Origin of the sequence: Catenovulum sediminis (assembly GCF_007289895.1) — a bacterium.
Taxonomy (GTDB): domain Bacteria; phylum Pseudomonadota; class Gammaproteobacteria; order Enterobacterales; family Alteromonadaceae; genus Catenovulum; species Catenovulum sediminis.
In genome coordinates this window covers 3,806,320-4,037,005 of the sequence record NZ_CP041660.1, presented here as the reverse complement: position 1 = coordinate 4,037,005, position 230,686 = coordinate 3,806,320, and the positions used below count along the sequence as shown (strand labels likewise).

At 39.9% G+C, this 230,686-nt stretch carries 203 protein-coding genes, 1 tRNA gene and 1 pseudogene (2 of these 205 running past the window's edge); 141 read left to right on the top strand and 64 right to left on the bottom strand.

Annotated features, from left to right (window positions below; all coding sequences use genetic code 11):
• On the bottom strand, positions 1-677 hold the 5' portion of the coding sequence (locus tag FNT16_RS17250; protein WP_185976632.1) for a methyltransferase. It extends 448 nt beyond the left edge of the window; only the first 677 of its 1,125 coding nucleotides appear in the window; the start codon lies at positions 675-677; the stop codon falls past the left edge of the window.
• A gap of 273 nt (positions 678-950) precedes the next feature.
• On the opposite strand from FNT16_RS17250, the gene FNT16_RS17245 reads away from it, so the two are divergent.
• The 15 genes from FNT16_RS17245 to dinB all read left to right on the top strand — a co-directional run bounded on the left by FNT16_RS17245 (position 951) and on the right by dinB (position 14,699).
• The gene (locus FNT16_RS17245) at positions 951-1,406 is read left to right on the top strand and encodes an alpha-ketoglutarate-dependent dioxygenase AlkB family protein (protein WP_246072271.1); all 456 of its coding nucleotides are present in this window, start codon (positions 951-953) and stop codon (positions 1,404-1,406) included.
• A gap of 61 nt (positions 1,407-1,467) precedes the next feature.
• Positions 1,468-1,791: a BolA family protein gene (locus tag FNT16_RS17240; protein ID WP_143872752.1), complete on the top strand. Its 324-nt coding sequence runs from the start codon at positions 1,468-1,470 to the stop codon at positions 1,789-1,791.
• Positions 1,792-1,877: 86 nt separating this feature from the next.
• On the top strand, positions 1,878-2,387 hold the full coding sequence (locus FNT16_RS17235; protein WP_143872751.1) for a TRAP transporter small permease subunit: 510 nt from the start codon (positions 1,878-1,880) through the stop codon (positions 2,385-2,387).
• Positions 2,387-3,766, top strand: coding sequence for a TRAP transporter large permease (locus FNT16_RS17230; RefSeq protein ID WP_143872750.1), 1,380 nt, complete (start codon positions 2,387-2,389; stop codon positions 3,764-3,766). Before FNT16_RS17235 ends, FNT16_RS17230 begins: the two co-directional genes overlap by 1 nt.
• Positions 3,767-3,786: 20 nt before the next feature.
• Complete coding sequence (locus FNT16_RS17225; protein ID WP_143872749.1) at positions 3,787-4,899, top strand: TRAP transporter substrate-binding protein; 1,113 nt, start codon at positions 3,787-3,789, stop codon at positions 4,897-4,899.
• Positions 4,900-4,928: 29 nt separating this feature from the next.
• Positions 4,929-6,116 (top strand): enoyl-ACP reductase FabV, encoded by a 1,188-nt coding sequence (gene fabV / locus FNT16_RS17220; protein ID WP_143872748.1) that lies wholly within the window; start codon positions 4,929-4,931, stop codon positions 6,114-6,116.
• Between the two features lie 309 nt (positions 6,117-6,425).
• On the top strand, positions 6,426-7,760 hold the full coding sequence (locus FNT16_RS17215; RefSeq protein ID WP_143872747.1) for a Na(+)-translocating NADH-quinone reductase subunit A: 1,335 nt from the start codon (positions 6,426-6,428) through the stop codon (positions 7,758-7,760).
• A gap of 1 nt (position 7,761) precedes the next feature.
• The gene (locus tag FNT16_RS17210; RefSeq protein WP_143872746.1) at positions 7,762-8,967 is read left to right on the top strand and encodes an NADH:ubiquinone reductase (Na(+)-transporting) subunit B; all 1,206 of its coding nucleotides are present in this window, start codon (positions 7,762-7,764) and stop codon (positions 8,965-8,967) included.
• A complete protein-coding gene (locus tag FNT16_RS17205) occupies positions 8,960-9,739 on the top strand; it encodes a Na(+)-translocating NADH-quinone reductase subunit C (protein ID WP_143872745.1) in 780 nt (259 codons plus the stop codon). The genes FNT16_RS17210 and FNT16_RS17205 overlap by 8 nt, the downstream gene beginning before the upstream one ends.
• A 3-nt stretch (positions 9,740-9,742) precedes the next feature.
• Complete coding sequence (locus tag FNT16_RS17200) at positions 9,743-10,369, top strand: NADH:ubiquinone reductase (Na(+)-transporting) subunit D (protein WP_143872744.1); 627 nt, start codon at positions 9,743-9,745, stop codon at positions 10,367-10,369.
• Between the two features lie 9 nt (positions 10,370-10,378).
• The gene (nqrE, locus tag FNT16_RS17195) at positions 10,379-10,987 is read left to right on the top strand and encodes an NADH:ubiquinone reductase (Na(+)-transporting) subunit E (protein WP_143872743.1); all 609 of its coding nucleotides are present in this window, start codon (positions 10,379-10,381) and stop codon (positions 10,985-10,987) included.
• Positions 10,988-11,013: 26 nt separating this feature from the next.
• Positions 11,014-12,240, top strand: a complete 1,227-nt coding sequence (gene nqrF, locus FNT16_RS17190) for an NADH:ubiquinone reductase (Na(+)-transporting) subunit F (RefSeq protein ID WP_143872742.1) — start codon at positions 11,014-11,016, stop codon at positions 12,238-12,240.
• Between the two features lie 15 nt (positions 12,241-12,255).
• The gene (locus tag FNT16_RS17185; protein ID WP_143872741.1) at positions 12,256-13,278 is read left to right on the top strand and encodes an FAD:protein FMN transferase; all 1,023 of its coding nucleotides are present in this window, start codon (positions 12,256-12,258) and stop codon (positions 13,276-13,278) included.
• Positions 13,279-13,289: 11 nt separating this feature from the next.
• Positions 13,290-13,502: a (Na+)-NQR maturation NqrM gene (gene nqrM / locus FNT16_RS17180; protein ID WP_143872740.1), complete on the top strand. Its 213-nt coding sequence runs from the start codon at positions 13,290-13,292 to the stop codon at positions 13,500-13,502.
• 129 nt (positions 13,503-13,631) lie between these two features.
• The gene (gene dinB / locus FNT16_RS17175) at positions 13,632-14,699 is read left to right on the top strand and encodes a DNA polymerase IV (protein ID WP_143872739.1); all 1,068 of its coding nucleotides are present in this window, start codon (positions 13,632-13,634) and stop codon (positions 14,697-14,699) included.
• A gap of 8 nt (positions 14,700-14,707) precedes the next feature.
• Here the strand turns inward: dinB and FNT16_RS17170 are convergent, their stop codons facing one another.
• The 4 genes and pseudogenes from FNT16_RS17170 to FNT16_RS17155 form a co-directional block, all read right to left on the bottom strand.
• Positions 14,708-15,184: a DUF4426 domain-containing protein gene (locus FNT16_RS17170; RefSeq protein WP_185976631.1), complete on the bottom strand. Its 477-nt coding sequence runs from the start codon at positions 15,182-15,184 to the stop codon at positions 14,708-14,710.
• 149 nt (positions 15,185-15,333) lie between these two features.
• A pseudogene (locus FNT16_RS17165) lies at positions 15,334-15,872 on the bottom strand (YggT family protein).
• 16 nt (positions 15,873-15,888) lie between these two features.
• On the bottom strand, positions 15,889-16,713 hold the full coding sequence (gene proC, locus FNT16_RS17160) for a pyrroline-5-carboxylate reductase (RefSeq protein WP_143872737.1): 825 nt from the start codon (positions 16,711-16,713) through the stop codon (positions 15,889-15,891).
• Positions 16,713-17,420, bottom strand: coding sequence for a YggS family pyridoxal phosphate-dependent enzyme (locus tag FNT16_RS17155; protein WP_143872736.1), 708 nt, complete (start codon positions 17,418-17,420; stop codon positions 16,713-16,715). Before FNT16_RS17155 ends, proC begins: the two co-directional genes overlap by 1 nt.
• 115 nt (positions 17,421-17,535) lie before the next feature.
• Between FNT16_RS17155 and FNT16_RS17150 the strand changes: the two genes are divergently transcribed.
• The 5 genes from FNT16_RS17150 to yfbV all read left to right on the top strand — a co-directional run bounded on the left by FNT16_RS17150 (position 17,536) and on the right by yfbV (position 22,995).
• Entirely contained in the window at positions 17,536-18,570 is a 1,035-nt protein-coding gene (locus tag FNT16_RS17150) for a type IV pilus twitching motility protein PilT (protein ID WP_143872735.1), read from the top strand.
• A 12-nt stretch (positions 18,571-18,582) separates the two neighbouring features.
• Entirely contained in the window at positions 18,583-19,695 is a 1,113-nt protein-coding gene (locus FNT16_RS17145; protein ID WP_143872734.1) for a PilT/PilU family type 4a pilus ATPase, read from the top strand.
• Between the two features lie 119 nt (positions 19,696-19,814).
• Positions 19,815-21,065: a diaminobutyrate--2-oxoglutarate transaminase gene (gene ectB / locus FNT16_RS17140; protein WP_143872733.1), complete on the top strand. Its 1,251-nt coding sequence runs from the start codon at positions 19,815-19,817 to the stop codon at positions 21,063-21,065.
• Positions 21,066-21,214: 149 nt separating this feature from the next.
• Positions 21,215-22,495: a DNA recombination protein RmuC gene (locus FNT16_RS17135; protein WP_246072269.1), complete on the top strand. Its 1,281-nt coding sequence runs from the start codon at positions 21,215-21,217 to the stop codon at positions 22,493-22,495.
• A 53-nt stretch (positions 22,496-22,548) separates the two neighbouring features.
• Positions 22,549-22,995 carry a terminus macrodomain insulation protein YfbV gene (gene yfbV / locus FNT16_RS17130; RefSeq protein ID WP_143872732.1) on the top strand — a complete coding sequence of 149 codons (447 nt, stop codon included), beginning with the start codon at positions 22,549-22,551 and terminating at the stop codon, positions 22,993-22,995.
• Between the two features lie 10 nt (positions 22,996-23,005).
• On the opposite strand, the gene FNT16_RS17125 is transcribed toward yfbV, so the two are convergent.
• The 7 genes from FNT16_RS17125 to FNT16_RS17095 form a co-directional block, all read right to left on the bottom strand.
• Entirely contained in the window at positions 23,006-23,422 is a 417-nt protein-coding gene (locus FNT16_RS17125; RefSeq protein WP_246072267.1) for a response regulator, read from the bottom strand.
• Positions 23,422-26,067: a hybrid sensor histidine kinase/response regulator gene (locus FNT16_RS17120; protein ID WP_143872731.1), complete on the bottom strand. Its 2,646-nt coding sequence runs from the start codon at positions 26,065-26,067 to the stop codon at positions 23,422-23,424. The genes FNT16_RS17125 and FNT16_RS17120 overlap by 1 nt, the downstream gene beginning before the upstream one ends.
• Positions 26,064-27,137, bottom strand: a complete 1,074-nt coding sequence (locus FNT16_RS17115) for a polyamine ABC transporter substrate-binding protein (protein WP_143872730.1) — start codon at positions 27,135-27,137, stop codon at positions 26,064-26,066. Before FNT16_RS17115 ends, FNT16_RS17120 begins: the two co-directional genes overlap by 4 nt.
• Positions 27,138-27,213: 76 nt before the next feature.
• Positions 27,214-28,077, bottom strand: a complete 864-nt coding sequence (locus FNT16_RS17110; protein WP_143872729.1) for a hypothetical protein — start codon at positions 28,075-28,077, stop codon at positions 27,214-27,216.
• Positions 28,078-28,819: 742 nt separating this feature from the next.
• Positions 28,820-28,896, bottom strand: a tRNA-Pro gene (locus FNT16_RS17105).
• An 80-nt stretch (positions 28,897-28,976) separates the two neighbouring features.
• Complete coding sequence (locus tag FNT16_RS17100) at positions 28,977-30,506, bottom strand: DUF3413 domain-containing protein (RefSeq protein ID WP_143872728.1); 1,530 nt, start codon at positions 30,504-30,506, stop codon at positions 28,977-28,979.
• An 8-nt stretch (positions 30,507-30,514) separates the two neighbouring features.
• Complete coding sequence (locus FNT16_RS17095; protein WP_143872727.1) at positions 30,515-30,730, bottom strand: DUF1414 domain-containing protein; 216 nt, start codon at positions 30,728-30,730, stop codon at positions 30,515-30,517.
• Between the two features lie 222 nt (positions 30,731-30,952).
• On the opposite strand from FNT16_RS17095, the gene FNT16_RS17090 reads away from it, so the two are divergent.
• On the top strand, positions 30,953-31,948 hold the full coding sequence (locus FNT16_RS17090; RefSeq protein ID WP_143872726.1) for a nucleoid-associated protein: 996 nt from the start codon (positions 30,953-30,955) through the stop codon (positions 31,946-31,948).
• Between the two features lie 67 nt (positions 31,949-32,015).
• On the top strand, positions 32,016-33,152 hold the full coding sequence (gene rnd, locus FNT16_RS17085; protein ID WP_143872725.1) for a ribonuclease D: 1,137 nt from the start codon (positions 32,016-32,018) through the stop codon (positions 33,150-33,152).
• A 105-nt stretch (positions 33,153-33,257) separates the two neighbouring features.
• Here the strand turns inward: rnd and rimO are convergent, their stop codons facing one another.
• The 4 genes from rimO to xthA form a co-directional block, all read right to left on the bottom strand.
• Positions 33,258-34,676, bottom strand: a complete 1,419-nt coding sequence (gene rimO, locus FNT16_RS17080) for a 30S ribosomal protein S12 methylthiotransferase RimO (RefSeq protein WP_143872724.1) — start codon at positions 34,674-34,676, stop codon at positions 33,258-33,260.
• A 165-nt stretch (positions 34,677-34,841) separates the two neighbouring features.
• Positions 34,842-36,563, bottom strand: coding sequence for a proline--tRNA ligase (locus tag FNT16_RS17075; RefSeq protein ID WP_143872723.1), 1,722 nt, complete (start codon positions 36,561-36,563; stop codon positions 34,842-34,844).
• Positions 36,564-36,600: 37 nt separating this feature from the next.
• Positions 36,601-37,236: an energy-coupling factor ABC transporter permease gene (locus FNT16_RS17070; protein ID WP_143872722.1), complete on the bottom strand. Its 636-nt coding sequence runs from the start codon at positions 37,234-37,236 to the stop codon at positions 36,601-36,603.
• A 14-nt stretch (positions 37,237-37,250) separates the two neighbouring features.
• Positions 37,251-38,057, bottom strand: a complete 807-nt coding sequence (gene xthA / locus FNT16_RS17065) for an exodeoxyribonuclease III (protein ID WP_143872721.1) — start codon at positions 38,055-38,057, stop codon at positions 37,251-37,253.
• A 281-nt stretch (positions 38,058-38,338) separates the two neighbouring features.
• Between xthA and dnaK the strand changes: the two genes are divergently transcribed.
• The 4 genes from dnaK (at position 38,339) to FNT16_RS17045 (ending at position 42,809) form a co-directional block, all read left to right on the top strand.
• Complete coding sequence (gene dnaK, locus FNT16_RS17060; protein WP_143872720.1) at positions 38,339-40,267, top strand: molecular chaperone DnaK; 1,929 nt, start codon at positions 38,339-38,341, stop codon at positions 40,265-40,267.
• A 128-nt stretch (positions 40,268-40,395) separates the two neighbouring features.
• Positions 40,396-41,523, top strand: a complete 1,128-nt coding sequence (gene dnaJ, locus FNT16_RS17055) for a molecular chaperone DnaJ (protein WP_143872719.1) — start codon at positions 40,396-40,398, stop codon at positions 41,521-41,523.
• Between the two features lie 59 nt (positions 41,524-41,582).
• Positions 41,583-42,371: a M48 family metallopeptidase gene (locus FNT16_RS17050; protein WP_143872718.1), complete on the top strand. Its 789-nt coding sequence runs from the start codon at positions 41,583-41,585 to the stop codon at positions 42,369-42,371.
• Between the two features lie 15 nt (positions 42,372-42,386).
• The gene (locus tag FNT16_RS17045; protein WP_143872717.1) at positions 42,387-42,809 is read left to right on the top strand and encodes an outer membrane protein assembly factor BamE; all 423 of its coding nucleotides are present in this window, start codon (positions 42,387-42,389) and stop codon (positions 42,807-42,809) included.
• Here FNT16_RS17045 and FNT16_RS17040 read toward each other — a convergent pair.
• Entirely contained in the window at positions 42,799-45,579 is a 2,781-nt protein-coding gene (locus FNT16_RS17040; protein WP_143872716.1) for an insulinase family protein, read from the bottom strand. The genes FNT16_RS17045 and FNT16_RS17040 overlap by 11 nt on opposite strands.
• Positions 45,580-45,740: 161 nt before the next feature.
• Here FNT16_RS17040 and sixA point away from each other — a divergent pair, with 161 nt between their 5' ends.
• Positions 45,741-46,286: a phosphohistidine phosphatase SixA gene (gene sixA, locus FNT16_RS17035; RefSeq protein ID WP_246072265.1), complete on the top strand. Its 546-nt coding sequence runs from the start codon at positions 45,741-45,743 to the stop codon at positions 46,284-46,286.
• A 296-nt stretch (positions 46,287-46,582) separates the two neighbouring features.
• Here sixA and smrB read toward each other — a convergent pair whose 3' ends face one another.
• On the bottom strand, positions 46,583-47,119 hold the full coding sequence (gene smrB, locus FNT16_RS17030; RefSeq protein ID WP_143872715.1) for an endonuclease SmrB: 537 nt from the start codon (positions 47,117-47,119) through the stop codon (positions 46,583-46,585).
• A gap of 60 nt (positions 47,120-47,179) precedes the next feature.
• Here smrB and prmB point away from each other — a divergent pair, with 60 nt between their 5' ends.
• From prmB to FNT16_RS17015, 3 genes are read left to right on the top strand one after another with little or no spacing between them, the layout of a single operon-like run.
• On the top strand, positions 47,180-48,109 hold the full coding sequence (prmB, locus tag FNT16_RS17025) for a 50S ribosomal protein L3 N(5)-glutamine methyltransferase (protein WP_143872714.1): 930 nt from the start codon (positions 47,180-47,182) through the stop codon (positions 48,107-48,109).
• A 25-nt stretch (positions 48,110-48,134) separates the two neighbouring features.
• A complete protein-coding gene (gene aroC, locus FNT16_RS17020) occupies positions 48,135-49,238 on the top strand; it encodes a chorismate synthase (protein WP_143872713.1) in 1,104 nt (367 codons plus the stop codon).
• Positions 49,239-49,252: 14 nt separating this feature from the next.
• A complete protein-coding gene (locus tag FNT16_RS17015) occupies positions 49,253-50,398 on the top strand; it encodes an MFS transporter (protein WP_143872712.1) in 1,146 nt (381 codons plus the stop codon).
• A 45-nt stretch (positions 50,399-50,443) separates the two neighbouring features.
• Here FNT16_RS17015 and FNT16_RS17010 read toward each other — a convergent pair whose 3' ends face one another.
• The 3 genes from FNT16_RS17010 to FNT16_RS17000 form a co-directional block, all read right to left on the bottom strand.
• A complete protein-coding gene (locus FNT16_RS17010) occupies positions 50,444-50,881 on the bottom strand; it encodes a BLUF domain-containing protein (RefSeq protein ID WP_143872711.1) in 438 nt (145 codons plus the stop codon).
• Between the two features lie 80 nt (positions 50,882-50,961).
• The gene (gene yfbR / locus FNT16_RS17005; RefSeq protein ID WP_143872710.1) at positions 50,962-51,561 is read right to left on the bottom strand and encodes a 5'-deoxynucleotidase; all 600 of its coding nucleotides are present in this window, start codon (positions 51,559-51,561) and stop codon (positions 50,962-50,964) included.
• A 1-nt stretch (position 51,562) separates the two neighbouring features.
• On the bottom strand, positions 51,563-52,777 hold the full coding sequence (locus tag FNT16_RS17000; protein ID WP_143872709.1) for a pyridoxal phosphate-dependent aminotransferase: 1,215 nt from the start codon (positions 52,775-52,777) through the stop codon (positions 51,563-51,565).
• 202 nt (positions 52,778-52,979) lie between these two features.
• Here FNT16_RS17000 and FNT16_RS16995 point away from each other — a divergent pair, with 202 nt between their 5' ends.
• Together FNT16_RS16995 and FNT16_RS16990 are read left to right on the top strand one after the other, a co-directional pair.
• Positions 52,980-53,504: a hypothetical protein gene (locus FNT16_RS16995; RefSeq protein ID WP_143872708.1), complete on the top strand. Its 525-nt coding sequence runs from the start codon at positions 52,980-52,982 to the stop codon at positions 53,502-53,504.
• 40 nt (positions 53,505-53,544) lie between these two features.
• The gene (locus tag FNT16_RS16990) at positions 53,545-54,336 is read left to right on the top strand and encodes a DUF2189 domain-containing protein (RefSeq protein ID WP_143872707.1); all 792 of its coding nucleotides are present in this window, start codon (positions 53,545-53,547) and stop codon (positions 54,334-54,336) included.
• A gap of 118 nt (positions 54,337-54,454) precedes the next feature.
• Here FNT16_RS16990 and FNT16_RS16985 read toward each other — a convergent pair whose 3' ends face one another.
• Genes FNT16_RS16985 through FNT16_RS16950 form a run of 8 tightly spaced genes read right to left on the bottom strand, consistent with a single transcriptional unit; the run spans position 54,455 to position 61,834 of the window.
• Positions 54,455-54,754, bottom strand: a complete 300-nt coding sequence (locus FNT16_RS16985) for a YciI family protein (protein WP_143872706.1) — start codon at positions 54,752-54,754, stop codon at positions 54,455-54,457.
• Positions 54,754-55,302: a septation protein A gene (locus tag FNT16_RS16980; protein WP_143872705.1), complete on the bottom strand. Its 549-nt coding sequence runs from the start codon at positions 55,300-55,302 to the stop codon at positions 54,754-54,756. Before FNT16_RS16980 ends, FNT16_RS16985 begins: the two co-directional genes overlap by 1 nt.
• Before the next feature lie 15 nt (positions 55,303-55,317).
• Positions 55,318-56,133, bottom strand: a complete 816-nt coding sequence (gene trpA, locus FNT16_RS16975; RefSeq protein WP_143872704.1) for a tryptophan synthase subunit alpha — start codon at positions 56,131-56,133, stop codon at positions 55,318-55,320.
• A complete protein-coding gene (gene trpB, locus FNT16_RS16970) occupies positions 56,126-57,319 on the bottom strand; it encodes a tryptophan synthase subunit beta (RefSeq protein ID WP_143872703.1) in 1,194 nt (397 codons plus the stop codon). The genes trpA and trpB overlap by 8 nt, the downstream gene beginning before the upstream one ends.
• A gap of 7 nt (positions 57,320-57,326) precedes the next feature.
• Positions 57,327-58,697: a bifunctional indole-3-glycerol-phosphate synthase TrpC/phosphoribosylanthranilate isomerase TrpF gene (gene trpCF / locus FNT16_RS16965; RefSeq protein ID WP_143872702.1), complete on the bottom strand. Its 1,371-nt coding sequence runs from the start codon at positions 58,695-58,697 to the stop codon at positions 57,327-57,329.
• Positions 58,690-59,697, bottom strand: coding sequence for an anthranilate phosphoribosyltransferase (trpD, locus tag FNT16_RS16960; protein ID WP_143872701.1), 1,008 nt, complete (start codon positions 59,695-59,697; stop codon positions 58,690-58,692). Before trpD ends, trpCF begins: the two co-directional genes overlap by 8 nt.
• Before the next feature lie 2 nt (positions 59,698-59,699).
• On the bottom strand, positions 59,700-60,302 hold the full coding sequence (locus tag FNT16_RS16955; protein WP_143872700.1) for an aminodeoxychorismate/anthranilate synthase component II: 603 nt from the start codon (positions 60,300-60,302) through the stop codon (positions 59,700-59,702).
• Positions 60,303-60,304: 2 nt separating this feature from the next.
• A complete protein-coding gene (locus FNT16_RS16950; RefSeq protein ID WP_143872699.1) occupies positions 60,305-61,834 on the bottom strand; it encodes an anthranilate synthase component 1 in 1,530 nt (509 codons plus the stop codon).
• Between the two features lie 389 nt (positions 61,835-62,223).
• Between FNT16_RS16950 and FNT16_RS16945 the strand changes: the two genes are divergently transcribed.
• From FNT16_RS16945 to FNT16_RS16910, 8 genes are all read left to right on the top strand, one after another.
• The gene (locus tag FNT16_RS16945) at positions 62,224-63,078 is read left to right on the top strand and encodes a PHP domain-containing protein (protein WP_143872698.1); all 855 of its coding nucleotides are present in this window, start codon (positions 62,224-62,226) and stop codon (positions 63,076-63,078) included.
• A gap of 13 nt (positions 63,079-63,091) precedes the next feature.
• Positions 63,092-63,712, top strand: coding sequence for an L-threonylcarbamoyladenylate synthase (locus FNT16_RS16940; protein ID WP_143872697.1), 621 nt, complete (start codon positions 63,092-63,094; stop codon positions 63,710-63,712).
• Complete coding sequence (locus tag FNT16_RS16935) at positions 63,712-64,566, top strand: segregation and condensation protein A (RefSeq protein ID WP_143872696.1); 855 nt, start codon at positions 63,712-63,714, stop codon at positions 64,564-64,566. The genes FNT16_RS16940 and FNT16_RS16935 overlap by 1 nt, the downstream gene beginning before the upstream one ends.
• A 74-nt stretch (positions 64,567-64,640) precedes the next feature.
• The gene (locus tag FNT16_RS16930) at positions 64,641-64,988 is read left to right on the top strand and encodes a hypothetical protein (protein WP_143872695.1); all 348 of its coding nucleotides are present in this window, start codon (positions 64,641-64,643) and stop codon (positions 64,986-64,988) included.
• On the top strand, positions 64,985-65,446 hold the full coding sequence (locus FNT16_RS16925) for a methyltransferase family protein (RefSeq protein WP_143872694.1): 462 nt from the start codon (positions 64,985-64,987) through the stop codon (positions 65,444-65,446). The genes FNT16_RS16930 and FNT16_RS16925 overlap by 4 nt, the downstream gene beginning before the upstream one ends.
• 68 nt (positions 65,447-65,514) lie before the next feature.
• Positions 65,515-65,685, top strand: coding sequence for a PhzF family phenazine biosynthesis protein (locus FNT16_RS21035; RefSeq protein WP_143873012.1), 171 nt, complete (start codon positions 65,515-65,517; stop codon positions 65,683-65,685).
• A 112-nt stretch (positions 65,686-65,797) separates the two neighbouring features.
• On the top strand, positions 65,798-66,151 hold the full coding sequence (locus tag FNT16_RS16915; RefSeq protein WP_143872693.1) for a VOC family protein: 354 nt from the start codon (positions 65,798-65,800) through the stop codon (positions 66,149-66,151).
• Positions 66,152-66,265: 114 nt separating this feature from the next.
• Positions 66,266-66,922 carry a class I SAM-dependent methyltransferase gene (locus tag FNT16_RS16910; protein WP_143872692.1) on the top strand — a complete coding sequence of 219 codons (657 nt, stop codon included), beginning with the start codon at positions 66,266-66,268 and terminating at the stop codon, positions 66,920-66,922.
• Positions 66,923-66,934: 12 nt separating this feature from the next.
• Here FNT16_RS16910 and FNT16_RS16905 read toward each other — a convergent pair whose 3' ends face one another.
• Positions 66,935-67,693 (bottom strand): substrate-binding periplasmic protein, encoded by a 759-nt coding sequence (locus tag FNT16_RS16905; RefSeq protein WP_143872691.1) that lies wholly within the window; start codon positions 67,691-67,693, stop codon positions 66,935-66,937.
• Positions 67,694-67,805: 112 nt separating this feature from the next.
• Here FNT16_RS16905 and ydiJ point away from each other — a divergent pair, with 112 nt between their 5' ends.
• Together ydiJ and FNT16_RS16895 are read left to right on the top strand one after the other, a co-directional pair.
• Positions 67,806-70,856 (top strand): D-2-hydroxyglutarate dehydrogenase YdiJ, encoded by a 3,051-nt coding sequence (gene ydiJ / locus FNT16_RS16900; RefSeq protein WP_143872690.1) that lies wholly within the window; start codon positions 67,806-67,808, stop codon positions 70,854-70,856.
• A 74-nt stretch (positions 70,857-70,930) separates the two neighbouring features.
• Positions 70,931-71,668, top strand: a complete 738-nt coding sequence (locus FNT16_RS16895) for a TerC family protein (protein WP_143872689.1) — start codon at positions 70,931-70,933, stop codon at positions 71,666-71,668.
• A gap of 132 nt (positions 71,669-71,800) precedes the next feature.
• On the opposite strand, the gene recN is transcribed toward FNT16_RS16895, so the two are convergent.
• Both recN and FNT16_RS16885 read right to left on the bottom strand, forming a co-directional pair.
• Positions 71,801-73,465, bottom strand: coding sequence for a DNA repair protein RecN (gene recN, locus FNT16_RS16890; protein WP_143872688.1), 1,665 nt, complete (start codon positions 73,463-73,465; stop codon positions 71,801-71,803).
• 72 nt (positions 73,466-73,537) lie between these two features.
• The gene (locus FNT16_RS16885) at positions 73,538-73,978 is read right to left on the bottom strand and encodes a GNAT family N-acetyltransferase (RefSeq protein ID WP_143872687.1); all 441 of its coding nucleotides are present in this window, start codon (positions 73,976-73,978) and stop codon (positions 73,538-73,540) included.
• 198 nt (positions 73,979-74,176) lie between these two features.
• Between FNT16_RS16885 and FNT16_RS16880 the strand changes: the two genes are divergently transcribed.
• Both FNT16_RS16880 and fusA read left to right on the top strand, forming a co-directional pair.
• Positions 74,177-75,643 (top strand): RimK family protein, encoded by a 1,467-nt coding sequence (locus tag FNT16_RS16880; protein ID WP_143872686.1) that lies wholly within the window; start codon positions 74,177-74,179, stop codon positions 75,641-75,643.
• Between the two features lie 171 nt (positions 75,644-75,814).
• Complete coding sequence (fusA, locus tag FNT16_RS16875; protein ID WP_143872685.1) at positions 75,815-77,902, top strand: elongation factor G; 2,088 nt, start codon at positions 75,815-75,817, stop codon at positions 77,900-77,902.
• 54 nt (positions 77,903-77,956) lie between these two features.
• On the opposite strand, the gene FNT16_RS16870 is transcribed toward fusA, so the two are convergent.
• Positions 77,957-79,054 (bottom strand): GNAT family N-acetyltransferase/peptidase C39 family protein, encoded by a 1,098-nt coding sequence (locus tag FNT16_RS16870; RefSeq protein ID WP_143872684.1) that lies wholly within the window; start codon positions 79,052-79,054, stop codon positions 77,957-77,959.
• A gap of 34 nt (positions 79,055-79,088) precedes the next feature.
• Positions 79,089-80,477, bottom strand: coding sequence for a membrane-bound lytic murein transglycosylase MltF (mltF, locus tag FNT16_RS16865; protein WP_143872683.1), 1,389 nt, complete (start codon positions 80,475-80,477; stop codon positions 79,089-79,091).
• 197 nt (positions 80,478-80,674) lie between these two features.
• Here mltF and purL point away from each other — a divergent pair, with 197 nt between their 5' ends.
• From purL to FNT16_RS16835, 6 genes are all read left to right on the top strand, one after another.
• The gene (gene purL, locus FNT16_RS16860) at positions 80,675-84,565 is read left to right on the top strand and encodes a phosphoribosylformylglycinamidine synthase (protein ID WP_143872682.1); all 3,891 of its coding nucleotides are present in this window, start codon (positions 80,675-80,677) and stop codon (positions 84,563-84,565) included.
• A gap of 97 nt (positions 84,566-84,662) precedes the next feature.
• A complete protein-coding gene (gene gpt, locus FNT16_RS16855) occupies positions 84,663-85,112 on the top strand; it encodes a xanthine phosphoribosyltransferase (RefSeq protein ID WP_143872681.1) in 450 nt (149 codons plus the stop codon).
• 409 nt (positions 85,113-85,521) lie between these two features.
• Positions 85,522-87,519, top strand: coding sequence for a carbohydrate-binding module family 20 domain-containing protein (locus tag FNT16_RS16850; protein ID WP_143872680.1), 1,998 nt, complete (start codon positions 85,522-85,524; stop codon positions 87,517-87,519).
• Between the two features lie 114 nt (positions 87,520-87,633).
• Complete coding sequence (locus FNT16_RS16845; RefSeq protein WP_143872679.1) at positions 87,634-88,866, top strand: hypothetical protein; 1,233 nt, start codon at positions 87,634-87,636, stop codon at positions 88,864-88,866.
• Between the two features lie 144 nt (positions 88,867-89,010).
• Entirely contained in the window at positions 89,011-89,196 is a 186-nt protein-coding gene (locus FNT16_RS21165; protein ID WP_425456683.1) for a YbaK/EbsC family protein, read from the top strand.
• A 131-nt stretch (positions 89,197-89,327) separates the two neighbouring features.
• Positions 89,328-90,560: a glycoside hydrolase family 117 protein gene (locus tag FNT16_RS16835; protein WP_143872678.1), complete on the top strand. Its 1,233-nt coding sequence runs from the start codon at positions 89,328-89,330 to the stop codon at positions 90,558-90,560.
• A 108-nt stretch (positions 90,561-90,668) separates the two neighbouring features.
• Here FNT16_RS16835 and FNT16_RS16830 read toward each other — a convergent pair whose 3' ends face one another.
• The 3 genes from FNT16_RS16830 to FNT16_RS16820 form a co-directional block, all read right to left on the bottom strand.
• Entirely contained in the window at positions 90,669-91,337 is a 669-nt protein-coding gene (locus FNT16_RS16830) for a helix-turn-helix domain-containing protein (RefSeq protein WP_143872677.1), read from the bottom strand.
• A gap of 133 nt (positions 91,338-91,470) precedes the next feature.
• A complete protein-coding gene (locus tag FNT16_RS16825; RefSeq protein ID WP_143872676.1) occupies positions 91,471-91,980 on the bottom strand; it encodes a DUF2058 domain-containing protein in 510 nt (169 codons plus the stop codon).
• A gap of 57 nt (positions 91,981-92,037) precedes the next feature.
• Positions 92,038-92,676, bottom strand: coding sequence for an arylesterase (locus tag FNT16_RS16820; RefSeq protein WP_185976630.1), 639 nt, complete (start codon positions 92,674-92,676; stop codon positions 92,038-92,040).
• Between the two features lies 1 nt (position 92,677).
• Between FNT16_RS16820 and FNT16_RS16815 the strand changes: the two genes are divergently transcribed.
• The 3 genes from FNT16_RS16815 to FNT16_RS16805 are packed head-to-tail and all read left to right on the top strand — an operon-like array spanning position 92,678 to position 96,422.
• Positions 92,678-93,400: an ABC transporter ATP-binding protein gene (locus FNT16_RS16815; protein WP_143873008.1), complete on the top strand. Its 723-nt coding sequence runs from the start codon at positions 92,678-92,680 to the stop codon at positions 93,398-93,400.
• Positions 93,330-95,927 (top strand): ABC transporter permease, encoded by a 2,598-nt coding sequence (locus FNT16_RS16810; RefSeq protein ID WP_185976629.1) that lies wholly within the window; start codon positions 93,330-93,332, stop codon positions 95,925-95,927. The genes FNT16_RS16815 and FNT16_RS16810 overlap by 71 nt, the downstream gene beginning before the upstream one ends.
• Positions 95,928-95,942: 15 nt before the next feature.
• Positions 95,943-96,422 (top strand): DUF2726 domain-containing protein, encoded by a 480-nt coding sequence (locus FNT16_RS16805; RefSeq protein ID WP_143872674.1) that lies wholly within the window; start codon positions 95,943-95,945, stop codon positions 96,420-96,422.
• Here the strand turns inward: FNT16_RS16805 and ppnP are convergent, their stop codons facing one another.
• Entirely contained in the window at positions 96,423-96,704 is a 282-nt protein-coding gene (gene ppnP, locus FNT16_RS16800) for a pyrimidine/purine nucleoside phosphorylase (RefSeq protein WP_143872673.1), read from the bottom strand.
• Between the two features lie 204 nt (positions 96,705-96,908).
• Here ppnP and fadI point away from each other — a divergent pair, with 204 nt between their 5' ends.
• The 3 genes from fadI to FNT16_RS16785 all read left to right on the top strand — a co-directional run bounded on the left by fadI (position 96,909) and on the right by FNT16_RS16785 (position 100,753).
• Entirely contained in the window at positions 96,909-98,222 is a 1,314-nt protein-coding gene (fadI, locus tag FNT16_RS16795; RefSeq protein ID WP_143872672.1) for an acetyl-CoA C-acyltransferase FadI, read from the top strand.
• Positions 98,222-100,366 (top strand): fatty acid oxidation complex subunit alpha FadJ, encoded by a 2,145-nt coding sequence (gene fadJ / locus FNT16_RS16790; RefSeq protein ID WP_143872671.1) that lies wholly within the window; start codon positions 98,222-98,224, stop codon positions 100,364-100,366. Before fadI ends, fadJ begins: the two co-directional genes overlap by 1 nt.
• A 72-nt stretch (positions 100,367-100,438) precedes the next feature.
• Entirely contained in the window at positions 100,439-100,753 is a 315-nt protein-coding gene (locus FNT16_RS16785; RefSeq protein WP_143872670.1) for a hypothetical protein, read from the top strand.
• Positions 100,754-100,873: 120 nt separating this feature from the next.
• Here FNT16_RS16785 and dsbB read toward each other — a convergent pair whose 3' ends face one another.
• The gene (gene dsbB, locus FNT16_RS16780; protein WP_143872669.1) at positions 100,874-101,380 is read right to left on the bottom strand and encodes a disulfide bond formation protein DsbB; all 507 of its coding nucleotides are present in this window, start codon (positions 101,378-101,380) and stop codon (positions 100,874-100,876) included.
• 94 nt (positions 101,381-101,474) lie between these two features.
• On the bottom strand, positions 101,475-103,067 hold the full coding sequence (gene nhaB / locus FNT16_RS16775) for a sodium/proton antiporter NhaB (RefSeq protein WP_143872668.1): 1,593 nt from the start codon (positions 103,065-103,067) through the stop codon (positions 101,475-101,477).
• 237 nt (positions 103,068-103,304) lie between these two features.
• Between nhaB and FNT16_RS16770 the strand changes: the two genes are divergently transcribed.
• Genes FNT16_RS16770 through lolE form a run of 3 tightly spaced genes read left to right on the top strand, consistent with a single transcriptional unit; the run spans position 103,305 to position 106,477 of the window.
• Positions 103,305-104,540 (top strand): lipoprotein-releasing ABC transporter permease subunit, encoded by a 1,236-nt coding sequence (locus tag FNT16_RS16770; RefSeq protein ID WP_143872667.1) that lies wholly within the window; start codon positions 103,305-103,307, stop codon positions 104,538-104,540.
• Complete coding sequence (gene lolD, locus FNT16_RS16765; protein WP_143872666.1) at positions 104,533-105,240, top strand: lipoprotein-releasing ABC transporter ATP-binding protein LolD; 708 nt, start codon at positions 104,533-104,535, stop codon at positions 105,238-105,240. Before FNT16_RS16770 ends, lolD begins: the two co-directional genes overlap by 8 nt.
• The gene (gene lolE, locus FNT16_RS16760) at positions 105,233-106,477 is read left to right on the top strand and encodes a lipoprotein-releasing ABC transporter permease subunit LolE (protein ID WP_143872665.1); all 1,245 of its coding nucleotides are present in this window, start codon (positions 105,233-105,235) and stop codon (positions 106,475-106,477) included. Before lolD ends, lolE begins: the two co-directional genes overlap by 8 nt.
• A gap of 8 nt (positions 106,478-106,485) precedes the next feature.
• Here lolE and FNT16_RS16755 read toward each other — a convergent pair whose 3' ends face one another.
• From FNT16_RS16755 to lolB, 5 genes are all read right to left on the bottom strand, one after another.
• Complete coding sequence (locus FNT16_RS16755) at positions 106,486-108,099, bottom strand: GGDEF domain-containing protein (protein ID WP_143872664.1); 1,614 nt, start codon at positions 108,097-108,099, stop codon at positions 106,486-106,488.
• Positions 108,100-108,226: 127 nt separating this feature from the next.
• Complete coding sequence (locus FNT16_RS16750; RefSeq protein ID WP_143872663.1) at positions 108,227-108,496, bottom strand: DUF3081 family protein; 270 nt, start codon at positions 108,494-108,496, stop codon at positions 108,227-108,229.
• A 141-nt stretch (positions 108,497-108,637) separates the two neighbouring features.
• The gene (locus FNT16_RS16745; RefSeq protein ID WP_143872662.1) at positions 108,638-109,585 is read right to left on the bottom strand and encodes a ribose-phosphate pyrophosphokinase; all 948 of its coding nucleotides are present in this window, start codon (positions 109,583-109,585) and stop codon (positions 108,638-108,640) included.
• Positions 109,586-109,656: 71 nt separating this feature from the next.
• A complete protein-coding gene (ispE, locus tag FNT16_RS16740; protein WP_143872661.1) occupies positions 109,657-110,517 on the bottom strand; it encodes a 4-(cytidine 5'-diphospho)-2-C-methyl-D-erythritol kinase in 861 nt (286 codons plus the stop codon).
• The gene (gene lolB / locus FNT16_RS16735; RefSeq protein ID WP_185976628.1) at positions 110,514-111,110 is read right to left on the bottom strand and encodes a lipoprotein insertase outer membrane protein LolB; all 597 of its coding nucleotides are present in this window, start codon (positions 111,108-111,110) and stop codon (positions 110,514-110,516) included. Before lolB ends, ispE begins: the two co-directional genes overlap by 4 nt.
• A 76-nt stretch (positions 111,111-111,186) precedes the next feature.
• Here lolB and hemA point away from each other — a divergent pair, with 76 nt between their 5' ends.
• The 23 genes from hemA to FNT16_RS16615 all read left to right on the top strand — a co-directional run bounded on the left by hemA (position 111,187) and on the right by FNT16_RS16615 (position 140,083).
• Positions 111,187-112,443, top strand: a complete 1,257-nt coding sequence (gene hemA / locus FNT16_RS16730) for a glutamyl-tRNA reductase (RefSeq protein ID WP_143872659.1) — start codon at positions 111,187-111,189, stop codon at positions 112,441-112,443.
• Between the two features lie 10 nt (positions 112,444-112,453).
• Entirely contained in the window at positions 112,454-113,539 is a 1,086-nt protein-coding gene (gene prfA, locus FNT16_RS16725) for a peptide chain release factor 1 (protein ID WP_143872658.1), read from the top strand.
• Positions 113,539-114,378 (top strand): peptide chain release factor N(5)-glutamine methyltransferase, encoded by an 840-nt coding sequence (gene prmC / locus FNT16_RS16720; RefSeq protein ID WP_143872657.1) that lies wholly within the window; start codon positions 113,539-113,541, stop codon positions 114,376-114,378. The genes prfA and prmC overlap by 1 nt, the downstream gene beginning before the upstream one ends.
• A 175-nt stretch (positions 114,379-114,553) precedes the next feature.
• Entirely contained in the window at positions 114,554-116,095 is a 1,542-nt protein-coding gene (locus FNT16_RS16710) for a DUF3369 domain-containing protein (protein ID WP_143872655.1), read from the top strand.
• A gap of 71 nt (positions 116,096-116,166) precedes the next feature.
• On the top strand, positions 116,167-116,964 hold the full coding sequence (locus FNT16_RS16705) for a tetratricopeptide repeat protein (protein ID WP_143872654.1): 798 nt from the start codon (positions 116,167-116,169) through the stop codon (positions 116,962-116,964).
• 12 nt (positions 116,965-116,976) lie between these two features.
• Positions 116,977-117,738: a BPSS1780 family membrane protein gene (locus tag FNT16_RS16700; protein ID WP_143872653.1), complete on the top strand. Its 762-nt coding sequence runs from the start codon at positions 116,977-116,979 to the stop codon at positions 117,736-117,738.
• A 42-nt stretch (positions 117,739-117,780) separates the two neighbouring features.
• A complete protein-coding gene (locus FNT16_RS16695) occupies positions 117,781-118,329 on the top strand; it encodes an NAD(P)H nitroreductase (protein ID WP_143872652.1) in 549 nt (182 codons plus the stop codon).
• A 79-nt stretch (positions 118,330-118,408) separates the two neighbouring features.
• Entirely contained in the window at positions 118,409-119,362 is a 954-nt protein-coding gene (locus FNT16_RS16690; protein WP_143872651.1) for a YbgA family protein, read from the top strand.
• Positions 119,362-120,789, top strand: coding sequence for a deoxyribodipyrimidine photo-lyase (gene phrB, locus FNT16_RS16685; protein WP_143872650.1), 1,428 nt, complete (start codon positions 119,362-119,364; stop codon positions 120,787-120,789). The genes FNT16_RS16690 and phrB overlap by 1 nt, the downstream gene beginning before the upstream one ends.
• Positions 120,776-121,219: a nuclear transport factor 2 family protein gene (locus FNT16_RS16680; protein ID WP_143872649.1), complete on the top strand. Its 444-nt coding sequence runs from the start codon at positions 120,776-120,778 to the stop codon at positions 121,217-121,219. The genes phrB and FNT16_RS16680 overlap by 14 nt, the downstream gene beginning before the upstream one ends.
• Positions 121,220-121,987: an SDR family NAD(P)-dependent oxidoreductase gene (locus FNT16_RS16675; protein WP_143872648.1), complete on the top strand. Its 768-nt coding sequence runs from the start codon at positions 121,220-121,222 to the stop codon at positions 121,985-121,987.
• Positions 121,988-122,084: 97 nt separating this feature from the next.
• Entirely contained in the window at positions 122,085-123,335 is a 1,251-nt protein-coding gene (locus tag FNT16_RS16670) for an NAD(P)/FAD-dependent oxidoreductase (protein WP_143872647.1), read from the top strand.
• Positions 123,332-124,063 (top strand): DUF1365 domain-containing protein, encoded by a 732-nt coding sequence (locus FNT16_RS16665; RefSeq protein WP_143872646.1) that lies wholly within the window; start codon positions 123,332-123,334, stop codon positions 124,061-124,063. The genes FNT16_RS16670 and FNT16_RS16665 overlap by 4 nt, the downstream gene beginning before the upstream one ends.
• Before the next feature lies 1 nt (position 124,064).
• Entirely contained in the window at positions 124,065-125,324 is a 1,260-nt protein-coding gene (locus FNT16_RS16660) for an SAM-dependent methyltransferase (RefSeq protein WP_143872645.1), read from the top strand.
• A gap of 7 nt (positions 125,325-125,331) precedes the next feature.
• Positions 125,332-125,853 (top strand): chalcone isomerase family protein, encoded by a 522-nt coding sequence (locus tag FNT16_RS16655; RefSeq protein ID WP_143872644.1) that lies wholly within the window; start codon positions 125,332-125,334, stop codon positions 125,851-125,853.
• Between the two features lie 80 nt (positions 125,854-125,933).
• Complete coding sequence (gene htpX, locus FNT16_RS16650; protein WP_143872643.1) at positions 125,934-126,806, top strand: protease HtpX; 873 nt, start codon at positions 125,934-125,936, stop codon at positions 126,804-126,806.
• Between the two features lie 221 nt (positions 126,807-127,027).
• Positions 127,028-128,020: a lipocalin family protein gene (locus tag FNT16_RS16645; protein ID WP_185976627.1), complete on the top strand. Its 993-nt coding sequence runs from the start codon at positions 127,028-127,030 to the stop codon at positions 128,018-128,020.
• A gap of 13 nt (positions 128,021-128,033) precedes the next feature.
• Positions 128,034-128,990 (top strand): acetoacetate decarboxylase, encoded by a 957-nt coding sequence (locus FNT16_RS16640; RefSeq protein WP_143872641.1) that lies wholly within the window; start codon positions 128,034-128,036, stop codon positions 128,988-128,990.
• A gap of 12 nt (positions 128,991-129,002) precedes the next feature.
• The gene (locus tag FNT16_RS16635; protein ID WP_143872640.1) at positions 129,003-131,207 is read left to right on the top strand and encodes an NAD(P)-binding protein; all 2,205 of its coding nucleotides are present in this window, start codon (positions 129,003-129,005) and stop codon (positions 131,205-131,207) included.
• Positions 131,208-131,356: 149 nt separating this feature from the next.
• A complete protein-coding gene (locus FNT16_RS16630; RefSeq protein WP_143872639.1) occupies positions 131,357-133,666 on the top strand; it encodes a TonB-dependent receptor in 2,310 nt (769 codons plus the stop codon).
• Positions 133,667-133,812: 146 nt separating this feature from the next.
• On the top strand, positions 133,813-137,238 hold the full coding sequence (locus FNT16_RS16625; RefSeq protein WP_185976626.1) for a response regulator: 3,426 nt from the start codon (positions 133,813-133,815) through the stop codon (positions 137,236-137,238).
• The gene (locus FNT16_RS16620; RefSeq protein ID WP_143872637.1) at positions 137,235-138,185 is read left to right on the top strand and encodes a GGDEF domain-containing response regulator; all 951 of its coding nucleotides are present in this window, start codon (positions 137,235-137,237) and stop codon (positions 138,183-138,185) included. The genes FNT16_RS16625 and FNT16_RS16620 overlap by 4 nt, the downstream gene beginning before the upstream one ends.
• A gap of 38 nt (positions 138,186-138,223) precedes the next feature.
• Positions 138,224-140,083 (top strand): response regulator, encoded by a 1,860-nt coding sequence (locus FNT16_RS16615; protein WP_143872636.1) that lies wholly within the window; start codon positions 138,224-138,226, stop codon positions 140,081-140,083.
• Positions 140,084-140,166: 83 nt separating this feature from the next.
• Here the strand turns inward: FNT16_RS16615 and FNT16_RS16610 are convergent, their stop codons facing one another.
• Positions 140,167-141,486, bottom strand: a complete 1,320-nt coding sequence (locus tag FNT16_RS16610) for a TolC family outer membrane protein (protein ID WP_246072262.1) — start codon at positions 141,484-141,486, stop codon at positions 140,167-140,169.
• Between the two features lie 155 nt (positions 141,487-141,641).
• On the opposite strand from FNT16_RS16610, the gene nudF reads away from it, so the two are divergent.
• The 5 genes from nudF to parE are packed head-to-tail and all read left to right on the top strand — an operon-like array spanning position 141,642 to position 145,972.
• Entirely contained in the window at positions 141,642-142,292 is a 651-nt protein-coding gene (gene nudF, locus FNT16_RS16605) for an ADP-ribose diphosphatase (RefSeq protein WP_143872635.1), read from the top strand.
• Positions 142,279-142,719 carry a DUF1249 domain-containing protein gene (locus FNT16_RS16600; RefSeq protein ID WP_143872634.1) on the top strand — a complete coding sequence of 147 codons (441 nt, stop codon included), beginning with the start codon at positions 142,279-142,281 and terminating at the stop codon, positions 142,717-142,719. The genes nudF and FNT16_RS16600 overlap by 14 nt, the downstream gene beginning before the upstream one ends.
• Positions 142,719-143,474 carry a metallophosphoesterase gene (locus FNT16_RS16595; RefSeq protein WP_143872633.1) on the top strand — a complete coding sequence of 252 codons (756 nt, stop codon included), beginning with the start codon at positions 142,719-142,721 and terminating at the stop codon, positions 143,472-143,474. Before FNT16_RS16600 ends, FNT16_RS16595 begins: the two co-directional genes overlap by 1 nt.
• Before the next feature lies 1 nt (position 143,475).
• Positions 143,476-144,072 (top strand): YqiA/YcfP family alpha/beta fold hydrolase, encoded by a 597-nt coding sequence (locus FNT16_RS16590; protein WP_143872632.1) that lies wholly within the window; start codon positions 143,476-143,478, stop codon positions 144,070-144,072.
• 1 nt (position 144,073) lies between these two features.
• Entirely contained in the window at positions 144,074-145,972 is a 1,899-nt protein-coding gene (parE, locus tag FNT16_RS16585) for a DNA topoisomerase IV subunit B (RefSeq protein ID WP_143872631.1), read from the top strand.
• Between the two features lie 149 nt (positions 145,973-146,121).
• Here the strand turns inward: parE and nhaD are convergent, their stop codons facing one another.
• A complete protein-coding gene (gene nhaD, locus FNT16_RS16580) occupies positions 146,122-147,588 on the bottom strand; it encodes a sodium:proton antiporter NhaD (RefSeq protein WP_143872630.1) in 1,467 nt (488 codons plus the stop codon).
• 372 nt (positions 147,589-147,960) lie between these two features.
• On the opposite strand from nhaD, the gene FNT16_RS16575 reads away from it, so the two are divergent.
• The 5 genes from FNT16_RS16575 (at position 147,961) to FNT16_RS16555 (ending at position 155,330) form a co-directional block, all read left to right on the top strand.
• Positions 147,961-149,382: an efflux transporter outer membrane subunit gene (locus FNT16_RS16575; protein ID WP_185976625.1), complete on the top strand. Its 1,422-nt coding sequence runs from the start codon at positions 147,961-147,963 to the stop codon at positions 149,380-149,382.
• Positions 149,375-150,550 carry an efflux RND transporter periplasmic adaptor subunit gene (locus FNT16_RS16570; RefSeq protein WP_143872628.1) on the top strand — a complete coding sequence of 392 codons (1,176 nt, stop codon included), beginning with the start codon at positions 149,375-149,377 and terminating at the stop codon, positions 150,548-150,550. The genes FNT16_RS16575 and FNT16_RS16570 overlap by 8 nt, the downstream gene beginning before the upstream one ends.
• Entirely contained in the window at positions 150,547-153,642 is a 3,096-nt protein-coding gene (locus FNT16_RS16565) for an efflux RND transporter permease subunit (protein WP_143872627.1), read from the top strand. Before FNT16_RS16570 ends, FNT16_RS16565 begins: the two co-directional genes overlap by 4 nt.
• 87 nt (positions 153,643-153,729) lie before the next feature.
• On the top strand, positions 153,730-154,905 hold the full coding sequence (locus FNT16_RS16560) for a hypothetical protein (protein WP_143872626.1): 1,176 nt from the start codon (positions 153,730-153,732) through the stop codon (positions 154,903-154,905).
• Positions 154,893-155,330, top strand: a complete 438-nt coding sequence (locus FNT16_RS16555) for a hypothetical protein (RefSeq protein ID WP_143872625.1) — start codon at positions 154,893-154,895, stop codon at positions 155,328-155,330. Before FNT16_RS16560 ends, FNT16_RS16555 begins: the two co-directional genes overlap by 13 nt.
• Positions 155,331-155,368: 38 nt before the next feature.
• Here FNT16_RS16555 and FNT16_RS16550 read toward each other — a convergent pair whose 3' ends face one another.
• The gene (locus FNT16_RS16550; RefSeq protein ID WP_143872624.1) at positions 155,369-157,474 is read right to left on the bottom strand and encodes a putative bifunctional diguanylate cyclase/phosphodiesterase; all 2,106 of its coding nucleotides are present in this window, start codon (positions 157,472-157,474) and stop codon (positions 155,369-155,371) included.
• A gap of 235 nt (positions 157,475-157,709) precedes the next feature.
• Between FNT16_RS16550 and glnS the strand changes: the two genes are divergently transcribed.
• Together glnS and FNT16_RS16540 are read left to right on the top strand one after the other, a co-directional pair.
• The gene (glnS, locus tag FNT16_RS16545; protein WP_185976624.1) at positions 157,710-159,380 is read left to right on the top strand and encodes a glutamine--tRNA ligase; all 1,671 of its coding nucleotides are present in this window, start codon (positions 157,710-157,712) and stop codon (positions 159,378-159,380) included.
• Between the two features lie 266 nt (positions 159,381-159,646).
• Complete coding sequence (locus FNT16_RS16540) at positions 159,647-160,204, top strand: YaeQ family protein (protein WP_143872622.1); 558 nt, start codon at positions 159,647-159,649, stop codon at positions 160,202-160,204.
• On the opposite strand, the gene FNT16_RS16535 is transcribed toward FNT16_RS16540, so the two are convergent.
• Genes FNT16_RS16535 through FNT16_RS16525 form a run of 3 tightly spaced genes read right to left on the bottom strand, consistent with a single transcriptional unit; the run spans position 160,198 to position 164,513 of the window.
• Positions 160,198-161,757 (bottom strand): sugar porter family MFS transporter, encoded by a 1,560-nt coding sequence (locus FNT16_RS16535; protein WP_143872621.1) that lies wholly within the window; start codon positions 161,755-161,757, stop codon positions 160,198-160,200. The genes FNT16_RS16540 and FNT16_RS16535 overlap by 7 nt on opposite strands.
• A gap of 48 nt (positions 161,758-161,805) precedes the next feature.
• Entirely contained in the window at positions 161,806-162,114 is a 309-nt protein-coding gene (locus FNT16_RS16530) for an EscU/YscU/HrcU family type III secretion system export apparatus switch protein (protein WP_143872620.1), read from the bottom strand.
• Positions 162,111-164,513 carry a flagellar hook-length control protein FliK gene (locus FNT16_RS16525; protein WP_143872619.1) on the bottom strand — a complete coding sequence of 801 codons (2,403 nt, stop codon included), beginning with the start codon at positions 164,511-164,513 and terminating at the stop codon, positions 162,111-162,113. The genes FNT16_RS16530 and FNT16_RS16525 overlap by 4 nt, the downstream gene beginning before the upstream one ends.
• Before the next feature lie 107 nt (positions 164,514-164,620).
• Between FNT16_RS16525 and ccmA the strand changes: the two genes are divergently transcribed.
• From ccmA to FNT16_RS16470, 11 genes are all read left to right on the top strand, one after another.
• Positions 164,621-165,220 (top strand): cytochrome c biogenesis heme-transporting ATPase CcmA, encoded by a 600-nt coding sequence (gene ccmA / locus FNT16_RS16520; RefSeq protein ID WP_143873004.1) that lies wholly within the window; start codon positions 164,621-164,623, stop codon positions 165,218-165,220.
• Positions 165,220-165,894 (top strand): heme exporter protein CcmB, encoded by a 675-nt coding sequence (ccmB, locus tag FNT16_RS16515; protein ID WP_143872618.1) that lies wholly within the window; start codon positions 165,220-165,222, stop codon positions 165,892-165,894. The genes ccmA and ccmB overlap by 1 nt, the downstream gene beginning before the upstream one ends.
• Before the next feature lie 4 nt (positions 165,895-165,898).
• The gene (locus tag FNT16_RS16510) at positions 165,899-166,639 is read left to right on the top strand and encodes a heme ABC transporter permease (RefSeq protein ID WP_143872617.1); all 741 of its coding nucleotides are present in this window, start codon (positions 165,899-165,901) and stop codon (positions 166,637-166,639) included.
• Positions 166,640-166,643: 4 nt separating this feature from the next.
• A complete protein-coding gene (ccmD, locus tag FNT16_RS16505; protein WP_143872616.1) occupies positions 166,644-166,853 on the top strand; it encodes a heme exporter protein CcmD in 210 nt (69 codons plus the stop codon).
• On the top strand, positions 166,850-167,338 hold the full coding sequence (gene ccmE, locus FNT16_RS16500) for a cytochrome c maturation protein CcmE (RefSeq protein ID WP_143872615.1): 489 nt from the start codon (positions 166,850-166,852) through the stop codon (positions 167,336-167,338). The genes ccmD and ccmE overlap by 4 nt, the downstream gene beginning before the upstream one ends.
• Positions 167,335-169,314, top strand: a complete 1,980-nt coding sequence (locus FNT16_RS16495; RefSeq protein WP_143872614.1) for a heme lyase CcmF/NrfE family subunit — start codon at positions 167,335-167,337, stop codon at positions 169,312-169,314. Before ccmE ends, FNT16_RS16495 begins: the two co-directional genes overlap by 4 nt.
• A 6-nt stretch (positions 169,315-169,320) precedes the next feature.
• A complete protein-coding gene (locus FNT16_RS16490; protein ID WP_342779145.1) occupies positions 169,321-169,896 on the top strand; it encodes a DsbE family thiol:disulfide interchange protein in 576 nt (191 codons plus the stop codon).
• A gap of 1 nt (position 169,897) precedes the next feature.
• Positions 169,898-170,371 (top strand): cytochrome c-type biogenesis protein, encoded by a 474-nt coding sequence (locus tag FNT16_RS16485; protein WP_143872613.1) that lies wholly within the window; start codon positions 169,898-169,900, stop codon positions 170,369-170,371.
• Positions 170,368-171,609 (top strand): c-type cytochrome biogenesis protein CcmI, encoded by a 1,242-nt coding sequence (gene ccmI / locus FNT16_RS16480; RefSeq protein ID WP_143872612.1) that lies wholly within the window; start codon positions 170,368-170,370, stop codon positions 171,607-171,609. The genes FNT16_RS16485 and ccmI overlap by 4 nt, the downstream gene beginning before the upstream one ends.
• A gap of 52 nt (positions 171,610-171,661) precedes the next feature.
• On the top strand, positions 171,662-172,372 hold the full coding sequence (locus FNT16_RS16475) for an MBL fold metallo-hydrolase (RefSeq protein WP_143872611.1): 711 nt from the start codon (positions 171,662-171,664) through the stop codon (positions 172,370-172,372).
• A 68-nt stretch (positions 172,373-172,440) separates the two neighbouring features.
• Positions 172,441-173,280: an MlaA family lipoprotein gene (locus tag FNT16_RS16470; RefSeq protein WP_143872610.1), complete on the top strand. Its 840-nt coding sequence runs from the start codon at positions 172,441-172,443 to the stop codon at positions 173,278-173,280.
• A gap of 53 nt (positions 173,281-173,333) precedes the next feature.
• Here the strand turns inward: FNT16_RS16470 and ttcA are convergent, their stop codons facing one another.
• Positions 173,334-174,230 (bottom strand): tRNA 2-thiocytidine(32) synthetase TtcA, encoded by an 897-nt coding sequence (gene ttcA, locus FNT16_RS16465; protein WP_143872609.1) that lies wholly within the window; start codon positions 174,228-174,230, stop codon positions 173,334-173,336.
• Between the two features lie 369 nt (positions 174,231-174,599).
• Between ttcA and FNT16_RS16460 the strand changes: the two genes are divergently transcribed.
• The 9 genes from FNT16_RS16460 (at position 174,600) to egtD (ending at position 182,646) form a co-directional block, all read left to right on the top strand.
• Positions 174,600-174,932, top strand: coding sequence for a DUF883 domain-containing protein (locus FNT16_RS16460; protein ID WP_143872608.1), 333 nt, complete (start codon positions 174,600-174,602; stop codon positions 174,930-174,932).
• 6 nt (positions 174,933-174,938) lie between these two features.
• Positions 174,939-175,361 carry a hypothetical protein gene (locus FNT16_RS16455; protein WP_143872607.1) on the top strand — a complete coding sequence of 141 codons (423 nt, stop codon included), beginning with the start codon at positions 174,939-174,941 and terminating at the stop codon, positions 175,359-175,361.
• A 9-nt stretch (positions 175,362-175,370) separates the two neighbouring features.
• Positions 175,371-175,616 carry a hypothetical protein gene (locus tag FNT16_RS16450; protein ID WP_143872606.1) on the top strand — a complete coding sequence of 82 codons (246 nt, stop codon included), beginning with the start codon at positions 175,371-175,373 and terminating at the stop codon, positions 175,614-175,616.
• 59 nt (positions 175,617-175,675) lie between these two features.
• Positions 175,676-175,867, top strand: coding sequence for an exopolysaccharide biosynthesis protein (locus FNT16_RS16445; protein ID WP_143872605.1), 192 nt, complete (start codon positions 175,676-175,678; stop codon positions 175,865-175,867).
• Between the two features lie 123 nt (positions 175,868-175,990).
• The gene (locus FNT16_RS16440; protein ID WP_143872604.1) at positions 175,991-176,986 is read left to right on the top strand and encodes a mechanosensitive ion channel family protein; all 996 of its coding nucleotides are present in this window, start codon (positions 175,991-175,993) and stop codon (positions 176,984-176,986) included.
• A gap of 28 nt (positions 176,987-177,014) precedes the next feature.
• The gene (locus FNT16_RS16435) at positions 177,015-177,932 is read left to right on the top strand and encodes an MlaA family lipoprotein (RefSeq protein ID WP_143872603.1); all 918 of its coding nucleotides are present in this window, start codon (positions 177,015-177,017) and stop codon (positions 177,930-177,932) included.
• Between the two features lie 8 nt (positions 177,933-177,940).
• Positions 177,941-180,340 (top strand): efflux RND transporter permease subunit, encoded by a 2,400-nt coding sequence (locus FNT16_RS16430; protein WP_143872602.1) that lies wholly within the window; start codon positions 177,941-177,943, stop codon positions 180,338-180,340.
• 170 nt (positions 180,341-180,510) lie between these two features.
• Positions 180,511-181,674, top strand: coding sequence for an ergothioneine biosynthesis protein EgtB (gene egtB, locus FNT16_RS16425; protein ID WP_143872601.1), 1,164 nt, complete (start codon positions 180,511-180,513; stop codon positions 181,672-181,674).
• 24 nt (positions 181,675-181,698) lie between these two features.
• Entirely contained in the window at positions 181,699-182,646 is a 948-nt protein-coding gene (egtD, locus tag FNT16_RS16420) for an L-histidine N(alpha)-methyltransferase (RefSeq protein ID WP_143872600.1), read from the top strand.
• Between the two features lie 64 nt (positions 182,647-182,710).
• On the opposite strand, the gene FNT16_RS16415 is transcribed toward egtD, so the two are convergent.
• Entirely contained in the window at positions 182,711-183,802 is a 1,092-nt protein-coding gene (locus FNT16_RS16415) for a PepSY-associated TM helix domain-containing protein (protein ID WP_143872599.1), read from the bottom strand.
• A 146-nt stretch (positions 183,803-183,948) separates the two neighbouring features.
• On the opposite strand from FNT16_RS16415, the gene FNT16_RS16410 reads away from it, so the two are divergent.
• Together FNT16_RS16410 and FNT16_RS16405 are read left to right on the top strand one after the other, a co-directional pair.
• Positions 183,949-186,081 (top strand): TonB-dependent receptor, encoded by a 2,133-nt coding sequence (locus FNT16_RS16410; protein WP_143872598.1) that lies wholly within the window; start codon positions 183,949-183,951, stop codon positions 186,079-186,081.
• 22 nt (positions 186,082-186,103) lie between these two features.
• A complete protein-coding gene (locus FNT16_RS16405) occupies positions 186,104-187,360 on the top strand; it encodes a DUF4374 domain-containing protein (RefSeq protein WP_143872597.1) in 1,257 nt (418 codons plus the stop codon).
• 168 nt (positions 187,361-187,528) lie between these two features.
• On the opposite strand, the gene FNT16_RS16400 is transcribed toward FNT16_RS16405, so the two are convergent.
• Entirely contained in the window at positions 187,529-188,290 is a 762-nt protein-coding gene (locus FNT16_RS16400) for a rhamnogalacturonan acetylesterase (RefSeq protein WP_185976623.1), read from the bottom strand.
• Between the two features lie 218 nt (positions 188,291-188,508).
• Between FNT16_RS16400 and FNT16_RS16395 the strand changes: the two genes are divergently transcribed.
• The 3 genes from FNT16_RS16395 to FNT16_RS16385 all read left to right on the top strand — a co-directional run bounded on the left by FNT16_RS16395 (position 188,509) and on the right by FNT16_RS16385 (position 192,400).
• Entirely contained in the window at positions 188,509-189,537 is a 1,029-nt protein-coding gene (locus tag FNT16_RS16395) for an alpha/beta hydrolase (protein ID WP_143872595.1), read from the top strand.
• Positions 189,538-189,594: 57 nt separating this feature from the next.
• Positions 189,595-190,170, top strand: a complete 576-nt coding sequence (locus FNT16_RS16390; protein WP_143872594.1) for a glutathione S-transferase family protein — start codon at positions 189,595-189,597, stop codon at positions 190,168-190,170.
• 379 nt (positions 190,171-190,549) lie between these two features.
• Entirely contained in the window at positions 190,550-192,400 is a 1,851-nt protein-coding gene (locus FNT16_RS16385) for an RICIN domain-containing protein (RefSeq protein ID WP_143872593.1), read from the top strand.
• A 96-nt stretch (positions 192,401-192,496) separates the two neighbouring features.
• On the opposite strand, the gene FNT16_RS16380 is transcribed toward FNT16_RS16385, so the two are convergent.
• Positions 192,497-194,968 carry a glycoside hydrolase family 88 protein gene (locus FNT16_RS16380; RefSeq protein ID WP_143872592.1) on the bottom strand — a complete coding sequence of 824 codons (2,472 nt, stop codon included), beginning with the start codon at positions 194,966-194,968 and terminating at the stop codon, positions 192,497-192,499.
• A gap of 439 nt (positions 194,969-195,407) precedes the next feature.
• Here FNT16_RS16380 and FNT16_RS16375 point away from each other — a divergent pair, with 439 nt between their 5' ends.
• The 9 genes from FNT16_RS16375 (at position 195,408) to FNT16_RS16335 (ending at position 205,641) form a co-directional block, all read left to right on the top strand.
• A complete protein-coding gene (locus tag FNT16_RS16375; protein ID WP_143872591.1) occupies positions 195,408-196,388 on the top strand; it encodes a TRAP transporter substrate-binding protein in 981 nt (326 codons plus the stop codon).
• Entirely contained in the window at positions 196,388-196,942 is a 555-nt protein-coding gene (locus FNT16_RS16370; RefSeq protein WP_143872590.1) for a TRAP transporter small permease, read from the top strand. Before FNT16_RS16375 ends, FNT16_RS16370 begins: the two co-directional genes overlap by 1 nt.
• Positions 196,943-196,944: 2 nt before the next feature.
• A complete protein-coding gene (locus tag FNT16_RS16365) occupies positions 196,945-198,243 on the top strand; it encodes a TRAP transporter large permease (RefSeq protein ID WP_143873001.1) in 1,299 nt (432 codons plus the stop codon).
• A gap of 131 nt (positions 198,244-198,374) precedes the next feature.
• Positions 198,375-199,853, top strand: coding sequence for a glycoside hydrolase family 28 protein (locus FNT16_RS16360; RefSeq protein WP_246072258.1), 1,479 nt, complete (start codon positions 198,375-198,377; stop codon positions 199,851-199,853).
• The gene (locus FNT16_RS16355; RefSeq protein ID WP_143872589.1) at positions 199,850-201,241 is read left to right on the top strand and encodes a pectate lyase family protein; all 1,392 of its coding nucleotides are present in this window, start codon (positions 199,850-199,852) and stop codon (positions 201,239-201,241) included. Before FNT16_RS16360 ends, FNT16_RS16355 begins: the two co-directional genes overlap by 4 nt.
• Positions 201,242-202,000, top strand: coding sequence for a rhamnogalacturonan acetylesterase (locus tag FNT16_RS16350; RefSeq protein ID WP_143872588.1), 759 nt, complete (start codon positions 201,242-201,244; stop codon positions 201,998-202,000).
• A gap of 1 nt (position 202,001) precedes the next feature.
• Positions 202,002-203,201, top strand: a complete 1,200-nt coding sequence (locus tag FNT16_RS16345; protein WP_143872587.1) for a pectinesterase family protein — start codon at positions 202,002-202,004, stop codon at positions 203,199-203,201.
• A 22-nt stretch (positions 203,202-203,223) separates the two neighbouring features.
• Positions 203,224-204,705 carry a mannitol dehydrogenase family protein gene (locus FNT16_RS16340; protein ID WP_143872586.1) on the top strand — a complete coding sequence of 494 codons (1,482 nt, stop codon included), beginning with the start codon at positions 203,224-203,226 and terminating at the stop codon, positions 204,703-204,705.
• 18 nt (positions 204,706-204,723) lie between these two features.
• Positions 204,724-205,641, top strand: coding sequence for a sugar kinase (locus FNT16_RS16335; protein WP_143872585.1), 918 nt, complete (start codon positions 204,724-204,726; stop codon positions 205,639-205,641).
• A 76-nt stretch (positions 205,642-205,717) separates the two neighbouring features.
• On the opposite strand, the gene FNT16_RS16330 is transcribed toward FNT16_RS16335, so the two are convergent.
• Positions 205,718-208,363 carry a TonB-dependent receptor gene (locus FNT16_RS16330; RefSeq protein WP_246072503.1) on the bottom strand — a complete coding sequence of 882 codons (2,646 nt, stop codon included), beginning with the start codon at positions 208,361-208,363 and terminating at the stop codon, positions 205,718-205,720.
• A gap of 564 nt (positions 208,364-208,927) precedes the next feature.
• Complete coding sequence (locus tag FNT16_RS16325) at positions 208,928-210,340, bottom strand: alpha-amylase family protein (RefSeq protein ID WP_246072256.1); 1,413 nt, start codon at positions 210,338-210,340, stop codon at positions 208,928-208,930.
• A gap of 293 nt (positions 210,341-210,633) precedes the next feature.
• Here FNT16_RS16325 and FNT16_RS16320 point away from each other — a divergent pair, with 293 nt between their 5' ends.
• From FNT16_RS16320 to FNT16_RS16305, 4 genes are all read left to right on the top strand, one after another.
• Positions 210,634-210,987 (top strand): HopJ type III effector protein, encoded by a 354-nt coding sequence (locus FNT16_RS16320; protein WP_143872584.1) that lies wholly within the window; start codon positions 210,634-210,636, stop codon positions 210,985-210,987.
• Between the two features lie 27 nt (positions 210,988-211,014).
• Positions 211,015-212,850 (top strand): ABC transporter ATP-binding protein, encoded by a 1,836-nt coding sequence (locus tag FNT16_RS16315; RefSeq protein WP_143872583.1) that lies wholly within the window; start codon positions 211,015-211,017, stop codon positions 212,848-212,850.
• Complete coding sequence (locus FNT16_RS16310) at positions 212,851-213,219, top strand: MmcQ/YjbR family DNA-binding protein (protein ID WP_143872582.1); 369 nt, start codon at positions 212,851-212,853, stop codon at positions 213,217-213,219.
• Positions 213,220-213,499: 280 nt separating this feature from the next.
• Complete coding sequence (locus tag FNT16_RS16305) at positions 213,500-214,876, top strand: diguanylate cyclase domain-containing protein (protein WP_143872581.1); 1,377 nt, start codon at positions 213,500-213,502, stop codon at positions 214,874-214,876.
• Here FNT16_RS16305 and FNT16_RS16300 read toward each other — a convergent pair whose 3' ends face one another.
• Positions 214,877-215,329, bottom strand: coding sequence for a hypothetical protein (locus FNT16_RS16300; protein WP_143872580.1), 453 nt, complete (start codon positions 215,327-215,329; stop codon positions 214,877-214,879).
• Positions 215,330-215,464: 135 nt separating this feature from the next.
• Here FNT16_RS16300 and dsbC point away from each other — a divergent pair, with 135 nt between their 5' ends.
• From dsbC to tadA, 4 genes are all read left to right on the top strand, one after another.
• Entirely contained in the window at positions 215,465-216,187 is a 723-nt protein-coding gene (gene dsbC, locus FNT16_RS16295) for a bifunctional protein-disulfide isomerase/oxidoreductase DsbC (protein WP_143872579.1), read from the top strand.
• A gap of 2 nt (positions 216,188-216,189) precedes the next feature.
• Positions 216,190-217,902 carry a single-stranded-DNA-specific exonuclease RecJ gene (recJ, locus tag FNT16_RS16290; protein ID WP_143872578.1) on the top strand — a complete coding sequence of 571 codons (1,713 nt, stop codon included), beginning with the start codon at positions 216,190-216,192 and terminating at the stop codon, positions 217,900-217,902.
• Positions 217,903-218,064: 162 nt separating this feature from the next.
• A complete protein-coding gene (locus tag FNT16_RS16285; RefSeq protein ID WP_143872577.1) occupies positions 218,065-219,090 on the top strand; it encodes a LacI family DNA-binding transcriptional regulator in 1,026 nt (341 codons plus the stop codon).
• 10 nt (positions 219,091-219,100) lie between these two features.
• Positions 219,101-219,598, top strand: a complete 498-nt coding sequence (gene tadA / locus FNT16_RS16280) for a tRNA adenosine(34) deaminase TadA (RefSeq protein WP_143872576.1) — start codon at positions 219,101-219,103, stop codon at positions 219,596-219,598.
• A gap of 102 nt (positions 219,599-219,700) precedes the next feature.
• On the opposite strand, the gene FNT16_RS21030 is transcribed toward tadA, so the two are convergent.
• The 3 genes from FNT16_RS21030 to cysZ form a co-directional block, all read right to left on the bottom strand.
• Positions 219,701-219,829, bottom strand: a complete 129-nt coding sequence (locus FNT16_RS21030; protein ID WP_281281864.1) for a hypothetical protein — start codon at positions 219,827-219,829, stop codon at positions 219,701-219,703.
• A 145-nt stretch (positions 219,830-219,974) separates the two neighbouring features.
• The gene (locus FNT16_RS16275; protein WP_143872575.1) at positions 219,975-220,412 is read right to left on the bottom strand and encodes an RrF2 family transcriptional regulator; all 438 of its coding nucleotides are present in this window, start codon (positions 220,410-220,412) and stop codon (positions 219,975-219,977) included.
• Between the two features lie 306 nt (positions 220,413-220,718).
• Complete coding sequence (gene cysZ / locus FNT16_RS16270) at positions 220,719-221,450, bottom strand: sulfate transporter CysZ (RefSeq protein WP_185976622.1); 732 nt, start codon at positions 221,448-221,450, stop codon at positions 220,719-220,721.
• Positions 221,451-221,619: 169 nt separating this feature from the next.
• Between cysZ and smc the strand changes: the two genes are divergently transcribed.
• Both smc and zipA read left to right on the top strand, forming a co-directional pair.
• Entirely contained in the window at positions 221,620-225,108 is a 3,489-nt protein-coding gene (smc, locus tag FNT16_RS16265; protein ID WP_143872574.1) for a chromosome segregation protein SMC, read from the top strand.
• 15 nt (positions 225,109-225,123) lie between these two features.
• A complete protein-coding gene (zipA, locus tag FNT16_RS16260) occupies positions 225,124-226,053 on the top strand; it encodes a cell division protein ZipA (protein WP_143872573.1) in 930 nt (309 codons plus the stop codon).
• 124 nt (positions 226,054-226,177) lie between these two features.
• Here zipA and FNT16_RS16255 read toward each other — a convergent pair whose 3' ends face one another.
• From FNT16_RS16255 to FNT16_RS16245, 3 genes are read right to left on the bottom strand one after another with little or no spacing between them, the layout of a single operon-like run.
• Positions 226,178-226,474 (bottom strand): YfcL family protein, encoded by a 297-nt coding sequence (locus FNT16_RS16255; protein ID WP_143872572.1) that lies wholly within the window; start codon positions 226,472-226,474, stop codon positions 226,178-226,180.
• A 13-nt stretch (positions 226,475-226,487) separates the two neighbouring features.
• Complete coding sequence (locus FNT16_RS16250) at positions 226,488-227,609, bottom strand: ATP-NAD kinase family protein (RefSeq protein WP_143872571.1); 1,122 nt, start codon at positions 227,607-227,609, stop codon at positions 226,488-226,490.
• Between the two features lie 48 nt (positions 227,610-227,657).
• Positions 227,658-228,194 carry an elongation factor P hydroxylase gene (locus FNT16_RS16245; protein ID WP_246072502.1) on the bottom strand — a complete coding sequence of 179 codons (537 nt, stop codon included), beginning with the start codon at positions 228,192-228,194 and terminating at the stop codon, positions 227,658-227,660.
• A gap of 171 nt (positions 228,195-228,365) precedes the next feature.
• Between FNT16_RS16245 and FNT16_RS16240 the strand changes: the two genes are divergently transcribed.
• The 3 genes from FNT16_RS16240 to FNT16_RS16230 all read left to right on the top strand — a co-directional run.
• A complete protein-coding gene (locus FNT16_RS16240) occupies positions 228,366-229,250 on the top strand; it encodes a DMT family transporter (RefSeq protein ID WP_342779172.1) in 885 nt (294 codons plus the stop codon).
• A 58-nt stretch (positions 229,251-229,308) separates the two neighbouring features.
• A complete protein-coding gene (trhO, locus tag FNT16_RS16235; protein WP_143872568.1) occupies positions 229,309-230,232 on the top strand; it encodes an oxygen-dependent tRNA uridine(34) hydroxylase TrhO in 924 nt (307 codons plus the stop codon).
• Between the two features lie 231 nt (positions 230,233-230,463).
• Positions 230,464-230,686: the 5' portion of an HDOD domain-containing protein gene (locus tag FNT16_RS16230; protein ID WP_143872567.1), read on the top strand. Its footprint extends 623 nt past the window's final position; only the first 223 of its 846 coding nucleotides appear in the window; it begins with the start codon at positions 230,464-230,466; its stop codon lies beyond the right edge, outside the window.

Sequence of the window (230,686 nt, the reverse complement as noted above, 5' to 3'; positions counted from 1 at the left end):
GCCATTAAAAAGGCAGCACCCTGATCTAATTGGCTTCTGGAAAATACATTGGGTGCATTATAAATTGCTGTGTTGTCAGATGTTTGCCAGTTTTTCCAGTATTGGTAAGAAGAGTAAGGACTTTTTTGCTTATTTAATGCGCTAATTGTGCGAGATTTTTTATGTGCAAGACTGACATCTACATTTTTGAAATAACGGTTAAATAGTTTAACCACAGATTTGTTGATGTCTGTTGCTTTGGCTGCTGCAATAAGGGTTAAATCCGCTGGGCCGTGTGTATGCAGATAGGCCAATTGAGACTCAAGAAAATCTAAATTTTTGGGTATTTTTAATAAATAGACATCCGCTTCATTTATGTCTTGCAGGGCATATACAGTGTTATTTATTGGGGCGATGTTGTTTGTTTGTGCATTGGCGGCCAACGCAAGGTGACTAATATGCGAATCATTAAAAAACTGTGGTTGATAGGCATTTAATGCAAGCGTAATCATACCAAAGTTATCATTCAGAGTGACAACACGCACCGACTCAGTGAGGTTAAACTCAGTTATGAAACGTTCGACCAATAAAGCATCAGCGCTGTCCCAGGCTTGTAACGATGAGCTTATTTCTTGTTTGGGAAAGCGCCAAAGGGTCAGCGATTGATTGTTAATGTTACAAAGGTGGTTATTTTGCACTGAGTTTCTCATCTGATAAATCAAAAGCCGTATTTTATCATATATTCTGGGGTTCACGTTTGTCTTCGTTTGTTTATCCGATTAAAATTAATTTCTATGCATATATTTAATAGTTTTATCTATTCTGTTGTCGCCAATGTCTGAAATTCAGCCTCAACATATTAACCTCCCAAACTCAGAGTTATATTATTACCCTAATTTATTGGAGCAGGGGTCGCACAGCAATGGTATCAATGGCTTTATCATTCACTTAACTGGCGTCAGGAAAGTTTGGTGGTGTATGGTAAAGCGCATAAAATTCCCAGATTACAGGCATTTTGCGGAGATAGTCATTTTTCGTACAGTTATTCCGGTAAAAAATTTAAAAGTGAAATTTGGCCACAAGGCGTTAAACAACTTGCTGAGTTAGCAACACAAACATGTGGGGCTGCTTTTAACTCCGTGCTTGCAAATTTATATCGTGACGGCAAAGATTGTATGGGATGGCACGCTGATGATGAAGCTGAGTTGGGAAAAGCGCCTGTGATCGCTTCTTTTAGTTTTGGTCAACCCCGTATTTTTAAACTAAAACATCGTTTAAGTGCTCAGCAGTACGATATCGAGCTCAGCAATGGAAGTTTGTTAATTATGGCAGGATGTACCCAGGAATTCTGGTATCATTCGCTACCTAAAAGACTAAAGCTTGATAAAGGCCGAATTAATTTAACTTTTAGATATATACATACGTAAAGCGTGTTTTTCCGCAACTTTGGTATACCTTTAACACCGCACACAATAAACAGAGCGTTTTATGAACACATTAGATCAGAAAATTCAGCAAAAACTACTAAATACTTTCGAACCAACTGTATTAGATGTGCAAAACGAAAGCCACATGCATAGTGGGACAGCGACTGATTCACATTATAAAGTCATTATCGTTAGCAGGCTTTTTGAGGGGCAACGGTTGATAACCAGACACCGCAGTGTCAATCAATGTTTGGCACAAGAGCTTGAAGGGCCTGTGCATGCTTTGGCAATCCACACTTATACAGAAGATGAATGGGAAGCGCAGCAAGGTCGGGTACCATTATCGCCAAATTGTATGGGCGGGAGCAAGTCTGACAAGTCATAAGGGACTTGTATTTGTCTGACAACTTGGGTCTAATTGCGCGCAAAATATTGACTCGTTAATACACCTTAAAAAACGAATTTAGATAAATGAATATAATAAAAATAGCTGATTCGCTCGAATGCTTTGCTGAAAAACTAGGAAGATGCGTATCTTGGTTTTGTCCCCTGATTGTATTGTTGATGACAGCTATTGTTGTGCTCAGATACGGCTTTTCTTTTGGTTCTATCGCGATGCAAGAAATCGTTTTGTATTTCCATTCTGCAATTTTTTTACTTGGCGCAGGGTATACGCTAAAACATAACGAACATGTTCGAGTGGACGTTTTTTATCATCGATTTTCTGTTGTTACTAAAGCTTGGGTTTCAATATTGGGTTTTTTCTTGTTGTTATTGCCGTTTATGATTTGTGTGTTTTATTTGGCTTTACCCTTTGTTACTGATAGCTGGCAAATTCTAGAGGGCTCATCAGACGCCGGTGGATTGCAGTTTGTGTATATTTTTAAAACCCTAATTTTAGGCTTTTGTATTACTTTGTTGGCGCAAGGGGTTGCAGAAGTACTAAGAGCAACAGCTCAAATTATGAAGGGGAATAGATAATGGATTACTTGTCTATTTTACTCTTTATCAGCGTTTGTATTGTATTGTTGTCTGGTTATCCGGTAGCCATTGCGCTGGCAGGTACGGCGCTCTCATTCGCTGGGTTAGGTTATGTATTTGGGGTATTCGATGGCGCGTTTATGCATGCATTACCCAGTCGAATCTTTGGCATTATGAATAACCAAACCTTATTAGCTGTGCCTTTGTTTGTCTTTATGGGGGTGACATTAGAACGCTCAAAAATTGCGGAGTCTTTATTGCTTGCAATCTCTCAATTATTTTCCAAATTTAGAGGTGGTTTAGCGTTTGCCGTTATTTTTGTCGGTGCTTTGCTAGCTGCGAGTACCGGAATTGTGGGTGCGACGGTTGTCACTATGGGGTTGTTGTCTTTGCCGGCAATGCTTAAGCAAAAATACTCTCCAGCCATTGCAACAGGTACGATATGTGCGGTTGGCACACTTGGACAAATTATTCCGCCCTCAATCGCTTTAGTTTTGTTAGGCGATGTGATTTCAAATGCCTTTCAACAGGCACAGTTAGATATGGGAATTTTTTCGCCTGAATCTGTATCGGTTGGCGATCTATTTGTCGGCGCAATTATCCCCGGCATTATGCTGGTGATGCTGTATATGTTGTATATATTAGCAATTGCATTTTTTAAGCCAGAACTATTACCTAAAATTGATTTAAAACAGCAAGATAGACCCGATATTAGAACGCTGGTTGGTGCAATTTTACCGCCGTTGGTGCTGATATTTGTTGTTTTGGGTTCAATTTTATTTGGTTTTGCGACCCCAACAGAAGCGGCCGCTATAGGCGCTTTTGGTGCACTGTTACTCGCCGCTTTTAAAGGTGGATTAAATCTTGAGAATATTAAAGCTATTAATCAGGCGACGGTTCGATGTACCAGTATGGTGTTTTTGATACTTATCGGCGCTTCGTTATTCTCACTTGTTTTCCGTGGTTTAGGTGGAGAAGAGCTCATTCACCAATTGTTTAATGGTTTGCCCGGTGGATTGTTTACGGCAACATTGTTGGTTATGCTGATTATCTTCTTGTTAGGCTTTATCTTAGATTTTATTGAAATTACTTTTGTTGTCGTGCCGATTGTTGCGCCTGTTTTATTGGCAATGGGCTTGGATCCTGTGTGGTTGGGTATTATGATCGCGCTTAACTTGCAAACTTCGTTTTTAACACCACCCTTTGGTTTTGCATTATTTTATTTAAGAGGTGTGGCACCTAAAACCGTTAAAACTACTCAGATATATAAAGGGGTTATGCCGTTTATCCTGATTCAACTATTGGTTTTAATTGCACTTGCCATATGGCCAGAGTTGTCAACTTGGCTACCAAAACAAGTATTTGAAGTGGAATATTAATAAAAACAGGGTTATTACTAATGATTACAAGATTATTATTGTGTTTTGTTGCGCTAGGCTTGGCAGCTTGCGGCGAGCAAAAAAGTACAGCTGAACAGGCTGTGGAGCAACAAAGTTTTAAGTGGAAAATGGTCACAACCTGGCCGAAAAATTTTCCAGGTTTAGGTACAATCCCCGAAGATTTTGCTAAAAATGTTGAGCAAATGTCAGGCGGAAGGTTAAGCATAAGTGTTTATGGTGCAGGCGAGATGGTACCTGCGCTACAAACATTTGACGCAGTCAAAAGTGGCGCTGCACAAATCGGCCATGGTGCTGCTTATTATTGGAAAGGAAAAATCCCGGCTGCACCTTTATTTACGACCATTCCTTTTGGTATGAATGCGCAAGAAACTAATGCGTGGTTTTATCATGGTGGTGGGCTGCAATTGTGGCAAAAGCTTTATGAACCATTTGGTTTAGTTCCTTATCCCGGTGGGAACACGGGGGTCCAAATGGCCGGCTGGTTTCAAAAAGAAATTAATAGCTTAGATGATATTAAAGGCTTAAAAATGCGTATACCAGGCTTAGCCGGTGAGGTTATCGCAGATTTGGGCGGTATCCCAGTGCAACTGCCCGGTGGCGAGTTATACAGTGCAATGCAAAGTGGTGCCATTGATGCTGCTGACTGGGTCGGCCCATATAATGATTTAGCTTTTGGTTTGTATAAAACAGCGCCTTATTATTACGTGACTGGTTGGCAAGAGCCGGGGGCTGCATTGGAGTTTATTATTAATCAACAAGCCTTATCTTCGCTACCGGAAGATTTAAAAAAGATTGTTGAAATTGCAATAGAAGCGGCAAATGCAAATATGTTAGCGTTGTACACAGCTAAGAATAATCAAGCGCTACAAAGTTTAAAAGAAAAAGGTGTGCAGATTAGAAAATTCCCGACAGAAGTTATTGAAGCGCTTAAAGCATCTAGTCAGAAAGTGGTTAAACAATTGGTAGCCTCTGATCCTCAGGCGCAGGAAATATTTTCTTCTTATGCTTCATTTTTGCAACAGGCTGCGGAATATCATGAATTAACCGAGTTAGATTATTATAAAAACCGCAGGGGCTTAAACTGGCAAGACAGTGCAACTGCAACCGAATAGTTAACACAATAAAGAATAGGAATTTAGATATGGTTATCAAACCAAAAGTTCGTGGTTTTATTTGTACCAATGCTCATCCAACGGGTTGTGCTGCGAATGTTCAAAGGCAAATAGACTATGTTAAAGCACAACCCAAAGTAGAAGATGCACCTAAAAATGTATTGGTGATTGGTTCTTCGACCGGTTATGGTTTGGCTTCACGTATCACGGCTGCATTTGGTGGCGGCGCCAGTACTTTAGGTATCTTTTTTGAAAAACCAGCCACAGAGCGCAAAACTGCGACCGCCGGTTGGTATAATACTGCTGCTTTTCAGGCTGCTGCAGAAAAAGAAGGTTTGTGGTCTAAAAATATCAATGGTGATGCTTTTTCTGATGAGATTAAACAACAAGCTATTGAGTTAATTAAAGCGGAAATGGGTAAAATTGATCTGGTTGTGTATAGTTTAGCATCTCCGCGTCGTAAGCATCCAAAAACAGGTGAGTTAATATCCTCTACTTTAAAGCCGATTGAAAAAGCGTATACAGCTAAAAACCTTAACACAGATAAATTGGTAATTGAGGATGTTACCGTTGAACCTGCGTCACAAGAGGAAATCGACAATACAGTTGCTGTAATGGGTGGTGAAGATTGGCAAATGTGGATTGATGCATTGGTTGAAGCTGATGTATTGGCAGAAGGTGTAAAAACAGTTGCCTATACATATTTAGGTGACAAGCTAACGTGGCCAATTTACGGCGATGCGACCATTGGTCAAGCTAAAGAGCATTTATATCAAACCAGCCGCCAAATGACAGAAAATACACTAAGCAAGCTAAATGGCGAAGCGTCAATTGGGGTATTAAAAGCTTTAGTGACTCAGGCCAGCTCTGCTATCCCAATTATGCCTTTGTATATCTCACTATTGTACAAAGTGATGAAAGAAGAAGGGACCCATGAAGGGTGTATCGAACAAGCATATCGTTTGTTTACCCAAGGTTTATATAGCTCAGAGCCTTTGTTAGATGAAGCGGGACGTTACAGAATGGACCTGCCTGAACTAAACAAAGAAACTCAAGAAAAAATAGAAAAGTTATGGCCACAGGTAACCAGCGACAATATATTTGAATTGACTGACTACAAGTCATACAACGAGGAGTTTTTAAAGCTTTTCGGCTTTGGCTTTGAAGAAGTTGATTATGATGCAGATGTTAGCCCAATAGCTGATTTTGATGCATAGTTAAATATGACTCGTAAAAGGCTCCGTCGGAGCCTTTTATGTTGTGTTGGCTAAAAATCAAGCAGTTTTTGGTCAAATGTTTTTTATTTCAAATTGTCAATCATAAAAATTTCACCTAATCTCAATCAATTCCTTATTTTTCGTGGATACATGTTGCAAAACAATGTTAAAATCCGCGGGTTTAAATATTAAGTATAAAATTCAGCAGCGGATGACCTATTTTCGTTTTGAGATTCACTCAAGCGAAATGCGCAAAGCGAACAAAATTCAAATTTTCGTTTTAAACCTTTAAATACAAGTGCAATGAGTATGATAACTATCAAGAAAGGCTTGGATGTTCCTGTAGCGGGAACTCCACAACAAGCAATATCGAACGGCAAGCCCGTTACTAAAGTTGCTATCCTTGGTGAAGAATACCTCGGCATGCGTCCTACCATGCACGTTCGTGTCGACGACGTGGTTAAAAAAGGACAGATTCTTTTTGAGGATAAAAAGAATCCCGGCGTAAAATTCACTGCACCAGCAGCAGGGGTAGTTAAAGAAATCAACCGTGGTGCTAAACGCGTATTACAGTCAGTTGTAATCGAAGTTCAGGGCGACGAAAAAGTTGAGTTTGCAAAGTATAGCGTTGAGCAACTTGCTTCACTAGAGCGTCAACAAATTGTTGATAATCTAGTTGAGTCTGGTTTGTGGAATGCATTACGCACTCGACCTTTCAGCAAAACCCCCGCCATTGACAGCACTCCTTCATCTATTTTTGTTACTGCAATTGATACTAATCCACTGGCTGCAGATCCTGCAGTTGTGATTAAAGGTCAAGAGGAAGATTTCAAAAATGGTTTAACATTATTGGCTAAATTGGCGCCAAAATTATTCTTGTGTAAAGCTCCTGGGGCTGAAATTCCAACTATTTCAGAAGCAGAAGTACATGAGTTTAAAGGTGGTCATCCTGCTGGATTGGTGGGTACGCATATTCACTTTTTAGATCCAGTCAGCATGGAAAAAACAGTTTGGCACATTGGCTATCAAGATGTTATTGCTTTTGGTCAGTTGTTTGTTACAGGTGACTTGCCAGTTTCTCGCGTTGTCGCGTTAGCTGGGCCTAGTGTAAAAGAGCCAAAACTGATTCGAACCTTAGTCGGCGCGTCGATTGAAGAGTTGACAGACGGTGAACTAGAAAGCGGTGAATTACGTATTATATCAGGTTCTGTGTTGGCCGGCCGTGCAGCTGCGGGTGTACATGGATATTTGGGACGTTATGTAAACCAAATTTCTGTAATACCTGAAGGTCGTGAAAAAGAGCTTTTTGGTTGGGTTATGCCAGGTTCAGACATGTTTTCTGTTACCCGTGCGTATTTGTCACACCTTACACCTAAAAAGTTATTCAATTTTACAACCACTACGCGTGGTTCAGACCGAGCAATGGTTCCAATTGGTAACTATGAGCGCGTAATGCCATTAGATATCTTACCAACATTATTGTTGCGTGATTTAATCTCTGGCGATGTCGACTCGGCTCAGGCTTTAGGTTGTCTGGAACTAGACGAAGAAGATTTAGCTTTATGTACCTTCGTATGTCCTGGCAAATACGACTATGGTTCGATTTTGCGTGAACGATTAACGCAAATCGAGAAGGAGGGCTAAGATGGGTTTAAAAGCTTATTTAGAGAATATTGAACCTCATTTTGAAAAAGGTGGTAAATACGAAAAATGGTATGCGCTATATGAAGCGGCCGCAACTATTTTTTATACCCCGGGTTTAGTTACCAAAGGTACAACTCACGTTCGTGATAGTATTGATTTGAAACGTATCATGATCCTTGTTTGGATGATGACTTTCCCTGCTATGTTTTATGGTATGTACAACATTGGTCTACAAGCTGACGCAGCTTTATCCGCTGGTGGTACATTAGCAGAAGGTTGGAGAACTGCTTTATTTAGCGCTTTAGGTGGTGAATTAGGCACAGACGCCAGTGGTTGGGGCAGCAAAATGTTATACGGTGCAATGTTTTTTGTACCTATTTATGCTGTTACTTTTATCGTTGGTGGTTTCTGGGAAGTCTTATTTGCTTCGATTCGTAAACACGAAGTGAATGAAGGGTTCTTCGTAACTTCTGTTTTATTCGCACTTATTTTACCTGCGACCATTCCATTATGGCAGGTTGCGTTAGGTATCACTTTTGGTGTGGTCATTGGTAAAGAAGTGTTTGGTGGAACAGGCCGTAACTTCTTAAACCCAGCTTTAGCGGGTCGAGCATTCTTGTTCTTTGCATACCCTGCACAAATTTCTGGTGATGCAGTATGGGTTGCTGCTGATGGATTTTCTGGTGCAACCTTATTAAGCCAAGCGTATTCAGGTAACCTAGATTATGGTATCACTGCACAGTGGTGGGATGCTTTCTACGGTAATATCGCCGGTTCTATGGGTGAAGTCTCTACACTGATGATTTTGTTGGGCGGTTTTGCGTTGATTTATTTCCGCATTGCATCTTGGAGAATCGTTGCTGGTACGTTTATCGGTATGGTGTTGTTCAGTACCTTGTTTAATCTAATCGGTAGTGAAACGAATCCTTTATTTGCGATGCCTTGGTATTGGCATTTAGTCTTGGGTGGATTTGCCTTCGGTATGATGTTTATGGCGACTGACCCAGTATCGGCTTCATTTACGAATCAAGGTAAATTTGCATACGGTATATTAATTGGTTTCATGGTGGTGATGATTCGTGTTGTTAACCCAGCCTATCCAGAAGGTATGATGTTAGCCATCTTGTTTGCTAACGTATTCGCACCTTTATTTGACCACTTTGTCGTGCAAGCAAACATCAAGCGGAGGTTAGCACGTAATGTCTAAAGGAAACGATTCAATCAGTAAAACGCTGACGGTTGTAATTTCGTTATGTTTAGTGTGCGCAATTATTGTTGCAGGCTCTGCCGTTGCATTGCGTCCACAACAGGAAGCGAATAAAGCGCTTGATAAGCAAAAGAATATCTTATTGGCTGCTGGTTTATTACCTGCTGAAGCAAGCCCATCTGATATTCAAAGTCGCTATAAAGATTTAATTGAAGCAAAGGTTGTTAATCTAGAAACTGGCGAATATGTAGAAGGTATTGATGCTGATGAGTTTGATCAACGCGCTGCGTCAAAAGATCCTGCCACTTCAATCGATTTAACTCAAGATCAGGATGTTGCCAGTATTAAGCGACGTTCAAATAAAGCGGTTGTGTATTTAGCCAGCAATGAAGCCGGAGAATTTACCAGCTATGTCTTGCCTGTTCATGGTTATGGATTATGGTCAACTATGTATGCTTTCGTCGCGTTAAAGCCGGATGCAAATACCATTATCAATCTTAACTACTATGAACAAGGTGAAACACCTGGGTTAGGTGCAGAAATCGAAAACCCAAAATGGAAATCATTATGGGTTGGCAAAAAACTGTTTAATGACCAAGGCGAAATGGCAATTGAAATTGTTAAAGGTGAAGCGCCTAAAGGTACTGAGCATAAAATTGATGGATTATCTGGTGCGACATTAACCAGTAACGGCGTTCAGTATACTTTTGACTTCTGGATGGGTGAGTTAGGTTTCGGTAACTACCTTAAAAAGCAGCGTCAAGGAGCATAATTCATGGCTAAAAATAGCGAAGCTCAAAAGGTTCTATTTGGACCAATTTTCGCAAACAACCCAATTGCCTTACAGGTATTAGGGGTTTGTTCAGCGCTAGCGGTTACCAGTAAAATGGAAACCACTGTGGTTATGTGTATTGCACTAACCTTTGTAACAGCTTTTTCAAGTCTGTTTATCTCAATTATTCGTAACCATATACCTTCTAGCGTTCGTATTATCGTGCAAATGACGATAATCGCTTCTTTGGTAATTGTGGTTGACCAACTGTTGAAAGCTTACGCTTATGACATCGCGAAACAATTGTCGGTATTCGTTGGTTTGATTATCACCAACTGTATCGTAATGGGTCGTGCCGAAGCTTATGCGATGAAGAGTCCGCCATTTATGAGTTTCTTAGATGGTATTGGTAATGGTTTAGGTTATAGCGTCGTGTTAATAACTGTTGGTGTTATCCGTGAGTTATTTGGTTCAGGTAGCTTGTTCGGTTATGAAATTTTACCATTGGTTGCAAATGGCGGTTGGTATCAACCTATGGGCTTATTGTTAATGCCACCAAGTGCTTTCTTCATCATTGGTTTATTCATCTGGGTTTTACGTACGTTCCGTAAAGAACAGATTGAGAAATAAGAGGGTAAAATGGAACAGTATATTAGTTTGTTTATTCGCTCGGTTTTCATTGAAAACTTAGCTTTATCCTTCTTCTTGGGAATGTGTACCTTTTTGGCCGTTTCGAAGAAAGTAACAACTGCATTTGGTTTAGGTGTTGCGGTTATAGTGGTATTGGGTATTTCAGTACCGGTTAACCAAGTTGTTTATTCTAACTTATTAGCGCCGGGTGCTTTAGCTTGGGCTGGATTTCCGGACGCTGACTTAAGCTTCCTAAAATTCTTAACCTTTATTGGTGTGATTGCAGCACTTGTACAAATTTTGGAAATGTCTTTAGATAAATATTTCCCTGCTTTGTATAACGCATTAGGTATTTTCTTACCATTGATTACAGTTAACTGTGCAATCTTTGGTGGTGTTGCCTTTATGGTTGAGAAAAATTACAACTTTACCGAAAGTGTTGTATTTGGTTTAGGTAGTGGTGTTGGTTGGGCATTAGCTATTACTGCATTAGCGGCTGTACGTGAAAAATTAAAATACGCAGATATTCCACATGGTTTACGTGGATTGGGTATTACTTTCATCTCAGTTGGCCTGATTGGTTTAGGCTTTATGTCATTCTCTGGCGTGTCTTTATAATTCCAGAGCAAATAGAGGAATAAACCGTGCAAGAAATTATATTAGGCGTTGCAATGTTTACAGCTATGGTGCTTGCACTTGTAGCTATAATCTTGTTTGCCAAATCAAAATTAGTAAGCAGTGGCGAAGTCACTATTTTAATCAATGATGATCCAGACAAAGCAATTAAAGCGACACCTGGTTCTAAATTGTTGGGTGCACTAGCAGATGCTGGCATCTTCGTATCATCCGCTTGTGGTGGTGGTGGTTCTTGTGGTCAATGTCGAGTCGATGTTAAAGAAGGCGGTGGTGATATCCTACCGACTGAATTAGACCATATCACTAAGGGTGAAGCACGCGAAGGTTGTCGTTTGTCATGTCAGGTTGCAATTAAAAATGACATGAAAATCGAATTGGAAGAAGAGATTTTTGGTATTAAAAAATGGGAATGTGAAGTTATTTCTAATGATAACAAAGCAACTTTCATTAAAGAGCTTAAGCTTAAAATACCAGATGGTGAATCTGTTCCGTTCCGTGCAGGTGGTTATATTCAGATTGAAGCGCCAGCGCACCATGTTAAGTATGCTGACTTTGATATCCCTGAAGAATATCGTCCTGATTGGGAGCGTTTTGGTTTCTTCAAACTAGAATCTAAGGTTGACGAAGAAACAATTCGTGCATACTCAATGGCTAACTATCCAGAAGAGTTTGGCATTATTATGTTGAACGTGCGTATTGCGACACCACCACCTAATAACTTGTCATTGCCTTGCGGTAAAATGTCTTCGTACATTTGGAGCTTGAAAGAAGGTGACAAGGTTATGATTTCAGGTCCGTTTGGTGAGTTCTTCGCTAAAGACACGGATGCAGAAATGGTGTTCGTTGGTGGTGGTGCGGGTATGGCGCCAATGCGTTCACATATCTTTGATCAATTACGCCGATTAAAATCTAAGCGTAAAATGTCTTTCTGGTATGGTGCGCGTTCTAAACGTGAAATGTTCTATGTTGAAGATTTCGACATGCTGGCAGAAGAAAACGATAATTTCGAATGGCATGTTGCATTATCAGATCCACAACCTGAAGATAACTGGACAGGTTATACTGGGTTCATTCACAACGTACTTTATGAAAACTATCTTAAAGATCATGAAGCACCTGAAGATTGTGAATTCTACATGTGTGGTCCACCAATGATGAACGCAGCTGTAATCGGTTTGCTGAAAGATTTGGGTGTAGAAGATGAAAACATCTTATTAGATGACTTTGGCGGATAATCGGTTTTTTATTCGATGAAGCATATCTATTCAATCTGGCTAGCCCTTCTGGGGCTAGCCTTTTTTGTTTCCTGTAGTCAACAAAATAACGATGAACTGGACACTGTTTTACTGCAAGGTAAAACAATGGGGACCAGCTATCAGGTTAAGTTTGTGGCTAAAAAGTCGATTATTGAGCAACACAACTTTTATCGTGAAGTTGAAAAAGTCCTCAAAGATGTCAATGACAAGATGTCGACCTATCAAAAAGACTCTGAACTGAGCCGATTTAACCAATATCAGGGCACAGACGGTTTTACCGTATCAGCAGACACAGCGAGCGTTGTTAAAGCTGCATTGGCGCTTGGCAAACTTACGGAAGGTGCACTCGATGTAACGGTCGGGCCTTTGGTTAACTTATGGGGTTTTGGTCCAAATGCGCGTCCTGAAAATATACCCAGTGCAGAAAAACTTTCTGAAATAAGAAATACGATAGGCTTAGACAAGTTAAGAGTAAGTGATAGCCAGCTATTTAAAAGTAATGCAAACCTGTATGTCGACTTGTCTGCAATCGCCAAAGGGTTCGGCGTTGACAAGATTGCTGCACTGCTTGAACAAAAAGGCGTTGACGCGTACATGGTTGAAATTGGCGGTGAAATGCGCTTAAAAGGAAAAAAACAAGAGGGTAGTGACTGGCTAATTGCGATTGAAAAGCCAGTTTCTATAGAGCGCGCTGTACAACAGGTGATCGCGCCCGGTGATAATGCTTTAGCGACATCTGGTGATTATCGCAATTATTACGAAAGGGATGGTATCCGTTATTCACATACAATCGACCCAATAACAGGCAAGCCAATTAGTCACAAACTTGTTTCAGTGTCTGTGATTGCAGATACTTGTATGCAGGCCGATGCATTGGCAACTGCACTGAACGTTATGGGGCCTGAAAAAGCGCTTAGCTTTGCACAACAACAAAGACTCGCGGTTTATTTAGTGATAAAATCCGAGTCAGGTTTTGATGTTCAGTACACCGAGTACTTTGAACGCTATATGAGATGAGTTGACTGGTTATGACATTATTTTTATTGGTTTTTGCCGCATTTTTAATTATTGTTGGTGCGATGTCTGTTGGTTATATTTTCCAGAAAAAAGCTATTTCTGGTAGTTGTGGTGGATTGGGCAGTGTCGGCATTGATAAGGTGTGCGATTGTGATAATCCATGCGATAAACGCAAAGCAAAAATGAAGCGTGAGCAAATGTTGAACGAAAACAGAATTATCTAGTTTTCAATTTTACCTCGGAACCTATACATATATTTGCACAAAACCCGCTGCGGCGGGTTTTTGCTTTTCTTGCGGTTTAAAAAAATGCTGGTAAACTTTAACTAACTATATTTATATACAGTGTTTGTTGTGCGCAAAATTATTCATATTGATATGGATTGTTTTTTTGCCGCCGTTGAAATGCGGGAAAATCCAGAGCTAAAAGACATCCCTATTGCAGTCGGTGGTCGAGCTGACAGACGAGGTGTTATTGCAACCTGTAATTACCCTGCAAGAACATACGGTGTCCGCTCTGCAATGGCGACCAGTTATGCTTTGAAACTGTGCCCTGTGTTAAAAATTGTTCCCGGTAATATGGATTTGTACAAATCAATTTCAAGGCAAATACAGCAAATTTTTAACCGTTATACTGAGCTTATCGAGCCATTGTCGCTAGATGAAGCTTACCTTGATGTGACGGATTCAAAACTTTATTGTGGCAGCGCAACGCTGATAGCCAACGCAATCAGGCGGGATATTTTTAACGAAACCGGCTTAACGGCGTCCGCAGGTGTTGCACCAAATAAATTTTTAGCCAAAATCGCCAGTGAAGAAAATAAACCCAATGGGATTTATGTTGTATCGCCAGATCGTATTAAAGATTTTGTAGCCTGTATGGCTTTACAAAAGTTACATGGGGTAGGTAAAGCCACATTAGAAAAGTTACATGCGTTAAATCTCTATACAACTGAAGATATCCGTAACGCTGACCCGCAATTTCTCTTTGAAAAGTTTGGCCGCTTTGCAGAAGGTTTGATCAGGCGAAGCCATGGACAAGACGATCGGCCAGTTGAAACCCAGCGGATTCGAAAATCGATTGGCGTAGAGCATACTTATGCCAAAGATTTAACTGAATACACGCAGGGCGCGGAGAAACTAGCTGATTTATATAACGAGCTAGGCAATCGATTTTCCCGTATTTCAGAGCAGTATAAGGTTGTAAAGCTTGGCGTAAAACTTAAGTTTAATGATTTTAACCAAACCACAATGGAAACCACATGTCAGCTTCAAAGTTTTGAAGTGTTTAGCCGCTTGTTACAGCAAGTGTGGCAAGAAAGGGCGCGTGGACGAAAAGTTAGGTTGCTGGGTTTATCTTATATGCTCGAGCCTATACAAGATGCATACAGGCCCGAACAACTGAGTTTGAATTTTGCTTGAAGCTAGGATTAATCAACCCACATTTTTTGCTGAAATTGAAAGCTTTTTGCTATACCTGTTTTAGGATCCGTTAAGCGGATAAAAAACCTAAAGGTTTCTTCATTCGAATGGCGAATTTGCGCTAAATAATAAATTGCATCCCCTTCATCGACTTGTTTGAAATCTAACTCTTTTCGATGACCGACAAGGTTCTGAGCATAACCTGAAACGGCAATATTCATCGGCTTTTTACTCATATCGGTATCCAGCACACTTATATTGATTACGCCATTATTACCGCGTCTATCGATACCTACAGCTTTAGCGGTCGCGGGTTGAATAAAGGTTGAAGGAAACGCAATATGATGAATTTCCCAATTGTCTAATACAGTGAGGTTAGGGTTCTCGTTTGCGTAGACTGCGATTGAAATTAAAGAAGTTAAAGCGGATAAAAGCCAAAAGCTTAATGTAATGCATTTTCTGCGGTATAAATTAGGCGTAAGCATATCACAGCCCCTTTTTTGTTTGCTCATGCGTTATGATTTCTGCGTTATTATTTCATTGCTGGATAGCTTTACTATAGCCGTTTCACAACCAGCGAAAAGCCTGGTTGTGAATTTTTGTTAGGGTTATTAGCCGTCTTGTACACAAAGCGCTACATAACGCCAAATAAATCACCTAGAAGTATTTTTATAAACTGAATTGCAATAATCGCAAGCAATACAGATAAATCTAAACCACCCATCGGGGTAATAAATTTCTAATTGGGCGTAAAAAAGGTTCAGTTAACTGCATCATGATTAATTCAGCGGGGTTGTGACCTTGGCTAAACCAGCTCAGAATCGCTCGAATAATTAAAATCCAAAATGCCAGTGTCAAAAATTCATTAATGACCGCAACTAACGAAATAATTGAAATTGCAATCGGGTTTAAAGCCCCATTTAACATCAAACTTAAGACAACATATTTAGCCGCGGCCACTAAAAATGCTAATAGCAGCGCAGCGATATTCCACTGGCCTTTTGAAGGGAGAAACGTTTGTAAGGGCAATAGTAAAGGATTAGTCAGCTTTACTATTGTCTGGCTAACTGGGTTGTAAAAGTCAGCGCGTGCCGCCTGTAGCCAAAATCGCAGGACAACAGCCATCAAAGCCAATCCAAATAGAACTTCGATAAGAAAACCTAATGCATTCATTGTAATCTTCCACCCATTAAAATAATTTAGCCATTTCGCGAGAGCGCGCAATAGCTGCTTGAATTGCTTTGTGTGTTATTTCATCCAGCTTAGAGTCGTTGAAACTTGCAAGTGCGGCGGCGGTTGTCCCGCCTTTTGAAGTAACGTTTTCACGCAATGTTGCAATCTCAGTCGATGCGTTTTTACAAACCATGCTGGCTGAGCCTAAGGCAACTTGTTGCACAATTTCCCGAGCCTGCACTGGGCTGAAACCGAGTTGTTCAGCTTCTTTGGCAATACATTCCATAAATAGAAAGAAGTAGGCAGGTGCGCTACCGGCTACGCCTATTATTTTGTCGATGCCTTCTTCACTGTCTACCCAAATACTTTTGCCGACGGCGGACATCAGTGACTCAGTATATGTTTTGTCTTCTGTTGATATATTATCAGGTGCATAAATACCGGTTAAACCTAACCCCAATAAGCTAGGGGTGTTGGGCATAGTGCGAATAATTTTAGCTGGAAAGCCTAACATTTGATTGAGGCGTTGAAGTGGAATGCCTGCTGCAATTGAGATGAAAAGTTTATTTTCCAATTGTACTTTAGGCAATTTAACCGCTTCAAGCATCTCTTGCATTCCTTGCGGTTTAACTGCAAGTACAACAACATCGGCTGCAGCGATAGCTGTGTCATTATCCTGTGTCGTGTTGATTGAAAACTGATTTTTCAAGTTTGTTAATTTTTCAGCCGAGCGATTACTCGCCCATATATTTTGTGCACAATAGCCTGAGCTAATTAAACCTGAAATGATGCTGGTTGTCATATTACCAGCGCCAATAAAGGCGATGCTTCTATTTTGCATTATAAGTCTTCTGTTTTCTTTGAGTTAGGTTTCTCGCGAGCACCAAAAATAGCTGTACCAATACGTACCATAGTGCTGCCGTTTTTGATTGCTAATTGCATATCAGCTGTCATACCCATCGATAGAGTATCTATGGTCGGATATTTATCTTTCAAGTTAATGAATGCCTTTTGTAGTGCAATAAACATCTCAGACAGTTCCATTGTATCATGTGTTTTAAGTGGAATGGCCATCAGGCCTCTTAATTTTAACTCAGGTAGTTGCGCTACTTGCTGTGCTAATGCCTCAAGCTCTTCTAATACGACACCTGATTTATTGGCCTCATTAGAGATATTTACTTGAATGCATACATTTAAAGGTCCTTTATTTGCAGGCCGTTGGTCATTTAAGCGTTTGGCGATTTTCAAGCGGTCAATGCTTTGTACCCAGTCAAAGTATTCAGCAACTGGTTTGGTTTTATTTGATTGTAATGGGCCTATAAAGTGCCACTCGATATCTGTATAGCTTTGCAAGGCGGCTATTTTTTCAACACCTTCCTGCACATAGTTTTCGCCAAACTTTCTTTGGCCTGCATGATAGGCCGTTATGACGTCTTCTTTGGGTTTGGTTTTACTGACTGCAAGTAACTCTGCGTTTTGCTGATACTGTTGATTTAAATCATTTATTTGTGCTTTAACGGAAAGGATATTTTGTCCAATATCGGTCATTTAGGTTACCCATTCATTTTGATATTTCCTATGATAAACAAATCCATAGCGCTTTTACAGCTTTCTGCTATGGTAATAATATTAAAAACAAACATGCAACATTGGAGTGATAAGCATGGATATTACTGAGTTATTGTCTTTTAGTGTTAATCATAAAGCTTCCGATTTACACCTTTCCGCCGGGGTTCCCCCGATGATCCGTGTTGATGGAGATGTCCGAAAAATAAATATTCCAGCTTTAGATCATAAACAAGTGCATCAGCTGATTTATGACATCATGAATGACAAACAACGAAAAGAATATGAAGAAAACTGGGAAGCAGATTTTTCTTTTGAAGTTCCAAATCTAGCACGATTTAGGGTTAATGCCTTTGTGCAGAACCGTGGTGCATCTGCTGTTTTCCGTACTATTCCCAGTGAAGTACTGTCGTTGGAAGATATTAACGCACCTGAGATTTTTAAAGAATTGGCTGACAAACCAAGGGGGCTTGTATTGGTAACAGGGCCAACCGGTTCAGGTAAAAGTACGACCTTGGCGGCAATGATAGATTATATTAATCAAAATAAGCATCATCATATTCTAACTATTGAAGATCCAATTGAATTTGTTCATAAAAACAAGCAAAGCCTAATTAATCAAAGGGAAGTGCATCGCGATACTAAATCTTTTAACAATGCACTGCGTTCGGCATTACGGGAAGACCCGGATGTCATTCTTGTTGGCGAAATGCGTGATTTGGAAACCATACGTTTAGCAATGACAGCAGCCGAAACCGGTCACCTAGTGTTTGGTACCTTGCACACCACCTCAGCACCGAAAACCATAGATCGTATTGTTGATGTATTTCCGGCTGCCGAAAAACCAATGGTGCGCTCTATGTTGTCTGAATCGCTGCAGGCTGTTATTTCGCAAACCTTATTAAAACGCTCTGGTGGTGGACGTGTCGCGGCGCACGAAATTATGGTTGGCACACCGGCAATTCGAAATCTCATTCGAGAAGACAAGGTCGCACAGATGTATTCTGCCATTCAAACTGGTATGGGCTTTGGGATGCAGACGATGGATCAGTGTTTAGGCGATTTAGTGAGCCGAGGTATCATTACCAGACAAGCCGCATTGGCCAAAGCCGTTAATAAGCAGCAGTTTTAATAGGACACTATTATGTTAATTCTTCATTATTTAGAAAGTATGTCGCAAAAAGGCGCATCCGATTTATTTTTAACGGTTGGAAGACCAGCTTGTGCCAAAATAAACGGAGAAATGACCGCATTAGATAATGACGTGTTAGATCAATCGCGCTGTGAATCTATGGTTTTAGATACGATGACGGCGGCGCAAAAAGAAGAATTTTTGCAAACCAAAGAATGTAATTACGCTATTGCAGTTGAAGGTATCGGGCGGTTTCGGTGTAATGCTTTTGTTCAACGAGAGCGCACCGGAATGGTGATTCGTAAAATCAATACTGAAATACCGGATGCAGATCAACTTGGTTTACCTAATGTACTAAAAGAAGCGATTATGTCTAAACGTGGTTTGTTTCTGTATGTGGGGGCGACAGGTACAGGTAAATCGACTGCATTAGCCGCTTTGATGGGATATCGAAATCGAAACAGCCGAGGGCATATTTTAACAATAGAAGATCCGATCGAGTTTGTTCATCAGCACGAAAAGTCAATCGTTACACAGCGAGAAGTAGGCGTAGATACCGAATCGTTTGATGCAGCCCTGAAAAGTTCGCTGCGACAGGCTCCAGATGTCATTATGATTGGTGAAATTCGATCGGCTGAAATTATGGAATATGCCTTATCTTTTGCTGAAACAGGGCATTTGTGTGTGGCTACATTGCACGCGAACAATGCAAACCAGGCAATAGATCGCATTTTACATCTGGTTCCAAAAGATATGAAGGACAAACTATTGTTCGATCTTTCGCTGAACCTTAAAGCAATCGTCGCGCAGCAATTAGTGCCAACACGAGATGGTCAGGGGCGAGTCGCGGCAATCGAAATACTGCTCAATTCACCCTTGGTCTCAGATTTAATCGCCCGCAACGAGTTGGGTGGATTAAAAGAAGTGATGGAAAAATCCAAAGAGCTGGGGATGCAAACATTTGATAGTGCTCTATTTGATCTCTATGAAAAAGGCATTATTAACTTTGCTGATGCACTGCATCACGCGGATTCACCAAACGATTTGCGTTTGAAAATAAAATTGAGAAGCAACCAACAAAATAGTTCAGGTTCACTAGATGGTGTGACGATAGATTTAGATTAGTTTACAGTTTTACTGTGTATATATGCAGCAGTTAAACCATTAGGCCTAAAAATAAGAACCAAAATCCTGTATGGTAAGTATAAGTACCAAAGAATTTAATAAGTGATTAAGGAGCTTGCATGGAAATTTTTGAGAAACATGAATCAGAGGTACGGGGATATATTCGATCTTTCCCAACTATTTTTGATAAGGCCATAGGTGCCGAATTATTTGATAATGAGGGTAAAAGATACGTAGATTTTTTCGCAGGGGCTGGCACGTTAAACTACGGGCACAACCCTGATGAAGCCGTAGAAGCGCAAATAAAATATTTACAAGACAGACGCATCGCACACGGTTTAGACAAAGCTACCGTGGCGAAACAAGAGTTTATGACAACTTTTGTTGAGAAGATTCTTAAGCCTAGAGGTTATGACTATAAACTTCAGTTTACCGGCCCAACCGGTACTAACTGTACCGAAGCTGCGATGAAGCTAGCGCGTCAGGTAAAAGGCCGAGCCAATATTGTTGCTTTTACCAATGCCTATCATGGCCATACTATGGGGGCATTATCCGCGACCGGTAACGAAGCTTATCGTGATGCCTCTTACGGTGTGCGTGGTGCAGTATCATTTATGCCGTTTGATGGGTTTTTAGGTGATGTTGACACAATACATGTATTTAGACGTTATTTAGAAGATAAAGGCTCAGGGTTAGAGTTACCGGCCGCTGTTATTTTAGAAACAGTGCAAGGTGAAGGTGGTATCAATGTCGCGTCTAAAGAGTGGTTACAGAAACTGGCTGCCTTGTGTAAAGAATTTGATATGTTACTGATTGTCGATGATATTCAGGTTGGCAACGGACGTACCGGCAAGTTCTTTAGCTTTGAAGAAGCGGGTGTAAAACCAGATTTGGTTTGTTTATCAAAATCAATCGGTGGCGGTAACCCAATGGCTGTACTATTGATTGATCCTGAAGTGGATGCATGGTCACCGGGTGAGCATACCGGTACATTCCGAGGTAACTCGCTGGCATTTGTTGCAGCCAAACAATTAATTGATAAATACTGGTCGGATGACTCTTTGACACAAGAAGTTGAGCGTAAATCAAAAATTATGTTTGATGCCTTGTATGAATTACAACAGGAATTTCCAAATTTAAAAACGAATGTTCGTGGTCGCGGCCTTGTGTTGGGTATCGAAACTAAAGTTGAAGGTTTTGCGGACAAAGTATCAGCAACCGCTTTTGAAAAAGGCCTAATATGTGAAACTTGCGGCGCAGAAAGCCATGTCAATAAGCTGTTTGTCGCGCTGAATATCAATGATGATATCCTAAAAGAAGGTTTAGAGTTATTTAAAGAATCTTATAGGGAAGTCGCAAAGTCTTTATAATTGAGCGGTGAAAACCAGAATCATAAAAGGGTCATTGATATGACCCTTTTTTAATGCATCAAGGTATATTCTGTCATTTATGAGAGACTATTTATCTGACATTTTTTGTGTTAAATTAACTGTAAATATTTACAGTTGTTTGGTGTGAAGTGTCAGATATACATTATTATTTATTGACGTTCGCGGTCGTGCTATTGACATCGTTACTGGGTGTTTTCAGACTACTACATAAAATAATAGATAGAACAAATAAAAATCAGCAGGATGCAGATAAGATCCAAGCTGCATTAACTGACTTGAGAATATCTTTAATGAATCAGCAACACGAAAGTTTTGCCAGTCTCGAGCACCGTCAGAATCAACAATTTAACCAGTTGTTGTCGCAAATCCAAAAAAATGAGCAAAACTCAGCAGAAGCTCGAATTAATTTACTGGATAAGTTAAATCGACAGCATGCAGAGCACAGACAAGAGTTATCCAGTGCGGTTAATAAACATGGTGAAACGGTTAGTAAACGCCTGTCAGAGCTTTCTGCCTTAACTGAAAGCCGGTTAGACAAAATGTCGCAACGGATGAATGATAAACTTGCAGAAGGTTTTGAGAATACCGTTAAAACTTTTTCCGATATTTTGCAGCGCTTGGCTTTAATTGATGAAGCACAGAAAAAAATTAATGAATTGTCAGGTAATGTCGTAAGTCTGCAAAATGTTTTAACCGACAAAAGAAGTCGCGGTGCATTTGGCGAAGTACAGCTCTATTCACTGATTGAAAACGTGATGGCGGTCGATCAATTTAAAAAACAAGCCAGATTAAGCAATGGTAGGATCGCAGATTGCCAATTACTGTTGCCAAAACCGACGGGCAATATCGTTATTGACGCCAAGTTTCCGCTTGAAAGTTTTCGTAAGCTAACGGCTGAATCTATCAGTGACAGTGAAAAAAAATTGATTGAACGGCAGTTTAAGCAAGATATTAAAAAGCATATTGTAGATATAGCTAACCGCTATATCTGCCCTCCAGAAACCGCTGAAAGTGCTATCTTGTTTTTGCCTGCTGAGGCGATATTTGCTGAAATCCATGCTTATCATGCTGATGTGGTAGAGTTTGCGTGGCAAAACAAAGTTTGGTTGACATCGCCAAGTACCCTAATGGCCATATTGACGACAGCCAAAGCTGTGTTAAAAGATGAAGCAACAAAAGCACACATACATACGATCCAGAAGCACTTAGTGCATTTAGGAGAAGACTTTGCACGTTTTCAAGGGCGATTTGATCAGCTTTCTCGTCATATTGATCAAGCTGCAAATGATGTTAAACAAATTCATACATCAGCAAGCAAAATAAGTAATCGATTTAAATCAATTGAGCAGGTACGTCTGCAAGAAAACCTGTCTCAGTTCGAAAATAGTAGCAGTCAACTTGATCCTTAAGCAGGATGACATATTATATAAAGTACAGCCTAGATGTGTGAGAGGTCAATGGCATGTCAAACAATCTAATTAAAGTTTTTATATCTGGCTATAGCTATAGTAAAGTATGGCCATTAAAGCCTCAGCTTTTTTCTGTTTTTCCTGAATGCCGTATTATTAAAGCGACGCAATTTGCTGTTTTAGTACTGCCTATATTAGCGATTCTTTCGTTTTTTATACAAGTGAGTTATTTGGGTGAGCAGTTTATTCCACAGTCTTTGGCACTCTGTTGTTTAATTTTGAGTATGCCGTTGCACGGCTACTATTGGCTTGGTAAAAGATCACAACAGGTACTGCCAGTTTCTTTGGCAAACTGGTACTATCAAATTGAATCCAGACTTTTAGAGCAGGGGGTTGAAGTGCAAACTTTAACTCACAAACCCAAATATCTTGATATGGCGCACGCGCTGAAACTGGCCTTTTCCGAATTAGATAAAAACTGGATTAAAGATTGGTTTTAAAGCCCGCTTGTTATTTCGGGCTCGTTGGGACAAAGTCACACCCCATGTTTTTAAGCGTGATAAAGAGCTTCTTTGGATTAAAGGGTTTTACTAAAAAGCCCTTTGCACCCAACCCCATCGCTTTTTTTACATTATCAATGGTGGAGTGGGCACTGATTATCGCAACATTGGCTTTAGGGTCATTTTGCAATAAGCGTTCAAATACCATTAAACCATCATCTTCATTCAATTCAATATCTAAAAATACAATATCCGGTTTGTCTATTTCATACCTTTTATAGGTGTCGACCGCGCTATCTGCTTCTACAAAGCTGTTAAACCCGAGTTCAAGTAGCATTTGTCTTAAATAATCGCGCATAATTCGCGAGTCATCTACGATTAATACTTTTTCACCGCGCAATGGTGCCATTCTACTTTTACTATTCATCAGGATTCCTTGTTACCATTTTGTAATAAATCGCGTAGCTTATTTAGTTCGTTTATGATTAAACTATTGTCTTGTTGTTGTGCCGCTTTTTCAATAATAGCAGCTGAAGGGGATAAAGTTGGCCAACCTAGGGTCTTGCTATTACCTTTTAAAGTATGTGCGCTAATGGCGACGTCTTGGTAGTTTTTAGCTGTGGCAGCTTGCTCTATTTGTGCCAATATATCCGGTAATGAGCGGGTGAAGTTTTCCCGTAAACTTTTTATTTCTTCACTGTTGTTTATTTGTTCTTCTATTGCCTCAAAATCTATGGCATTTTCCGCTTCATTGTTATCTAACAAATAATCTGCCAATGTTTGGTATAAGATTTTGCTATCTATCGGCTTTGCAATAAAAGTATCACAGCCATTTTTTATGTATTCGTCGATTTCAGCATCCATCACATTGGCCGTTAGCGCAATAATGATACCCTCAAAACCGGTTTGTCTAATCAAGTGTACAGCCTCTAAACCACCCATCACTGGCATTTGCATATCCATTAAAATCAAATCATAGTCAGCAATTAAATTTTGCTCAACCGCTTCTTGACCATTATTCGCAATATCTAAAATGGCACCTGTCCGGTTGAGCATTAGTTTTAATAAACTTTGATTGTCTAAGTTATCTTCTACTAATAGTATATGTGCGTTCTGCAGGTTTAAAGTTTTTTGTTTTTGTAATTCATAGGTCTTTAATTCTTCAATTTTTCCAAGTTGCAGAGTGCTGTCTGGCAGAGTTATCTGCAGCGTGAATTTTGCCCCTATACCTAATTCGCTTGCGACAGAGATATTACCGTTTAGACACTGTGCCAAAGATTGGCTTAATGCCAAACCTAGCCCGGTGCCGCCATAATTTCTCGTGGTACTTAAATCTGCTTGCACAAAAGGTTTAAATAGTTTCTTTTTGGCTTCTGGTGATATGCCGATTCCAGAGTCTTCGACTACAAAAGTAAGCTGCTGTTTTTTTAATATATAATGCACTGATAATTTAACAAAGCCAGAATGGGTAAATTTAACGGCGTTTGCTATTAAGTTTATCAATATTTGCCGCAACCTTGTTGGGTCAGTAACAAATTGCAAAGGCAGCAGTTTATCCATTTTTTGTTCAAAGGTGAGTGATTTTTGTTGGCACATAGATTCAGCAATTTGCACCACCGAAGATAAGATTTCAGGTAAAGATGAAGGGATTAATTCAACCTCTAATTTACCGGACTCTATTTTCGATAAATCGAGCACATCGCTAATCAGCGATCGTAAATGTTGGCTATTATTTAGCACCTTATCTAATAACTGATGGGTCAGCGCTTTGTCATCGATATTTAGCAGGGCTTGTTCGGTAAAGCCACAGATAGCCGTTAAAGGGGTTCTAAATTCATGGCTCATATTGGCTAAAAAACGGCTTTTTAATGCGTTGGCTTGTTCTGCAATATTCCGCGCTTCACGTAACTCATTGTTGGTTGTTTGTAGTGCTAAGGTTCGTGATTTAACTTTTTCTTCTAGATGTGCTTTGTAGTCTTCTAAACTGTTATTTGCTTGTTTTAGCGAATTGACCATGCGGTTGAAGGATTCAAACAAATGACCGATTTCATCATCTTGTTTAGCAGGCAGGCGAAAAGAAAGTTTGCCAGAGCCAATTGCCTTACTGGCCATGTTTAATTTTGCGATGGGTTTAAGTATCATCCTTTCAATTAAGATGAAAACGAGCCAACTGGAAATCAGCATAGTTGTCAGCAATATGGCTAATATGATGTAAGGTAATTTTTGGTTATCGGCGGTTATATCAGCTAAAGAAGCACCCGCAATGAGTTTGAAATTGTCGGCAACATCGTAGGTCGTAAAAGACATATCTTGATTGTTGAAAAATATCTCACTAAATTTTCCATCACCTTTGTTATTTATTAATTCGTTGCGGACAAATTCAGGTAATGTCAGGTTCAGGTTGTTCGCTTTATTACTGCTGACCACAAGCCCTTGTGCGTTAACTAACAGGTTAATACCGTCTTGGCTAGGTGATTTTTGAATTAACTTGTCGACTCTCTCAGGGTTTATTTTTAACAGCAAGTAGCCCCACAAAAACGGACGATTGCTTAAGCTGTTATATAATGGCGTGGTGGCAAATAGTTTGCGGTGGTTATTAACTGGGTCAATGTAATAAAATGTTTGTGACAAAGGTTGCTCAAGTTGTTCAAACCAAGGTTCATCATGCAACCAATCATTAACCAGATTGGTAAATTGGGTAGAAAAATGCGCATCTAAAAAACCATTTTTAGTGACGAGTTGTATCTCTTCTATACGTTCATAGGCTGTTGCGTAACGACTGAACATATCCAGTAATTGCGGCAGCAAGATACTATATCTTTCTCCTTCTTCAGAGCGTGCTATGTACTCTAACAAAATCTCATCTTGTTTTAGAAGTTGTAAGGAGGAGTTCACATCTTTAAAGAAATGCTCCAGCGCAAACGCTTGTTGCTGAATTTGACTGTTAATACTATGTTCAACCTGGGCCTGTTTGTTATCTAGGCTAATGTTGTAGGTAAATAAACCAATTACAGTCATTGGGCAGGCGATAAACAAAACGATAACCAGCAATATTTTTTGCCTGAGTTTCATTTCTCTACCTCGTTCAACTTTTTGTGGGCAAATAGCAATTGTTTATAAGCGGTATGGAAATAGCGTTCGGTTGCGGGCGGTAATTTTCGTGTTAACTTTGCATTGTCGAGTTTGTCTATAGCTGGGTAGATTATGCGATTATTTTTTATTTCATTTGGCAGGTGTTTTATGGCTTGTTCGTTCGTCGTTGCATAACGTAAATCGGACGACGTTTTAGCCGCGTTTTCTGGTGCATGTAAAAAGTTTATAAATCGATATGCTAACTGTGGATCACTGCTTTTGGCACTGATCGTTAAGCAATCTAGCCAAATATTTGTACCATCACTCGGTTGGATAAAACGTAACTCTGGCTTTTGTTTTTGTAAATACTCTGCATCTCCGTTATATGCCATGCTGATCCAAATGCTGTCATTTAAAAATAAGCTACTTCTATCTAAATTGAGTGCTGAAAAACTATGTATATTGGGAAGTTGGCGGTATAACAGCTCAGTCGCCTGTTTGATGTTATTTTTGTCGTTGGAGTGACTGTCATATCCCAACGCAATCAATGCCATCGGCAATAAGGTTCGAGAGTCGTTGAGGAGGCGTATTTTTTTTGAGTAACGGTTTGTTTGGTTGAAAAATTCAGCCCAAGTTTGTGGCGGGGACGGGATTTTTTGCGCATTGTACAAAATACCCGTAGTGCCCCAAGTGTAGGGTACACAATAAAAACCATTTTTATTGGCAAATTCAAACCAAGAAAATTTTATATATTTAGTGTTTGGCAGCTGTTTTTTATCGAGTTTGAGTAGCCAGTTTTGCTCTACATACATATCAATGCGCACTCGACTGGTTACGATAATATCGTATCCCTGTGCATTATTTAGGTTTAAAAGTTTGTCGCGCGCGTCGTCTGAATCATAGTATACAAATTTGAGCTTGGCATTTTCGCGCTTTTCAAACTGCTTGATAAGCGTATCTGAAAGATAGTCAGGCCAATTTAAAACAGTCAGTGTATTGGCAGATAGCCAATTGGGTAATAGCAAAGGCAAAACGATTATCAGTAAAGCTGTCCGGTGCTGTAATGCCATAGATCCATTCTGGTTTCTCTAAATAGTTGTTTAGAGTATATAAAAGAAACCAAAAAGTGAGAAATATAAATCTAAATTAATTATCCTGAGCAAAGGGATCAAACACGTATTTTTCATAACTTGTATCAACCCCGTTAATGTAGTTGTTTCTGAATTTAAATAGCTTGCGGTCAGAAATGTTAATCGCATCTAGAGCTTGTTTGAAGTGTTTGTTCCACAATATTTGCAAACTTTTATCCTGATACGCTTTAATTAAACCATATTCGATACGTTTGATTTTTGCTTGATGTGAAGCACCCATAAAGAAAAAACGGGGAAGTGGGTAGTAGAGCATTACTTGGTCATCAATTGCTAACCCATCAACGTGACTGAAGTTTTCGAGCGCACTGGATATTTGAGAAGCCCCAATTGGGAAAAAGTCGCCTCTTTCATTTGCAACCATATGGAATAGACCTTCGACAAATTTACCTGAGTATACGGTAAAACCGTTATCTTTTAGTATATCTGTATCCAACCAGCCTTTGCCTTGAATCATTGAAAAATTCATTAATTCTTGCCGATTAGATATGCGGTAACCACGAGATTTTAAACTACTAGAAACCAATGGAACCCTATAGCCAACAATACCCAGTAGGACTGGAAACTTTGCGTAGGACAATTGTGTTAGAGCATCCTCGCTGACACTATTGACAAAAATAAAATTTGTATGGCTATTGGCATTCGCTTCAACTATATATCGGCTGGGCGGCACGGCGGTGGCTGTTATATCTAACTGGTAACTACCATAATCGTCAATGGTTTTATCCAAAGCCAGTTTTAGTACCTGGTATTCGTAACTGTCTTTTGTATCGCCGTCAAAGGATGCTTGTAGGGTGTATGTGGTATTTGCTGAAGCCATAGAGCTTATAATCAACATACAGGCAAAAATTATTTTATTCATAAATACGATTAAACCTTTTATCTAACAAGCATGACGGTTGACGGTATCTCACATAGTTTTGAGAATGACTTATGTTTAAGTTAACAACTCGTTTGATTTTGGTTGATTGTTGACAATAATGATAGTCTAAAGGTAAGTAAGGTTCAATGCTTTAAACAAATTAGCTACAAAATAGATGAGACGCCAAGTGAGAATTTTAGGATTGGGAGGAGTATAAAGGGCGTTAAAAAAGGCACCCGCAAGAAAACAAAGGATAATATAAAGCGTATTAATCATGTTTAACTTATTTCTTGATTTAGGAAAAAAAATCATTGAACGTATTTACCGCACTTCTAAAAGCTGGGTTCGTGGTATATGCTCTCCCTATAGCCATTGCCCCTATAACTATGCCAGCTGAAAGGGCTGACAAGGGAAATCGTAGATGAACTCGTTAACTAAATATACTGTACTTCGGTACAGTTTTAACTACTTCGTTCTATGAATTTCAAATTAGTCATCTCAATTTCATTTATTCATTTAAACCTACTCACCACAAAGCTCAAATTGTGTACGTTATTTATAGGTTCACGAAAGGTGAGGTGCAGTTACAATTACCCGTTTGGATATAGGGAAAAAGTCAAAGTAAAGTGGTTGTCGTCAAAACAATTAAAAAGAGATTATAGGTGCGAAATAGGTGCGAATAAGTTGGGTGTTACTTACAAGTGTTGTTTTTGCAAGCTATTTAATGAAACAAGAAATTAATTGGTCGGATTGAGAGGATTCGAACCTCCGACCCCTGACACCCCATGACAGTGCGCTACCAGGCTGCGCTACAATCCGACCGAGGGCGACAATCATAATCAAAAGCTAAATGATTGCAACCATTTAGCTTTAATTTTTTGCAGATTCCTTTTGAACGGTTATTTATTGACCAGATTGCGCTTTAAAAAGTGAATTGCTCGGATAAGCGTTGCATTACTGGGCGGCTCTACAGTTTGTTGTGTTAGCATTTGCGTGCTGGTCATTTGAGCATCGCCAGTGATCTTGGTGGTAGAGCCTTTATGCCAGACATAAATACTTTCGGCATCCGCGCTGACCAACCAATTGGCTTTTACCGGTACCGAAAATAGATTATGGCCAAATTTGCCATAATCAGCTGGAAATGAACAAGACAACCATCCTTCTAAAATAGTTGGCATGATATCCAGATTACTTGTTACATCGGGTAAAGAAACTAGATCACCTAAGACTAATAATTGGCCATATTGTTGTGCATTAGTGGGCAGCACAGCAATAATTTTATAATCATCTCCTGTTGCTAATTCTGATAATTGAGAGAGATTGTCAATTTTATATAGCGAAACATTCAGTTGACTGTCACTGATTCGGTAGCCGGCCTCAAATTCAGGCAGTGATTTTTGTGTAGCAGCTGGAATGTTTGTAAAAGTTAAACTCGTACTGGTGCTTAACAGTGCAGAGTCTAATACATTTGGCGAGCCCGCAAAGCTGTTGTTATAGATGGCAGGTAACCCGCTGATAATTTCAAACATACTGTCGTCAAGTGCTAACGGTGCCCAATGTTGTGTGCTGGTAAATTTACTATTTAATGATTCCAGTTCGCTGGTGATTTGTTCTGCGTTTAAATATGTGCTGTAAATCACATCGATAGACAATGATTTAGTCGGTGCAAAACAGCTGAATTGGAAGTTAGGTACATCTAAACTAAAACTGGAAACATCAAAGCTAAACTGTTTTTTCTGCTTATATTCATCCAAATCAACTAAACCAGATTGGCTAAGTATGGTTTTAGCTGTCATTGGATGCGACAGGGGTAGTTGATTATCTAATCGTGTTATCGGCTTGTATAAAGTTAAATCTGCCCAGATATGCGCTAAATGACCCATTAAAAAACAAACAATCACAAATGGAATGACGCGGCTGCGCAAAAACCATTTTCGGTATTTATCCAGGCTACGCCACAAAGAGTTGGCCAATACTAATTCAACTGAAAATACGGCAATAAAAACCAACAGCAAAGCAGCCTTAAAACCGGCGGGTAAGGCTTGTGTTAATAATTGAAAATCGTTCTGAATATAGTCAACAGACAAGAGGTTAATATGGTAACCGTAAGCAGAATAGACCAGCGCATCGATAAACAGTAAGGTTAATCCTAGTGCTGCAACAAAAGCCGCCCAGGGTTTTACCCAGTTTGGTTTGTTGAGCATGGTAAAAGGAAAAACCAGTAATAGGTGACCGACAAAAAACAAAAAGCCCGCGTGTCCAATCGAATAGATTACCATGTACAGCACACCTAAACCCGTAGCGGGTAAAGGTTGGGCAAACCAATAGATAAAAAATAAAAATAGGCCGGCCAGCATATTGGTTAAACCAAACCAGTGGCCCCATGAATATAGCTTAGATTTTTGTTGGCTCGCACTGTTTAACAGCATAGAGTGATTTATCCTTTCACTGAATCTTTTAATGCCTTAGCAAAGTTTTCCGCGACCTTGCTTTGTGTTTCGGGTGCAAAGTTATGCTTTATCACATCGGCCGTTGTCATTCCTAAAGCCATCAGGGTTAAATCTTTCGGTAACTTTTGTGATTCTAACGCAACTTTTAACGCTGTAATGGCTTGGTTTAATTGTTCGTCAGAATATTTACTCGTTTGCACCATAGTATGTGAATATCTCTTTTCAAATTTTATATCATAGTTTGGAAGCGTTTATTTTGTGTGCCTAATAACACTAAAATGAACGATACCGAGTGGAAGCGCTGGTTAAAATGAAATATGCCTTGCTATCATTAACGGCTGGATTATACCATTCGTATTTAATTATGCTGCAAAGAAACAGCAAAAAATATTTATCGTGCCAACTTAGTGAATAAACAGGAACCTATGACAGTCTCCAGTGCAACATTATATTTTAATCGTTATCGTTTAAATCAAGAAAGCTTGTCTTTACAGTTACAAAGCTGTAGTCAGGTGAGCGGAGAAAATGCGCTGTTTTTAGCAGAACAATTGCATTCTTCTTTTACTAAAAAAGGACAAAAACAATATTGTGCTTTTGCCAGTGATTCGCCTGTTTTGGCGCTAATTGAAGCAAAGTCAGATGTGCAGGAGATTGCCGATACCGTTGCAAGCAGAATGCTCGAAGGGTTGACGGCCGAAACATTGCCAGCTGAAACCATCTTAGTGGTCGCGCATTATCATCATTTAGCGACTGATTATTTATTAACAACCCTGTTAGGCGTGAAAGAATCGGTTCAGCTAAGCGAGGCCATCAGTCCTCAGCGCTCGCAGTCTTTAGACATTGCCAACATTTCTTTGGCAGTACAAGTTGATTTAAGTGAGTTATCTATTAATCCCGATTCGGCAAGAAGTATTGGATATATCAAGGGGCGGGTCGGGCGTAAAATAGGTGATTTTATGGCGGAAGCTTTTGCCATCGAAGAAAAACTAAATGCCAAAGAGGCGACAGAGCAATTGGTTGAAAGTGTTGAGAGCTTTATAGACGTTAGCTCGCAAGATGAAGAAACCAAAAAAGCGGTGCGCGATATATCCGTGAACTCAATGAAAGCGGCAGCGCAAAGCGGTGAGTTTATGCAAGTGAAAGACTTAGCCGAAGAGATTGAAGAAAAAACCGGTTTAACTGGTTTTTATGAGCATGCAGCCGAAGCTGAAGATTTCACTGAAGCTTGCCCTGTATATGCATCAGCTACAAAATCAATGCAAAAGTTTTTTGGTCAGGGCGGCGGCATCAGTATCTCATTTGGGCGTGAGTTATTGGGTGATAAAATTGAGTTTAATGCACATACGCAAACGCTGACTTTTAAAAAGATCCCCCCCAATTTATTAGATGCGTTGAAAAAAGCGACTAAAACAACTGACTGATTCATTCAGCTTATTGACAATAACTGGTATGATCTGCTGATAACACCCACCCAAAAAAAGGGATATTGTGGAATTTATTAACGATAATACCAGTTTGCAGCGTTGCTGCGAGATCTTAAGCCAATCTAATGCCATTGCGTTGGATACAGAGTTTGTGCGTGAGCGAACTTACTATCCAGCATTAGGATTGGTGCAATTGTCTGATGGTCAGGACATATATTTGGTTGATCCGTTGGAAATCTCAAACTGGACACCGTTGCAAACCCTCTTAACGGATCCGGACACAGTTAAAGTTATTCATTCGTGTGGTGAAGATATTGAAGTGATTAAAGTTGCACTGAATGTTAAGCCGGTCGCGTTTCATGATACACAAATAGCACATGCTTTTATTGCCGATAAACCGGCTATTGGCCTTGCTGCTTTAATTGAAGAATATTGTGGGGTTAAGTTAGATAAAGGACATGCGCGTACCAATTGGTTAAACAGGCCACTGAGTCCGCAGCAGCTAGAATATGCGGCAGATGATGTACGATATTTATTGGATGTTTACCAAAAACAAGTGGCTACTATGGCGCAGCGACAAGTAACAGAGTTAGTGTTGGCCGACACGAATAGTTTGATTGAAAAGCGTTTTGAAACTATCCAACCTCAACTGGCGTGGCGTGACGTTAAAAGTGCCTGGCAGTTAAGCCCGCGTGAACTTGCAATTTTAAAAGAATTAATCGCTTGGCGTTTGAAACATGCAGTGCAAAGAAATCTAGCAGTCAACTTTGTTGTGCACGAGCGCAGTTTAATTGCGTTAGCTCAACGTAGGCCTAGCAATATTAAAAGCATGGCTAATGTGCCAGGTATTCACCATATGGAAGTAAAACGCCATGGTAAGGCCTTGCTCGAGTGTATCGAGCGCGGAAAAGCCGTCCCGCTGGAAGATTGTCCGCCAAAAATTAAGCGCGTGGCAGAAATTACAGGTTATAAAAAAATCTATACTGATTTGAAACATGCATTTTCTGAAGTGGCTAAAAGCAAACAGTTAAATCCGGATATTCTCGCTTCTAAAAGAATGATAAATCAATATATTTCTTATGTTTGGCAAGTGAGTAGCTGGAGCCGGGATAGCCAACCTGAGTTATTGACGGGGTGGCGTGGGCAGTTATTAAGTGAAGTTGCGGAAAATACAGTGGCGAAACACCAAGTTGAAGCATAAATTCGCCCGTAAATCAGTGGTTAAAGTAAGAGATAAAGTCAGAGATAAAGTAAGAGATAAAGTAAGAGATAAAGTCAGGGATAAAGTCAGGGATAAAGTGAGCGCTTAAACGCGCTCAGCCCATAAATCATATTCATCTGATGCGATAATTTTAGCCTCAACTAAATCACCTGCTTTTAACTCGGTATCGTCATTTAAGTAAACTACACCATCGATTTCAGGCGCGTCGGCAAAACAGCGGCCAATTGCTCCTTCTTCATCGACTTCATCAATTAGTATTTGATAAACCTTGCCAACGCGTTGTGCTAATCGCTTTTCACTGATTTGTTGTTGCAGGCTCATAAAACGATGGAATCTTTCTTCTTTGATTTCTTCGGATACTTGATCCGGTAAATCATTCGCAGCTGCGCCTTCAACGGGTGAGTATTTAAAACAGCCTACTCTGTCTAATTGAGCTGTTTCTAAAAATTCGAGGAGCTCTTCAAATTCTGCGTCGGTTTCCCCTGGGAAGCCAACGATAAAGGTTGAACGAATAACCAATTCGGGGCAGATTTCACGCCATTTTTGAATGCGCTCTAAGGTTTTATCTACATTGCCCGGCCGCTTCATTAATTTTAGAATACGTTTGCTTGCATGCTGAAATGGAATATCTAAATACGGCAACAATTTACCTTCGGCCATCATGGGGACAATGTCATCAACATGCGGGTAGGGGTAGACATAGTGCAAACGTGCCCAAATTCCTAATTTATTGAGTTGTTCGCATAAGGTTTTAAAGTTCGCTTTTAACGGCATGCCGTCCCAAAACTCGGTTTTGTTTTTCAAATCTACGCCATAGGCGGATGTGTCTTGCGAGATCACCAATAATTCTTTGACACCTGCATCTTTTAAGCGTTTTGCTTCGTTGAGCACTTCGGCAATGGGTCTTGAATCTAAATCACCGCGCATCGATGGAATGATGCAAAAGGTACATCTGTGATTGCAACCTTCAGATATTTTTAAATATGCATAGTGTTTAGGTGTTAACTTTATCCCCGTATCGGGTACTAATTGCATATAAGGGTCATGCTCGGGTTTAGGTAAGTGTTGATGCACTTGCTGCATAACATTTTCATATGCATGCGGGCCTGTTATGCCTAATACGCCAGGATGAACTTCTTTGATTTCATCTTCTTTTGCACCTAGACAACCGGTTACTAGAACCTTACCGTTTTCTTTTAATGCTTCACCAATGGTATCCAGTGATTCTTGGACCGCAGAGTCGATAAAGCCACAGGTATTGACGATAACGATGCCTGCATCATCATAGCTTGGCACAACTTCATAACCTTCAGTGCGCAATTGCGTTAAAATTCGTTCTGAATCAACCAAATTTTTAGGGCAGCCTAAGCTGACAAAACCCACTTTTTTGTGTTTGTTGTCATCAGCTAATTGTGATGAGCCGTTTTGAACATTTTGCTTTAATGTTTTTTCGGCGGTTTCTAATGTGGTTGTTTGTTTCGGATCAAATTGCTGCGCGGTCATTAAGCACCTGAATATGAAGTTGTCTAACGTTGGATTTCGGCTGCGGATTATAAAGGATATTAAAAGGATAACAAATCACAGCGCGTTATTTTTACAAAATAAAAAGGCTCGAAAACGAGCCTTTTGTACAGAAATCGAATAACCGTAAATGATTAAACTATGAGGTTAGACCATTTGCTGTTGAATAAATGAGAGCACGTCTTCGATTTTAATTGTTTGTTTTTCACCGGTTTGACGGTTTTTATATTCCACTAAACCTTCGTCTAAGTTACGCTCACCAATGACGATAACATGAGGGACGCCGATTAGCTCCATATCAGCAAACATGACGCCAGGGCGCTCTTTACGATCGTCAAAGAGTACTTCGTAGCCTGCTTGTTGTAGGTCTGTGTAGAGTTTATTGGCCACGTCAGGGATACGATGTGATTTGTGCATGTTCATTGGCAATACGCACACTTGGAATGGTGCTATTGCAGCAGGCCATTTGATGCCAAATTTATCGTGATTTTGCTCAATTGCGGCTGCGACGATGCGAGATACCCCGATACCATAACAACCCATCGTTAGAGTTTCATGTTTACCACTTTCGGTTAACACGCCGGCTTTCATTGCTTCACTATATTTTGTACCTAATTGGAAGATATGACCAACTTCGATACCACGTTTAATACTTAATTTACCTGTGCCACATGGACTCGGATCGCCCTCTACGACATTGCGAATGTCGGCAACTTGATAGTGACTGATATCTCGATCCCAGTTTAAACCGGTAAAGTGGAAACCGTCTTCATTGGCTCCAGCGACAAAATCCGCTAAATGTGCAGCGCTGTGATCGACAATAACAGGAATGTTTAAATCGACCGGACCGATTGAACCAGCACTGCAATTCACCGCTTGTTGTATCTGAGCTTCATTTGCCATTGTCAGTGGGGAAAATACATTTTCAAGCTTTTCCGCTTTGACTTCATTCAATTCGTGATCGCCACGCACCACTAAAGCGACAACGCCTTGCTCTTCACCTTCAGCGTTAGCGCCAACCACTAATAATGTTTTAACCGTTTGAGATGCATCAATTTTCAGTCGCTCGCACACTTGCGCTATGCTATGAGTATTGGGTGTCGCTATTTTTTCTTGATTTTGCGTTGCGGCGGGCCTCTCACCTTGAGGCGGTAAAGCTTCAGCTTTTTCTATATTGGCAGCATAATCACTGCCATCACTGAAGACTATCGCATCTTCACCACTGTCTGCTAAAACATGGAATTCATGTGAAGTACTGCCGCCTATTGAGCCAGTGTCAGCCAATACTGGGCGATACTCTAAACCTAAACGATCAAATATATTGCAGTAAGCCTGATGCATTGCTTGATATGTTTTTTCTAAACAGTCTTCTGTGAGGTGGAAAGAGTAGGCATCTTTCATTAAAAACTCACGCGCACGCATTACGCCAAATCTGGGGCGTACTTCGTCGCGAAATTTAGTTTGCACTTGGTATAAATTAACAGGTAGTTGTTTGTAACTGCTAATTTCCTTGCGGACCAACTCAGTGATAACTTCTTCGTGTGTTGGGCCAAGTAAAAATGGGCGCTCATGGCGGTCTTTGATGCGCAATAACTCAGGACCAAATTTTTCCCAACGACCCGACTCTTCCCATAAATCAGCAGGTTGTACCACTGGCATCAGCACTTCTATTGCACCGGCTTTGTTCATTTCTTCACGAACGATTTGTTCTACTTTACGTAAAACTTTCAGGCCGCTTGGTAACCAAGTGTATAAACCCGAGGCAAGTTTGCGGATCATACCCGCACGTAACATAAGCTGATGACTGATTACTTCAGCATCAGATGGCGTTTCTTTTAGTGTCGATAATAAATATTGAGTTGTGCGCATTGCGGCTAACATCCCATAAAAATGAAAGTATTAAAAATTATTTGTCATTGAGGTACTGATTGTCATAAAAGGTTCTGACCCACTGCGGAGTATATACTATACCGATGCTCATGGTCATGCCGTTTAACATCGCTTCAGGAAAAGCCAGCAGAACCAACAATATTAGATAGTTGTCAAAAATAGTAGACCAGGGGTAAAACCCAGTGGCCCAGAAAAATACGGATAATGTCAGCATTTTTGCGCCAATTGCCAATGCTCCGGCAAAAAAGCCGCAGACAAAAACATAGATAAAAAAATGTCTGGGCAATTTGTGAAAACTGATGACATACACTAAATAACTGCTCAGCACAGGAATGATGACACCTGCAATAAAATGCACAGCCATCATATCCCAAGGGTAATTACCCAATATGCAATTTAACGCTAATGCAATAAAACCTGCGTAAATCGCAAGACGTGGGCCAAGAAACAATGTACAGGCAGTGAGCCATAAAAAGTGGACGTATAGACCTTCGTATATACTTGCCTGAATCGACCATAAAATGGTTATTAGTGCGCTAAAACCAAAGAATAAATGCTGTTTATTCTTTTCACGCAACAATAGATTTAAGGTCGCTTTATCAAAGTTTAAATAAAGTAACAATGCAATTACAGCAAAGCTCACCAATAGCATTAACGTATCGCCTGTTATTTAAAGGTTGTCCAAATCGGAGCATGATCAGACGGTTTATCAATACCGCGCAGTTCATAGTCGATATCACTTTCTGCGGTGCGGGCTGCTAACGAAGGGGTTGCTAAAATCAGATCAATGCGCAGCCCACGGTTATCGTCGAAACCTCTCGAGCGGTAATCAAACCAGCTGTAACGTTCGGTCGTTTCCGGATTGAGTTGACGATAGGTATCGACAAACCCCCAATCCAACAGTGTGTTTAGCCATTCACGCTCTTCCGGTAAAAAAGAACATTTACCGGTTTTTAGCCAGCGTTTAGCGTTTTGCGGACCTATACCAATATCTAAATCCGTATGCGAAATGTTCATATCGCCAATAATGGCAATGGCTTGATCAGGTTGGTAGTTGTTTTCCAGCTCAGCCATCAAATCGGTGTAGAATTTCTGCTTTGCAGGAAATTTAATTGGATGCTCACGGTTTTCACCTTGCGGAAAATAACCGTTGAAAACCGTAACGGGTTCGCCATTTTCATCTTCGTAGCTCGCAATAATCATGCGTCGCTGTGCATCTTCTTCATCTGTACGAAACCCTTTTTGGACAAATAAAGGTTTTTTCTTCGACATTAAGGCAACACCATAATGGGCTTTTTGGCCGTGAAACTCGACGTGGTATCCCATTTTTTCAACGTCAGCGAGTGGAAATGCATCATCATGGACTTTTATTTCTTGTAAGCCAATAACGTCTGGTTGGTGTTTGTCGATTAAAGCTTGTAATTGATGCAAGCGTGCTCTGAGGCCATTTATGTTAAACGAGATTATTTTCATGAGACATCTGTTGATAAATTTTTAATGGCGGCAAGTTTAGAGATTTGCGTCGGTTTTCGCAAATTGACATGTAGAAAAATAGCGAAAAGTACAATTAATTTTAATCTTTTGCTTGAAAAGCTCAAAAGCAACCTTACATACAGGTCAACGCTAATTTAAAGCGGTTTAGTTTTCAGACTAAGCACAACGGATTTTTTTAGCTTTGGGTGTTGAATTAATTTTAAAAGACCCCACTAAAAAAGCAGGTTTTAATGTAATTTATAAATTCGGAGATTTTCCAGATGGGTAAAATCATCGGTATTGACTTAGGTACTACCAATTCATGTGTTGCTGTTTTAGATGGCGACAGCGCAAAAGTTATTGAAAATGCAGAAGGGGATCGCACAACCCCTTCAGTAATCGCATACACAGATGACGGTGAAACGTTAGTGGGTCAACCCGCTAAGCGTCAAGCTGTTACTAACCCGCAAAATACATTATTCGCGATTAAGCGTTTAATCGGTCGTCGTTTCACCGACAAAGAAGTTCAACGTGATGTTGATATTATGCCGTTCAAAATTACCGGCGCTGAAAACGGTGATGCATGGGTTGAAGTTAAGGGCCAGAAAATGGCACCACCTCAAGTTTCTGCAGAAGTTTTGAAAAAAATGAAAAAAACTGCAGAAGACTATTTAGGTGAAGAAGTGACCGGTGCTGTTATTACAGTTCCAGCTTATTTTAACGATGCTCAGCGACAAGCAACAAAAGATGCTGGCCGTATCGCAGGTTTAGAAGTTAAGCGTATCATTAACGAGCCAACAGCCGCTGCATTAGCTTACGGTATGGACAAAAAGTCTGGCGATAACGTTATTGCGGTATACGATTTAGGTGGTGGTACGTTTGATATTTCAATCATCGAAATTGATGAAGTAGATGGCGAGCACACTTTTGAAGTATTGGCGACTAACGGTGATACGCACTTAGGTGGTGAAGATTTCGATAACCGCTTAATCAACTACTTAGTTGACCAGTTTAAAGCAGATCAAGGTTTTGACCTTAAAAAAGACCCACTTGCAATGCAACGTCTTAAAGAAGCTGCTGAAAAAGCGAAAATTGAGTTATCATCTGCACAGCAAACTGAAGTTAACTTGCCGTACATCACAGCTGATGCTTCAGGTCCAAAACATTTAAATATCAAAGTGACTCGTTCTAAATTAGAGTCTTTGGTCGATGATATGGTGAAAGCAACCCTTGAACCATTAAAACAAGCATTAAAAGATGCTGATTTATCAGTAGGTGACATTAATGATGTTATCTTGGTTGGTGGTCAGACTCGTATGCCGCTTGTCCAAAAAGCCGTTGCTGATTTCTTTGGCAAAGCACCACGTAAAGATGTCAACCCTGATGAAGCGGTTGCTGTCGGTGCAGCTGTTCAAGGTGGTGTATTATCAGGTGATGTAACGGACGTATTGTTACTGGACGTTTCTCCATTGTCTCTTGGTATTGAGACTATGGGTGGTGTGATGACAACCTTGATTGAGAAAAATACGACTATCCCAACTAAGAAGTCACAAACTTTCTCAACAGCAGACGATAATCAATCAGCGGTTACCGTTCACGTTATTCAGGGTGAGCGTAAGCAAGCCAGTGCAAACAAGTCTCTAGGTCAATTTAACCTAGAAGGTATTCGTCCAGCACCACGTGGTGTGCCGCAAATTGAAGTTACTTTTGATATTGATGCGGACGGTATTTTACACGTATCAGCTAAAGATAAAGATACCGGTAAAGAGCAGAAGATTACCATTAAAGCCTCTTCTGGTTTAACGGACGAAGAAGTCGAAAAAATGGTACGCGAAGCGGAAGCGAATGCCGATTCAGATAAGAAATTTGAAGAATTAGTGCAAGCTCGTAACCAAGCTGATGGTTTGGTACACGCGACTAAAAAACAAATTGAAGAAGCGGGTAGCGATTTAGCTGCAAATGACAAAGAAGCCATTGAAACGGCGATCACTGAATTAGAGACCGCTTTAAAAGGCACCGATAAAGATGAGATCGAAGCTAAATCTCAAGCTTTAATTCAGGCTTCTGCGAAACTAATGGAAATCGCTCAAGCTAAAGCTCAAGCTGAAGGTGGTGCACAAGCTGGTGCTGCAGATGCTGCAGAGCCAAAAGATGCCGCTGATGATGTAGTGGATGCAGAGTTTGAAGAAGTAAAAGACGATAACAAATAATAGTTTTTCGTCCCATTGAAAATAACCCACCTCTATTTAAATTAAAGGTGGGTTATACAAGATTTAACTTTAAACGGGTGCTTGCACCCGTTTTGCACGTTAAACAGTAACCTGACCGAGCGAGTTATATGTCGAAACGCGATTATTATGAAGTACTAGGGCTAGATAAAGGCGCTGGTGAGAGAGATATCAAAAAAGCCTATAAGCGGCTGGCTATGAAATATCACCCGGATAGAACTAAGGGGGATAAAGAGTCAGAAGAAAAATTTAAGGAAATTAAAGAAGCTTATGAGGTACTAAGTACACCCGATCTTAAAGCGCGTTATGACCAATATGGCCATGCAGGTGTAGATCCGCAAATGGGCGGTGGTGGCGGTGGTCCACAAGACTTTTCTGATATCTTTGGCGATGTTTTTGGTGATATTTTTGGTGGCGGTGGTGGCCGTCGTCAATCACGTGCACAGCGCGGCTCTGATTTACGTTATAACTTAGAACTCACGCTTGAAGATGCAGTGCGTGGTAAAGACGTTGAGATTAAAGTACCGACTTGGGTTGCTTGTGAGCCTTGTGACGGTTCTGGCGCGAAAGCGGGCAGCAAACCAACAACCTGTTCTACCTGCCATGGCGCGGGCCAAGTGCAAATGCGGCAGGGCTTCTTTGCCGTACAGCAAACCTGTCCGACTTGTCACGGTAAAGGGCAAGTTATTAGCGATCCATGCCGAAGTTGTTCGGGGCAAGGCCGAGTGCAGAAAAGCAAAACCTTGTCAGTTAAAATTCCTGCTGGTGTTGATACCGGGGATCGTATTCGTTTATCTGGCGAAGGTGAAGCTGGGGCTAATGGTGCACCAGCCGGTGATTTATATGTGCAGGTGCATGTGCGCGACCATGCTATATTTGAACGTGATGGTAGTAACTTGTATTGCGAAGTGCCTATTGGGTTTACTACGGCCGCTTTAGGTGGTGAGATCCACGTACCAACATTAGATGGCAAAGTTAAGCTAAAAATACCAGAAGAAACACAAACTGGACGTATGTTCAGAATGCGTGGTAAAGGTGTGAAATCAGTACGTGGTGGTGTTGTTGGAGACTTAATTTGCAAAGTCGTTGTTGAAACCCCTGTACATTTAACCGATGCTCAGAAAGATATTTTACGCCAGTTAGAAACGGAAATGGAAGGTGGTAGTGCTCGACACCGACCAAAAGAAACCGGCTTTTTTGATGGTGTAAAGCGATTCTTTGACGACTTACGCAACTAAAAGCGCTAAAATTAAGCCACCAAGCGGTGGCTTTTTTTATGGAAAACAGGAACTTCGAAATGAAAAAATTTATTTCTTTAGGTTTAGCAGCAGTGCTACTCGTTAGTTTAGGATGTGCCAAATCACCTACAGGTCGTAGTCAATTAATCTTATTTGACGGTGATAAAATGGCTCAAATGGGCTTGGAAAGTTTTGAGACCATCAAGCAAGAACAAAAAGTTTCAACAGATCCAAAGTTAAATCAATATGTGGGTTGCGTTGCAGATCAGATTATTAAAGTATTGCCAGATGAATGGCGCAGCGACTGGGAAGTGGTTGTTTTTGATAGTGAGCAAGTAAATGCATTTGCTTTGCCGGGCCGTAAAATTGGCGTATATACCGGCATATTAAATGTTGCCGAAAATGCCGACCAATTAGCCGCAATTATGGGACATGAAGTAGGACATGTCATTGCAAGTCATGGTGCAGAGCGTGTATCGCATAATACTGCGGCACAAATGGCACTTAAATTAGGGGCTGCTGCGACTCAAGGCACTGAATATCAACAAGCGACTATGTCTGTATTGGGCTTAGGTGCGCAATATGGTGTGCTATTACCTTATAGCAGAACACATGAATCAGAAGCCGACGTCATTGGTTTAAAATACTTGATGCAAGCAGGTTTTAAAGCGGAAGAGTCGATGGAGTTGTGGAAAAATATGAATGCGTTGGGCGGAGAGCGTCCGATGGAGATTTTATCCACTCACCCTGCACCGGATACACGTATTAATAACCTTGCCGAACATATCGAAAAGTTTAGAGCGCAAGGTGTCAAAGCGTTGTATCCAAGACCAAATTGTCGTCGTTAGATTAAAACTGTTGGCATGAGCAACAATATTTATAAATCAATCCGAATCATTACCTGGGTTATTGGCGGCCTCTCATTGGCCGTCTTTTATGTCTGGTTTGAGTATTTACGACCTGCACCGGGGCAGTTGGTGCAGCAACAGACATTTGCTTTTAATCCTTTGGTTTGGTCAAAAGGCGCGGGCGATTATTCAATGGCTAATCCCCGCCAAACTATGTATCTGGATTTACTGCAAAATCATTTGCAAAATGGTATGAGTCGAACGGAAACTGAACGGTTATTGGGTCAGCCCGAGCATTTCACCGCGCAAGAAAATTATTATTTGTTGAGTTACGATTTAAATCGCTCTGATTATCAATATTTAGTTGTTCGTTTTGATAATACAAAAAATATTATTATGTATTATCGTTATGAATCCGCCTACGCACTTACAAATTAACCAGTCCACATTGATTTTGAAAGTGACGAGTGATTTCAAATGAATTTACCACATCTAATTGCTGGTTAATCGCTTGATCTTGATTACTGGTTAATACTAACCGTTTATAACCATACTCTTTTTTTGCAAAAATCAATTGCGCTTGTTCAATCATTTCTTCTAATCCAATATCCGTAATCCAACCGCATATTTTATCTCGACGTCTGAAATTTTTATCTTTTAAACCAATCGACATCCAGTATCTTTGTGCGCATGCGCGAAGACTGGTATCTTGTTCGTTTAACTGGTGTATTAATCCTTGTTGGATATTTGACCATTTTTCTTCGTCTAGTTGTTCAAAATACGAGGGTAACTTTTCTAGTAAATCATCGATATTATCTTGGATATCCCAAATGTTTTTATTATCTGATTGAATGTAAATAATGAGGCCCGGGCACAAGTTGATTGGGAAATATGCACTGCCAACCATGTATCCTAGCTGCTTTTCTTTACGTAAATCATGAAAGGCAATAGGTGATAAAATTTGATTTAGAAGCATATATAGCGCAGTTGTATACTCGTTAACTTCATCTGCTTGAAAATAGTTAATGACGGCCACATCGCTATGGCTTGTTGTTAAGTGGTAGCTATATTCTTGTTCTTGCAACGCGAACACTTTGCGTGCCACTTCTCCGGCTGATTTACTGCGTGTATACAAACTTTTGCGGATATCTTCGGCAATCTGAATGGCTTGTGCCATATCCCAGTCGCCAAAAATCATCGCTTCAAGGTTTACGCGGTCAAACAGATGGACGACAAATTCAGCATACTCGCCAAACTCAACGTCACTTAGATGCTGCGCTAAGATATCAGAAGCAAATTGGTTGTTTTGTAACATACAGGACAATTGGCTAAACAATGCATTTGCGGGTTTGATGTGTTGGTGATTGCGCCAACTCGCTAAAAGTTTTTGCTTGATTTGATTAAAATTTTGTTCGGTAAATCGGCGTAACCTAAGTTGGCTTAGGACTCGGCTTACAAATGCAGCTTGTTTTTGCGAATAACCGTTAAAGTGTAAGGTTAAACCGCCTTGATGTGGCGAAATGTTATAACACAAGCCAGCGGCCTCAGCCGGGTAATTTTCGCTGATAACGTCATCCATCATAATTTCAATGAACAAGCGCGTCATAGCATGTTTTCTAGCGGTTCCCTGACTATTGGGTAGGTCTAACGAAACATAAATATGACCATGAGGTAAGCGAAACTTTTGATCTTGTTTAAACCAAACCGTCACGCCATTTTCTTCAATTAATTTTTGTGGTTCATTATCAGCATGACAAGAGTCTAATGCTTCAACTCTATCTGGAATATAAGGATTGGGTTCAGGCAGTTTTAACGGGGTTGCTAAACGCGCGCTGGCCCATTTTTGCATATCTTCTCGATCAAGCCGGCTAATTCTATAGGGCGTTTGATAATAATGAGAAATGTGATCAAATTTCGATTCTGGCGTCAGTACAACTAATCTTAATGATTCAGGCGTTAAAGCTGCGAGCGCTTGTTTTAACCAATCACGATTCACGCCTGACATTTGGTAGTCACCATGTATCACTTCTTCAATTGGATATTGATGCATTTTTAATGAAAGTTGACTGACCCATTCTATTGGTTTTGCAGGCTCCATGTGCAAAAAGGCGATTTCTGCTAGTTTTTTCTTTTCGTTATATATATGTGGTGCAAAATCGATTTCACGTATGGTATTGATATAAGCAAAGAGTCGCTCGCTGAGCTTATCCAAATTTTGAGAACCGTAGTCAGTTAACTGAACACTAATATTAAACTCTAAACTCTCGCCATCATCTAAACCACAGCCGGCTGTTAAACCATTTGCTAAGCCTGCATCTTTTAATAAACAATACAGACTTCCGTCACACTCGTGGCCAATCAAACAGCTTAGGTAGGTGATACTTTTAGCGCTATAATCAGGTTCTTCACTCGGTAAAATAAATGTATAAATGGCACGCTTAATATTCTTAAGTGGACGAACATCAATTTGAACCGCAAGATTTTCAGCCACAAACAATGGTGGTAAGGGTGCGCTTTTTAAGCTTTTTGAAACAGCGATATCTTCAAAGTAAGTTTCAATTAAGTTTTTGCTTTCTTCACAAGCAAATGGCGCAGAAACAACCAAGGTCATGTTGTCAGCCGTAAAGTAATGCTCAAAATGTTCCATCAAACGTTGGCGTATTGTATAAAAACTATTATCGACCAATGTTTCAGCGTTGCCGACTGAAAATTGACTAAAAGGGTGTTCAGAATTACAGGTTTCTTTGTGAACTTCGTTAAGTCTTCTGATTTCATCCCGTTGTTTTAGTTTAAATTCAGATTCAATTGCTGCTACTTCTTGCTCAATTTTTTCTTGAGAAAATTCAGGACAAACGAAAAACCGACTGAAATGTTGTAAACTAGGCTCTGCAAACTGTGCATTAACATCGTAATAAAAGTTCATATACTCCTGACTGGTCCAAGCATTAGCACGTCCACCACAGTTATTTACAACGTGCATAAAATCATGTGTTTGACTTGGAAAAACTTCAGTGCCTTGGAATAACATATGTTCTAGTAAGTGAGTTAAACCTGGGCAATCTTGAGGATCATTAAAGTGGCCCGCTTTAATCGCAACCGCGGCCGCGAAACGGTTTGAGTTAGGCGTTTCAACCACTAAAATTCGCAAACCAGAATCGAGTTGAAAATGCAGGTAGTTCTGCTTGTCATGTTTACTGGTCTTTATCACGTTTAATCCTTAATCAAAATAGCAACTTTATTAGTTTAATACGCATTTAGGCGCACACAGTCACAAATTTTATATTTTTTTACTATATTTTTGCGCTCAAGTGTTTTATTTTATTTGGTACTGGTCAGTAGATGACTGATTGGTAATATTACGCGACCTAGATGATTTCGCAACTAAACTCATTTAAACGTCAGCCTAGAGCTGAAATATGTTGGCATATGCATTTATTTATCGTAAGACATGGGGAAGCTGAGCAGCATTCTCATAATGATAGTAGCCGTAATTTAAATCACAACGGCCGTCAAGAAAGTATTCGAATGGGGCGCTGGATTGCCCAACAATGCGAGCAGTTTGATTTAGTGTTAATGAGTCCATTTAACCGCGCGATTCAAACATGGGAATCGATGCAGGCGCAAGGGATTCGCTGTAAACAGTTTGTTTATTTAACTGAACTTCAGCCAGAAGCTGATGTAGAAACCAGCCTGTCAGTCATTCAAGCCTACAGTGATGGTTTAGATAATGTACTGGTTGTTTCGCATTTGCCACTAGTGTGCCATTTGGTCGATGAGTTGGTCGTAGAACCTTGTCCTTTGTTTGCGACAGGAACAACAGCGGTGTTAAACCTTTCGAAAGACCATATTAAAGGGCATTTAGAGCAAATTATTTCACCAGCACAAGTGCCGAACGATATTCCTCTAAGAGCCTAGGGCGTGTTTATCTTTGTTTATAATTTGAGCTGAGAGAAAAAATGGTCTTAGGCAAGGCAGAAATAATGAAGTTTAGTCATCTAAATAAGTTATTTCTAACGCTGCATAAGACCATTTTGGCCTCAGCCCGAAGGGCAATGGCTATTTTAACCCTTAACGGCATTAGAATTCGTTTATTTAGAATGACTAAACCCCACTCATTCTGCTTTGTTAATGATTAAAATAGCCTATTGCTCAAAAATAACACAAAGATCAACACGCCCTAGCGCATACTGGTCGAGTTAAGTGAATGCCGGTTATATAAAATCTTGGCCTATATCCAGTAACACTAACAAAGCGCCGTCTCCACCCCATTCTAAAGGCGCTTGATGTATCGCAGCTACATCTGGATGTTGCACCAGCCACGCAGGGCATCGGCGTTTTAAAATACCACTACCAATTCCATGTACTAAACAGACACAACTCACATGTTGTTTTTTCGCTTCGTTAATGAGTGCCGCGATTTCTAGTTTTGCATTGGCCTGTGTCATACCATGCAAATCTAAAATTAATTCAGGGTAGTGGTGACCTTTTCTCAGTTGTTTCGCTAAATCTGATGGATATCCAGACTGGACATATTGAATTGCTTTTTCTGGGTTAAAGTGCGGAACAAACTGATCGGAAAAATAAAAAGTGGCTTGTTGGACAGCTTCTTTATTTTCTAAAACTTTTTTATCGACTTTGGTTTTTTTCTCTTTAAGCACGACCTTATCTTGCGTAAGCGGTTTAATGCCAGCAATTGCTTCTTTAAAAAACGCGAGGTCTTGTTCGTCTGGTCGTGATTTTTCCGTCATTTCAATAAATTCTAGTGTACAATAGCGGGCTATTATCTATTAATCAGGCTATATAATTCAATGTTAGATGAGCAACAACGTCAACTTGTATTGCAAGACTTGCATACAACTTTCGATTTTGTCCGCTGGTTGGCTTCAAGTTTTAATCGATCAGATGTTTATTTTGGTCATGGCACAGATAACCCGTGGGATGAAGCTTATAGCTTAGTTTACCAAGCTTTATCACTTGCAGAGGCGCCGAATCCACAAATCGATGCGGCTCGCTTAACATATGAAGAAAAAGAATTGATTTTCTCTTGGGCGATTGAGCGAATTAATGAACAAAAGCCTCTGTCTTATATTACCAATACTGCCTGGTTTTGTGATAGACCTTATTATGTTGATGAGCGCGTTTTAGTGCCTCGTTCACCGATCGCTGAGTTAATTAACCAATCATTTAAAGCTTACTTACCTGCGCAACCGCAGCGTATTTTAGACTTATGTACTGGGAGTGGTTGTATTGCTATTGCTTGTGCCTATCAATTTTTAGATGCAGAGGTTGATGCAGTCGATTTAAGTGAGGACGCTTTAGCTGTATGTGAGATTAATGTTGAACATCACGGAATGTGGGAGCGTGTAATTCCTATCCAGTCAGATGTGTTTAGCGGCGTGCAGGGGCAAAAATATGATTTAATTGTTTCTAACCCGCCTTATGTCGATCAGGAAGATATGGATGATTTACCCAGCGAATTTAAGCATGAACCAGAAATGGGGTTGGCGGCAGGGCATGACGGCTTAGATATCGTGAAAACAATATTGCAACAAGCACCTGAGCATTTATCCGAGCAGGGCGTTTTAATTGTTGAAGTTGGCAATAGCCAGGTACATATGGAAAGCGTTTTTCCGGATGTAAACTTTAACTGGATTGAATTTGAACAAGGCGGCATGGGTGTTTTTGTGCTCACTCGAGAAGAATTGGTAGCGTACAAAAATATTTTCGCTGGCGAATAATAAGATTAAAAATTTGAGGTAACGAATGTCAGGTAATTCTATTGGCAAATTATTTAGCATATCAACTTTTGGTGAAAGCCATGGCATTGCATTAGGCTGTGTGGTTGATGGTTGCCCTCCGGGGATTGAAATTACAGCTGAAGAAATTCAATTAGAGCTGGACCGACGTAAACCCGGGACATCTAGATATACCACGCAACGGCGAGAAGCCGATGAAGTGAAAATTTTATCTGGGATTTTTGAAGGCAAAACCACGGGTACGTCGATTGGCATGTTAATTGAGAATACCGATCAGCGCAGCCATGATTATTCTAAAATTAAAGATATGTTTAGACCCGGGCATGCTGATTATACCTACCATCAAAAATACGGTATTCGTGATTATCGCGGTGGAGGCCGTTCATCCGCCCGTGAAACTGCGATGCGGGTAGCCGCAGGGGCGATTGCAAAAAAATACCTCAAGCAAAAATTTGGCATTGAAGTGAGAGGGTATTTATCACAGTTAGGCCCGATTAAAGCTGAGAAATTAGATTGGTCTCAAGTTAGCTTGAACCCGTTTTTTTTCCCGGATGATTCGAAGTTAGATGCTTTAGATGAGTATATGCGAGACCTTAAAAAACAAGGTGATTCGATTGGTGCAAAAGTTACGGTAACGGCGACGAATGTACCTGTCGGTTTAGGTGAACCTGTATTTGATAGATTAGATGCCGAAATCGCGCATTCTTTAATGAGCATCAATGCCGTCAAAGGCGTTGAAATAGGGGCTGGTTTTGATTGTATTGAACAAAAAGGATCAGAACATCGAGATTTAATGACCCCAAATGGCTTTAAATCAAACAATGCTGGCGGTGTGTTAGGTGGTATTTCTACTGGTCAGGAAATTGTTGCAAGCATTGCACTTAAAGCAACCTCCAGCATTTCTGTCCCCGGAGAAACCATTGATGTTAATGGCGAAACGATGGAGGTGGTGACAAAAGGCCGTCACGATCCATGCGTCGGGATCCGTGCGGTGCCAATTGCTGAAGCTATGTTAGCCATCACTTTAATGGATCATGTATTACGCCATCGTGCGCAAAATATGGATGTGCAGACCAATACGCCAGACATTGCTCGCAATTCTGAGCACTAGAAATTAGAGCAATAATGCGTGCGTGGCTAAGCAGCGATAAAGCGAGATTATCTCAGGTATATTTCGCTTATTTCACTATTTTAGGTGTAATCTCTCATTATATCGGCCTGTATTTACATAATTTAGCCTTACAGCCTTTTATGATCGGTAGCGCTCTGGCGGTCATGACGGTTGGCCGGATTATTGGCCCGACTGTCTGGGCCAATATTGGTTTTGTATCGGCTGAACCTAAATTTAGAATTCAGTTTGGCTGTTTGTTCACTCTTCTATCATTTTCTTTATTGTTGTTTAACCATCATTTTATAGCGATTTTAATCGCGTTAGGTGGTTTCGCTTTTTTCTGGTCTGCGGTTTTGCCTCAGTTAGAAACAATATGTCAAAACGTTTTGCAAGGTGATGCTCAAGCCTATAGCCGAGTTCGAATGTGGGGCAGTATCAGTTTCATTGGCTTTGTTATTATTGCTGGCTGGATGTTTGAAATTTATGGCATTGTAGACAGCGTTGAGTATATGACAGTTGTGTTGTTGGTGCTGTTGTTTATAAGTAGTTTTAGATTACCACCAAGCCCTGTGCAAGATGAAGTTGATAAACCAGTTTCTGTTTTTTATATACTCAAACAAAAGCATATTCAGGTTTTTTTCTTCTGTTCCTTTTTGTTGCAATTGAGTTTTGCCTCTTATTATGGTTTTTTCTCTATTTATTTGACGGAGGAGGGATATAGCGGCTATCAAATTGGCGCACTGATATCTGTTGGTGTGGTCGCTGAAATTATTATTTTTTTATTGGCCGGGCGCATTTTAGCTAAATTTAGTTTGTATCAGTTGTTTGTTTTCTGTTTAGCGATTACAGCCGTGCGCTGGGCTGCTTTAAGTTGGTGGGGATCGATTACCGCAGTTTTAATTGTTATACAGGTTATTCACGCTTTTAGTTATGGTTTGTATCATGTTTGCTCACAAAAGTTTATCCATGCTGAATTTAAAGGCGATACTCAAGCTAAAGGGCAGGCTTGGTATTTGTCATTTTCGTACGGTTTAGGTGGCGCCTGTGGTAGTTTGCTAGCGGGCATTAGTTGGCAATATTATTATCACCAGACCTATATGTTTTCCGCTGTAATTGTCATGTTTTCTGTCTTGTTTGCCGCTCGCTATTTGCGCAGATAAAGTGATCGGCCTCCATCTGCTAAGCCGTGTTATCCATTCAACGGCTCAGATGGTACGGGTTTTTAACTCTTCTATAAATGCTAAATCTGCGTAGTGTAAGAGCAGTCGTCTAATTTCAAGCGGTGCTTCGAGAAATTGCTGACTACCCCATCTTTGGTATTGAGTAAATTTTTCAGTTTGGTTAGGTGAGGGCAGTTTGATAAAACCCATTGACCATTGACTGAATATTCGACTATTCACACACCATTGACCGATACGTGTGGCTCGGTAGTGTCTTTCGTCTTGCGTTATTTTATCGTACAGCGATTCAATGGTTCGGTAGTCACCTTCCAGAAACTGAAAAAATGTATTATCACCGTACAACAGTAACCCTGTAATTTGCTTTTGCCGATTATTTTTTTCAGATTCTTCAACAAGCTTATCCAATGCCATTAAACTCATTGGGTAGCTAGCTTTGCTCCAATAGGCAATCTGATAAATCAAGATAACTCCTAAAACTATGTTGGGTTGTTTTGTCCATACTAGTTACGTAGAAGTTATCAATTTGGTTTTGTTTTTTAGTTTTATTCTGTAATCGCATCTAAACTTAGGCTGAAACCAGGTTCAAATATTTGTAAAAACATTTCAGCTTCTGGGCAATTAAACGCCTTTAATGTCTCTCTGAGTCTTTCTTGTGCTCGATTAAATTCATGATTACCGGCGTTCATTTCTTCAATGGTTTTTAAGTACGCACTAATAATGTCAGCTGCTTTCACCAGTTTATAGTCATTTTTGTCATGCGCATCAGAGCAAACCAATGGTTGATAATGCTTCTGTAGACGCTTGGGTAGCATATCTACTAACTTTTGTTCGGCAATCTTTTCAATCTTTTTATATTCTTGGGCTATTTCTGGATTAAAATATTTAACCGGATTCGGCAAGTCTCCAGTTAAAACTTCTGATGCGTCGTGGAAAATTGCTAATGTTGCGATTGCATCTGGATTGACATTGCCTTCAAAGTATTCATTTTTAATAATGGCCAATGCATGGGCAATCATTGCCACTTGTAAACTATGTTCTTGGACATTTTCAATTAAGGTATTGCGCATTAACGGCCATCGATTTATCAACTTCATACGTGCCATATAGGCAAAAAAGTGGCTGCTCTTTATAGAATCGGTCATATTATTGTTGGTACCTCTTTAAGAAGTGTTCTAATTTATCAAATGCCTGTTCTAATATTTCTAAATGAGGCAGGGTCACTATTCTAAAGTGGTCAGGTTTTGACCAGTTAAATCCGCTGCCGTGAACCATCAGTATTTTTTCTTGGCGTAGAAAATCTAAAATGAATTGTTGATCATCTTTAATGTTAAATTTCTCTGTATCTATTTTGGGAAATAAATACATTGCGCCCTTAGGTTTAACGCAGCTTATGCCATCAATTTGATTAATGCGCTGCCATGCGAACATCGTTTGCTCGTATAAACGTCCACCTTCAGCAATCAGTTCATTGATACTTTGATATCCGCCGAGTGCCGTTTGAATGGCATGTTGGCAGGGGACATTTGCGCATAAACGCATAGACGCCAACATATCTAAACCTTCTACATAACTTTCGGCCAAATGTTTCGCACCACTTAACATCATCCAGCCCGCACGAAATCCAGCGATTCGATAGTTTTTTGATAAACCGCCAAAGGTCACCGTTAAAATATCATCTGAGAAAGTGGAAGTTGGTTTATGTTGAACACCATCATACAAAACCTTATCGTAGATCTCGTCACTAAAAATAATGAGTCCATGCTGCCGAGCAACTGCAACTATGTGCTTTAAAGTTTCGTCACTGTAGACTGCGCCAGTTGGGTTGTTTGGATTAATTAACACAATGGCTTTGGTTTTTTCTGTTATTTTTGCATTTATGTCGGCAATATCAGGTGCCCATTCACTTTCTTCATCGCATAAATAATGCACAGCATGACCACCAGATAATTCAACTGCCGCTGTCCATAGAGGATAATCCGGCGAAGGCACGAGCACTTCATCGCCTATGTTCAGTAAACCTTGCATAGACATGACAATCAGTTCACTCACACCATTACCGATATAAATGTCTTCAACGCTGATGTCTCGTAGTCCTTTTTGCTGATAGTATTGCATGACCGCGACACGCGCCGAGTAGATCCCTTTAGAATCGCAGTAACCTTGAGATGTCGGTAGGTTTCTGATCACGTCTTTTAAGATGTCATCGGGTGCTTCAAAACCAAATGGCGCTGGATTACCTATATTTAACTTTAAAACTCGGTGGCCTTCTTCTTCTAATCTTTTCGCTTCTTTAAGTACGGGCCCTCGAATGTCATAACAGACGTTTTGCAGTTTGTTTGACTGCTTGATTAACTTCATGGAAAAAATTACCTGAGACTTTAAATGCGATTATTCTACCGCAAGATTTTATTAGTTGATTGAGAATTACTGAAATTTAGCTATTTTTTCCTCAGTCTAGAAATTTATTTGTAATAAATTGGTGAATTATGTAAAAAATATTGTGCGATCTCTTATCTGTTGTCTATATTTAATATGAAGCCATTTCTTATTAGGGGTCGTTATGAGCCAATTTCAGTTTTTGGTTAGCAGTGCGAAAGAAGGACACCATATTGAAATGGAACTAAAAAAGATGGGATTAGTGGATGATCAAGTGCGTTTTATTGGAGCTGATAATCAGCTTTTAAATCGTCACCAATTGCATGAAGCCAACGTTTTAGAAGAAACAGACATCGTCGAAAGTAGTAAAAGTGGTGCAACTTTCGGTTTGTTTTCTGCTTTATGTTTTATGGTTTTATTGTTGGAGTTTCAGCCTTCAGACTGGCAACATACAGTAGCGCATTATCTAATTGCATTGGCTACCTTTGTTGCTTTATTTGCTTGGCTTGGTGCTTTAATTGGGGTCACTCGAGAAAATCGAAAGATAGCTGAATTTCATAAAGAGTTAAGCCAAGGGCAGTTGATTATGCTGATTGATTGCGCTCAATCAAAACAAAACAAAATCATCGCCCAAATCCTGAAAAATCATCCAAATATGAAAGTTTTATCACGACAGCACAATGAAAATGACAGTTTTTTTTGTGCTTGAGTGCGATATATAGTAACAGGCAATCAAAGGGGAGCTTGCTATGTCACATACCATGCGAAAAGAAGAAAATGCGCTACATGACAATGAGTTAGGACGTGTAATACCATGCAATGCATTAGATTGGAGCGATCCATTTAATTGGTTGCGCTTAGGTCTGATGGATTTAACCAAAGCACCATTAGTCACTTTATTTTATGGCATTATTTTTACACTGGTACCTATGGGTATTATGTATTTGGTGTCTATGACAAGTAACCATTTGTTAATTGCACCGGCTGTGGTGTGTTTTATGTTAATTGGGCCATTTTTGGCAGCTGGACTCTATGATGTAAGCTGGGAGTTTGAGAAAGGCCATAAGCCAACATTATGGCATAGTATTAAAGCAATGCATCGCAATAGTGTACATGAGTGGGCTTTCGCGATTTTATTGCTGGTGATTATGATTTTTTGGTTAAGGATTGCGTCATTGATACATGCACTATACCCACCTTATGTATCTGATGATTTTTCAGAACTATTACCATTCCTTGCGCTAGGCACTGGCGTTGGGGCGTTGTTGGCAGGTATTGTGTTTTTAATTAGTGCCTTTACACAACCTATTTTAGTTGAACGAAGAGTCGATTTAATGACCGCTGTGTTATCGAGTATCAATGCAGTTTGGTCGAATAAAGGTGTTATGTGTCTTTGGGCCTTCATTATCGCGGTATCGGTTGTGATTGGCTTTTTAACCCAGTTTATTGCATTTTTAGTGTTAATGCCGTTATTAGGGTTTGCAACTTGGCATGGCTATATCGCAACGATTACAACTAAACGAAAAAGAAATTACGAATAACCCGTATTGAGGTAGTGAGTGATTTTTAAATAAAAAAGGCTGACAGGTTGAATGGCAGCCCTTTCTGCGCTTAGCGCTTACACTTAAATATATATTATCGTAAACGAGTTGTAAGCCTCTAAGGCAGTGCCACTTTAAACGGCTTTACAACAACGCTTTTATAAACACCGGCTTCTATGTAAGGATCTGCATCAGCCCATGCCTGTGCAGCTTGCAGTGATGCAAATTTTGCGATAACGGTTGAACCGGTAAAGCCAGCTTCACTTGGCTCTTCAGAATCAATAGCTGGGTTTGGCCCAGCCACCATTAGTCGTCCTTCATCTTTTAACTGGTTTAATCTTGCTAAGTGAGCAGCGCGTGACTTTTTGCGCAGCGGCAAGCTGTTTTCTACGTCTTGACTGAAAATGACATACCACATTAATTTTCGTCCTCTTTTTGTTCTTTCGGCAAGTGGGGGTAGATAAATGCAATGGTTGCTATGGTAAATAATAAAGTTAAGCCCATTAAACCAAACAGTTTAAAATTAACCCAGAAATCTTGTGAAAAGTTATATGCTACGTACAAGTTGAGTACTGCAATCGCTGCAAAAAAAGCACTCCAAGAGTACGAGATTTTAGCCCATAGACGGGCAGGTAACTGTATTTCTTTACCCAATATGGTTTCCATTGGACAAACTTTAAAGACGGCCTGACTGATAAATATACCAATGGCAAACGCAGCATTTACTATTGTTACTTTCCATTTGATAAATGCATCGTCTCTAAAATAAAGGGTTAACCCCCCCATTATCAGGACAATCACAAACATGATAAATTGCTTTTTAGGCAATTTTTTTTGTTTAATCCATTCGTAAATCGTATGCAGCGCTGTCGTGCCAATTAACGCTGCTGTTGCCCAATAAATATCAACGGTTTTATATACAATAAAAAAGACCGCGATATGTAGATATTCAAACAAATTTTGCATAAGTTTCCGCTTGTTTTATGAACTTGCTTTAGTTGCTTCTTTCATGGCTGCAACAAATGACTTTATTTCAGAGACCATTTTTTCCGCGTTATCTAAATTGTTTTCGATTAGTTTTACTACCGCAGAACCACTGATAGCCCCATGCGCACCCGCTTTGATGGCTGTTTTTACATGTTCAGGTTTCGATATACCAAAGCCTAATAATGTTGGCGGTGCATTGTAGTCGTTCAATGTTTTAATGATGGTATCGACTGGCATGGCCGCTTCCGTTTCAGTCCCTGTTACCCCAGCGCGACTTAACAGGTAAGTATATCCCGAACCATATTCCGCAACACGTTGTAAAGACGCTTTAGTGCCATTGGGTGGCGCAATAAAAATCGCATCTATTGAGTGTTGTTTCGCCGCGTCTCTAAACAAGCTACTTTCACGGGCAGGTACGTCTGCAACTAATACTGAGTCAACGCCAACTGCGGCACATTGAGCATAAAAGGCATCAATGCCTTTGGCAAAGACTAAGTTGCTATACAGTAGTAAACCAATTGGGATATCTGCATTATATTCACGCACTGCTTTAAGTATTTCAAAACAATCTTTGGGTTTTACTTTGGCATCTAGAGCTCGGATATTTGCCTTTTGAATCGTCGGGCCATCAGCAATTGGGTCTGAATAAGGAATCCCTAACTCTAAAGCATCAGCTCCCCCATCAATAAGCGCTTTGATAACCTCTAATGAGGTGGCTAAATTTGGATCGCCAATTGTTACAAATGGCACAAATGCACCTTCGTTGCGCTCTTCTAAGCTCGTAAATAATTGAGAGTAGCGTTTATTCATAATGGCCTCCTTGCTCTAATACTCGATGAACGTGTGCCAAGTCTTTATCTCCACGGCCAGATAAGTTAATCACGATAATTGTTTCTTTATCAGCAGCTTTTGCTAATTTATAACCATGTGCTAAAGCATGCGATGATTCTAACGCTGGAATGATACCTTCGCAGCGGCATAATTTTTGAAATGCTTCTAATGCTTCTTCATCGGTTGCAGCGACATATTCTGCTCGACCGGTCGAATGTAAATAAGCATGTTGAGGCCCGACAGCTGGGTAATCTAAACCTGCCGATACCGAATATGATTCTTCGATTTGACCGTCTTCATCCTGCATTATGTAGGTAATGGCACCATGCAATACACCTTTGGTTCCTTTGCAAATAGTTGCTCCGTGTTTTAGCGTTGAAAGGCCATGGCCACCCGGTTCTACGCCAACCAACTTGACGTCTTTTTCGTCTATAAAATCAGCAAACATACCAATTGCATTAGACCCACCGCCCACACAAGCAACAACATAGTCTGGTAACTTTCCTTCAGCTTTGATGATTTGCTCTTTTGCTTCTTCGCCAATCATTTTCTGAAATTCACGTACCAGCGTCGGGAATGGATGAGGACCCGCTGCAGTACCTAATAAATAGTGGCTGTCTTCATAGTTTGCAGACCAGTCGCGAAGCGCTTCATTTACTGCATCTTTTAAGGTACCTGAGCCCGCATCGACAGGGATAACTTCAGCGCCCATTAACTTCATTCGAAAAACATTGGGTTGTTGTCTTTCGCAGTCTTTGGCCCCCATATAAATTCGGCATTCTAAGCCCAACAGCGCACAAGCAAGTGCGGTCGCAACACCATGCTGACCGGCGCCCGTTTCAGCTATTACTCGTTTCTTACCCATTCTTTTGGTTAATAAAGCCTGACCCAGTACCTGATTGGTTTTGTGCGCGCCGCCATGCAGCAAGTCTTCACGTTTTAGGTAAATTTTAGCCAATGGGTTAGGGGAAAAGTTGCGAGTTAAAGTTAAAGGGGTGGGGCGGCCCGCATACTCAGCCAATAACTGTTCAAATTCTTTTTTAAACTCAGGATCTTCTTGTGATGCAATAAACTCTTGTTCAAGTTGTTCAAGGGCGGGTACCAATAGTTCTGGTACATACATGCCACCAAACTCGCCAAAATAGGCATCTAAATGTTTAGTCATAATTTCCTCAATATTGTCTTAAAGCGTTAAAGATCGCTTTTAATTTGTCCGCGCATTTTATTCCAGGCTTAGATTCGGCACCTGAATTGATATCTAGGCCAATTGCACCCAACTTCGCGGCATCTGTTGCGTTATTTGTTGAAATGCCGCCCGCCAACATAAAGGGTAAATTAGTTTGCTTTAAATCTAATGCTGACCAATTTAACGCTTTTCCGGTGCCGCCTGGTTGCTCTTTAGTGCCAGAATCAATTAACCAGCGGTCAATACCATGCAGCTCAGGCAGTGGTGATATAGTCGGGTTGTGTGCTTTCCATATTTGGACACCTTCCGGTAATTTGGGTTTAAGTTTGTCTATATATGCCTGGTCTTCTTCACCATGTAATTGCACGACACTTAGGCCGAGTTGTTCGGTTAGGTCGGCAATTTTTAGCACAGGAGCATTAACAAAAACCCCGACATACTGCAAATCCACACTTTCGATAATTTGGTGGGCTTGTTCAGGTGAGACACAGCGAGGTGACTTCTCGGCAAAAATAAGTCCGCCATAAATTGCCCCTGCATGTTGTGCCGCCATCGCATCTTCAGCCCGAGTTAAACCACAGACTTTATTTTCGCCGACAATCAGTTTTTGCACTGCCAAAGCAACGTTATCTTGTGCCATTAATGAACTGCCGACTAAAAATCCATCCGCATATTTTGCTAATTCAGAAACATGATCATGGGTATAAATGCCAGATTCTGAAATGATTAAACGGCCTTGCGGTATTTTCGGTGCTAAGTCTCGTGTCGTTTGTAAATTGGTTGACAGATCACGTAAATTTCTGTTGTTTATACCGATGATTTTCGCATCCAGTTCAATTGCACGAGTCAATTCTTCTTCATTAGAAACTTCTGTTAATATGTCTAGATCATACTGCTTAGCAAGATCGGCCAAAAGCGTGTACTGCTCATCGCTTAGCACGGATAACATTAATAAAATGGCGTCTGCACCATAGTATCTTGCTAAATGTACTTGGTACGGGTCAATCATAAAATCTTTACATAAACACGGCTGCGTTACGCGTTCTCGCACGTATTTAAGGTATTCGTGATCGCCTTGAAAGTACTTTTTGTCGGTTAAAACTGAAATGCCAGCGGCATAAGGCGAATATGCGGCGATAATTTGGTCTAGATTAAAGTCATCGCGAATTAAACCTTTTGATGGACTGGCCTTTTTGCACTCTAAAATAAAACCAGCCGCAGGTTTGGATAATGCTGCGTATAAACTTCTGTCTGATGGTTTTAATGTATCAACAAAAGAGGATAGAGGACGTTCTTTTTTTTGCTGATCGACTTCAATCATTTTATCAGCACAAATTTTTTCTAAAACATTAGCCATGAGAAAGCTCCGCAAATTGATTTAAAGTTTTTAATGCTTTGCCTGAGCGCATTGCATCGAGTGCTAATTGTGCACCTTGTTTTAGATCTTGTGCCAATCCGGACATATACAAGAGTGCTGAAACGTTAATTGCGACAGCATTCATATGTGCAGTTTTTCCATTACCCGATAACATATCTAAACAAATTTGTTTGTTTTCTTCCGGTAAACCACCTTTGATATCAATTAGTTGACAACTGTCTAAAGCAAAATCTGCTGGGGTTAGTGTATATTCTAGAATTTTTCCATCGTTTAATTCACAGACTTGTGTTGTTCCGTGTAGTGCAATTTCGTCTAACCCACTACCATGTACAACCATTGCACGTTTTAAATTTAGTTGTGCCAGTGTTTCTGCAATCGGACGTAATAAATCTGGTGAATATACACCTAATAATTGAATGTCGGGCGCTGCAGGGTTGGCTAGTGGACCTAGTATATTGAAGATGGTTCGGGTTTTTAGTGTTTGACGCACGGGCATGGCATGCTTAACACCGGCATGGTATTGCGGTGCAAAGAAAAAACAAATTCCGGCTTGATCCAAGCATTTACGAGCTTGCTGTGGGCTCGGTGTTAAATTAATCCCCAAACCTTCTAGCAAATCGGAAGAACCCGATTTACTGGATACGCTTCGATTGCCATGTTTGGTCATTTTTAACCCGCAAGCAGCTGCAACAATGGCTGCTGTTGTAGATATATTTATTGTATCAGCGCCATCTCCACCTGTTCCACAACTGTCTGCTATTAAATATTCAGGACGTTCAAACGCCAGCGCATTTTCCCGCATTGCAGAGGCTGCGCCCGCGATTTCTTCCGGGGTTTCCCCTTTAATTTTTAAAGCGCCCAGTACACCTGCCAATAGAATTGGGTCAATGGAGCCTGCCATAACCTGATTAAAAAACGCTAATGTTTCTTGTTTGCTTGAATCTTTACCGGCAAAGGTATTATTTACAAAACTTAGCATGTTTATTCCTTGTTATTTTCTTCACGCGTTAAATAGTTAAGGCTTTGTCTTAGCAATTTTGAACCGAAAGTCGTTAAGATGCTTTCTGGGTGGAATTGATAGCCTAAAACTCGATCTTGTTCGTTAATTACAGCCATCGGAATGTCATTTACTTCAGCAATCAGGGTTAAACTCGTTGGTACTTCGGTTGCCATTAGTGAGTGGTAGCGCGCGACAAATAGTGGATTAACTAAATCTGTAAATACTGGGTGTTCGTTATGTTTAACACCGGATGCTTTGCCATGCATAATTTCACCTGAGGTACCGACCTTTCCACCATAAGCTTCAACTATCGCTTGATGCCCTAAACAAATACCAATGATTGGAAATAATCCTTTTGCTTTTAAAATCAACTCAGGCATACAACCAGCTTGGTCTGGACTCCCAGGGCCTGGAGATAACATCAGCACGACTGGATTTTCGCAGGATTTCATTTTTTGCAGTATGAGCTCGGCTGAAACATTATTGCGATAGACAATCAGTTCAAAACCTATGCTTTTAAGTTCATCTACTAGATTGTATGTAAATGAATCAAAGTTATCTAATAAAAATACTGTGGTTGTCATGGCTATGCCTCCTGTGCCGAAATAATTGCGTTGATAACCGCTTGTGCTTTACTGCGTGTTTCATCTGCTTCTGATTGCGGGATCGAATCATATACAACACCGGCACCGGCTTGAACATGCGCAGTTTTGTCTTTAACAAAAGCAGAGCGAATCACAATGCAGGTATCCATATCACCACGACTGGTTAAATAACCCACAGCGCCACCGTAACTGCCACGGCGTTTTTGTTCAGTATGACGAATTAACTCCGCAGCGCGCACTTTAGGCGCGCCAACCAGTGTGCCCATATTTAAGCAGGCCTGATAAGCGTGCAATGCGTCTAAGTCACGACGTAGCTGACCTTTAACACGTGAGACTAAATGCATGACAAATGAGTATCTGTCGACTTTTTGCAAGTCGCAGACATGTCGTGTACCTGGCTCAGATACACGAGCGACATCATTTCTAGCCAAATCCACTAACATCATGTGCTCGGCCAACTCTTTTTGATCGCTACGTAATTCTTGTTCAATTCTGCTGTCTAAATCTAAATTAATACTGCCATCTGGATTAAAACCACGACGGCGTGTTCCGGCAATAGGATAGATTTCAACTTCGTTATCTTGTTTAGTGTATTTGACTGCTGATTCGGGTGAGGCACCAAAAAGTTCAAATTCTTGATCACGCATATAGAACATATAAGGGCTAGGATTTTGTTTTTTCAGCATTTTATATGCAGCAACAGAATCGACACAAGGTAAGCTAAAGGTTCTTGAAGGAACAACTTGGAAAATGTCACCTTTTTTAATATGTTGTTTCAGCTTGACAACAGATTGGCAAAATTCTTCATCACTCACATCTACTCGAACCTCAGGCTTATTTGAAGCCGGTTTAATGGTATCGGTAGGTGCACTTATTTGACGTAGCTGTTCATCATATTGGTTTAGTTGAGCTTTTGCACTACTGGCATGTTCAGCGGAAAAACTATAACAGGTTAATTCAGCCGTTTGGTTTTGATGATCACACACCAGCGTGTTTTCAGCTAAATAGAACAAATAGTCCGGGCAAGTATTTTCTCCGGCACTTGCATCTGGCAATGATTCAACAACTGCAAGCATATCGTAGCCAAAGACGCCACCCAAAAATAACGGAGCATCCGGGTTGTCAATGGTTAGAAGCACTCGTAACACTTCAAAAGGGTTGGCCGTTTTTAATCTTTCGTCTTCATTGAGCTCATTTAGAGGAAGCGGGAAGGCAAAAGTTATCGATGCATTGTCATCCTGAATGACAAATTTCTGCAAGCTATCTTTTAGATAGTTGAGCACAGGACCTGCATTTGTATTCAAAGCTTGAGCAATCACTTGATGACCGTTACATTCAAGTCGCAGACAAGCATCTAGTAACAAGATGCTTTTTAAATTGTCTTTACTGTCAATTTCTGCGGATTCAAGCAAAAGCGAATGCGTGTGGTCTTTTGCCAGTGTGCTGTACACAGTTAACGGATCTGCAATGTATTGTGTCGATTTTTTATTCGTAATAAGTTGAGTTTTCATAATTTAATTCTGACTGTTAAAACAAAAAAGGTAAGTTGCGTTTTGTTCTTAACAGTTTCGCCAACGCTTTGAATCATTTGTAAAATTATTCACAAGTCCCTCTCACTTTGTTTTGTTGCTAAAATGCACGCGACATATTGTACCTGAATCAGAAAATAAAAAAGCCCGCTTTTGCGGGCTTTTTTATGTTTTGTTTAAACAATACACAGCTGACCCGCACCTAAGTGAAGGACCACCACCAAACTAAGTTGTGTGCCGAAATAATTTCGGTTGTTTTGAAAGCTGTGTTTAACATGACAAATTCCAGTCATAAAATTAATATGTCTAATGAAACGCATATCTGTGTTAAAGTCAACTGTTTTTAAAATGAAAATTGCATGGTGTCGTAGATGAAAATTGATTTACACAGTCACACAAATTGTTCAGATGGTGAGTTAACGCCGAAAGAACTCGTGTTACGTGCTGCAAATAAAGGTGTGTCTGTTTTAGCGATAACCGATCATGATACTGTGGCGGCGATCAATCCAGCACAAAATGCAATTGAAGCGTTTAATCTGCCGTTGCAATTGATTCATGGCGTTGAAATTTCTACACGCTGGCATGGTTTTGAAATACATGTAGTTGGCTTAAATATTGACATTGACAATGTCAACTTGGTGGCTGCTTTAGAACGTCAACAAAATGAACGAGAAGCACGTGCATTTAGGATAGCAAGCAAACTTGCACGCGTGATACCCGAGCTAGACGCAGAGGTATTATTTGATACGGTTAAAAAAATGGCGGGTGGCGAGAGTATTTCCCGTGTGCACTTTGCACGTCATTTATTAAACAATGGTTATGTGACACGTATACAGCAGGCTTTTGATAAATATTTAGGGCGCAAAGGCAAAGCCTATACAACGCCAGACTGGATGTCGTTAGAAGATGCAGTCGCCCTGATACAATCAGTCGGTGGGCAGGCGGTATTAGCGCATCCGACAAGGTATGATTTAAAAAATAAATGGATTAAAAAGTTAGTTGATGATTTTGCTCTCGCAAAAGGGGATGCGATTGAAGTGGCCTTACCGCGGCAAAACAACAATGAATTAATCCAATTGGCTAATTATGCGCATGGTGCCTCATTAAAAGCGTCACAAGGTTCAGACTTTCATCGTGTTTCATCTTATACTGAGCTTGGAGATTTGTTACCCTTGCCTCAAAGTTGTCAGCCTATTTGGGCAACTTGGAATCTGAAAATCGCTTAAGGAGTGCATTTACATGAGTCAATTTTTCTATGTTCATCCAGAAAATCCGCAAAAGCGGTTACTCAACCAAGCATGTGAAATTATCCGCAAAGGTGGCGTCGTGGTTTATCCGACTGACTCTGGCTATGCTATTGGTTGTCAAGTGGGAGACAAAGCAGCGTTAGAAAGAATATGTCGTATCCGACAACTCGAAATGGATCATGATTTTACGATGATGTGTAAAGATGTTTCTGAATTGTCACTGTATGCTAAAGTGGGAAATACGGCTTTTCGGATGTTAAAAAACAATACACCTGGGCCCTATACTTTTATATTCAAAGCAACACGTGAAGTTCCCAAGCGCCTGCAGAATCCGAAACGAAAAAGCATTGGTATTCGCATCCCGAACAATGCAATTGCGTTGCAGTTATTAGAAACCTTGGGTGAACCCTTAATGTCGTCAAGCTTGATTTTACCGGGTAATAATTTTGCTGAAGCTGATCCGGAAGAGATCCGCGACAAGTTAGAGCACTCGGTTGACCTGATTATTCACGGCGGTATATTGCAAGAAACCCCAACAACCGTTGTTGATTTATATGATGAATTACCCGTTGTAATCCGTGAAGGAAATGGTGATATAGCACCTTTTAGTTGATGACTGAAACCGCTGAAATTGTTGCAACTGCTCCCATACAACAAGAATTGCCGCTCGCATATGTGCGCGGCGAGGCGGTTATTGAAAAGCCAGAAGATTTATTTATCCCACCTGAAGCACTGGAAGTGATTTTAGAATCATTCGAAGGTCCGCTTGATTTACTTTTATATTTAATACGAAAGCAAAAATTTGAAATAGCGGATATTCCAATTAATCAAATTACTCAGCAGTACATGGAATATGTTGAGGTAATGAAAGATGTAAATCTTGAACTGGCCGCTGAGTATTTAGTGATGGCGGCCATGCTGGCAGAAATTAAGTCCAGAGTGTTGTTACCTAAGTTGAAGCGCGATGAAGAAGAAGAGGCAGATCCGCGCGCTGAACTGGTTAGGCGTTTACAAGAGTATGAGGTTATTAAAAAAGCCGCCGCTGAAATAGATGAGTTGCCACGCAAAGACAGGGATTTTTATACTGCATCTGTAGCGGTTGCAAATAATTGTAAGCCTGTTGTGATCCAGCCAGATGTCGATATGCAAGAAATTGTCATGGCCTTTGCGGCTGTGTTAAAGCGAGCCGATAACTTTAAGCATCATCAGATTAAACCTGAAGTATTATCAACCCGCGCGCGAATGGCCGATATACTGGAAAAATTAACAACTAGTGACTATTATCCTTTTGCTGACTTTTTTGCGGTGAAAGAAGGGCCAAGTGGTGTGGTTGTCACTTTTCTCGCAATATTGGAGCTGGTAAAAGAAAAAAGTATCACGTTGATTCAAAATCAGGTTTTTACCGATATTCATGTCAAACTGGCAAACTTTGAACTCAGTCACTATGATGATTCCGTTACAGGTTGAATGATTGATATACAATGAAAAGCCCGTTTAAACGGTACTGTATATAAACACTTAAAGATAAAATAGGGACATTTATGGATTATTTCACTCTCAACATAGCAGAGCATTTTTTTATACTCTCTTCAATTTGCCTGCTGCTTTATGCATGGCAACGTAAACAAATGCTAAGACATATCAAAAATCACTATCCAGAGCTTTGGCAGCAAGCTACGATAAAAAGAATGGGGTTTACTAAGCAAACCGTACAAATTAGCTTTATTGATAAGGTGATTAAAGCGGGGACAGATAATGTTTCTCATGATGATAGAGTTTCAAATTATCGTCGAAATTGTAAAGTGGTTTTAGGTTTAGCTGCGCTGTTTTGTATTTTATCTGTGATTTGCAATCTGTACTTTAGCTTCAGTTACACGAGTTCGCTATGAAATGGCTAGAAACTAGAATACCACCTGTTTTTGTGGTTTTGATAATTGCAGCTCTGATGTGGGTATTAGCAAACATCACGCATTTGCATATCGGCATTTTGCCGTATAACAAACGTCTGGCTGCATTATTTTTACTTGCAGCAATCATCATTGGCTTGTTAGCTGTGCGCGATTTTAAACGTGCGAATACAACGGTAAACCCAGTGAAAGTCAATACAGCAAGTCACTTAGTAACAAACGGCGTTTTTAGTTACAGCAGAAACCCTATGTATCTGGCTATGTTATTTATGCTGATAGCGTGGGGTTTTTATTTAACAAATATTCTGGCTTTAGTGTTCTCGTTTAGTTTCGTCATTTACATGAATCGATTTCAGATTTACCCGGAAGAGCAAGCGTTAAGAAAAATTTTCCCAATTGATTATCGCAATTACTGTCAGCAGGTGAGACGCTGGTTATGACATTAGAAATATATCAAGTAGATGCGATTACAAATCAAGTATTGTCTGGCAACCCTGCGGCGTAATTCATACCGCTTAGAGGGGGAGTTGTCAGTGCGCGGGGCGAAGGCTGTGACTTTGTCAGTCGGTGTTTTTATCCAAAGTGTGGTATCGATGAAGATCCGGTGACAGGCTCAGCTCATTGCATTATGGTACCTTGCTGGGCTAAAAAACTGATTAAAAAATCAGCTTGTTGCTAAACAATTATCGAAAAGACCGGGGCTATTAAACTTTTGATTGACGGTGATTGCGTATTTATTGCGTATTTATTGAAGGGCAGGCGGTAGATTATTTAAAAGGGCAGATAATGATATGAAACAACATGAAAAAATTAATTACGTCGAATTCGCCACGCGGGATATTCATTCGACAAAAGCATTTTTCGAACAAGTATTTTGCTGGACTTTTGTTGACTATGGCACTGAGTATACCGCTTTTTCGAATTCGGGTCTGGACGGTGGCTTTTATCAGGCAGATTTAAACGCCAGCGCCGGTAACGGAAGTGCGTTAATTGTTTTATACAGTGAAGACTTGGCGGATACGCAACAAAAAATTATCGCCGCAGGGGGACAAATTATTAAAGACATATTTGAATTTCCCGGCGGTCGACGTTTTCATTTTACAGAGCCAAGCGGCAATGAATTAGCTGTTTGGTCTGATCGTTAAACTCACCATTCGGCTTATTATTCGCCAAAGCTAAGTAAAAAAGATATAATCTTTGTTATATATATTCCTGCTTCTTGTCCATTCGGATTCAGGCTTTTACTTATTAGGTATTACATGACCACTGCCCGAGTCCGTTATCAAACCGTCGAGTTTGATAATTATGATATCCATTTACGCACTTTATTTGATAATCAACAATATGATGATAGTAAAGGTGAAGCCGAAGCTTTAGGTATCTCGTCAGCATCTTGGCCTTTGTTTGGGATTGTTTGGCCATCTGGGTTAGTGTTAGCGCATTATTTGAGTGACTATCAAGTTGAAAATAAGAGAATTTTAGAAGTCGGTTGTGGTATCGGTTTGTCTAGTTTGCTGTTAAACGCCCGCCATGCCAATGTGACAGCTACTGATTATCACCCAGAAGCTGGTCGCTTTTTAGCTGAAAATGTGCGCTTAAATAAAGGACAGTCGATACCTTTTACACGAGTTGATTGGAATGACGGTGAAACGGTTTTAGGCCAGTTTGATATGATAGTTGGCAGCGATTTACTATATGAAGCAGAGCATATTGCATTATTGTCTGATTTTATTGCAGCGCATGCAAAACCTCAATGTGAAGTGATATTAGTGGACCCAGGTAGGGGCCAGCAAAGCCGTTTTAGTAAAAAAATGATGGCATATGGTTTTGCATGTCAGCAGTCTGTACCGGTACATACTGATTTTTTAGAAAAGCCATTTAAAGGCCGAATATGGAAGTTTAATCGCGCAGCTTAGAGGCCTTTTCGTTTATTGGGACAAGGAGTTCTGATTTATATGTTTTGTCTGGATCTGCAATATAGCTTGATTCAGGCGTCGCATTATTTCTGGGTTTTGGTGCACTTTCTTTTTGCTAATATAAATACCAAACTCTCGATTGCTATGTAGGTATTGGTTAAAACTTGCGAGCGAGATATTTTGCTGTAAAGCTGTTTGCTCAAACACTTTCTCAGCTAATAAGACGGCTTCAAACCTATTTTTTTCTAGCATCAGCGCTATGCTAGCAACATCTACCACTGCTTCTACCCGATAGCCGTTTTCTTTTAACCAAATATGTGTGTTGGCGTTTAAATGGCTGGCAATACGATAATTATCTTTAAAATATTTGCTGTATGGTGAATCCTTAATGTCTTTAAGAACGTACCACTTCCAATGATTGGTGACGATTGACTGGCTAAAAACGGCTATTTTATCTCTCTGCTCATTTTGTGATGCAAGAAAAAAACCATCAGCATGTCCTGATTTAAGCATGGCAAATGCTTTGCCATAGTTAGACACGGGTTTGATGGTAAAGGCAATTTTAGCTTGTTTTAAAGCTTCTGTTGCCATTTTATAGCCTTCACCATGCCAAGTGCCATTTTCAATGAAGGTATAAGGTGGAAAATGAGGTACGACAAATTTTAAATGTGACTCCGTTGTGGTTGCAAAGCCTAATTTGGGCAGTGCAGCAAATATTAGTAAACAGACTACAAGGATAGATTTTAAACTCAAGTTTTGGCCGATATTCATTTTAACAATCTGTTTTTGGTTTTGGCTTAATTAAGATTAGTCTTTGCTTTGGTTCTTTGCGAGCAATCTTGATATAATCTGTCGCAAATTAAATATGAGATATTGAAACTACATGATCCCACGTTTGACTGCTGTTGATGCAATTGAAAAAATTTATCTCGAATTTTTAAATGAATTAGATAAATCAGACTTTTCCGGTGATATTGAAACAAGTTATGCCAGTCGTTTTTCCGTATCTACCGACAACAGTGTGTATCAGGCACTGCCACAGGCTGTTGTTTTGCCAAAATCGACAGATGATCTAGTTATACTGACAAAGCTGGCCAGCAAACCGCAATATCAAGCTGTTAAATTCTCGCCGCGCGGTGGTGGAACTGGAACCAATGGCCAGTCATTAACAACCGGGATTGTTGTTGATGTCAGCCGGCATATGAACCAAATACTGGACTTTAATGCACGAGAAGGCTGGGTCAAAGTGCAGGCAGGGGTTGTTAAAGATCAACTCAATGCGTTTTTGAAACCACATGGTTACTTTTTTGCCCCAGATTTAAGCACGAGTAACAGGGCAACTATTGGCGGCATGGTTAATACAGATGCCTCTGGGCAAGGTTCTCTGGTATACGGAAAAACCAGTGATCATGTATTAGGTTTAACCAGTGTATTATTATCTGGTGAGGTATTAACAACCGAGAAAACGTCAACAACCAATGCTGAAAAAATTGCACAGCAAGATACAAACATTGGACATGTTTATCGTCAAGTATTGGCAACTTGTCGCGAAAAACGTTCACAGATACTAGATAAATTTCCCCGTTTAAACCGTTTTTTAACCGGTTATGACTTAGAGCATGTTTTTAACGATGATCTTACTGAATTTGATTTAAGTCGCATTATCACAGGCTCTGAAGGGTCGCTTGCTTTTGTCGCTGAAGCTAAATTAAATATTACGCCCATCGCGCCATACAAAACATTGGTTAATGTTAAATACGATAGCTTTGAATCAGCTCTGCGCAATGCACCATTTTTAGTTGAAGCCAACGCAACATCGGTTGAAACGATTGACAGTAAAGTATTAAACCTTGCCAGAGAAGATATTATTTGGGAATCGGTTAAACATCTGATTGAAGATGTTCCAGGCAAAACACTCGAAGGCATTAACATCGTTGAATTTAATGCTGTTGAGCAAGCTGAAATAGATTACAAGCTAGAACAGTTAACTGAACGTTTAGAGCAGATGGTGAGTACTGGTGAAGGTGGCATTATCGGTTATCAGGTGACAACTGATTTGCCCAGTATTGGTCTGATTTACGAAATGCGTAAAAAAGCGGTTGGTTTGTTGGGGAACACTAAAGGCAGTAAAAAGCCGATCGCATTTGCTGAAGATACAGCGGTACCGCCTGAAAATTTAGCTGATTTTATTATGGAGTTTCGTGAGCTGCTGGATAGTTATCAGCTCAACTATGGCATGTTTGGACATGTTGATGCTGGGGTATTGCATGTGCGGCCTGCGTTGGATATGAACGATCCCGAACAAGAAGTTATTTTGCGCCAGATTTCAGACAAAGTGGTCGCCTTAACGGCCAAATATGGTGGTTTGATGTGGGGCGAACATGGTAAAGGATATCGCAGTGAATATGGCCCAGAGTTTTTTGGCGAATCTTTATTTTTAGAGCTACGTAAAATTAAATCTGTGTTTGATCCATTGAATCGAGTCAATCCGGGTAAGATTTGTACGCCTATCAGTTCAGACGAAAAATTGGTCTCGGTTGACGATACTAAGCGCGGTTATTTCGACAGGCAAATTCCCGTTGAAGTTAAAGAAAGTGTTGAAACTGCCATGAATTGTAATGGTAATGGCTTGTGTTTTAACTGGGATGCTAGTAGTCCGATGTGTCCATCTTACAAAGTAACGCGTGATCGTCGTCATAGTCCAAAAGGGCGAGCGGGTTTAATGCGTGAATGGTTAAGGCAATTAAGTAATCAGGGCATTGATTTTAATGATGAAGAAAAAGCGATATTAAAAGGAGATGATGATTCTTCTTGGTTTGCCCGCAGGCGCAATAAAAAGAAAAAAAATCAGGGCGAATATGATTACTCTCATGAAGTGATGGAAGCGATGGATGAGTGTTTGGCTTGTAAAGCTTGTTCGAGTCAATGCCCGATAAAGGTTGATGTACCTGGCTTTAGAGCAAGGTTTTTACAACTGTATTATGCGCGTTATGCGCGGCCACTTAAAGATTATTTAGTTGCCTCAATTGAAAACAGTGCGCCGTTAATGGCTAAAGCGCCAAGACTGTTCAACTTTCTTGTTGATAGTGCACCGCTAAAGGCATTGATTAAAAAGACAGTTGGTTATGTGGATACCCCTTTGTTAAGTGTGCCACCACTGCATAAACAAGTGGGTGATGTGAATGTGCTGGATTGGGATCTAGCCCGTATTCAACAAATGTCGGAAGCACAAAGACTTAAATTGGTCGCGATTGTGCAAGATCCCTTCACTTCATTTTATGATGCCGACGTGGTGGCTGATTGGGTCAAGCTGATTGCTAAATTAGGTTATACGCCGATTATTTTACCTTTTGTGCCAAATGGTAAACCACAACACGTGAAAGGTTTTTTAAAACGCTTTGCGCAAACCGCTAAAACTGCGGCTGATTTTTTGAACCAGTTAGATGAACTCAAAATAACGCTGGTGGGTACCGACCCGAGTCTTGTATTGTGTTATCGAGACGAGTATCAAAAAGCATTGGGCGAACAGCGTGGTGATTTTAATGTGTTGTTACCACACGAATGGTTGAAGGATGTTGCATTTCCTGCGGTATCTGAAACAGTGCAAACACAGTATAAATTGTTTTCACATTGTTCTGAAAAAACGGCCATTGCCAGTACCCATAAAGATTGGCAAAGTATATTTGCTAAAGTGGGCGCGCAACTGACACCTGTTGCGGTTGGTTGTTGTGGTATGGCTGGTACCTATGGTCACGAAGCTTCGCACCTAGACAATTCTAAACAGATTTATCAAATGAGCTGGGCGGATAAGGTTAAGCAGAATAAGCCGGAAGAGATATTAGCGACGGGGTATTCATGCCGTTCACAAGTAAAAAGAGAAGATGGTTTTAAACCTCAACATCCAGTGCAGGCATTATTAAAAATTATTCAATAATCTGCTTTAATCTGCTGTAAAGTCGTGCGATATTTGCGCAATGCAATATCGCACTATTTTATAAGGTTTATTTTATGTTTGAATGGATGTACGACGCGAATGCTTGGATAGCTTTATTTGCTTTGATCGGACTCGAAATTGTTCTGGGTGTCGATAATATCATCTTCATTTCTATTCTTGTTTCAAAATTACCCGAAGCGCAGCGTGATAAAGCGCGAAAACTGGGTATTTCACTCGCATTATTGTCACGTCTTGTTTTATTGTTGGGTATTGTTTGGGTAACCGAATTAATTCACCCTTGGTTTAGTATTTTAGGAAATGAGATTTCCGGTCGGGATTTAGTATTACTTGGCGGTGGTTTATTTTTACTGGCTAAAGCAACGTTTGAAATTCACAATGCGCTAGATCCTGATGTACATGGCCCAGATAAAAGCAAAATTAAAGTGGGATTTGTCAGTGTACTGATTCAAATTGCTATTTTAGACGTGGTGTTTTCATTAGATTCTGTTATTACAGCTGTGGGTTTAGTGCAGCATGTATCCATTATGGTTATCGCTATCTTGATTTCAGTACTCGTGATGTTACTCACTGCAAAAGCCATTTCTGATTTTGTTGATAATAATCCAACCATTAAAATTTTAGCACTATCCTTTTTGATGCTTATTGGGATAACCTTAATGGGCGAAGGTTTAGATTTACACATACCTAAAGGCTATATTTATTTTGCGATGTTCTTCTCTGTCAGTATCGAGTTAATGAACATGCGGCTGCGTAAAATTAAAGCCAGACAAAAAGTTGCCGAGGCAGATTAAATTTAGAACAACAAGGGGTACGAGCACAGTGAAATTTAGTGTTTGTAACCCCTCGAACCGCAATAAAGGGAAAATGGCTCTCCCTTTACTGACGTTTTAAATTTTATATTTGCCCAATAAACACTTGTCTTGTTAACCCACCAACAACTCTCTGGCATTTTCCAATGTATTTTTAGTAATTACATCACCGCCCAAGAGACGAGCAAGTTCTTCAATGCGTTGTTCAGTGGTTAATTTTACCATCGTTGTTTGCGTTGAGGATGCGTTGTTCGATTTGCTAACTTGCATTTGTTGATGGCCACATGCGGCTACCTGGGGTAGGTGAGTTACACAAATTACCTGAGTTGATTCGCCAATTTGCCTAAGCATTTGACCGACAACTGCTGCAGTTGGCCCACTAATGCCAACATCCACTTCATCAAAGATTAAGGTGGGGGTTTCAGATTTTTCTGCAGTGAGTACTTGAATCGCTAAGCTGATTCGAGAAAGTTCTCCACCCGATGCAACTTTGCTCATTGCTTGTAAAGGTTGCCCCGGGTTTGCGCATACTAAAAATTCAATATTGTCTGAACCATTTTTAGTCGGTTTTTCGCAATTGCTAAGTTCAACTTTGAATAAGCCTTGTTTCATATTCAATTTTTGCATACTCGCGGTGATAAGTTCGGACAGTTTTTCTGCCGATTCTTTTCTACTCTCAGTCAGCGCATTTGCTGCCTGCCAGTATTGTTCTCGAGCATTTTCAACTTCAATTTGCAATTGCACGTTTGCCTCATCGCAGCGCTTAATTTCATTTAACTCAGCGGCTAATTTAGCATGTTCTATATGCAGATCTTCTGGTGAAACTTTATGCTTACGCGCTAATTCAAGTGCTGTTGATAAACGCTCGTCTAGCAGATTTAACCTTTCTGGATCCGGCTCTTGCGATTCAATGTAATCCCTTAGTTCATAACTGGCTTCTTTTAATTGAATTTCAGCATCTGTTAACATTTGGGTAATGTTGCCGAGCCCTGAATCAAAGCGTGATAAATCAATTAATTTTTGTTGAATATGCTGTACTAGCCCGACAACTGTTTGTTCATCATTTTCATATAATAAGCCATAACATTGCTGGCTATCTGTTAACAAGGTAACCGAGTTTGATAAACGCTTGTGCTCTGCCTCAACTTCTTTAAATTCACCTTCTTGCAAAGCAAATTCATCTAGCTCAGCAACCTGATATTCCAATAATTGATATCTGGCTTCACGTTGCGCTTGTTCTTCATCGAGTTTTTTGAGTTCTTGTTTAAGTTTATTCCAACCCTGATAAGCAAGAGTTGTCTGTGCCAATAAGTGTTTATGCCCGGCAAATTGGTCAACTAAAGACAATTGATAATCAGGTTTCAATAATAACTGATGAGCGTGTTGGCCATGGATATTCACCAAATGGGGTGCAAATGAACGTAATAATTGGGCAGGGACAGGCGCGCCGTTAATATAAGCACGTGAGCGGCCTTCCGCTGTAATCACTCGACGGACAATACATTCCTGTTGATCAACTTCTAGCATGTCTTGTTCTAGCAGCCAATTTTTAGCAGATTGGATTTGGCTGATATTAAATGTCGCACAAACCTCTGTTTTATCAGCACCAGGGCGTACCATAGACGCTTCGGCCCGGCTGCCTAAACACAGGCTTAAGGCATCAATAGATATAGATTTACCTGCACCCGTTTCACCTGTGATTGTTGTCATGCCCGGATCGACTTCGATATCCAAGGATTCAACAATAGCAAAATCTTTTACGTACAATTGCGTCAACATGGATGATTCTCCAAAACCAGAAATTAAATACTGTATACATGAATAGTATTTAAGCTGAAAAATACTGTATGGTCAACCAGTGTTTTTGAGAAAATGTTTTTCTTTGTAGTAGGTAACCTGACCTGTGCTGAGTACCGCACCTCGTGTCCAACCTTGTTTTTGATAAAAATGTTCAGCCCTTGAGTTAACGCCAGTAGAAAGGTAAATCTTACAGATACCGGATTGATATAACCAATTTGAAGCCGTGCTGAGTAATAGTTGGCCGATACCTTGCCGTTGGTAACTTGGATCGACAAATAATGCCCAGATGCTGCTTTCTTTTTTTGAACAAATGACATACCCATTTACGCCATCTGTATCATAACTGACCCAACCTTTACCATATAGAGTCAGGTAGTTGTGATAACAAATTTCGGAAATAGGCTTGTTTAGCGGGAGTGGATTATCAGATGGTTTTTGTCGAATGATATCCAAAGCGGGTATATCAGTGACGCTGGCTTCACGTATTTGCATGCAATTTATGAGGTGCAAATTAAAGATAATTTAAGTTTAAACACGAAAGTAACAAGAAGGCAATTTTATTTAATTAATTATTTTATAAACGCTGTTTATATTCATTGATTTTTGCCCTAATTATCCTAAACTTCGAAAAAATATCAGCCAATTCGGTTGGGTTTAGGCGCCGAGATAACGGCATGGTAAAGGAGCATTATGTTCACCAGTTTTGTAGTGTCTGACGAGTATCTTTCATTAGAAGGGAAAGATGTAAAGGATAATTTTTTATTAACATTTGACCAATACCTTGCCGAACATCCCAGAAAAGATCTGCGCAAAGTAAAAATTATAAATTTATGTGACACTGATCAGTACTTAAGCAAAGGTTATTATTGCTCGTTATTGGCAGAAGCGCGCGGCCATAAAGTTTTGCCGTCTGTAAATACAATTAATGACTTGAGGAATGAGCAATTATACAAACCTCAGTTAAGTGACACTGTAATGCCGGCAGTACTACAAAAATTACGCAAGCATGAGCAACGCAGTTTAACTTTGTACATTTATTTTGGTCAGGCGGATATCAGTGGTTTTGAAGCATTGGCTAAAAAGCTATTTATGCAATTTCCGGCGCCCATTTTGAGTGTTGAAATAGATATTATTAATTGCTGTATAACGGATATTAATTGTCGCAGTTACACCGGGCTTAACGAAAGCCAGTTTCAAAAATTTGAAAAAGCATTATTAGACTTTAATCAACGGTTATGGTTAACATCACGTCCCAAAAAGCGTTACCGCTGGGATATGGCGATATTAGTTGACGAAAACGAAGCTTTACCACCCAGTGATAAAGTTGCTCTGGCAAAAATGGTTAAAGCGGCGGCTAAAGTAGGTATTCGCGCTGAGTTTATTGGTGAAAATGACTATGCCAAACTCAATGAGTTTGACGCGCTGTTTATTCGTGTGACGACAGCTATCGATCACTATACCTATCGATTTGCCCGTAAAGCTGAGTTAGAAGGTTTAGTTGTCATTGACGACCCAACATCAATACTCAGGTGTTGTAATAAAGTATTTTTACAAGATGCTTTTAGCTATAACAAGGTGCCTGCGTTAAAAACAATCTCAGTGAGTAATGCCAGTCAAGTACAACTTGATAAGATTGAAAGCGAATTTACCTACCCAATGGTCTTAAAGGTGCCTGAAAGTGCCTTTTCAAAAGGGGTTTTCAAAGTACAAAACCGCGATGAGTTACATGGCCGTTTAAGCGAATTATTAAACCAAAGTGCGCTTGTATTGATTCAAACTTATTTATTTACCGAGTTTGATTGGCGAATTGGCGTGTTAAACAACAAGCCTTTATATGCATGTAAATATCATATGGCAAGAAATCATTGGCAGATTTATAAACATGATGAATCCACTGTAGATTCAGGCGGTTTTGATACATTACCAACATTTGAAGTGCCTAAAGTTGTTTTGGATGCGGCTTTAAAAGCGGCTAAAGTCATTGGCAGTGGTTTATATGGTGTAGATATAAAACAACATAATAATCAAGCATATGTTATCGAAATTAATGACAACCCCAGTTTAGATTCTGAAGTGGAAGATTTATACCTAGGGGATGAATTATATATGATTATTATGTCAGAGATGGCTCGGCGATTAGAACAAAGAGGCCGGTAAAGTTTGGTTAGTGTGTTAAATATTCGGTAAATATAAGCAAATTAAAGAACAATAAGCATAATATATTCCGCTTTGTGGATATTTCATCGCTGACCTGCTTTTCAATTGACGTATTACCCTGTATCCTATCGCGCTATTAATTCTTGACACATGTTTATATAGAGTAAAGCAATGACTGATTTATCCAAATATAGAAATATTGGTATTTTTGCTCACGTTGATGCGGGCAAAACTACTTCAACAGAACGAATTCTTAAATTAACCGGTAAAATCCATAAAACTGGTGAAGTTCATGACGGCGAATCTACAACTGACTTCATGGAACAGGAAGCTGAGCGTGGTATCACAATCCAGTCAGCTGCAACAACTTGTTTCTGGAATGACCATCGTTTAAATATCATTGATACACCTGGACACGTTGATTTCACAGTAGAAGTTTACCGTTCATTAAAAGTATTGGATGGTGGTATCGGTGTATTCTGTGGTTCAGGTGGTGTTGAGCCTCAATCAGAAACAAACTGGCGCTATGCGAATGATTCAGAAGTTTCTCGTTTGATCTTCGTAAATAAATTAGACCGTATGGGTGCTGATTTTTACCGTGTTGTAAACCAAGTTAAAAACGTTTTAGGTGCGACACCTTTGGTGATGACTTTACCGATCGGTATTGAAGATGAATTCTGTGGTGTTGTTGATTTATTAAGTCAAAAAGCTTACATCTGGGATGACACGGGTCTACCTGAAAACTTCAAAGTTGAGGATATCCCAGCTGAATTAGTCGATAAAGCAGCAGAATACCGTGAAGCTTTGATCGAAACTGCTTTAGAGCAAGATGAAGATCTAATGATGGCATACCTTGAAGAAGGTGTTGAGCCGTCAGTTGATCAGATTAAAGATTGTATCCGTAAAGGGACTCACAATTTATCTTTCTTCCCAACTTATTGTGGTTCTGCGTTTAAAAACAAAGGTATCCAATTAGTATTAGATGCGGTAACTGATTATTTACCAGCACCGACTGAAGTTGAGCCGCAAGACTTAACAGATGCAGAAGGTACGCCGACTGGTGAAAAAGCAATCGTATCTGCAGATGAGCCGTTCCGTGCATTAGCATTTAAAATTATGGATGACAGATTTGGTGCATTAACCTTTATTCGTATTTACTCTGGTAAGTTGAACAAAGGCGACACCATTCTTAACTCATTTACCGGTAAAACTGAGCGTGTTGGCCGTATGGTTGAGATGCACGCAAATGATCGTTCTGAATTAACTTCTGCTCAAGCGGGTGACATCATCGCTATCGTAGGTATGAAGAATGTTCAAACTGGTCACACTTTATGTGATCCAAAACATGCTTGTACACTTGAGCCTATGGTATTCCCTGAGCCAGTAATCTCTATTGCCGTTGCGCCAAAAGATAAAGGTTCAACTGAAAAAATGGGTATCGCAATTGGTAAAATGGTTGCTGAAGATCCAACTTTCCAAGTTGAAACTGACGAAGATTCTGGTGAAACCATCCTTAAAGGTATGGGTGAACTTCACTTAGATATCAAAGTTGACATCTTAAAGCGTACATACGGTGTTGAGTTAAACGTAGGTCAGCCTCAGGTTGCTTACCGTGAAACAATTACACAAGCCATTGAAGACAGCTATACACACAAGAAGCAGTCTGGTGGTTCTGGTCAGTTCGGTAAAATTGATTATAAAATCAGACCTGGCGAGCCTAACTCTGGTTTCACTTTCACATCAACAGTTGTGGGTGGTAACGTACCTAAAGAATTCTTCCCTGCTATTGAAAAAGGCTTCAAGAGCATGATGGAAACCGGTGTGCTTGCAGGCTTCCCAACTTTAGACGTTGAAATCGAATTATTTGACGGTGCTTACCACGCAGTGGATTCATCTGCAATCGCGTTTGAAATTGCAGCAAAAGGCGCATTCCGTCAGTCAATGAAAAAAGCAGGTCCTCAGTTACTTGAGCCTATCATGAAAGTTGACGTATTTACGCCAGAAGATCACGTTGGTGATGTGATCGGTGATATCAACCGTCGTCGTGGTATGATCAAAGACCAGGAAGCTGGTGTATCAGGCGTTCGTATTAAAGCTGACGTACCTCTATCTGAAATGTTTGGTTACATTGGACACTTACGTACTATGACTTCTGGTCGTGGTCAGTTCTCAATGGAATTCTCTCATTACGCAGCATGTCCAAATAATGTTGCTGAAGCGGTCATCGCAGCAGAGAAAGAGAAAAAAGAAGCTAAATAATTTTTGAAATTATTCAGTGAAAAAAGCCTAACTTGTTTATCAAGTTAGGCTTTTTTATTTGGCTACCAAAATGGCGCAGGCTAGTTTGTTTTTCCCGTATTTCGCCATTTTTGCGAAGTTATTTCGTTCAATTGGCAGATATTGGCAATTGAGTTGATTATCTTCTTCTTGCGCAGGATCAGGATCATGAATATAAATACAATTTTCATCAATACCTGAAACCGTCACCCAATGCGGCGCTTTTTGCCCGTCTAATCGATAAGTACTGATTAACAGCAATATCATTTTGCCGTCATTTAACCATGTCTGGATATCTTGTTGATGATAAGCTTTGTTGTGCACCACAATGGATAATTGTTCGGCTTGCTTTTTAAAGTCTTGCTCAACACAATCTAATATTTGTCGTTTATGTTCACTACGCACGCCTTCAGCAAACAAGGTATCAGCGACGCTAATAAAAGCTTCACATTGAAAACCACGCCGAGTCATTGCAATTGCTAAACCCAAAGGGTGACAGCCTCCATGGCCGGACGTCATATAAATCGTTGTTGCTTCGCGCCATATTTGCAGCTCATCACTTTGTGTTGGCTGGTAATGCGCATTTACTGCATTCATAGCCATCATGGCAGCGGCTGGGCCACAAGTAAAAGAGGTTGTCTGTTGATACCAGGCAACGGGTGAGGTCGTTAGTTTTATCGGTTCATATCGCAGGCGTTTTTGCATGCGTACTGCATTTTGATGGTCGTGGTAATAATCAGAATAATAACCAAACTCTTCATACCCCAGTTTTTGATACAAACGAATTGCATTTTTATTGTTTTCAGCAACTTCAAGGCGCATATACAATCTGCCTTTTCGATAAGCAGATGCTTCGCATTCTTCGATGAGCCGTGAAGCTAACCCCATCCCTCGGGCTTGCGGTCGAGTTGCTATTGAATATAACCGGGCTAAACAACTACCTTTGTATAATATAGTCAGCGCATAACCCAGTATATCGCCGTTTTGCTCGGCGATATAAAAAATGCCATTGCTGGCATTGAGCCAATGTTTTAATCGTCGGCGGGAAATTCTATCGCCGTCAAACGACTCTGCTTCTAAGTTCACTAGAGCGTTTAAATCGTCTGCAACCGCGCGGCGCAACTGAATAGACATAAGTGCCTGATAGGGAATTTTTACGTAAGCTATTTTAGCTGTTATCTTGGCCAAAAAACCAGATCAATGAGTCATAATAGCGACGAATATTTTCAACATAATGAACAGCCTCATTCCCGCGGGCATAACCATATCGTGTCCATTTATAGTATTTTTTCTTTTGTAGTAAAGGCAAATATTTTTTTACTTCATGCCATTTGTCAGGATCGGCGCCTAAACTTTGAGTAATTCTTCTGGCATCTTCTAAATGGCCTAAACCTATATTATAGGCTGCCAGCGCAAACCAAGTGCGGTCTGGCTCTTGAATTCGTGCGGGAATTCGGCGATGCAGGGATGAAAGATAACGCGCACCGCCACGTATATTTTGCTCCGCATCTAAACGACTTTTGACGTCCATTTGGCGTGCGGTCGGCAAAGTTAACATCATGATGCCACGCACGCCAGTCGGAGATTTTGCTTTGGGATCCCAATGGCTTTCTTGATAACTCTGAGCCGCCAATAATTTCCAGTCTAAATCGTATTCGCTTGCGTATTGTTCAAACCAATTTCTGTATTTGGGCAGAGTTTGATCAATTGCTTGAATAAATACGCGCGTATCAACGTAATCAAAATCCCGGACATGGCCAAAATATTTATCTTCTAACTGTGCAAAATGACCGCTACTTCTTACATCTCCAAAAAAATCTATTAGTAAGGCATATAAACTGTCGTCATAAGCTTGATTAAATGCCCAGGCAAGGTTTTGTTGTTTTGATACACTAAAGGCGATGCTTAATTCTGGGTAAAGTCTACGGTTAACTGCCAATAAGTTTGAATCCACAATCGTGTACTGTATTTCCTCGTTAAGGACTGCTTGAATCAGCTCTTCAGCATCTTGTTCATTGGTTACACGCCAATCAACATTGGTTTCTTCCAGTTTTTGTAAGGTTTCTTGGTGGCTACTATGTGCAGTGATAACTAAAGTACCATCTAACTCTGACCAGTCTCTTGGTCTTATATTACCTTGTTTAAACACCAGTTTTTCGCTAATTTTTTGATAGCCGGGCGCGAAACGATAATTTTCTCTCCTTTTCTCTGTGGCCGTTAACCCTGCAGCGAGAATATCAACTTTATCCTTATCTAATAAAGGGAAGAGTTCTGCTAAGTCGTATACTGGTACTATCTCCAGCTCTAAGTTAAGGTATTCTGCAAACGCGCGGGCGAGTTCATATTCAAAACCAGCGGCACCGTCTGGGGTTAAATAATAAGTTGTTGAGCCATAAATAGTCCCCACTCGTAAGGTACCTCGCTCGGCCATTTCTTGGACGGTATTTACATGGGTTTCCTGTTGGCAGCCAAGCGAAGCAGACAAGACAAAAACGCACACAATAAAGCGAGAAATTATCGATTTATTTAAAATGGTAAAACTCCTGAATTGATGCATTAGTGTTTGTTAATTTTGTTAATAAAGCGCTAGATTATCTGAATCTAAGTCACTGGGTCAAATGTTGAATGTGTTTGAATCGAAAAATTTGTCAATCGTCGGTTAAAGCTCACCAGTAAACTCGCATATTTTACGAATTTGAGTATACTATGCGCCTTTAATCCTATCTCATTTTTGTTTTTCAGGTGAATCTGCTTATGGAAATCTTGCGTGGCGCTCCCGCACTTTCTGACTTTCGAATTAATAAACTGCTAGCCAGTTGCGAACAACTTAATTTAGCGATTGATAGCATATACGCTGAATACATGCATTTTGTCGATGTTTCCGCTGAACTGTCAAGTGATGAACAAGTTAAACTTGCGCGTTTGTTAAAGTATGGTCCAACGATTGAAGAGCATGAACCAAAAGGTCAATTGCTTTTAGTTACGCCACGTCCGGGTACTATTTCGCCTTGGGCATCTAAAGCAACGGATATCGCGCAAAACTGTGGTTTAACACAAGTTAATCGTATTGAGCGTGGTATCGCTTATTATGTTGAAAGCAAAACGCAGTTAGATGAACAACAAAGTACTGAATTAAAAGCTTTGTTACATGACAGAATGATGGAAGTTGTTTTGTCTGACATGAATGAAGCACAAGCATTGTTCCAAAAAGCGCAACCTGCGCCATTACGTTCAGTTGATATTTTAACCGGTGGTCGCGACGCGTTGGCTAAAGCTAATGTGGAATTGGGCTTAGCGCTTGCAGAAGATGAGATAGATTATTTAGTTGAGAATTTTATCAAGTTAGGTCGCAACCCTAACGATATCGAGTTGTACATGTTTGCGCAGGCAAACTCTGAACATTGCCGTCACAAAATATTTAACGCGGATTGGACAATTGATGGGGTAGAGCAACCTAAATCTTTGTTCAAGATGATAAAAAATACATACGAAACGACACCTGAGTATGTTCAGTCTGCTTATAAAGATAACGCAGCAGTGATGGATGGTTCGTTTGGCGGTCGTTATTTTGCCGACCCAGAAAGTGGAATTTATAACTACCATCAGGAAAATATTGAAATCCTGATGAAAGTAGAAACGCATAATCATCCTACTGCTATTTCGCCTTACCCAGGGGCCGCAACAGGTTCTGGCGGAGAGATTCGTGATGAAGGGGCTACTGGTCGAGGTTCCAAGCCGAAAGCCGGTATGGTTGGTTTTAGTGTTTCAAACTTAAATATTCCTGATTTTACCCAGCCATGGGAAATCAACTACGGCCGACCCGATCGCATTGTCAGTGCTTTAGACATTATGCTTGAAGCGCCGTTGGGTGGGGCTGCTTTTAACAATGAATTTGGCCGTCCGGCTTTGTTGGGTTATTTCCGAACTTATGAAGCTGAAGTGAGCAGTTTTAACGGCACAGAAGTACGTGGTTATCATAAACCAATCATGCTCGCAGGTGGCTTAGGGAATATCCGCCGTGAACACGTTCAAAAAGGTGAAATCCCGGTCGGTGCTAAACTGGTTGTATTAGGTGGCCCGGCGATGAATATCGGACTCGGCGGTGGTGCAGCATCTTCAATGGCGTCAGGTCAATCCAGTGCAGATTTAGATTTTGCGTCTGTACAGCGAGAGAACCCAGAGATGGAACGTCGTTGTCAGGAAGTTATCGATAAATGTTGGCAGATGGGTGATGACAATCCAATTGCATTTATTCACGATGTGGGTGCAGGTGGGTTATCAAATGCAATGCCTGAGCTAGTCAACGATGGTGAGCGTGGCGGTAAATTTCAACTCCGAGATGTTCCGAATGACGAACCGGGCATGTCACCGTTAGAAATTTGGTGTAACGAATCTCAAGAGCGTTATGTGTTAGCGATACCTGCGGACCGAATGGACACCTTTGCAAAAATATGTGAAAGAGAACGAGCATTGTACGCAGTTATTGGTGAAGCAACCGAAGAACGTCATTTGTCATTAGACGATAGCCATTTTGGCAACAAACCTATCGACTTACCGCTTGAAGTTTTATTGGGTAAAGCGCCTAAAATGCAACGAGATGTGCAGACAGCGCAATTACAAGCACAAGAGTTATCGCTCAATGTTGATTTGGCTGAAGCTGCTTATCGAATTTTACGTTTACCAACGGTTGCGGAAAAAACCTTCCTAATCACAATTGGTGATCGTTCAGTAACGGGGATGGTTGCTCGAGATCAGATGGTTGGTCCTTGGCAGGTACCTGTTGCGGATGTTGCAGTGACAACTGCAGCGTTGGACTCTTACCATGGCGAAGCAATGGCACTCGGTGAGCGTACGCCATTAGCTTTATTAAACTTTGGTGCGTCAGCCCGCGTCGCTGTCGCGGAAAGTATCACGAATATTGCTGCAGCTGAAATCGGTGATTTAAAACGTATTAAATTATCTGCAAACTGGATGTCGGCAGCAGGCCACCCAGGTGAAGATGCGGGTCTGTATGAGGCGGTAAAAGCGGTAGGTGAAGAGTTATGTCCGGCTTTAGGGATTACAATTCCGGTGGGTAAAGACTCAATGTCGATGAAAACTGCGTGGAATGATAATGGTGAAGACAAAGCGGTTACTGCGCCTATGTCTTTGATCATTACTTCATTTGCCCGCGTGGAAGATGTTCGTAAAACAGTTACACCTCAGTTGCGCACAGATAAAGGTGATACACGCCTGATTTTGATTGATTTGGGGCAAAAACAAAACCGTTTAGGGGCTTCTTGTCTTGCTCAAGTATACAAACAGTTAGGTGCGCAAGGTCCTGATTTAGATAACCCAGAGCTATTGAAAGGGTTCTTTAATGCAATTCAGGCATTGTTATCAGATGGCAAATTACTGGCGTATCACGACCGTTCGGATGGTGGTTTGTTCACAACCTTAACCGAAATGGCATTTGCTGGTAAAACTGGCCTTAAAGCGGACATTTCTGCTTTAGGTCAAGATGCGTTAAGTATCTTATTTGCAGAAGAACTGGGTGCTGTGATTCAAGTTGCAGAACAAGATTTAACGCAAGTTAACGAAACACTTGCGCAGTTTGGCTTGCAGGATATCAGCTTTGAAATAGGTGAATTAACACAAGACGATAACATCAGTTTTGAATTTAATGGTCAAACTGTATTATCAGAAGCGCGCGTTAAATACCGTCAGGCATGGGCTGAGACGACTTTGCATATGCAGTCACTGCGTGACAATCCAGAATGTGCACAGCAAGAATTTGATGCTAAAGCAGATAAAAATGATCCTGGTTTACAACCAAAACTGACATTTGATATTAATGAAGATGTCGCTGCGCCTTATATTGCAAAAGGGCTTCAACCTAAGATGGCAATATTACGTGAGCAGGGCGTTAACTCTCACGTTGAAATGGCCGCTTCTTTTGATAGAGCTGGATTTGAAGCACACGATGTCCATATGAGTGACATTTTAGCCGGTCGTATTCAGCTCAATGATTTCGCGGGACTTGTTGCCTGTGGTGGTTTCTCTTACGGTGACGTTTTAGGCGCAGGTGAAGGTTGGGCTAAATCCATCTTATTTAACGAACGTGCGCGTAACGAATTCCAAAGTTTCTTTGAAAGAGAAAATACTTTCGCGTTAGGTGTGTGCAACGGTTGTCAGATGCTGAGCACTTTAAAAGAACTGATTCCGGGTACAGAACACTGGCCAAGATTTGTCCGTAATATGTCAGAGCGCTTTGAAGCCAGATTTAGTATGGTTGAAGTACAACACAGCAACTCTGTATTTTTCAATGGTATGGCCGGATCTCGTATGGCAATTGCGGTTTCTCATGGTGAGGGTCGTGCTGAGTTTGCCAGTGCACAGGCGCTGCAAAATGCTCAAGACAGCGGGACAATTGCTCTGCGCTATGTAAACAATTATGGTGAGGTTACTTCTCAATATCCGGCCAATCCAAATGGTTCACCGCAAGGGATTACCTCATTATGTTCAACCGATGGGCGTGTGACCATAATGATGCCGCATCCAGAGCGCGTATTCCGTACTGTCAGTAATTCATGGCATCCAGATGATTGGAAAGAAGATAGCCCATGGATGCGAATGTTCCGCAATGCGCGGGTATTTGCCGGTTAACCGAGCATATCTTGTTGACGTGTGATGTTTCGAAAAAGGCGGGTTTCCCGCCTTTTTAGTTTCTTTTATATAATGCGGTTTTAAATAGAATAATTTTATGTCTGATGTATTTACGGTGAGTTGGGATGATTTTCATCTCGAATGCAAAAAACTCGCACAACAACTCGCTTCTAGTCAAAGAGCGCTAGAGATACCCCATGCATTTGATGGCCTCGTCGCCGTTACACGCGGCGGTTTAGTGCCTGCCGCTATACTTGCCAGTGAGTTGAATATTCGCTTAATCGAGACAGTGTGTATTGCAAGCTATGATGAGCAAAACCAGCGAAAACACCTAGATGTTATAAAGCAGCCTGCTCTGATACAGGGCCGATGGCTATTTGTCGAAGACTTAGTGGATAGTGGCGAAACGGTAAAATACTTAAGAAGTTTGTATCCCACTGCACAATTTGCATCTATTTATGCTAAACCCAACGGGCGTGAGCAGGTCGACTACTTCACTAAAACGATTGCCCAAGACTGTTGGATAGAACTCCCTTGGGAAGTGTGATTTTTGTTAAATTAATGAGTCATGAAAAGATCACAAACCTTGGTTCGAATAAAAAATTCTCACTCATTTTTTTATAATATCTCGCACGATAATTTTTAAAATCTACAAGATTAAAGTTTTCCAGCGATCTGATAGTAACAGTATGAATATACCCACTTTGTTGTTTTTTATATAAAAGATCACTTCCATACGTTATTTTAGTTAAATCCTTTTTAATAAGCATTTTAAGTGCCATTGTTTGTGTCAAATTGACAAAATGCATTGCATGCAACTTTTTTGCATACGTATTCAATTGCGGGGTGTTGTCTGTTCTTGATATTTATTTGTGTAGGGTTTTTGTTATTAAGATGTTTTCAAAAACCTCCTTTAGGTCATTGCACACAATACATTAAATACGAGAATTTAATAAATGAAACACTTACACACATTAACAAGAATGACGAAAAGCTTATTGGCTGCCACCGCACTGAGCAGTGTTTTTGTAAACACTGCATCGGCAGATGCAATGTTACATGCTTTTAACTGGCAATATGATGATGTATCCGCTAAAGCGCAAGAAATAGCAGATTTAGGTTATAAATCAGTCTTGGTTTCGCCGCCATATTTATCCAATCCTTCATCAGAATGGTGGGCGCGCTACCAGCCGCTTGATTATCGTATCTTATTGGGGCCCCTTGGTACTAAACAAGACTTCCAGGATATGATTGATGCACTAGAAGCGCGCGGCGTTAATTTATACGTTGATGTGATTTTTAATCACATGGCGAATATGAATATGGAAAAAGGCCAAGAGCAATACCCTGGCTTTAATGTTAATACGCCTGAATATGAAGCCAACAAAGTTTATGGTGATTTGTCTCAGGGGTTATTTGGTCCGGGCGATTTTCATGATGGTGCCAACGCAAAATGCATATCCGATTGGGGCAACTGGTATGACTCAACCTGGAACCGCCTGTGTGGCGCAGCGCCAGACAAGGGATTACCGGATTTAAGAGGTGAAGCGACGGACGCGACTGGGGATTGGATCCGTAGTAATCAGATTGCTTATTTAAATGCGTTAAAAGCCATGGGCGTTGATGGATTTCGCATTGATGCCGTGAAGCATATGAAGTGGGAGCATCTAAACTGGGTGTTCAACAGTGATGTGTTAGATGGTATTCATGTATTTTCAGAAATCATTTCACATAGCAGCGCTGATGATAATACTTATCTGCAGCCTTATTTAGACAATACAGATGTGCGAATGGGCGCGTACGATTTTCGTTTATTTAACGAACTCGATCATGCATTTGATATGTCAGGCAGTTTGTCTAGTTTAAGCGCACCCAATACTTTGCCGAGTGACAGAGCGGTTACTTTTGTTATCACGCATGATATGCCGCAAAACGATGGCTTTAATGGATTTTTATTTTCAGAAGACGATGAGAAGCTAGCCTATGCCTACATTTTAGGCCGCGATGGCGGCGTACCATTAATTTATACGGATAATAATGAAACCCCTAAGTTTAACAGTCGTTGGGTGGATGCATATAAAGATGCAGATTTAGTTAATATGATTAAGTTTCATAACCAAGTACAAGGGCAAGAAATGGAAGTGCTGTCTGCCAATGGCTGTGCCATTTACTTTCGTCGAGGCAACATTGGTTTAGTCGGTATTAATAAGTGTGGTAATAGCGAGTCACATAGCCTTAATGTTGCGGCTTTAAATGTGGGGACATATACAGATCAAATATCTGGTAGCACACTGAATATCAGTGGTACTAATCAAACGGTTAGTTTACCGGCTCGTTCAGTACGCATGTGGTTAAACGGTGACACGCCACCACCGCCGCCTCAAGGTTGGTTTTTCAGTGGAACAGCAAATAATTGGGCGGCTGATAGTATGACAGTCGATGGTAGCGTTTATAAAATCATTAAAACATTTAGCACGGGCGATGCAAATGGTGGACCGCGTTTTAAAATTCGCGATTCGGCAACCGATTGGGATGTTAATTTCCCAGCACAAGATTTTGTTGTGACGGCCAACAAAACCTATGAAATTACTTTTGACCCGTCACAACCAGCAGGCTCTAAAATTAGTGTCATTGAGCAAGGACCTGTTGGTGGCAGCTGTCCGGTCAAATTTACCTGTCAAAATGGAAACACTAACATGGGAGACAGTGTTTATGTTTCGGGTAGTGCAGTCGAGTTAGGTAGCTGGAATAGCGACAATGCCGCTTTATTAGCACCGACTAATTATCCAACTTGGGATGCAACGATTAATTTACCTGCCAATACAGATGTAAGCTGGAAGTGTATTGTTCGTCAGGAATCTTCTCCCTTTACCGTTCGGCAATGGGAAGTTGACCCCAACAATAACTTTAATACCGGTAACTGTGACGTAACTGAAGTGAGTGGTAGCTTTTAAATCAGCTTTATCTGATTTAAAGACAAATATGAATTAATTTTGAAATAGGGGGGAGTGAAGGACAATGACCCCCTTTTATTTTATACTTATGTTTTTTATGCAGGGACGTTGAAAATGAAACACATCATCATATTGATACCGATTTTTGTATTATTCATATCTGCTTGCTCTGCGGAGTTGGAAATAGAAAACTCGAGCGACAGCAATAACACGCAAAACGCCCAAACTGACAAACTCGTTGCTTCTGATGCTGATTCTTGCAAGGATTATTTTATTCCGGAATTAAATGAGAACATCGAGCATTTAAATGATCTAACATTTTCACAGTTTAAAGACGCCTCTACACCTACGTTAAGTTTATATAGCCAGTTATATTTTTGGAGCCAAGTTTCATTAGCAACGGACGTTTATACAAGCACTCTAATAGAGCAAAGTGGTTTAGATGGATTAACTTCAAGCCGTGACTGGCTTTACACATTTTGCCAACTAGAAAGCGACAAACCCACTTTTATTTCGCAGGTCACTTATCAGAAAAATTATCTAACAGACGTCGATTACCTGAATGATTTAGATTATTTTTTTGTGGCTCAGACGACGGAAAACGATCTATCGCCGCAAGATGAATGGCGGTTCAATACTGATCTTAGGCAGCAGATTCAAGCCAAGTTTAATGTGCAACAAACGACCGATGTATATTTTGAAGAAGAACAAGAACGGCTTTGGTTAGATGCCATTGTTGTGGCGGGAAATACAAAGTCGTTCATTAATGAAGAAATGCAGTACTACTCGGTTCAAAATGAAGAAAGCACGATTAGAATGCATATTATTGTGCCACAACCGTTCTTTTATCATTCGATAAAAAATAATTTACAAGCGACATTGTTAAACTCAATGGAAAATGCCAAAGCGACAAACAATATCACAATACCCATTTTTAAGCGTTCAGTTGAAGGCAGTATATTCAGCAATATGCCTAATTTATCCAGAAATACCCTTAATTTTGATGTTTTACAATCAGATGAGACATTATTGCTAAAAGATGAGTTTGCTCACCATACACTGTTATTAGATTCAACAGGTTCTTTGGCAATTGATTCAGTTTTTAAATTTACATTAGAAGCAGAACAAACCAATCATAATACTTCTTCTGTTAATACAGAGTTATCTTTTGTCAATTTTATGCCGTGCCATAAGACGGTTAACAGGCAGGCTTGGTATCCGTTTTTTGTCATTTTCGACAATCCAGAAAGTGGCGTTGTTTACGTTATTCAAAGTTACAATGCGCAAGATTTAAATGCCTCTCCCGTGTTGTGCGATTTGATAGAGCCGGTTGAATTTACCTTGTAAATATCAACGAATTCGATGCTTTCAGATAGCTAAAATTGAAATGACCCCTGCAATTAAAATGGCTGTTGAACCATCAAGGGTCTTTAAAACGTTGATTGTTCAGCTTGATGGTAAAACCCTTGCAGTTGGTGTCTTACCGGTTGCATGCAAACTAAGCATGAAAAAATAGCGAAAGTAGCAGGTGTGAAAAAAGCAGAGATGGCGCTCCAGTCCGATGTTGAGCGCGCTACGGGTTATGTATTAGGTGGAGTTAGTCCGCTCGGTCAAAAGAAACGGTTAAAAACCTTTATCGAATACTCTGCACAAAATTATCCAACTATTTTTACCTAGAAAATCTAAGGGTTTGCCAAATTTGTCCTATTACTGATATTATTGATTAATTTAAATGTGAAACCATTGGTTTTTATTTGATTTTTGGTTGACGTTTAAATCGAGCATTAAAATTTTAAAGGATCAGTAATATGCAAAAAATTGCTAAAGTATTGTTTAGTGTAACAGTACTTATTTCGTTGGTATCCTGCCAATCAAATGATGAACAATCAAAAACTCAGCCGGACGCGAAGTTAGATTTAACACAGTTTAGCGAAGCAGATTTTGATTATTTGGGGATTAAAGATCCGCAATATCTAAGTGCCGCATCTAAACGCGCATTACAGAGAAACTATCATCAAAACTCCGAATGGTTTGGTATCTTTACTAAACGCAAATTAACGGGTGACTTTGCTTATGAGCCGGGTGTTATTCGCCGCGATCCGAGCAAGGTATTATCGATAAACGGTTTATATTATACCTGGTATACAAAAACACATGGGCCCGGATATGGCTTTGATTCTGGTGATCCTGAATTAAAAGTTTTTCCTTGGGACAAATCTGAAATTTGGTACGCCACTTCATCTGATGGTTTTCACTGGACTGAGCAAGGGATTGCGGTCGGTAGAGGTAAACCTGGCGCATTTGATGATAGATCGGTCTTTACACCAGAAATTTTGCAGCACAAGGACAAATTTTATCTGGTGTATCAAACAATCAAAGCACCTTATTTAAATCGCTCTTACAACCAAGTTGGTATGGCCATCGCCGACAATGCAAATGGTCCGTGGAAAAAACTGGCTAAGCCAATACTCGAACCAAGTGAAACCGGCGAATGGTTGGGACAGCAAGACAACCGCTTTTTAGTTAAGTCGCAAGGCGAGTGGGATAGCCATAAGGTACATGATCCGACATTGATGTATTTTAACAATAAATTTTATTTGTATTACAAAGGTGAGCGTAAAGGGGAAAAGACAACAATGGGAGGGCGTGAAATTCGCTGGGGCGTTGCAATTGCAGATAATCCGCAAGGGCCGTATATAAAGTCACCTTACAATCCTATTACGCATAGCGGTCACGAACTGGCCGTTTGGCATTATAACGGCGGCATCGCGATGATATCTTGTAAAGATGGACCTGAAAAAGAAACCATACAGTATGCCAAAGACGGAATTAATTTTGAAATTATGGCTGTGGTTGACAATGTGCCGGATGCCATTGGTTTAGTTGACGAACTGGCCGATAACGCTTCACCCACATCAGCGTTAAACTGGGGGCTTTACCATGAATACGTCATCCCAGAAGGTAAAAGCTGGCTGCAGGGGGATAACTACATCGCACGCTTTAGCTTTATTAGCAAAAATAATTTGCGAAAATCATTGTAGTTATTTTTGAAGGAGCTAAGTCTAACCCTAGAATATATCCCCTAACATGCGGCAAGCCACATGTTAGGAAAAAACGTAGAACTAAATCTAAATGGAGCTAAATGGCACTCAAGTATTTAATAGCTGGCGATTTAATTTGTGATAAAGCGGCCTAAACAAAAACTCTGATTGTATGATTGCGTAAATAAATATTAATAAAGCAACAGAAAAGCCAGTTGGGTAGTGGACTTCATAAGCACGAGATAACATGCCGAAAAGACTAAATAAAACGCCGGTTGCACCCGATGCGTAAGAATAAATTATTAGTTTTCTTAAAATCGGGAGGTGAGTATGTGCCCCCTGCATTGCTTTTTTTTCGTACACTAACCAAACAAGTAACTGGTAAACTTTGCATGTGCGCAAGAGTCCATTGGTCAGTGTGGAAATAGAAAAAGGAATGATTGAGATATACAAAAATGCAGGGACGTCAATAATTCCAAAGGGATCACCAGAGATATATAAATAGAAAATAATGGCAGAGAAAAGTAGCGTCAGCCCAATCATTCCGCTAAAGCTAATCGCTCCGTTGCCAATATTTGCCTTATATTCGGTTTGTAATTCGCTTGGTGACATCGAAAATGCACTGGCTAACGCCATAAGTGATTCTGGCGAAGCGCTACCTTCTTTTTCTATTCTTTGCACTGTGCGGCAGCTTAAACCAGAGACTTGACTTAAGTGCTCTTGAGACCAACCACGTTCTTTTCTGAGGCTTTTAATTTTTGCAGAAGAAAGTGACATCGTAAAATCCTAAATATATTAAAACTTGGATAAAACTAACTCAAAACAGCACGACAAAGCCACGACACAAACACGCCAGCGCAGTTTACAACCATATTGTGGTTAAATTTTAGACCCTAAACTCGCTATAAACTTACCACATTAAATCATCTGGGATAGGGTAGTCTTTGTACGGATCATCTTCGTCTTCTTCTACTTTAGTATTTAATACTATGATGTATCCTTCACCGCGCTGTTCTACTTTTTCAGCAATTGTTGCAGGTATCATAAAGTAACTGTCTGCGACTTTTGCAATACCAATAAAGCCGTTTGCTAATTGTTTTTGTTGCTGCGCTGAAACCATCAGGGTTTTGATAACGCCTTGATCATCAAAGTTGTATTTAATATCCCCGTTACTTTCGAGTGCATTCGATTCAATAAGTTGTTTAACTTGAGCCGCGATGGCTTTTTTCTCAGCTTCAAGTCTAATTTTTTTATTGGCTTCTTCGGTTTTAGCTTGTTGCTCTAATTTTCTTTGTTCAGCCGCCGCTTGCGCTTCTTTATTGAGCGTGCGATTTTTTTTACTTTTTTTCGATGCTTTTTTTGCTTGTTTTTGATTAACAAGCCCGGCGTTTAATAGCTGGTCTTTTAGCGAACTTGGCATATAAAATCTCATTTTTTAATGGTATGCGCGGCATTTTGAAAGATCTCTTAAGATAAATCAACGTTTGATAATCTCTTCAAATACCTGCTGCATTTTTTTTGCGATAATTGGCTGTGCTTCTTTGTTGGGGTGAATACCATCCTTCATCATAAATTGAGGTTGTGCTGCAATATCTTCAATGAAAAATGGGACTAAAGGGATCGCAAATTGCTGTGCGATATCGCTGAATTGTTGGATGAATATTTTTAAATATCTCGGGCCATAATTGGGTGGAATTTTAATCTCAGCCAAAATGGGCTGAGCGTTATTCTGTTCAATAAGTTGAACTATTTGAATTAAATTTTGTTTAATAACGGGGAGTTGAATTCCACGTAAGCCATCATTACCACCAAGCTCTACAAATACATAGTCTGGTTGGTGTTGTTTAAGCAGGTTTGGCAGACGATTTAAACCACCTTGTGTGGTTTCTCCGCTTACACTGGCATTGATAAGTTTTATATCAGTTTGTTGCGCTGACCAATTTTTTTGAATTTTACTGGCCCAAGCATCTTCGATCTCGAGGCCGTAACCTGCTGAAAGGCTATCCCCTAAAATAAGAAGTTTAGTTTCTGATTGAGCTGAATGAACTATCAGCGTTAAACTGAGTATAAATAACCATGAAATACGTTTTGAAACAGTTAATAAAGGATTTCGCATGATGTCTACGCTATTACAAGTCAAAGAAGTAACTAAAACAGTAAGGTCTAATGGCGAAGATCTCAAGATATTAAAAGAATGTAATTTTGCAATTTCTAAATCAGAGTCTGTTGCCATTATCGGTCGTTCCGGTTCTGGCAAGTCAACATTGTTGAGTTTGTTGGCCGGTTTAGATACGGCGACCAGCGGTGAAATTTGGTTGGCGGGGCAACCTTTGCATCAGTTAAACGAAGAGAAACGGGCGTTCTTACGCAAAAAACATGTTGGTTTTGTTTTTCAATCTTTTATGTTGGTGCAAAGCTTAACGGCGCTGGAAAACGTAATGCTGCCGCTGGAACTGAGTTTAAGAAAAAATGCGAAACAGCAAGCGTTAGAGTTACTAGAAAAAGTTGGCTTATCGGACAGAGGACATCATTTCCCGAATCAACTTTCTGGCGGTGAACAGCAACGCGTGGCGGTGGCGAGAGCGTTTGCCAGTAAACCAGATATCTTATTTGCCGATGAACCAACCGGTAATTTAGATGCTGAAAATGGTCAAAAAGTCGAAGCCTTGTTGTTTGAATTAAATGCTCAAGCTGGAACGACCTTGGTCTTGGTAACGCATGATAGAAATTTGGCTAAAAGATGTCAGCGTCAGTTGGTGATGCATGCAGGTGAGTTATCCGAAGAAACAGCGATTAGAGAAGAGTCAACCCAAAACAACGGACGTGTCCATGTTGCCTGAGAATTATGTTACAGATAAGCAGTGGATTGTATCCCTGCGACTAGCCGCTCGCTTATTAAAGCAAGAATTAAAACGAGGTGAACTCAGCATTATGCTTGCGGCACTGGTGCTTGCTGTTTCCTCTGTTTTTTCGCTATCTATGTTCAGTGAACGCTTGCAAGCTGCTTTACAAAATCAAAGCGCTGAATTTTTAGCCGCTGATAGTGTTTTAACCTCATCGCGGGAAGTTCCTGAATCTTGGTTTATACAAGCGCAATCAAACGGGTTGAAAACCTCTGCTCAGATTCGCTTCTCATCCATGTTATTTGCCAACAATCAAATGCATTTAACCAGTGTAAGAGCCGTTGATCAATTTTATCCTTTGCGTGGGCAAATAGAACTGACAGACACTGCATGGACCGGAGGACAACCGACGGCGCTCTCAGTTAAACCGGGAGAAATTTGGTTAGACAGTAAGCTAGTCAGTCAATTGGGTGTCGATTTTGGTGATATGGTTGAAGTCGGTTTAAAACAATTAAAATTTACTCAACTGATTGCCAGTGTGCCGGATGCTGATCTTAATGTGTTTAATGCCGGTGCGTTGGCTTTGATGCATATACAAGATGTTGCTGCAACTCAAGTGATTCAGCCTGGTTCGAGAATAGCCTATTTGTTAAGTGTTGCTGGGCAGGAAATCGAACCTTTTGAGAGTTGGCTGTTACCTCAGTTAAATAAGGATGTACACAGGTGGCGAACGATCAATGATGATGAATCGCGGGTTATGAAAGCGGTCAAACGAGCGGAACAGTATTTTCTGCTAGCCAGTTTGTTGGGCGTTGTATTAGCAGCAACCGCTATTGCCGTTGCTGCGGCGCGCTATTGTGAACGTCATTTTGATCTGGTCGCAATATTTAAAACATTAGGGGGATCGAGCCAGCAAATTCATTTTATATTTTCAATTCAACTTATTTTGCTGGCGGGCTTTGGTATTGTCGTTGGGTTAGTATTGGGGTATTGCGCGCAGCTTGGTATATTAGCCGCACTTAAAGAGCATCTTCCAAATAATGTACCGCAAGCAGGTTTAAGGCCATGGTGGTTAGCTGTCTTTACAGGCGTTGTTAGCCTCGCATTGTTTTCGGTTTATCCGTTATTAAAGTTATTTTCAATTCCTCCACTTAGGGTTTTAAGACGGCAAATGGAAGGTTTTAGCCAAAAAGATTGGATTAATTGGCTGATATCGGCGATCGCCGTATTTTGTTTGATGTGGGTATATAGTGAAAACTTTCAATTGAGTTTAGCCTTGTTGCTTTCAGCAGGGGGGATCACACTATTTTTATTGTTAATTGCCAGAAGTGCAATTTGGGGCAGTCGGCAAGCGGGCGCCAATGCGGGCAGTGCATTTAAGCTTGCCTTGGCTGGCCTGTATAGACGGGCGCAAGCCAATAGTGTGCAACTGATTAGTTTTACCGTGGCTATTCAATTATTGTTGGTTGTATTGGTACTGCGAAACGATTTATTGGCTGAATGGCAAAATCAATTGCCGGAAGATACCCCTAATTATTTTGCCGTAAATATTAACCAGCAAGATCTAGACAAATTTAAAAATGCCTTTAATGAAAAGGGCATTTTGATTGAAAAAACTTATCCGGTTACGCGCGGCCGTTTAATTGCGGTCAATGATGTGATGGTACGTGATAGAGTATCAAAAGAAGATGAAAAACCAGCTGATGATGCTCCGCGCGCAATCGGCAGAGAACTAAATCTGACCGCTGGAGCAGAACTGCCGGAAGAAAATGAAATTGAACAGGGAAACTGGTGGCAGCCAGATGCGAAAGATTATCAGGTGTCGATTGAGTCGGGCTTAGCTGAGCGCATGAACCTACAACTACATGATGTACTAAGGTTTAATGCTGGTGGGATTGATTTTACCGCAACCATAACCAGTATTCGAAAAGTTAAATGGGAATCTATGAAACCCAACTTCTTTATGATTTTTAACCCTGTCGTGTTAGAAAACCATGCAGCGACTCATATTGCTAGTTTTTACGTTGAGAATACGGCTAAACCGGAGCTGGCAAAACTACTTGCTCAGTTCCCAAGTGTCACTTTGATAGATGTTGATGCGATTATTAATCAAATTAGAGAAATTATTAATCAGGTCTCTTTAGCGGTTGAGTTTATACTGATTCTGGTTGTGGCTGCTGGTGTGTTGGTGCTAATTGCACAAGTACAGGCAAGCATGGCGGAAAGAAAACAAGAATTAGTGATTCTTCGCACTTTAGGGTCACCTTCTTCGTTGCTGCGTAATAGTGTGACATTAGAATTTGTAATATTGGGCGCAATCGCAGGTATTTTAGCTGCAATAGCCAATGAAATAGCACTGTACGTATTGCAAACAGAAGTTTTTAAAATGGATGCGTCTTTTCACCCTGAATATTGGTTGGTTGGAATCTTTACTGGGGCTTGTGTTGTCGGAACTTTGGGCACTATTAGCTGTTGGCATTTAACACGCATTAACACGCAAAGATTATTGCGTTCATTGGCTTAAGAGAACTCAGGTTGTATGAAAATTTTATTGGTTTTTATTATTTTTGTTGCTTTTTTAGTTGTCGTTAAATGGCGGCAAAATCAACAAGAGCGCTCAAAAACCTCCAGATTTGAAAATATTGAAAAAATTAATAAGCTGGAACTGAACTTTAAACAAGACTTAAACATTAAACTGAATCAGGTTTTAGGTGAACAATATCATATTCATCGGGACGTCAATTTAACAAGGTTATTAAATTTTGAGGATGCGCAATTTGCGAAAATTGCAAAAAACAAAGTGATCGATTTTGTCATTACCGACTTAAGCGGGATCGTTTGTTGTGTATTGAAAGTAGACGATAGTCGTCAAAATGAGAGTAAGTCAAATCAACAAGATTGGCTAACATTGTGCCTGCAAGGCAGGCACAATCTGTTGCGAGTTAAATCTTCACATAATGTATCTATGCAAGATTTAGCATCGTTATTTTCGAATATGGGTCTACAAAATGCAGATTAATTATTCGTAAGTACACAAATAAGCGGTGTCTTGTTCTACTTTTACTTTAAACGACTGGTTTGCTGCAATTTCAAAAGATTGACCAGACTTAAACGTCTGCCAGTCTGCTTGACCTGGCAACAATACGTTTAAAGCGCCGCTAACAACCGTCATGACTTCATTTTGGTTGGTACCAAACTCGTAGTCACCGGCGGCCATTACACCAACGGTAGCGGGTAATTGTTCGCCCTGAAAAGCAATTGATTTTACTTTTCCGTCAAAATACGTGTTTACTTCAAACATAATTGTCTCTTTAATAAAAATTTAAAGCGCAATTTTAATGGGTTACAGCAAAAAATAAACTAGAATTTTATAACAAGCAAAATATCGGCTAGAAAAATTCAAACAAGTGTTTTAAATTTGTTATAGAAGAATTAAGATATCTACGGAATAGCAGGTCAGACCTCTTAATTTAGAGCGTTATGTCAAAAAAGGGCGAAAACTAACATGTCTAGAGCTTCAATGTGCAAAACCGCAGACGGCCAGCGAATCGCTGTCGTGACTGGTTTACGAACCCCATTTGCTAAACAGGCCACAGATTATCACGGTGTGCCCGCTTTAGACTTGGGTAAGATGGTCGTCAATGAAATGTTGGTTCGAAATGATTTTGATCCAGCATGGATACAACAATTGGTATTTGGCCAAGTGGTACAAATGCCGGCTGCGCCTAATATTGCCCGGGAAATTGTTTTAGGCACGGGTATGAATGTGTCAACGGATGCGTATAGTGTGTCTAGAGCGTGTGCAACAAGTTTTCAGGCTGCGGTAAATGTAACAGAATCTATTATGTCGGGGGCAATTGACTGTGGTATTGCCGGTGGCGCGGATTCTTCATCCGTATTGCCTATTGGCGTTTCTAAAAATCTCGCTCGATTGCTGGTCGACTTTAATAAAGCGAAAAGTATTGGTGCTCGTCTTGCTTTATTGAAAAGATTAAAATTATCTGATTTAACACCTGTTCCACCCGCAGTGGCTGAATATTCAACCGGTTTGAGCATGGGGCAAACTGCAGAACAAATGGCCAAAAGTCATTCAATCAGCCGTAAAGCCCAAGACGAGCTTGCACATCGTTCACATACATTGGCAGCGAAAGCTTGGTCACAGGGCTATCTCGACGACGAAGTCATGACGGCTTACCCTGAGCCATTCAAAACGTTCTTAAAACAAGATAACAATATTCGTTTTAACTCAGAATTAACTTCGTACGCACGTTTAAAGCCGGTTTTTGATCGCAAACACGGCTCTGTGACCGCGGCGAATGCAACTCCGTTAACTGATGGTGCAGCCGCCGTAATGTTGATGCGCGAAGATAAAGCGAAAGCTTTGGGTTTAAAAGTATTGGGTTATATACACAGTTATGCTTTTGCTGCCATTGATGTTTGGCAGGATATGTTAATGGGGCCGTCTTATGCAACGCCATTAGCTCTAGATAAAGCCGGAATGAGTTTAACGGATTTAACTCTGATTGATATGCACGAGGCTTTTGCTGCACAGGCTTTGGCTAATATGAAAATGTTTGCCAGCCGTAAATTTGCAAATGAGAAGCTCAATAGAGAACAGGCAATCGGTGAAATAGACATGGATAAATTTAATGTTAATGGTGGCTCAATTGCTTATGGTCATCCATTTGCAGCAACTGGAGCGCGTATGATCACGCAAACACTACACGAATTGAAACGTCGCGGTGGTGGTATCGGCTTAACAACAGCCTGTGCGGCAGGTGGTTTAGGTGCCGCTATGATAGTGGAGGCTGCAGAATAATGAATAAAATCCAACACTTTAGTTTATCAATTGATAGCGATCAGATTGCCATTATCACGCTAAATGTGCCTGATGAAAGTATGAATGTTTTATCCAGACAAACCATGCGCGAAATAGAAATTTTGCTGGATGAAATAGAAAAAAACAGAGATATTCAAGGCGTTATTTTACAGTCTGGCAAAGTAGATTCATTTATCGCAGGTGCTGATATCAATATGATTTCAGCTTGCAGTACAATAGATGAAACTGAAGACTTAGCTAGAAATGGACAGTCTATTTTTGCTCGTATCGAAAAATCTAGGATTCCATTTGTCGCAGCCATTCACGGTATTTGTTTGGGGGGCGGTTTAGAGTTTTCATTAGCCTGTCATTACAGAGTTGCCACTGATGCTGAGAAAACGCAACTTGGTTTACCTGAAGTTAAATTGGGCTTGTTGCCCGGCTCAGGCGGTACGCAAAGATTACCTAGACTCATTGGCATTCAAAATGCTTTAGACATGATGTTAACCGGCAAACAGGTCAGAGCTAAAAAAGCATTAAAAATGGGGTTGATAGATGATCTTGTTCCAGCAAGTATATTACTGGAAACCGCGAAAAAGATTGTCTTGTCTGCGCCTAACCCCAATCGAAAAATTAAAAGAAGTTTGCTTAACAAAGCACTGGAGACAAACTCTTTCGGTCGCGGGATATTGTTTGACCAAGCTTTAAAGCAAGTTGACAAGAAAACGCAAGGTAATTATCCAGCGCCAGCGCGAATTATTGAAGTGGTTAGAATTGGAATTGAAAATGGTATTGTTCAAGGCTATCAGGCTGAAGCGCGTGGTTTTGCCGAGTTGTGCCAAACGCCACAAAGTTTTCAATTGCGCCATTTGTTTTTAGCGACGACTGAACAGAAAAAAGCGTATAAAGTGCGCTCAGATGTTGCTCGAACAGTTGATAAAGCAGGTGTTTTAGGTGGCGGGTTAATGGGCGGCGGTATTGCTTATGTCTTGGCCACTAAAGCCAATGTACCGGTGCGGATAAAAGATATTAAAGAGCAGGGTATTCAATCAGCATTAAAATATAGTTATGAGCTGTTAAACAACAAAGTTAAAAAGCGCTTTATGTCTACTTCTCAAATGCAGCAGCAATTAAATCGACTAACGGGTAGTACGGATTGGTCTGGTTTTGCGCAGCGAGATATCGTCATTGAAGCGGTTTTTGAAGATCTCAAGCTAAAACAAAATATGGTGAATGAAGTTGAGACACAATGTAAAGAAGATACCATCTTTGCCTCCAATACCTCTTCGTTGCCAATTGCTGAAATTGCCGCCAATGCTAAGCGACCGCAAAATGTAATAGGGCTACATTATTTTTCTCCAGTTGATAAAATGCCTTTAGTTGAGGTTATTCCACATGCGGCTACCAGTGAAGAAACAATTACAACGGTTATAGAGTTTGCACGAAAGCAAGGTAAAACACCGATTGTTGTTAAAGATGGTGCCGGCTTTTATGTAAATCGCATTTTAGCTTTGTACATTAATGAAGCGGCGCAGTTAGTGCTAGAAGGAGAGCCCATTGATGTCATAGATAAAGCTTTGGTTAAATTTGGTTTTCCTGTAGGTCCGTTAAAGCTATTAGATGAAGTAGGCATTGATGTCGGGACGAAAATAATACCAATTTTAACTGAAAAATTGGGCGAGCGTTTTACAGCCCCTAAAGGATTGCAAAAAATATTGGATGATGGACGCAAAGGGAAAAAGAACCAGCGCGGTTTTTATACTTACGTCAAACCCAATCCAATTAAACAAGTGTTGCGTAAACAAAGTGCAGTTGATGAATCTATCTATGATTTACTGCAGGTCGATCCAGCGCAAACGTTAAATCAAGAAGAAATCGTTGAACGCTGTATGATCCAAATGTTAAATGAAGCGGCTCGCTGTCTAGAAGAGGGCATAATTTCTTCACCAATGGATGGTGATATTGGTGCTATCTTTGGCATCGGATTTCCACCATTTTTAGGTGGGCCATTCCGTTATATGGACAGTTACGGAATAGCTAATTTGGTCGAGCGTTTGCAAAGCTATCAGGTTCGTTTTGGAGAAAGGTTTGAACCCGCTCAGATCTTGTTGGACTATGAAGTAGAAGGTAAATCCTTTTACTAATTCAAATCATTTTTCGTTACACTACATGCTGGCGTTTTAAAAAGGTTTGTCGTTTTGAAATTCTGGCGTGTAATGTACAATTTTATTAAACAATTGTCCGTGGTAATGGCAAGTGCAGCTTTGGTTTTATCGTCAGCCTGGCTGTTTTACTGGTTATATCAGGGCGGAACAAAATGGATTGATGGGGGCGGTTCTGGCAGTCCTTTTACCAGTCCTTTGTTGTGGGGGGCGCTGATTCTGGCCGCACTGTTTTCTGTACTGAGCCGTATTTGGCGTAAATATCAGGAGCGCAGGTTTATACGTAGTTTAAAACGTACAAGATATCAGGCTGCTAAAAACGAACAAAGGATACATCCGCGAGACTCTTTAAAAGAACCTAAAGAATAAGCACCTGAACTACCGCAGACATCACTTTAAAACTATCCTTGACTATAAACCATCAAAATAGCTTTGTTTGAGCAGCGTAAGAAAAAAACTGACGTTAAAATAGCATCAGGTTTTATTGAGTTAAAGCTGCTTGTATCTAATTAAATGATAAACTAAGACAAAAGTTAGAATAATTGCGTACGCTAAAAAGATGACTTTCATCCACTCAGGCATGCTCATTGACAAAAATGTCCAGTCTATAGCCGCGCAGTCACCTCTGGCTTCAAATAAAGCTGGAAACCAAACATCCGGTTTAAACCATTCAGGGAAGTTGGGGAGCATTTCACAAGCTGCAAACAATGGGTTGGGCGCATTTTGTAGTTCAACATGCTCGCTCGCTATTTTATAGCCCCACAGGGAACAAAATATACCACCCACATATGCGAACAAACGCGTTAGCATTTGTTTTGGGAAGATGACAGCAGGCAGCGCAGAAACAAACACACCCCAGAGTGCTAAACGCTGGTAAATACATTTGATACAGGGTTCATATCCAAATGAGTATTGAAATACTAACGCCGCTATTTCTAGCAATAATAGACTGGCTGCAAATGCTAACCAAGCGATACGACATTCATTAAACTTCACATTTTACTCCCTCTTTTAAAATGAGATGAATTAAAAAAAGAGCAGCCAATTGCTGCTCTAATACGTCAACTCTGATACTAATGCATATTCCGTATTAATGACCAGAGGTATGGCCGGAAGTTCCGTCTACAGGCGCTTCAACCTGATGTTCAATTAAATGCATATCGTACATCATATCGGTTGCCTGAGGTAAAACCTGCCATGTCAAAAGCAATCCAACTATCGTTAAAATGACAGTGTAGGGTAAAGCCATCCAAACCATTCTGCCATAAGATAGTCTTAATAATGGTGCTAAGGTGCTTGTTAATAAGAATAAAAACGCAGCTTGACCATTAGGTGTTGCAACACTGGGTAGGTTTGTACCGGTATTAATTGACACAGCAAGTAAGTTAAATTGGTCGCGAGTAATTTGGCCGTTCAGTAAAGCCTGCTTAACTTCTGTAATGTAAACAGAGCCAACGAAGACATTGTCACTGACCATAGATAAAACCCCGTTTGCCAAATAGAATACAGCTAACTGAGATTTACCCTCAAAGGTCAGTACCCAATCAATTACAGGGATAAATAATTTTTGGTCAATGATGACAGCAACAATTGCAAAAAATACACACAATAATGCGGTAAAGGGTAATGCTTCTTCAAATGCATGGCCAATAGCATGTTCTTCTATCACACCACAAAATGCCGTTGCAAAAATAATAATACTTAAGCCGATTAAACCGACTGCCGCTAAGTGTAAGGCTAAAGCAACAATCAACCAAACGGCAATGACGCCTTGCACCCAAAACTTTGCAACGTCCAGTTTCGTTAAGCGTTTGTCTTGATAAGCATCATAATCAGACAATATTTTCCAAATTTTGTCTGGTAAATGCGCACCGTAACCAAATATTTTAAATTTTTCGACTAAAAAGGTGGTTAATAAGCCCATAAAAAAGACCGGCACAGTGACTGGCGCCATACGGACGGCGAATTCAAAAAATCCCCAGCCAGACTTATCTGCAATAATTAGATTTTGTGGCTCGCCGACCATAGTCATCACACCACCTAATGCAGTACCGATAGCCGCATGCATCATTAGGTTTCGTAAAAAGGCTCTAAATTGATCTAACTGAGCATGGGACAGGGGTTCGATTCTATCATCAGCGGTATGGTCATGTTTATCAGAAAAGTCTTTGCCAGATGCGACTTTATGATAAATAGAATAGAAGCCTACAGCAACGGCAATAATAACGGCAATCACCGTCAGAGCATCTAAAAAGGCGGATAAAACGGCCGATGAAAATACAAAAGCAAGCGATAACATGGTTTTAGAACGTACGCGTATCAATAACTTAGTAAACAAGAACAACAACAAGTTCTTCATAAAGTAGATACCGGCAACCATGAAAATAAGCAACAAGAGCACTTCTAAATTGGTTTCTATTTCATGCATAACATGATCAACAGATGTCATGCCGATTGCAATTGCTTCAATTGCCAGTAGACCACCGGGTTGTAAAGGGTAGCATTTTAAGGCCATGGCTAAGGTGAATATGAATTCGATAATGAGTACCCAACCGGCAATATAAGGAGAAATATAAAAAAGGAGCGGGTTGATAACTAAAAACGTGATTATAGCGAGTTTGTACCAATCTGGGGCTTGACCCAGAAAGTTTTTCATTAAGGCATGAGGTAACGACTGCGGCATTAAATGCGTTTCCTTTGTAATGGTTCAATTTGGGGGCGGATTTTACAGGGCGAGACCATGAATGGAAAGCATTATTAGTAACAACCTGACGTGATATAACAACAATTTTCGGCCTTAGTGAGTGAAATTCACTTGAGTTGCTTATTTTCTGATATTTCTTATATTTTCAGCGCTTTTAAGCGCACCCAAAGTTAGATATAGTGCACACCTAAATTAAGGTATTACGGATTATATTTTTTGTTTAAGCCCAATCGATTTTTTATCGCATATCGTTATAGCCAAAGTCGTCAGCGTAGCGGGTTTGTGTCTTTTATTACTTTTTTCTCTGTTGCCGGTATTAGTCTGGGGGTTTTAGCGCTTATTTTAGTTATTTCAGTCATGAATGGTTTTGAAAGTGAGCTGAAAAAAAGAATTCTAGGCGTGATCCCGCATATGGTTGTTAGTTTTACGCAAACGACTGAGCAACAATTACATCAGAAACTGGCTGATAGCTCAACTGAGTTAAATATAAAAGGGCTGACACCTTATATCCAAAGTTCGGGGCTAGTGCAGTCGCAAACTCATATGCAGGCGATATCGGTACAAGGTATAGAGGTTCAATCCGCCAAAGATTTATCAATTGTCGCTAGCCATATGCAGTATGGTCGGTTTGACTCGTTACAAGCTGGTGATTATAACCTATTGCTGGGGCAACAACTTGCCAGCAGAATGGATGTTAGGGTTGGTGATAAAGTTCGAATTATGTTGGCAGAAAAAAGCATTTATACGCCAATGGGTAGAATGCCTGTACAAAGGAAATTTACAGTCTCGGGAATATTCGATGCAGGTTCTGATGTGGATGCTAATGTTGTTTTGATTAATGTCTTTGATTTACAGAGATTGTTAAGAATCCCAGCAGGGCCTGCTAATTCTTATCGCATATATTTAAATAATGCCTTTGAACTGGACACGGTCGCGTCTTATTTACAACAACACTTTGCTGACGCTGATATTGTGGATTGGCGAGAAACCCAAGGTGAATTATTTGAAGCGGTAAAAATGGAAAAAAATATTATGTGGATGATGCTGGCGCTGATTATCGCGGTCGCAACATTTAACATTGTTTCAGCTTTAGTGATGGTGGTAAATGATAAAAAAGGAGAAATTGCCAGCTTGAAGACAATGGGCATGAGTGAATATGATATTGTCTTGCTGTTTGTTTTTCAGGGAATGTATAAAGGATGTGGGGGTGCCTTGATTGGTACCATTTTGGGTTTGACACTATGTTATTTTTTAAATCCATTATTGGCTATTTTAGGTATCCAAGTATTTGCCAATCCAGCTTACGCGATGCAGGGTTTACCCGTAGATATCCATTACCAACAAGTGGTAGCGATAGCATTCACCGCAATTTTGATGAGTTTTACGGCGACAATTTATCCAGCTTATCGAGCCGCCAATACCAATCCAGCCGAGATATTAAAACATGAATAGTCAGGTTATTTTAAAATGCCGCAACATCAGTAAAACATACCAAGACGGCAATAATAAGGTTCAAGTTTTACATGATGTTAATTTACAAGTACATGAAGCAGAGCACTTAGCTATCGTCGGCAGTTCAGGATCGGGCAAAAGTAGCCTGTTGCATATTTTAGGAACTTTAGATACACCTACTTCAGGCCAAGTATTGTTTGAAGGAATAGATGTACATAAACTTTCAGCCCGCAAACAAGCTGAGTTTCGAAATCAAAGTTTAGGATTTGTATACCAGTTTCACCATTTGTTGGCTGAATTTGATGCATTGGAAAATGTTGCGATGCCACTTTTAATCGCAGGGCTTGAACGTAAACAAGCAATGCAGACCGCCAGTGAAATGTTAGAACGAGTCGGGCTTTCTCATCGCTTGAAACACTTGCCTTCTGCTTTATCGGGTGGCGAGCGACAGAGAGTTGCGATTGCGCGGGCATTAGTCAATAAACCTAAATTAGTTCTGGCTGATGAACCGACCGGTAATCTTGATGCTGATAATGCTGCGGGTATTTTCGAATTGATTGTCGACTTACAAAAATCTTTATCTACTTCATTTGTTTTTGTAACTCACGATTTAAATCTTGCAAATAGAATGGATCGCCAACTTAAGTTAGAGCATGGAAAATTGGTAGAGTACAAAGCTCAGGTTATTGAAAATGTTTGATGCTTTAACGAGTCAGATAGGCTATCGATACGCCAGAAGTCGGAATAAAAATGCATTTATTCGCTTTATCTCTGCATCCTCTGTAAGCGGGATTGCTTTAGGCTGTTGTGTGTTAATTTGGGTGCTCTCTGCGATGAACGGTTTTGAAGCAGAGCTTAAAAACCGTTTACTGTCGATTGTCCCGCATATTGAATATATCGCTGTAGAACCCTCAGGTATAGAGGATTGGCAGTCGATTCGAGCACAATTAATGGCGCGGCAGGAAATAGAGGGGGTTGCGCCATTTATATCTTTCGGCGCGCTGATACAACAAGCAGATAAACTTAAACCTTTAGAGATTCGAGGCATTGATTGGCAGGCTGAAAAATCAGTATCTAGTTTGCATCACTATGTAAATGATGAAGTGGCTGCGAGTTTCAACAGTCAGGAAGGCTTACTGCTAGGTAAAGGTTTGGCTGAGAGTTTGCAGCTTGAAATCGGTGATTGGGTTGAAATTTTAGTGCCTAAAACAGGGGAAACAAAGCAGTTCTCAGCCCCCACACTGATCAGAGTTCCACTGTTAGGGTATTTTGAATCTGGCGGTCAGTTAGACCATCTCGTGGGATATATGTCATTACACAAAGCTGCAAAAGAAAGTGGCTGGCAAAGTGGTGTGCAAGGTATTCGCTTAAAAATTGACGATGTATTTGCCGCACCAAAGATTGCACGTGAAATTGGTTTTAGCTTACCCGTATATGTTTACATTCAGGATTGGACGCGTCAATTTGGTCATGTATACAACGATATACAACTTGTACGGGGAGTTATGTACTTAATATTAGCTTTAGTCATTGCAGTGGCCTGTTTTAATATTGTTTCCACTCTGGTGATGGCTGTAAATGAAAAACGTAGTGACATTGCAATTTACAAAACAATGGGAATGACCAATACAAAGATTGTTAATATTTTTGTTGTGCAAGGGGTTGTTTCTGGCTTAATCGGTACGACCATTGGTGTGGTGTTTGGGATATTAGGCGCGTGGTATTTAAGTGACGTCTTAGTACTGATTGAAACTATGTTAGGTGTACAATTTCTTTCAAGTGATATTTACTTTATCGACTTTTTACCAACAGAATTACATTGGAGTGATGTTCTTATAACGGCATCAGCAGCCATGATTATGTCTTTGTTAGCGACCATTTATCCAGCCTTAAAAGCCAGTTCGGTTGAGCCTGCTGGTGTTGTTGGACATACGTAACAATACCTTTAAGAGCGCCGCGTTGTTGTACTGTTTGGGACACTTTTTAAAGGATTAGACGACGCGAAACAAATTTGATTACGGCCGCGCTCTTTTGCTAAATAAAGTGCTTTGTCGGCTTGTCTTATCAGTTCATCATTTTTTAAACTAATGTCAGGATAAAACGCGACACCCATAGAAATCGTAATTATTTTGCCATTGGTTAGCGGGTGCTCTGCTAACATATTACTAATTCTGGAAAACATAGCGGTCGCTTGTTCAATTTCAAGCCCTTCGCAAAATAGTGCAAATTCTTCACCACCAATGCGAGCCGCGATATCATTTTCATCCCGGATATTCGCTTTTAAGGTTTTCGCAAGCAGCCTTAATGCTTTATCGCCGGCTTCATGACCTAAGGTATCGTTAATGCTTTTAAAATGATCGACATCAATCATTAATATTGCTGCACGTAGGTTCAAATTTTCCGCTTTTGCCTGCCATTTGTTCAGTTTGCTGAAAAAGTAACGTCGGTTCCACAAGTGGGTCATTGAGTCTGTATTTGCTTTTTTATTGAGTTTGTCTTTTAGCTCTATTCTGGCGAGGTTCAAGGCTAAACTTTGTGCAATAAATTCAAATTGCGTTTCATTACTTTTAGAAATTGTTGTTTCTTTGTTCTCACTGGTACACATAATGGTTAAAACGCCAAAAGTATTGCCTTCGGCCAGTAATGGAAAGCAGACGTGAGATCGGCAATTGTACTTTTGCATGGCCGTTAACGTGTGTGCACAAAAACCTTCTTCTTTGGTTGCGTTGTATGTATGCCCAATACGGATAGCCCAGCAATCGAGACGCACTTTTTCAGAAGGTGTGAGCAGTTCGATAGCGGCAAAAATATGCGGATAGGTTGTAGTAAAAAGTTGCTGACAAATATTGATTGCTTCATCGTAAGTGTTGGCAACGGCCATGCAAGAACTGGCTTTTTGCAATTCAATGTAATTGCCGGCAGTTTGCTTTATGGTATTTTCCAATTCTGAAGTGTGTTTGCTGGCTAATTTTAAAACATTCTTACGCTCTGACGTATGGCTAAACCAGTAAAATCCAATAAATGTTACAATAAAAACAGCTATTTGAATTCTAAAGTTATTTAATAAGGTGATAAAAGATTTTTGGGGTACGGATATACGAGCAATATAGTTCATATTGTCAGGAGAAATAAAACCTGTTGCAAAGTGTAAATATTTTATCCCAGATTGCGGATCATTTCTTAATACGTAGGAGCTATCCTGAGTAAATAGCGAACTCACTTCTTTAAACTGACGCTGGTTGGGTAATTTACTTATTTCACTCCAATGCAGTGATGAGTGTACGATCACATTGCCGTTTTCATCCATTATTGTGGCAATGAGATCATCTTGCCTGCCTTGATAAAATACTTGCTGGGTTTCATGGTAGGCTGGCTCTAGCTCTTCAACATAAATTTGATTAAAGAGGGTAATATACAAATTGGCAATATCGCTAAGCTGGTGCCTTTGGTTTTCTTTTAGCTTTGACTCAATTACATACTGAAGTGCGACAACAAGTACTACGAGAATTAAACCTGAAAACCAGAAAAAACAGCTTTTCCGTAAGGTATTCGATTCCATATGAGAACCTATATTGTGTACTTTTTACATGAGTTATGTCTTAAACTTTAGACTAGAATCCCACGTTTTCTAGCGACAAAGCGATTTATTTTTCACTTTAGGTAAGTGAATATGGGACACTTCAGTATTATTTAGTTGATTTGAAGTCACGACTGATTTGTTCAATCTTCATCATAAAGTCATCTAGCTCTAGTTGGTTTTTGTAATCGAGTTGATAACTTTGATGAAAACCCAGTGTTAAAGTGACTTTATGGTCTGATATTTCAATTATGTAACCATCCTGATATTCAACAGCCGTTAAACCATTGAGTACATGACCCTCTGGTGTTTTTTCACCTTTTTCGACAATAAAGGAAAAAATGCGGTAAATGTATTTGCTATCTAAGGTATTTTTCATCTTATATTCCTTTTTTGTATAAGTGCTTGTTTATAGCATAACAACGGGGGCGTTTGGACAAAAGATCAAAAAGGAATATAAAAAGAGCTTAACCGGGTAAGCTCTTTTTTTGAAGATTGGGTCGTAAAGCCGGCTTGAGATCTAGCTTTCGAACATTGCAGAAATTGACTCTTCATTGCTGACACGACGAATTGCTTCAGCTAACATTGAACTCAAAGTTAAAGGTTCAACTTTTTCTAGTTCGCGCATTTCGTCACGCAGTGGAATGCTATCTGTGATGATCAGTTTATCAATTTGTGAATCGCGAATATTTTCTACTGCATTGCCTGAGAAAACTGCATGAGTTGCATATGCAAATACCTGACGCGCCCCTTTTTCTTTTAGCGCTGCTGCAGCCTTAGATAAAGTACCGCCTGTATCAATCATATCATCGACAATAATACAATCACGGCCTTCAACATCGCCGATTATGTGCATTACTTGAGCTACGTTTGCACGCGGACGGCGTTTGTCGATAATCGCCAAATCACAGTCATCAAATTGCTTAGCGATTGCACGAGCACGCACAACACCACCAATATCCGGTGATACAACAACCGGATTTTCGAATTTTTGCTCCCACATATGCTCAATTAAAATTGGGCTACCGAATACGTTATCCACTGGCACATCAAAGAAACCTTGAATTTGTTCGGCGTGAAGGTCTACCGTTAAAACGCGATCTACACCGACATTAGACAAAAAGTCAGCAACAACTTTAGCGGTAATGGGGACACGAGCAGAGCGTACGCGACGATCTTGACGGGCGTAGCCAAAATAAGGAATCACAGCTGTAATTCGACCTGCAGAAGCTCTACGTAATGCATCAATCATTACGATTAGTTCCATAAGGTTGTCGTTGGTTGGAGCGCATGTTGACTGGATTACAAATACATCTGCACCCCGGACATTTTCATTTATTTGCACACTGATTTCGCCATCACTAAAACGTCCGACTACTGCAGAGCCAAGTTTAGTGTAAAGACGGTTAGCTATCCTTTGGGCTAATTCAGGAGTAGCGTTTCCTGTGAATATTTTCATATCAGGCACGATGGTGAACCTCAGGCAATTTTTTTTTAATTGAATACATTATATTAGTCGCAGTTTTAAGCTACTACCAATTACGAAAACTGTTCGGCTATTTTCAGATGAACAGGTGAAGTCTTCAGGGTGTTTACAACAAAAGTATAAATATCTTCTGGTGCCATAGCGGCAACTTTTTTTGCTTCACTCGTATTTTCAACTAAAGCAAAACAACAAGCGCCGGTTCCCGTCAGTCTGGATGGCGCGTATTCTAGCAACCACTGTAAGGTTTTGGCAACCTGAGGATACAGCTTAGTGACAATTGGTTGGAAATCATTTCTACTTTTAGTAAATTGATAGCTTGCAGGGGTCAGTATTTCACTGTCACGTTTGAGTGTTTTATCGGCAAACATCTTTGGAGTAGAAATATGGCAAGCTGTAGGGAGCGCCAATAGTAAAGTTCTTTCGCTCATCTTATGTTCATTTAATACCTCGCCAATACCCGTAGCGAAGGCATTTAATCCATTGACAAAAACGGGCACGTCGGCACCAAGCCGTTGGCCTATTTGACGCAATTTAGCATTAGAGTAATTGAGCTGCCATATTTTATTTAACATCAATAGTGTCGTTGCTGCATCAGACGAGCCGCCACCGAGTCCGGCCCCACTGGGAATGTTTTTTTGGATATCAATCTCAATACCGCAAGGCAAGACGTTATTGTTTTCTTGAATGAGTGCTTGAGCCGCTTTATAAACTAAATTTTTTTCTGCTATCACGCCAGATAAATCACCGCTTAAACGAACTTCATGTGTATCAATTGGCTTGAAAGTGAGCTCATCTTGCAAGTCAATAAATTGAAACAAGGTACTTAAGTTATGATAACCATCTTCTCTTTTACCGGTAATATGTAAAAACCAATTAATTTTAGCCGGTGCAGGGCAGGTGTATTCGGTTTTCATTGATTAATATTTTCCCATTCATTTATTTGCAAAATGACTGTTAAGCCGTAACTTTGACATTTTATTTTTGTAGGTAAGTAAATATTTCCGTATTTTTTATAAGATAAATAGTTGAGTGTCCATTCTTCGGTTGACGAGGTTCTGACTAAAACTTCTTTAGCTTGCTTGTTATCGTGACGATTAATTATCACGCCGTTATGAACACCTTTAATCCAATTTTGTAAATGTGAAATCGGCACTGGCCAGCCGATTGTTTCTTCAATTAATTGCTCCGGTGAATTAGATTGATAGGTTTTTCCATCAGCAGAGACAAATAAATGGTTGGGCGTACCGACAACTTCTGCAAGTTGAATTCCTAAAAACGTTGTTAAATTGAGCTCGTAACGTTCATTTTTTTGCTGCCAATATAAATTTGACGATTGACGTTCTTGGGCTGTTATAAAAGCTATCTTGCCGTGTAGTGCAAAACTTGAAATTTGATTTGCCGAATAGAGCGCCTTTAAATCCGGGATGTCCTTAATTGTACTGCAGCTTGTTAAAAAAAAGAGCAGAACGCATGTTTTATACAGAATGTGTAGGTGAAAAGCTTTCAATCTGGCTGTCCATCTCGTAAAATTATCATCTTTCCATTTTAACTGAATCTTTTTCGGGTAACACTAAACAGAATCAATGGCATTATTTTCTTTCGGTATAAGCTACAAAACAGCTCCAGTTAGTATACGGGAGAAAATAGCATTTTCTACAGAACAAATGGTGGAGTCCATTGCTGACTTAAAAAATCATTATGGTGTTCTCGAGGCTGTTGTTGTTTCTACTTGTAACCGCACCGAAGTTTATCTGAATGCAACTCAATTTAGCAAGCTATCTGCAATTGATTGGCTAATTCAAACACATGGCGTAAATCGTCAAGCTTTAACCGATTGCTTATATTTTTATACTGATGATCTAAGTATTCGGCATTTAATGCAAGTTGCCTGTGGTTTAGACTCTATGGTGTTGGGTGAGCCTCAAATTTTGGGGCAGCTAAAGCAAGCCTATGCGACGGCTGAGCAGTATCAATTTATCGGTGGCATATTATCTCGCCTGTTCCAGACTACCTTTTCAGTTGCCAAAGACGTTCGAACCAATACCCAAATTGGAGATTCTGCAGTTTCAGTTGCTTATGCTGCGGTTAATCTTGCTAAACACATATTTTCAGATCTCGGTAAAGTCAGTGTTTTGTTAATTGGTGCTGGCGAAACTACTGAATTGGTGGCTCGACATTTGGTAGAAGCGGGTTGTCAAACTTTAACGGTCGCAAACCGAAGTGTGCAGCGAGCTGAACTTTTAGCGCAAAACTTTAATGCACAAACAGCGACCTTGTCTGCGATCCCTGATTTGTTGGTTGACGCAGATATTGTTGTTAGTTCAACTGCTAGTCCACTACCTTTAGTTGGCAAAGGTATGGTTGAAAGTGCAATGCATCATAGGCGCAACCGGCCCATGTTTATGGTTGATCTAGCCGTCCCTCGTGATATCGAAACGCAGGTAAATGATGTCGACAACGTATATTTATATACAGTGGATGATTTGCAAGGTATTGTGCAGAAAAACCAGCAGAAGCGTCAGCAAGCGGCGGAGCAAGCACAAAAGATAATTGTACGCGAAGTAGAATCTTTTAACGGATGGTTAGCATCGCGCCAGTCAGTTGATTACGTTCGTAATTATCGAAGTCAAGCGGAAGAAATTAAACAATCTTTATTAAACCGTGCTTTGAATCAATTGAATCAAGGGGCCGATGCCGAACGGGTGATAAAAGAACTTGCTAGCAAACTAACCAATCAGTTGGTGCACCCACCAACAGTTGCATTAAAACAAGCCGCCGTGGCGGAAGACAAATCAAATATTGAATTTTTGGCCGAACATTTCGGCATCGACTCTGAGTAATACTATTATCATGAAAGAATCCATTTTACGTAAATTAGAAGCATTAGATGAAAGGTATGAAGAAGTTCAAGCCTTATTGAGTGACGGTGACGTTATTTCAAATCAAGACAAATTTAAAGCTTTGTCAAAAGAGTACTCGCAACTAGAAGAGGTCGTAAAAGCCTTTAAAGCTTATCAACAAGCTCAGGAAGATTTAGCAACAGCTGAAGAAATGTTGCAGGAAGATGATCCTGAGATAAAAGAAATGGCGCAAGATGAAATCAAGGACGCCAAAAATATTCTTGAAAACTTACGGCAAGAATTACAGATTTTATTATTGCCAAAAGATCCTAATGACGAGCGCAACTGCTTTATCGAGATCCGAGCTGGAGCAGGGGGCGACGAAGCCGGAATCTTTGCGGGCGATCTTTTCCGCATGTACTCGCGTTATGCTGAACGCCAAAAATGGCGTGTTGAATTGGTCAGCTGTAACGAAAGTGAACAGGGAGGCTACAAGGAAGTTGTCGCACGCATTATTGGTGATGGGTGTTATGGCCGTTTGAAATTTGAATCAGGTGGCCACCGAGTTCAGCGTGTCCCAGAAACTGAATCACAGGGGCGAATTCACACATCTGCTTGTACGGTCGCTATATTGCCAGAAATTCCTGAATCAGAAGCTGTACAAATTAGCTCGGGCGATTTGAGAATTGATACTTACCGGGCCTCTGGTGCCGGTGGTCAGCACGTTAACAAAACCGATTCTGCGGTTCGTATTACCCACTTACCGACTGGCGTGGTCGTGGAATGTCAGGATGAACGCTCGCAGCATAAAAACAAAGCTAAAGCCATGTCTGTATTGGTTGCCAGAATTCAAGCGGCTGAAGATGAAAAACGCAGAGTCGCGGAAGAGTCTGAAAGACGTAGTATTATCGGCAGTGGTGACCGCTCAGAGCGGATCCGTACCTATAATTATCCGCAAGGTCGAATCACAGATCACCGCATAAATCTGACTTTATATCGATTAAATGAAGTGGTTGAAGGTGATTTAGATGCAGTTATTGAGCCCTTAGTTCATGAACATCAAGCGGATCAATTAGCAGCATTGTCAGATTCTTGATGAACTTACAACAAGCATGGCGATTTGCTGCGAGTCAATTGCCTGAAAGTGACAGTGCGACTTTAGATGCGCAGCTGTTACTTTTGCATGCAATAGGTAAAGATGATCGTGCTTATCTAATGACCTGGCCTGAAAAAGCGTTATCGACTGAACAGATAAGCGAATTCAATGAGTTACTGGCACGCCGGAAAAATGGTGAGCCGATAGCGCATATACTGGGTAAAAAAGAATTTTGGGGTCTAGCTTTAAACGTAAATGCTTCGACTTTAATTCCAAGACCGGATACCGAAATATTAGTAGAATCAGTTATCAATAATCCCGTTTTATCGGCTCTTGATAGTTGCAAACTGCTTGATTTAGGTACTGGCACAGGGGCAATTGCACTTGCCATAAAAAGTGAACGTCCAAGTTGGACTGTAGATGCAGTTGAATACAATGTTGATGCGTTTCACTTAGCGCAAAAAAACGCCAGTCAATTAAATATAGATATTAGTATTCACCATGGTTCTTGGTACCAAGCTATTCCCAAAGGGGGAAAGTTCAACGCAATTGTTTCTAACCCGCCTTACATAGAAGCAAACGATGTTCACCTGCAGCAAGGTGATGTTAGATTTGAACCTTTAAGTGCTTTGGTTGCTCCGGACCATGGTCTTGCAGATATAAAAAAAATTGTAGAACAAGGATTAAGCTATTTAGTTGAAGACGGTTGGATATATTTAGAGCATGGTTTTCAGCAAGGGGCTGAAGTTCGTCAAATACTGTTAAAAAACGGATTTAAAAAAATAAATACAATCAGTGACCTAGCAGGTAAAGAACGGATAACTTGCGGTTGTAAATAAGTTTCACTTTAACGGTTTCAAACTTGCCTCTTTTTAATTACTGGTCTAATTTTGTATTAAATGCTGCCGACTATGGCAATAGTGGTAATAGTGGTAATAGTGGTAATAGTGGTAATAGTGGTAATAGTGGTAATAGTGGTAATAGTGGCAATAGTGCAAATATGGAGCGTAATCTATGGCAAACGATTTTTTATTTTCTGATGAAGAAATTGAAGAAGAAGTTCAATATGAATCTTCATGGAAAATTATGATCGTTGATGATGAACCTGAAGTTCATGCGGTCACTAAACTGGCGTTAAGTGATTTTTCTTTCCAACACCACAAACTCGAGTTTATCAGTGCTTATTCGGGCGCAGAGGCAAAAGAGCTGATATTAGCACATCCAGATACAGCGATAATCCTGCTTGATGTTGTAATGGAAACAGATGATGCTGGTTTACAAGTGGCAGATTACATTCGAAATGAAGCCAAAAATCAGTTTGTAAGAATTATCTTAAGAACCGGACAACCAGGGCAAGCACCTGAACGCCAGGTTATTGTTAATTACGATATTAACGACTACAAATCTAAAACCGAACTGACAGCGCAAAAGCTCTTTACTGTTATTATGGCAAGTCTGCGTTCTTATCGGGACATTATGGCGCTAGAAAAAAATCGTTTGGGTTTAGAAACCATTATTCAGGCCTCCGCCAACCTGTTTGCCAATCATTCTATGGATTCATTTATCAATGGTATTTTGCGTCAACTGACTTCAATTATTAATTGTACTAACGAGGCGATGTACGTTACCTCATTAATAGCAGATAACCATATTGGGCATGGCGAATTAGTTGTATTAACCGGTCAAGGGGAGTTTGCTAACCTTGAAGGAAAACGCGTGTTTGATGTCATTACGACAGACCCTTTAAAACAAGCGTTTGATGAAGCAATTGATAACAAAGCGATTGTATATGGTAGTGATTTTGTCGTTGCTTATTGCGAAAGTCATAGTGATCACGGGGCACTTTTGTATATCGCAAATATATCAGAAGAATTAAGTGAAACAGACAAACATTTAATTGAATTGTTTACTAAAAATGTCCAAATTGCTTACGATAATGTGTTGTTGACCTTAGATATAGAAAACACTCAAAAAGAAATTGTAATGCGTTTGAGTGAATCAGTTGAATGCCGCTCAGAAGAAACTGGCAATCATGTAAAGCGAGTTGCTGCTTATTGTCGTATTTTTGCTCGCGCATTAGGCTTAAGTGAAGAAGAAACAGATACCTTGGTATTAGCTGCGCCATTACACGACATTGGTAAAATTGGTATTCCGGATAGAATTCTAAACAAACCCGAAGAATTGACAGAGGAAGAATGGGTTATAATGCGCACTCATGCATCACAGGGATATCACATTTTAAAAGGGAGTGATAAACCTATTATTAAGGCCGGAGCCTTTATTGCACGTGACCATCATGAATGGTGGGATGGTAGTGGATACCCAAATGGGAAAAAGGGTAGTGAAATTCATTTATATGGTAGAATTGTTGCATTGGCAGATGTCTATGATGCACTGCGCAATAAACGCTGTTACAAAGAAGCATATGACTTAGAGCGCACCCTAGAAGAAATCAAGGCAGTAAAAGGTAAACATTTTGATCCGGAATTAGTCGATATTTTTGTCGACAATATTGACGAATTTGAAGCAGTACTGGCTTCTTTACCGGACAAGTAGAGTAAAAACTTGAATTTTTACAGTTAACCCCAATGTTATGATGAGTTTTAAGTTTCATTGGGTTTATTGCTTTGATAAAAAATTCAATTCTAGCTAAATATATTGAAGTAGCAGGTCAAGTTCATAGCGCAGAGCTCACTCAGCAAGCTGCAAGTGCTTTTGAATCTATGTGTCATCAGCTGCATGCTAAACTGCAAGAGTGTGATGACTGCAAGGTTGAAAAGATTCAAAGCACTCTGGATTTTTTCTATTTCCAACAAATTTTCTCATTGCCAAATGTTAGCTCTGGGGCACAATATTATAACTTACTGCAAGGATTAATAACCCATACAGCAGCCCCCCCAGTTTTAGCTGTTATTTTAAGTGATCTTTTTAGTTCAGCTGGAATCACAAGTACACCTATGATTTCAAAGGATCATGTACTGCTTAAAATAAAGGTAGAAGAGCAACAATATGTCTTTATTGATGTGGCTTCAGGGCGCAGTTTAGATTTGCCGGAAGTTGACAGCATACTTCAGGTCAAGGGGAAAAAATCAGCTGTCCAAGGTTCAAAAGCCTTGAAGCGCAATGAAGACGAGTTTGCAAACGATTATATCGTGCTGTTGATGCTCAGTATTTATAAAACCGCCTTGATCGAAAACGCCGATTATGAAAAAGCATTACGCGCTGTGGATATGCTGATTCAACAAGAACCTGATAATCCATACGAAAGGCGGGATCGGGGATTTTTGTTACAACAATTAAATTGTGAGTGGTGTGCAGTTGAAGACTTAAAGTTTTTTGTAGAGCAGTGTCCTACTGATCCATTAGCACAGCTTATTCAACTACAACTCGAAAATATTCCGAATAATATCCAACCTATTCATTAGATAAATAACTTTATGCAACCACTATTTTCTAACACCAAAGAACAACAAATTACCATCGCAAAACGGCCTGCTAGGGCCGTTTTTGACTGGTTTACACTAGGCTTTAAACAGTTTAATCAGCATAAACTACATTGGATTATTCTCTGCGTTTTAATGTATACAACGGTTTTAGCCTTAACAATGATCCCCTTAATTGGAGAAGCTGTAGGTTGTTTGTTGTTACCTGGTTTTTTCACTTTGTCTGCGCATGTTGTAGAAAAAAAACAATTTCATTTTGAAGCCGTATTCAGTGCAATCCGATATCATTATCTACCACTATTACAAATTTTTGCGGTTAATCTATTAGTGTCTTTTATTTGTGTTGGCATTGCATCTCATGTCACTGAGGTAGATTTAAATCAACTGGACCAAGTTGAAAGTTTTTTAAAATTAATGCAAGTAGCCGCGTTCATGTATTTACCATTTTTGCTTATTATGGTGCTTGCTTCTGCCTTGGTTGTATTGCATAAGGTCGCGGCATTTGAAGCTTTAAAATATTCAGCCTATGGCTGTATTAAAAACTTAATGCCCCTGTTTGTGTTTTGTATCTTTTCATTCTTCGCTTTGTTTCTTGCCGTAATCCCTATGCTGTTGGGTTTGTTGGTTTTTGTACCTATCATGCATTGCACTCTTTTTATTGTACAAAAAGAAATTTTCGTCACACGGCAGACCTTTAAGCTACCCGAAAATGACGACGATAGTGACGATGGATCAGATGGCAGTTTGTATGTTTAGCGGGGACTTCGGACTCGCAGAAATTTATATTAGGAGAAGGTAATGCAAGCAATCGAGTTATTACTCAAACGCACCTCGTATAACCAGTTAGTTGAACCGGCGCCTAATGGGGATGTTTTGGCAAATATATTACAAGCGGGTTGTTGTGTGCCAGATCATGGCGGGTTAACGCCTTGGCGTTTTATTGTGTTTAAAGCACAAGCATTAGTCGATTTAGGTGAAATATACGCAGAAGCTGCGGAGCAAGATGGTGCTGACTGTGAAAAAATTGAAAAAGCGAAGAATATGCCATTGCGAGCGCCTATGGTCATCGCGGTAATCGCCAATATTGACGAAAATAATAAGATCCCAGCAAGTGAACAATTAATTGCAGCCGGTTGTGCAGCGCACTCTATTCAAATGGCCGCAGTTGCGCAGGGATTTCAGGGAATTTGGCGAACAGGCGTGTTCGCTTATCACCCACATATTAAACAACAACTAAAATTAACCGCTCAAGAACAAATTGTCGGATATATCTATTTAGGTACTGCAAAAGGTGATGTGCCAGCAAAATCGAGAAAAAATTATCAAAATTTTGTTCAATACTGGTAAAAAATAATAAATTGTCCCCTTAAATGATCTGCTTAGTCTAAACTTTCGTTAAAGGTTTAGAAGCGGAAAAGGGGACAACATGAAAATAGAATTTCCAAAAATAAATATAGGTATAAGCGCTTGCTTGTTGGGTGAAAACGTTCGTTTTGACGGCGGTCACAAAAATCTATACTTCGCCAACCAAGTGCTTTGTAATTACGCAACTTATCACAGAGTATGCCCTGAAGTTGGCATTGGGATGTCGATACCGCGCAAGCCCATTCGTTTGATAGAAGATGAAGGCTTGGTAAAGCTGGTCGACAGCCGGACAGGAGAAGTCGACTACACGGATAAAATGCAGGCTTACAGCGAAACCAAGTGCCAATCTTTTAGTGGATTAAATGGGTTTATCGTGACCTCTAAATCGCCAAGTTGCGGCATGGAGCGACTCAAAGTTTATGATAAAGAAGGCAATCAGATTGGTAAAAACGGTGTTGGAATTTTTACCAAAACATTGATGGAAAAATATCCCAACTTACCTGTTGAAGAAGATGGTCGACTGAACGATAGTCAACTTAGAGAAAATTTCATTGAGAGAGTTTATGTGCATGCTGACTGGCAAAGTAACTTTGTCGCAAGCGAGAATATGGCTGATCTCGTGCAATTTCACTCACGCCGAAAATATCAAATCATGTCGCACAGCTATCAAGCTTACAAATCTTTAGGGAAGTTGGTCGCTAATCATGACAATATTCCCCTTGAAAAATTAAAAGCAGAGTACTTTAGCCAATTAATGAGCGCGCTTAAAAATATTGCAGGGCGCAAAAAACATTGCAATGTGCTGCAACACATCCAAGGGTATTTTAAAAAAGAGTTAGACAAAGACGAAAAGCAAGAACTGACTGAATTGATACAACAATATCGTGCAGGTTTTGTACCTTTGCTAGCGCCGTTAACCTTGGTTAAACACTATCTAACGAAATATCCAAATGAATATTTATCTCAGCAAAGTTATTTTGCGCCATATCCACTCAAAATGGGGCTAAATGGATAATGCACTTAGTTTGGTTTAGGAATGACTTACGCATTGCAGACAACAGTGCTTTAACTAAAGCCAGTCAGCTTGAAGGCGCTGTTGCTGCAGTCTATGTTTTTACACCAGAGCAATGGGCTTTGCACGATATGGCAGAGTGTAAAAAAGCGCTTCTCTATGCTCGCGTGCAACAGTTAAAAAACGATTTAGCAAAGTTCAATATTCCTCTGTTGCTTATATCACGCCCTGATTATAAAAGTGCACAGGCTTGGGTGAGTCAATTGTGTATCAAAAAGTCAGTCAGTAGCTTACATTTTTGCAATGAGTATGAGCTCAATGAACAGCAAAGAGACAGCTATATTGTTGAATCGCTGGCATCTACTAAGACGAAAATCTATCGTACAGATGACTCACTCATATTTGTGCCCGGCACAGTGAAAAAACAAGATCAAACTTGGTACAGTGTATTTACGCCGTTCAAAAAACAGTGGCTTAAATTGTTGTCAAATCATATTCCACAGTGTGTAAAGAAACCACACAAACAAAATGAAGAGAATATGTTGCTTTGGCAAAAGCTAGAATTAAGTTGCGATGCGATAGCGCCTATCGAATCGGCAATCGCTAAAGCTTGGCCCGCAGATGAAGAATCGATATTAGAGCGTTTAAGGCTTTTTTGTCGTGAGCAAGTGGAAGACTATCAACACAACAGAGATTTTCCGCACTTAGAAGCAACGAGTTCGTTGAGTCCTTATTTTAGCATTGGGGCATTAACACCGAGGCAAGCATTAAATCGCTTGGTTTTAGAGCAAGGCGAGGCGGTATTCGCTAAAGGAAGTGGCGCCGAAGTTTGGTTAAGTGAATTAATATGGCGAGAATTTTATCGACATTTAGTGGCCTTTTATCCGCTTATTTCGAAACAGCTGGCGGTGAAAGAAAGCTATCGAAAGTTAGGTTGGCGCAATAACCCGAGTCATTTTAAGGCGTGGTGTGAAGGGCAGACTGGTTACCCTATCGTGGATGCTGCGATGCGACAACTTAATCAAACCGGTTGGATGCATAATCGCTTGCGTATGATTACCGCTAGCTTTTTAGTGAAAGACTTGCAAATAGATTGGCGTTGGGGTGAAAAATATTTTATGCAAAAACTAATTGATGGAGACTTTGCTGCAAATAACGGCGGTTGGCAGTGGAGCGCTTCAACAGGGCATGATGCAGCTCCTTATTTTCGGATATTTAACCCGACTACCCAAGGCGAAAGGTTTGATAGTAAAGGGGGGTTTATTAAAAAGTATTGTCCAGAGTTAAATGACGTACCAGAGAAATGGATCCACAAGCCACAAGAGTATGCCAAAAGGTATGCTAAACCGCTGAATTATCCGGATCAGATTGTCGATCATAAAGTTGCTCGTCAACTCACCTTAGAGATGTATAAAAATGCAAGTCAATGAAGAGCAAGCGTTTATTCAACAGTTTTTCCAGATGTACCGATCATTAGATAAAAATAATTTGCATATGTTGGATAAATTTTACGCTGAAACAATCGAATTTACCGATCCACTTCATCAAATAAAAGGGTTGGTTGAATTAAAGCAGTATTTTTCTCATATGTATCAAAACGTTGAAGATTGCGACTTTTTATTGAAAACAGCACAGGTTCACGATGGTACTGCTTTTATTGAATGGCAAATGATGTTAACGCACAAAACCTTGGCAAAGGGGGATTTGATTCGCCTAGAAGGTATATCTGTCATCAAATTTAAGCAGGAAAAAATTTATTCGCATAGAGATTATTTTGATCTTTCTCTGATGTTGTTTGATCAAATTCCTGTTATCAAACGTATTTCTGGATATATAAAAAGGAAAGCTTCGGAGTATTAAATGAGCCGACAATCAGTGTTGATAACGGGGGCAACCTCAGGTATCGGTAGAGCATTAGCCGAACTATATCAGCAGCAAGGCTTTAAAGTCATTGCAGTGGGTCGCAACCTAGAAAAATTACAACAGCTTGAATCCTTGGGCATACAGGCGTTTAGTTGCGATGTCAGCAGTAAAGCAGAAGTTAAGCAGCTGTGTGAAACATTACACAATCAAAACTGCAGTTTGGATATCTGTATTTTAAATGCAGGAGGCTGCTTATACATGAACCCTCAGTCGTTTGATTCGGAAATTATCGTCAATAGTATCCAGCAAAATTTCTTTAGTGCAGTGTATTGTTTCGAAGCACTCTTACCATTGATGAGTACAAACTGCACGACGGCAAAAAACGCTGGGAAAGCTAAAGTGGCCTTTATGGGAAGTTTAGCCACCCAACTGCCTTTTACAAAAGCCCAGGGATACGGTGCCAGTAAAGCTGCTTTGGCTTATTTTGTTGATGCTTTAAGAGTCGACTATAGCAAAAACTTATCTATCGTTTTAATCGAACCTGGATTTGTAAAAACGCCGCTGACCGAAAAAAATGAGTTTGACATGCCCGTGCTCATTGAAGCAAACGACGCCGCATTGCACATTTATCAGGGGCTCGCAGCGAATAAAAAACACATTCACTTTCCCAAACGCTTGTCATGGACTTTAAAACTTTTAAACCGATTACCGATTGGTTCTAGACATGCTATCGCGATGAAAATGGCGCAAGGCAATTCGTCCTGATTGACGGTGCGTTTATCGGACTCTTAACAATAACAAACACAATAACAATAATAACACGCAGTCAATGACAACATAATTAATCTAACTAGAGCATGATATGAAAATAGCGGTAATAGGATCGGGGATTTCAGGCTTAATCGCAACTTGGCGTTTGTGTAACTTGCATGACGTTACTTTGTTTGAAAAAAATAACGTTTTAGGCGGGCATACTGCGACAAAAGAGATTGAGCATAATGGACAACGGCTCGCAATCGATACTGGGTTTATTGTTTTCAATGATTGGACATATCCAAGCTTTAATAAATTTATAAACACCTTAGGTGTCGAATTTCAAGATACAGAGATGAGTTTTAGCGTCACCAATAAACAGTCTGGATTGGAATATAATGGCAATAATCTAAATAGCTTATTTGCACAAAGACGAAACTTGTTTAAGCCTAGCTTTTATCGTTTTATTGGAGAAATTCTCCGATTCAATAAGTTAGGTAAACGCCTGTTATCTCAAAATAGTTCTCAACTGGACGACACACTCGGTCATTTTTTAAAGAACAATGGATTTTCTGACTATTTTGCGACCCATTATATTTTAGCGATGGGCGCTGCAATTTGGTCTTCTGGCTTGCCCGCAATGAAAGACTTCCCGCTTAGATTTTTTATGCGTTTTTTTGAAAATCACGGTTTACTAAACGTCCAAGATAGGCCGCAGTGGAAAGTGATTAAAGGTGGCTCTGCTCGTTACATCGATGCGTTATATCCGTTAATCAAAAATAGTGTAAAACTAAAGTCTGAAGTGAGTCGTGTCATTAGAACAGCAAGCGGCGTACAAGTGATGGTCAATGGCCAGTTAGAGCATTATGATAAGGTGATTTTTGCTTGTCACTCTGATCAAGTCCTGTCACTTTTAGCCAATCCGACGGCAGAAGAAGTGTCTGTTTTATCGGATATACCGTACAAAAAAAACCGCGTTATATTGCACACGGATACAACTCTTTTACCTAAACGAAAAGCTGCTTGGGCGGCATGGAATTATTATTTGGATGATAAACAGCCCGACTTTGCCACCTTGACCTATAATATGAATATCCTGCAACGTTTACAGTCTGATACGACATTTTGTGTGACTCTGAATCAGTGTGAGCTCATACAGCAGGAAAAAATAATTGGTGAGTATGATTATGCCCATCCGGTCTACAGTGAAAAGAGTTTAAAAGCTCAGCAAAAAAGAGCATTAATAAACGGCTTCAAGCATAGTTATTTTTGTGGTGCATATTGGTTTAACGGTTTTCACGAAGATGGTGTAAGAAGTGCTTTAGACGTTAGTCAAATGTTGGGAGCAGAACCACTATGAGAAGTTGCATTTATCGCGGGCAGACATTTCATAGTCGGTTATCACCGACTCAACATAAATTTACCTATCCCATCAGTATGTTAGCGATCGATTTGGATGAAGTCGATTTACTGACAAGAAAATTAGTTGGATTCTCAAATGCTGGGTTTAGTTGGGGCAGATTTAAGCGCAAAGACTATTGTGCTGGGCAATTATCATTAAAGTACTCTGTTATTGACAAGGCTAAACAACTGGGCGCCAAAGATAAAATAGACAAAGTCATCTTGTTAGGACAACTGAGGTTTTTAGGCCTCTATTTTAGCCCAGTTAATTTTTATTATTTGTATAGCGCAGGACAGCTCAGCTCGATTTTAGCGGAAGTGAGTAATACACCTTGGAATGAGAGAGCGTATTACTGGGTGCCTAAGCAAAGTCACTTCCAATGTGATAAACACTTTCATGTTTCACCATTCAATCAAATTGATTCTAAATATCAATGGATGTTTTCTGATATGGATGAAGAATTACAACTGAAAATCGCGAGTTATAAACAAGGTCGTAAATTTTTCGAAGCGGGTATTCAGCTCGTTAAAGAAGAGCTGAATCAAAAAAACTACACGCGTATGTTGATCAGGTTCCCATGTATGAGCGTAACTATGTTAACCGCTATTTATTGGCAAGCACTAAAATTGTGGCTTAAAGGCACCCCATTTTATGGTTATGTAGAGCATAAAAAAACTGGAGAATAAGATGTCAGATACGCACACCGCAGGCTCAATGCTCGCAGAAAGTCCGTTCACTAAGATTGCCCGAAACTTAGTATTGAACAAACTGGAAAAACTAGAGCATGGTTGTTTAATACTTAAAGAAAACGGCAATATTTACCAGTTTGGTATGGCCAATAGTGATCTAAAAGTAGAATTGACAATTGAGCAAAGTCGTTTTTATCAACTTATTATGTTAGATGGTAGTATTGGGGCTGCTGAAGCTTACATGGCGGGTATGTGGACTGTTGATGACTTGACAGCTTTAGTTCGTCTGTTTGTGTCAAATGAAAATACACTAGACCAAATAGAATCTGGCTACACCAATGTTTTGATGCCGGTAAGAAAATTAGCGCATTGGCTAAATCGTAATAATAAAAGTAATGCAAAACGCAACATTTCTGCGCATTATGATTTGGGTAACGATTTTTATCAGTTATTTTTAGATCCCAGCATGATGTATTCCAGTGCCATATATCCAAACGAAAACACTTCGTTAGAGCAGGCCTCTCAGTTGAAGCTCAAACATATTTGCGATAAGTTGCAATTAGATGACTCACATCATTTGTTAGAAATTGGCACGGGATGGGGTGGCTTTGCTATTTATGCGGCTCAATACACAAACTGTAAAGTGACCACCACAACTATTTCTGACGCGCAATATCGCTATGCATTAGAGGCAGTTAAAAAAGCTGGATTAGAAAACAAAATTACTGTTTTGAAAAAGGATTATCGTGAGCTTACTGGTTTATATGACCGTATCGTATCTATTGAAATGATCGAAGCTGTGGGCCATCAATATTACCCAACTTATTTTGAACAATGCTCAAGTTTGCTGAAAAAAAATGGGCAAATGTTAATTCAAGCCATTACTATTGCGGATCAAAGGTATCGTTATTATTTGTCGCACGTCGATTTTATTCAAAAATATATCTTTCCAGGGGGCTGTTTACCTTCAATCGAAGAGTTGGCTAAACAAGTCAGTCACTCAACAGATATGGTGATGAGAAACCTAGAAGACATAGGTTTGCATTACGCGCAAACTTTGAATGATTGGCGAGTTAGATTTTTTAATAATATCGAGCAGGTAAAGAAACTCGGTTATTCAAAAGAATTTCAAAAAATGTGGGAATTTTATTTCTGTTATTGTGAAGGTGCTTTTAGAGAGCGCGCGATTTCAACTGTGCAAGTGGTGTTGGCCAAACCGCAAAACCGCTCTGTTTCCGCTTCAAGCCTAAGCCGTTGAATATCGTATGAAGCTTTTGCTAATTTTCCTGTCGATATTTTGCTTGAGTATAGGCCAAGCCGAAGAAAACGCCAAAACCTTAACAACTGATACTCATCCAGAAAAATTTTGGCAATTTGTACAACCAACAGGGCGTGCTCAACTTAAGGTATTGTTCTGGCAGGTCTATGATGCTTGGTATTATCAAACAAACAGCCAGCAAGCACTTCGACTCAGATATCTTAGAGACTTTTCTAAAAACGAATTGATAAAAGAAACCCTGCAGCAGTGGAAAAGAATGGAACTGTACACAGATAGTCACCAAAAATGGTTGGATCAGCTCGTTTATATCTGGCCAGACATTAGTGCGGGGGATGAACTCACGTTACTTATTGATGCGCAAGCTAGCAGTTATTTCTTTTATAACAACCAATTAATTGGTTCAATAAGCGCGCAAAACTTTGGTCAGGATTTTTTAATGATCTGGCTGGGAGAAGAAGCGGAATATCCAGATGTCAGGGATCAATTACTCGGTCATAAAAGCAAATAAAAAAGTGAGTAAAAGAGATTGATTTTATTTTTGATGGACATATTATGTCGCTGTGTGCGATCAATTTAACCGGAGAAAATATGAAACGCATCATTCTTTTTTTAGTTACAAACTTGGCTGTCATGCTGACACTTAGCATCGCGTTAAGCATAATATTTTCTATCTTTGGCATTAACTCACAGGGAATGGGCGGTTTATTGGTGTTTGCTGCCGTATTTGGATTTGGTGGCGCATTTATAAGTCTACTCATGTCTAAATGGATGGCGAAACGCGCAACGGGGGCGGTTGTTATCGAATCACCGCGAAATGCAACCGAGCAATGGCTAGTAGAAACAGTTAGGCGTCAAGCTAAACAAGCGAATATTGGTATGCCTGAAGTTGCAATATTTGATTCACCTGAAATGAACGCGTTTGCTACAGGGGCCAATAAAAACCAAGCTTTGGTTGCGGTCAGTACTGGGTTATTAAACAATATGAGTAAAGCTGAAGCCGAAGCGGTATTAGGCCATGAAGTAAGTCATGTCGCCAATGGCGATATGGTGACACTCACTTTAATTCAGGGTGTGGTAAATACTTTTGTGATATTTTTAGCGCGTGTCGTTGCAGGATTTATTGCTAACGCGACACGTGGTAATAATAACGAAGGTGGAATGGGAGGCATTGCATATTTTGTGACGGTATTTATTCTAGAATTATTGTTTGGTGTTTTAGCCAGTATGGTTGTTGCTTGGTTCTCACGTAAACGTGAATATAGAGCGGATGCAGGCGGTGCTTATTTGGCAGGTAAAACATCAATGATTTCGGCACTTGAAAAGTTAAAGTACAGCCAAGAGTCGAAATTGGAAGGCTCAATGATGGCTTTTGGTATCAATAATAAATCTAAAATGATGGCATTATTGGCCAGTCATCCGCCATTAGATGACAGAATTCAAGCATTAAAAAATGCAGGATAAATGCATTAACAATTCACTTTCAAAGTAAAATAAACCCCTCATTAAAGCCGCTTGAATGCGGCTTTTTTATTTCGCTTAGTTTTGTAATATATCCTTTATTGTAGTTTTTCACCCAGCCGATTAAGATAACTCAGTTGGGTTGTCTTTATGGATGAATTGAGTTGTTCCCATATAGCCTGAACAATGCGTTTGAAAAAATAATGAATATCAAAAGGATTACAATGAAAACTAACAAGCACAAAATATCATTACCTGCCGACGATGCATTTTTGGACAACCAGTTGATTCAATGGTGGTATTGGACGGGACAACTGACAACTAACAATGGCAAACGTTACGGCATTGAACTTTGTTTTTTTGCTGTGGATGCTGCTGCATTGCATATTTTTGAGCTGTTTGCCCATAAAATATATGGTGAAAAAATCCCCAGTGATTTAACAACGGTGCAAATGTTAAATGCTGCTGTGACCGATATCGATGCAGATAAATTTTATAGTAAAGTTACTTACATACCGGGCCGGCCGAAAAATATAGAAAATGGTTTTGCTTTGCATGATATTTTAAATAACTGCTCGGCTATTGGAGGAAATGGCAACGATACACTGGTTATTACTGTCGATGACTTTAAGTTTGAATTGCAAGCTGAACAAATTAAACAACCTGTTTTACATTACAGTGGAGAAAAGCACGAGTATCAATTTGGTGGTTACACCTATTATTATTCTCGCGAAATGATGGCAGCTGTTGGAACTCTAAGCCATAAGGGCGTTAAACAAACTGTCAGTGGTGATTTATGGTTTGATCGTCAATACGGAGAGTTGGTACAAGCTTCGATGTTGGTCGGCTGGCAATGGTTTGCGATACAACTGGAAGGCAACGTACAAATAATGTTGTTTGCCTACCACTGGCAATCAGAGCACATGGGATCAATTACGAATGCGGCTGGAGAAACAATTGCATTAGGCGCGTCAGATTTTCATATAGAGATTTTGGATTGGTGGACCAGTCCAAACAGTGGACGTCGCTATCCTGCAAAATGGCATATTAATACGGGCGACTATGATTTAGTGGTCACCCCGTTAGTCGCGGATCAAGAATTAGACGAAGATTGGTTATTGATTAAATACTGGGAAGGTGCCTGTAAGGTTGAAGGCAATCACCAAGGCAGTGCCTATGTTGAATTAGTGGGTTATCCCAGAAAACATTGGTTATAGGAATTAAATAATAATGAATAATAATTTACCTGAATATCAGCACTATTTAAGCAACGTCGTTTCTCAGCCACCTTGTAAAATGATCAATGCCAATATGTATGGCTTTTTTGTCAAAGGTGAAATCAGCAAAATACAGGCATATGTTGATTCAACGATTAACAAAGTTGAGATGGAAGGGGTGAGGTTTAAAGCGCTATCCTCTTATTTAATGCTGAGTTTTACCGATATCGAAAAAATGTTCAGCACAAATCCAGCATTTAGCAATCAGGGATGGAGTCAAGAAACCGATATTATTATCTGGATTCCTATCGCTAAAATGGTTAACAACAAAGTGGACCATGTTTACTTTTATCCTGCTTATATTGTTGTCAATAACTTGTATGCGTTGCTCAATGGTACGCTCATCTGGGGATTTAATAAGTATTTCTCCAATACCTATGAAATGCCGGCGATTGGTGAGGTGCCTGAAAAATTTTCACTGACTATTGACGCTTTTAAAGCGTTCGCACCGGATGCCACAATAGCACCACATACAATACTAGAGCTGGCATTAACAAAAAAAGGTGAAAGTCGTAAAGTGGCAGGCTTTGGTGAAATTCTTAAAGAAGCGATAACCCTGCTGCAATCATCGACAGAAAGTGTTTTAGATTTTGATTGGAATGCAGTCAAACAATCACTGTCGCAACTGATATCACCACAAATTGACCAATTATTATTTAAACAATATCCAGACGGAAAAGCAGAAAAAGCTTTGTATCAGGCGCTGATTCACTCACCTTCAAAAGTTGATAAAGTGCATAGTGCAACCATTTACACCCATGATTATCAGTTTAGTATTCAACATTTGGCTTCCTTTCCACTCGATCAAATGTTTGGTATTTCATTGCAGCCACAAAAACCACTTTTACCTTTTAATGTACTGTTTGATTTTAGTCAGGATGCGGCCATTGAGATCGCAAAAAATAATTAAGGAAGCGTTAACATGAATTCGACAGAAAAACAAAAGATAGCGGTTTTAGGTGGTGGTGTCTCAGCAATGACATCATTATGTTATTTAACAGAATCGCCTAATTGGCAAGAAAAATTTGATATTACAGTTTATCAACTTGGTTGGCGTATTGGTGGCAAAGGCGCAAGCGGGCGTAATGCAGAGTATGGCCAACGCGTAGAGGAACACGGATTACATATTTGGTTTGGCGCATACGTAAACTCGTTTAAAACCATAGAAAAAGTTTATGATGACTTGGCCAGACCGAAAGAGATGCCGCTAGCAACCTGGCAAGAGGCATTTAAACCGCAAAACTTTGTTGTTTTGCAAGAATATATCGATAAACAATGGAAAACATGGCCAAACGAATTTCCTTATATACCCGGTAATCCAGCAAACAGCACGCTCGATCTGACGGTATGGGAATTTCTTAAAGCTGCTTACTTTTATCTAAAAGATTTTATTCGCGAATTAAAGGCGATGAAAGGCCATGTCAGTTCGACTTTAGATAACCATGTACAACAAGGGGTTGCAAACACGGCTTGGTATCAAAAGCTTGCAGAGCATGTTGAGATGGATGCGCACGCAATACAAGACAAGTTTTCCCAGGATATTTTGTTGTCTCTAGAGTTTATTGAAAAAATCTTGCCAGAAAATCATCAAGTGATGGTTTCTAATGCAGAAAAACACGAAAGTATCATTCAGTATTTGCTAAAGGTATTGCGAGCTTGGTTAAAACATGAATTTGAAGATCTACTCAATACGCATGATGAAGTTCGTCGTTTGTTTATCTGTGCTGATTTAGGCTTAACTATATTTATCGGTTTATTGCAGGATAAAGTGCATAGCCGTGGCTTTGCCTATTTAAATCAATGGGATTATCGAGAGTGGTTGACTCTACAAGGCGCAAATGTTGAATTCACAGTCAATTCTGCGGTCGTTCGAGGGTTTTACGATTTAGCCTTTGCTTATCCTGAAGGCGACTTTAACAATCCTAATATTGAAGCAGGTGTGTCCGTCTTGGCAATGTTACGTATGGCCGTTTGTTATCGTGGCGGTTTTATGTGGGAGATGCAGGCCGGTATGGGAGATACCTTATTTTCTCCAATATATCAGTTGCTGAAACGTCGTGGGGTGAAATTTGAGTTTTTTCATCAAGTTGACGAGCTGATTCCCAAAAATGACAGCATTGACGAGATTCGGATAACTCAGCAAGTTGCATTGGCTGATGAAAGCCACGAATATGATCCGCTGGTGATGGTAAAAGATTTACCCTGTTGGCCTTCACAACCCAAATATTCTGAAATTGATGCTGAACAAGCTAAATTATTGAAAAAGCACAATATAAATCTGGAATCTTTTTGGACAGACTGGCCCGAGATATATCAGCAACACTTCAACAAACCGCTGCCAAAAAAGTCTCTTAAAAAAGGCATTGATTTTGATCTTGTGATATTTGGCATTTCTGTTGGTTCGATACCACATTTATGCCCTCAATTGCTGGCACAGGATAGTAAGTTAAAGAGGATGGTTGATAAAATTGGCACGGTGGCAACGCAAGCATATCAACTTTGGATAGATAAAACAGAAAGTGAAATGGGCTGGACGTATCTACCAGAAAATGGCCAAAAACCTGTTTTAAGTGGGTTTGTTGAACCTTTTGATACTTGGGCTGCCATGGATCAGCTATTGTGTCGTGAAGACTGGCCAACGGGTATTAACCCTAAAAATGCCAGCTATTTTTGTAATGCTTACCCGCAAGCAGAATACCCGCCTAAAACGGAGCATGACTTTCCTAAAAAATGCAAAGAAAAAGTTAAACAAAATGCTATCAATCAACTCAAAAACGATATCTTTAACCTATGGCCTGACGTAGCGCAACCCGGTGAGTTTAATTGGGATATACTCACTGATCCGAAAAATCAAATAGGTGAAAAACGCTTTGATTCACAGTATTGGCGTTGTAATGTTGATCCATCCGAGCGTTATGTACTTTCAGTGAAAGGAAGTAGTGCATATCGTTTAAAAACCGATGAAACGATATTTGATAATTTGTATTTAACGGGCGACTGGCTGAGCACGGGGGTTAATGCTGGTTGTGTGGAGGCTGCGACAATGGCGGGGATGCAAACATCCCGTGCGATTTGTGGAAATCCGGCAAAAATAGATGGAGAAACAGGTTTTTTACCAAAAGGATAGAAAATTTGACATCGGAAGCTACAATATAGCTGTAGCTTCTGATTCGTTTCAGAGCGGGCAATGAATATATCGATTATATCAATTGCTGAACAATGGGATCTAATAAACAATGGAAGACGCATCAATAATAATGAAAATAAGGTTGTAGCATGAGAAAACAGGGTTTTCTGACATTAAGTACTTTGATATCAGGCGTTATGTATCATAGTGTCGTTTCTGCTGAAGGATTAGACGAAACCCAAGACAAAATGGACAGTGCAGACATCGAAATTATAAAAGTTCATTCGGAAAGGCAACCTAAAGAGTTAAAATACGTAGCTAACAGCATCAGTATTTATACAGCAGACGATATAAACAACTTTAACCTTAAAGACTCAACCGATCTGAGTACTTTGTCACCCAATGTTAAAATAACGCAGAACGCAGCTGAAGGAACGCCGCCCGCCATCAGCATTCGCGGTGTATCATTACTTGATTACAATACAGCAAATACCGCGCCGGTTGCTGTTTATGTTGATGATATTGTCGGCGGGTCTGTCAATAATCAAATTGTTAACTTGTTTGATATGAAACAAGCTGAAGTGCTTAAGGGGCCTCAAGGCACCTTATTTGGACGCAATACAACAGGTGGCGCTATTTTACTGTATTCCCAAACACCGACTGCAAAACAAGAAGGTTATATTACGCTCGGCGCGGGCACAGACCAATATCAAAAGCTAGAAGGTGCGTATAATCTGCCTGTTTCTGAAAACTCTGCGTTTAGATTGGCAGCCAGTCATATTGATTATCAATACACCAGTGAAAACCAGCACCCAACCAGCCCGCAAGCAGGTTTGATGCAAAATAACTATCGCTTAATGTTTAAAACAGAGCAGCAAAATTGGGATTTGCTGGTTAAGCTACATGCTGAAGATTGGAAGGGGATTGTCAAACCGCCGGCAAACCTTGGTGTGATGGGTGAAAACTGTAATGTATCAACTTTGGGTAGCACAAACTGTTTTGATGCTTTTGGTTTTAACACAGGGAGCAATGATTTCCATAAAATTAATGTGGATAATCACAGCCCGCACGAAACAGATGGTAAAGGCGCTAGTATTCACTTTAATTGGGATATTACAAACAACCTACAACTCGTTTCATTAACTGGCTATAACAGTTTACAGCGATATAGTGCATTTAACTGTGACGCCAGCCCATCTGATTTTTGTAATGGTGCTTTAGGTGTCGATACCGATACTTTGAGTCAAGAGTTGCGTCTGCTATTAGACACAGATCAATACAAGTGGACCAATGGCGTTTTTTATCTTAGCGAAAAAATAGAACAAGATAATTTTAACGATATTTTCAGAGACTTAAGAGGAACAGGGCTGGTTCCCAACGCATTCACGACACTGTTTTTATACGACAATCAGCTTGAAACTAATGCTTATTCTTATTTTAGTGAAGTCGATTATCAATTAACGCAAAAATGGAGTCTAGCCGCAGGGGCAAGATATACAGATGAAAAAACTCAATATCATACCGTCTCAGATGTCGACACAGTATTGGATAATGCACTAAACGATGAGCAGGTTTTAGCGAGCATTGGTTGTGAAAACAGTGGTGCAACATACGGCGATGATTACTTTTCAGCTAAATGTGGTAATTGGAACTTAAACGGAGAAGTTGCAGATACGCATTTAAGTGGCAACCTATCTCTTAAATATACCACAGCGCAACAAGATATCTTTTACTACCGCCTCGCAAGTGGTTATAAAAGTGGTGGCTATAACGCGGGTTTGTTAGCCAGTAAAGAAGAAGCCGAGTCGTCAGAATATGGGGCGGAAGAGTTGTTAGCGCATGAAGTTGGCACTAAATTGAGTTGGCAAACTTGGCACACTTTCGTGCAGGGGGCGCTCTTTTATTATGATTATCGTAATCAACAGGTTTTTCAAAATCGAGAGTCCAAAGTGGAGGGGGCACCACCCATTCAGGTTTTGGATAATGTGGGGCGTTCAGAAATTTACGGTATCGACATTGATGTGTTCACACGTCCGCTGGAAGGCTTAACATTTAGAGCTGGGATTGGCTATTTACCTAAAGCAGAAGGCACTTTTTCTGACGAAACAACCGATATCGAGTCAAAACGGCGATTACCATTGGCTTCTCGCTGGAATATTAATGCGCAATCGGTTTACGAGGTTGGGGCGCTTAAATTCAATTTGAATGTTGAGCATCAATCAGAATTTTATTTTGATCAAAATCAAAACCCGTATGCTAGCCAGCAAAGTTTCACTGTTTGGAATGGCGCGGTAACGTATTCTTTCAATCAACACCTAGACTTATCATTGTGGGGACGAAATTTGACAAATGTTGAATATAGCCATCTAAAATTCGATCTGGTTAATTTTTTAGGTATGCTAGAGGACTTTAGGGCTGATGGTAGGAGAGTTGGTTTAAACTTAACCTATAAAATATGAGGTTAACAGAAAGCAAGCTCAATTTTCGACAGCACTTATTGTTATTTTAGTATAAGATGCTGTCTATACGACTCAAGTTTATGATATTTATGCGGCTTACCACCTTCTCAAAATATACGCTTGCCCACGTTAACCTGATCAGACGCGTGTTTATTTTTTTTGGCGTATTTTTATCTATTTTTAACTTAAATGCAGCCGAAGAAGTAGTTTTTCTTGATAACACAAATTATCAGCAAAATTTATTTCAAAGTAGCAAAAAATACATAGCAACTGACACCCTTTTTCCGCCTTCGCTCGAGCAAATAGATACTTGGCTTGAAGATAAAAAGCCACATGGTGAGCCCGAGTTAATGGGCGACCGGTTTTGGTTGGTGCAACACTTTATTAATTTAAGCAATGTGGATGAATGGATTCTGTATGTTTATCGCAGTGCATTTAGCCAAGCCGAATTTCGAATTTACAGTTCTGATGGTCAGCATTCGTTTAATTTAGGGCATAAATATTCCGGCGATTACGATTTTCATTATGCACATGATATCAAACTCCAACCTGGCAAGGATTATGTTGTAATTGCACTGTTTGATAGTAGCTATTTTTACGCACCACTCAAAATGGTCGTTCAGCCCAAAGCGGTGTTAGAAAAAAAATTGATGATGGAAACCGTCATAATCTTATTAGTGACGGGTATCTGTATCAGTTTGGCCATCTACAACTTATTTGTCTATTTCGGCTCCAAAGAAAAAACCAATTTATATTATTCACTTTATGTGTTCTTTTTGATTTGGAGCTGGTTACATATATTGCATGTACCAGAAGTATTATTTGATCTGCAAAATCCAATATTACATTGGCTCGGATTTCTGATTGCCGGTATTTTCAGTAATTTATTTGTCGTTAATTTTCTAAAACTGAATCATCTGCGGCCACGGTTGGCAAAGCTTTGCTATATCGCTGCATTTATCAGTCTACTCTGTATTCCATTTGCATTGATGCACCCCGGGACTGGACTGATAGTGACAACGCTTAGTTCAACAATCAATCTACTACTCGGTCTATTCGCCGGTATTGTTTCGTGGAAAGGCGGTTATCGACCAGCGAAATACTTTGTTTTTGCTTACTTAGCGTTATTTTCTCCGAATATAGTAAATAACTTAGTGAATGTAGGTGCGATAGACAGTGCAACATTAAACCTCTATTTGATCGGCTATATTGGCGGTGCGGTTGACGCCTTGCTACTGGCCTTTGCCGTAGCTGATCGTGTGCGTTTGCTCAATGAAGAAAATATACAGTTAAACAATAACCTAGAAGAAAAAATTGCTGAGCGTACAATTGAGCTTCAGCAAACGAGCGATCAGCTCGTACAAGCGAACGAATCTAAAAGCCGCTTCTTAGCACAAATGAGCCACGAAATTCGTACACCTATGAACGCGGTTATTGGCTTAAGTCAGTTGGCGCTTAAAACCAATCTTAACTTTGAACAGCGAGATTATTTACAAAAAATATCAAGTTCAGCAGATGTTTTGCTTGGTATCATTAATGATGTGCTGGATTATTCTAAAATTGAAGCGGGCAAGTTAAACATTGAGAAGGTTTATTTTAATTTAGAAAAAGTCGTTGATCGGGCTGTTAATGTTTGTTCGTTAAAGGCCCACGATAAAGGTATCGAGATTATTCTGGATGTAAAACCGGATGTCCCTAAATTTATTGAAGGTGATCCTCTCAGGGTTCAGCAAGTCTTAGTTAATCTTATCTCTAATGCGGTTAAATTTACAGAACAAGGGCATGTCAGTATTCGCATAAGCTCAAAATTATTGGATGATATGAAGTACGAACTGCATTTTTCTGTCGTGGATACAGGGATAGGCATGACGGTAGAGCAGCAGCAAAACTTATTTAATTCATTTTCGCAAGGTGATGATTCAATTACGCGAAAGTATGGCGGAACAGGTCTTGGTTTATCCATTACCAAAGAGTTGGTCACCCTGATGGGCGGTGAAATTTGGGCAAGCAGCAAACAAGGTTTAGGCTCGGCATTTCACTTTATAATTTCATTTAACGCCAAAGCAGATAACCTAGTTGATAAAGTCTTAAAAATAGAAGGGCGAAATATCCGGGTTTTGTTGGTGGATGATAATTTAGTTTCACGAAAAGTTTTGCAGGATATGTTTGCTAATCATGGCGCTGATGTCGTTGAGGCGGAAAATGGTATTAAAGCGATTGATGCGGTGCAAACAAGTATTGCAAGTGAGCAACCATTTGATTTAATTGTTATGGACTGGAGAATGCCGGAAATGGACGGTATCCAAGCATCCAAGCTCATCAAACAAGATTTGGGATTGACAAAAGTCCCCGCCATATTAATGATTTCGTCATATGATAAAGATGAAGCTAAATCACTGAGCCAGGAAGTGGGCATAGATGGATTTATCGAAAAGCCGGTTAACCAGTCGACATTATTTGATGCTCTGTCATATTGTCTAAAACTGGATAAATTGGATGAACTGAATGAGCAAGATGAATTCCGACATACGGATAAGCTGGTTGATTTGTCTGATGTGAATTTATTGTTGGTCGAAGACAACAAATTAAACCGCCAGGTCGCGGTTGGTTTTTTGAAAGACACAGGGATACGCATAGAGATAGCCGAGAATGGCGTGCAGGCTATCGATAAAATTATGCATAATAAATATGATCTGGTATTGATGGATATACAGATGCCTGAAATGGACGGTCTAACTGCAACTAAAGAAATTCGCAGCATCGACAAGTTTAAAAGTTTACCTATTATTGCGATGACGGCTCACGCGATGGCAGGAGATGCACAAAAAAGTCTTGATGCTGGGATGAACGACCACCTCACTAAACCGATAGATCCAGAAGAGCTCTATCGTATTGTGATTAAGTGGATTGATAAAAATAAAGTAAAAACGAACGATGCCACACGTTATACCAACAGTGAAATGGGGGTCTTGCAATCTTTAACTTTATTAGATGTTGCTGATGCGCTTGTGAAAATGCAAGGCCGAGAGTCTTTGTATCTGGATGTCGTTAAAACATTTGTTGAAGAAAATATTAAAACGGCAGATAAGCTGACACTTCTGGATATAAATAATGATTCAGAGCAACTGTATCTAAAAGCGCATTCGTTAAAGTCAAATGCAGCCTATATAGGTGCATATGAACTTGCGGAATTGGCGAAGAAACTAGAGGAAGCAATTGAAACTAAGCAGCCTCGCAGGCAATTATTAGAGTCGGTTAAAAATAAGCTTAAAAGCTTGTTGGATGAGTTAGTTCCTTTTGTTGATAAGCATTTCAAACAAAATTTTGAAATTGGTCGGTTTAAGCAAAAAGATGTAGACAAAATGTTTGTTGAACTAACAGAGTACTTAGCGCAATCTAACGCTAAAGCAGAAGATTACATTCCAATCTTAAAACAGTTGCAGTACCATGTCGAAAAGGGTGAAGTAATCGAAAGAATCATAACGGCGATTGATGAAATAGAATACGATCAAGCGCTTGAATTAATAAAGGATAACAACCAATACTTTAGGCTGGTTACTGAATCATCATGAATCAAAACAATAAAGGCTTGAGTATATTAATTGTCGATGATGACAAAACCAATCGCCGAATTCTAAAAGAATTAGTTGAAGGGATGGCTGTCGTATTACTGGCAAAAAATGGTGCGCAAGCAATCGAAAAAAGTACAGAGCTAAAACCTGACTTGATTATTTTAGATATAGTGATGCCAGATATGGATGGTTTTGCTGTCATCGATACATTGAAAAATAATCGTGAAACGCACGACATTCCGATTATTTTTATCACCGCCAATAACTGTTTTGAGATGGAAGAAAAAGGCCTGCGATTAGGTGCGGTGGACTTTATTGCTAAGCCCTTTCATGGTGGTGTAGTGCAAGCGCGCGTGAACACACATTTGCAAAGTGTCGCACATAAAAAATTGTTAGATCAACTTGCGCATATAGATGCCTTGACCACGATAGCGAACAGGCGTCAGTTTGACGAAGTTTTGCATAAAGAGTGGCAGTATGCATACCGTAATCGCACTGAGTTTACGTTAGCAGTTGTCGATATAGACTATTTTAAATCTTATAACGACACATACGGTCACTTGGTAGGTGATAAGGCTCTACGTAGCGTTGCATTGGCTTTGCAAAGCCAACTTGTCCGTCCAAGAGATTTTGTTGGGCGTTTAGGCGGAGAGGAATTTGTCATTGTTCTACCTGAAACCGATGTTAGAGGGGCTGAAGTTTCACTGCACAACTGCTTAAATGCGGTGCGCGAATTAGACATACCGCATGAAAATTCTCAATGTGAAGCTTGTGTTACAGTCAGTATTGGTAGTTACACCTGCATCCCGGAGAATATGACTGATATGTTAAATGCGTTGAACTTTGCGGATCAATCTTTATATTTAGCAAAAGATAATGGACGAAATCAACTTTATAGTCAAAACTATAAGCAAGATTCAAAGCTCGTTTTACTCAATGCTAATTAAATATCTAGTTAGTGGGAGTTACTTTAAGTGAGAGTGATATGGAATCCATTCTTATCGTTGATGATGAAAAACTCAACTTAAAAACCCTAAGCGCATTATTAAAGCGTGATTATGTTGCTATTCTGGCAAAAAATGGTGTGCAAGCGTTAGAAAAAGCTGAAAAGTATCAACCTGATTTAATTTTATTGGATATTTTAATGCCTGAAATGGATGGCTTTGAGGTATTAACGCGTCTAAAAGAAAACACTGCTACCAAAGAAATCCCTGTCATCATTTTAACCGGCGCACAGTCAACCGAGAAAGAAGAACAAGGCTTAATGTTAGGTGCATGTGACTATGTGTTTAAGCCATTTAACACGGCTATTTTAAAAGCTCGAATCAAAACCCATATAGCCCTGCAAAAGCAAAAGAGAAATCTCAGTGCATTGACAGACCAGCTAAAAAAAGCCAATGCAGCAAAGAGTCGCTTTGTCGCGAACATGAGCCATGAAATTCGTACACCATTAACATCTGTATTAGGGTACGCAGAAGCCCTAAAAAATGGTGAGGTAGCAACCAATGATTTCGAGATAGCGGTAAATCATATCGACAGCAATGGTCGGCATTTATTAAGTTTAATTAATGATATTTTAGACTTTTCTAAAATAGAAGCGGATCAGTTGGAGTTAATGCCAGAAAAGTGTCAGTTATTTGAATTATTAAATGATTTAATTAATTTGGCATCGGGTATGCCTAAATCAGCTGATGTAGAATTTAAGACTGATTTCATTTTTCCGTTACCCGAATATATTTGGGTAGATTCAGTGAGATTCAGACAGATTTTTGTCAATTTGTTATCCAATGCATTCAAATTTACAAACACGGGGTTTGTTAAATTAAGTTGTGCATTTGATACCGAAGCTTTTCAACTGCGAATTACGGTTGAAGACTCGGGTATTGGTATTGCAAAAGAGGAACAAGAAAAGTTGTTTGCCCCCTTTTTGCAGATACACAGTGGGGATAAATTCGATAATTTAAATGGCACTGGATTAGGCTTGAATATCAGCCAGTATCTAATTGAAAAAATGGGCGGCGAAATTCAATTATCCAGCCAGCTTGAATATGGCACTTTATTCTCGGTCGTATTAAATCTGACTGAACTTGAAAATAATGCATTGATATATTCTGTTCCTAGCGCAAAGCATACAATTAAACAAAAACTCTCATGCCAGAAACTATCAGGAAGAGTGTTGGTTGCAGAAGATAATCTAGCGATAAGGCAATTGATACAAATGGTTTTAAGCCATGTAGGTATTGATGTCGTAGCTGTTGAGAACGGAGAGCTGGCAATAGAAGAATTAATTGCAAGTCACTTTGATTTAATTTTTCTTGATGTGCAAATGCCTGTTATGGATGGTTTAGAAACGCTTGCTATGATCCGTCAATTAGGCTATCAGGAGATGCCTATTTTGGCTCTGTCAGCGCATGTAATTAAAGACGAAATTGAAAGTTTTTTAAAAGCAGGGTTCGATGATTTTGTCGCTAAGCCGGTAGAAAGGCACGTGTTATTGGACGCACTTTTGAAATACTTAGGTGGCACAAACGATAGGCAAATGGCGGACCTTTCATTAGAACTGGACAAATCAGTTGAAAGTGAATTAAAAAATACCTTTTTAACTGAATTAAACGATATGCAATTAGAATTATCAGAAGCGAAAAAGAAACAAAGCATACGTCAGTTAGTTCGCGTAGCTCATAAATTGAAAGGTGCAGCGTCAACTTTTGCCTATGCGGATATAGGCGCAGCGGCAGCCGATTTAGAAGTCGCGGTACGAACAGGCCGAAATTGGCTAGATATTCAGGCCAAACTCGATAAGTTACTTGATCTAACTGAAAAGACTAAAGTTATGTCGAATTAGTGCTTGTCGCCTAGGTTATATTAAAACGGGTAACCGAGCATTCGAAAAATTCGATACCGACACCCGTTTTTGAAGGTTATTGATTAATCTTTAGTTAGATTGTTTATTGCCACAACATCGTTTTCCGTTAAATTACCGGACGCACTTTTCAAGTTTATAATCGCTTTAATATAGTCATATCTGGCGCTAGCTAAATTTCTTTTAGCATCAAAAACAACTTTGGTGCTGTTAAGTACATCAACAATCGTTCTGGTACCTACGTTAAAGCCAGCCTGTGTCGCATTAAGTGCACTCTCTGCGGAAACAACAGATTGTTGCAGTGCGTTTATTCTGGCTAAGGTTGTTTTTACGTCATTATAACCACTGCGCACGGCTTTAATGATCCCACGATGTGTCAACTCCAATGCCTGACTCACTGCAACATACTGTTGTCTTGCTTGTTTGGTCTGGGCGCTGGTATTCCCACCAGAATAAATAGGTACGTTGACACTGATGGTCCAAGATAAACCGTCATTTCTGCTATTTATCGTATTAATATTACCGGTTGTTTGGTCAGCTTGTTCGAACTCATTGTCCACCCAACCATAATTTGCGCTAAAGTTTGCATTGGGTAAATGTCCAGCTGATGCGATATCAATTTGCTGTTTGGCGATAGCAACCGCAATTTTTTGTTCTAGCAGGCTAGGGTTACGAGCTGTCGCTATTTTTAACCAGTCGTTGATGTTATTAGGGTTTAACTCAGGCGGTGTAAAGGATTCGGTATCAAAGGTTTTGATTTCACTGTGATATTGACCGGTAATTTCTCTTAACGCCTCTTTGGCTAGTTCAATATCATTCATGGCGGATATTTCTTGTGCAACGGATGCGTCAAACTGTGCCTGAGCTTCATGCAAATTTGTAATTGCCGAAATACCCACTTTTAGTTGTTGTTTTGTCTTTTCTAGCTGTCTTTCAATTGCACTTTTTTCAGCCTGTACAAAACTCAATGTGTCTTGTGCCTGCAATACGTTTAAGTATGCGTTTACAACCCTTACAATTAAGTCGTACTCACTTAAAGTTAACCTCATTTCGCTTTGTTTAACTTGCTTTTCGGCTGTTGAAAGATTAAGCCAGTTTTCATGCTGGTATATTGATTGGCTTAAGCTGATACTGGCAGACTGGCGAGTGATCGATTGGCTGTCGTCTACAGTATGGCTTAGGTTACCGTTTAATTGAGGCAATATTCTTGATTTAGCCAAAGGGTTATTTTGTAGTGTTGCTTGATAATTCGCTTGTGCTTGTCTTATTTTAGGATCTTGCTGTTTTGCTTGTTGGTAAATATCGTACAGACTTTCGCCAGCCGTTGCAGGCATTAAAATTGAACCAGCAATCAATATACCAATAAATGGCATGTGCATTCGCATAAAAAATTTCCCTGTATTGTGGTAAGTTAATTTGAATTCTTGTTCGTTAGCTTATCGTTTTGAATCGTGGCACAATGCCAGATTGAGCAATTTCCACTTTGAGCTAAGCATTTAGTATAATAATGGCGATAAGTTTAACATAGCTAATATAATTTATGACTAAACAGACCCAAGATTTTCCATATAGTTTCGATAAAAAAGATGTAAAAGTTGTCGCTAAAGAATCCTTGTTTTCACGATTTTTTAAGGTGTCTTTAGTTTCATTTCAGCATAGGCTGTTTGCGGGGGGCTGGTCTGAGGTTGTTCAACGCGAGTTATTTGAACGTGGAGACGCGGTCGTTGTCTTACCCTACGATCCAGTCGCTGATGAAATTATTATGATTGAACAAATACGTATTGGCTGTATAGAAAATGCAGAGCATCCCTGGGCCTTTGAGTTAGTGGGTGGCATGGTTGATGAGGGGCAAACAATTGAATCAGTTGCGCACCGCGAAACACAAGAAGAGACTGGCTTGTTGATAGATGAGTTGGTCCCCATGCAAAGTTATTTATCCAGTTGCGGTGGAACCAGTGAACGTATCTATCTTTATTTGGCAAAAGTTGATGCGACAAAAGCGGCTGACATTTGTGGTTTAGACTATGAGCATGAAGATATTCGTGTTCACCGCTTTTGCCGTAAGCAGGTGATGCACTGGTTGGATGCGGGTAAAATAGAGAATGCATCTGCGCTCATCGCGCTGCAATGGTTTAAACTACATCATAAGATGATTGAACAGACGTGGGCTGCTCAAAATGAAACGATTTAGCAAAAAGTATGTTCCTGACATCGCTGCGCTGAACACCTTGTGCGAACATAATTTTATTTTGTTGGCAGGCTTAGTGCGTGGCTGGGAATTTAATCGGATCAATCAGTTTGAAACTGGCCCTCAAGCTGTATTCCAAATTCAGGTTATTGAATGTAGCAAGTTTACCAATGTAATTGAAATGCGTCAGCTATCCACCAGTTTACCGGATATGATGCAACCCAAAGTAATGATTCGTGTATATCATGATGTGAAAATGGCCGAGGTGATCGCCAGTCAAAATATGACACGCATTCAACCCAGCTATATGTACCCGAACCCTCACATGCACCAGCCAGATGAAAAAATGCAAGTTAATTTGTTTTTAAATGATTGGTTAAAGTACTGCCATGAAAATGGATTAGCTTTACCTAATCAGGTATTTGGGTAATGACAGCTCGGATTATTCAAATTACAGACTGCCATTTGCGGGTAGATAAATCGGAAACCTTCTATGGCGCAAATCCATATCGGCAGCTACAACAGATATTAAAAGAGGTCAGTCAGCGGCAAAATGAAGTATCTGCCGTTATATTTACCGGAGACCTTGTGCAAGATGAGTGCTGGCCTGCATATCAGAATTTTGTCGATTTGCTGAGCAAACACCATTGGCAAATCCCTTTGTTTTTAATTGCGGGCAACCATGATGATTTAAACCACCTTAACAAAGTAAAGACGTTAGCAGGCTTCCAACAGCAGTCTTATTTTGATATCACTAACTGGCGTGTACTCTTGTTTTGCAGCCATGCAGAAAATGCGGGCGGAAGCGGATCCATTAGTGAAGCGCAATTATCAAAAATGCTGACAGAATTAGACAACAAAAGTTCGCAGCATTTGTTAGTTGCACTGCACCATCATATTGTGAAATATGGTAGTTTCATCGATAAGTACCCACTTAAAAATAGCGACGGCTTTATGCACTGGATAAAGCATAATCAGCAAGTTAAAGGTATTATACATGGTCATGTACACGACAATCGGCAGGGAGATTTTTATGGCAAGCCTTGGTTTGCTTGCCCTGCAAGTTCAGTACAGTTTTGTCATACGGCAGAAAAAGCACCGACAGTTGTCGCTGGGTATAACGAACTCACCTTGCATCCAGATGGTCATATAGATGCAAAAAACCATTGGTTAAGGCTAATCTGATATGCAGCAAAAAAGCACGATCATTTATTTGCACGGTTTTTTAAGTTCACCACAATCGCAGAAAGCCCAGCAAACTGTTGGTTTTATTGGTCAGCACTATCCAGATATCAGAGTGGTTTGTCCGCAAATACCCAGTTATCCGCAACAAATAGAAGCTTGTCTTCAATCACTTATCAAACAATATGATGATTGTTTGTTGGGGTTTATTGGCAGTTCACTGGGCGGCTATTTAGCAACCTGGTGTGCTGAGCAAACACAAAAATCGGCGGTGCTGATTAATCCGGCCGCCTATCCGTATCGCTTGTTAGCTGACTATTTAGGTGAGCATACTAACCCTTATACCGGTGAATTGTTTGAGGTAACGCCAGACTTCAATCAAGCGTTGAAAAAGTTCGAAGTTAAAAATACTGATTTATTAAAACTTTGGGTTTTATTAGAAACCGAAGACGAAACACTGGATTATAAAGAAGCCGCACAAAAATTTGCAAACAATCAGCTGGAAGTGATAAAAGGTGGTAATCACGCTTTTGTTCATTATGCTGAATATTTGCCAGCTATTATTCAATATTTATTAAAACAGCATCGGAATACAAAATAATATGTCACAACAATATAATGCAGATGCAATTGAAGTCCTCAGTGGCTTAGAGCCGGTTCGTCGACGCCCCGGCATGTATACGGATACTCAAAGACCTAATCATTTAGGACAGGAAGTTATCGATAACTCTGTCGATGAAGCAATGGCAGGACATGCAAGTCAAATTAAAGTGATTTTACATCCTGATCAGTCTTTGGAAGTTTCCGATAATGGTCGCGGGATGCCAGTGGATATTCACCCAGAAGAAGGCGTCCCCGGGGTCGAGTTGATTTTAACTAAACTCCACGCGGGTGGTAAATTTTCAAATAAAAACTATCAGTTTTCAGGTGGTTTACACGGGGTTGGGGTTTCGGTTGTGAATGCATTATCAACCCGTGTCGAAGTGACGGTACGGCGCGATGCAACCGTGTATTTAATTGCGTTTGAAAACGGTGATAAGGTGACCGATTTACATGAAATCGGGACCTGTGGTAAGCGTAATACGGGAACCAGTGTACACTTTTGGCCAGATCCTGTATTTTTTGATAGTGCAAAATTTAGTAGCAGCAAACTGATACATGTGCTCAAAGCAAAAGCCGTGTTATGCCCGGGTTTAGAAATAGAGTTTCAGGATAAAATCAACAACGAAACCCATAAATGGTGTTACCAAGATGGCTTAAGGGATTATTTATCGCAGGCCGTTGGTGGTTATGAAAGTTTACCTAAAGAGCCATTTGTCGGCGAGTTTTCTAGTAAAACTGAAGGGGCAGAATGGGCGTTAACTTGGCTCACCGAAGGTGGCGAAGGGACCTATGAGAGTTATGTAAACTTGATCCCAACGGCGCAAGGCGGCACGCATGTAAACGGTTTGCGTCAGGGCTTATTGGATGCGGTTCGCGAATTCTGTGAGTTTAGAAATTTAATTCCAAGAGGGGTAAAACTGACACCGGAAGATGTTTGGGACAGGTGTAGTTACATCTTGTCAGTTAAAATGCAGGATCCGCAATTTGCCGGACAAACTAAAGAGCGGCTTTCTTCAAGGCAATGTTCAGCCTTTGTATCAGGCGTTGTCAAAGATGCTTTTAGCTTATGGTTAAATGAACATACTGACGTTGCCGAGCAATTGGTTGAAAGTTTTATTGCCAATGCACAAAAAAGAATGCGCGCTGCGAAAAAAGTGGTTCGTAAAAAAGTCACGTCAGGGCCCGCTTTGCCGGGTAAATTAACAGATTGTACCAGTCAGGACCCGTCACGATCTGAATTGTTTTTGGTCGAAGGGGATTCAGCCGGAGGCTCGGCAAAACAAGCGCGAGATAGAGAATTTCAGGCGATCATGCCACTGCGAGGGAAAATTTTAAACACCTGGGAAGTTGATTCTGGCCAGATTTTGTCCTCACAGGAAATTCATGATATTTCCGTGGCAATTGGTATTGACCCAGATTCAGAAGATAGCAGTGGTTTGCGCTACGACAAAATTTGCATCTTAGCCGATGCCGACTCCGATGGTTTGCACATCGCTACTTTGTTATGTGCTTTGTTTATTAAACACTTTAAACATATTGTTGAAACAGGTCATGTTTATGTTGCCATGCCGCCATTGTACCGAATCGATGTTGGAAAATCGGTTTATTATGCACTGGATGAAGATGAAAAAAATGGCATTTTGGATCGTATTGAAGCAGAGAAAAAGCGTGGAAAAATTAATGTACAGCGCTTCAAAGGGTTAGGCGAGATGAACCCTTTACAACTACGTGAAACAACAATGGATCCGAATACCCGTCGTTTGGTTCAGTTGACGATTGATGATATTCAAGTGACTAATGAGCTGATGGATATGCTACTGGCCAAAAAACGCAGTGCAGATCGAAAGGCGTGGCTAGAGCAGAAAGGCGATCAGGCAGAATTATTGCTTAATAACTAATTGCTTAATAACGAATGACTGAATAACTGATTAGTATCTAAGTGTAGTTATAAAAGTGTAGTTATAAAAGTGTCATGATAACAAAAGCCCGTTGTAAACTTGAAGTTCACAACGGGCTTTTTTAATGCTCGTTAATAGAGTATGGAGTATTAAGCCGCAGGTGCGCCGTTAATCCAAAGGTGCGTTAAGATAGACAAGATATAACCCAGCGCAATTGCCCAGCTCCATTTTAAGTGTCCAAAGAAACTATAATTACCTTTAGATTGTCCCATTAATGCCACCCCAGCAGCGGAACCAACCGATAATAAACTACCACCGACACCTGCTGTCATGGTTACTAAAAGCCATTGCTCCAGCCCCATGGCTGGGTTCATGCTAATGACGGCGAACATCACAGGGATGTTATCAACAATCGCGGATAATACGCCAGCCGCTATATTGGCGTAGGTCGGATCCCAATTATTGTACATAGCTTCAGAAATTAAGGTTAAATAACCGATGAATCCTAAGCCACCGACACACATAACAACACCGAAGAAAAATAACAGAGTATCCCATTCTGCTTGCGCAACTTTGGTGAAAACGTCAAAGGGGACAACCTGACCAAGACGACGCAAAGCTTTTTCATCTTTACGTTTTTCTGCCTCAGAACGCTTTTTGGCCAAAGAACGCGGTAAACTGCGACGCAGATAATAGCCAAAAAACTTCAAATAGCCTAAACCTGTCATCATACCGAGTACGGGTGGCATACCGAACCAGCTATGCGCGATCACAGAGGTTACTATGGTCAAAATAAACAAAAAGACGATACGTTTTGCACCACGTTTCATTTCAAATTCTTCGCGTATAATTTGACTGGGCTCAGAGCTAATAAATAAACTCATAATCACAGCAGGAACGGCAAAGTTGACAACCGAGGGGATAAACAACACAAAAAATTCTTGAAATTGAACCAAACCCGCTTGCCATACCATCAGTGTGGTAATGTCACCAAATGGGCTAAAGGCACCACCAGCGTTAGAAGCGACCACAATATTAATACAGGCGACGTTAATAAAAGGCTTATTACCTTTTGCCACTTTAAGTACGATTGCGCACATTAACATCGCTGTTGTTAGGTTGTTGGCAAACGATGAAATTGCAAACGCCATTATCCCAGTTAACCAGAATAAATTTCTTAAGCTCAAGCCTTTAGAAATCATCCACACACGAATTGCATCAAATACTTTTCGTTCTTCCATCGCATTGATATAGGTCATTGCAACTAATAAGAAGAGTAATAACTCAGCGTACTCTAATAGGTTGTGCTCAAACACTTCTTTGGCGATTTCAGGCATTCCATGTTCGGTATATATGTATCCCAGTAAAAACCAAATGATGCCGGCTGCAACCAATACCGGTTTGGATTTTCGTAAGTGTAGATAATCTTCAGCAATGACTAAACTATATGCCAGGATGAAAATACCCACTGCTAGATAACCGACATAATGTTGTGTTAAATCAAGCTGATGGGCATCGGTATTGGCGAATACTGAAGGTGAAATAAATATGGCGAGTGCAGATAAAAACAAAAATAGGGTTTTTTGCCAGTTTGAGTGTGATAGTTGCAAAAGCATAACGCTATAAAACCTCGGTAGCTGTTTGTGTAATTTATGCAGGGTTTATAAGGGCCGGACTTTAGCATACTTGCAGTGAACACGGAATGAACAAAATGACATTTTTATGAAATATCTTGCACAAATTTAGGAGGTTAGATGAGTAACGATAATGTGTTGATATTAATGGTTTTTATTTGTATCTGTTTTGTTTTTTGATTTATTTTGGTGCAACAATAAATATACAGATAGGTGTAAAAATATACATTTTGAAAATTAATTACTGAATTTTGAACATAAAAGTAAAGATTGCGTAAACTTGTTAGTAGAGTCTTTATTTCCATTTCAATTTGACTAGGATAGCGTCAGAAAATGAATACAAATAGCATAATAATGAAAAATTTTAGTCGAACGGGTATTTCTAGCATTTTAGTTGTATTGCTGAGTGCGTGCCAAAGCGCTGCACAATATAACTTAACACAAAACGTTGAGTATCCAGATAGTTGGCAAACTAATCTGAATACTGAGCTTGCAGAGCAAACGTCAGAAAAAATAAGCGAAGGTCAATATTTGGCCCGTTGGTTGCAATCCGATCGCTTATTGACTTTGATAGAAGATGCACTGCAGCATAATCAGAATATTCAAAAACAAAAGTTAGAGGTTGAAAAATCGCGCGCATATCTGGCTCGGGCCAGCGCAGCTTTGTGGCCTGATTTAAACTTTTCTTTTTCAGCTAACCGAAGTCAGGGCAGTGCCAGTGATGCACAAGCCGCAAGTCGTTTTAACGCAGGTGTCAGTGCCTCTTACCAAATCGATGTTTGGGGAAAACTAAACCAGGCTGAGCAAGCAGCGCAACTAAATTACCAAATAAATTTGGCGAATTTAAAACAAGCTGAGCTGGACTTGGTGTCTAGCGTTACCAACCTTTGGTTTGAAAAAGCAGCCGCAATGCAAGTTTATGCTTTGTATCAACAAAGATATGAAAACGTAAAAAGTAACCTGGAAATTATTGAAAGTGGTTATCAATCTGGGCTAAACCGCGCTTTGGATGTTTATTTAACACGCAATGATCTAGAAAACGAAAAATCTAGACTATTAGAGCAGCAAGAGCGGATCGATTCACTGAACCGGCAATTAAATCTTTTGTTGGGGGGATACCCGTCTGAACAGTTAACTACGGAAAGTGAATTACAACAACTAAATTATCAATTTCCAAGTGGCGTGCCTGCTGAGTTAATTAAACGTCGGCCAGATGTGCAAAAAGCTTGGCTCACAATATTAGTCGATAACGCTGAACTTGCAATTGCACATAAAAACAGATTTCCAAGTTTCTCAATTTCAGCGTCATTAAATGACAGTCAATCTTCATTGTCAGATTTATTTAAAGACGGGATTGCTTGGTCTTTGGGCGCTTCACTTTTCCAGCCAATTTTTGATGCCGGTAACTTAAAGGCGGCAGAACAAATCGCTGAGCTTGAATTAAATCAAAGTGAATTAAGTTATTTACAAACTTTATATGCAGCTTTTGAGGAAGTCGAAACTGCATTATCTAACTTACAAGCGCTGCAACAAAGACTGACTTACAGATTAAATTCTAAACAAAACGCCGAGAAAGCAGAACAGTTAGCATTTGAACAATATTTGGCCGGTATCAGTAGCTATTCGACTTATTTAGAAGCACAGCGCAGAGCATATGATGCCAGAAGTCAGGTTATCGATATCAAAAAACAAATTGTCGTCAGTCAAATTCAATTACATCAATCTTTAGGTGGAGATTCTGCCTTAGAAAGGTTGCAAAGGGGAAGTCGTGAATAAACAAAAAATTAAAAGTTTTTTACCCTATATCTTATTGCTGGCTTTTGCCCTAGCAATTTATTTGATTATTTTTAATAAACCTCAGGTAAAACGGGGTGCCAAACCTCAAGCGGCGCAAATAGCGGTTGAAACCTTGCGTTTATCTGCGCAAGACTACCCGGTTATTTTAAAGTCATATGGTTTGGTCAGTGCACAGGTTAAAACTGTCTTGTCGAGTCAGGTAGCAGGCAAAGTCGAGTATGTTGCAGAATCAATGCGCAGCGGTGGCTTTTTTGATAAAAACGAACTATTAATCAAAATTGAAGATGTTGATTATCAAGCGAAAGTTCAAATAGCCTATGCCAATTTAGTGGAAGCCGAACAAAACTTAATCGAACAACAGGCCTTGGCCGATCAAGCGAAACAGGATTGGCAAAGACTAGGCAGTGATAAGACGGCTTCTGATTTAGTGTTACGGAAACCTCAGTTGGCCGCAGCACAAGCGAAGGTTGAATCAGCAAAAGCAAATCATCAACAGGCTTTAATAAATCTTCAGCGTACTGAAATACGGGCACCATATAATGGGCGGGTTTTAATTAAATCCGTTGATCTTGGGCAGGTTATTGGTACAAACGCTCAAGTTGGTGAGATTTATTCAACGGATGCAATAGAAGTTTCCCTACCTATCAAAAATAATGAAATAAGATTGTTAAACTTGCCTGAAAATTACCGTGGCGCGAGCTCTGCTGATAAAACCAAAGTGACATTAATTTCTAATTTATCGGGTGAGCAAGCATGGCAGGGGGAAATTGTACGTACCGCAAGTGAAATTGATCCTGTGAGTCGTCAGCTACATGTTGTCGCCCGAATTGAAGATCCTTTTGGCAAAAAAGCTTACGGTAAAGTTCCACTTAAAATAGGTCAATACGTTACAGCTCAAGTACGGGGTAACACCTTAAAAAATGTGATCGTGATTCCGAACAAAACTATCTATCAAGGCCAATATGTTTATTTATATCAAGACGGCACTATTACACGGCGCAATGTGGAAATACTGTGGCAGAACGAATCTGAAGCGGTAATACAATCTGGCTTAGAGGAGGGCGATTTATTGGTAACGACTTCATTAGGTCAGGTATCCAGCGGCACAAAAGTAAAAGTTAAAAGTGAGCAGGAGCCAAAACAATGATAGCTTGGTTCACGCGTAATCATGTTGCCGCCAATTTATTATTAATCAGTATTGTTGCAGCAGGGGTTTTTAGTCTGTTTAATCGTATTCCACTTGAGGTATTTCCGACATTTGAAGCGGATACGATTAGTGTACAAGTTTCACTTAGAGGGTCCACACCAGAAGACGCTGAACTGGCGATCGCCAGCCGAATAGAAGAAGCGCTGAACGATTTAGAAGGTATTGAAGAAATTAGAAGTCGATCGACTGAGGGCGGGGCCTCGGTCACAATTGAAGTTGAAAGAGGCTATGAGCCCAGAGATATTCTGGATGATGTTAAAAACCGAGTTGATTCAATTAATACGTTTCCAACTGAAGCGGAAAGACCGATTATTTCGTTAGCGGTACGTAAACGCAGTGTCATTGATGTCACTATCTTTGGTGATGTGACTGAACATGAAATAAGGCAAATGGCCGAAAAAGTAAGAGATGATTTACTTAAAATTGATGGCATTACACAAGTTGAATTAGACGGCGTTCGAAATTATGAAATTGCAGTTGAATTAGATCAAGACACACTGCGTGAATTTGATTTAACCTTGACCCAAGTTGCAGAAGCCATTCGAGCAAGTTCACTGGATTTATCTGCCGGTAATGTTCGTACCGATGGGGGAGACATACTCATTCGCTCAAAAGGGCAGGCCTACCGGCAAGATGAGTTTGAAAGAATTGTTTTAAAGTCATCACCAAACGGGACAATTTTGACCTTGGGTGACATTGCAACCATTACCGATGGATTTGAAGAAACGTCACTCCGAACTCGTTTTGATGGGCAGATTGCTGCCACCATAGGTGTTCAACGCGTTGGACAACAAAGTGCTATTGATGTCGCCAGTAAGGTGAAAGACTATATTGCGCAAGCACAACATAAACTGCCTCAAGGCGTACACATTGCGTACTGGGATGATGATTCGCAAATTGTTAAAAAAAGAATCGGGACCTTGGTCAGTAATGCTTTGCAAGGTGGCATCTTGGTTTTGATCTTATTGGGTATGTTCCTTCGGCCTTCGGTTGCACTATGGGTTTTTATTGGCATCCCCGTGAGTTTTTTAGGCGCTTTTGCATTAATGCCGTTTTTGGGGGTTACGCTTAATATTATCAGTTTGTTTGGCTTTATTGTTGTGCTGGGGATTGTCGTGGATGATGCAATCGTCACCGGTGAAAATGTATATAAACACTTGGAAAAGGCGGAAAATGGTTTACAAGCTGCAATAACCGGTACAAAAGAGGTCGCGGTACCTGTCACTTTTGGCGTATTAACAACCGTTGTTGCATTTGTCCCAATTTTATTTATGGAAGGTTTTAGGGGTAAATTATTTGCCCAAATTCCAGCCGTGGTAATACCGGTTTTATTATTTTCATTAATAGAATCTAAATTTGTTTTGCCGGCCCATTTAAAATACCTAAAAGTTAGAAAAGATCGAGGGCAGGGCAATAAACTGCAACAATTTCAAGAAAAATTTGCGGACGGTTTTGAGGCAGCAATACTTAAATATTATAAACCGGCACTCAACCTTTGTTTAGCCAATAAGCGCAGCACGGTCATTTCCTTTATTGGTATTTTAAGCATCATTATTTCGGCTGCTTTAATGGGGCATGCTAAATTTATCTTTTTTCCCAGAATACCCAGTGAAACTGTGACCGTTACTTTGTCAATGCCAAACGGCACGCCGTTTGAAGTCACGGATCGCCATATTTCAAGAATTACCGAAATTGCCAAAGATCTACAACACAAATATATCGATCCGGATACCGACGAAAGTATTATCATTCATATATTATCGCAAACGGGTAATGGCAGTGATTCATCATGGGGGCGTGTGCGTTTTGAAATTACCCCACCGGAAGAACGTGAAATGGACGTCAACAGCCAGGATTTGGCCCGCGAATGGCGCAAACGAATTGGTGAAATTCCGGGGGCAGAAGAGTTGATTTTACGTTCAGAAATTGGTCGGGCTGGCGATCCAATTGATATTCAGCTCAGGGGGAATAATTTTGCGCAGCTAAACAAAGCGGCTGAAGATGTGAAGCAGCGTTTAGCGACTTATCCCACTGTTTTTGATATCCGAGATTCTATGGCTGATGGTAAAGAAGAATTACAGATAGAATTGAAAAGTGAAGCTTATTTGCTGGGGGTGAGTCGCTCGGATGTAATCAGGCAGGTCAGGCAAGCATTTTTTGGGGTAGAAGCGCAAAGAATTCAACGTGGACGTGATGATGTGCGGGTTATGGTTCGTTTTCCCCGCGATGAAAGAGATTCTATTTCATATCTAAACAATATGCTGATTAATACACCGGATGGTAAACAAGTGCCTCTGTCACAGTTAGCTTATTTTGTCGCTGGCAAAAGCCCAACCGCAATCTACCGAATTGACGGTAATCGGACTGTTAATGTACTGGCCGATTTAAACAAAGAAAGTACCAATATGACCGCACTGAATGCCGAGATAAAAGAGTATTTGGATGAGTTAATCGCGCAATATCCAAGTGTCTCTTATGTGATGGACGGTGAAGCGCGTGAACAAGCCGAGTCGTTTGGATCTTTGGCTTGGGGGATGTTAGGGGTGTTTTTTGCAATATATACTTTATTGGCAATCCCATTAGCCTCATATATTAAACCGTTAATTGTGATGTCTGTTATTCCGTTTGGTGCCATTGGTGCAATGATAGGACATTGGATCATGGGTATGGATTTGACCATCATGAGTGTCTTAGGTTTATTGGCATTGTTGGGCGTAGTGGTCAATGATTCACTCGTATTAGTCGACTACATTGGCAAAATGAGGAAAGCCGGTGAAGATGTTTACTCTGCTGTTTTAACAGCGGGCGCGGCGCGTTTCAGACCCGTTTTGCTGACATCACTGACAACTTTTATTGGTTTAATGCCGTTATTATTTGAAAAATCTACACAGGCGCAATTTTTAATACCCATGGCAGTATCGCTTGGCTTTGGTATTATTTTCGCAACTTTTATTACTTTGCTATTGGTGCCGGTGAATTATTTAGCGGCATATCAAATACAGTTGATGTGGCGAAAATGGCTGCAAAAGTAATTTTAAAATTCTCAAAAGGTTCTAGACAGTCTTTCATCTAGGTTTATACTGTCTGTATAAATCAATATGAAAGACAAGGACTTAGCGTTGCGCATTTGTTTATTATTTTGCTTATTGAGTTTTCAGAGCTTGGCCGATGACGAGTTAAGTTATTCTGGCTTCGGACGCGTCATTTTAGGTTCTGTGATCAGTGAAAAAGACCAGCTTTTAGGCTACAAAAACGCACTGCAGTTGCAAAACAACAGTTTGTTGGGGTTACAGCTAAATTATCAAGCAACTGACGCTCTGTCATTTACCAGCCAGTTTGTGGCAGATAGCCAGCCAGCTAAATCAACGCTGGCATGGTTATATTTAAACTACCAGTTAAGTGACACTTGGCAGTTTAAACTGGGTAAGTTAAATACTCCGTTTTTTCACTATAGTGATGTACTGGATGTCGGGTTTGCGTATTCTTGGGTTTTACCACCGGATGAAGTGTACGCGTCATTTTTCTTTCAATATTTTCAAGGCGCGCAAGCAGAATATACTTGGTTAGCGGATGAATTTGATCTGCAAATTTCGGCATTTGCAGGTAAGGTAGATGAAGATATCCAAGTGGGTCAGTCAATATACCATGCCGAATCAGATTTTTTCTCAGGGCTTATTGTAAATGCCAGTCATGATAATTTAACTATCCGGCTTTCACATACGCGAGGCGATTATCTAGTTGCTGAAACCGAGTTGACGCCGCTAATTGATGCATTTTCGCAAGCGGCTATGTTATCACCCGTTTATGCCGATATTGCCAAACAGCTTTCTGTAAACGGCGATGTCAATTTCAGCCAATTAAGTGTTTCTTATGACTTATTGCAATTTTTTTGGCAGTTCGAATGGACTAAAATAAAGCACAATATTGATATTTTAACGCAAGCCAATGCCTACTATTTAATGGCTGGATATCATTACGACAAGTATACCTTTCATTTAACCTTTAGTGAGCGAACAAGCGAATATCAAAGCGAAATGAAACAAGCCCCGCTTACCAGCGGCAACCCACAATTAGATTTTATAGCGCAACAATATAATGTTTTGTCAAATCAAAGGCCCGTTTCAAACGCGCGCAGTTTAACTCTGGGCGTGCGCTATGATGTCAATTATCAAGTTGCGCTCAAAGCAGATATTAGGTTAACCCAAGGGCAACCCAATATCGGGCTACCCACCATGGAGAATACCTTCGATGGTTCCGCCACCTTATTGTTAGGAGGCATCGAATGGGTTTTTTAGGCAAGCTATTGATCGCGTGTATATGTGTTATTAATGTTTTTGCGATTAAAGCGGCGGATGCAACTGATTATTTTGTGTTCACTAAGTTTCCAGAGCCTCTCACTTTAACACGCCAACAGGTTAAGCAATTATATTTAGGCGCCCGATTGCAAGTGGCTGATATTAAATTAGAGCCATTGGTATTGCCGGCTGGGCATCGCTGGCGTGCTGTTTTTAATACCCGTGTCGTTGGCTTAACAGAGTCTCGAATTAACTCATATTGGGCGCAAATGCGATTTACCGGTAAACGCAAGCCACCGTTAGAGGTAGAGAGCATCAAGCAGATGTTTGATTTGGTTGAATCTAAATCAGGGATTTTAGCGGTCGCGCCAAGTGATTTAGTCGATAAAAAATTATATCAAGTGGTCTACCAATTTACAGAGTAAACTGCAGTGCCGGTAAAATAATAAAGCAATAGTTTATCTTAAATCTTTACACTACTCAGTTTAGTGACTTTGATGTCCGGCATATTTTGAATTCTTTTGATGTTGTCGTTTAATTGCTCGTAAGCGACCGGTTTTGAAAAATAGTAACCCTGAATTTGATGACAGCCCGCTGCTTTTAAGTATTCGTACTGTTTCTGATTTTCAACGCCTTCGGCACAAATCGTCATATTTAGTTTCAGGCTTAATGAAATAATGGCATCTGCCACTTTTTTATCTTTTTCTGATTTAAATAAATTACGAACAAAGTACTGGTCAATTTTTATGGTTTCAGCATTGATTTGAGTTAAGTAGCTCAAAGAAGAGTAACCAGTACCAAAATCATCCAGTGCGATACTGCAACCAACTTCTTGCATGCTATTAATAAAGTTGCGGGCGACAGAAAAGTTTTCTATATAGGATGATTCTGTTATTTCAAATTCTATATATTGTGGCTCTAATTGATTTTCGGCTAACTGCTCTTTTAAATATTTTAAAAACTCGGGTTTGAAAATATCAAAAGTAGATAAATTAAAAGATACCTTAAGTTTATTGTTTTGGCTTTTTTGTAAATGGTGCAACTTTTTAAAACCATGTTTAATTACCCAGCGTGTAATATCATTTATTCTGCCAGTTTGCTCTGCAATTGGAATGAATTCGGCAGGCGAAATAATACCTAATTGTTGGCTATTCCATCTTATTAAAGCTTCAACGCCGACAACCCCTTTTGTTGGTGCGACTTTGGGTTGAAATAACAAATAGAATTCATTGTTATCTAAAGCCTGTTTTATTGAACTGGCAATCTGCAAACGGCGGTTTTGTTGCATCGTCATTGCATCTATAAATTCTACATAACGATTACGCCCGCTACTTTTGGCCTTGTACATGGCAATATCAGCATTACTCACTAAATTCTGAATGCTGGTAGATTGTCCCTTATAATACGCTACCCCAATACTGACACTTGTTTGTATTGACCATCCATTGACATCAATATTGCGCTCTAACGATTTAAAAATAGCCTCACATACTTGCGTCGCAATACTTTTATTTCTGTCATCTGGAATAATAATGGCAAATTCATCCCCTCCAATGCGAGCAAGAACTTGATTATCAGATAAAATCTCTTTGAATAGTTGCGTGATTTTTATTAATAACGTATCACCGTGCGCGTGACCTATTGCGTCATTAATTGTCTTAAAGTCATCAACATCCATAATTAAAATGGCAATGTGTGCAAACGCTTGTCCTTGCCGATTGATATATTGTTGCAACATATCCATAAATAATTTTCGATTAGGCAGGTTGGTGAGCGGGTCGTAATTGGCCAATCGCACCAGCTTTCTTTGATTTTCGATAAGTTCTTGCGTATGTTTTTTATTTTGAGCTTGCTGTTGTGAAATGGTCGCTAGCATTTCATTTAAACTGTTCGATAAAAAACTAACTTCGTCTTGGTGATGTGAAGGCTTTAGGCTATTGCGCAAACTGTAATCTTTTGTTTTTCTAACGGCCTCTACTAATCTGCTTAATTGTAATAAGGGTGTAATGGTATTGGTTTGTAACCAGTGAGCCAGCGCCATAATCGCAAAAGAGGTGATGATCACCAAAGGGACAAGCTGTCGAAAAAGTGCAGTTTGACTTGCAGATAATTGTTTATGCGTATCAATTGTTAAATAAAGTTGACCCAGTGGCAATCTTGGATCGCCAATCTGCTTGCTAATTAATAAACTACCTTCTACTTTATCCGCACTCTGCTTAAGCACGTTTTCCATTTCTTTTTGCAAAGCCGTACTATAGTACTCGGGATTAATAAAACTTTCGACAACCTCATTATTAGCGGGGGCGGTGACAAGTGCAAATTTTACATAAGGGTATTTATCTAATTGCAATAAGCGGGTACTGATTGCGAATTCATCAATTGGAATACTGGTGTAATATTCAACAAGGTCTTCAGCAATATTTTCTGCCAAAGCCGTAAAGTCACTCTTGACCGTTTCATTATAAACACGTGTATGCTCTTTAAGAGCGATAACGACTATAGCAATAGACGTTACAATAAGCGCTCCAAAAGTCATCACTAGAAGTTTAGTGCGAATACTGACAAACATTGTAATCCCTACTATTCAATCCTATAGGTAAAGCTAAACCAAATAAATCGGTAACAGCAAGCTTAATACACTGCGTAACTATGATATATATTGCCATTTTATACAAATGTTATGTAGAACATTTGATGAAATACAGCACTTTACAGCATTCTAAACTCGTATATGTTAATAAAAATACGTTACAATGCCAGCTATTAGAATAAATCATCTTATTTGTATGAGGAAATAGATTTTTATGGTCGACTCATCCGCTCGCCCAAGTAATTTTGTTAGAAATATCATTGACGAAGATTTAGCCTCGGGTAAACACACGAAAGTGCAGACACGATTCCCGCCTGAGCCAAACGGCTATTTGCATATTGGGCATGCTAAGTCGATTTGCTTAAACTTTGGTTTAGCGCAGGACTATAAGGGGCAATGTAATTTACGTTTTGATGATACGAACCCTGAAAAAGAGAATATCGATTTTGTAAAGTCGATCCAGGAAGACGTTAAATGGCTAGGTTTTGAGTGGGCGGGTGAAGCGCGCTATTCTTCGAATTATTTTGATCAACTTTACCAATATGCGGTTGAGTTAATTGAAGCCGGTAAAGCTTATGTGTGTTTTTTAAATGCTGAACAGACGCGTGAATATCGCGGCACATTAAAAGAGCCAGGTAAAAATAGCCCGTATCGTGATACCACGCCTGAAGAGAATTTAGCGCTATTTGATAAAATGAAAAATGGCGAATTTAAAGAGGGTGAATGCGCGTTAAGAGCCAAGATTGATATGGCTTCGCCATTTATGTGTATGCGTGATCCGATCATTTACCGCGTTAAATTTGCGCACCATCATCAAACCGGTGACAAATGGTGCATTTATCCAATGTACGATTTTACCCATTGTATCTCGGATGCAATTGAAAACATTACACACTCGTTATGTACCCTTGAATTTCAGGACAATAGACGATTGTACGATTGGGTATTGGACAATATTTCGATTGAAGCCAGACCGCATCAGTACGAGTTTTCTAGGTTAAACCTAGAATATACGGTAATGAGTAAGCGTAAATTAAGTGCACTGGTAACCGAAGGGCATGTGCAAGGGTGGGATGATCCTCGCATGCCAACGATAGCTGGCTTACGTAGACGTGGATACACTGCGGCCTCTATTCGCGAATTTTGTACGCGCATTGGTGTAACAAAAATGGATAACATGGTTGAAATGGCGATGTTAGAAGCGTGTATTCGTGATGATTTAAACGAAAATGCACCGCGTGCCATGGCTGTCTTAGAGCCGATTAAGCTGGTTATTGAAAATTATCCAGAAGGCCAAGTCGAAGAGCTGCAAGTGGCAAATCATCCGCAAAATGAATCTTTTGGCACTCGTACTGTAACTTTTTCAAAAGAGTTATACATTGAAAGAGAAGATTTTAGAGAATCGGCAAATAAAAAGTATAAAAGATTGGTATTGGACAAAGAAGTTCGATTACGCGGAGCTTATGTCGTAAAAGCGCTTCGCGCAGAAAAAGATAAAGAGGGTAATGTCACAACCGTTTATTGCCAGTATGATCCACAAACTTTAGGCAAAAACCCAGAAGATGGTCGTTCTGTTAAGGGCGTGATTCATTGGGTTGATGCAAGTAATGCTAAACCAGCCGAAGTGCGTTTATACGATAGATTGTTTACCGTGCCAAACCCAGCTGCAGAAGACGATTATACACAAGTCTTAAACCCAGAGAGTCTCGTGGTCAAACAAGGCTGTTTTGTTGAGGCTTCACTCGCGGCGTTAGAAGTGGAAAAAGCAGTCCAGTTTGAGCGCACTGGTTATTTTGTTAAAGATGGCAAAGACTCAACGGATCAGCAGTTAGTATTTAACCGCACAGTCACTTTGCGCGATAGTTGGGCGAAAGCAAATCAGTAACCCCTACAGCATCTTTTAGGTGCTGTAAAACAAATTGCGTGTCAATACCTTGCCAATAATCATGCTTCTTGTGAGTTTGTTGGCTGCTTGATGCGCAATGCTTTTCTAAAACATTTTCTGACCTTTTCGGCTAAATAAAATACTACCGGTATCGCCTTACCAGTGGACCCTCGGTAAAGTCCAGCAAAGAATATAAAAGCTTTATTCGCTTAATTTCTAAATTAGATTAAACTTAAATAAGATTAACTGCGTCTATCGGGGGCGCTATGGCGGATGGTTCTCTTGTTATCAAAGCTCAAATTAACGTATCGCATGTCGATTCTCAGAACTATTGTACGCGCTCTGAAATTATTGCCGCACATCAATCAGAATCGCATCGGCATCTGGTACAAAGGCTGTTAGCATGGGCGTTATTTAGACATGCTAATGTCAAAATGAGCCATGCAATTTGTATCGGAGATGAGCCGGATCTGTTTGTCAGGCGTAACGATGTTCAGTTTGAACACTGGATTGAAGTCGATCAACTGGTACCTGAACGTTTAGAAAAAGCAGAGGCTAAATCAGAGCATGTTTGGTTGTTTTATTGCGACCCGAGTAAGGTCGATAAGCTTTTAAAAAATATCAATAAGCATCCATGTTTGCAATTAGTGCAGTACAGCCCAGATTTAATTGATAAGTTAAGTCAGCAGATAACTAAACAAATAAACTGGAGTGTAATGGTTGACCATGATCTTTTAACGGTTGCAACCGATGATGTGTATTTAGAGTCTGAGATTCATTTAATCCATCCATTGACAATACCCGCGCTAGATTTGATTCACTGACGCTTTATAAGTTTGTGCTCTAAATCTTCTAACGATTTACCCTTTGTTTCCGGTAATAAGTAAATTACGAAGATTAAACCCAGTAATGCAAACATCGCATATATGAAAAAAGTTGCAGCTGCGCCAATGTGATTCAACTCCCAGGGGAATATTAATTGCGTGGTAAAACTACACAAACTGTTAATAATTCCAACAAAAGAAATGGCTATCCCTCTCACTTGATTGGGAAAAATTTCACTTAACAGGACCCACATAACAGGCCCTAATGAAACCGCAAAGGATGCGACAAATGCGAGAATACCTATTAGTAGTAAATTGGCATTCATTTGCGTACCTGCTTTTAGTATTTCACTTTCATTGTTTAAATACACCTTTTCTCCCAGGTGATGTTTCATCGCATTTTTAAACTCCACATCATTGTTAAACTTGACGTTAATGATAGAGGAGAGTTGTTCACTGCTGATCTGACTGAGTTCTTGAGCTGCTTGCTCATTAATTTGATAGCTCGCATTGTAAAAACCATAACTATTGATAGACATGCTTAATACAACGCCAGTTAATCCAATACACAAAAGTGGTTTTCGGCCCACTTTGTCGATAGCTGAGATGGCTACCAAGGTAAATAGAATATTAAAAATACCTATCCATATGGCTTGAATAAAAGATGCATCTTTGCCAATTCCACTTTGTTCAAAAATGCTCGGTGCATAGAAGTAAATCGCATTAACCCCTGTTATTTGTTGGATACAAGCGATCACTAATCCTAAAAGCAAGACGAATCTTAAAGGTTGACTGAACAAAGTCTGGACGTTTGATTTAAGACTATGCTTTGAATTGCCAATGCTATTTCTTATTTCTGTTAATTGCTTTTTGGCTGCTTGGCTATCGACTAATTTTAAAATAATTTTCTCAGCCTTACTCGGTGCATTTTTTAACATCAACCAACGTGGGCTTTCAGGAATTAAAAATAGCAAAGCAAAATACATCATTGCTGGCAAAATTTCAGCGCCTAACATAAAACGCCAGACATTGTCGGCTAGGCCGTACGGATGCAGCCAATGCTGCTGAATTTGGCTGGCATTCAAAAAATAGTGATTAGCAAAATAGGCGGCTGAGATGCCGATTACGATATTTAACTGATTGAGTGAAACCAATTTTCCGCGTAGCTGTGCAGGTGCGATTTCGGCGATATACATAGGTGCTAAAATGAGTGAAGAAAATGCTAATCCGCCTATCATGCGAGCTATCACTAAACTTTCATAAGAAAACGCACAGGCAGAGAAAATTGCCGATAGAATGTACAGAGCAGCTATACCAATCAGAACTTTTTTACGGCCTATTTTATCAGCCAGCGGACCAGCTGCAAAAGATGCCAATATAGCGCCTAAAGTCGGGGAGCTAACAACAAAACCCTGTTGCCAGTCATTTAGCTCAAATTCTTGGCCGACGAATCCAATAACACCTGAAATAACAGAGGCGTCATAACCAAAGATAAAGCCGCCGAATGCTGCAATGAAGGTTATTATAATTGCATAATAATTTTGGCCGAGCATTTACGTCCTTAGAAAAAAGCGCAAAAGAGTTAAGTTTATTTTAATAAGTTATACTTTATGATCTATTTTATGATGGATATTATTCCAGTTTTCAGGCTGTTCGCCCCGTAAAATATACGACCAAGCAATTAATTCAGCAACAATAACATAGATTTCATAGGGTATTTCACTGCCCACTTCCATACGGCTTAAATAATTGGCTAATTCAGTATCTTCATGCACCATTACACCATGCTCTCTCGCTTGTTCAATAATACTCACAGCGAGCTGATCATAACCTTTGGCCGTGACTTTCGGTGTGTCAGGCGCATCATATGTCAATGCAACGGCTTTAGTTGCGGTCGGTGTCTTATTCATCTTCTGTACTGCATACTCAATGCCGATTCATGCCACATGCGTTCAGGGATTTTACCATGATTGAAACCTGCCTCTGCTAACTCAATACCAAATAGTTTCAGTCGTTTCGTTAAAAATTCGAGGGTGTTTTCAGCCTGTTGTTTTAACGATTCTTCTTCAGTATACACGTTGATCTTAAGCTTATCGTCTATTAATACCGCTTTTGTTAGCATTTTTCCAGCCTGTCCTAAATCAAACTTTATAGAAAATCTCCACATTTTGACGGCTTTAGTATTTTCATTTTCTTCATCTTCCGCTATGTCTATGGCAAGTTCAGCTTGCCTAATATCACCGTTAATATTAAACGGTATTGTTGCAAATATTTGAGGGTGTTGCTCAGCATGGCTTTTCGCTGTTTTTTGTTGGTTTAACTGGATATTTCGCACACCATCAGCCAACAATTTGGTCATTTTTTTATCGTTTTCACTGGGTTTTGTTCTATCGAGTGTGCTTTCTTTTGAGCCTACGTTTTTGTCGGTTGTTTTTTCGGATGTTTTTTCATTAGTTTTCTCAAGTGTGCTGGTTGGGGTTTTCGCCGTAGCTTTGGCGGCTCGACTAAATAGAACTTGTAACGCTGCAACCATTTGATTGGCAATTGAGTTGTTATTTTGATTTATAGCTGTAAGTTGAGGTGAAATTAACGGTGCGGACAGCTGACTCAGTATTTGATTTTTGACATCATCTACACTTGGCGGTGATTTTTGCGCCGATAGATTAGTGATAGGCGAGTTAGCAGTAATTAAACTCGTTGCTTTATTGCTTTCTAGTAAATGGAGAATTTGCTGTAAAGTATGATGCAGCGGGCGGTTGGTGGTTTGTAATATTTCTATCTGATGTTTTAGTTCCGTCAGCATGGTTTGGTTGAGTAAAGCGGGTTGCGTCTGATTGAGAATATTCTGCAGTAGAGCTTTTTCCGAAATTGTAGACATCAGTTGTTTGGGAGTATTCAACAAGCTGCTTTCACTCAGTAGTTTCTGTTCTGATAATTCTATTTTTAACGCTTGCGTAAGTGGTATTTGAACATCAGGGGCGGTTTGTTTGCTAACCGAAATTTTGCCATCACCTGAAAGGTTAAATTGTAATGCGTTTTTAGGGTGTTGACTGATTAAGCGCAGTAAACTTTCTATTATTTGGCCACCGTCTTTAGATAGTTGCGTTTTTAGCTGATTTAAAATGTTGAATTGTTCGAACTGCGGTTCGTTATTTAATTGCTGGAAAAATTGGTGAATAATCGCTTTTTCAGGAAATAGGAATTGGTACTTTTCATTGCTTAATAACTGAAACTGCACTGTGTTGTTGTGAATATTTACGTTTGCGAGTTTAACTCCCTGAGAGACGGTTTGATTTTCGACTCTTCTATCCAGTTTAATTTCGACGCCGGCCAGCTTTGTTAGCAGTTGACTTGTTTGTTCAGAGAATTGGTACTGTTTTAATAGATGGATACCATGCTGAAACGGATTGGCCATTGCTTTTAATTCTGCCAATAGCTTATTGGGTAAAGTTTCCGCTTTTACAGAAAAAATGTTTTTATTGTCAGGCGCGACGGACAACTGTGTTTTATAGGCTGCATCTGATTTGATTGAGTTTTGTTTATTATCCCTGTCATTTAGATTGAGCGCGGTGAGTTTGAGCTGCTTATCTTCTATTGTTAATTGATAAGCCCCGTTTTTAACATTTGCCAGCTTAAAATCTTTTGCTAGGTCGAATGTTTTATCGTTTAGTTGTATTTTGCCATTATTAACTTTCCCGTATAATAGCCCAGTGAAATCAACGAGTGACTTTGCATTCGTCTTGCTTGCAAGTTGGGGTTGTAATATTTGAATATTAACGCTGCTTTTATCTGCTTGAGGAGTAATGAGTAGTAAAACCTGCTTGGTGTTCACCGGTAATTGGGGTAAAACTTCCAGCGGCAAGCTGTAGGATTGGCCCGCTAAAGAGAAAATGACTTTGTTATTTGAAATTTGCGCGCTGGCTATCACTCCTTGTGGTGTTGAAGCTTCTTTTTGTAAAAACAGCTGTTTACTTATCTGACTGGTTGAAGATTCACTTAAGGGCAGTTGAATTAGGTTTGCACGGGCTGATTTTATCAGCAGGTTTTGATGGCTGACCGCAGCTTCAACCGGTAATCTGTTATTTTGACTAAACATCGTTTTTATTGACGTTTGAAGGGCCGGTGAAAGGTTGGTGAGTGGCAAATTTAATTGGGCACCATTGGTAAATTTAAGACTCGCCATGACATCATTCACTTTTTGCAAAGCTGCTTGTTGGTATTGATTTTGAAGATTCAACGCTTTTTGTGTGAGCTTTTCATTTTGCCCAGCGGTTGAAGTAAACTTTTTAATTAAATCACTTTGTACCATGTCGTTTTCAGCGTTTCGTTTAAAGTTGCCATTGTTTGGGTGTGGTCAAACAAATTGATTGTGGTAGTATCCGCTGTCAAGATATTCTAACCATACAGATATATAGTTTGTTATCGGCCAAACAGCTTACATGCATTAGAAACCAACGTGTTTTATTTGAAAATTTATCCTTTTCTGTGCAATCCGGTCAACTGATGTACTTGACTGGCCCAAACGGAGCGGGCAAATCGACTCTATTACGCAGTTTAGTTGGTTTACACCAATTGCAGCAAGGCAATATCGAGTTATCTCAAGAACCGATCGAAGATTGTGGGGCCGATATCTTGTTTATTGGTCATAAAGCTGCGGTAAATGAGTGGTTATCGGCGCGGCAAAACATTGAACATTGGTTTGGTTTAAAAGATCAGATAGTCGACCCGCAACAACTCATTAATAAAGTTGGCTTGGCCGGCTTGGCTGATATCCCGGTTAGATTTTTATCCGCAGGTCAAAAGCGCAGAGTCGCTTTAGTGCGATTGTGGGCATCCGATGCAAAATTATGGGTTTTAGATGAACCATTTACCTCTATCGATGTCACAGGCGTGTCGGTTTTAAATCAACTATTTGAACGACATAAAAAACAGGGTGGGATTGTGATAGCCACAAGCCACCAAGCACTGCCAGAGTCTCTTGTCGATGTGACGCTTAATCTGGAGTATCGTTTCTAATGTCGTATGTAAATTTTGTTAAACAAATGATTTCGCGCGACCTGCAAATAGCCGCAACGCAAAAACATGAATTTGGTTTACCGATATTATTTTTTGTTCTGGTCGTTATTTTGTTCCCCATTACTCTGGGTCCAGAAGGTACACAATTAGCCCACTTAGCGCCAGCCGTTGGTTGGATAGCTTTGATATTATCTATGTTGATTGCATTACCCAGAATGTTTGTTGAAGATTACGAGAATGGTTGGTTAGAACAATTATTTTTGTCTGGCCAGCCTCATATACTGATTGTATTGGCGAGAATTATTAGTTTCTGGTTGCTTTATTCGTTACCTTTGGTTGTCAGTAGCTTTTTGTTGGTTCCGTTTTTAACATTACCATTGGAGCTATGGTTTGTTTTAGTGCAAACCTTGTTATGTGGTAGCATTTTAATTGCATGTATTGGTTCAGTTGCCAGTGCATTATTGGTCGCCAGCCGCAAAGGAAGTGGAGTGATGGCTTTGTTAGTTGTGCCTTTGTTGATTCCGGCGTTGATATTTGCAACTGCCGCGATGGATGCGGCGCAGATGTCATTGCCTTATACCTCTCCGTTGATGATATTGCTTGCGCTGTCGGTGTTCGCTTTAACAATTACACCACTTGCGACCGCTCAGGCATTAAAACTAAATTTAGGTTAGAAGTATGTTTAAATGGTTACATCCTTATGCTAAACCCGAAAAAGCTTATCAGATTTCTTTAACTCTATATAAGTGGACATTACCACTCGCCCTTATTGGATTGTTGGTGGGTAGTATTTGGGGCTTAGTATTCGCACCAGCTGATTATCAGCAAGGTGATTCCTTCCGTATTATGTATATTCACGTGCCTGCCGCGATATGGTCTATGGGTGTGTATACCTCTATGGGGATAGCCGGTTTTTGTGCTTTGGTCTGGCAGATTCGTTTAATGGAATTAAGTGTATTGGCAATGGCACCGATAGGCGCGGTATTTACGGCTATTGCTTTGTTTACCGGTTCTTTATGGGGTAAACCCATGTGGGGTACTTGGTGGGTGTGGGATGCAAGATTAACCTCTGAGTTGATTTTACTGTTTTTATATTTAGGTGTGTTTGCGCTTTTTCAAAGTTTTGATGATAAAAGAACGGGCGCGAAAGCAGCCTGTATATTAGCGGTTATTGGGGTGATAAATGTGCCTATTATTCATTATTCAGTAGAGTGGTGGAACACATTGCATCAGGGCGCCAGTATTACAAAATTTGACAAGCCGTCTATAGCAGGGCCAATGTTATGGCCATTATTGATTAATATCTTTTCTGTTTTGGTTTTGTTTATTGCATTTACCAGTTACCGTTTTGCAACTGAGGTGCTTAGAGCAGACAGTCATAGAAAATGGGTTCATCAGTTAATTAAACAAAAAGTGTAATATTATGGGTGTATTTGAATCTTTTAGTCAGTTTTTGGATATGCGTGGTTACGCATTTTATGTATGGACATCTTATGGCTTATCCGTTGCGGTTGTCGTTTTGTTATTTATATGGTCTAAATCACAACGTAATTCTCTAATAGAAGAAATTAAGCAGCAGGATGAAGTTCGAAAAGTGCGCAAAAACCAAAGTAGTTCGGAGATGCGTTTATGAAAACGAGACGACAAAAAAGAGCGTTTACAGCCTTTATTTTATTGAGCGGATTAGCGGTTACTGTTGCTCTAGTTTTGTATGCGCTGAGTGAAAATATTGATTTGTTTTATACCCCATCAGAAATCATTAATGGGAAAAATGAAACAGGCGTGAAACCTGCAATCGGACAGCGGCTGCGTATTGGGGGCATGGTGGTTGAGGGGAGTGTAGAACGGGCGAAAGATAGCCTTGAGGTTAAATTCAAGCTAACGGATACCGGACCTCAGGTAACGATATTATACGATGGCATCTTGCCAGATTTATTTCGCGAAGGTCAGGGCATTGTTGCAAACGGCTATCTACGAGAAAACAATGTGATTGAAGCGTTTGAAGTACTCGCTAAACATGATGAAGAATATATGCCGCCTGAATTAGCCGAAGCAATGAAAGGCATTAAACATGTCAAACCACAAGATAACCCTGCATATTCAGGATACTCAAAATGATCCCAGAAATTGGTCACTTCGCATTATTAATTAGTTTGGTTTTTGCTATTTCGCTAGCCATATTTCCATTAATAGGGGCACAAAAAAATATCGCTGAGTTGGTCGGATTAGCCAAACCGCTGGTTTATGCAAATTTTGTATTATTGTCAGTTTCGTTATTTTGTTTAGCCTGGGCTTTTTATCATAACGACTTCTCTGTTACTTATGTTGCGATGAATTCAAACAGTGCATTGCCTTGGTATTATAGAATATCCGCAGTTTGGGGTGCCCACGAGGGATCACTACTTTTGTGGGTTTGGATACTCGCTTTATGGACGGCGGCAGTTGCACTATTGAGTCGCAGTTTAGATGATGCAGATGTTGCGCGGGTATTAGCGGTGATGGGATTTATCGCAATCGGCTTTCTCGCGTTTGTGATTTTCACCTCTAACCCGTTTGAAAGAACCTTTCCGATGTTTCCGGTTGATGGCCGTGATTTAAACCCGTTGTTGCAAGATATTGGGCTGATAATTCACCCGCCAATGTTATATATGGGATATGTCGGATTTTCAGTGGCCTTCGCATTTGCTGTAGCAGCTTTGTTAGGCGGTAAATTAGATGCGACTTGGGCAAGATGGTCCAGACCCTGGACATTAGCCGCGTGGGGGTTTTTAACAATAGGCATTACGCTAGGTAGCTGGTGGGCATATTATGAATTAGGCTGGGGGGGCTGGTGGTTTTGGGATCCAGTTGAAAATGCATCCTTTATGCCTTGGATCGCTGGAACCGCACTGATACATTCGCTTGCGGTAACCGAAAAACGAGGTGCCTTTAAAAGCTGGACTGTGTTGTTGGCAATCACCGCTTTTTCGTTAAGCTTGTTAGGTACCTTTTTAGTGCGCTCGGGGATTTTAGTCTCGGTACATGCATTTGCCAGCGATCCAACTCGTGGTTTGTTTATTTTAGTCTACTTACTTATCGTGATAGGCGGGGCATTAACCTTATATGCCAGTCGGGCTTCACAGGTGGTAAGTACACACCGATATAAACTTTTTTCTCGAGAAGTTTTGTTATTTATAAATAATGTATTATTGGCTGCCGCTTTGTTGGTTGTACTGCTAGGCACATTGTTACCATTGGTACATAAAGAAATTGGTTTAGGCTCTATTTCTATCGGCGCACCATTTTTTGATAAAGTGTCTTCTTATTGGTTTATTCCATTTTCGATTATGTTGGCTATAGCGCCGTTTGTTCGTTGGAAGCAAGACAAGTTTTCGCGTATTAGAAACAAATTGTTACCCGGTGTGTTTTTTGCCGCTGTATTGACGCTGATGATGTATTTAACCCTAGGCGTGGATTCATTTATGAACTTATTGGGCATCAGTTTGGCTGGCTGGATTATAGCCTTAACACTTTACGAATTATTTTTAACGCGTAGTAAAGGCAAATTACCGCTTTCACACTGGGGAATGACATTTGCTCATTTAGGTTTTGCAGCTTTAGTGCTGGGGATTGCAGTCACTCAGTTTGCCAGTGTGGAGCGCAGCGTGCGCATGGTGCCGGGGGAAACCGTTGAACTCAATAACTATCATTTTACATTAGCACAAGTTAAACAAGTTGAAGGACCCAATTACTCATCTTATATGGGCGAATTTTCAGTCACCAATGGTGATGAAAAACACCTCCTGTTTGCCGAGAAACGCTATTATAAAGTGCAGTCAAGTGTTATGACAGAAGCTGGAATTGATGCTGGACTGTGGCGCGATTTGTACGTTTCTTTAGGCGAGCAACTTGAAGGGCAAGCTTGGGCGGTACGTGTGTATGTTAAGCCGTTTGTCCGTTGGATTTGGTTAGGTGGGGTATTAATGATGATAGGCTCAATTTTGTGTATTGCGGATAAGCGCTATCGCAAGGTGTTAAGTATGCGTTGTGCACATGAGGCTGAGCCGCATAATCAGCGTGGTGAAGCAACAGGTCAAACGGCGAGTTCAAATTAAGATAAAATGATGAAAAATTTTAAAGTTCTAGTCCCAATTATCACGTTTTTATTTATCAGTATCTTTTTGTATAAAGGCTTGTATTCGGATCCAACGGATATTGAAAATGCAAATTTACAACGTCCGTTTCCAGAATTTAAATTAAATGACTTAATGAATCCAGACAAAAGTTATAACAAAGCGGATTTGTTAGGCGAGGTCACCTTGATTAACGTTTGGGGAACTTGGTGCGTTACTTGTCGTGTTGAGCTGCCATTTATGACGCGTCTAAGTGAGCAGGGCATCCGTATAATCGGTGTTTATTATGATAATGCAGCTGAAGCTGTATTTTCAGGCGTTGATTTAATTCAAACGCAGCAAGACGTTAAACAAATGCTGTCTCAACTGGGTAATCCATTTCGTTTTAATATTTATGATGTGAATCGAGATCTTTCACTCGATCTTGGTGTGACAGGTGCACCTGAAAGCTTTTTGTTGGATGCAAATGGCGTTATCGTAGCACACCGTCGTGGCGCGATAGATGAACGGGTTTGGGAAAAAGAATTTGCGCCTTTAATCCGTCAATTAAAACAGGGTGGCTAACATGCATCGGGTTTTTAATATCATCTTTATTTTTACTTTAGTTGCTTTTCCAGCGCTGGCTGTTGAAGAAGATTATCCATTTGAAGATCCGCAACAGGCTAAAGTTTTTTCGCAATTGGTGAATGAATTAAGATGTCCTAAGTGTCAAAATCAAAACATAGCAGATTCTAATGCGATGGTTGCAATTGACTTAAAAAACAAAACTTATCAATTGGTTAAAGAAGGTCAATCGAAAGAGCAAGTGGTTGATTTTATGGTGCAAAGATACGGCCAGTTTGTGCATTATGATCCGCCCCTTAATTGGCTAACCATTTGGTTATGGTTAATACCTTTAAGCCTGATAGCCGCATTAGTTTTATTTGTTATTAAGCGCGGTCAACGTGAGCAAAAAGATGAAACGCAAGTGAGTGTTGATAAGCTTGCACAGGCAAAGGCGCTGTTACAGCAAATTGAAGAAGAAGGTGAAAAGAAGTGAACGAATTGTATTTGCTGTTAACCTCGTTAACTCTGATTACTTGTATTGCCGTACTATTACCTTGGATGAGAAAAAAGCATGCACTGCAGATTGATGAATCCAGGGTTAAAACGCTATATGCAGAAAAACTAGCCGATTTAAAGGATGACCTTACACAAGGTAAAATTGAGTCAGACGCCTATGAGGCCGCAAAAGACGATTTAACCATACAGTTGGCCGCTGAACTTTCAGGTAATAAACAGCATCGCACATCGAAAATACACCGTCAAAGCTTATGGTTGCTGCCTGTCTTTACGCTCTTGATATCTTTTCTGATTTACGGGTGGCAAGGGAAACCCGAGCAAATGCAAAACTGGTATCAGGCGAAAGAAAAGACACCTGATTTAGGCAAAAAACTGATTTCTGGTAATGAAAATTTTAGTCAAGAAGAGTTGCAGCAATTTTATTTAGGATTACGCACGCAACTAGCCACAAAACCAGATGATGCAACAGGTTGGTTGTTGTTAGGTCGGGTCGCATACTCAGCCGGTATTTTAGGTGAAGCTATTGAAGCATTTGAACGCAGTTTAAAAATTGATGCTAATCAATACCCTGCACAGATGAGCTTGGCACAGACCTTGATTTCGGTGGGGGATGAAAAGTCGCTTAAACGCGCAAGTCGAATTTACAATCAGCTGTTGCAAAATAACCCACAAAACGCTGAAGCACTCACCATGGCAGGTTATGTAGCATTGCAATTGGGTAATCGTCAGACTGCCCAAGAGTACTGGAAATATGCGTTGCGCTATTTACCAGAGACGGATCAACGTCGTAATGCCATTTTACAAACTTTACCAGAGCTTGCTAACGCGCCGAATGTGACACAAAATAAAGAGACTGTAAGTGAGCAAACAACGTCCGTGGGTAAGCAAATTGAGTTGACAATTGAACTAACACAAAGTACTCAGCGTATTATTGATGAATTTAAATTTTTGGTGGTATTTGCACGGCCTCAATTGTCAGGGCCTCCGGCGGCAGTTGTTCGTTTACCAATAGAAAATGGCCAAATACCTACAAAGGTCACGTTAAGTGATCAGCATGCGATGATGGATGGTTTTAATTTGTCTTCTCTTAGTTCTGCTTTTGTCACTGTGCGCTTATCAAAAGATGCTGATGTTATGATGAGTAAAGATGAAATAGAGCAGCACAGCGAGGAGTTAACATTGGCAGATAGTACAAGTTTAAAATTAATGCTCTGATTCAGTTTCAGTAGAAAGTGAGTTGCAAATAAATATAAAGGGATGAACGAATATGAAAACTTATGTAATGTCTGCGTTACTTTGTTGTTTGAGTTTTATCAGTTTGGCAGGTGAGCCTGCTTTGTATGGTTCGATAAGAATAACACCGATTGAGCATGCGACTTTTGTCATGCAAACCAAACAGCTAACCGTGTTTGTTGATCCTGTTGGTGATGCAGAACGATTCAGGCAGTTTGGTCGGCCGGATGTGATATTAATAACCGATATTCATTATGACCACATGGAACTTGACCTAGTTAAAAAATTAGCGGGGGTTGAAACCAATATACTGGCACCAAAAGCAGTCATAAAGCAATTAGGTCAGGGTAAAGCAATCAATAATGGTGAGACGCTGCGAATGAAAAATATGGTCGTCGAAGCGGTAGCTATGTATAACCTGACAGAATCACGGCTCAAGTATCATCCCAAAGGTCGAGGTAACGGATATGTTGTCACGCTCTCTGATAAAAGGATTTATATTTCAGGTGATACTGAAGATGTACCTGAAATGCGAGCACTTGAAAATATTGATATTGCGATTGTGTGTATGAATTTACCTTACACAATGACACCACAGCAAGCGGCCTCTGCAGTTATCGAAATGCAACCTAAAATTGCGATACCTTATCATTACCGCGGTACTGAAGGCTTAAGTGATATTAACGCGTTCAGTCAGTTGGTGAGTGCAAAAAATATCCGCGTTGATTTGCTGCAGTGGTATTAGGTATTAGGTTGACTGTTGATGGTCAGATTAAAAAATAATGAAACGAAGAAATAGGAATTGAAAAACCAATGAGGAATCGGTTGTTACACACCACTATTTTTGTCTGTTTGCTGCTCACAGGTTGTGCTTCTTCAAATGGGCTTGAAACTCAAAAGAATGCACAATCGAGCGCAACGAACGTAACGAGCACGCAAGCTACTTTAATTGAAAATCAAACTGTTGTTAAAGAAACACAAGATGATGATAGAGACCCATTTGAATCTGTTAACCGAGCAATTTGGGACTTTAACTACAATATTTTAGATAAATATCTAATACGACCAATGGCGGTTGGCTATAAAAATTATATGCCTTCTTTTGCTCGCACTGGCTTATTAAATGCAGCCAATAACTTAGAAGAGCCGTCTTCTGCTATCAATAATATGTTACAAGCCAAACCAGCGGAAGCTCTGACGAGTACAGGGCGCTTTTTAATAAATTCTACTGTTGGTGTTCTAGGTTTGATTGATGTTAGCAGTCATATCGGTTTACAAGATAAGCGAGAAGAATTTGGCGAGGTGCTTGGTAAGTGGGGCGTTTCTACTGGTCCTTATCTGATGTTGCCGGCAATGGGACCAAATGATGCGCGCAATTTAAGTGGCGATTTTGTTGATTCGGCTTATTTTCCGCTTAATGATTTAACGCTTTGGGTTTCAGCATTTCGTGTTGGTGTTAAAGCGTTGGAAGGTAGAATTCGTTTGATGGACCAAGAGCAACTGTTAGAAGACAGTATGGATCCCTATTTGTTTGTCAAAGAGGCATACTTTCAGCGCGTCAAATACGACTTATATGATGGCAACGTACCACAGCCAAAGGTAAGCCAACAAGAAGAAGAAGATTTCGAGGCTTTTTTAGACGATATGAAATAGCTTTGCTCGATTGTGCGGCCCAAACTGCCGCACAAAAGCTGAATACTTAAATATTAGTTAATATTAGTTACGTCAATAATCAACGAGTCGTCTAGGTTAGTGGATGATACAGTCGCTTCAGAAAAGTCATAAGATTTTCTCGCCTCGTTACGATCAATTGGCAAGTTGGCGAAATCAAACAAGCTAATATCAGCCAGTTGACTCGGACTGACATTTTTCATTGCGTTAAAGATGTTTTCAACTCTACCAGGTGTCTTTTTATCCCATTCTAGTAACATTGCTTTAATTGCTTGTCGCTGCAGATTTTCTTGAGAACCACATAAATTGCAAGGAATAATAGGATATTTTTTAATATCGGCGAATTTAATCAGATCTTTCTCACGGCAAAATGCGAGCGGCCGAATAACTACATTACGTTTGTCGTCCGATCTGAGCTTCGGTGGCATGGCACTCAGTTTTGCACCATGAAACATATTCAAAAAAAGCGTTTCAACAATATCATCTAAATGATGGCCGAGTGCAATTTTTGTCGCGCCAATAGATTCAGCAAATGAATATAAGGTTCCACGGCGCAAACGTGAACAAAGACCACAAGTGGTTTTCCCCTCTGGTACCTTTTCTTTTACGATAGAATAGGTGTCTTTGTCGACAATATAGTAGGGAATATTGAGCGACTCGAAATACTCAGGCAAAATGTGCTCAGGAAAGCCAGGTTGCTTCTGATCGAGGTTAACAGCAATGACCTCAAATTTTACAGGTGCAGATTTTTGCAGACTAAGCAGAATATCCAGCATCGCAAATGAGTCTTTTCCGCCACTTATTGCCGCCATGACCACATCGCCTTCTTCAATCATGTTGTATTCGGCAATCGCCTTTCCGACTTTATTTCTAAGTCTTTTCTCTAACTTGTTCTGTTCATGAATGATTTTTCGAGGATCTTGATTTGCCATCTTTAACACTACTTAATTAATAAATTGCAGAACTTTTCTAACAAATAAAAAAGCCGGAAGGCCCAAAATAAAGGCGGGGGCATTCTACCAATGCCTGCCATGATAATAAATAAGAATCTAAAGTAGATGTGTATTGAGGTAAACGAGTTAGATGAGGAATAGTGTGTATTATTTGCAAGGGCTGAGAAAAAATTACAAGTTTTTATTCAAATACCAACAAGTAAAATTTAAAAAAAGTAATGAATACAGTTGGTTATGTGGGTGGAATAGGGTTTGCTTGGGGGGCAGGTAAGCAAGGCAAATAAGCGTTAAACCTGTACAGCTAAAATTACCTTGTGCTTCAACTTTTGCAAATTAATGGAGGAAATAATGGCTAATACAAATACGGCAACAGCTGCAAAAAAAGTTGCAAACTCTGCAAATTCTGTCGCCGAATCATCAACTCCCATTGCCGACAACGTATCCGAAAGCCTACACCATAGTGTAGATTCAATATCTGAACAAGCTGCGAAAACGGAAGAAAAAGTAAGAGCCACTGCAGCGCAGTCGGCAGAAACAATGCATGAAAAACAAGCTCAAGCCAAAGACATGTGGCAATCGTCAGCATTGAAAAATTACGTGGATAACAACCCTGTCGCGACAGCTGGTATCGCATTTGCCGCGGGTGCTTTGTTATCTTCAATCTTGATTAAAAAGAAGTAACAAATAATGAATGAGCACGAAACGCATGCACATTCTCAAGCTGAAGAAGATGCTGAAAAAGTGCCGGATGACGTGCTGCTAAAACAAGCATTAGAATCCTGGAAGCGAACATTTACTTCATACGAAAATAAATGGCATGCTTCCAGGAGACTGGTCTTAGCAGATGCGAGCGTTTCTTTAAAAGCACTTTTTATCTGCTTGATAAGTGTATTACTTTTAGCAGGTGTTGTAATGACAATATGGATTGTCATTAATATCGGTATAGCGTACGGGCTAAGCCAAGCGGGTTTGTTTTGGTACTGGGTGTTCGCAACAATACTCATATTTAATTTTGTTTTGTTATTTGCCCTGAGACATATTTTTAAACAAGCCAAACAGGCAATTCCGTTGCGTGAATCTATCAATGCATTTTTTTCTCATTCTGAATAAGGTATTCAAATGATTGATTTTTTGACGCAAGAAAAACAGCAGCTTAAGGCTGCTAAATTAAATTATCAAATCGTTTCTATTAATCACAGCACTATCAAACAGCAGGCGGAAAAACAAAGCAAAGAAGCGATATCATCGCCCTCCGGACTGGCTATTATATTTTCACTTGGCTTTATTCATGGAACGGTCAACAAAGAAGTGACAAATGAAAAGTTAAATTGGGTAATGTTAATTTCAAAATTTGTATCTCTGTGAACCTTTATTGTAAAACTTCAACAGATCCGCATTTATCAATATGGGCAAAGGATAGAAATATGAGTGAAGTGGTTAAGTTTAAAACTATTTTAAATGGCATTGATGATACAACTCAAAAGGATGTTGTGAGGTTTGGTGATTTAGTTGCAACTTTTGAAAAGCGCGGCTTTGGCGCTTTGTTGATGGTGCCATTAGTGCGAGTGACTTTTGCCCTAGCACGAATGATGGGCTCGTTGTTATCTTGGGTTTAATAGCAGCGTTAATTGGTGGAGCTATCAGTGTAGGCGTTTTATTTTAACTTATTGTTTATAATGGTTTTTATATTAAATTAAAGTGAATCTAATAAAGATTTACAGTTGTATTTAGGAGAAGTTATGGAGTTTCTTGATTTGGAAAAGTTTTGGTCATTAATCGATGAGCGCTTGCAATCATGGCTAGAGGCTGCGATAAAAAATTTACCGAATCTTGCGGTTGCGATTGTTGTTGTACTCTGTTTTGCTTTTTTAGCGAAGTTGGCTGGCAGCGCCAGCAATAAATTATTAAAACGTGGTCTTGAGTCTCGCCAGACAGCGGATTTACTGTCCGCAATTATCAAAGTTTGTGTATTGATCGCCGGTATTTTTATCAGCTTAGATTTATTGGGCCTAAAAGGTACGGTTACATCGTTATTAGCAGGTGCGGGCATTATAGGTTTGGCTATTGGTTTTGCATTTCAGGATATGACTGAAAACCTAATTGCGGGTATTGCAATGGGCGTGCGTAAACCATTTCAAATTGGTGATATTATCGAAACCGAAAGTGTTTTTGGCACAGTGACCGCGATAAATTTGCGCAACACATTAGTTGAAACTTTTTATGGTCAACTAGAGATAGTACCAAACAAAATTTTATTCAGAAATATACTAACTAATTATTCTATGTTAGGGCATCGAAGGGTTGAAATTAAGGTGGGTATCTCTTACGCCGATGATCCTGAAAAAGCGGCAGAAGTCATTATAAATGCAATTAACAAACTCGACTTTGTAATCAATCAGGAGGAGACCGATGTTTATGCTGAAAGTTTTGGCGATAGTTCAGTTAATCTACTAGTCTGGTTTTGGATTGATTACCCAGGTGAGCCTGGCTTTATGGTGGCCAGACACAAAGCGATAGCAACAGTACGCAATGCATTAAATGACGCGGATATATTAATTCCATTCCCAATTCGCACATTGGATTTTGGCATAAAAGGTGGAGAAAAGCTGGATGCTATGCTATCTAACTTTAAAAGTACCTCGACAAATACGAGTAAACACAGTTCAGGCAATGCAAAGCAAAATGCAGTAAAAGGGAATACATCTGATAACTCGGGTGAAAATACACAAGCCTAACTTTAGTGGCTCATGGAGATGCAAGTTAATGAGACGATATCATCTTTCAAACAAGACGTATGCTTGGTGTATCGTCTCCCTGATTTTCACCGTATTTTTGTCAGCTTGTGCCTCGACAGCCAATAACCAAGTAGAGAAAAATTCTGGACAAACTATAGAAAACGCTGAGCAGCCAGTCGGGCCATATGAAGCTATCGGACAAGGTCTGACAGTTGTATCCTACCAAGAAGTTGAAGACCCGCTGCGTATTATCAATGAACCCATCTTTAAATTTAATGATATTTTTTACCGTTATGCACTGACACCAATCAGTAAAGGCTACAACACAGTTGTACCGGATCCTGTCGATAAACGTATCGGCAGTTTTTTTAACAACTTACAAGAACCATTATTTGCCTTAAACCATTTATTTCAGGGAGAATTTGCCAATTCAGGGCAAAGCATGACGCGTTTTGTGGTTAATACAACAATAGGCTTGTTAGGCTTGTTTGATCCGGCAGATGTCTGGTTTGAAATTGAGCAAAATAAAACCACTTTCAGCCATACATTAGCCTCTTATGGGGTTGGTCAGGGGGCGTATTTGGTATTGCCTTTTATTGGTCCGTCGAATTATCGCGACTTGGCTTCATTTTCATTTGATTATCTATTGCATCCAATCAATCAAATAAATGATAAACAAGCGGCGACACATATTCGCACGTCTGGCAGTGTGCATGCGCAAGTTCCGTTTTTATCCAACTATCCACAAGTGCTGCAAGGTGTTGATAATGAATATGAGTTCATCCGCAATTTATATATGCAAACCAGCGAACGTGATGCTCAGTTTTATCAGGGGAGACAATTTACGGCCTTGCAAACAACGAAAGGACAGAAGAATGCAGATCAACAACAAGCTGAAGAGCAGCAAGCTGAAGCGTTGCAGGCTTCTGAGAACTCGGATGAATAGGGTTTTAAATGAGTAAAGATACTAAAATGCGTGCTCTATCTTGGGGGATATGCATATGTTTTACGATTTTATTGGCATTTTTAGGCTGGCAAGCACAATACTTTGAAATTGATGCGTCAGCGGATACCTTATTGGTAGAAAACAACAAGCATCATATTCACACGCAAATTGTTGATCAAAAATATGCTACACAAGAATTTATTTTGATTGCTTATAAACCCAAAGCGAAAAATATATTTGAGCCGGCTAGCTTACAAAAAATCTTAGATATAAGCGCACAGATAAAAAAAATACAACGTGTTAAACAAGTGCGCAGCATAGTTAATGTCCCCATATTTACACAAGCAAATGGTATCTCTGCCGATGTAAATAGTCTCACTTGGGAAAACCAACAATATGATGCACAAACTTTAAAACTCAGTTTAAACAGTCATCCATTATATGAAGGGCTATTAATCAACGAGGCGCAAGATGCTTTGTCAATGCAGGTTGTTTTTAACACACCTGAAAAACTATCCAAGTTACAACAGCAAAGTGTAGAGATTAAAAAACATTTGCTAGACAGAGAGCTAAACACCCAAGAAAAGCAAAAACTCGAACAATTACAAGCTCAGATTGAACGTATTAATAAACTGCTAGATAAAAAACGAATAAATGAAATTGAACAAATTAGGGCAATTTTAAAGCAGTTCGGCCAACAAGATGAATTTTACTTAGGTGGCAATAATTTATTGGCATATGAACTGATTAATATTATTAAAAGTGATTTATTGATATTTGGTAGTGCGATTTTGTCGGTCGTTGTATTTTTACTTTGGTATTTGTTTCGTCAATTCAGCTGGGTATTGCTACCCGTTATCAGCTGCGCAACGAGTGTTTTGCTAACTTTGGGTTTGTTAGCGTTATTTGGTTTAAAAGTAACGGTCATTTCTGCCAATGTCATTGCGCTACAAATTATTCTAACGTTAGCAATGATCATTCATATTATTGTACGTTACCAGGAAATTGTGCAACGCGAACAAGCGTCACAACAAAACTTTAAGCATCAAACAAACCAAGTTGTTTTGGTGACAGAAACCATTAAAAGCAAAATCAAACCCTGTTTATTTGCCGGCATTACCACAACAATCGGCTTCGGCACGTTGATATTAAGCTCTGTACAGCCGGTTATCAGCTTCGGCTGGATGATGGTATTGGCCATGCTGGTGAGTTTTGCTGTCAGTCTGGTTTTTTTTCCGGCATTATTAATCACGTTTTATTCAGTAAAAGCTCATGTTGAAAAACATAAACTCATCGAAAATAGCATGCGAGGTATCGCAGGTTTGACGCAAAACTCGACGCGTTTGCTTGTCGTGTTCACTGTGTTGATAACCTTGTGTATAGGCATCGGCAGTCTTAAATTAACAGCTGAAAACAGTTTTCTAAACTACTTTGACGAATCTACCGATGTCAGGCGAGAGTTGAGCTACATAGACCAGCAGTTTGGTGGCTCAACCAGTTTAGATGTGATTTATAAAATTCCACCCTCTCAAATTAAAGAAAACTTAATATTATCGGCCGAGGCTGTGCAGTCAGTTGCTGACATACAAGATATGCTCGCGCAACAATCTGCTATGGGTAACATAACCTCACTGGCCGACTTTACTAAAATTGCACAAGTCGTTAATGGGAAACCATTGACTGAGTACGAGTTGACAGTGTTGTACAAAAGCTTAGACAAAGAGTTGAGACAAGATCTTTTTGCTGCCTATTTTTCAAAAAGCGATAACGAAGTCAGAATCAGCACCCGTATTCAGGATAGTAAAGCAGGTCTTGATAGAGGTGCGCTGTTAGCAACAATTAAGCAAAACCTAGCTGATTTAGGTATCTCAGATGAACAGTATCTATTGACCGGTCTATTTGTTTTATATCAGGATATTTTAACAAAGTTGGTAGATTCTCAAATTACCACTTTGCTTGTGGTTTACATCGCAATGGCTTTGGTATTATTGCTGATTTTTTCTTCGTGGAAAATAGCTCTGATAGCGCTGGTACCTAATATTATTACAACCGTAATTGTGATGGGGATCATGGGCTGGCTTGCGATACCACTTGATTTAATGACAATGACGATAGCCACAGTGGCAATGGGGATCTCAATGGATGATACCATTCACTATGTACATCGGTATTTACAAGAATTAAAGGAGCATAACGACGGGAATGTAATCGAAGCGACAAATTTATCTGTTGGATATGCGCTTGTTTACACGACAACCATTATCATAATTGGTTTTGGTATGCTGGTTTTTTCTAACTTTGTACCCAGTATGCTGTTTGGCTTGTTAACGGGGATTGCGATGTTTGTCGCATTAATAACCGATATTACTATCTTGCCAGTAATGTTGACTAAATTTATCCGAAAATAAAGGCGTTTATCGGCAAATAAGGGAGCGCGCGCGAAATGCACAATGTGATAGCCACAATGCGATAGGCGCCAAATTGGCGAAATTTAGTGGGTAGGACTATTATCAATATGTTCTGGCACTGAAGCTTATTTAAAACGGATAGATAACGGATAGATAACAGAGGGCAAAACATGATGTTGTTAGACGCCTACTTGCAAACCCGCCGAGTCAGCGAACTGCTTTGCGAGCCTTTAGAAGTCGAAGATTTTGTGCCGCAAGCGGTTGAATTTGCCAGCCCTCCGAAATGGCACTTGGCGCATGTCACTTGGTTTTTCGAAACTTTTATCTTAAAAGAATATTTACCAGGCTATCGAGAATTTGATCCCCAGTTTAGCTTTTTATTTAACAGCTATTATCAATCAATTGGTCGCAGAGCAATTCGAAATCAAAGAGGTATTTACAGTCGGCCAACGGTAAAACAAGTGTATCAATACCGCCATTGTGTTGATGAACATATGAAAAAACTTTTGTCCCCATCTCAATTGTCAAAAAATATCAATCAGCAGGTCAAGGATCTCATCACCTTAGGTATACATCATGAGCAGCAGCATCAAGAATTGTTACTAACAGATTTAAAATATACGTTTGGGTTAAATGAATTACATCCGGTATATCAGGCCGATTTTAACTTAATTAAAGATCACAATAATGCCAGCGGTTGGCTGAAGATAGATGAAAATTTATATGCGGTTGGTCATCAAGGTGAGGGCTTTTGTTTTGACAATGAATTGGGAAGACATCAGGTTTATTTACCTTCATTTGATATCAACAAAGCACTCGTAACCAATGGTGAGTATATCGAATTTATTGAACAGCAAGGTTACCAAAACTTCAGCTATTGGTTAGACGATGGATGGAGTTGGTTGCAAAAGCAAAAAATAAGTAGCCCTTTATATTGGCATAAAGTCAATGGAGAGTGGTTTTATTATACTTTGGCTGGTCTTAAACCGGTTGATCCTGAAGCCATGCTATGTCATGTATCCTATTACGAAGCGCAAGCTTATGCCAATTGGAAAGGAATGCGATTGCCGACAGAGTTTGAATGGGAAGTGGCTAGTCAGCAGCTAGCGTGGGGCAAGCGATGGGAATGGACGTCTTCTGCTTATTTACCTTATCCAAACTTTGCGACTAAAGCAGGCGCAGTCGGGGAATACAACGGAAAATTTATGGCTAATCAAATGGTATTACGGGGTGCATCGGTTGCAACTTCATCTGGTCACGCGCGCTGTACTTATCGAAATTTTTTCTATCCGCATATGCAATGGCAATTTTCAGGCATCCGTTTGGCTAAATAACACAAAAAATCAGGGATATTCATTATGTTAGAGCAATTTTCAATTGACGTAGATCAAGGGTTAAGTAGTGAGCAAAAGTATTTACCCTCTAAATACTTTTACGACAAAGTCGGGGATGCTTTATTTGTAAAAATTATGGCATTGCCAGAATACTATTTGACCCGTGCTGAGATGGATATTTTTGAACAGCAAACACTGTCTATGCTCAATGCTTGGGCATTGGATAAACATCAGCATTTTGAATTAATTGAATTGGGTGCAGGTGATGGGAGTAAAACAAAAAAATTGCTCAGTGCGCTACAACGAAAACACTACAAGTTTGACTATTTGCCAATTGACATATCTGCCAATGCATTGGACCAATTGGAAGCGTCACTGGCCCGAGAATTACCGGATATTAAGGTTCACAAGCAACAAGGAGATTATTTTAAGATATTGGCGTCATTAAAAAGCAGCCATCATCCCAAGGTGGTATTATTTTTAGGCTCAAGTATCGGCAATATGAGTGATGAAGAAGCGAATGGCTTTCTGATTCAGTTAGGCAAAACCCTTAATCCGCAAGATAAATTACTGTTAGGTGCAGACTTAATAAAACCGGAATCTTTGGTTTTACCTGCTTACAATGACAGTCAAGGTGTTACCCGAGATTTTAACTTAAACTTGTTGGCTAGAATAAACCGTGAATTAGGTGGCGATTTTGATTTAAATCAATTTAAGCACGATCCTAGTTATACGCAGCAAGAAGGCATTGCAAAAAGTTATCTAACCAGTTTGGCCGATCAGCGTATCACGGTAAAACACACAGGAAAGCAATATTGGTTTAAAGCGGGTGAAAAAATTTATACTGAAATTTCACGTAAATATAGTGATGAAATCATCCAAAATATAATCGAAGGCTCTGGCTTTCAAATGATAGATAAACTGACAGATCAGAATAATTTATTTGCGGACTACATATTTAATAAGCGCTGAGCTAGTTTTTTAAGCTAGCTCATATGTAATTTGTCACTCTATTTATATAGCCGTTAGGCGAATTTTAAGTAATGAGTCGTTTTCTGCGCAACCACATTAATACGCCAGTAAAGGCTGACAATATGATACCGACACCCACAATGGCATAGACAATTTTACTGGCTAAACCTGCAAAGTTACCAAAATGTAATTCGCGTAGGCTATCCACAAACTGATCTACAAAACCCCGTTTTCGAATATCACGCGCGACGATTAATTCGCCACTATTTTTATTAAAAGTCACTGTTGAACTATATTGACTGGCAAAAATATTCATTGAAGGCACTTCGCCAAATATCGTAACGTTTCTGTCCGGTTCAAAAGGAAACAGCAAATAAGTCGGGCGAAACCCGTTAATCGTATTTTTGCTTTGTTGTAATAGCGCATCAAAGTCTAAATTGTCGCTATACATGCGCTCAGTTAAGATAAAATGTCCACCATTTTCATGTTCTTCATGCTCATGTAAGAACTCGACTAAATTAAAATAAACACCGGTTAAACCTATGATTAATAAAACGGGCGAACACCAAATACCGCCTTGCCTGTGAAGTTCACGGTTTTGCGCTTGTTTATTTTTAGCGAATGAAAAGGTGAAAAATTTACGCCAAAAACGTCGATAAATTATCAAGCCACTGATGCCCAAAACGCTCAATATTATGGCCACAAACAGGCCAATTAAAGTGCCAAGATTAGGCTGATCCTGCCATAGGTTATTCAACAGCAGGGTATAATGCAATTCTAACAACCAGTCAGTTAAATAATGATTAAGTGGTTGAGGCGCACTTAAAATTTCTGCTGTATAAGGGTTTAAAAAAACTTTGTACCAGTTTTCACTATGCTTTTTAATTAAATAAACCCGATCTGCTTGATAACCGTCATCAAATAGTTCCCAACTGCCAATTTCGTACTCAGTGAAGTTTGAATTGATTTTTTCAATCAAGGTGTTAGTCGACAATCTGCTATTGCCTTGTTCTGAAATTGTTGCCTGGTCAGGCATTAACAAGCTGTCTATTTCAAACTTAAATACTAATAAACTGCCGGTCAGTGCAATCAACAAAATGGGTACCAAGGCAACGAGCGCAAGGTAACCATGTATTTTAAAAAGCGTCTTTCTCATACGTATACTTTAGCTATTGACAATAATGTTTATGGTAATGATAATGATTACCAATATCAATATAATTTACATATTAGGCAGTTTTTGAATCTTCAATTTGATTGTTTTCGGGCAAGGTTAAAGATTTAAATAGAATACATACCCACATGAAATATACAGTACGCTATCTAACTCAATGTTTAGGGCTGATCGGTTTGTCAGCCAGTTTGTCAATACATGCTCAAGCACAGAGTGAAGCAAAGGAAGGCGCTGTTGAACGAATCGAAGTTGTTGGACAAGAATCAGATCAGGCGATTCGCCTTTCTGGGTTTAACGTCGATTTATTATTAACCGACAAATACCAAAACTCGGTTTTCGATTTAAATCAAATCCTGAATTTTTCTCCAGGTATTCATGTTAGAAGCAATGGTGGCGTTGGTTCATCGTCTGAGTTATCGATCAATGGTTTATCGGGCAATCAGATCCGTTATTTTTTTGATGGTATTCCAATGGAAAATTTTGGTGGTGCACTGTCTTTAAATAACTTTTCCGGAAATTTAGTTGAAAAAATGCAAGTTTACAAAGGTGTGGTTCCAATTGAGCTGGCTGCGGATGCTTTGGGCGGGGCGATAAACATTATTACCCCGTCGCTTGATGAAAACTTGCTTGATTTATCGTATTCCTATGGTTCATTTAATAGCCAAAATTTAAGTGTGTTTTCACAAATTGCCTTTCAAAATAACTGGTTTGTCAGAAGCTCTGTTTCGCTAAATCATTCAGATAATGATTATGAAATGCACAATATTAATAAAATTGAAAACGGCAACGTGGTCGGGGTGCAAACGGTACGTCGTTTTCACGACGCGTACACATCTGGTTCTATCAATCTTAAAGCGGGCATACAAGGCACCGAATTGGCTGACGAACTATCGGTTGGCGTGATACTGGCTGCGAATAAAAACGAACAGCAGCATCCAGAAAAATCAACCAATAAAGTTTTTGCTGGTGTATACAGTAAAAATGACAGCAAATTATTTTCGGCAATTTATAAAAAAGACTGGCAACAATTCGGCCTAAAAGGCTATCTGTTAACTGGCAAAATAACCGAGTCATTTTACGATACACTCAACCGGATTTATGCATGGGATGGCAGTTATACAACACCTAATAATGCCACTGATGGCGAATTTGGTACGCAATCTATCTTTCATTTAACCGATGATATTTTACGTTACAACCTGTCTGCCGATTATCATTTAAATCAACAGGATACATTGACGCTAAGTTACGCACATAATGCAATAGAACGTCAGGGTTATGATGAAATTAACGCCAACAATACATCATTCAGTACCCCCAACCGGTTGGATAAGTCGGTCTTGGGTTTTGCATACAACACGCAAATTTTAAATGACAGTATCCGTTTTGGTGTTTTTGCTAAACACTATCAGATGGGCGGCGAAATTATTGCAGAGCAACAAGTTGAATTTGAAACAGTCGAGCAAACAACACTTATAAATTTTGATAAATCGGGCTTCGGTGCAACATTAAGTTATCAGTTGTCGGATGATTGGCTGGTTAAAACTTCATTTGAAGAGGCGGTACGTTTACCAGAGCCGGTTGAAATCTTAGGGACTGGCAAATATGTCATGCCAAGTCCAGAACTAAACCCTGAAACCAGCCGCAATTTTAATTTAGGTTCAACTTACCGATACTCTGTTGAAAACTTATTTACCCGTACGGAAGTTAATCTGTTTTTAAGAGACACTGAAAACCTCATTCGTTATGTCCCCGAGCAGATTATTCGAGGTCGTTATTTAAACGATCGCAAAGTACAAACCAATGGTATTGAACTGGCTTGGTATGGTCGTTTGCACGATTATTATTCACTTAACTTAAATGCCACATATGAAAATGCAACCGATCAATCTTATGTTGATATTGATGGTTTCCCCCACAATCATCACGGAGATCGTATACCTAATCGTCCGTATCAATATGCCAATGCACGTTTTTCATTAGATTGGATGGCCTTTGATATCGCCGGATTAACGACCAGTTGGTCTATCAATTATGTCGGACAGTTCTTCTATCAATGGGAAAGTTCCGGTTCAAAATCAACTAAATTTCAAGTACCAACTCAAGCTACCCACGACTTGGATATTGAATATGCATTTAAAAATGATGCATACCGGGTTTCATTTTCAACGCGAAATATCTTTGATAAGGCGGTGTACGATAACTTTAATATCGACAAGCCGGGCCGTGCTTTTTACATAAAATTCAGATACTTAAATTAATTAAAAACATTAGGAGTTTACTATGTTTAACCGTAATACATTGTCAGTCGCAATGGCGACACTGTTGTTATCCGCTTGTGGTAGCAGCTCTGATTCAAATGACCAAGCAAAAGAAAATAACGAAGTTGAAATGCCCAAATTTGCTTTAGCTTACAAACAAGCCGTATCGGGTGAAGCTGAATACCTGTTACCCGCAAACGATTTAATGCAAGGGCAGATCAATGCCAATAGTGTAGGCGCTGAGCAGTTAGGCTGGAATTACTACTATCCAGTGGGCAATACAATATTTGTTTCAGGTTATGAAAACTTTGAAACGGTTTCATATAAATTAAATAGTGACGGTGAATTAGCACGCCAGGGCGCTTTTGTGTTTAATAATGCGTTAGAGGTATTTGGTGCAGATGGGGACGATTATCTATTGGCCAGCGATGAACCAAGAGACGGCACCCACACGACACGTACCTTGTATACTGTAAGTGCAGAGTCAGGACACATTATTCGCCAAGTTGGTTACAGTATCTTTGATGAAGACACGGGGACACCGGGTGAAGGCACAGTAGGGTGGGCGACTGCGCTGGTAGTGCGCGGAGATGAATTATTCGTTCCGTTTCATAAACTGGATGATCAAGGTTGGTATACCACACCCGCGCCGGATGAAGCTTTAGTGGCAATTTATGATTATCCATTAAACGATGGTGCATCACCCAAAGCGATTATTTCGGATGACAGAACCAGTCATATCGGCGTAAATGGCTCAACAACAGGCTTAATTTTAACCGATAGTGGCGATATGTATTCGTTTTCTAATGGTACGATTGCCGCTGGTTTTTCTCCTGCTTCAACTAAACCTTCCGGCATTTTAAAAATTGCTAATGGTGAAAGCGACTTTGCACAACACTACTTTTTTAATATTGAAGAAGCGACAAATGGTGGCAGCATTTTTTGGATGGATTATGTCGGTGGTAATAAAGCGATTGCAAGACTGTTAGTAGATAAAAAGGGTGAAGCGCCATGGTCTGCATTTGGCCGGACCAATTTTAATCAAAAATTAGTCATTATTGATTTGGCTGCTAAAACAGTCACAGATGTAGCCAATGTACCTTTACATGCTAAACGTTATAGCTCACCCGTTGAAGTAGTCAACGGCAAAGTTTATGTCAGCATAGAAGAAGAAACGCAGGCCTATATTTACGAAGTGGACATCGAAACCGCAACCGCGACACAAGGTGCTGAGATACAGGGTAAAACAGTTAAAGGCGTGTATTATTTAGCCGATTAACAGCGAAGTTTAAAAACTCATGCTTACACACACACTTACATGCTTTTACACAGGCAATTGCACATACATTTACACACGCATTTACACACACATTTGCGCGTAGTGCGCCTCACGTAATACTCCAGATCTCAACGCGTGTTTATAAAATAAACACGCGTATATCGTTAATCACAGGCTGGGATTTACGGTTTTAAAAAAGTCAGCTAAAGGCTGAATTGATTTTAACTGAGCTTCATAAACCACTAACTTTGCCATTTCTAACGCGCCTTTTTTTGAAAAGTGCGTGCTATCTTCTTTACCATCTGGGTATCTTGGGTGTTCACCTGGGCCGACACTCATGTACAAGGTTTTAGAGCCTTCAACGCCATATTTAAGTAACAGCTTTCCACTGGATTTCATTAAATCGATTAGTGGTGTATTGGTTTCAAGCGCGACTTCTCGCACCAAAGACGGATAAATACCATGCACATCTTTAAGTTTACCTTCGTTATCAAAATAACGTCGCATCACCGGAGTTATCAGTACGGGAAGCGCGTTTTTCGCTTTTACATCGTGCACAAATTTTAATAAGTTTAATTTGTAATCGACAGGTGCCGTATAACGTTCTAGCTTATGATAAGAAGCATCATTGTGACCAAATTGAATTAAAACCCAATCGTTTTGCTGTAGTTTATCGACAATCGTTTGCCAACGATTTTCACGGATAAAGGTTTTGGTACTGCGTCCACCTTTTGCATGGTTTTCGATAACTGCATGGCTTTTTTTGGCTAATAGGGTGGGCAGTAATTGGCCCCAGCCAAAATCGGGACCACGTGCCGGATCAACGTCTTGCACCGTCGAATCACCTGCTAAATAAATATGAGTAAGCTTTTCTTGCGCTGTTACTTGAAATCCAAAAATACAAAATACCCAAATTACTAAGTAATGCATACAGTTGAAACCTCTATTATTTTTGTTCATATTTTTGTTCATATTTTTTACCTTTTGTTAGCTAATGTTTGGATTCTAACCTTAAAATTGCTAAAGTGCTACCGGTGGCATATTCAGGGGTGAATAAACTTGGGGATAAATAACTTGAGGAAGATAAACAAACCGGAGCAACGAAAACAAAAAAATAAACCAGACTTTAGATTTACAAAGAGGTTGAAATGAAAATTCCAACAAAAAATGCCCATATAATAAAAAATTTATTGTGTATTAGCTTATTAATTTGGTCACTAATATTGTGTCAGGCGCTAAGCGCATTTCCGGTTGACGCATATGCCGTCAGTGATAATTACACGCTCGAAGAAAGATACGAGCGCTACAAGGTTAAACATCCCGAATTAAGATACCCAAATGCGGTAATGTCACCAGGTATCAAAATCTATTTTGAAAGGCGCTACCTCAAAGCTAACCGCCAAAGCGAAAGCGAGGGTGAAGGCGAAGGCGAGAAAAGTTCGCAGCCACTAAATCGTGATTTGCACTTAGATATATTTGCCCCTCAAACGCATAACAATAATAAAACGACCTTTGTTTTAATTCATGGTGGCGGTTGGCGATCAGGTAATAAATCGCATATGTATTCTTTAGCAAATACACTGGTTTCATATGGTCATGCGGCGATTATTCCTGAATATCGGTTATCGATAGAAGCTCAATACCCAGCGGCTTTAGTCGATTTAGAGCAGGCACTGTTTTGGATAAAAAACAATGCTGAGCATTACGCATTAAATACGAACAATATCACTATTGTAGGTGGTTCATCTGGCGGCCAACTCGCTGCGCTATTGGCATTTAAAAATGCAGGTAAATTTAGCAACATTAAATCAATTGTTAGTCTGGATGGAGTCTTGAGTTTGACCGATCCTCAAGCTCTAAAGTATGAAAATAAAAATGGAGAAAGATCAGCAGCCGCTTTATGGTTAGGTGGTGCTTACGAGCAAATTCCACACTTATGGCAACAAGCATCGCCAGTCAATTATATTGATGCCGAATCACCGCATTTGTTGTTTATCAGTAGTGGACAAAAAAGGTTTAGTGCAGGCTTTGAAACAGCAAAAGAACGGCTAAAAGCTGTTGGCAAAAACGCAGAAATCATGCGTTTTGAAAATACAATTCATACATTTTGGTTATTTGAACCCTGGTTAACTCAGGTTGCTAAAAAATTAAATGAATTTGTAGAAAAAACACCGTAAAGCATTTATCTTAAAATCATCTTAAACAACAGATATTTAATACTAAAAGGAAAGATTATGTCGATGGTTTTATATGGTTCGTTACCTTCACCATACGTACGCCGGATTCGTATGCTGCTAGAAGGGCAAGACTATCAGTTTCAATTGGTTAATTTATATGATGATGATGCTCGAACAGAGTACTCAAAAATAGCGCCACTAAAAAAAATGCCAATGCTGGAAGATAAAGGGCAGAAAATTTTCGACTCACATGTGATAGCACAATACGTTCAGGAAAAGTTTAACTTAGATAAACCGAGTATTAACGATTTAAACTTGGTCAGTGCTGTTGATGCGGTGACAGATTCTTTAATTATCTTGTTTTATGGCAAGCGCTCAGAACTAGAAATTACAACCGACAAACTGATTTTTCAGTTGCAAATTGAGCGCATTCCTCAAGTGCTTGATTGGTTAAATGAACAAGCAAAGCAGGGCGCATTTGATAAATGGGGTTATGCCAGCATTTGTTTATTGTCTTTGTTAGATTGGATTACTTTTAGAAATTTACATGATATAAGCCAATATTCTGCTTTATTAAAAGTGCAACAAACGCATGGTGAACGTGAGATCGCCAAAGGTACTTATCCGCAATAGTTAAACATTAAATTTCGATTTGCTGGTAGAGCCGTTACCGAAAAACTAAAAAAAGCAGATAGCTTGACGCGTAAAGTCGATCGTCACAGAGCAGTATAAATACATAGAGTTGTTCGTTGCAAAACATAATGAAGTCATACGGCAACTCTATTTATCATTATAAATTAACCGCCCAATTTACCGCCGCCCAATTTATTGCCGCATTAATTATCGCAAAACCCGTTTGCTCATAAACTCACTCCGATCGATTTTTATCTTTTTCGTTACCCCTGTTAAATAAGTGGTTTAATTTTGTACATGAAATGTATATAGTAATACAGTACTAATTAACTTGGTGCAGATCACTCACACGAAATGACACACAACAAAAGGTAAGGATATGAAATACACAAGCATAACCCGCAACCTATTATTAGCATTGAGTTGTAATATCGCTTTTAGCGCAGTCGCAGTAACGAATGGTACTTACGTTTTAAAAAATGGTCACAGTGGTAAGGTTTTAGATGTTTCAGGGGGCTCTCAAGCAAATGGCGCGAATATTATTCAATATAGCCAAAATGGAAACGACAATCAGCTTTGGGATGTAACAGACAGAGGTAATGGTTTATATTCAATCATTTCTGTTGCGAGTAATAAGTCGATTGAGGTTTATAACTTTGATGCAAGTGATGGCGCAAATATTGTGCAGTGGGACTACTGGGGTGGGCCAACACAATTATGGAGTCTAGATAGTTTAAGTAATGGTAACTATGGTGTGATAAATAATTTCAGCGGCAAAGCGGTTGAAGTTTATAATTTTTCCACCGCCAATGGCGCTAATATTGCCCAGTGGACTTATTGGGGCGGGGCGGCGCAACAATGGCAATTTGAACATGCCACGTATGCAAATCCATATGTCGCCGGAGCTGCCAAGTTTACAGATGTTTCGGTGCATGATCCGTCTATCTATGAAACTGTCGTTAATGGACAAAAAACCTATTATATTTTTGGCTCATTTGCCGCTAGCGCAAAATCAACTGATTTAATGAACTGGGAATCGGTATCCGCTGGTGTTGACGATAACAACCCTTTATTTGGTTATAATATTACCAATGAACTTGCAGAAGGGTTCAACTGGACTGGTGAACAAGCTTTATGGGCGGCTGATGTTGTAAAGCTTAACAACGGACAATTTGCTTATTATTACAACCAAAGTTTAATGACAGAACCGCGAGGTTATACGGGCGTTGCGACCAGCTCTAATATCGAAGGCGCGTATAGCAATCAAGGGTTGTTTTTAAAATCGGGCATGTGGGGACAAGAAAGTGAAAATGCGGGCGAAATATATGATCCGACGATCCATCCCAATGCAGTCGACCCGCATGCTTTTTATGATAAAAATGGCAAACTGTGGATGGTTTATGGTTCGTATTCGGGCGGTATTTTTATTTTGGAAATGAACCCAAGTACCGGTAAACCTTATGCAGGGCAGGGATATGGTAAACATTTGTTAGGGGGCGATCATAGTCATATTGAAGCGGCATTTATATTACACCGACCAGATTCTCAATATTATTATTTGTTCACCTCATTTGGCGGTCTCTCAGCCGATGGTGGATATAATATTCGGGTTGCACGAGCAACTTCGCCAGATGGCCCATATTACGATGCACAAGGTAACGATATGGCAAATGTCAAAGGCGATCGCAATTCAATCGCGCCTTATGGCATGAAGTTAATGGGTGGCTTTGAATTCACAGGTGAATATGGTTACCTTTCACCAGGCCATCAATCCGCTTTGTATAATGCGGATACAGGGCAAAACTTTATGGTATTTCACACCCGTTTTCCTAATGCTGGGGAATATCATTCGGTTCGTGTGCATGAAATGTTTATTAACGCAGAAGGCTGGCCTGTGATTGCACCACAGAGATATGTTGCTCTGAATGGTGAAAATAAGGTTGATTTTTACGATATGCTGGGCAGCTATAAATTTGTCAATCATCAAAAAGATATCAACACAACGGCAAAACAATCAGTCAATATTCAGCTAAATGCGGATGGTACTGTCAGCGGAGCAGTGAGCGGTAGTTGGTGGTTACAAAGTGATAATACCTTTCAAATTACGCTTGATAATTTGGGCAGCTTCAACGGTGTAGCCAGTTGGCAGTGGAATGATGCGACGGATCAACTCGTCACCACTTTTACAGCGATTTCTGCAAGCGGTGTGTCAGTTTGGGGGACTAAATAAAAATTAAATAAGTCACCGAGTTTGAAGATATACGGCTCGGTGACTTGGTTTATTTAACTCAAATCGGCTTGTTCATTAATCTAACGGTTTAGCACTCTAGTTGTTCAGTAACCGGGCAATTTGAGCGCTGGCCATGATAAATGGTCCAGTGCCTTTAGGATCGTTCGCAAGGACAGGTTCATCCATATAATAATCGTAACTGCCATCACGGCCATAACCTAAACCAGCAACAAAACACAAATTGATCAAACTGACACTGCCATCTGGGTGCGACTCAATAAATTTATTCACCACGCCCTGATAAGCTTTTAAAGCAGTTGGTTTATATTCAGCACCTATGTAGCCTTTATTTAACGCTTTTGCGTAAAAGTAAGTAAACATGCTGCTGGCCGATGCTTCAAGGTAATTGCCAATTGCATCGGGTTTATTCGGAATTTGATACCAGGTGCCAGATGAATGCTGATACTTTTGTAAATCAGCCGCTAATTCGTTAACAATCTTAAGCATTTGGGCCCGTAATTGTGGTTTAGAGGGCGGAATATAATCTAAAATATCCACCGCTGCCATTGATAACCAGCCCATGCCTCTAGACCAAAACTCTTGCGACAAACCGGTATTTTTATCCGCCCATTCAATGCTTTTTGATTCGTCCCAGCCATGGTAATACAGGCCGGTTTTTGTATCTCTTAAGTATTGACGACTAATTTCAAATTCGTGCACGGCTTCTTCTAGCGATGCGCCGTTTTCAAACATCAGGCTATATTCAGCTAAAAAGGGCATACCCATATATACGCCGTCTAACCATAACTGGTGCGGGTATTTCTTTTTGTGCCAAAATGCGCCGTTTGAGGTTTTCGGGTGTTCATGTAATTGCGCCCGCAATTTATCAGCCGCTAGACGGTATTTTTCATTTCCGGTACGCTGATACAAACGTAACAACATTTTGCCTGAGTTTATTTTATCTATATTAAAATCAGACTTTTTGTAGGTGAGTATTTCGCCATTGTCTGTGATAAACGAGCCAATTAATGCCTCAGATGCTTGTTTATATCTAAATTCGTTGGTTACTTTTTCAAGATCATCAATTGATTGTGCCAGTAATCCAGTCGTGTAGGTATATCTTGATTCTCTAAATCGCATTTTATCAAAACCACCATACACGTAATCGTAGGCTTTACGGCGTAATTCAGAGTCAGCTAAACGTTGTGCAAAGGTTAATGCATACTCTGCTGTTAACGGTTTTTGTTTATCGGCTAAACCTAACTGAGTTGTTTTATCTACCCGAATGCTGCGCGTTAAACGTTGTGCCGTTTGCTGCAGGTATTGCTCAAACGATTGTTGATTTTTAATGCCGTTTTGTTCACCTTGCCAAGCGGCAGCAAAATAATACTCAAGCGCGTTATGATTACTTTTAGTGACAATTACATAATTGTTTTCATCTTGCGTTATATCTTTAATATTGGTTTTACGCACAAAAAGCGCCATACCCAAATTATCGTTGTTTAACGTTTGCTTGCCATAAGATGCAAAGTAGACCCAAGCGGTGCCATGCACATTAGTTTCACCTTGTAACCAAGTGGTATTCGGGTGTTTAACTAAACCAACGGCTAAATTGTCGACTTTTTCACTGGTTGATAAACGTACGTTAACCAAACGGCTGCCGGCTGTCATAGACATTCTGGATATTAGGTCGACTTTTTTACCATCGACTGCCCAGCCTCTATAATCTAACTGAATCGAAGAATAGACAGGGCCGTTTTCTATAATTTTAGAGCGCCAGCTATCTACTTTTGAAACCCGCTCAACGCTTTTGCCATTCCAATAACCATAACCACCCATGCCTAAAGACTTACCAACTTTAAGAATATCCATGCCCCAGTCTTGCATTTCGTGGTAACTGGCGTAACCGTCTAACCCAATGTTATGCAGGGCTATTTGATCTTTTGTTTTGCCAAAAATATCAAACCCGTTGCGCCAATCCATATAAAATCGATAGCCTACTTTATTGGACTCTAAGCCGGTTCCTTCGTAACGAATGTATTCTGAATGGTCGGTATACTGAGGCGGTGTAACAAGCTCATCTACATTCTCAAAATACCCGCCAATATATTTTTTACCTTGCCATTGGCCGCCAACTTTTCTTGAAATTTCAGCTTGTGTGCGTTTTTCAAAACTAGCTTGAGCACTTAATAGCGGATCGGGCGAAATGGTTAACTGAATGCTTTGGCCAGCAGAGAAATTGTTTAATATTGCCAATTGATCGACAAAACCGTCATTGTCTGTATCAATATTTTGGCTTGGGATAAGTTGAGAGCCGTTTTTGACGACTAAATCTTTCACTCTGGGGTCGGTTGAATTGATACCGAGTGATTCATGTGTAAAAAATGTCGTTTCATCGTTTCGTGCAAAAGCGGACGGATTTTTTAGTGTCATGCTTGCAATGATTTGTTGGCTTTTTTGTTGGTGATAAGGTGTTGTAACTTGCGATTCGTTTGTTTGGCTGACCGTGTCTGTATTTGTACAGCCTGCGGCTAATATCGCTAAACCAATAAAGCTGACTTTTCTCATATTTCCCCCATTAACTCTAAAGTCTGTTGATCTTTTGGCAAAAAAAATCGCCCTTTAAACGTCAACCGACACAAATTGTTTAAAATCTCTTTGTTTTGCTTTCACGTTAAATATTTACATTGTTTGTTATAAAGCGAGCATTGGCTTTTTTACTAACATAGTATTTTAACGCGATAAACTTTTCTTAATATAATCTTATTTTTTATATAATGCTACCGGTGGCATTTATTTTTTATAAAGCATTGTATCCTTCTGTTAAAAAGGCTAACATCTTTCTAACTTAATTTATTTGTCGGTCAAATAGAGCAAACTTTACATTTGTTATACGTAATATGCTACCGGTGGCTTTGTTGTTCGTTTATCAATGGTGTAATGGGTTCTAAACTGACGATAAAAATAATAATTACAGGGCGATTTAGCTGTATTAGGAGTTGTTTAAATGAATCAGAGTTTTACTCGGCTGTGGGTGATTGCATGCTGTTTGTTCGTTACAGCCTGTAGCCAGCAGCAAGATAAAATCACCTTACGTATGGGCCACACTTTAGACAGTGAACATAGTGTACATAAAGCCATGCTGCATATGGCAGAGAAATTGGATGAATATTCAAATGGCACGATGGAAATTAAAATATACCCCAATGCACAGTTAGGTACAGAGCGTGAAATGGTTGAATTATTGCAAATCGGCAGTTTGGCAATGACCAAAGTATCTGCTGCTGCGATAGAAGGCTTTGTACCCGATATGAAAGTATATGGTGTGCCTTATTTATTTGAAAGCCGCGAACACCGCTGGAAAGTATTGCAAGGAGAAGTGGGGCAGAGTTTATTAAATGCAACGCGACAGGCACATTTTGTTGGTTTGGGCTACTACGATTCAGGTTCGAGAAGCTTTTATACAACGAATACAAAAGTTGAAACGCCTAAAGATCTAACGGGTAAAAAAATCCGGGTGATGGAAAGCCAGATGGCAGTGAGAATGGTCAATGCGTTTGGTGGATCCGCAACACCTATTTCTTTTGGAGAGTTGTATGCCGCACTACAGCAAGGTGTTGTCGATGGTGCAGAAAATAATCCACCTTCATTTTATTTATCCAGACATTATGAAATTTGTGACTACTATATACTCAACGAACACACCTCCGTACCGGATATTATTTTAGGCAGTGCACATGTTTACGATACGCTAAACAAACAACAGCAAGACTGGTTAAACCAAGCAATTTCAGATTCAGTTGAGTTACAAAAAGAACTGTGGCTGGCGGGTGAAAAATATGCACTTGAGGAAGTCAAAAAAGCGGGCGTAGAAGTGATATATCCAGATAAAAACCCATTTATGGCGGCGGTAAAAGATTTTCACGCCAGTTTTGATGGCACTTTGATAGGCCGTTATTTAAATGCAATTAAAGCGGAGGCTAACTGATGCACGTATTGCAAAGTTTAAGTAGGTCGTTAGAGCGCTTATTAGGGTACTTATTAATTTTATTGGTCGCATCGATTGTTGCGGGCGTAAGCTGGCAAGTTTTCTCTCGGTATGTGCTACAAGCACCTAGCTCAGTTACCGAAGAGTTGGCGCGATTTTTACTGATTTGGATAGGTTTGTTTGGCGCGGCTTATGCGTACCGCACCGGTTCTCATTTAGGCTTAGATATTTTAACCACGCGCTTAAAAGGGTCGGCATTAAAAGTGGCAGAAGTATTTATTAATCTGGCGGTATTAACGTTCGCCATTATTGTGATGTTAATTGGTGGGATATCTTTAGTTGCGTTGACGATGGATCCTGCGCAAACCTCTGCTTCGCTGGAGGTACAAATGGGTTATGTGTATCTAGCCGTGCCGGCATCCGGTGCGTTAATTACTCTGTTTGCACTGAGTAATATTGTTTCGGTATTTTTGAATTCGGGTTCTGGGTTAGATACGAAACAGTCTGATATCAGTCAATCTAAAGTCCGTCAATCAGAAGTTTCAGGAGAATAATGATGGAATTATCCGGTTTAATTTTAGTTCTAGTATTTTTTGCTCTGTTGGCTGTCAACGTTCCGATTTCATTTAGCATTGGTTTAGCGACACTCGTGACTATGCTGTGCAGTATTGATTTAATACCTGCAGCGACCACCATTGCACAGCGCTTAGCGGGGGGGATTAACAGTTTTGCATTGTTAGCAATTCCGTTTTTTGTGCTCTCGGGTTTAATTATGGGGCGGGGTGGTATTGCTAAAAGATTAATCGAATGCGCGATGGCATTAATTGGTATGCTACCGGGTGGATTAGCTTTGGTGAATGTACTTTCTTGTACTTTGTTTGGTGCAATTTCCGGCTCTGCCGTTGCTGCCACCAGTGCTATCGGTAGTTTTATGATCCCACAAATGGAAAAAAAGGGATACGATAGAAACTTTAGCGCCGCGTTAACGGGGGCTGCTGCGACAACTGGTATGTTAATACCGCCCAGCAATATATTGATTATTTATGCGATTGCCAGCGGTGGTGTTTCTATTGCTGCATTGTTTGTCGCTGGTTATTTGCCGGGTATTTTAGTCGCATTATCGCTGATGTTAGTCTGCGCAGGTTATGCGAAATTAAAAGGGTATCCGACTGAAGCGAGACTGCCACTTAAAGTGGTTGTTGAAAAAGTTTTAGCAGCTGTGCCGAGTTTATTACTTATTTTTATCGTAATTGGCGGCATTATCGGTGGTGTGTTTACTGCAACGGAAGCCGGTGCAATAGCGGTAATTTATTCACTTATCTTGTCGGTATTTGTTTACAAAGAAGTGAGCCAATCACAATTACCGGAAATATTATTAAAAGCGGCAGAAACCACTGCTATCGTAATGTTGCTGATTGGTGCTTCGTCTGCGATGTCATGGATTTTATCATACGAAAATATTCCACAAACCATCAGTGATTTTTTGATGACGCTGAGTGAAAACCCATTTTTGATTCTGTTAATCATCAACTTAACGTTAATCATTATCGGCGCTTTTATGGATATGACGCCAGCAGTGCTAATTTTTACCCCGATATTTTTACCGGTTGCTACACAGTTAGGTATGTCACCATTACACTTTGGCATCATGATTGTGCTTAACTTATCGATAGGTTTGTGCTCGCCGCCGGTTGGCTCTGTGTTATTTGTTTCTTGTGCGGTTGCTAAAACCACGATAGAGAAAATCATAAAACCATTGATGCCGTTATATTTGGCGATGTTTATTGTTTTAATGCTCGTGACTTATATACCTGAGTTGAGTGAATTTTTACCTAAGTTATTTGGTTTGTATTAAAAACAAATTTGAATGAATACCAAGCTAAACAGATACAAACAAGCTTTAAATGCAGCTTGTTTCTATTGTGTATTTGAATTATTGCTACCGGTGGCGTAGTTTTAATTGTTAAACTTTCAAAGGTGAGTTGGATGGATATTAAAAAAAGAGACTTAATAAAAAACGTAAGTTATGGTGCGGCCACTTTAAGCTTGTTGAACCTAACCGCTTGCGGCGAATCATTGATGTCTGATGCGGGCGAAACCGCAGCACAGGGAATCGCTAACCAAGATGCGCCGATCAGTAAAAAGCAATGGGATAAAAATGTTGAACGGATAAAAGCGCGTATTCAGTTGCCCAAAATTCCAAATCGGGATTTTGTTTTAACAGATTATACCGGACAAGGTGATGGTCAGTTTGATAATACACAGGCCTTTAAAGATGCAATCGCTGCAGCACATAAAGAGGGAGGGGGACGTATTGTGGTGCCGCAAGGTGAATATTTAACCGGTCCTATTCACCTCGAATCGAATATCGAGCTACATATTAGTGAAGGTGCAACTGTAGCATTTATTCCTGAGCCAGAGCGTTATAAACCCTATGTATTCACACGTTGGGAAGGCACTGAATTGATCGGTTATTCGCCTCTTATTTATGCATTCAAGAAAAACAATATTGCGATAACCGGTAAAGGCACATTAGAAGGTGGCGGAAGTAATGATCACTGGTGGCCATGGAAAGGCAAATGGAAAAAAGCAGACTGGACGATCAGCGAAGTAGAAAATCAAAAACATACGCGCGATGTTTTAAGGCAAATGGCCGAAGATCAGGTACCAGTAGAGCAACGTGTATTTGAACAAAACTATTTGCGCCCACCCTTTATCCAGCCGTATTTGTGTACCAATGTATTAATTGAAGGCGTCACTGTTAAAAATTCACCATTTTGGCTGTTGAATCCGGTTTTATGTACCAGCGTAACCATTAGAGATGTGCATTGTGACAGTTATGGACCGAACTCGGATGGTTGTGATCCCGAAGCCTGTAAAGACGTGTTAATTGAAAATTGTGTGTTTGATACAGGCGATGATTGTATCGCAATAAAATCGGGTCGTAATGCGGATGGCCGACGAGTCGCTGTACCCTGTCAAAACATCGTAATTGATAAATGCCAAATGAAAGCAGGTCACGGCGGCGTTGTGATTGGTAGTGAGATATCCGGTGGTGTTCGCAACTTATACGCGCAAAATTGTGAAATGAGCAGCCCTGATTTAGCGCGTGGTATTCGCATTAAAACCAACTCGATTCGGGGTGGTTTATTAGAAAATTTAAATTACCGGGATATTCATATCGGTAAAGTAAAAGATGCCATTGTGGTAAATTTTTACTATGAAGAAGGCGATGTAGGTCAGTTTAAACCCGAGCTTAAAAACATCAATATTCAAAACTTAGTGGTAGAAGAAGCGCAGCGCGCGTTTGTTATTCGCGGTTATCCCCATACCCCAATTTCCGGTATTACCTTAACGGATGTAGAGATTAAAAAAGTTGAAAAACAAAGTCAGATTGAAAACGTCAGTGATGTAAAACTTAACAATGTGAAAGTGGGTGGTGCGCTGATTAAGGAGTTGGTATGAGGAATATTTCTACAATAAATAAAGGACTATTCATTTGTTTATTGTTGAGTATTTCAACATGGTCATTGAGTCAGGAAAGCCGTTTGGCTTTTCCTGAAGCGAAAGGGTTTGGCCGTTATACCCAAGGTGGATATGGCGGTCAGGTTTATGTGGTTGACTCATTAGCGGATTATACGAAAACACCGATTAAAGGGACTTTGCGTTACGCGGTTGAAAGTAAAGGACCACGGATTGTTGTTTTTAATGTATCCGGCGTTATTCAGCTGAAGAAACCACTTAAATTTAACAACCCTTATATCACAGTTGCAGGACAAACCTCGCCAGGTGGAATTGTGATTGCGGGCCAGACAACCGGATTATCAACCGATCAGGTTATTATTCGTTATCTGCGTTTCAGATTGGGGCATTCCGTTGCGGATGAAGATGCATTTTCTGCCCGCAATGTGAATCACGTGATTATTGATCATTGTTCTTTTAGCTGGGGAGTAGACGAAACCGCAAGCTTTTATAACAACCGATACTTTACTTTACAATACAGTATTATTTCTGAAAGTTTAAATGATGCGGGTCATAAAAAAGGTCAGCACGGTTATGGTGGTATTTGGGGTGGCAGTGGCGCAAGTTTTGCTAATAATGTGATAGCCCACCATACCAGCCGCACGCCACGCATTAATGGTTACCGCTTAAAACCCCAATTTGCACAAAGTGAGGCATATGTTGAGCTTGTCAATAATGTCATTTATAACTGGCAGAATAAAAGTGCATATGGCGGCGAAAATGCTCGTTTTAACTTGCTTAACAATTATTTTAAACTAGGGCCGGCAGCCGGGCCAGAGCGTATTTTTGAATTTTTCCCGGTTAAAGATGGGGTAAATAAAACACAAGCCTATATCGAAGGTAATTACTTTTTCGGAGCTGAAAAAATCACTAATAATAATTTACGAGGCCTGAAATTTTCTTCCAAAATGTCAAAAGATGAGCCCTTGTCAATTATTCAGGATAACCCTGTAAAAACAGCGTTAGCGACGCACAATGGGTTTTATTATCCCACTATTGCTGCAACAGATGCTTACGTTAATCTAATCGTCAATAAAGAAATTGGCGCAAACCGTAATTTTACAGGTGTATTTGTTGATTCTGTAGATAATCGAATCTTGCGAGAGATAGCTAATGGCAGTGCCGGCAAGGGGAATAAAGGTATTATCGATACTGAATTAGATGTCATCAACAACTGGCCTGAATACGAAAAACAATTTACGCAATTTAGTGCTTATCAAGATAAAAACAAAGATGGGATTGCTGATACTTGGATGGCGGAGTTTTCCGGTAACTTGATAAAAGGCGTACCGCCTGTGCAGCAATATATTGATTATTTAGGAGCTTTTTAAATGTCATTTTTAAAGTCATCGCGATTTAGACTTTGGCTAGTTGTTTTATCTTTATTCGCGATATCAGCCTGCGCAATACAACAACCGGTAAAAGAAAATTCACCTCGAGTATTTGTGGTGGGCGACTCTACCGCAAGTTATTACAAACCTGAGCGTTATCCAAGAACAGGTTGGGCGATGCGTTTGCAAAATCATTTAGCGGATGGTGTAGAGGTCGTCAATGCGGCTGTCTCTGGCAGAAGCTCACGCAGCTTTATAGAAGAAGGTCATTTTAACAAGGTTAAAGAGCAAATAAAGCAAGGTGATTATTTGTTAATTCAATTTGGCCATAATGACCAAAAAACAACGAATAATCGTTTTACCGATCCGGATAATACATATCGGGATTATTTAACTCAGTATATTAATGCCGCTCGACAAGCGGGGGCAAATCCGGTGTTAGTCACTTCAATCAATCGATATAAATTTTCTCAAAACGGCAAACTATTTCTTACCCTTGGCGATTACCCTAAAGCCATGCATGAATTAGGCAGAACACTGTCAGTCCCTGTTATCGCCTTAAATCAAAAAACGAAAACTTTATATGAAACACTTGGCCCTGAAAAAAGTAAAAAGTTATTTTTGTTTTACGCGCCAGGCGAATATGCGGCGTATCCAAATGGTGTTAGTGATAGAACGCATTTATCGGTTTGGGGCGCGGATGAAGTTGTGTCTTTGGTCGTCGAGGATTTAAAACAAATCGCACCGGAGCTTTTCTAATATGGCGGTTATCAAAATCCAGTTATTATTCATTGTCACTTTTGTTTTGTGCCTGCAAAGCTGCGCGATTCCTCACAATGCGGGTGTAGCTAACCCATTAAAAAGGTTACCGGACGCCGTTGTTATTCAGTCAGATGTTTCTTCTGAACAGAAAAAACAGGCATGGATAACAAAAGGTGTCGCAGTCTATCATGATATTCAAAAGGCAATAGACGATGCACCTGTCATTAACGAGCGTTCAAATAAACGTTACCAAATACTTATTACTGCCGGACGCTATTATCAAAGAGTGGTGGTTGATAAAAATAACATTACTATTGAAGGGCAAGGCGCTCATGAAGAACCTGCTCAAACGTTAATTACATACGATTTATATGCCGGTAAGTTAATGCCAAATGGTCTTGAAAAATACGGCACTTTTCGCACCGCAACTTTTTCGATCACCGCAAAAAATATTCAGCTTAAAAACCTCAGCATTGAGAATGGTTTTGATTATCCGGCTAATGAAAAACTTGATAAAACGGATGAGAATAAGGTTGGGGGAGAGCAAGCCGTCGCGTTAAAAATCGCAGGTCAGGCAGATAAAAACAGTTTTGAAAATGTCAGTTTATTCGGTTATCAAGATACCTTATATGCCGATGCTGGGCGCAGTTATTTTTACCGCAGTAAAATTTTTGGTCATGTCGATTTTATTTTTGGTAAAGGAAATGTGGTTTTTACAGAAACCGATATCATTTCACGTGCACGTTATAAAAAAACAAAGTATAGCGGATATGTCACCGCGCCCAGTACCTTAATTACACAACCTTATGGTTTTACCTTTTTAAATTGTCGTTTGCTACGTGAGCCAAATGTACCTGATAACTCAGTGCCTTTAGGGCGCCCGTGGCATCCCACCACAACCTTTCATGATGGTCGATACGCAAACCCAAATGCGATAGGTAAAGCGGTTTACATTAATACCTATATGGATGCACATATTAGTCTTAATGGTTGGGCATCGATGCGAGGCACCAGTCGAGTGAAAGGTCAAAAAGATGAGTTTAAACCCGAAAGTGCGCGTTTTTTTGAATATAAAAATAGCGGGCCGGGGGCATCTCAAAACCATAAACGCAGGCAATTAACTGATCAAGAAGTTGCGCACTATTACACGCTTGAACAGCTGTTAGGTGGCTGGCAGCCGAGTATTTCACAAGAGTAATCTGTTAGATGAGAGAAAAATTATGAGATTAGACCAAAGTAGTTTAATTAAACTACAAAACAGCCAAAATAAACCCAATGTATTGTTACCGAAATACAACCGAGACACTTGTAAAATTGGCATTGTTCATTTGGGGTTAGGGGCATTTCATCGTTCGCATCAAGCTTTGTATACGGAAAAAGTTATGAACGAGCAGGGAGGTGACTGGGGTATTTGTGGTGTAAGTATGCGAAATGCTGATTTACAACAAAAACTAGCAGCTCAGGATGGTTTGTATACCGTTGCCGTGACCGATAAACAAGACGAATTTCAAATTGTGGGCGCGTTAAAAGAGGTATTGGTTGCCGCCCATCAATTGGATAAAGTGCTTTTTAGAATGACTGATGCAGACACTAAGCTGGTGTCTTTAACGGTTACAGAAAAAGGATATTGTTTAAATTCTGCAGGCGAGTTGGATACAGAGCTGGAAATCATTCAGCATGACATTCAAAACCCGACTCAACCCAAATCGGCTTTAGGTATGATAGTTGCGGCGCTGGCCATTCGATGGGAAAAATCGGTTGCGCCATTTAATGTCATAGCCTGTGACAATTTGCCGGCCAACGGTGAAAAATTAAAACGCGGCGTGGTTCAGTTAGCCGGTTTTTATTCACAAGCATTAGCGGGTTGGATTGCCAGTAACGTGCAGTTTCCAAATACTATGGTTGACTGTATTACACCGCACACAGAAGATAAAACGTTAGCTTTGGTAGAATCCGCCACTGGTTTAACCGATTTAGCCCCAGTGCAAAGAGAGGGGTTTAATCAATGGGTTATTGAAGATTGTTTAACCGGCGATAAACCTGACTGGCAATCCGTTGGGGTAATATTTACATCAAATGTGAATGGTTTTGAGCATACGAAACTTCGAATTTTAAATGGTCTGCATTCTGCTTTAGCTTATATTGGTCGTTTATGTGGTTATGAAACCGTCTATCAAGCCATTAGTGATAGTCGTTTAAAAGCATTTTTAATCAAGTTGGTAGATGAAGAGATTATTCCGACAATAGACGCACCAGCAGGTTTAGATTTAACCGCATATTCACGGGACATTATCGCGCGTTTTGAAAATCCAAAAATTCGTCATTTGTTAGAGCAAATCGCTTGTGATGGTTCAATTAAAATTCCGGTTAGAACCTTAGAGCCTATCAATGATAATTTAAACAATCAGCGTACTAATAATGCATTGTATTTTGTTGTCGCAGCCTGGATTAAATTTGTTGCTAACAAAGCTAAACTTTCAGCAGATGATACGGAACAATTAAACGATCCTAAAGCGCGACAATTATTAGAATTGGCAAAAAGTTTTACTGGAAATGCAGCGCAGGATGTCGCTTTGTTTATATATGCAGAAGGATTATTACCAAAACACTTGGTTGAAAATCCTCTGGTGGTACAATACATCACAGAAAGTTACAGGCAGGTGCTAACAGCGGATGATATTCGCTGTGTCTTGCCTCAATAATTAGTGCAAGGATATTAAATGGTAAAAGTGATGTGTTTGGGTGAAGCCATGATAGAGCTCGCACCTGCAAGTGATGATAATTACAAACAAGGTATTGCGGGCGATACCTTAAATATGGCGGTGTATTTAAAGCGTTTAAATTCGACAGCAGATGTCAGTTATGTAACGGCGGTTGGCGAAGATAAAATGAGCGATAAATTACGCAACTTTTTAGTCAACGAGTCTTTGAATACCGACCTTTGTTTTCAGTTGCCTCAGTACATGCCCGGTTTGTATATGATTTCAATAGATAACTCAGGTGAGCGCAGCTTTAGTTACTGGCGTGACAATTCAGCGGCCAAACGCGTCATTTCTGCGATTAAACAAGCAGACGCAATCGAGCAGCTTAAACAAGCTGATTATTTGTTTTATTCAGGCATTAGTCTAGCGGTTATCCAGCAGCAAGATTTAGATGATTTTTGGTCAATGCTCGAAGAGCTCAGAGCACAAGGCGTTAAAATTGCCTTTGATCCAAATTTCCGTGCTGCATTGTGGCAAGGACGGGATTATCAAGCGCAATACCGTAAAGCTTTAGCTTGTTGTGATCTGTTATTACCCGGTATCGAAGACTTAGATGCGATATTCGGTTGTGCAGATATCGAGTCTGTCAAAACCTTTTTGCAACCATTTAACTGCCCTGAAGTGATTGTTAAAAACGGTCCTGCCTCTGTTTATTCTGCAATAAACGGTGAATACCAAGAGCATAAAGTGACGCCTGTCCAAAATGTGGTAGATACAACATCTGCTGGTGACTCTTTTAATGGCAGTTTTTTAGCTGCCCGTTTAAAAGGTAAATCAATTGCAGACTCTGTCCAGTTTGCAGCCAAAACAGCAGGCACGGTGATCCAGCACAAAGGTGCAATCATTCCATTGGAAAATTTGCAAAAATTAGATTAGTTCATTTATCTAATGGTTAAACCCATAATAAATAAAACCGCCGGTATTGCCGGCGGTTTTTGTTTTTGCCTAGTGACTAGATATTAAAACGAGCACCTAAGAAAAACTGAGTTCCAGTGTGGTTATATTCTCGCATTAAGTTTAAATCACCATCACCTGTCGTGTAGAGTCTTTCATATTCATCGGTTAAGTTAATGGCTTCAAAGGTCACGGTAATATTATCTGTGACATTGTAAAATGCCGATAAATCAAGATGAGTTGGCCCGGTTGTACCGTGCTCTTTATTGCCGTTACTGCCAGTATAATCGGTAATATAATCATCACGTGTATTTGCCGAAATTCTTGCACCAAAGGATTCTTGCTCGTAATAAAAAGTTAGGTTGTAGGAGTTTTCCGATAAATCAGTAATGTCCTCACCGGTTGAAACTTTTGTATAGTTAGCAACTATGCCAAAACCGTTAAATGGCTCAGGTAGAAAAGTGAACGGTTGCTGATAGATAAGTTCATAGCCATTGATGTTTATTCCACCTACATTTAATGGCGTGTTATGGGTGTATTTTACCTCTCTTGGATCAAGCGCTAAGCTTGGATCGTATTGTGGATCACTGTCAATAAATGGATAATAAACCGGGTCAACAAATTTTTCTTCACTATCGGTTTTGATGTAAGTTTCAATGTTTTTGGTAAATATTGTCGCGGCAAATAGTGCTTCGCTGTCAAAATACCACTCAAAACTTAAATCGGCATTGTTTGAAACAAACGGATCGAGTTTGGGGTTACCTGCGCTAACCGATGAATTGGCATAAGAAAAAGATGGATTCCCTGGGTTTAGCGAGCTTAAGCCAGGACGCGTCATTGATTTTGAAATACCCAAACGCAATACAATTTCATCAGTTGCATCTAACGCTAAGTTAATCGCGGGTAGGACATTTGAATAACTGTTACCAACCGTGACAGGATCCGTTTGAATAAAACCAGTTGATGTGGTTTCGGTTTTAACATAACGCACACCAAAGTTTGTACGCAGTAACATAGAGCCAATATCAAAATCTGTGTTGGCCTGCACATACGCCGCTTGTGTTTCTTCTTGTACTAACCAGCTCTGTTCACTTCTTGGCGTCCAGTTTTTTTCTAAGATAGTTGATTCGATTTTAGCGAAATCAGCGACGATAAAGCGTGGCAAACCTCCATCAAAACCATTGCCAAAGTCATCGTAAGGTAGCATTTCTGTATAACCAACAGCCGAATCTTGATCTGCAAATCCGTTTATTTGCTCTTCAGCATAAGCAACACTGCGATCATTAAAGGCGAGCCCTGTTTTAATAATGTAGTCACCCATATCATAACTAAGATCTAATTTTGCAGTATCATTTTCGCGTAATACATCAGTTGCCCGTAAACGACCATCTACTAAGTTGTACATGCTCTCATCGTTGATGTCGTAACCATAATCTAATTCTGGGTTATTGGCGTTTTTACTGAAATCAAAACTAAACCTGTGATCGGTTGAGTTTGTCATGTTGTAACGGTATTGCTCTGAACGGGCGTCAGATTCTGCTGTACCCACCATCGCATTTAAGGTCAGGTAATCACTTAAATGATATCGACCAGATAATACGTATTGTTTAAACTTGGTTTCAGAAATTTGCTGGCGACTTTCAATTCTGGAGTTCATTCCATCATACGTGCCTGCTAATACTTGGCGCCCGTTAGGATGTACTTTAATAGACACTGGGGTGATTTCATCAAACGTACTTCTGAACATTTCAAAGAAATTATACATAGTACGCTTATTGTCTAAGGTCGATTGCAGCATATCAAATGTGACTAACAAATCATCTGTTGGTGCATACTGTAATGAGCCCGTAAAACCTAAACGCTCTTGCTCGTTACCAAAGAAATCTGGGCGAGGCAGGCGAGGGGTCCATAAACAATTGATTGGATCGACGTCAACTTCTACTTCCCCTTCTTGGACTGTACAGCTACCGACATTGGGTGTACCTTCCACTTGAGTTGCCGATGTATCGGCAAAAATACCGCCACCGTCTTTGACTGGCGTGGTCCAGCGAACGGTCCCAAAACCCTCTTGCCGTACATTTCGTTTAGAACTCGCAATAGAAAACAAGGCACCAATGGTGTCGTCAGCAAATGTATTGCTGATCATAAACGCAAACCTAGGGTCAACCTCTTTGCTTAATTCGTTGTATCCGCCTTGTGCTGATGCTGAAACATGAAAACCCTGCGAATCAAATGGTTTGGCAGAATACATGTCAACTGTACCGGCGATACCGCCTTCTTCCATTGCTGCGGTCGGGGCTTTTTGAATATCAACACGATTAAATAGTTCTGAGGCAAATACGTTAAAATCAAACGCACGGCCGCCATTTACGCCGCCGCCTGAATCAGTACCATCTGTACTGGCGGGTACTTCCATGCCATTTAAAGTTGAACGGGTAAAATCCGGCCCTAAACCACGTAATGTAATTTGTCGGCCTTCACCGCCTTCTCGACTAATCGCAACACCCGGCACACGCTGCAGAGATTCTGCAATATTTAAATCCGGAAATTTACCTATATCTTCGGCGGCAATTGATTCTGCTGCGTTAACCGATACTCTTTTTGTCGCCAGCGATTTGTTTAAAGATGCACGGAAACCTTTTACTTCAATGGTTTCCACATCTTCTGCTGATTCTTGTGCGTGTACAGTCGGCAAAGCATGCATGCCTAAAATTAAACTTAAACAACTCATTAGCTTGGTTCTTTTTAGAATACGCTGATTGGTTGTGCCTTTTCTATTACGTAAAGTGCTTTGCATCTTTAATCTCCTTGGTATGTGTATAGTATGCTACCGGTGGCATATTTATTCTTACGGTAAAGTAATGCCTAATTAATTGAAATGTTTCGTTCTCAATTTATTTCAATTAGGTTAAGATAATATATAATTGCTACCGGTGGCAATAGTAAATTTTACATTTTTTTAAATTAATTGCCTGGTAAATGTTCTGACTGTTTGGTTTTTACATATAAAGGTGATAGCTCAAAGGTGGTTAATCTAAATATCAAGTTCAAAGATGATATAGTAATATTAAATAGAGTGGGTTATACTTTAGCTGACGTTCAGCATATAAATATAGTTCACCCATGTACTATATTATTAATATGCGCTTCGTTGATTTAAGTTCGTTTGTATGTTTAGAAAGGGATTTCATTTTTTACAACCCCCTTTGAAAACTCTAAGGGGAGAGCAAGAGGGTCGTAAAATTAGATTTAAAAGGGAAGGTCAGGGCTACTCCATTAACCACATACGAGCTTGTCTAGCTGGTAAATAGAATTTGTGCCATGTAGAGGTGATATACTGAGTGCTGCTACCATCTAGCGTATCTCTGTAAGTTCTATACCACCATAAACCTGCATCTGAGGTATTCACCCAAACATCTTGCCCAGATCCACACTTGTTAATGCCAACCACGCCAACATGTTCTCTTTTAAACAAAATGATACAGTCGTTTGAATTTAAAATTTCCATAGAGCGACCATCGGTTGCATTGTGGAACTTAACCATGCCAGCAACGTCATTGCGTTTATACATATCAACCCAACGGTTGCCGTCGTTACTTTCGTTATGATCTGAATAAATCATAGGTACACCACCATCACGGCCGAGAATAAAGGCGTTGGCCAAATATTCATCAGTCGGGTCCATAATTTGATAGCGGAAACCATCATTGGTTGGGATATCATGCGTGATCGAGAAGGTTACAGCACGGTATCCTGGCAGTGCCTGACCATAAGCGCCCGGATCAACCAGTTGGTTCATGGAACCACCCGGACCCAATGCACTGCGCATTTGCGCAAATAATGGAAAGTCATATGCAGCGTGATCTGTTTCATTTAAATAGGGGGCAAGAAAATTATCATAACTGCCATCACCCGAACCACCTGATGTTATGATTTCTCCAAATACATGCATACCTTGTTTAATCTGTGAGGTAAATACCGCATTGATATGATAGTTAGTCATATGTTTAGCAGCATCAACACGAAACCCTTTTACGCCTAAATTTTTAAGTGCCTGAAGGTAGCTTTTTTGCTGCTCTACAACCCAGTTATTTGCATCTAAATCTGGCAAACCTGTATCACCATTACCACCACATAAACGCCAGTATTGTACGTGACCGGGATCATTCCAATCCGTGATACAACCCGCCGGATGAAAATCACCTGCACCTAAATAGTTATAATTAATGTCACCAAATAATTTGATCGAATTGTAATAGTTATAATTGGCGGCATATTCGTTAAGTACATCTGTGCCGGGGTAATTCAGATCTGAGCGTTTCCAAGATTCATTCGCCATATGATTCAGCACGATATCAGCATATACATCAACGCCATGTGCACTCAGTGCATTTATCATGTCTTTAAAATCATTTGTATCCCCTAACGGGCTATCAATAACCCGTAAATCTTGGGGTTGATATCTTGACCACCACTCTGAGCCTGACGACTTATAAGCCGGTGAAACTAAAACTTTCTTATAACCTAAGTTGGCAATTTCCTGTGCCTTTTGTTCAACCTCGTCGTAAGTCCAGTTAAATGCATGTAAAATTGTTTCTGCATTAACCTGACATGATAAAATGCTTGAAGTCGCCAGCGCGAATGCACTGACCTTTTTAACAAGTGATTTTTTCGACATCATTCGCTTCCTAATTTGTTGTGTGAGTGTAAGTTTTAATTGATTTCGGTTGTGTATCTTGCAATGTCCATATCGTCGGTTTTTTGTGTTGTTTGTTACACTAATGTAAAAAATATTTTATGTCTACGCCCTGCATACGTATGCATTAATTATTAATTTACGAAGTGTTTACAAAATCTTGAGAGCGCTTAACGTTACTTTTTTTAGCTACAAGGGCGTTATCGTATGAATTAATATCTAGTGTAAACAAGACTTATTATTTAAGGTACAATGCGCATTTTTCGAAGAGATTTATTATGTCTAAAGAATCAGAAATACTAGCGCAATTAAAAACAACGCCTGAAGCTGTCACTTTTAGCGATGTTATTGAGGCGATTGAAGCGAATTACACATTCATCCCGACTTCATTTAACAATGGTAGTTTACACAACGAAGCTGGACAGAATTCCGGCTCTTGTAAGGTTTTCGCTTTTGCTCAATTACACGCTTTATCGCCAGAACAAACATTGCAACTTTTTGGTGATTATTACCGTAAAGATGTATTGTTGAATCCAACTGGGAGCGACCACCAGAATATTCGTAACTTTATGAAAACAGGATGGAAGGGGATCGAATTTTCTGCAAAAGCATTGCAAAAAATAACCCCTTAATATTATTGATAACTATCTGCGGACTTTATGTATAAATTTTTTGAAAAACTGATTAAGCCTTTTCCACCTGAAGAGCCGACCCAGCCGCCTTCAACTTTATTTGCGTTTTGCCAGCATTATACCCAAGGCATTGGGCTGCATTTATCTCTCATGGCGGCGTTAACGGCGGGTTTAGCTGTGATTGAAGCCTATTTGATGGCTTATTTAGGACAACTGGTTGATTTACTTTCGACATCTAGTCCGCAAGATTTTTTCGCACAAAACGGCAATCATCTGATTTTTATGACGGTGCTGATTTTAGTGATAGCGCCGCTGACAATTTGGTTGCACGCGGTTATTGTTCATCAGACTTTATTGGGTAATTATCCAATGGCCATTCGCTGGCAATCACACCGGTATTTGTTAGGCCAGAGCGTTTCATTTTTTCAAAATGAATTTGCCGGCCGAATTTCTACTAAGGTCATGCAAACCGCACTTGCTGTACGCGAAAGTGTGATGAAACTGCTGGATGTGTTTGTTTATGTGCTGGTTTACTTTTTAAGTATGCTGGTGCTTATTGCACAGGCCGATTGGCGCTTAGCGATTCCAATGTTTGTCTGGCTGGCCGCTTATATAATCATACAACTTTATTTTATCCCCAGACTTAAAAAAGCATCAACCGTGCAAGCTGACGCGCGTGCGGATATGACAGGCCGTATCGTAGATAGTTACACAAATATCAGCACAGTTAAGTTATTTGCGCATACACAACAAGAAGCCGAATACGCAAAATCTGGCATGTCCGGCTTTTTAAAAACCGTTTATTGGCAAATGCGCTTGGCAACCGGCATGATATCGAGTGTGCAAATTAGCAATTACATTTTATTGTTTGTGGTTGCATTTATGTCAATTTGGTTATGGAAAGATAGTTTAATAACCGTTGGTGCGATAGCGGTTGCGGTGAGTTTATCGTTACGATTAAACGGTATGTCACAATGGATAATGTGGGAAGTGAGCTCATTATTTGAGAATATCGGCACCGCGACAGATGGCATGCGAACCTTGTCTAAACCTAAAGAAGTGCAAGACAAGGCGCGCGCAAAACCGCTTAACGTGACCTCAGGCCATATTCATTTTAAAGATGTTGATTTTAAATATGGTCAAGTAGAAGTTTTTAAGGGACTAAATTTAGACATTCGAGCGGGGGAAAAAGTCGGCATAGTGGGACGTTCGGGAGCTGGTAAATCGACTTTAGTTAACCTGCTGCTGCGATTTTATGATATCCAATCAGGCTCTATTTCAATCGACGGGCAAAATATAAAAGACGTAGAGCAAGAAAGTTTGCGCGCGCAAATTGGCATGGTAACTCAGGATACTTCACTGTTGCACCGCTCAGTGAAAGAAAATATTTTGTATGGCCGTAATAATGCCAGTGACGCGGATTTATATTCTGCCGCCCAACAAGCCGAAGCGCATGATTTTATTCAGCAACTGAGCGATATGGAAGGCCGTGAAGGCTACGATGCGCAAGTCGGTGAACGTGGTGTTAAACTCAGTGGTGGGCAGCGTCAGCGTATTGCAATTGCACGCGTATTATTAAAAGATGCGCCTATACTGGTATTAGATGAAGCAACATCTGCTTTAGATTCGGAAGTTGAAGCCGCCATTCAGCATAGTTTATATAAGTTGATGGAAGGTAAAACGGTTATTGCGATAGCACACCGTTTATCTACCATTGCCGCTATGGATCGCTTAGTGGTATTAGATAAAGGACAAATTGTAGAGCAGGGTAGCCATCAACAACTGATTGAACATGGCGGCATATACGCCCAACTTTGGGCGCATCAAACCGGTGGATTTATTGGTGTAGATACGGATGAATAAATGGAACAATGGCATACGTTATTAATAGCTAAGCCTGCCGCCGTCAGAGAATATCCATTCGGGCCTGATGTTGCCGTATACAAGGTTAAAAACAAAATGTTTGCAACCTTGTCCTATGGCAAGCTTGGCGCCCTGGATGCGCATTACAATATGAATCTAAAATGCGAACCGCAGCAAGCCATTGCGCTGCGCGATATTTTTGCAAGCGTCATACCCGGTTATCACATGAATAAAAAACACTGGAATACCATTATTCTAGATGGCTCAATTCCAGAGGGCGAAATTACGCGAATGATTGACCATTCTTATCAGCTGGTGGTCAGTAAACTGACAAAAAAAGAACAGGCCTCGCTTGCTTTGCATCTGTAATTGTTGCATCAGCGACACATTATCTCGTCTTGTTAATAACGCGGCACATCACACCGCGTTCACCAGCTTTGTTTAAATTTAGCTAATTGTGCAAGCTAAAAATCTAACTTGCATTGGGCGAGCTTTTATTTGTTTTAACGATTATAAGTACCTGCGGATTAGTTAACGAGGACTGCGTGTTGTTATTAAAGTGTTTTTATTTTGTTGTTGTAATCCGTTTTTATGATAGTCTTCCAATAAGACACTGTTTTTAATTCGAGTTTTCAGATCAGTTTTTTGTATGTCAGATCTTATAGATTTATATAATGCGATTGAAAAATTAAAACAAGCTACAAGTTTCGATTCACTTATTCGTGAAGCGGTCGCACAGGTGCGCACAACTTTAGGGTTCGATCGGGCTGGTTTGTTGCTTTATGATGCTGAAAAAAAACAGCAAGTCTGCACTTGGGGGACTGACCCAAGTGGGCAAGAGCAAGACGAACATGGTTTTCGTTTTCCGCTAGCCAGCCATTTGATTATGTCACCCAACGACGCAAAGATTAAAGTCGATTTCAATACAGCCTTGTATGATAAAAACCAGCCCGTTGGGCAAGGGTGGTTGATACAGGCGGCAATATTTGATGGTGATGATTGTTTAGGCTGGTTTTTTATAGACAATTTATTACAGCAAAAACCGCTGAGTGATTCGCAGTTAGATTTAGTCAAAGTGTACAGTAGTGTGGTTGGCCAATTAATTGTCAGAATACATGCTCAAACGGCTTTAGTTGAAAGTGAAGAGCGGCTCGACCTTGCAATTAAAGGTTCAAATGTCGGTTTGTGGGATTGGAAAATCGATAAAAACCATACTTATTACTCTTCATTTTTTAAAAATCTATTAGGTTTTCAAGGAAAAGAATTACCGCAAGGTTTTGAATTTATACAAAACAGGGTACACGAAGAAGATAAAGAAGAGTTTGAATTATGTTTGCAGCAACATTTGCAATCAAACTCAAACATTTTAGATATTGAATGCCGTATAAAAACCAACCGAGGTGACTACCGTTGGTTTCATCTGGCCGGGCAAGCGACCCGTAATGCTGCTAATGTCGCGAAGCGTATAGTGGGCTCCATTTCAGATATTACTGAAAAAAAAGAAGCTCAAAGAATGATTTGGCAGCATGCTAATTTCGATTCTTTAACTGGCTTGCCAAATCGTCGTTTTTTATACGATAAATTACGAAAGTTGATTAGCTATTCGCCAGAACACAATAGTCAAGTTGCACTGATGTATCTAGATTTAGATATGTTTAAAGAGGTAAATGATAAGTTAGGTCACTCAGAAGGGGATAACTTACTTAAGATTGTTGCTGCGCGCTTAAAAAAAGTGGTTCGTAACGAAGATGTCGTCGCGCGTTTGGGCGGAGATGAGTTTACCGTTGTTATGTGTGGTCTAAAAAATATGACTGATATAGCACGTGTTGCTAATCAAGTAGTTGAAAAATTGGCGCAGCCAATTCAATTATCTAGTGAAACGGTGCAAATAGGTGTGAGTATCGGTATTGCTTTTTGTCCCGGTGATGCCAACGATATTGAGTCGCTTTTTGTGTGTGCTGATCAGGCAATGTATCGTGCGAAAGATAAAGGCCGCAATCAATTTCAGATGTATGCGGCCATTTAGTTAGTCTTTTAAATCTTCTACTGTTTCTTTTGTTTTTTCCCACAACTCGGCAGATTTTTCTTTTGTTTTATCTGCTACATCGGCACTGGTTTCTTTGGTTTTATCCCAAAGTTCAGACGATTTCTCTTTAGTTTTTTCAGCCACTTCTGCGCTGGTTTCTTTGGTTTTATCCCAAACTTCAGATGATTTTTCTTTAGTTTTTTGCCAGACTTTTTCTGAGGTTTCACGCGTTTTTTCGGCTACGTCACGGCCTGTTTCTTTTGCTTTATCAAAGGCTTTGCTGGTGCCTTCTTCAACGGCTTCTCGTTGTGGTTCGCTGTCTTGCCAAAAATCAGATACATATTCAGTCACGTTGTCCCACCATGACTTTTCATCTTCTTTTTCAGCTGCTAATACTTGGCCTGACATAAGCACTGAGAGGCTTATCACTACAATTTTGAATTGTTTATACATAATGGTTTCCTAAAATGCTAAAGGCTTATTATTTTATCAATCAAAAATTACAATTGAAAAAAAAGCGATTCCCCTGTAACTTTTGCGATTCATTCTCGGTCAATAATACTGAGTTCAAAAAATCAGAGAAGTTCTATGTTAAATAAAACGTTTAAGCGCGCTTGTATCGCATTGTTGGCACTTGGTATACAAATGCCTTCTTTAGTATCTGCTGAAGCGGACACTAAAGCTATAAAAAATTCAGTTGAAAATCGATTAGGTTTAAAAGTAGAAGATATCATTGATATCCCCGTGCAGGGCATGTCAGGTGTGTTAACTGACAAAGGCTTGTTTTATGTCAGTGATAATGGTGAATATTTATTTCATGGCAGTTTGTTTAACGTTAAACAAAATATGCGAAATGAATCTGAGGTGATTTTGTCGGGTGTTCGTCAGCAACAGTTAAACCAGTTTTCTGGTGATATGATTACCTACAAAGCCAAAAATGAAAAACACGTTATTAATGTATTTACGGATATTACTTGTGGTTATTGTCGCAAATTACACCAGCAAATTGACGAATATAATGCATTAGGTATTACTGTTAAATATTTGGCTTTCCCGCGAGGCGGTGTTGCGAGCCAGTCGTATAACGATATGGTTAGCGTATGGTGTGCAAACGATCCAAAACAAGCGATGACAGATGCAAAACTGCAAGGCAAAGTGGTTGCAAAAAGTTGTGAGAATAATGTTGAAGCGCAATACAATTTTGGTGCGCAAAGTGGTGTTACGGGTACACCCGCGATTATCTTAAAAGATGGTACCTTGGTACCCGGGTATCGTCCGCCTGCGGATATGTTAAAAGTGCTTGAAGGATAAGAATGCGCATTGTTAGACGAAACCCTGCGCAAGACCCCGCAAGTTTACCCACTCATATGCATCCTGTTTTACGCAGGGTGCTTGCCCATCGTGGAATAGAGCAGCAGCAGATAGATTTATCTTTAGCACGTCTAGAAAAACCAAATTTAGCCGATATCGACAATGCAGTTTCAATATTGCATAAAGCAATTGTTGAGCAAAAACGTATTTTTGTGATCGGTGATTTTGATGCGGACGGAGCAACAAGCACCGCGCTTTCTGTTACTGCACTGAAAGAGTTTGGCGCAAAGTATGTCGATTTTTTAGTTCCTAACCGTTTTGATTTTGGGTATGGTTTAAGTGAGCCATTAGTTGATATGGCGCATCAATTGGGCGCTGAATTACTGATCACTGTTGATAACGGTATTGCCTGTTTTGCTGGCGTCGCTAAAGCTAAATCGTTAGGCATGCAAGTGATTGTGACCGATCACCACCTTCCAGCCGATAAACTGCCGATAGCAGATGCAATCGTAAATCCAAACCGTAAAGATTGTAAGTTTCCCAGTAAAAATATTGCTGGTGTCGGTGTTGCCTTTTACCTAATGTTGGCACTCAGAGCGTTTTTGCGAAAACAAGACTATTTTACCCAACAGAAAATTGCCGAACCTAATTTAGCGACCTTATTAGATTTAGTTGCTTTAGGAACTGTTGCCGATGTTGTTCCACTGGATGATATTAATCGAATATTGGTGCAACAAGGTATCAATCGTATTCGTAAAGGGTATTGCCGGCCCGGCATAAAAGCTTTATTGGATGTAAGTAAACGTGATTTTAAAAGCATAGTTTCCAGTGATTTTGGTTTCGCAATTGGACCACGTTTAAATGCGGCAGGGCGGTTGGATGATATGACGCTGGGGATCAGTTGTCTGTTAGCCAAAGATTATACTCAAGCGATGCATTTAGCGGCGCGTTTAGATGAACTTAATCAAGAGCGTCGTGCTATCGAGCTTAGCATGCAGCACGAAGCTTTAAATACGCTTAAATCCATTCGCTTAGATAATCTACCTTTTGGTATATGTCTCTATCAGGATGACTGGCATCAGGGCGTAATAGGCATCCTGGCCGGCCGCATTAAAGAAAGATATCACAGGCCTGTCGTTATATTTGCCGAAGATGATGATACTAATTTAAAAGGTTCATGCCGTTCAATTCCCGGTTTTCATATTCGTGATGCATTAGAGCGGATGAATACCCAACATCCCGGTTTAATTAGTAAGTTTGGTGGCCACGCGATGGCGGCTGGATTATCTATTGGTAAAGATCAGCTCAACGACTTTAAACATATATTTGATCAAACCGTTAAAGCAATAGCCCCTCAAGATATATTCTTGAATCAATGTTTGTCTGATGGTGGGTTAAACGCTGACGAATATTCTGTTGAACTGGCTCAATTGTTAAAAAGTGCGATGCCTTGGGGTCAGTGTTTCGAGCAGCCAATGTTTGATGATAAATTTGTCGTTGTGCAAGAAAGAGTATTGCAGGAAAAACATATCAAATTTGTTTTACAGCACAGTAGCGGCGTGGTGTTAGATGCCATTTGGTTTAATTTTAACCCAGATCTTTGGCAACCAAACGGCGCGCAAAAATTGCATGCTGTATTCAGTCTTGACGTAAATCATTTCCGGGGCAACACTAATGTTCAGCTAATGATACATACCTGTCAGCGAGCGGATTAACTTTTTTGCATATTTTGTAAATTTTATGCAAAAAAGTCGTCCAAAGTTTCAAAATGTCGTATAAACTTCTGAATAGTCATTCATTTTTACGAGTCATGGACTGACATATAACCCAATTGGATATTCCTGCCATGTAGTTGGTGTTTTGAGATAAGAGGTAATATGAAGCAAAGAGCAACTTCATTTGACATAGCGTATCAGGCTGGTGTTTCTCAATCTACGGTTTCAAGAGCGTTAAGAAACAGTCCGTTGGTAAATGAAGAAACCCGCAAGCGCGTTCAGGCAATTGCCAAAGAGTTAAATTATAAAGTGGATAAAAATGCCAGTAATTTAAGGTCTCAACATACCGGCACGTTAGCTTTATTGTTATTTGAAGATCCAACCACAGATGATTCGCTGATTAACCCATTTTTTCTTTCAATGCTGGGTAGTATCACGCGTGCTGCGGCTCGCAAAGGATATGATTTATTAGTTTCCTTTCAGCAACTGAGTGACGATTGGCATGCTGATTATGAAGATGCATCAAAAGCGGATGGCATTATTTTGCTGGGGTATGGTGATTATGTAGATTACGCTGAAAAGCTCAAAAAACTGTATGAGCAAGGTACGCATTTTGTTCGTTATGGTTCAGTTGCAGAAGATCAACCCGGCGTTTCATTTGGCTGTGATAATTTTCAAGGTGGCTACCTCGCAACCCAACACTTAATTGCATTGGGGCGTAAACACTTTGCGTTTTTAGGTGATGCGACAGAGTCTGCACCTGAATTTTGGGCTCGCTATCAGGGACACTGTAAAGCCATCCAAGAAGCTGGCTTAGATGTGCGCAGTGAATGTCAGATTTCAGCCATTTCAACTGAAGAGTCAGGCTTTGTAGCCGGTAAAAAGCTATTAGAAAAGGATATTCAAATTGATGCGGTTATGGGCGCTTCAGATATGATTGCGATTGGAGCAATGCGAGCTTTTCAAGAAAATGGGCTTAAAGTACCGGACGATATTGCGGTAGTAGGTTTTGATGATATACCTATTTCGCATTTTACCAATCCACCTTTAACCACCATACAGCAAAACACAAAATTAGCCGGCGAAATATTAATAGAGTCTTTGGTTAACCTGATTCATGGCGTTGAAGTAAAGGCTTCTTTAACACCGGCTAAACTGATTGTCCGTAAGTCGTGCGGCTGCGGCTAGAAAGTAAATTATGTCAGACTGTTATTCTCACGAATATTGGATGCAACAAGCATTGCTATTGGCAGACGAAGCACAGAAGATAGGCGAAATTCCTGTTGGTGCCATTGTTGTAAAAGACAACAAGCTAATTGCTTCTGCATTCAATTTATCGATTACAGGCAATGATCCATCTGCGCATGCTGAAATGTTAGCAATTCGCCGAGCGGGTCAGATTTTAGAGAATTACAGACTGGTTGGATGTCGGCTGTATGTTACTTTAGAACCTTGTTTTATGTGTGCAGGTTTGCTTGTACATAGCCGCATTGAAGAGGTGATCTTTGGTGCTTCTGATTATAAAACCGGATCTTGTGGTTCTATCATGAATTTGGCGAACCATGAGCTGTTAAACCACAAGGTGAAAATCACTTCTGGAATTTTAGCGCAAGCGTGCGGAGATAAATTATCCGCTTTTTTTCGAATGCGAAGAAAGCAGATTAAAGAAGCTAAAAAGAAGTTAAAAGAGAATTAAGCGAAAGAGAAGGCTTTAAATACGATTGCGTTAGAGGGGAAGTCATAACTTTCGAAATTTCAGGTTAGGCTACATAACCTAAAAAACGAGAGTAATGACTTGTTACATGCCTGCTTCGTCCATTTGAATATAAGCAAAGCTTTTACGACGGCTAATAACTTTGTTATGGATTTTCTTAAGCATGTTTTTACGTCTACTGGTGCTGTTCATTTTTTTACGTCTTGTGGTCATTTATTTTCCTCTTTTTGATTTTAAAATTTAAAACAGTTAAACATGTCTTTATGACAGATTGATTACTAGCTGGTTCAACTTTTTTAAAATATTGTTTGTACTGAATGCTTTCAAAAGTATCTGCTTTGAAAGCATTCGCATCGCCTTACACAGCTTCTAGTACTAACAGGTCGTCAAATTTACCGGGCCCTGTGTATGCAACATCTGCCAGTGTTTTACTTTCCAACACTTGCATAAAACTGTTTGCTGCTTCAGCAAATACCCCTCGTAAATTACAAGAGGTCCTAATCGGACAGAGTGTTCCGTCGCAATCTACTGGCTCAAGCGCCGGTTCCATTTTTCTGACAATATCCGCCAATGTAACAGAGGTACTGTCGACAGCCAAACTGATCCCACCTTGTTTGCCACGGCTGGATTCTATATATCCAAGCTGCACTAATTTCTGACTTACTTTTTGTAAGTGGTTCAGGTTCATATTGAAAAACTCAGCCAATTGCCCTAAAGAAACTTTAAAGCCGGGCGGTTTTTCTGCGAGAAATATTAAAGTTCTCAGCGAATAATCCGTAAATCTAGTTAATTGCATGATAAAAACACTTAAAATAAACTGACTAGTAGCGGGTCAATGAGTCTGTGTATTGCGATGCCTATCAATACAGAGCAGACAATCAATACAGACAAATGGCTCACTGCCTGAAACCAGCAAGCTTTTATTCGGGGAGACATTTAACTTACTACGCCGTTGCAGTACAGTTAAACCGGTATAAACCAATTGTGCAGGTGTTTAAACAAGCACAATTGGTTACAAGATACCATGGATTATAAATTAAGCAAACTTTAGCGTTACTTCTCTGCCTTTCAGAGATTTTGGCTTCACGTTTGACGAATAAAGTTAGTTTTCACTATAGGTTTGCGCAGCAAGTTCTTCTACCCAAAATTTAGTCGCGCCACATACTGCGATTGGCATCACAATCATGTTGACGAGTGGGATCATAGAGCAAAGACTGGTTATAACGCCAAAGCCAAAACAGTTTAGTTTATTCTGACGCAACACCGCTCGCATCTTGTAAAATGGAACTTTGTGATTGTCAAAAGCAAAATCACAGTATTGCAGAGCCATTGTCCAGGCAATAAATAAGAACCAGAGTATCTGTCCGCCAATTGGTAAGATAAAAAACAATAATAGAAAGCCTAACGCTCGCGGTAAAAAATAAAGTTGCTTTTGCCATTCACGTTTTAAAGTTCGACCTATTTCATTGAGTAGTTTAAATTCCTGTGGTGCTTTAGCGGCTAATTTGGGGTTAAGCTTTTCTTCTACTTTGGAAGCCAATAAACCATGAAATGGCGCTGCAATAAAGTTAGCAATAGTGGTAAACAAAAAAGCAAAAACAACAAAAAATGTGATCACGATTAGGGGCGTGACTAAAACATTTAGCCAAGCTAGCCAGTCTGGCAACCAGCTATTGGCAAACTCTAACATTTTGTCGGTCTGGCCGATTAACCAATAAAAAGCAGCACCAAACAAGATGCAGTTTACGAGTAGTGGGATATACACAAAACGCCTAATCCCTTTTTGGTTAATAAGTGAAAATCCATCGGTGAAAAATTTAATACCTGAAGTCATGGTTCTTCCTAAAAATTACGACACGTTTATCTTTGCATAAAAATAATACAAATCAAAAATAAGCTCTGATTTTAATGTTAGTTTTTGCGCTAAAAAATTGTGCAAGTTAACTTCATTTGATATGTTTCATCTTTCTATTTTCAAGGTTAGATGAAGTTTATTAACCGCAATGCGACTTAAACAAATAAAACTAGCTGGCTTTAAGTCATTTGTTGATCCTACAACTGTACCTTTTCCGGCGCAGATGACTGCTATTGTAGGGCCAAATGGTTGCGGTAAATCAAATATTATTGACGCGGTACGTTGGGTATTGGGTGAAAGCTCAGCAAAAAATTTACGTGGCGACGCAATGACGGATGTTATCTTTAATGGTTCAAGCGCCCGTAAACCCGTATCTCAAGCTAGCATAGAATTAGTTTTTGACAATAGCCAAGGCAGAATAGAAGGTGAATTTGCCAATTACAACGAAATTTCTGTAAAACGTTCTGTTAATCGCGATCCCACTTCTGCTTATTATCTTAATGGAACTAAGTGCCGTAAAAAAGATATTACCGATTTATTTTTGGGGACGGGATTAGGTCCGCGCTCATATGCGATTATTGAACAAGGCATGATAAGCCGTTTAATCGAATCTAAACCGCAAGAACTCAGACTGTTTATTGAAGAGGCGGCAGGTATTTCAAAATACAAGGAAAGGCGCAGAGAAACTGAAAATCGTATCAGGCATACGCGAGATAATTTAGAGCGTTTAGAGGACGTTTTAAGTGAATTACAACAGCAAATTGAAAAGCTACAACGACAAGCCAGTGCCGCTAAACGCTATAAAGAGCTCAAAGCTAAAGAACGAAAATTAAAAGCTGAATTAAGTGTATTACGTTGGATAAGGTTAAATGGCCAGGCGGATGCCATTGGCGCAGATATCCAAACACTGGAATTAAAGCTAGAAGAAGTGCAAAGCCATCAGCGTGGGGATGAAGCGCAAACGATTAAATTGCGCCAACAGCAATTTGAATTAAGAAAAAATGTAGAAGATAAAACTCAGCAACTTTTCAGTTTGGCGCAAGATATCAGCAAAATAGAACAAACCTTATTACACCAAAAAGAAAAAAAGCAAAATTTACAGCTTGAAAAGTCTCGCTTAAGTGATGATCTGATTCGGTTAAACGAGCGTGCAGAGCAAGATAGTGAGCATGTAGAAGAAAGCAAGATCATGCTGCAAGACCTGTTGCCCGAATTAGAATTACAACAAGAATCGTTGCTTGAAATTGAAGATGCTTTGGCAATCGCAGAAGGCGAATTACAGCAATACAGCCAAAGTTGGGAACAAAAAGCAAGGGAATATTATCAGCTTGATAATGCTATAAAAGCTAAACAGTCGCAGTGCCAAAGCATTCGGCACATCATGTCAACTCAACAGCAGCGTATTGCACAGGCGCAACAAGCGTTGTTGGAATTTACCGAAAAACAAGGTGCAGACCTTGAGCAACTTTCAGAAAAATCGCATATTACGCAAGCTCGTATCGAAACGTTACAGGAACAGATTGCACAGACGCAGGATAAACTTCAATCTAATCAGCAGAAGCGAAGAGACCTGCAGCTACAAGCCAATCAGTGTACCGAGCAATTGCACCAAAGCAAAGGCCAACTAAGTTCATTTGAAGCTTTGATCAAGCATCAAAGCGAAGATAAACAAAGCCAAATGCTGGCGTTACTGGCGCAGCAAAATATTGAGCACTCAGGGTCTGTCTTTACACATATCGAAGTCGAAACTGGATGGGAACAAATTGTGAGTAGCGTTTTGTCTAACTGGTCAAATGCGGTACTTACACAACAAACCGTGCCGGTTTCACTAGAAAAAAATGAAATTGGCATTGCACTATTTAGTGAGAATTGTTCATCCCATAGATCGCTTGATTTGCGTAATACTTTGGCTGAAAAAGTGGTCGCACCGCAAGGGATTAAACAGATTTTAGGCAAAATATCTATTACCGAAGATGCAATTGAATTTGATCCCACATTATTACCGGAAGGTAGAGATAGTTGGGTTGATTCGAGTGGTAATTGGTGTGGCCTAGACTGGCAAATTCAGATTAAAGCGCAACAAGATAATATTTTTTTATTGCAGCATAAGCAGCAAATAGAATCAGAAAATGTCGCTATGCTGGCGCAACAATTAGATGCTCTGACAGAAAAATTGGACGACTGTGATAATCACAAAAAGCAATTAGAAAATGAATTGAGTGAGTTTCACAATCAACAGTATGCGCTTAAAAATGAGCTGACAAGAATAGAGTCAGAGTTAACATCGGCTGAACAGCAATTGGCGTTTAAACAAGCTCAAATCGAAAAATTAACCACTGAAATTGAACAAAATCAACAGCAATTAGCCATAGATGAAGAAAGAGTTGAAATACTTGAAGATGAAGTTGAAGAAGAGCAACATCAATTATTAGCGCTAGAAGCTGAAAATAATGCAGGGCAATCAACCAGAGGCACCTTGCAAAACCAAGTGTCGGACACCCGAGCAAAAAAGGAAAAAGCACAAACCTTAACGCATCAATTACAATTAAAGGTTGAGCAAAGCAAACATACAGCACAAACTAGCGAACAAGCTCTTCGTCTATCACAAGAAAAAATTGTAGAGCTGCAGGATAGATTAGAAGAATTAACCGCTCGTTTGATTGAAATTGATGAACCGCTAGATGAATACGCGATAGAGTTGCAGCAATTATTAGAAGATAAAGCGCAAACTGAGCTTGAAAAAACTGAACTACAAGAGCAATTACAAGATGTTGACGAACAGCTTAGCGTGCTGGAAAAAGATCAGCATGGCATTATGGCCGAAACACAAAAATTAAAAGATCAAATTGCGCAGCTTAAAATTGATCAAGAAGGTTATCGAGTACGAGCAAAGTCGGTGATAGAAGTGCTATCAGAATTAGAAACCAATGTACGAGAAGTTGCCCAGCAATTGCCTGCTGACGCTCAAGAGCAAGCTTGGGAGCAGGAGCTCAGTAAAACCAGTCAATCTATTAATCGGCTCGGCGCAATCAATTTAGCTGCAATTGATGAGTACGAACATCAGTCGCAACGCAAAGAGTATTTAGATGCACAGCATCTAGATTTAATCGCCGCACTTAATACGCTTGAAGATGCGATACGTAAAATAGACAAAGAAACAAAAAGTAAATTTAGAGACACTTTTGAAGCAGTCAACAGTGACTTAAAAGCCTTATTCCCAAAAGTTTTTGGCGGGGGCGCTGCGTGGTTAGAGTTAACAGATGATGATTTGTTAGATACTGGTGTTACAATAATGGCTCGACCACCGGGTAAAAGAAATAGTACTATCCACCTACTTTCTGGTGGGGAAAAAGCGTTAACTGCATTATCATTGGTATTTGCAATATTTCGACTTAATCCCGCACCCTTTTGTATGTTGGACGAAGTGGATGCACCACTGGATGATGCCAATGTTGGGCGATTTTGCCGATTGGTTCAAGAAATGTCATCAAGTGTGCAATTTGTGTTTATCTCGCACAATAAAATTGCCATGGAAATGGCAACACATTTAGTGGGTGTAACCATGCAGGAGCCGGGTGTTTCTAGAATGGTTGCGGTTGATATTGAAAAAGCGATTGAACTTGCTGAATTAGACTAATAATACGGGTTGAAGATGGAATCAGATTTAAGAATTGTTCTTATGGTTTTAGGTGTACTGGCGATAGTGGCATTAGTTGTGCACGGAATTTATACAATTAGAAAAAATAAACAATTACAAGCAGAACAACCTGAATATGAGAATAGCAATGAAGTTGAAGATGAAGTGATCTCATCCGCCAGAGTTGTACAAAAAACAACGCCCGAAAGCAAGCCTGAAATGCAGTCATCGGCTAAATCGGTGGATATTAAAAACTCAATAAAAGATAAAATAAATAAAATTAAACAGACTTCAACTGATAATAAAGACGCAGTTAAAAACCGGGTTGAACCTGAGATTGGTGGTGAGCAGTTACAGATGTCACTGAATGAAATTGATGAGGATAATCATGATTTTGGTGATGATTTATTTGAACAAATAAGTGCCCGAGAGAGCGAGCCAATGGACAATTCTGAAGGTGATAGTCCAAAAATGAGTAAGCAAAATGAAGACTCACAGAGAAAATCGGCAGCCAGCGAACCCGAAGAGGTTTTAATATTGAATGTTGTTGCCCCAGAAGGGCAAACAATGTCAGGTGCTGTTTTATTGCCGACCTTATTGACGTTAGGATTTAAGTTTGGTGAGTTTAACATTTTCCATCGACATGAAGATGCGGCAGGCTCAGGGGAAGTTTTATTTAGCTTGGCAAATATGTTTAATCCGGGGACATTTGATATCGACAATATCGAGCAATTTACAACGCAAGGTGTGTCATTGTTTTTAAGTTTACCGGTGAAAGGGGATGCACAAGCTACTTTTAATATGATGCACAATGCCGCGAAAAAGATCGCAGCAGAGTTTTCCGGCCAGGTGCTGGATGGCCAGCGTAGTGTGTTAACTAGACAAACTGTGCAACACTATGTTGAACGCATCCGTGAGTTCGAACGTCGGCAATTGCTAAAATAGCCAACGCTAGCTAACATTATATCCATATATAAAGATGCCTCGGCGCGTCCATATTGCGAGGTTTGCAGCCTTTATCGCGTAACGCCGCAAACCACTGCGAATATCGCGTCAAGGTATTTAAAGGTTAGCTTGCTTGTAGTTTTTGTAAATCATTCCATAAATCAAAAGCGCGCGTCTTATCCGCGCTATCTAATTCACCATTTTCTACGGCTTGTAATAACGACTGAGTAGCCGCTTGGTTTAGCGCGTCAATTTCTAATTTATCATCCATTTCTAGGTAACCGGCCGCCAGCATGATATGACCACGCAGATAGCCGCTAATAAATAACATGTCGTCGTCGGCAGTGCTCACCATATCGTCCAGTGTTTTTTCAATTTTATCTAAGTAATTTTGGGCATTTTGACTGACTGAAGTTGTCATTATAGGGTTCCTGTTAATCTGTAATAGAATAAAGCACTGAATCGTGATATCCGGTGGTAATTTTAATTAAACCTTTGTAGCTCTTGGCTACATTTTGATCTAGAACATCGATTATCAATGGTCGACCTTGCAAAGCTTTAAGTTTGCTTTTAGTTGAAACAACGATGGTATTATTTTTGCCAATTGCAGCTAATGTTTTGGCAGATAATTGCTGGTTACCGCGACCAAATAGGTGGCCTTGTCCGCCTATAGGACTGACAATGAGTTTAGTCTTCGGGTAATCTGCTAGCAATTCTTCAATTTGCAAAGCGGTTAAATCTTTGCCTATTAAATTTTCCTGATATACCGCATCTATCCCTAGTAAAGTTGAATCTAGCTGCAATTCATCCATTAAACTTTTGGTTGTTGCACCCGAGCCTATTAAATATAAGGTATCGTCTTCCATATTCTCTATTATATCGGCGCATATGTCAGCCAGTACAAGCTCATCATGCTCTATACCACCTTGTTTAACCGCCTGAATATAGGTTAAATCCATTGGTACAGGTAATTCTCCATACCGTTTTGTTTTCACTATACCTTGTCGAAATGAACTTTCATCTATATCCATAACGTCTGCGTAACTGACGCTAAGCATTTCGCCGGTCAGTAATTTTTGCAGTAATTTACCAGCTGCAGATGGGGTTACTGAATATACACCAGAATGAATTTTGCACCCTGCAGGTATACCTAAAACCGGAATATCTTTATTTAATGCTTTAGTCACATTGCGGGCTGTCCCATCACCACCAGCGAATACAATAATATCCAGATCAATATTTTCAAATTCATTTATTGCATGTTCAGTATCGCTGGCTGATGTTTTGCCTGAAGTGGTGTGTACGATCGAATGTGAAAACTGCAATTTTTGGCAAATGTGCTCACCCATTTGGCCAGAAACAGTATAAAATTCGACTTTATTTTTGTAGTCAACAACATGTTGCAAGGTGCGTAATGCTTTTTCTTCAGCTTGTGGCGTTGCACCAAGTTGAATTGCTTGTTGTTGAATATTTTCGCCGTCACTGCCTTTTAATGCGACACTGCCACCTAAACCAGCGACAGGGTTAATCAACAGTCCAATTTTTAATTTTTTCATTTATTTGCTACCTTTTACCACTCACAAGTGATTTGTTGGTATACCTGTTTAGCGCTCTTCTACGGTAAACTTTTTAATGCTAAAAGGGTGTTTGACTTGATAAAAATCAGCCAATGCAATACCAAGCAGTTTTGCTCTGGTTGGCAATTTTCCTGCTAAATACTGCTCGACTTGTGAATAGATCCTGGCACGAAAAGCATGTCTGTCGGGCGTATAGCTGCCATTTAAATTGTCACAACTGACTTTGAAATCAAAACCAGCACAAACAGAGAGAATCCACTCGATAGCTTGCGGTTTGATCTCGACAAATTCAAACTTTTGTTGCTGCTGCTTGTTTCGTCCATCAGGATTATACCAATAGCCGTAATCTAATTGTTCTCTGCGTTTTGGACCTGCTAAACACCAATGGGCGATTTCATGCAGGGCACTGGCGTAAAATCCGTGCGCAAAAACAATTTGATGATATTGGGTATTTTCATCTGCGGGTAGGTAAACCGGCTCATCGTGGCCGACAACCAGCTTTGTATTATATGTTTTGAAAAAAATTCGCTCGAATATACGAATTAGATCTTCAATTTTATGCAGTTTACAGGCAGACATAATGCGTTTGGGCTTCAACTACTCTTTTCTTTAGAATGCAAAGTCGCGTATTTTACGTTTTATCAAAGTAAAAATCTGCATGGCCGGGAAATAAATTGATTTCTACGGGTAAGCGGAACAGAATTGTCGTTTTACTGACTTTAAAAACATCAGGAAATAATTATTTTTTCTCATATACGCAAAAATAAAAACAATCACTTATGCTGGCTTCTTTTTGCCGTTTTAGCGTTTGCCGGAAATTCAGTTGTTTGTCGGTTAGCCTTGTATTCAGAGCACATTGATCCGATTAGCTTTACTTCACTTCGTTTGTCTAGTGGGGCGGTAGTTTTATTTTTATTGGCTTATTTTAAACAAGATCAGTCTCATTTGGTTAGCAATGTCATTAAGCCTAAACATTGGTTTTCAACTGCGTGTTTGTGTTTGTATGCCTTTTTATTTGCTTATGCATATTTACAGCTTCCGTCGGGTACGGGCGCGCTGATTCTTTTTGCCAGTGTGCAATTAACCTTACTGTTGTTTAGCTTTTTAGCGGGTCAAAAATTTGCTCGAAATGAATGGATTGGTATGGGACTTGCCACAATTGGCATGTTGTTGGTGACTTTGCCAAATTCACAATCAGCAGACTTAGGTTATGTATTTTTAATGGCTTTGGCCGGTATTGCTTGGGGTGGGTATACGCTGGTAGGGCGCGCATCTCAAATGCCTATTTTTGATAGCAAAGTGAGCTTTATGTTGTCAGTACCCGTTGCGATGGCTGTGTTTGCTATGGTTATGCTGCTAACAGATAGTGTCAGTTGGCAATCCATAGGCATAGGTTATGCGCTAATATCTGGTGTTTTGTGCTCAGGGTTAGGGTATTACGTTTGGTATAAAGTTTTGCCGGCCATATCTGCCAGTCAAACTATTGCCGCACAGTTGTCAGTGCCAGTGGTCGCGGCTATCGGTGGCTTATTATTTATTGGAGAGCCTATTACTTTGCTGTTTATACTGGCATGCGCTTTTGTTTCTGCGGGTGTATATTTGGTTTTTTTGCGTATATAATACGCGTCCGCAAAATTGTACTCAATTTACGATTGAGCCCTAACAAACAGGTAGATATATGAAATATGTAGTTGCAGCTTTATATAAGTTCACAAGGTTGAATGACTTTGAGCAGTTAAAAGAGCCATTGTTAAAAGTGATGACGGACAACCAGGTGAAAGGCACTTTGTTATTAGCCAACGAAGGGATTAATGGCACAATCGCGGGTTTTCGTGAAGGTATTGACAATGTTCTAAATTGGTTAAAGCTAGACGAACGTTTTAACGACATCGGGCATAAAGAATCATTAAGTGAAGAACAGCCTTTTTACCGTACTAAAGTTAAACTCAAAAAAGAAATTGTCACCATGGGCGTTGAAGGTATTAATCCTGAAGAGGTGGTTGGCACTTATGTAGATCCTGAAAATTGGAATGATTTAATTTCTGATCCAGAAGTATTATTAGTGGATACGCGTAATGATTACGAAATTGCCATTGGTACGTTTGAAAATGCAGTTGATCCGAAAACCAAATCATTTAGAGAGTTTCCCGAATACGTTGAAAAACACCTAGATCCTAAAAAGCATAAGAAAGTTGCGATGTTTTGTACTGGCGGCATTCGCTGCGAAAAATCGACTGCATATTTAAAAGAGCAAGGTTTTGAAGAGGTGTATCACTTAAAAGGTGGCATTTTAAAATACCTTGAAGAAGTACCTAAAGAAAAGACGATGTGGAAGGGTGAGTGTTTCGTTTTTGATCAACGTGTAACGGTAGACCATGATCTTAATCAAGGTAGTTACGACCAATGCTATGCTTGCCGTATGCCAATTACTGAAGAAGAAAAACAATCTGAGTTATACGAAAAAGGGGTTAGCTGCCCGCACTGTTATCATCAAACGACAGATGAAGACAAAAAACGATTTGCCGAGCGAGAAAAACAAATTCAACTCGCCGAAGCTCGTGGTAAAGCTCATATTGGCGACAAAGAGACAGTAGGTCTTTAATCCCTCCTTTAATTTTTGCTAATTTAATGGTGCTGTTGCGTTGTCAAAGCCAATAGCGCCACTTATACTCAACAGAGCTGTTGTAATTCATTTTCGGCTATTTTTCCCTTTTCGGACAAAAAATGTGCAGTTGGCTGATTTTATTACATATTCAGCTTGCCAAATAATGAGAGCAGACTAAATTTGAAAGAAGTAAGCCAAATAAATCACGGTATTGATGTAAGGAACATTATGTCTACAGAAAACGCATTACTCACTATACTTGCTGAAAAAATAAAAAATGATTCTTTAGTTTTGCCAACATTACCGGAGGTCGCAATACGAGTTCGGGAAGCTGCTGATGATCCAGATGTTAACTTGCATCAAATGGCAGATGTTATTTCACATGATCCAGCACTATCAGCACGCATGCTTAAAATTGCCAATAGTGCATATATGGGGCGCTCAGTTAAAG

Bases quoted from the DNA above. Each gene is read 5' to 3' on its own strand.
- FNT16_RS17240 (WP_143872752.1), top strand. From the start codon at position 1,468: ATGAACACATTAGATCAGAAAATTCAGCAAAAACTACTAAATACTTTC.
- FNT16_RS17235 (WP_143872751.1), top strand. From the start codon at position 1,878: ATGAATATAATAAAAATAGCTGATTCGCTCGAATGCTTTGCTGAAAAA.
- FNT16_RS17230 (WP_143872750.1), top strand. From the start codon at position 2,387: ATGGATTACTTGTCTATTTTACTCTTTATCAGCGTTTGTATTGTATTG.
- FNT16_RS17225 (WP_143872749.1), top strand. From the start codon at position 3,787: ATGATTACAAGATTATTATTGTGTTTTGTTGCGCTAGGCTTGGCAGCT.
- fabV (WP_143872748.1), top strand. From the start codon at position 4,929: ATGGTTATCAAACCAAAAGTTCGTGGTTTTATTTGTACCAATGCTCAT.
- FNT16_RS17215 (WP_143872747.1), top strand. From the start codon at position 6,426: ATGATAACTATCAAGAAAGGCTTGGATGTTCCTGTAGCGGGAACTCCA.
- FNT16_RS17210 (WP_143872746.1), top strand. From the start codon at position 7,762: ATGGGTTTAAAAGCTTATTTAGAGAATATTGAACCTCATTTTGAAAAA.
- FNT16_RS17205 (WP_143872745.1), top strand. From the start codon at position 8,960: ATGTCTAAAGGAAACGATTCAATCAGTAAAACGCTGACGGTTGTAATT.
- FNT16_RS17200 (WP_143872744.1), top strand. From the start codon at position 9,743: ATGGCTAAAAATAGCGAAGCTCAAAAGGTTCTATTTGGACCAATTTTC.
- nqrE (WP_143872743.1), top strand. From the start codon at position 10,379: ATGGAACAGTATATTAGTTTGTTTATTCGCTCGGTTTTCATTGAAAAC.
- FNT16_RS17185 (WP_143872741.1), top strand. From the start codon at position 12,256: ATGAAGCATATCTATTCAATCTGGCTAGCCCTTCTGGGGCTAGCCTTT.
- nqrM (WP_143872740.1), top strand. From the start codon at position 13,290: ATGACATTATTTTTATTGGTTTTTGCCGCATTTTTAATTATTGTTGGT.
- FNT16_RS17170 (WP_185976631.1), bottom strand. From the start codon at position 15,184: ATGCTTACGCCTAATTTATACCGCAGAAAATGCATTACATTAAGCTTT.
- proC (WP_143872737.1), bottom strand. From the start codon at position 16,713: ATGCAAAATAGAAGCATCGCCTTTATTGGCGCTGGTAATATGACAACC.
- FNT16_RS17155 (WP_143872736.1), bottom strand. From the start codon at position 17,420: ATGACCGATATTGGACAAAATATCCTTTCCGTTAAAGCACAAATAAAT.
- FNT16_RS17150 (WP_143872735.1), top strand. From the start codon at position 17,536: ATGGATATTACTGAGTTATTGTCTTTTAGTGTTAATCATAAAGCTTCC.
- FNT16_RS17145 (WP_143872734.1), top strand. From the start codon at position 18,583: ATGTTAATTCTTCATTATTTAGAAAGTATGTCGCAAAAAGGCGCATCC.
- ectB (WP_143872733.1), top strand. From the start codon at position 19,815: ATGGAAATTTTTGAGAAACATGAATCAGAGGTACGGGGATATATTCGA.
- yfbV (WP_143872732.1), top strand. From the start codon at position 22,549: ATGTCAAACAATCTAATTAAAGTTTTTATATCTGGCTATAGCTATAGT.
- FNT16_RS17125 (WP_246072267.1), bottom strand. From the start codon at position 23,422: ATGAATAGTAAAAGTAGAATGGCACCATTGCGCGGTGAAAAAGTATTA.
- FNT16_RS17120 (WP_143872731.1), bottom strand. From the start codon at position 26,067: ATGAAACTCAGGCAAAAAATATTGCTGGTTATCGTTTTGTTTATCGCC.
- FNT16_RS17115 (WP_143872730.1), bottom strand. From the start codon at position 27,137: ATGGCATTACAGCACCGGACAGCTTTACTGATAATCGTTTTGCCTTTG.
- FNT16_RS17110 (WP_143872729.1), bottom strand. From the start codon at position 28,077: ATGAATAAAATAATTTTTGCCTGTATGTTGATTATAAGCTCTATGGCT.
- FNT16_RS17100 (WP_143872728.1), bottom strand. From the start codon at position 30,506: ATGCTGTTAAACAGTGCGAGCCAACAAAAATCTAAGCTATATTCATGG.
- FNT16_RS17095 (WP_143872727.1), bottom strand. From the start codon at position 30,730: ATGGTGCAAACGAGTAAATATTCTGACGAACAATTAAACCAAGCCATT.
- FNT16_RS17090 (WP_143872726.1), top strand. From the start codon at position 30,953: ATGACAGTCTCCAGTGCAACATTATATTTTAATCGTTATCGTTTAAAT.
- rimO (WP_143872724.1), bottom strand. From the start codon at position 34,676: ATGACCGCGCAGCAATTTGATCCGAAACAAACAACCACATTAGAAACC.
- FNT16_RS17075 (WP_143872723.1), bottom strand. From the start codon at position 36,563: ATGCGCACAACTCAATATTTATTATCGACACTAAAAGAAACGCCATCT.
- FNT16_RS17070 (WP_143872722.1), bottom strand. From the start codon at position 37,236: ATGCTATTGGTGAGCTTTGCTGTAATTGCATTGTTACTTTATTTAAAC.
- xthA (WP_143872721.1), bottom strand. From the start codon at position 38,057: ATGAAAATAATCTCGTTTAACATAAATGGCCTCAGAGCACGCTTGCAT.
- dnaK (WP_143872720.1), top strand. From the start codon at position 38,339: ATGGGTAAAATCATCGGTATTGACTTAGGTACTACCAATTCATGTGTT.
- dnaJ (WP_143872719.1), top strand. From the start codon at position 40,396: ATGTCGAAACGCGATTATTATGAAGTACTAGGGCTAGATAAAGGCGCT.
- FNT16_RS17050 (WP_143872718.1), top strand. From the start codon at position 41,583: ATGAAAAAATTTATTTCTTTAGGTTTAGCAGCAGTGCTACTCGTTAGT.
- FNT16_RS17045 (WP_143872717.1), top strand. From the start codon at position 42,387: ATGAGCAACAATATTTATAAATCAATCCGAATCATTACCTGGGTTATT.
- sixA (WP_246072265.1), top strand. From the start codon at position 45,741: ATGATTTCGCAACTAAACTCATTTAAACGTCAGCCTAGAGCTGAAATA.
- smrB (WP_143872715.1), bottom strand. From the start codon at position 47,119: ATGACGGAAAAATCACGACCAGACGAACAAGACCTCGCGTTTTTTAAA.
- prmB (WP_143872714.1), top strand. From the start codon at position 47,180: ATGTTAGATGAGCAACAACGTCAACTTGTATTGCAAGACTTGCATACA.
- aroC (WP_143872713.1), top strand. From the start codon at position 48,135: ATGTCAGGTAATTCTATTGGCAAATTATTTAGCATATCAACTTTTGGT.
- FNT16_RS17015 (WP_143872712.1), top strand. From the start codon at position 49,253: ATGCGTGCGTGGCTAAGCAGCGATAAAGCGAGATTATCTCAGGTATAT.
- yfbR (WP_143872710.1), bottom strand. From the start codon at position 51,561: ATGACCGATTCTATAAAGAGCAGCCACTTTTTTGCCTATATGGCACGT.
- FNT16_RS17000 (WP_143872709.1), bottom strand. From the start codon at position 52,777: ATGAAGTTAATCAAGCAGTCAAACAAACTGCAAAACGTCTGTTATGAC.
- FNT16_RS16995 (WP_143872708.1), top strand. From the start codon at position 52,980: ATGAGCCAATTTCAGTTTTTGGTTAGCAGTGCGAAAGAAGGACACCAT.
- FNT16_RS16990 (WP_143872707.1), top strand. From the start codon at position 53,545: ATGTCACATACCATGCGAAAAGAAGAAAATGCGCTACATGACAATGAG.
- FNT16_RS16985 (WP_143872706.1), bottom strand. From the start codon at position 54,754: ATGTGGTATGTCATTTTCAGTCAAGACGTAGAAAACAGCTTGCCGCTG.
- FNT16_RS16980 (WP_143872705.1), bottom strand. From the start codon at position 55,302: ATGCAAAATTTGTTTGAATATCTACATATCGCGGTCTTTTTTATTGTA.
- trpA (WP_143872704.1), bottom strand. From the start codon at position 56,133: ATGAATAAACGCTACTCTCAATTATTTACGAGCTTAGAAGAGCGCAAC.
- trpB (WP_143872703.1), bottom strand. From the start codon at position 57,319: ATGACTAAACATTTAGATGCCTATTTTGGCGAGTTTGGTGGCATGTAT.
- trpCF (WP_143872702.1), bottom strand. From the start codon at position 58,697: ATGGCTAATGTTTTAGAAAAAATTTGTGCTGATAAAATGATTGAAGTC.
- trpD (WP_143872701.1), bottom strand. From the start codon at position 59,697: ATGCTAAGTTTTGTAAATAATACCTTTGCCGGTAAAGATTCAAGCAAA.
- FNT16_RS16955 (WP_143872700.1), bottom strand. From the start codon at position 60,302: ATGACAACCACAGTATTTTTATTAGATAACTTTGATTCATTTACATAC.
- FNT16_RS16950 (WP_143872699.1), bottom strand. From the start codon at position 61,834: ATGAAAACTCAACTTATTACGAATAAAAAATCGACACAATACATTGCA.
- FNT16_RS16945 (WP_143872698.1), top strand. From the start codon at position 62,224: ATGAAAATTGATTTACACAGTCACACAAATTGTTCAGATGGTGAGTTA.
- FNT16_RS16940 (WP_143872697.1), top strand. From the start codon at position 63,092: ATGAGTCAATTTTTCTATGTTCATCCAGAAAATCCGCAAAAGCGGTTA.
- FNT16_RS16935 (WP_143872696.1), top strand. From the start codon at position 63,712: ATGACTGAAACCGCTGAAATTGTTGCAACTGCTCCCATACAACAAGAA.
- FNT16_RS16930 (WP_143872695.1), top strand. From the start codon at position 64,641: ATGGATTATTTCACTCTCAACATAGCAGAGCATTTTTTTATACTCTCT.
- FNT16_RS16925 (WP_143872694.1), top strand. From the start codon at position 64,985: ATGAAATGGCTAGAAACTAGAATACCACCTGTTTTTGTGGTTTTGATA.
- FNT16_RS16915 (WP_143872693.1), top strand. From the start codon at position 65,798: ATGAAACAACATGAAAAAATTAATTACGTCGAATTCGCCACGCGGGAT.
- FNT16_RS16910 (WP_143872692.1), top strand. From the start codon at position 66,266: ATGACCACTGCCCGAGTCCGTTATCAAACCGTCGAGTTTGATAATTAT.
- FNT16_RS16905 (WP_143872691.1), bottom strand. From the start codon at position 67,693: ATGAATATCGGCCAAAACTTGAGTTTAAAATCTATCCTTGTAGTCTGT.
- ydiJ (WP_143872690.1), top strand. From the start codon at position 67,806: ATGATCCCACGTTTGACTGCTGTTGATGCAATTGAAAAAATTTATCTC.
- FNT16_RS16895 (WP_143872689.1), top strand. From the start codon at position 70,931: ATGTTTGAATGGATGTACGACGCGAATGCTTGGATAGCTTTATTTGCT.
- recN (WP_143872688.1), bottom strand. From the start codon at position 73,465: ATGTTGACGCAATTGTACGTAAAAGATTTTGCTATTGTTGAATCCTTG.
- FNT16_RS16885 (WP_143872687.1), bottom strand. From the start codon at position 73,978: ATGCAAATACGTGAAGCCAGCGTCACTGATATACCCGCTTTGGATATC.
- FNT16_RS16880 (WP_143872686.1), top strand. From the start codon at position 74,177: ATGTTCACCAGTTTTGTAGTGTCTGACGAGTATCTTTCATTAGAAGGG.
- fusA (WP_143872685.1), top strand. From the start codon at position 75,815: ATGACTGATTTATCCAAATATAGAAATATTGGTATTTTTGCTCACGTT.
- FNT16_RS16870 (WP_143872684.1), bottom strand. From the start codon at position 79,054: ATGTCTATTCAGTTGCGCCGCGCGGTTGCAGACGATTTAAACGCTCTA.
- mltF (WP_143872683.1), bottom strand. From the start codon at position 80,477: ATGCATCAATTCAGGAGTTTTACCATTTTAAATAAATCGATAATTTCT.
- purL (WP_143872682.1), top strand. From the start codon at position 80,675: ATGGAAATCTTGCGTGGCGCTCCCGCACTTTCTGACTTTCGAATTAAT.
- gpt (WP_143872681.1), top strand. From the start codon at position 84,663: ATGTCTGATGTATTTACGGTGAGTTGGGATGATTTTCATCTCGAATGC.
- FNT16_RS16850 (WP_143872680.1), top strand. From the start codon at position 85,522: ATGAAACACTTACACACATTAACAAGAATGACGAAAAGCTTATTGGCT.
- FNT16_RS16845 (WP_143872679.1), top strand. From the start codon at position 87,634: ATGAAACACATCATCATATTGATACCGATTTTTGTATTATTCATATCT.
- FNT16_RS21165 (WP_425456683.1), top strand. From the start codon at position 89,011: ATGCAAACTAAGCATGAAAAAATAGCGAAAGTAGCAGGTGTGAAAAAA.
- FNT16_RS16835 (WP_143872678.1), top strand. From the start codon at position 89,328: ATGCAAAAAATTGCTAAAGTATTGTTTAGTGTAACAGTACTTATTTCG.
- FNT16_RS16830 (WP_143872677.1), bottom strand. From the start codon at position 91,337: ATGTCACTTTCTTCTGCAAAAATTAAAAGCCTCAGAAAAGAACGTGGT.
- FNT16_RS16825 (WP_143872676.1), bottom strand. From the start codon at position 91,980: ATGCCAAGTTCGCTAAAAGACCAGCTATTAAACGCCGGGCTTGTTAAT.
- FNT16_RS16820 (WP_185976630.1), bottom strand. From the start codon at position 92,676: ATGCGAAATCCTTTATTAACTGTTTCAAAACGTATTTCATGGTTATTT.
- FNT16_RS16815 (WP_143873008.1), top strand. From the start codon at position 92,678: ATGTCTACGCTATTACAAGTCAAAGAAGTAACTAAAACAGTAAGGTCT.
- FNT16_RS16805 (WP_143872674.1), top strand. From the start codon at position 95,943: ATGAAAATTTTATTGGTTTTTATTATTTTTGTTGCTTTTTTAGTTGTC.
- ppnP (WP_143872673.1), bottom strand. From the start codon at position 96,704: ATGTTTGAAGTAAACACGTATTTTGACGGAAAAGTAAAATCAATTGCT.
- fadI (WP_143872672.1), top strand. From the start codon at position 96,909: ATGTCTAGAGCTTCAATGTGCAAAACCGCAGACGGCCAGCGAATCGCT.
- fadJ (WP_143872671.1), top strand. From the start codon at position 98,222: ATGAATAAAATCCAACACTTTAGTTTATCAATTGATAGCGATCAGATT.
- FNT16_RS16785 (WP_143872670.1), top strand. From the start codon at position 100,439: ATGTACAATTTTATTAAACAATTGTCCGTGGTAATGGCAAGTGCAGCT.
- nhaB (WP_143872668.1), bottom strand. From the start codon at position 103,067: ATGCCGCAGTCGTTACCTCATGCCTTAATGAAAAACTTTCTGGGTCAA.
- lolD (WP_143872666.1), top strand. From the start codon at position 104,533: ATGAATAGTCAGGTTATTTTAAAATGCCGCAACATCAGTAAAACATAC.
- lolE (WP_143872665.1), top strand. From the start codon at position 105,233: ATGTTTGATGCTTTAACGAGTCAGATAGGCTATCGATACGCCAGAAGT.
- FNT16_RS16755 (WP_143872664.1), bottom strand. From the start codon at position 108,099: ATGGAATCGAATACCTTACGGAAAAGCTGTTTTTTCTGGTTTTCAGGT.
- FNT16_RS16750 (WP_143872663.1), bottom strand. From the start codon at position 108,496: ATGAAAAATACCTTAGATAGCAAATACATTTACCGCATTTTTTCCTTT.
- ispE (WP_143872661.1), bottom strand. From the start codon at position 110,517: ATGAAAACCGAATACACCTGCCCTGCACCGGCTAAAATTAATTGGTTT.
- hemA (WP_143872659.1), top strand. From the start codon at position 111,187: ATGGCATTATTTTCTTTCGGTATAAGCTACAAAACAGCTCCAGTTAGT.
- prfA (WP_143872658.1), top strand. From the start codon at position 112,454: ATGAAAGAATCCATTTTACGTAAATTAGAAGCATTAGATGAAAGGTAT.
- prmC (WP_143872657.1), top strand. From the start codon at position 113,539: ATGAACTTACAACAAGCATGGCGATTTGCTGCGAGTCAATTGCCTGAA.
- FNT16_RS16710 (WP_143872655.1), top strand. From the start codon at position 114,554: ATGGCAAACGATTTTTTATTTTCTGATGAAGAAATTGAAGAAGAAGTT.
- FNT16_RS16700 (WP_143872653.1), top strand. From the start codon at position 116,977: ATGCAACCACTATTTTCTAACACCAAAGAACAACAAATTACCATCGCA.
- FNT16_RS16695 (WP_143872652.1), top strand. From the start codon at position 117,781: ATGCAAGCAATCGAGTTATTACTCAAACGCACCTCGTATAACCAGTTA.
- FNT16_RS16690 (WP_143872651.1), top strand. From the start codon at position 118,409: ATGAAAATAGAATTTCCAAAAATAAATATAGGTATAAGCGCTTGCTTG.
- phrB (WP_143872650.1), top strand. From the start codon at position 119,362: ATGCACTTAGTTTGGTTTAGGAATGACTTACGCATTGCAGACAACAGT.
- FNT16_RS16680 (WP_143872649.1), top strand. From the start codon at position 120,776: ATGCAAGTCAATGAAGAGCAAGCGTTTATTCAACAGTTTTTCCAGATG.
- FNT16_RS16675 (WP_143872648.1), top strand. From the start codon at position 121,220: ATGAGCCGACAATCAGTGTTGATAACGGGGGCAACCTCAGGTATCGGT.
- FNT16_RS16670 (WP_143872647.1), top strand. From the start codon at position 122,085: ATGAAAATAGCGGTAATAGGATCGGGGATTTCAGGCTTAATCGCAACT.
- FNT16_RS16665 (WP_143872646.1), top strand. From the start codon at position 123,332: ATGAGAAGTTGCATTTATCGCGGGCAGACATTTCATAGTCGGTTATCA.
- FNT16_RS16660 (WP_143872645.1), top strand. From the start codon at position 124,065: ATGTCAGATACGCACACCGCAGGCTCAATGCTCGCAGAAAGTCCGTTC.
- FNT16_RS16655 (WP_143872644.1), top strand. From the start codon at position 125,332: ATGAAGCTTTTGCTAATTTTCCTGTCGATATTTTGCTTGAGTATAGGC.
- htpX (WP_143872643.1), top strand. From the start codon at position 125,934: ATGAAACGCATCATTCTTTTTTTAGTTACAAACTTGGCTGTCATGCTG.
- FNT16_RS16645 (WP_185976627.1), top strand. From the start codon at position 127,028: ATGAAAACTAACAAGCACAAAATATCATTACCTGCCGACGATGCATTT.
- FNT16_RS16640 (WP_143872641.1), top strand. From the start codon at position 128,034: ATGAATAATAATTTACCTGAATATCAGCACTATTTAAGCAACGTCGTT.
- FNT16_RS16635 (WP_143872640.1), top strand. From the start codon at position 129,003: ATGAATTCGACAGAAAAACAAAAGATAGCGGTTTTAGGTGGTGGTGTC.
- FNT16_RS16630 (WP_143872639.1), top strand. From the start codon at position 131,357: ATGAGAAAACAGGGTTTTCTGACATTAAGTACTTTGATATCAGGCGTT.
- FNT16_RS16620 (WP_143872637.1), top strand. From the start codon at position 137,235: ATGAATCAAAACAATAAAGGCTTGAGTATATTAATTGTCGATGATGAC.
- FNT16_RS16615 (WP_143872636.1), top strand. From the start codon at position 138,224: ATGGAATCCATTCTTATCGTTGATGATGAAAAACTCAACTTAAAAACC.
- FNT16_RS16610 (WP_246072262.1), bottom strand. From the start codon at position 141,486: ATGCGAATGCACATGCCATTTATTGGTATATTGATTGCTGGTTCAATT.
- nudF (WP_143872635.1), top strand. From the start codon at position 141,642: ATGACTAAACAGACCCAAGATTTTCCATATAGTTTCGATAAAAAAGAT.
- FNT16_RS16600 (WP_143872634.1), top strand. From the start codon at position 142,279: ATGAAACGATTTAGCAAAAAGTATGTTCCTGACATCGCTGCGCTGAAC.
- FNT16_RS16595 (WP_143872633.1), top strand. From the start codon at position 142,719: ATGACAGCTCGGATTATTCAAATTACAGACTGCCATTTGCGGGTAGAT.
- FNT16_RS16590 (WP_143872632.1), top strand. From the start codon at position 143,476: ATGCAGCAAAAAAGCACGATCATTTATTTGCACGGTTTTTTAAGTTCA.
- parE (WP_143872631.1), top strand. From the start codon at position 144,074: ATGTCACAACAATATAATGCAGATGCAATTGAAGTCCTCAGTGGCTTA.
- nhaD (WP_143872630.1), bottom strand. From the start codon at position 147,588: ATGCTTTTGCAACTATCACACTCAAACTGGCAAAAAACCCTATTTTTG.
- FNT16_RS16575 (WP_185976625.1), top strand. From the start codon at position 147,961: ATGAAAAATTTTAGTCGAACGGGTATTTCTAGCATTTTAGTTGTATTG.
- FNT16_RS16565 (WP_143872627.1), top strand. From the start codon at position 150,547: ATGATAGCTTGGTTCACGCGTAATCATGTTGCCGCCAATTTATTATTA.
- FNT16_RS16555 (WP_143872625.1), top strand. From the start codon at position 154,893: ATGGGTTTTTTAGGCAAGCTATTGATCGCGTGTATATGTGTTATTAAT.
- FNT16_RS16550 (WP_143872624.1), bottom strand. From the start codon at position 157,474: ATGTTTGTCAGTATTCGCACTAAACTTCTAGTGATGACTTTTGGAGCG.
- glnS (WP_185976624.1), top strand. From the start codon at position 157,710: ATGGTCGACTCATCCGCTCGCCCAAGTAATTTTGTTAGAAATATCATT.
- FNT16_RS16540 (WP_143872622.1), top strand. From the start codon at position 159,647: ATGGCGGATGGTTCTCTTGTTATCAAAGCTCAAATTAACGTATCGCAT.
- FNT16_RS16535 (WP_143872621.1), bottom strand. From the start codon at position 161,757: ATGCTCGGCCAAAATTATTATGCAATTATAATAACCTTCATTGCAGCA.
- FNT16_RS16530 (WP_143872620.1), bottom strand. From the start codon at position 162,114: ATGAATAAGACACCGACCGCAACTAAAGCCGTTGCATTGACATATGAT.
- FNT16_RS16525 (WP_143872619.1), bottom strand. From the start codon at position 164,513: ATGGTACAAAGTGATTTAATTAAAAAGTTTACTTCAACCGCTGGGCAA.
- ccmB (WP_143872618.1), top strand. From the start codon at position 165,220: ATGTCGTATGTAAATTTTGTTAAACAAATGATTTCGCGCGACCTGCAA.
- FNT16_RS16510 (WP_143872617.1), top strand. From the start codon at position 165,899: ATGTTTAAATGGTTACATCCTTATGCTAAACCCGAAAAAGCTTATCAG.
- ccmD (WP_143872616.1), top strand. From the start codon at position 166,644: ATGGGTGTATTTGAATCTTTTAGTCAGTTTTTGGATATGCGTGGTTAC.
- ccmE (WP_143872615.1), top strand. From the start codon at position 166,850: ATGAAAACGAGACGACAAAAAAGAGCGTTTACAGCCTTTATTTTATTG.
- FNT16_RS16495 (WP_143872614.1), top strand. From the start codon at position 167,335: ATGATCCCAGAAATTGGTCACTTCGCATTATTAATTAGTTTGGTTTTT.
- FNT16_RS16490 (WP_342779145.1), top strand. From the start codon at position 169,321: ATGATGAAAAATTTTAAAGTTCTAGTCCCAATTATCACGTTTTTATTT.
- FNT16_RS16485 (WP_143872613.1), top strand. From the start codon at position 169,898: ATGCATCGGGTTTTTAATATCATCTTTATTTTTACTTTAGTTGCTTTT.
- FNT16_RS16475 (WP_143872611.1), top strand. From the start codon at position 171,662: ATGAAAACTTATGTAATGTCTGCGTTACTTTGTTGTTTGAGTTTTATC.
- FNT16_RS16470 (WP_143872610.1), top strand. From the start codon at position 172,441: ATGAGGAATCGGTTGTTACACACCACTATTTTTGTCTGTTTGCTGCTC.
- ttcA (WP_143872609.1), bottom strand. From the start codon at position 174,230: ATGGCAAATCAAGATCCTCGAAAAATCATTCATGAACAGAACAAGTTA.
- FNT16_RS16460 (WP_143872608.1), top strand. From the start codon at position 174,600: ATGGCTAATACAAATACGGCAACAGCTGCAAAAAAAGTTGCAAACTCT.
- FNT16_RS16455 (WP_143872607.1), top strand. From the start codon at position 174,939: ATGAATGAGCACGAAACGCATGCACATTCTCAAGCTGAAGAAGATGCT.
- FNT16_RS16450 (WP_143872606.1), top strand. From the start codon at position 175,371: ATGATTGATTTTTTGACGCAAGAAAAACAGCAGCTTAAGGCTGCTAAA.
- FNT16_RS16445 (WP_143872605.1), top strand. From the start codon at position 175,676: ATGAGTGAAGTGGTTAAGTTTAAAACTATTTTAAATGGCATTGATGAT.
- FNT16_RS16440 (WP_143872604.1), top strand. From the start codon at position 175,991: ATGGAGTTTCTTGATTTGGAAAAGTTTTGGTCATTAATCGATGAGCGC.
- FNT16_RS16435 (WP_143872603.1), top strand. From the start codon at position 177,015: ATGAGACGATATCATCTTTCAAACAAGACGTATGCTTGGTGTATCGTC.
- FNT16_RS16430 (WP_143872602.1), top strand. From the start codon at position 177,941: ATGAGTAAAGATACTAAAATGCGTGCTCTATCTTGGGGGATATGCATA.
- egtB (WP_143872601.1), top strand. From the start codon at position 180,511: ATGATGTTGTTAGACGCCTACTTGCAAACCCGCCGAGTCAGCGAACTG.
- egtD (WP_143872600.1), top strand. From the start codon at position 181,699: ATGTTAGAGCAATTTTCAATTGACGTAGATCAAGGGTTAAGTAGTGAG.
- FNT16_RS16415 (WP_143872599.1), bottom strand. From the start codon at position 183,802: ATGAGAAAGACGCTTTTTAAAATACATGGTTACCTTGCGCTCGTTGCC.
- FNT16_RS16410 (WP_143872598.1), top strand. From the start codon at position 183,949: ATGAAATATACAGTACGCTATCTAACTCAATGTTTAGGGCTGATCGGT.
- FNT16_RS16405 (WP_143872597.1), top strand. From the start codon at position 186,104: ATGTTTAACCGTAATACATTGTCAGTCGCAATGGCGACACTGTTGTTA.
- FNT16_RS16400 (WP_185976623.1), bottom strand. From the start codon at position 188,290: ATGCATTACTTAGTAATTTGGGTATTTTGTATTTTTGGATTTCAAGTA.
- FNT16_RS16395 (WP_143872595.1), top strand. From the start codon at position 188,509: ATGAAAATTCCAACAAAAAATGCCCATATAATAAAAAATTTATTGTGT.
- FNT16_RS16390 (WP_143872594.1), top strand. From the start codon at position 189,595: ATGTCGATGGTTTTATATGGTTCGTTACCTTCACCATACGTACGCCGG.
- FNT16_RS16385 (WP_143872593.1), top strand. From the start codon at position 190,550: ATGAAATACACAAGCATAACCCGCAACCTATTATTAGCATTGAGTTGT.
- FNT16_RS16380 (WP_143872592.1), bottom strand. From the start codon at position 194,968: ATGAGAAAAGTCAGCTTTATTGGTTTAGCGATATTAGCCGCAGGCTGT.
- FNT16_RS16375 (WP_143872591.1), top strand. From the start codon at position 195,408: ATGAATCAGAGTTTTACTCGGCTGTGGGTGATTGCATGCTGTTTGTTC.
- FNT16_RS16370 (WP_143872590.1), top strand. From the start codon at position 196,388: ATGCACGTATTGCAAAGTTTAAGTAGGTCGTTAGAGCGCTTATTAGGG.
- FNT16_RS16365 (WP_143873001.1), top strand. From the start codon at position 196,945: ATGGAATTATCCGGTTTAATTTTAGTTCTAGTATTTTTTGCTCTGTTG.
- FNT16_RS16360 (WP_246072258.1), top strand. From the start codon at position 198,375: ATGGATATTAAAAAAAGAGACTTAATAAAAAACGTAAGTTATGGTGCG.
- FNT16_RS16355 (WP_143872589.1), top strand. From the start codon at position 199,850: ATGAGGAATATTTCTACAATAAATAAAGGACTATTCATTTGTTTATTG.
- FNT16_RS16350 (WP_143872588.1), top strand. From the start codon at position 201,242: ATGTCATTTTTAAAGTCATCGCGATTTAGACTTTGGCTAGTTGTTTTA.
- FNT16_RS16345 (WP_143872587.1), top strand. From the start codon at position 202,002: ATGGCGGTTATCAAAATCCAGTTATTATTCATTGTCACTTTTGTTTTG.
- FNT16_RS16340 (WP_143872586.1), top strand. From the start codon at position 203,224: ATGAGATTAGACCAAAGTAGTTTAATTAAACTACAAAACAGCCAAAAT.
- FNT16_RS16335 (WP_143872585.1), top strand. From the start codon at position 204,724: ATGGTAAAAGTGATGTGTTTGGGTGAAGCCATGATAGAGCTCGCACCT.
- FNT16_RS16330 (WP_246072503.1), bottom strand. From the start codon at position 208,363: ATGCATGCTTTGCCGACTGTACACGCACAAGAATCAGCAGAAGATGTG.
- FNT16_RS16325 (WP_246072256.1), bottom strand. From the start codon at position 210,340: ATGATGTCGAAAAAATCACTTGTTAAAAAGGTCAGTGCATTCGCGCTG.
- FNT16_RS16320 (WP_143872584.1), top strand. From the start codon at position 210,634: ATGTCTAAAGAATCAGAAATACTAGCGCAATTAAAAACAACGCCTGAA.
- FNT16_RS16315 (WP_143872583.1), top strand. From the start codon at position 211,015: ATGTATAAATTTTTTGAAAAACTGATTAAGCCTTTTCCACCTGAAGAG.
- FNT16_RS16310 (WP_143872582.1), top strand. From the start codon at position 212,851: ATGGAACAATGGCATACGTTATTAATAGCTAAGCCTGCCGCCGTCAGA.
- FNT16_RS16305 (WP_143872581.1), top strand. From the start codon at position 213,500: ATGTCAGATCTTATAGATTTATATAATGCGATTGAAAAATTAAAACAA.
- FNT16_RS16300 (WP_143872580.1), bottom strand. From the start codon at position 215,329: ATGTATAAACAATTCAAAATTGTAGTGATAAGCCTCTCAGTGCTTATG.
- dsbC (WP_143872579.1), top strand. From the start codon at position 215,465: ATGTTAAATAAAACGTTTAAGCGCGCTTGTATCGCATTGTTGGCACTT.
- recJ (WP_143872578.1), top strand. From the start codon at position 216,190: ATGCGCATTGTTAGACGAAACCCTGCGCAAGACCCCGCAAGTTTACCC.
- FNT16_RS16285 (WP_143872577.1), top strand. From the start codon at position 218,065: ATGAAGCAAAGAGCAACTTCATTTGACATAGCGTATCAGGCTGGTGTT.
- tadA (WP_143872576.1), top strand. From the start codon at position 219,101: ATGTCAGACTGTTATTCTCACGAATATTGGATGCAACAAGCATTGCTA.
- FNT16_RS21030 (WP_281281864.1), bottom strand. From the start codon at position 219,829: ATGACCACAAGACGTAAAAAAATGAACAGCACCAGTAGACGTAAAAAC.
- FNT16_RS16275 (WP_143872575.1), bottom strand. From the start codon at position 220,412: ATGCAATTAACTAGATTTACGGATTATTCGCTGAGAACTTTAATATTT.
- cysZ (WP_185976622.1), bottom strand. From the start codon at position 221,450: ATGACTTCAGGTATTAAATTTTTCACCGATGGATTTTCACTTATTAAC.
- smc (WP_143872574.1), top strand. From the start codon at position 221,620: ATGCGACTTAAACAAATAAAACTAGCTGGCTTTAAGTCATTTGTTGAT.
- zipA (WP_143872573.1), top strand. From the start codon at position 225,124: ATGGAATCAGATTTAAGAATTGTTCTTATGGTTTTAGGTGTACTGGCG.
- FNT16_RS16255 (WP_143872572.1), bottom strand. From the start codon at position 226,474: ATGACAACTTCAGTCAGTCAAAATGCCCAAAATTACTTAGATAAAATT.
- FNT16_RS16250 (WP_143872571.1), bottom strand. From the start codon at position 227,609: ATGAAAAAATTAAAAATTGGACTGTTGATTAACCCTGTCGCTGGTTTA.
- trhO (WP_143872568.1), top strand. From the start codon at position 229,309: ATGAAATATGTAGTTGCAGCTTTATATAAGTTCACAAGGTTGAATGAC.